This is a genomic window from Pannonibacter carbonis (genome assembly GCF_003012935.1).
GTDB classification, from domain to species: domain Bacteria; phylum Pseudomonadota; class Alphaproteobacteria; order Rhizobiales; family Stappiaceae; genus Pannonibacter; species Pannonibacter carbonis.
In genome coordinates this window covers 1-230,686 of the sequence record NZ_PUDR01000001.1, presented here as the reverse complement: position 1 = coordinate 230,686, position 230,686 = coordinate 1, and the positions used below count along the sequence as shown (strand labels likewise).

At 64.3% G+C, this 230,686-nt stretch carries 209 protein-coding genes, 1 tRNA gene, 1 riboswitch and 1 other annotated feature (1 of these 212 cut by a window edge); of the genes, 134 read left to right on the top strand and 76 right to left on the bottom strand.

The genetic code is table 11. The annotated features are described in order from the left end of the window. Together rpoH and C8348_RS01050 are read right to left on the bottom strand one after the other, a co-directional pair. Positions 1-662 carry the 5' portion of an RNA polymerase sigma factor RpoH gene (gene rpoH, locus C8348_RS01055; protein ID WP_106751410.1) on the bottom strand. Its footprint begins 229 nt before the window's first position, so only the first 662 of its 891 coding nucleotides appear in the window; it begins with the start codon at positions 660-662; the stop codon falls past the left edge of the window. Positions 663-857: 195 nt separating this feature from the next. Further along, complete coding sequence (locus C8348_RS01050; RefSeq protein WP_106751409.1) at positions 858-1,907, bottom strand: RluA family pseudouridine synthase; 1,050 nt, start codon at positions 1,905-1,907, stop codon at positions 858-860. Here C8348_RS01050 and C8348_RS01045 point away from each other — a divergent pair. Next, positions 1,906-2,268 (top strand): hypothetical protein, encoded by a 363-nt coding sequence (locus tag C8348_RS01045; protein WP_106751408.1) that lies wholly within the window; start codon positions 1,906-1,908, stop codon positions 2,266-2,268. The genes C8348_RS01050 and C8348_RS01045 overlap by 2 nt on opposite strands. 342 nt (positions 2,269-2,610) lie before the next feature. Beyond that, a tRNA-Glu gene (locus C8348_RS01040) sits at positions 2,611-2,685 on the top strand. 98 nt (positions 2,686-2,783) lie between these two features. Here C8348_RS01040 and C8348_RS01035 read toward each other — a convergent pair. Together C8348_RS01035 and C8348_RS01030 are read right to left on the bottom strand one after the other, a co-directional pair. After that, on the bottom strand, positions 2,784-4,094 hold the full coding sequence (locus C8348_RS01035; protein WP_157950346.1) for a coiled-coil domain-containing protein: 1,311 nt from the start codon (positions 4,092-4,094) through the stop codon (positions 2,784-2,786). 146 nt (positions 4,095-4,240) lie between these two features. Then, positions 4,241-4,750: a DUF1134 domain-containing protein gene (locus tag C8348_RS01030; RefSeq protein ID WP_106751646.1), complete on the bottom strand. Its 510-nt coding sequence runs from the start codon at positions 4,748-4,750 to the stop codon at positions 4,241-4,243. 467 nt (positions 4,751-5,217) lie between these two features. Here C8348_RS01030 and C8348_RS01025 point away from each other — a divergent pair, with 467 nt between their 5' ends. The 8 genes from C8348_RS01025 to C8348_RS00990 all read left to right on the top strand — a co-directional run bounded on the left by C8348_RS01025 (position 5,218) and on the right by C8348_RS00990 (position 13,464). Further along, positions 5,218-5,685, top strand: a complete 468-nt coding sequence (locus tag C8348_RS01025; protein ID WP_208983434.1) for a YHS domain-containing (seleno)protein — start codon at positions 5,218-5,220, stop codon at positions 5,683-5,685. Between the two features lie 96 nt (positions 5,686-5,781). Further along, positions 5,782-6,423, top strand: a complete 642-nt coding sequence (chpT, locus tag C8348_RS01020; RefSeq protein ID WP_106751406.1) for a histidine phosphotransferase ChpT — start codon at positions 5,782-5,784, stop codon at positions 6,421-6,423. Between the two features lie 132 nt (positions 6,424-6,555). Then, positions 6,556-9,303: a hybrid sensor histidine kinase/response regulator gene (locus C8348_RS01015; RefSeq protein ID WP_106751405.1), complete on the top strand. Its 2,748-nt coding sequence runs from the start codon at positions 6,556-6,558 to the stop codon at positions 9,301-9,303. After that, positions 9,300-9,776: a chemotaxis protein CheW gene (locus C8348_RS01010; RefSeq protein WP_106751404.1), complete on the top strand. Its 477-nt coding sequence runs from the start codon at positions 9,300-9,302 to the stop codon at positions 9,774-9,776. Before C8348_RS01015 ends, C8348_RS01010 begins: the two co-directional genes overlap by 4 nt. A 43-nt stretch (positions 9,777-9,819) precedes the next feature. Further along, the gene (locus C8348_RS01005; RefSeq protein ID WP_106751403.1) at positions 9,820-10,185 is read left to right on the top strand and encodes a response regulator; all 366 of its coding nucleotides are present in this window, start codon (positions 9,820-9,822) and stop codon (positions 10,183-10,185) included. 23 nt (positions 10,186-10,208) lie between these two features. After that, a complete protein-coding gene (locus C8348_RS01000) occupies positions 10,209-11,408 on the top strand; it encodes a protein-glutamate methylesterase/protein-glutamine glutaminase (protein ID WP_106751402.1) in 1,200 nt (399 codons plus the stop codon). Next, positions 11,405-12,274, top strand: coding sequence for a CheR family methyltransferase (locus C8348_RS00995; RefSeq protein WP_106751401.1), 870 nt, complete (start codon positions 11,405-11,407; stop codon positions 12,272-12,274). Before C8348_RS01000 ends, C8348_RS00995 begins: the two co-directional genes overlap by 4 nt. A 209-nt stretch (positions 12,275-12,483) precedes the next feature. Then, positions 12,484-13,464, top strand: coding sequence for an MBL fold metallo-hydrolase (locus C8348_RS00990; protein WP_106751400.1), 981 nt, complete (start codon positions 12,484-12,486; stop codon positions 13,462-13,464). Positions 13,465-13,558: 94 nt separating this feature from the next. On the opposite strand, the gene ctrA is transcribed toward C8348_RS00990, so the two are convergent. After that, a complete protein-coding gene (gene ctrA / locus C8348_RS00985; protein WP_106751399.1) occupies positions 13,559-14,251 on the bottom strand; it encodes a response regulator transcription factor CtrA in 693 nt (230 codons plus the stop codon). A gap of 372 nt (positions 14,252-14,623) precedes the next feature. On the opposite strand from ctrA, the gene fliI reads away from it, so the two are divergent. Beyond that, entirely contained in the window at positions 14,624-15,949 is a 1,326-nt protein-coding gene (gene fliI, locus C8348_RS00980) for a flagellar protein export ATPase FliI (RefSeq protein WP_106751398.1), read from the top strand. 29 nt (positions 15,950-15,978) lie between these two features. Further along, entirely contained in the window at positions 15,979-16,386 is a 408-nt protein-coding gene (gene fliJ, locus C8348_RS00975) for a flagellar export protein FliJ (protein ID WP_106751397.1), read from the top strand. Positions 16,387-16,545: 159 nt separating this feature from the next. Here fliJ and C8348_RS00970 read toward each other — a convergent pair whose 3' ends face one another. Then, positions 16,546-17,613: a DUF2336 domain-containing protein gene (locus C8348_RS00970; protein WP_157950344.1), complete on the bottom strand. Its 1,068-nt coding sequence runs from the start codon at positions 17,611-17,613 to the stop codon at positions 16,546-16,548. A gap of 131 nt (positions 17,614-17,744) precedes the next feature. Between C8348_RS00970 and C8348_RS00965 the strand changes: the two genes are divergently transcribed. The 6 genes from C8348_RS00965 to C8348_RS00940 all read left to right on the top strand — a co-directional run bounded on the left by C8348_RS00965 (position 17,745) and on the right by C8348_RS00940 (position 26,086). Further along, the gene (locus tag C8348_RS00965) at positions 17,745-20,255 is read left to right on the top strand and encodes a mechanosensitive ion channel domain-containing protein (protein WP_157950342.1); all 2,511 of its coding nucleotides are present in this window, start codon (positions 17,745-17,747) and stop codon (positions 20,253-20,255) included. Between the two features lie 461 nt (positions 20,256-20,716). Next, positions 20,717-22,321, top strand: a complete 1,605-nt coding sequence (locus C8348_RS00960; RefSeq protein WP_106751394.1) for an ABC transporter substrate-binding protein — start codon at positions 20,717-20,719, stop codon at positions 22,319-22,321. 113 nt (positions 22,322-22,434) lie between these two features. Then, on the top strand, positions 22,435-23,442 hold the full coding sequence (locus tag C8348_RS00955; RefSeq protein ID WP_106751393.1) for an ABC transporter permease subunit: 1,008 nt from the start codon (positions 22,435-22,437) through the stop codon (positions 23,440-23,442). Between the two features lie 97 nt (positions 23,443-23,539). Beyond that, entirely contained in the window at positions 23,540-24,394 is an 855-nt protein-coding gene (locus tag C8348_RS00950; protein ID WP_244293919.1) for an ABC transporter permease subunit, read from the top strand. 4 nt (positions 24,395-24,398) lie between these two features. Further along, complete coding sequence (locus tag C8348_RS00945; protein WP_106751391.1) at positions 24,399-25,250, top strand: ABC transporter ATP-binding protein; 852 nt, start codon at positions 24,399-24,401, stop codon at positions 25,248-25,250. Next, positions 25,247-26,086 carry a dipeptide ABC transporter ATP-binding protein gene (locus C8348_RS00940; protein ID WP_106751390.1) on the top strand — a complete coding sequence of 280 codons (840 nt, stop codon included), beginning with the start codon at positions 25,247-25,249 and terminating at the stop codon, positions 26,084-26,086. Before C8348_RS00945 ends, C8348_RS00940 begins: the two co-directional genes overlap by 4 nt. Before the next feature lie 210 nt (positions 26,087-26,296). Here the strand turns inward: C8348_RS00940 and C8348_RS00935 are convergent, their stop codons facing one another. After that, on the bottom strand, positions 26,297-27,157 hold the full coding sequence (locus tag C8348_RS00935) for a class I SAM-dependent methyltransferase (RefSeq protein WP_157950339.1): 861 nt from the start codon (positions 27,155-27,157) through the stop codon (positions 26,297-26,299). A gap of 130 nt (positions 27,158-27,287) precedes the next feature. Between C8348_RS00935 and C8348_RS00930 the strand changes: the two genes are divergently transcribed. Then, a complete protein-coding gene (locus C8348_RS00930) occupies positions 27,288-28,406 on the top strand; it encodes an ATP-dependent DNA helicase (RefSeq protein ID WP_106751388.1) in 1,119 nt (372 codons plus the stop codon). A gap of 40 nt (positions 28,407-28,446) precedes the next feature. On the opposite strand, the gene C8348_RS00925 is transcribed toward C8348_RS00930, so the two are convergent. The 3 genes from C8348_RS00925 to C8348_RS00915 form a co-directional block, all read right to left on the bottom strand. Further along, the gene (locus tag C8348_RS00925; RefSeq protein ID WP_106751387.1) at positions 28,447-29,925 is read right to left on the bottom strand and encodes an NAD-dependent succinate-semialdehyde dehydrogenase; all 1,479 of its coding nucleotides are present in this window, start codon (positions 29,923-29,925) and stop codon (positions 28,447-28,449) included. 14 nt (positions 29,926-29,939) lie between these two features. Further along, entirely contained in the window at positions 29,940-30,707 is a 768-nt protein-coding gene (locus tag C8348_RS00920; protein ID WP_157950337.1) for an alpha/beta fold hydrolase, read from the bottom strand. Positions 30,708-30,779: 72 nt separating this feature from the next. Further along, positions 30,780-31,319, bottom strand: coding sequence for a carboxymuconolactone decarboxylase family protein (locus C8348_RS00915; RefSeq protein WP_106751385.1), 540 nt, complete (start codon positions 31,317-31,319; stop codon positions 30,780-30,782). Positions 31,320-31,375: 56 nt separating this feature from the next. Between C8348_RS00915 and C8348_RS00910 the strand changes: the two genes are divergently transcribed. The 4 genes from C8348_RS00910 to fumC all read left to right on the top strand — a co-directional run bounded on the left by C8348_RS00910 (position 31,376) and on the right by fumC (position 35,947). After that, complete coding sequence (locus C8348_RS00910; protein ID WP_106751384.1) at positions 31,376-32,335, top strand: cupin domain-containing protein; 960 nt, start codon at positions 31,376-31,378, stop codon at positions 32,333-32,335. A gap of 88 nt (positions 32,336-32,423) precedes the next feature. Continuing rightward, complete coding sequence (locus C8348_RS00905) at positions 32,424-32,996, top strand: sigma-70 family RNA polymerase sigma factor (RefSeq protein ID WP_198646873.1); 573 nt, start codon at positions 32,424-32,426, stop codon at positions 32,994-32,996. Then, positions 32,993-33,805 (top strand): anti-sigma factor, encoded by an 813-nt coding sequence (locus C8348_RS00900; protein WP_157950336.1) that lies wholly within the window; start codon positions 32,993-32,995, stop codon positions 33,803-33,805. Before C8348_RS00905 ends, C8348_RS00900 begins: the two co-directional genes overlap by 4 nt. Before the next feature lie 756 nt (positions 33,806-34,561). Then, positions 34,562-35,947: a class II fumarate hydratase gene (gene fumC / locus C8348_RS00895; protein WP_106751382.1), complete on the top strand. Its 1,386-nt coding sequence runs from the start codon at positions 34,562-34,564 to the stop codon at positions 35,945-35,947. A 325-nt stretch (positions 35,948-36,272) separates the two neighbouring features. Here the strand turns inward: fumC and C8348_RS00890 are convergent, their stop codons facing one another. Beyond that, the gene (locus C8348_RS00890; protein ID WP_106751643.1) at positions 36,273-38,711 is read right to left on the bottom strand and encodes a Tex family protein; all 2,439 of its coding nucleotides are present in this window, start codon (positions 38,709-38,711) and stop codon (positions 36,273-36,275) included. A gap of 239 nt (positions 38,712-38,950) precedes the next feature. On the opposite strand from C8348_RS00890, the gene C8348_RS00885 reads away from it, so the two are divergent. The 11 genes from C8348_RS00885 to C8348_RS00835 all read left to right on the top strand — a co-directional run bounded on the left by C8348_RS00885 (position 38,951) and on the right by C8348_RS00835 (position 52,918). Continuing rightward, positions 38,951-39,523 carry a fasciclin domain-containing protein gene (locus C8348_RS00885; RefSeq protein WP_106751381.1) on the top strand — a complete coding sequence of 191 codons (573 nt, stop codon included), beginning with the start codon at positions 38,951-38,953 and terminating at the stop codon, positions 39,521-39,523. Positions 39,524-40,527: 1,004 nt separating this feature from the next. Then, positions 40,528-41,499, top strand: a complete 972-nt coding sequence (locus C8348_RS00880) for a metal ABC transporter solute-binding protein, Zn/Mn family (RefSeq protein WP_106751380.1) — start codon at positions 40,528-40,530, stop codon at positions 41,497-41,499. Positions 41,500-41,538: 39 nt separating this feature from the next. Beyond that, entirely contained in the window at positions 41,539-42,351 is an 813-nt protein-coding gene (locus tag C8348_RS00875; protein ID WP_106751379.1) for a metal ABC transporter ATP-binding protein, read from the top strand. Positions 42,352-42,355: 4 nt separating this feature from the next. Further along, positions 42,356-43,597 (top strand): metal ABC transporter permease, encoded by a 1,242-nt coding sequence (locus C8348_RS00870; protein ID WP_106751642.1) that lies wholly within the window; start codon positions 42,356-42,358, stop codon positions 43,595-43,597. 3 nt (positions 43,598-43,600) lie between these two features. After that, complete coding sequence (locus C8348_RS00865) at positions 43,601-44,533, top strand: metal ABC transporter permease (RefSeq protein WP_106751378.1); 933 nt, start codon at positions 43,601-43,603, stop codon at positions 44,531-44,533. Positions 44,534-44,635: 102 nt separating this feature from the next. Further along, positions 44,636-46,729 (top strand): putative bifunctional diguanylate cyclase/phosphodiesterase, encoded by a 2,094-nt coding sequence (locus C8348_RS00860; RefSeq protein ID WP_106751377.1) that lies wholly within the window; start codon positions 44,636-44,638, stop codon positions 46,727-46,729. Positions 46,730-46,811: 82 nt separating this feature from the next. Further along, positions 46,812-47,756, top strand: coding sequence for a 2-hydroxyacid dehydrogenase (locus tag C8348_RS00855; protein ID WP_106751376.1), 945 nt, complete (start codon positions 46,812-46,814; stop codon positions 47,754-47,756). A gap of 149 nt (positions 47,757-47,905) precedes the next feature. Beyond that, entirely contained in the window at positions 47,906-48,724 is an 819-nt protein-coding gene (locus tag C8348_RS00850; RefSeq protein ID WP_106751375.1) for a sugar phosphate isomerase/epimerase family protein, read from the top strand. Between the two features lie 37 nt (positions 48,725-48,761). Further along, positions 48,762-49,943, top strand: a complete 1,182-nt coding sequence (locus C8348_RS00845) for an alpha-D-ribose 1-methylphosphonate 5-triphosphate diphosphatase (RefSeq protein WP_106751374.1) — start codon at positions 48,762-48,764, stop codon at positions 49,941-49,943. A gap of 275 nt (positions 49,944-50,218) precedes the next feature. Further along, on the top strand, positions 50,219-51,196 hold the full coding sequence (locus C8348_RS00840; RefSeq protein WP_106751373.1) for an ABC transporter substrate-binding protein: 978 nt from the start codon (positions 50,219-50,221) through the stop codon (positions 51,194-51,196). Positions 51,197-51,202: 6 nt separating this feature from the next. Next, positions 51,203-52,918: an ABC transporter permease gene (locus tag C8348_RS00835; protein ID WP_106751372.1), complete on the top strand. Its 1,716-nt coding sequence runs from the start codon at positions 51,203-51,205 to the stop codon at positions 52,916-52,918. 15 nt (positions 52,919-52,933) lie between these two features. Here C8348_RS00835 and C8348_RS00830 read toward each other — a convergent pair whose 3' ends face one another. Continuing rightward, positions 52,934-53,980 carry an ABC transporter ATP-binding protein gene (locus C8348_RS00830; protein ID WP_106751371.1) on the bottom strand — a complete coding sequence of 349 codons (1,047 nt, stop codon included), beginning with the start codon at positions 53,978-53,980 and terminating at the stop codon, positions 52,934-52,936. A gap of 141 nt (positions 53,981-54,121) precedes the next feature. Between C8348_RS00830 and C8348_RS00825 the strand changes: the two genes are divergently transcribed. Continuing rightward, positions 54,122-55,333 carry a metallochaperone AztD gene (locus C8348_RS00825; protein WP_106751370.1) on the top strand — a complete coding sequence of 404 codons (1,212 nt, stop codon included), beginning with the start codon at positions 54,122-54,124 and terminating at the stop codon, positions 55,331-55,333. A 27-nt stretch (positions 55,334-55,360) separates the two neighbouring features. On the opposite strand, the gene gph is transcribed toward C8348_RS00825, so the two are convergent. The 3 genes from gph to C8348_RS00810 form a co-directional block, all read right to left on the bottom strand. Then, complete coding sequence (gph, locus tag C8348_RS00820) at positions 55,361-56,032, bottom strand: phosphoglycolate phosphatase (protein WP_106751369.1); 672 nt, start codon at positions 56,030-56,032, stop codon at positions 55,361-55,363. 8 nt (positions 56,033-56,040) lie between these two features. Further along, positions 56,041-56,733 (bottom strand): ribulose-phosphate 3-epimerase, encoded by a 693-nt coding sequence (gene rpe, locus C8348_RS00815; protein WP_106751368.1) that lies wholly within the window; start codon positions 56,731-56,733, stop codon positions 56,041-56,043. A gap of 104 nt (positions 56,734-56,837) precedes the next feature. Next, the gene (locus tag C8348_RS00810; RefSeq protein ID WP_208983454.1) at positions 56,838-57,611 is read right to left on the bottom strand and encodes a DeoR/GlpR family DNA-binding transcription regulator; all 774 of its coding nucleotides are present in this window, start codon (positions 57,609-57,611) and stop codon (positions 56,838-56,840) included. 311 nt (positions 57,612-57,922) lie between these two features. On the opposite strand from C8348_RS00810, the gene glpD reads away from it, so the two are divergent. The 11 genes from glpD to C8348_RS00755 all read left to right on the top strand — a co-directional run bounded on the left by glpD (position 57,923) and on the right by C8348_RS00755 (position 71,072). Next, complete coding sequence (gene glpD, locus C8348_RS00805; protein WP_106751367.1) at positions 57,923-59,524, top strand: glycerol-3-phosphate dehydrogenase; 1,602 nt, start codon at positions 57,923-57,925, stop codon at positions 59,522-59,524. A gap of 22 nt (positions 59,525-59,546) precedes the next feature. Further along, entirely contained in the window at positions 59,547-60,635 is a 1,089-nt protein-coding gene (locus tag C8348_RS00800; RefSeq protein WP_106751366.1) for an ABC transporter ATP-binding protein, read from the top strand. Positions 60,636-60,645: 10 nt separating this feature from the next. Further along, positions 60,646-61,722 carry an ABC transporter ATP-binding protein gene (locus C8348_RS00795; RefSeq protein ID WP_106751365.1) on the top strand — a complete coding sequence of 359 codons (1,077 nt, stop codon included), beginning with the start codon at positions 60,646-60,648 and terminating at the stop codon, positions 61,720-61,722. Continuing rightward, entirely contained in the window at positions 61,722-62,594 is an 873-nt protein-coding gene (locus tag C8348_RS00790) for a carbohydrate ABC transporter permease (protein ID WP_106751364.1), read from the top strand. Before C8348_RS00795 ends, C8348_RS00790 begins: the two co-directional genes overlap by 1 nt. An 83-nt stretch (positions 62,595-62,677) precedes the next feature. Then, a complete protein-coding gene (locus C8348_RS00785) occupies positions 62,678-63,454 on the top strand; it encodes a carbohydrate ABC transporter permease (protein WP_244293918.1) in 777 nt (258 codons plus the stop codon). 17 nt (positions 63,455-63,471) lie between these two features. Then, on the top strand, positions 63,472-63,744 hold the full coding sequence (locus C8348_RS00780) for a DUF2160 domain-containing protein (protein WP_106751363.1): 273 nt from the start codon (positions 63,472-63,474) through the stop codon (positions 63,742-63,744). A gap of 50 nt (positions 63,745-63,794) precedes the next feature. Beyond that, entirely contained in the window at positions 63,795-65,501 is a 1,707-nt protein-coding gene (locus tag C8348_RS00775) for an ABC transporter substrate-binding protein (RefSeq protein ID WP_106751362.1), read from the top strand. A gap of 196 nt (positions 65,502-65,697) precedes the next feature. Next, positions 65,698-67,185: a glycerol kinase GlpK gene (glpK, locus tag C8348_RS00770; protein WP_106751361.1), complete on the top strand. Its 1,488-nt coding sequence runs from the start codon at positions 65,698-65,700 to the stop codon at positions 67,183-67,185. Positions 67,186-67,663: 478 nt separating this feature from the next. Next, positions 67,664-67,719 (top strand) — a sequence feature (sul1 is cis-regulatory element that is thought to sense ions involved in sulfur or methionine metabolism; They are found in Alphaproteobacteria). Between the two features lie 78 nt (positions 67,720-67,797). Further along, positions 67,798-69,282: a SulP family inorganic anion transporter gene (locus tag C8348_RS00765; protein ID WP_106751360.1), complete on the top strand. Its 1,485-nt coding sequence runs from the start codon at positions 67,798-67,800 to the stop codon at positions 69,280-69,282. Positions 69,283-69,295: 13 nt separating this feature from the next. After that, on the top strand, positions 69,296-70,144 hold the full coding sequence (locus tag C8348_RS00760; RefSeq protein ID WP_106751359.1) for a universal stress protein: 849 nt from the start codon (positions 69,296-69,298) through the stop codon (positions 70,142-70,144). 56 nt (positions 70,145-70,200) lie between these two features. Beyond that, a riboswitch (cobalamin riboswitch) is annotated at positions 70,201-70,420 on the top strand. Positions 70,421-70,649: 229 nt separating this feature from the next. After that, positions 70,650-71,072 carry a hypothetical protein gene (locus tag C8348_RS00755; protein WP_106751358.1) on the top strand — a complete coding sequence of 141 codons (423 nt, stop codon included), beginning with the start codon at positions 70,650-70,652 and terminating at the stop codon, positions 71,070-71,072. 61 nt (positions 71,073-71,133) lie between these two features. On the opposite strand, the gene C8348_RS00750 is transcribed toward C8348_RS00755, so the two are convergent. Continuing rightward, positions 71,134-72,252: a Gfo/Idh/MocA family protein gene (locus tag C8348_RS00750; protein ID WP_106751357.1), complete on the bottom strand. Its 1,119-nt coding sequence runs from the start codon at positions 72,250-72,252 to the stop codon at positions 71,134-71,136. 101 nt (positions 72,253-72,353) lie between these two features. Between C8348_RS00750 and C8348_RS00745 the strand changes: the two genes are divergently transcribed. From C8348_RS00745 to iolB, 10 genes are all read left to right on the top strand, one after another. After that, positions 72,354-73,175, top strand: coding sequence for a MurR/RpiR family transcriptional regulator (locus C8348_RS00745; protein ID WP_106751356.1), 822 nt, complete (start codon positions 72,354-72,356; stop codon positions 73,173-73,175). 124 nt (positions 73,176-73,299) lie between these two features. Beyond that, positions 73,300-74,241, top strand: coding sequence for a sugar ABC transporter substrate-binding protein (locus C8348_RS00740; protein WP_106751355.1), 942 nt, complete (start codon positions 73,300-73,302; stop codon positions 74,239-74,241). An 89-nt stretch (positions 74,242-74,330) separates the two neighbouring features. Beyond that, entirely contained in the window at positions 74,331-75,428 is a 1,098-nt protein-coding gene (locus C8348_RS00735; protein WP_106751354.1) for an ABC transporter permease, read from the top strand. Next, positions 75,428-76,207, top strand: a complete 780-nt coding sequence (locus C8348_RS00730) for an ATP-binding cassette domain-containing protein (protein WP_106751353.1) — start codon at positions 75,428-75,430, stop codon at positions 76,205-76,207. The genes C8348_RS00735 and C8348_RS00730 overlap by 1 nt, the downstream gene beginning before the upstream one ends. A 40-nt stretch (positions 76,208-76,247) precedes the next feature. After that, positions 76,248-77,252, top strand: a complete 1,005-nt coding sequence (iolG, locus tag C8348_RS00725; RefSeq protein ID WP_106751352.1) for an inositol 2-dehydrogenase — start codon at positions 76,248-76,250, stop codon at positions 77,250-77,252. 13 nt (positions 77,253-77,265) lie between these two features. Further along, on the top strand, positions 77,266-79,176 hold the full coding sequence (locus C8348_RS00720) for a bifunctional 5-dehydro-2-deoxygluconokinase/5-dehydro-2-deoxyphosphogluconate aldolase (RefSeq protein WP_106751351.1): 1,911 nt from the start codon (positions 77,266-77,268) through the stop codon (positions 79,174-79,176). After that, the gene (gene iolD / locus C8348_RS00715) at positions 79,173-80,999 is read left to right on the top strand and encodes a 3D-(3,5/4)-trihydroxycyclohexane-1,2-dione acylhydrolase (decyclizing) (protein WP_106751350.1); all 1,827 of its coding nucleotides are present in this window, start codon (positions 79,173-79,175) and stop codon (positions 80,997-80,999) included. Before C8348_RS00720 ends, iolD begins: the two co-directional genes overlap by 4 nt. A gap of 3 nt (positions 81,000-81,002) precedes the next feature. Then, a complete protein-coding gene (iolE, locus tag C8348_RS00710; protein ID WP_106751349.1) occupies positions 81,003-81,905 on the top strand; it encodes a myo-inosose-2 dehydratase in 903 nt (300 codons plus the stop codon). A gap of 227 nt (positions 81,906-82,132) precedes the next feature. Further along, the gene (locus C8348_RS00705; RefSeq protein WP_208983450.1) at positions 82,133-82,345 is read left to right on the top strand and encodes a hypothetical protein; all 213 of its coding nucleotides are present in this window, start codon (positions 82,133-82,135) and stop codon (positions 82,343-82,345) included. Then, positions 82,342-83,154 carry a 5-deoxy-glucuronate isomerase gene (gene iolB / locus C8348_RS00700; protein WP_106751347.1) on the top strand — a complete coding sequence of 271 codons (813 nt, stop codon included), beginning with the start codon at positions 82,342-82,344 and terminating at the stop codon, positions 83,152-83,154. The genes C8348_RS00705 and iolB overlap by 4 nt, the downstream gene beginning before the upstream one ends. Before the next feature lie 22 nt (positions 83,155-83,176). Here the strand turns inward: iolB and C8348_RS00695 are convergent, their stop codons facing one another. The 3 genes from C8348_RS00695 to C8348_RS00685 all read right to left on the bottom strand — a co-directional run bounded on the left by C8348_RS00695 (position 83,177) and on the right by C8348_RS00685 (position 86,695). Next, entirely contained in the window at positions 83,177-83,533 is a 357-nt protein-coding gene (locus tag C8348_RS00695; RefSeq protein ID WP_106751346.1) for a DUF1850 domain-containing protein, read from the bottom strand. Then, positions 83,530-85,611, bottom strand: a complete 2,082-nt coding sequence (locus C8348_RS00690) for a TRAP transporter permease (RefSeq protein ID WP_106751345.1) — start codon at positions 85,609-85,611, stop codon at positions 83,530-83,532. Before C8348_RS00690 ends, C8348_RS00695 begins: the two co-directional genes overlap by 4 nt. 139 nt (positions 85,612-85,750) lie before the next feature. After that, positions 85,751-86,695, bottom strand: coding sequence for a TAXI family TRAP transporter solute-binding subunit (locus C8348_RS00685; protein WP_425270800.1), 945 nt, complete (start codon positions 86,693-86,695; stop codon positions 85,751-85,753). 440 nt (positions 86,696-87,135) lie between these two features. Between C8348_RS00685 and C8348_RS00680 the strand changes: the two genes are divergently transcribed. The 12 genes from C8348_RS00680 (at position 87,136) to C8348_RS00625 (ending at position 101,157) form a co-directional block, all read left to right on the top strand. Further along, positions 87,136-88,455 carry a purine-cytosine permease family protein gene (locus tag C8348_RS00680; RefSeq protein WP_106751343.1) on the top strand — a complete coding sequence of 440 codons (1,320 nt, stop codon included), beginning with the start codon at positions 87,136-87,138 and terminating at the stop codon, positions 88,453-88,455. Between the two features lie 74 nt (positions 88,456-88,529). Continuing rightward, a complete protein-coding gene (locus C8348_RS00675; protein ID WP_106751342.1) occupies positions 88,530-89,552 on the top strand; it encodes an alpha/beta fold hydrolase in 1,023 nt (340 codons plus the stop codon). Positions 89,553-89,859: 307 nt separating this feature from the next. After that, positions 89,860-91,068: a transporter substrate-binding domain-containing protein gene (locus C8348_RS00670; RefSeq protein WP_425270799.1), complete on the top strand. Its 1,209-nt coding sequence runs from the start codon at positions 89,860-89,862 to the stop codon at positions 91,066-91,068. An 18-nt stretch (positions 91,069-91,086) separates the two neighbouring features. Continuing rightward, positions 91,087-91,803: an ANTAR domain-containing response regulator gene (locus C8348_RS00665; protein WP_106751340.1), complete on the top strand. Its 717-nt coding sequence runs from the start codon at positions 91,087-91,089 to the stop codon at positions 91,801-91,803. Between the two features lie 256 nt (positions 91,804-92,059). Beyond that, entirely contained in the window at positions 92,060-93,307 is a 1,248-nt protein-coding gene (locus C8348_RS00660) for a transporter substrate-binding domain-containing protein (protein WP_106751339.1), read from the top strand. Between the two features lie 106 nt (positions 93,308-93,413). After that, positions 93,414-94,283, top strand: coding sequence for an urea ABC transporter permease subunit UrtB (urtB, locus tag C8348_RS00655; RefSeq protein WP_106751338.1), 870 nt, complete (start codon positions 93,414-93,416; stop codon positions 94,281-94,283). Between the two features lie 4 nt (positions 94,284-94,287). Beyond that, complete coding sequence (urtC, locus tag C8348_RS00650; protein ID WP_106751337.1) at positions 94,288-95,457, top strand: urea ABC transporter permease subunit UrtC; 1,170 nt, start codon at positions 94,288-94,290, stop codon at positions 95,455-95,457. Then, positions 95,454-96,203 (top strand): urea ABC transporter ATP-binding protein UrtD, encoded by a 750-nt coding sequence (gene urtD / locus C8348_RS00645; protein WP_106751336.1) that lies wholly within the window; start codon positions 95,454-95,456, stop codon positions 96,201-96,203. Before urtC ends, urtD begins: the two co-directional genes overlap by 4 nt. Then, positions 96,196-96,894, top strand: a complete 699-nt coding sequence (urtE, locus tag C8348_RS00640) for an urea ABC transporter ATP-binding subunit UrtE (RefSeq protein ID WP_106751335.1) — start codon at positions 96,196-96,198, stop codon at positions 96,892-96,894. Before urtD ends, urtE begins: the two co-directional genes overlap by 8 nt. Before the next feature lie 61 nt (positions 96,895-96,955). Further along, positions 96,956-97,996: an aliphatic amidase gene (locus C8348_RS00635; protein ID WP_106751334.1), complete on the top strand. Its 1,041-nt coding sequence runs from the start codon at positions 96,956-96,958 to the stop codon at positions 97,994-97,996. A 73-nt stretch (positions 97,997-98,069) separates the two neighbouring features. Beyond that, positions 98,070-98,867, top strand: a complete 798-nt coding sequence (locus C8348_RS00630) for a CbbQ/NirQ/NorQ/GpvN family protein (RefSeq protein WP_106751333.1) — start codon at positions 98,070-98,072, stop codon at positions 98,865-98,867. Positions 98,868-98,880: 13 nt separating this feature from the next. Beyond that, positions 98,881-101,157, top strand: coding sequence for a VWA domain-containing protein (locus tag C8348_RS00625; protein WP_106751332.1), 2,277 nt, complete (start codon positions 98,881-98,883; stop codon positions 101,155-101,157). Between the two features lie 45 nt (positions 101,158-101,202). Here C8348_RS00625 and C8348_RS00620 read toward each other — a convergent pair whose 3' ends face one another. From C8348_RS00620 to C8348_RS00595, 6 genes are all read right to left on the bottom strand, one after another. Further along, entirely contained in the window at positions 101,203-101,967 is a 765-nt protein-coding gene (locus C8348_RS00620) for an ATP-binding cassette domain-containing protein (protein ID WP_106751331.1), read from the bottom strand. 5 nt (positions 101,968-101,972) lie between these two features. Then, positions 101,973-103,178 carry an alanine racemase gene (locus tag C8348_RS00615; protein ID WP_106751330.1) on the bottom strand — a complete coding sequence of 402 codons (1,206 nt, stop codon included), beginning with the start codon at positions 103,176-103,178 and terminating at the stop codon, positions 101,973-101,975. A 14-nt stretch (positions 103,179-103,192) separates the two neighbouring features. Continuing rightward, positions 103,193-104,170: an ABC transporter permease gene (locus tag C8348_RS00610; protein WP_106751329.1), complete on the bottom strand. Its 978-nt coding sequence runs from the start codon at positions 104,168-104,170 to the stop codon at positions 103,193-103,195. 105 nt (positions 104,171-104,275) lie between these two features. Continuing rightward, a complete protein-coding gene (locus C8348_RS00605; RefSeq protein ID WP_106751328.1) occupies positions 104,276-105,331 on the bottom strand; it encodes a substrate-binding domain-containing protein in 1,056 nt (351 codons plus the stop codon). 51 nt (positions 105,332-105,382) lie between these two features. Next, positions 105,383-106,642 (bottom strand): M20 family metallopeptidase, encoded by a 1,260-nt coding sequence (locus C8348_RS00600; protein WP_106751327.1) that lies wholly within the window; start codon positions 106,640-106,642, stop codon positions 105,383-105,385. Positions 106,643-106,663: 21 nt separating this feature from the next. Further along, entirely contained in the window at positions 106,664-107,902 is a 1,239-nt protein-coding gene (locus C8348_RS00595; RefSeq protein WP_106751326.1) for an ROK family transcriptional regulator, read from the bottom strand. 191 nt (positions 107,903-108,093) lie between these two features. On the opposite strand from C8348_RS00595, the gene C8348_RS00590 reads away from it, so the two are divergent. The 8 genes from C8348_RS00590 to C8348_RS00555 all read left to right on the top strand — a co-directional run bounded on the left by C8348_RS00590 (position 108,094) and on the right by C8348_RS00555 (position 116,411). Further along, the gene (locus tag C8348_RS00590) at positions 108,094-108,843 is read left to right on the top strand and encodes an IclR family transcriptional regulator (protein ID WP_106751325.1); all 750 of its coding nucleotides are present in this window, start codon (positions 108,094-108,096) and stop codon (positions 108,841-108,843) included. Continuing rightward, positions 108,840-109,637 (top strand): IclR family transcriptional regulator, encoded by a 798-nt coding sequence (locus tag C8348_RS00585; RefSeq protein ID WP_106751324.1) that lies wholly within the window; start codon positions 108,840-108,842, stop codon positions 109,635-109,637. The genes C8348_RS00590 and C8348_RS00585 overlap by 4 nt, the downstream gene beginning before the upstream one ends. Positions 109,638-109,819: 182 nt before the next feature. Beyond that, positions 109,820-110,572: an SDR family NAD(P)-dependent oxidoreductase gene (locus C8348_RS00580; RefSeq protein WP_106751323.1), complete on the top strand. Its 753-nt coding sequence runs from the start codon at positions 109,820-109,822 to the stop codon at positions 110,570-110,572. 10 nt (positions 110,573-110,582) lie between these two features. After that, positions 110,583-112,313 carry an FAD-dependent oxidoreductase gene (locus C8348_RS00575; protein ID WP_208983431.1) on the top strand — a complete coding sequence of 577 codons (1,731 nt, stop codon included), beginning with the start codon at positions 110,583-110,585 and terminating at the stop codon, positions 112,311-112,313. Further along, entirely contained in the window at positions 112,310-113,281 is a 972-nt protein-coding gene (locus tag C8348_RS00570; RefSeq protein WP_106751322.1) for a DMT family transporter, read from the top strand. The genes C8348_RS00575 and C8348_RS00570 overlap by 4 nt, the downstream gene beginning before the upstream one ends. Before the next feature lie 126 nt (positions 113,282-113,407). After that, the gene (locus tag C8348_RS00565) at positions 113,408-114,439 is read left to right on the top strand and encodes a TRAP transporter substrate-binding protein (RefSeq protein ID WP_106751321.1); all 1,032 of its coding nucleotides are present in this window, start codon (positions 113,408-113,410) and stop codon (positions 114,437-114,439) included. 68 nt (positions 114,440-114,507) lie between these two features. Next, positions 114,508-115,074 (top strand): TRAP transporter small permease subunit, encoded by a 567-nt coding sequence (locus C8348_RS00560; protein ID WP_106751320.1) that lies wholly within the window; start codon positions 114,508-114,510, stop codon positions 115,072-115,074. Then, positions 115,071-116,411 (top strand): TRAP transporter large permease, encoded by a 1,341-nt coding sequence (locus C8348_RS00555; RefSeq protein WP_106751319.1) that lies wholly within the window; start codon positions 115,071-115,073, stop codon positions 116,409-116,411. The genes C8348_RS00560 and C8348_RS00555 overlap by 4 nt, the downstream gene beginning before the upstream one ends. Here C8348_RS00555 and C8348_RS00550 read toward each other — a convergent pair. Further along, positions 116,404-117,222 carry a transglutaminase-like domain-containing protein gene (locus C8348_RS00550; protein ID WP_157950334.1) on the bottom strand — a complete coding sequence of 273 codons (819 nt, stop codon included), beginning with the start codon at positions 117,220-117,222 and terminating at the stop codon, positions 116,404-116,406. The genes C8348_RS00555 and C8348_RS00550 overlap by 8 nt on opposite strands. 132 nt (positions 117,223-117,354) lie before the next feature. Between C8348_RS00550 and C8348_RS00545 the strand changes: the two genes are divergently transcribed. After that, positions 117,355-118,293: a DMT family transporter gene (locus C8348_RS00545; protein ID WP_106751317.1), complete on the top strand. Its 939-nt coding sequence runs from the start codon at positions 117,355-117,357 to the stop codon at positions 118,291-118,293. Between the two features lie 26 nt (positions 118,294-118,319). On the opposite strand, the gene C8348_RS00540 is transcribed toward C8348_RS00545, so the two are convergent. The 4 genes from C8348_RS00540 to C8348_RS00525 all read right to left on the bottom strand — a co-directional run bounded on the left by C8348_RS00540 (position 118,320) and on the right by C8348_RS00525 (position 122,142). After that, the gene (locus C8348_RS00540) at positions 118,320-119,879 is read right to left on the bottom strand and encodes a copper resistance CopC/CopD family protein (protein WP_106751316.1); all 1,560 of its coding nucleotides are present in this window, start codon (positions 119,877-119,879) and stop codon (positions 118,320-118,322) included. 296 nt (positions 119,880-120,175) lie between these two features. Next, positions 120,176-120,700 carry a YcnI family copper-binding membrane protein gene (locus C8348_RS00535; protein ID WP_106751315.1) on the bottom strand — a complete coding sequence of 175 codons (525 nt, stop codon included), beginning with the start codon at positions 120,698-120,700 and terminating at the stop codon, positions 120,176-120,178. Between the two features lie 287 nt (positions 120,701-120,987). Beyond that, a complete protein-coding gene (locus C8348_RS00530; RefSeq protein ID WP_157950332.1) occupies positions 120,988-121,380 on the bottom strand; it encodes a hypothetical protein in 393 nt (130 codons plus the stop codon). 102 nt (positions 121,381-121,482) lie between these two features. After that, complete coding sequence (locus C8348_RS00525) at positions 121,483-122,142, bottom strand: GntR family transcriptional regulator (protein WP_106751313.1); 660 nt, start codon at positions 122,140-122,142, stop codon at positions 121,483-121,485. Positions 122,143-122,291: 149 nt separating this feature from the next. Here C8348_RS00525 and C8348_RS00520 point away from each other — a divergent pair, with 149 nt between their 5' ends. From C8348_RS00520 to copM, 12 genes are all read left to right on the top strand, one after another. Then, complete coding sequence (locus tag C8348_RS00520; RefSeq protein ID WP_106751312.1) at positions 122,292-123,104, top strand: ABC transporter substrate-binding protein; 813 nt, start codon at positions 122,292-122,294, stop codon at positions 123,102-123,104. Between the two features lie 129 nt (positions 123,105-123,233). Continuing rightward, on the top strand, positions 123,234-123,896 hold the full coding sequence (locus C8348_RS00515) for an amino acid ABC transporter permease (RefSeq protein WP_106751311.1): 663 nt from the start codon (positions 123,234-123,236) through the stop codon (positions 123,894-123,896). 11 nt (positions 123,897-123,907) lie between these two features. Beyond that, on the top strand, positions 123,908-124,576 hold the full coding sequence (locus tag C8348_RS00510; RefSeq protein ID WP_106751310.1) for an amino acid ABC transporter permease: 669 nt from the start codon (positions 123,908-123,910) through the stop codon (positions 124,574-124,576). Next, complete coding sequence (locus tag C8348_RS00505) at positions 124,573-125,295, top strand: amino acid ABC transporter ATP-binding protein (protein ID WP_106751309.1); 723 nt, start codon at positions 124,573-124,575, stop codon at positions 125,293-125,295. Before C8348_RS00510 ends, C8348_RS00505 begins: the two co-directional genes overlap by 4 nt. A 60-nt stretch (positions 125,296-125,355) precedes the next feature. Beyond that, entirely contained in the window at positions 125,356-126,249 is an 894-nt protein-coding gene (locus C8348_RS00500; RefSeq protein WP_106751638.1) for a dihydrodipicolinate synthase family protein, read from the top strand. A 258-nt stretch (positions 126,250-126,507) separates the two neighbouring features. Then, entirely contained in the window at positions 126,508-127,944 is a 1,437-nt protein-coding gene (locus C8348_RS00495) for an aldehyde dehydrogenase family protein (RefSeq protein ID WP_106751308.1), read from the top strand. A 26-nt stretch (positions 127,945-127,970) separates the two neighbouring features. Further along, positions 127,971-129,224 carry an NAD(P)/FAD-dependent oxidoreductase gene (locus C8348_RS00490; RefSeq protein ID WP_106751307.1) on the top strand — a complete coding sequence of 418 codons (1,254 nt, stop codon included), beginning with the start codon at positions 127,971-127,973 and terminating at the stop codon, positions 129,222-129,224. A 16-nt stretch (positions 129,225-129,240) separates the two neighbouring features. After that, positions 129,241-130,242 carry a 4-hydroxyproline epimerase gene (locus C8348_RS00485; RefSeq protein WP_106751306.1) on the top strand — a complete coding sequence of 334 codons (1,002 nt, stop codon included), beginning with the start codon at positions 129,241-129,243 and terminating at the stop codon, positions 130,240-130,242. 27 nt (positions 130,243-130,269) lie between these two features. Then, on the top strand, positions 130,270-131,373 hold the full coding sequence (locus C8348_RS00480; protein WP_106751305.1) for a cis-3-hydroxy-L-proline dehydratase: 1,104 nt from the start codon (positions 130,270-130,272) through the stop codon (positions 131,371-131,373). A gap of 11 nt (positions 131,374-131,384) precedes the next feature. Next, positions 131,385-132,419, top strand: a complete 1,035-nt coding sequence (locus C8348_RS00475) for a trans-3-hydroxy-L-proline dehydratase (protein WP_106751304.1) — start codon at positions 131,385-131,387, stop codon at positions 132,417-132,419. Between the two features lie 153 nt (positions 132,420-132,572). After that, the gene (locus tag C8348_RS00470) at positions 132,573-132,998 is read left to right on the top strand and encodes a hypothetical protein (protein ID WP_106751303.1); all 426 of its coding nucleotides are present in this window, start codon (positions 132,573-132,575) and stop codon (positions 132,996-132,998) included. 61 nt (positions 132,999-133,059) lie between these two features. Then, positions 133,060-133,458 carry a CopM family metallochaperone gene (gene copM, locus C8348_RS00465; RefSeq protein ID WP_106751302.1) on the top strand — a complete coding sequence of 133 codons (399 nt, stop codon included), beginning with the start codon at positions 133,060-133,062 and terminating at the stop codon, positions 133,456-133,458. Between the two features lie 378 nt (positions 133,459-133,836). Here the strand turns inward: copM and C8348_RS00460 are convergent, their stop codons facing one another. The 6 genes from C8348_RS00460 to C8348_RS00435 form a co-directional block, all read right to left on the bottom strand. Continuing rightward, positions 133,837-135,792 (bottom strand): TonB-dependent receptor domain-containing protein, encoded by a 1,956-nt coding sequence (locus tag C8348_RS00460; RefSeq protein ID WP_106751301.1) that lies wholly within the window; start codon positions 135,790-135,792, stop codon positions 133,837-133,839. Positions 135,793-135,961: 169 nt separating this feature from the next. Then, positions 135,962-136,717 (bottom strand): iron ABC transporter ATP-binding protein, encoded by a 756-nt coding sequence (locus C8348_RS00455; protein WP_106751300.1) that lies wholly within the window; start codon positions 136,715-136,717, stop codon positions 135,962-135,964. Further along, entirely contained in the window at positions 136,714-137,670 is a 957-nt protein-coding gene (locus tag C8348_RS00450; RefSeq protein WP_244293907.1) for an iron chelate uptake ABC transporter family permease subunit, read from the bottom strand. The genes C8348_RS00455 and C8348_RS00450 overlap by 4 nt, the downstream gene beginning before the upstream one ends. Further along, a complete protein-coding gene (locus tag C8348_RS00445; protein WP_106751298.1) occupies positions 137,667-138,617 on the bottom strand; it encodes an ABC transporter permease in 951 nt (316 codons plus the stop codon). Before C8348_RS00445 ends, C8348_RS00450 begins: the two co-directional genes overlap by 4 nt. Positions 138,618-138,692: 75 nt before the next feature. Beyond that, entirely contained in the window at positions 138,693-139,589 is an 897-nt protein-coding gene (locus tag C8348_RS00440; protein WP_106751297.1) for a siderophore ABC transporter substrate-binding protein, read from the bottom strand. A 176-nt stretch (positions 139,590-139,765) separates the two neighbouring features. After that, the gene (locus C8348_RS00435; protein WP_106751296.1) at positions 139,766-140,764 is read right to left on the bottom strand and encodes a helix-turn-helix domain-containing protein; all 999 of its coding nucleotides are present in this window, start codon (positions 140,762-140,764) and stop codon (positions 139,766-139,768) included. A 199-nt stretch (positions 140,765-140,963) separates the two neighbouring features. On the opposite strand from C8348_RS00435, the gene C8348_RS00430 reads away from it, so the two are divergent. The 13 genes from C8348_RS00430 to C8348_RS00370 all read left to right on the top strand — a co-directional run bounded on the left by C8348_RS00430 (position 140,964) and on the right by C8348_RS00370 (position 153,977). Next, entirely contained in the window at positions 140,964-142,949 is a 1,986-nt protein-coding gene (locus tag C8348_RS00430) for a TonB-dependent receptor domain-containing protein (RefSeq protein WP_106751295.1), read from the top strand. Positions 142,950-143,345: 396 nt separating this feature from the next. After that, complete coding sequence (locus C8348_RS00425) at positions 143,346-143,645, top strand: DUF2218 domain-containing protein (RefSeq protein WP_106751294.1); 300 nt, start codon at positions 143,346-143,348, stop codon at positions 143,643-143,645. 176 nt (positions 143,646-143,821) lie between these two features. After that, entirely contained in the window at positions 143,822-144,544 is a 723-nt protein-coding gene (locus tag C8348_RS00420; RefSeq protein ID WP_106751293.1) for a MotA/TolQ/ExbB proton channel family protein, read from the top strand. Beyond that, entirely contained in the window at positions 144,534-144,917 is a 384-nt protein-coding gene (locus tag C8348_RS00415) for an ExbD/TolR family protein (protein ID WP_106751292.1), read from the top strand. Before C8348_RS00420 ends, C8348_RS00415 begins: the two co-directional genes overlap by 11 nt. 10 nt (positions 144,918-144,927) lie before the next feature. Then, a complete protein-coding gene (locus C8348_RS00410) occupies positions 144,928-145,323 on the top strand; it encodes an ExbD/TolR family protein (protein WP_106751291.1) in 396 nt (131 codons plus the stop codon). Then, the gene (locus tag C8348_RS00405; RefSeq protein WP_106751290.1) at positions 145,320-146,201 is read left to right on the top strand and encodes a TonB family protein; all 882 of its coding nucleotides are present in this window, start codon (positions 145,320-145,322) and stop codon (positions 146,199-146,201) included. Before C8348_RS00410 ends, C8348_RS00405 begins: the two co-directional genes overlap by 4 nt. 339 nt (positions 146,202-146,540) lie before the next feature. Continuing rightward, the gene (locus C8348_RS00400) at positions 146,541-147,617 is read left to right on the top strand and encodes a methionine ABC transporter ATP-binding protein (protein WP_106751289.1); all 1,077 of its coding nucleotides are present in this window, start codon (positions 146,541-146,543) and stop codon (positions 147,615-147,617) included. Next, the gene (locus C8348_RS00395) at positions 147,607-148,272 is read left to right on the top strand and encodes a methionine ABC transporter permease (protein WP_106751288.1); all 666 of its coding nucleotides are present in this window, start codon (positions 147,607-147,609) and stop codon (positions 148,270-148,272) included. The genes C8348_RS00400 and C8348_RS00395 overlap by 11 nt, the downstream gene beginning before the upstream one ends. 32 nt (positions 148,273-148,304) lie before the next feature. Next, positions 148,305-149,087, top strand: coding sequence for a MetQ/NlpA family ABC transporter substrate-binding protein (locus C8348_RS00390; protein WP_106751287.1), 783 nt, complete (start codon positions 148,305-148,307; stop codon positions 149,085-149,087). Positions 149,088-149,241: 154 nt separating this feature from the next. After that, positions 149,242-150,384, top strand: a complete 1,143-nt coding sequence (locus tag C8348_RS00385; RefSeq protein WP_157950330.1) for a CobW family GTP-binding protein — start codon at positions 149,242-149,244, stop codon at positions 150,382-150,384. After that, positions 150,381-150,680, top strand: coding sequence for a nitrate reductase (locus C8348_RS00380; RefSeq protein WP_106751285.1), 300 nt, complete (start codon positions 150,381-150,383; stop codon positions 150,678-150,680). Before C8348_RS00385 ends, C8348_RS00380 begins: the two co-directional genes overlap by 4 nt. 94 nt (positions 150,681-150,774) lie before the next feature. After that, positions 150,775-153,282: a sensor histidine kinase gene (locus C8348_RS00375; RefSeq protein ID WP_106751284.1), complete on the top strand. Its 2,508-nt coding sequence runs from the start codon at positions 150,775-150,777 to the stop codon at positions 153,280-153,282. Then, on the top strand, positions 153,279-153,977 hold the full coding sequence (locus tag C8348_RS00370) for a response regulator transcription factor (RefSeq protein WP_106751283.1): 699 nt from the start codon (positions 153,279-153,281) through the stop codon (positions 153,975-153,977). Before C8348_RS00375 ends, C8348_RS00370 begins: the two co-directional genes overlap by 4 nt. Here the strand turns inward: C8348_RS00370 and C8348_RS00365 are convergent. Together C8348_RS00365 and C8348_RS00360 are read right to left on the bottom strand one after the other, a co-directional pair. After that, positions 153,974-154,936 carry a GNAT family N-acetyltransferase gene (locus tag C8348_RS00365; protein WP_106751282.1) on the bottom strand — a complete coding sequence of 321 codons (963 nt, stop codon included), beginning with the start codon at positions 154,934-154,936 and terminating at the stop codon, positions 153,974-153,976. The two genes, C8348_RS00370 and C8348_RS00365, sit on opposite strands and share 4 nt — an antisense overlap. A 3-nt stretch (positions 154,937-154,939) precedes the next feature. Beyond that, entirely contained in the window at positions 154,940-155,938 is a 999-nt protein-coding gene (locus C8348_RS00360) for a GNAT family N-acetyltransferase (protein ID WP_157950329.1), read from the bottom strand. Positions 155,939-156,266: 328 nt separating this feature from the next. Here C8348_RS00360 and C8348_RS00355 point away from each other — a divergent pair, with 328 nt between their 5' ends. From C8348_RS00355 to C8348_RS00320, 8 genes are all read left to right on the top strand, one after another. Then, entirely contained in the window at positions 156,267-156,614 is a 348-nt protein-coding gene (locus tag C8348_RS00355) for an NHLP leader peptide family RiPP precursor (RefSeq protein WP_108724192.1), read from the top strand. A 51-nt stretch (positions 156,615-156,665) separates the two neighbouring features. Continuing rightward, positions 156,666-157,016, top strand: coding sequence for a hypothetical protein (locus C8348_RS00350; RefSeq protein ID WP_208983430.1), 351 nt, complete (start codon positions 156,666-156,668; stop codon positions 157,014-157,016). Between the two features lie 34 nt (positions 157,017-157,050). Next, positions 157,051-157,398 (top strand): NHLP leader peptide family RiPP precursor, encoded by a 348-nt coding sequence (locus tag C8348_RS00345; protein WP_208983429.1) that lies wholly within the window; start codon positions 157,051-157,053, stop codon positions 157,396-157,398. 92 nt (positions 157,399-157,490) lie between these two features. Then, positions 157,491-157,835, top strand: a complete 345-nt coding sequence (locus C8348_RS00340) for an NHLP leader peptide family RiPP precursor (protein WP_106751280.1) — start codon at positions 157,491-157,493, stop codon at positions 157,833-157,835. 122 nt (positions 157,836-157,957) lie between these two features. Next, the gene (locus tag C8348_RS00335) at positions 157,958-158,290 is read left to right on the top strand and encodes an NHLP leader peptide family RiPP precursor (RefSeq protein WP_106751279.1); all 333 of its coding nucleotides are present in this window, start codon (positions 157,958-157,960) and stop codon (positions 158,288-158,290) included. A gap of 60 nt (positions 158,291-158,350) precedes the next feature. Beyond that, the gene (locus C8348_RS00330; RefSeq protein WP_106751278.1) at positions 158,351-158,686 is read left to right on the top strand and encodes an NHLP leader peptide family natural product precursor; all 336 of its coding nucleotides are present in this window, start codon (positions 158,351-158,353) and stop codon (positions 158,684-158,686) included. 43 nt (positions 158,687-158,729) lie between these two features. Next, positions 158,730-159,059, top strand: coding sequence for an NHLP leader peptide family RiPP precursor (locus tag C8348_RS00325; protein ID WP_106751277.1), 330 nt, complete (start codon positions 158,730-158,732; stop codon positions 159,057-159,059). A gap of 84 nt (positions 159,060-159,143) precedes the next feature. Continuing rightward, positions 159,144-159,476 (top strand): NHLP leader peptide family natural product precursor, encoded by a 333-nt coding sequence (locus C8348_RS00320; protein ID WP_106751276.1) that lies wholly within the window; start codon positions 159,144-159,146, stop codon positions 159,474-159,476. Positions 159,477-159,976: 500 nt separating this feature from the next. On the opposite strand, the gene C8348_RS00315 is transcribed toward C8348_RS00320, so the two are convergent. Genes C8348_RS00315 through C8348_RS00290 form a run of 6 tightly spaced genes read right to left on the bottom strand, consistent with a single transcriptional unit; the run spans position 159,977 to position 168,548 of the window. Next, positions 159,977-161,434: a chemotaxis protein CheW gene (locus C8348_RS00315; RefSeq protein WP_106751275.1), complete on the bottom strand. Its 1,458-nt coding sequence runs from the start codon at positions 161,432-161,434 to the stop codon at positions 159,977-159,979. A 3-nt stretch (positions 161,435-161,437) separates the two neighbouring features. Beyond that, complete coding sequence (locus C8348_RS00310; RefSeq protein WP_106751274.1) at positions 161,438-163,159, bottom strand: response regulator; 1,722 nt, start codon at positions 163,157-163,159, stop codon at positions 161,438-161,440. After that, positions 163,156-163,650 carry a hypothetical protein gene (locus C8348_RS00305; protein ID WP_106751273.1) on the bottom strand — a complete coding sequence of 165 codons (495 nt, stop codon included), beginning with the start codon at positions 163,648-163,650 and terminating at the stop codon, positions 163,156-163,158. Before C8348_RS00305 ends, C8348_RS00310 begins: the two co-directional genes overlap by 4 nt. Continuing rightward, a complete protein-coding gene (locus tag C8348_RS00300; RefSeq protein WP_198646870.1) occupies positions 163,647-166,130 on the bottom strand; it encodes an ATP-binding protein in 2,484 nt (827 codons plus the stop codon). Before C8348_RS00300 ends, C8348_RS00305 begins: the two co-directional genes overlap by 4 nt. Then, on the bottom strand, positions 166,117-166,602 hold the full coding sequence (locus C8348_RS22070) for a hypothetical protein (protein WP_198646869.1): 486 nt from the start codon (positions 166,600-166,602) through the stop codon (positions 166,117-166,119). Before C8348_RS22070 ends, C8348_RS00300 begins: the two co-directional genes overlap by 14 nt. Before the next feature lie 20 nt (positions 166,603-166,622). Then, complete coding sequence (locus tag C8348_RS00290; RefSeq protein WP_198646868.1) at positions 166,623-168,548, bottom strand: methyl-accepting chemotaxis protein; 1,926 nt, start codon at positions 168,546-168,548, stop codon at positions 166,623-166,625. A 213-nt stretch (positions 168,549-168,761) separates the two neighbouring features. Between C8348_RS00290 and C8348_RS00285 the strand changes: the two genes are divergently transcribed. Further along, the gene (locus tag C8348_RS00285; protein WP_198646867.1) at positions 168,762-169,163 is read left to right on the top strand and encodes a DUF3307 domain-containing protein; all 402 of its coding nucleotides are present in this window, start codon (positions 168,762-168,764) and stop codon (positions 169,161-169,163) included. Here the strand turns inward: C8348_RS00285 and C8348_RS00280 are convergent. From C8348_RS00280 to C8348_RS21855, 3 genes are read right to left on the bottom strand one after another with little or no spacing between them, the layout of a single operon-like run. Further along, the gene (locus C8348_RS00280; RefSeq protein ID WP_106751268.1) at positions 169,129-170,130 is read right to left on the bottom strand and encodes a chemotaxis protein CheB; all 1,002 of its coding nucleotides are present in this window, start codon (positions 170,128-170,130) and stop codon (positions 169,129-169,131) included. The genes C8348_RS00285 and C8348_RS00280 overlap by 35 nt on opposite strands. Beyond that, positions 170,127-170,936: a CheR family methyltransferase gene (locus C8348_RS00275; RefSeq protein ID WP_157950327.1), complete on the bottom strand. Its 810-nt coding sequence runs from the start codon at positions 170,934-170,936 to the stop codon at positions 170,127-170,129. Before C8348_RS00275 ends, C8348_RS00280 begins: the two co-directional genes overlap by 4 nt. After that, positions 170,929-171,960 (bottom strand): hypothetical protein, encoded by a 1,032-nt coding sequence (locus tag C8348_RS21855; RefSeq protein WP_157950325.1) that lies wholly within the window; start codon positions 171,958-171,960, stop codon positions 170,929-170,931. Before C8348_RS21855 ends, C8348_RS00275 begins: the two co-directional genes overlap by 8 nt. A 550-nt stretch (positions 171,961-172,510) precedes the next feature. Between C8348_RS21855 and C8348_RS00260 the strand changes: the two genes are divergently transcribed. From C8348_RS00260 to C8348_RS00240, 5 genes are read left to right on the top strand one after another with little or no spacing between them, the layout of a single operon-like run. Further along, positions 172,511-174,046, top strand: a complete 1,536-nt coding sequence (locus C8348_RS00260; RefSeq protein WP_157950323.1) for an efflux transporter outer membrane subunit — start codon at positions 172,511-172,513, stop codon at positions 174,044-174,046. An 18-nt stretch (positions 174,047-174,064) separates the two neighbouring features. Further along, entirely contained in the window at positions 174,065-175,387 is a 1,323-nt protein-coding gene (locus tag C8348_RS00255) for an NHLP bacteriocin system secretion protein (RefSeq protein ID WP_106751263.1), read from the top strand. A 7-nt stretch (positions 175,388-175,394) separates the two neighbouring features. Beyond that, on the top strand, positions 175,395-177,581 hold the full coding sequence (locus tag C8348_RS00250; protein ID WP_106751262.1) for an NHLP family bacteriocin export ABC transporter peptidase/permease/ATPase subunit: 2,187 nt from the start codon (positions 175,395-175,397) through the stop codon (positions 177,579-177,581). 12 nt (positions 177,582-177,593) lie between these two features. Next, positions 177,594-179,888 carry an NHLP bacteriocin export ABC transporter permease/ATPase subunit gene (locus tag C8348_RS00245; protein WP_106751261.1) on the top strand — a complete coding sequence of 765 codons (2,295 nt, stop codon included), beginning with the start codon at positions 177,594-177,596 and terminating at the stop codon, positions 179,886-179,888. A gap of 22 nt (positions 179,889-179,910) precedes the next feature. Continuing rightward, positions 179,911-180,435 (top strand): cyclic nucleotide-binding domain-containing protein, encoded by a 525-nt coding sequence (locus C8348_RS00240; RefSeq protein ID WP_106751260.1) that lies wholly within the window; start codon positions 179,911-179,913, stop codon positions 180,433-180,435. 7 nt (positions 180,436-180,442) lie between these two features. On the opposite strand, the gene C8348_RS00235 is transcribed toward C8348_RS00240, so the two are convergent. From C8348_RS00235 to C8348_RS00195, 9 genes are all read right to left on the bottom strand, one after another. Then, positions 180,443-181,519 carry a saccharopine dehydrogenase family protein gene (locus C8348_RS00235; RefSeq protein WP_106751259.1) on the bottom strand — a complete coding sequence of 359 codons (1,077 nt, stop codon included), beginning with the start codon at positions 181,517-181,519 and terminating at the stop codon, positions 180,443-180,445. 114 nt (positions 181,520-181,633) lie between these two features. Then, a complete protein-coding gene (locus C8348_RS00230; protein WP_106751258.1) occupies positions 181,634-182,407 on the bottom strand; it encodes an amino acid ABC transporter ATP-binding protein in 774 nt (257 codons plus the stop codon). Between the two features lie 10 nt (positions 182,408-182,417). Next, on the bottom strand, positions 182,418-183,083 hold the full coding sequence (locus tag C8348_RS00225) for an amino acid ABC transporter permease (RefSeq protein ID WP_106751257.1): 666 nt from the start codon (positions 183,081-183,083) through the stop codon (positions 182,418-182,420). A gap of 190 nt (positions 183,084-183,273) precedes the next feature. Continuing rightward, positions 183,274-184,191: a 4-hydroxy-tetrahydrodipicolinate synthase gene (dapA, locus tag C8348_RS00220; RefSeq protein ID WP_106751256.1), complete on the bottom strand. Its 918-nt coding sequence runs from the start codon at positions 184,189-184,191 to the stop codon at positions 183,274-183,276. 20 nt (positions 184,192-184,211) lie between these two features. Then, positions 184,212-184,955 (bottom strand): 4-hydroxy-tetrahydrodipicolinate reductase, encoded by a 744-nt coding sequence (locus C8348_RS00215; RefSeq protein WP_106751255.1) that lies wholly within the window; start codon positions 184,953-184,955, stop codon positions 184,212-184,214. Between the two features lie 11 nt (positions 184,956-184,966). Further along, positions 184,967-186,364: an aldehyde dehydrogenase family protein gene (locus C8348_RS00210; RefSeq protein ID WP_106751254.1), complete on the bottom strand. Its 1,398-nt coding sequence runs from the start codon at positions 186,362-186,364 to the stop codon at positions 184,967-184,969. After that, positions 186,361-187,773, bottom strand: a complete 1,413-nt coding sequence (locus tag C8348_RS00205) for an FAD-dependent oxidoreductase (protein WP_106751253.1) — start codon at positions 187,771-187,773, stop codon at positions 186,361-186,363. Before C8348_RS00205 ends, C8348_RS00210 begins: the two co-directional genes overlap by 4 nt. Then, positions 187,766-188,020, bottom strand: coding sequence for a 2Fe-2S iron-sulfur cluster-binding protein (locus C8348_RS00200; protein WP_106751252.1), 255 nt, complete (start codon positions 188,018-188,020; stop codon positions 187,766-187,768). Before C8348_RS00200 ends, C8348_RS00205 begins: the two co-directional genes overlap by 8 nt. Continuing rightward, the gene (locus tag C8348_RS00195; RefSeq protein WP_198646866.1) at positions 188,017-189,213 is read right to left on the bottom strand and encodes an NAD(P)/FAD-dependent oxidoreductase; all 1,197 of its coding nucleotides are present in this window, start codon (positions 189,211-189,213) and stop codon (positions 188,017-188,019) included. The genes C8348_RS00200 and C8348_RS00195 overlap by 4 nt, the downstream gene beginning before the upstream one ends. Before the next feature lie 172 nt (positions 189,214-189,385). Between C8348_RS00195 and C8348_RS00190 the strand changes: the two genes are divergently transcribed. From C8348_RS00190 to C8348_RS00180, 3 genes are all read left to right on the top strand, one after another. Continuing rightward, positions 189,386-190,306 carry a LysR family transcriptional regulator gene (locus C8348_RS00190; RefSeq protein WP_106751250.1) on the top strand — a complete coding sequence of 307 codons (921 nt, stop codon included), beginning with the start codon at positions 189,386-189,388 and terminating at the stop codon, positions 190,304-190,306. A gap of 137 nt (positions 190,307-190,443) precedes the next feature. After that, the gene (locus tag C8348_RS00185; protein ID WP_106751249.1) at positions 190,444-191,268 is read left to right on the top strand and encodes a transporter substrate-binding domain-containing protein; all 825 of its coding nucleotides are present in this window, start codon (positions 190,444-190,446) and stop codon (positions 191,266-191,268) included. A gap of 238 nt (positions 191,269-191,506) precedes the next feature. Continuing rightward, the gene (locus tag C8348_RS00180) at positions 191,507-193,237 is read left to right on the top strand and encodes an ABC transporter ATP-binding protein (RefSeq protein ID WP_106751248.1); all 1,731 of its coding nucleotides are present in this window, start codon (positions 191,507-191,509) and stop codon (positions 193,235-193,237) included. A 33-nt stretch (positions 193,238-193,270) separates the two neighbouring features. Here C8348_RS00180 and C8348_RS00175 read toward each other — a convergent pair whose 3' ends face one another. Next, positions 193,271-194,767 carry an aldo/keto reductase gene (locus C8348_RS00175; RefSeq protein WP_106751247.1) on the bottom strand — a complete coding sequence of 499 codons (1,497 nt, stop codon included), beginning with the start codon at positions 194,765-194,767 and terminating at the stop codon, positions 193,271-193,273. A gap of 44 nt (positions 194,768-194,811) precedes the next feature. After that, positions 194,812-195,465, bottom strand: a complete 654-nt coding sequence (locus C8348_RS00170) for a GntR family transcriptional regulator (RefSeq protein ID WP_106751246.1) — start codon at positions 195,463-195,465, stop codon at positions 194,812-194,814. Between the two features lie 175 nt (positions 195,466-195,640). Here C8348_RS00170 and C8348_RS00165 point away from each other — a divergent pair, with 175 nt between their 5' ends. The 8 genes from C8348_RS00165 to C8348_RS00130 all read left to right on the top strand — a co-directional run bounded on the left by C8348_RS00165 (position 195,641) and on the right by C8348_RS00130 (position 203,146). Then, positions 195,641-196,096 carry a TIGR04076 family protein gene (locus C8348_RS00165; protein WP_106751245.1) on the top strand — a complete coding sequence of 152 codons (456 nt, stop codon included), beginning with the start codon at positions 195,641-195,643 and terminating at the stop codon, positions 196,094-196,096. Further along, positions 196,093-197,181 carry an aldo/keto reductase gene (locus C8348_RS00160; protein WP_106751244.1) on the top strand — a complete coding sequence of 363 codons (1,089 nt, stop codon included), beginning with the start codon at positions 196,093-196,095 and terminating at the stop codon, positions 197,179-197,181. The genes C8348_RS00165 and C8348_RS00160 overlap by 4 nt, the downstream gene beginning before the upstream one ends. Further along, complete coding sequence (locus C8348_RS00155; RefSeq protein ID WP_106751243.1) at positions 197,174-197,947, top strand: ABC transporter ATP-binding protein; 774 nt, start codon at positions 197,174-197,176, stop codon at positions 197,945-197,947. The genes C8348_RS00160 and C8348_RS00155 overlap by 8 nt, the downstream gene beginning before the upstream one ends. Next, positions 197,940-198,686, top strand: coding sequence for an ABC transporter ATP-binding protein (locus C8348_RS00150; RefSeq protein ID WP_106751242.1), 747 nt, complete (start codon positions 197,940-197,942; stop codon positions 198,684-198,686). Before C8348_RS00155 ends, C8348_RS00150 begins: the two co-directional genes overlap by 8 nt. Further along, positions 198,683-199,597, top strand: a complete 915-nt coding sequence (locus tag C8348_RS00145) for a branched-chain amino acid ABC transporter permease (protein WP_106751241.1) — start codon at positions 198,683-198,685, stop codon at positions 199,595-199,597. Before C8348_RS00150 ends, C8348_RS00145 begins: the two co-directional genes overlap by 4 nt. Further along, positions 199,594-200,547, top strand: coding sequence for a branched-chain amino acid ABC transporter permease (locus C8348_RS00140; RefSeq protein ID WP_106751240.1), 954 nt, complete (start codon positions 199,594-199,596; stop codon positions 200,545-200,547). Before C8348_RS00145 ends, C8348_RS00140 begins: the two co-directional genes overlap by 4 nt. Positions 200,548-200,570: 23 nt before the next feature. Further along, positions 200,571-201,836, top strand: a complete 1,266-nt coding sequence (locus C8348_RS00135; RefSeq protein ID WP_106751637.1) for an ABC transporter substrate-binding protein — start codon at positions 200,571-200,573, stop codon at positions 201,834-201,836. Positions 201,837-202,246: 410 nt separating this feature from the next. Beyond that, positions 202,247-203,146 (top strand): LysR substrate-binding domain-containing protein, encoded by a 900-nt coding sequence (locus C8348_RS00130; RefSeq protein WP_106751239.1) that lies wholly within the window; start codon positions 202,247-202,249, stop codon positions 203,144-203,146. Positions 203,147-203,157: 11 nt separating this feature from the next. Here C8348_RS00130 and C8348_RS00125 read toward each other — a convergent pair whose 3' ends face one another. Then, a complete protein-coding gene (locus C8348_RS00125) occupies positions 203,158-203,727 on the bottom strand; it encodes a histidine phosphatase family protein (protein ID WP_106751238.1) in 570 nt (189 codons plus the stop codon). Between the two features lie 483 nt (positions 203,728-204,210). Between C8348_RS00125 and C8348_RS00120 the strand changes: the two genes are divergently transcribed. The 5 genes from C8348_RS00120 (at position 204,211) to C8348_RS00100 (ending at position 209,875) form a co-directional block, all read left to right on the top strand. Next, a complete protein-coding gene (locus C8348_RS00120) occupies positions 204,211-205,812 on the top strand; it encodes an ABC transporter substrate-binding protein (RefSeq protein WP_244293906.1) in 1,602 nt (533 codons plus the stop codon). A gap of 67 nt (positions 205,813-205,879) precedes the next feature. After that, a complete protein-coding gene (locus C8348_RS00115) occupies positions 205,880-206,863 on the top strand; it encodes an ABC transporter permease (RefSeq protein ID WP_106751237.1) in 984 nt (327 codons plus the stop codon). A gap of 128 nt (positions 206,864-206,991) precedes the next feature. Further along, positions 206,992-207,906 (top strand): ABC transporter permease, encoded by a 915-nt coding sequence (locus tag C8348_RS00110; RefSeq protein ID WP_106751236.1) that lies wholly within the window; start codon positions 206,992-206,994, stop codon positions 207,904-207,906. A gap of 3 nt (positions 207,907-207,909) precedes the next feature. Then, positions 207,910-208,893 (top strand): ABC transporter ATP-binding protein, encoded by a 984-nt coding sequence (locus C8348_RS00105; RefSeq protein WP_106751235.1) that lies wholly within the window; start codon positions 207,910-207,912, stop codon positions 208,891-208,893. Further along, the gene (locus C8348_RS00100; protein ID WP_106751234.1) at positions 208,886-209,875 is read left to right on the top strand and encodes an ABC transporter ATP-binding protein; all 990 of its coding nucleotides are present in this window, start codon (positions 208,886-208,888) and stop codon (positions 209,873-209,875) included. The genes C8348_RS00105 and C8348_RS00100 overlap by 8 nt, the downstream gene beginning before the upstream one ends. 488 nt (positions 209,876-210,363) lie before the next feature. Here the strand turns inward: C8348_RS00100 and C8348_RS00095 are convergent, their stop codons facing one another. From C8348_RS00095 to C8348_RS00040, 12 genes are all read right to left on the bottom strand, one after another. Further along, positions 210,364-211,140 (bottom strand): SDR family oxidoreductase, encoded by a 777-nt coding sequence (locus C8348_RS00095; protein WP_106751233.1) that lies wholly within the window; start codon positions 211,138-211,140, stop codon positions 210,364-210,366. A 12-nt stretch (positions 211,141-211,152) separates the two neighbouring features. Further along, on the bottom strand, positions 211,153-212,076 hold the full coding sequence (locus C8348_RS00090; protein ID WP_106751232.1) for a dihydrodipicolinate synthase family protein: 924 nt from the start codon (positions 212,074-212,076) through the stop codon (positions 211,153-211,155). Between the two features lie 21 nt (positions 212,077-212,097). Further along, complete coding sequence (locus C8348_RS00085; RefSeq protein ID WP_106751231.1) at positions 212,098-212,757, bottom strand: aspartate/glutamate racemase family protein; 660 nt, start codon at positions 212,755-212,757, stop codon at positions 212,098-212,100. After that, a complete protein-coding gene (locus C8348_RS00080) occupies positions 212,754-214,229 on the bottom strand; it encodes an amidohydrolase family protein (RefSeq protein ID WP_244293905.1) in 1,476 nt (491 codons plus the stop codon). The genes C8348_RS00085 and C8348_RS00080 overlap by 4 nt, the downstream gene beginning before the upstream one ends. Continuing rightward, positions 214,226-215,677, bottom strand: coding sequence for an ABC transporter substrate-binding protein (locus C8348_RS00075; RefSeq protein WP_106751230.1), 1,452 nt, complete (start codon positions 215,675-215,677; stop codon positions 214,226-214,228). The genes C8348_RS00080 and C8348_RS00075 overlap by 4 nt, the downstream gene beginning before the upstream one ends. A gap of 1 nt (position 215,678) precedes the next feature. Then, positions 215,679-216,701, bottom strand: a complete 1,023-nt coding sequence (locus C8348_RS00070) for an ABC transporter ATP-binding protein (protein ID WP_106751229.1) — start codon at positions 216,699-216,701, stop codon at positions 215,679-215,681. Continuing rightward, positions 216,698-217,732, bottom strand: coding sequence for an ABC transporter ATP-binding protein (locus C8348_RS00065; protein WP_106751228.1), 1,035 nt, complete (start codon positions 217,730-217,732; stop codon positions 216,698-216,700). The genes C8348_RS00070 and C8348_RS00065 overlap by 4 nt, the downstream gene beginning before the upstream one ends. Further along, the gene (locus tag C8348_RS00060; protein WP_106751227.1) at positions 217,729-218,604 is read right to left on the bottom strand and encodes an ABC transporter permease; all 876 of its coding nucleotides are present in this window, start codon (positions 218,602-218,604) and stop codon (positions 217,729-217,731) included. Before C8348_RS00060 ends, C8348_RS00065 begins: the two co-directional genes overlap by 4 nt. Position 218,605: 1 nt before the next feature. Beyond that, positions 218,606-219,571, bottom strand: coding sequence for an ABC transporter permease (locus C8348_RS00055; RefSeq protein ID WP_106751226.1), 966 nt, complete (start codon positions 219,569-219,571; stop codon positions 218,606-218,608). Positions 219,572-219,673: 102 nt separating this feature from the next. After that, the gene (locus tag C8348_RS00050) at positions 219,674-221,221 is read right to left on the bottom strand and encodes an ABC transporter substrate-binding protein (protein ID WP_106751225.1); all 1,548 of its coding nucleotides are present in this window, start codon (positions 221,219-221,221) and stop codon (positions 219,674-219,676) included. A 103-nt stretch (positions 221,222-221,324) separates the two neighbouring features. Continuing rightward, a complete protein-coding gene (locus tag C8348_RS00045) occupies positions 221,325-221,723 on the bottom strand; it encodes a VOC family protein (RefSeq protein ID WP_106751224.1) in 399 nt (132 codons plus the stop codon). Positions 221,724-221,843: 120 nt separating this feature from the next. Then, positions 221,844-222,497, bottom strand: a complete 654-nt coding sequence (locus C8348_RS00040; RefSeq protein ID WP_106751223.1) for a GntR family transcriptional regulator — start codon at positions 222,495-222,497, stop codon at positions 221,844-221,846. Between the two features lie 274 nt (positions 222,498-222,771). On the opposite strand from C8348_RS00040, the gene hydA reads away from it, so the two are divergent. Then, a complete protein-coding gene (gene hydA, locus C8348_RS00035) occupies positions 222,772-224,220 on the top strand; it encodes a dihydropyrimidinase (RefSeq protein ID WP_244293904.1) in 1,449 nt (482 codons plus the stop codon). A 108-nt stretch (positions 224,221-224,328) separates the two neighbouring features. Beyond that, the gene (locus tag C8348_RS00030) at positions 224,329-225,174 is read left to right on the top strand and encodes an inositol monophosphatase family protein (RefSeq protein WP_208983426.1); all 846 of its coding nucleotides are present in this window, start codon (positions 224,329-224,331) and stop codon (positions 225,172-225,174) included. Between the two features lie 5 nt (positions 225,175-225,179). Here the strand turns inward: C8348_RS00030 and C8348_RS00025 are convergent, their stop codons facing one another. The 5 genes from C8348_RS00025 to C8348_RS00005 are packed head-to-tail and all read right to left on the bottom strand — an operon-like array spanning position 225,180 to position 230,038. Continuing rightward, entirely contained in the window at positions 225,180-226,067 is an 888-nt protein-coding gene (locus C8348_RS00025; protein WP_244293903.1) for a glycerophosphodiester phosphodiesterase, read from the bottom strand. A gap of 28 nt (positions 226,068-226,095) precedes the next feature. Beyond that, complete coding sequence (locus C8348_RS00020; RefSeq protein ID WP_106751222.1) at positions 226,096-227,154, bottom strand: ABC transporter ATP-binding protein; 1,059 nt, start codon at positions 227,152-227,154, stop codon at positions 226,096-226,098. 13 nt (positions 227,155-227,167) lie between these two features. After that, on the bottom strand, positions 227,168-227,998 hold the full coding sequence (locus tag C8348_RS00015) for an ABC transporter permease (protein ID WP_106751221.1): 831 nt from the start codon (positions 227,996-227,998) through the stop codon (positions 227,168-227,170). Beyond that, a complete protein-coding gene (locus tag C8348_RS00010) occupies positions 227,998-228,876 on the bottom strand; it encodes an ABC transporter permease (protein ID WP_106751220.1) in 879 nt (292 codons plus the stop codon). The genes C8348_RS00015 and C8348_RS00010 overlap by 1 nt, the downstream gene beginning before the upstream one ends. A gap of 4 nt (positions 228,877-228,880) precedes the next feature. Then, positions 228,881-230,038, bottom strand: coding sequence for an extracellular solute-binding protein (locus tag C8348_RS00005; RefSeq protein ID WP_106751219.1), 1,158 nt, complete (start codon positions 230,036-230,038; stop codon positions 228,881-228,883). Positions 230,039-230,686 lie beyond the last annotated feature (648 nt).

Here is a 230,686-nt window from a genome sequence, read left to right as displayed (position 1 = left end):
TCCAGTTCTTCCTGGTTGGCGAGCAGGGTCTCCTGGCTGTCGCTTTCGTCGACGAGCCAGTCCTGCCACTCGCCGCTTTCGGCTTCGGCAGAGCGGATCGGCGCGTTCAGCGAAGCGTCGCCGCCAAGGCGCCGGTTCATCGACACGACCTCTTCTTCCGACACGCCCAGCTTGGTTGCGATCTCCTGCACCTGCTCCGGCTTCAGGTCACCTTCGTTCAGGGCCTGGATCTTGCTCTTGAGGCGGCGCAGGTTGAAGAACAGACGCTTCTGGTTGGCGGTCGTGCCCATCTTGACCAGCGACCACGAGCGCAGGATGTACTCCTGGATCGCAGCCTTGATCCACCACATGGCATAGGTGGCAAGGCGGAAGCCGCGTTCGGGTTCGAAGCGCTTGACCGCCTGCATCAGGCCGACGTTGCCTTCCGATACGACTTCGCCGATCGGCAGGCCGTAACCACGGTAGCCCATGGCGATCTTGGCCACGAGGCGCAGGTGAGAGTTGACCAGTTTCTCGGCGGCGGCAGGGTCATCATGCTCTCGGTAGCGCTTGGCGAGCATGTATTCTTCCTGCGGCTCCAGCATCGGAAACCGGCGGATTTCATCGAGATATCGGCTCAGGCCGCCTTCACCGGCGACAAGCATCGGTACATTCCGGGCCATGACATGCGCCCCCTTCCTGGCTGGCGTCCCCCGACCGGCAGGCCGCTCCCTGTCCTCTTCGGACGCTCGGGGATGAGCCTTGTGCCAGTCTTTCTGTGGCAACGCGATTCACCGGCGTCCGGTTCCCGGCTCGCCGATGCAGAAGGATATAAGCAGCATTGCGGCAAATACAGGACCCGGCCGGCCCGCTCGAACCTAAAATTTTCGTAATGCGTCCAGCAGGGCCTTGAAGTCGTCCGGGATGTCACTTTCGAAGGTCATGGTCTCGCCGGTGACCGGATGTTCGAAGGCCAGCAGTCCGGCATGCAGTGCCTGACGCGGGAAATTCAGCACTTCCGAGCGCAGTGGCTCGGGCAGGGGATTGGCCTTGGTCTTGAACCCGGCACCGTAAACATGGTCGCCGATCAGCGGCAGGCCGACATGGGCCATATGCACACGGATCTGATGCGTCCGGCCGGTTTCCAGCATGCATTCGACCAGGGCGGCCAGCGAAGGCTGGTCGGCCGGGCCGAAGCGTTCCTGCACCTGCCAGTGGGTCACGGCATGGCGTCCACTGGTTCGCACGACGTTGATCTTCTGCCGATTGTGTTCCGACCGAGCAAGGTTGGCATCGACTGTGCCGCGCAGGCCCGAAGGCGCGCCCCAGACCAGCGCCTGATAGGACCGCTCCAGCGGGCCGGTCCGGCCATGATCGGCAAACTGCTCTGACAGGCCCTTGTGCGCCTGGTCCGTCTTGGCCACCACCAGGAGGCCGGAGGTGTCCTTGTCCAGCCGGTGGACAATGCCGGGTCGCCGCACGCCGCCGATGCCCGACAGGCTGTCACCGCAGTGATGGATCAGCGCGTTGACCAGCGTGCCGGTCCAGTTTCCGGCGCCCGGATGCACCACCAGTCCGGCGGGCTTGTCGATGACGATCAGCGCGTCGTCCTCGTAGACGATGTCGAGCGGGATATCCTCGCCCTGCGGCTCCGGCTCCTCGGGTTCCGGCAAGGTCAGTGTCAGGCTGTCGCCGTCATGAACCTTGTACTTGGCTTCCTTCACGGTCTTGTCATTGACCGAGACTTCGCCAGCCTTGATGAGGTTTTGCAGCCGGTTGCGGCTAAGATCAGCGAAATGAGCAGCCAGAACCGCATCCAGCCGCTTGCCCGCGTCGTCCGGCCCGGCTACGAAGCCGGAAACTGCGTCGTCGTGCCCGTCTTCGCCTTCGTCCACGAACGTCGGCTGTACTGGAGTTCTGTCTGTCATGACCAAGTCTGCCTTTGATGATCGCGAGCCGGGTAACGCTGAAGAAGCGCCGCTGGATCCTGCGGTGCTGCGTGTGCAGTCGCGTCTGCGCCGGCTGGTGGCCGGCTCGACCCTGATCATGATCGCCGGCATTGGTGCCCTCTTGGCAGCAATCATCTACAAGGTCAATTCCGTCGGCAAGGTGCCGGGTGGAAACTGGCCGGAATCCATTGCCCTTGAAGGCGCAGGCGAGGTCCGCAGCCTGTCGGTCTCCGACGGCGTGCTTTACCTGCTGGTTCAGGACGGCACCACGACGGTCATCCAGCGCATGGACACCGCCACCGGCAAGGCGCTCGGCCGGACAACGCTTGCAAGGCCCTGAGCTGGAAGGCGTTTCAGCAAACGGCTGTTCGCCACCAAGCCTTCGCGCCAACTCCGCGCGCCGGTTCGGGGTACGCGTCGCCGCAGCCGCAGCGCACCCTTTGCCGCAGCTCATCCACCCCCTCCGCGCCGTCCCGGCCTTGTGCCGGGACCTGTCATGGTCGCGAAATGCTGAAGCCGCAGGAAACGCAATCGTGTCCCTCACAGGTCCCGGCACAAGGCCGGGACAGCGCGGAGGAGACGGCGCCACAGCCGGTTTCGGCCCCGAAAAACCGCTTGCCTTGCAGCCGGCAAACAATTATACGGGCGGTCTCGCAACGATAAGGCTTTGCCCGTTGCAGCCGCTCCCATCGTCTAGCGGTCAGGACGCTGCCCTCTCACGGCGGAAACAGGGGTTCGATTCCCCTTGGGAGTACCATTCCTTCCCTGAAAACTCAGTGCGCAGGCGGGCTTGACCCGATATGCACCTGTATGTCCGCATCGGCAGCGCACTTGCGTCTCCGGGCAGTTTCCCCTTCAGGCGACAACCTGTTTCTTTCCCGAGCGGCCATCCCGCGGGGATTGCTCCTGATTGGCTTGCCCCGATTTTTCGGGGCTGACCGGATCCGTTGCCTTTGCCGTGCGCTGTGGCTTTGCGATGATAGCCGGTTGGTCTGCTTGCGGGGCGGTTGACACCGACAGGGCCTCACGCGCTGCTGTGCTGGCGCGCACGATCCGTCCAGCGATCTCGACTGCGGACAATCTTGCCGCCGTTGCGGGTGTCGTCGGACCTGTCGTGGCTGCCGTTGCGTCGGTTGGCGTCGCAGCCTTGCTGGTCGCTTTCCGGCTGCGTGTTGACTTTGGCTTTTCAGCTTCGGACTGTTCCCCCTGCGCGGCAACCACTGTTCCGGCGAGGGCCTTCAGTTCGTCCCGCAAGGCTGTCACGGCCGGGCTGGTTGCCAGTTCGTTGGTCAGGCGGGCGATTTCGGTGCGGGTCTTGGCGAGGGCCCGGTCCTGTGCGGCTGCGCGGGCTGCCAGCCGCGCATTCTCGCGTGCGGCTTCCTTGAGGTTCTGGTCCATCTGCGCCACGAGACCGTCAGGCAGGCCGCCGGCCAGGTCGAGTTGCAGGGTAAGGCGGGCGACATCTGCCTGCGCAGCGATGAAGTCGGTCTCCTGGTCCATCAGTTCGCTTTCGAGCCGGGCGATGTTGCGCCGCAGGTTGACCGTATCGGCGTCCGGCAAAATCTGGGCGGCCAGGGCGTCCGCCGACGTTGCGGGCACCTGGGGTGCTGCCGGGGTACGGCTAGCCAACTGGCGCTGCAGGCTGGCGATCTGGGCCTCAAGCGCGGAAATCGTTGCGGCGGCAAGAGGGTCGGAACTGGTGCCGCGCCGCGAGTCCAGCAACTGGCGCAACTCGGTAACTTCGGTCTCAGCCTGTTTCAGGCTCGCGGCCAGTTCGTGTGCCTCCGTCCGGGCGAGGATCAGATCTTCACGCAGTTGCTTGTTTTCGTCTGTCTGCGCTGCGAGCAAGGCATCCACTTCGCGGCGATGCTCGGACAGTTCGCTGCGCTCGGCCTGCAGCGCGAGACGTTCCGGCAGATATTTTCCTGCCTCTGCCCGGGCTTGTGCGGCCTGTGCCTTCAGCCGGGTCAGTTCGCGTTCCAGCCGGCGATGGGTCAGAGCTGCTTCAGCGCGCAAGACATCCTGTGCGGCCTTGACTTCGCGATAGGTGGAGGGGTGTGTCGCCAGGACAGCATCACGTGTCAGCCGTACGGCCCGGCGCCAGACAGCAGGCAAAATCAGGAGTGCCAGCAGCCCGGCTGCCAGGAACCCCAGGAATGCATACATCGCCGCTTCGATCACGCGCTGCCTCGCCGGCTCGTCCGGGCCCGGTACCGGACCGACCCGCTGCGACCCATGATTACCCGAGGGCAGGGCGCAGGCCAAGGGGGCGAGGCGGCTAATTGTGGGCCGCCGCGCCGGTTCCTGTTCTATCAGAACGGGTTCCAGGTCGGTTGCTGGGTAAACTTCAGATAGCCGATATTCAGCCCAAGGCGTGCGCCGACCCCGGCCTTTACCGGGACGACAAGGGTATTGTTGTTGTTTAACACCGTCATGCCAAAGCCGCCGATGAGATAAGCCGAACCATTCACGCCAGCGTAGCGCTGGTACATGGCTTCGACGTTCGGCAGATTGTATATCAGCATCATCACGCGGGCACCGTCGCCGCCGAAATCCCAGCCGATTGACGGGCCTTGCCAGAATACCTTGTGGTTGCCCGCGTTCCGGGTGAAGAGGTCTCCTTCGCCATATCGCGCGCCTGCGATCAGGGCGCCCGACCCTTCTTCGCCAAGAATGTAACCGTTCGGCTGGCCGTAGCTCTTGAAGGCATTCTCGATGACGGAGGCAAGGCCGCCGGAGACGGAGCCGAAGAAGCGGTGACCGGCGTCGACAATTTCCTCCTGGCTGTAGTTGGTGTTGCCCGGAGTTGTCGACTGCGCCATGGCCGCCTGGAACCCGAATGCCAGGCACAGCACATAAACGATGGCTGCGAGCGGCCAGAACGGCCGTGTCTGGCGGTCCTTCACGGTGCTGGTGGTTCCGGTGCCATTGATTTTCGCCACTTTGGCAGTGTCACGTGTGGTCGGGTGGCGCATCCTTGCAAGTCTCCTACTGGTGGCTCTGCTTCGGCGTGCGCCGGACCAGAGCCAGGACATCTGTACGCCCTGTGCCGGGTGCGTGCAGACGGTTGCGGGGCCTTTTGCCTGGCCGGGGCTGAACAACGCATGGCTACCTTGCTGCGGCCTTGCGTGACTTGTTCCGGCCCGGTCCGTTCCGGCATGCTATGTTCACTTTGCTGCGAGTCGTGATGGCTCTTTGGAAATTCAGACCCGAATCAATGCCAGAGTGTAGACGAATTCTGACCAACCTGTGGCCGGCGCTCCGTAATCGCGGGCACTGCGGTGTCCGGTTGCGTGCTACCGTTTGGTTTCTGGCGACCGTTATCGCTGCGGCGTGGGGCCTTCCCAGCATCGCCGACGCCCGTCCAGCCTATTTCCTCGCGGACCCGGTTACAGGCTATGCCATCGGCGGATATGATCCTGTTGCCTTTTTTGTCGACAGGCGACCGCGTATGGGGCAGCCGAGGCTGGAATACTCCTGGCGTGGCGCGCGGTGGCTGTTTCTGAACGAGGGCAACAAAGCGGCCTTTGAGCGCGCGCCGGAGGTCTATGCACCGCAGTTTGCCGGATGCGGTGCCTATGCGCTGGCGGAGGGCTATGCGACGGCCGGTAACCCGTCGATCTTCGTGGTGATTGAAGACCGGCTCTACTTCTTCCACACTGTCGTCAATCGTTTCCTGTTCCTCGTCGAACGGGAAACCGCGATTGCCGATGCACAGGCAAATGCCGCGAAGACTGGCTGTCTGCCGCGCAATTAGGGCCTTGCGCTTGGCAGGGCGCGCAGGGCTGTGTAACCCTCTGCACAGCAGCAGCGAATCACCCTACGGCTTTCGCAGACCTGGAGACTGACCCGCATGTCCGAACTCAAAGACCTCACCTCGCTCGACCTTGCGGCGCTGGTCTCCAGCCGGATCTGCCATGACATCATCTCGCCGGTTGGCGCCATCATCAACGGGCTCGAAGTGCTCGACGATGACAATGCCGGAGACATGCGCGAATTCGCCATGGACCTCATCCGCAAGAGCGCGCGTCAGGCGTCTGCCAAGCTGCAGTTTGCCCGTCTTGCTTTCGGTGCTGCCGGATCCGCCGGCGCGGAGATCGATCTGGGGGATGCCCAGTCGGTTGCGACAGCGCTGATGGAGAATGAGAAGTCCAATCTCAACTGGCAGGTCGACCGGCACCTGATGCCGAAGAACCTGGTTAAGCTTTTGCTAAACTTGCTCTTGATTGCCAACCAGTGTGTTCCGCGCGGCGGCGAAATCGTCATTCGCATGACCGGCGAGCCGTCCAAACCGAACTTTGAACTGACCGCAAAGGGCGTAAACCCGAGGATTCCTCTCGGGATGCAGGCCACGTTGGGCGGTGAAGAACCCGAACGTGTCGATGCGCATTCTGTTCAGCCTATTTACACACTTTTGCTTGCACGCGAGTGCGGGATGACGATTGACCTTGTGAAAGACGAGGACCTCGTCAGGCTTACCGCACGTCAGTCATGACAAAAACAGGTTCATGGCGACCTGTTTGTTTCAACCTATCTTAACTGTTTAAGGCCAACCTCCACTCATGGACATCCCGGTCCAGCCGTCCTTCGGGGCGCGGAACCAGTAAACGTCGGGTGAGTGCAGGCTATGGACGACCTCCTCAGAGAATTTCTGACCGAGACCAGCGAAAGTCTCGATGTTGTAGACGTTGAGCTCGTCAAGTTCGAGCAGGAGCCGAACAACGCCACCATTCTGGATAACATCTTCCGACTGGTGCACACCATCAAAGGGACGTGCGGCTTCCTCGGTCTGCCCCGCCTCGAAGGGATCGCGCACGCTGCCGAAACCCTGATGGGCAAGTTCCGCGACGGCGTACCGGTGACCCCGGAAGCGGTTTCGCTGATCCTCAATTCCATCGACCGGATCAAGGAGATCCTGGCTGATCTGGAAGCTGCCGAGGGCGAGGAACCGCAGGGCGATGACAGCGACCTGATTTCCGAACTGGAACGCATGTCGATGAGCGCTGAGAAGCCGGCGGCAGCTCCCGTGAAGGCGGCGGCACCAGCACCGGTCGTAGCCGAACCGGCCATCCAGGTTCCCGACCAGTCGCTTGAGCGCGCCCTGCGCCCCGGCGAGGTTTCCCTCGACGAACTGGAACGTGCGTTCCGGGAAACGGAAATCGAGGTCGAGGTTGCAGAGCCGGTTGAGGCCGTTGTGGAAGCTCCGGCTCCGAAGGCCCAGAAGGCCGCGCCACGCGCAGCCGCCGCGCCGAAGGATGACGATCACGACGACAAGGCCGACAAGAAGGCCGCCGCCGGTGGTGGTGTCTCCAACCAGTCGATCCGCGTCGCCGTCGAGACCCTCGAACACCTGATGACCATGGTCTCCGAGCTGGTGCTGACCCGCAACCAGCTCCTGGAAATCGTGCGCCGTCATGAAGACAGCGAATTCAAGGTGCCGCTGCAGCGTCTGTCCAACGTGACGGCCGAGCTGCAGGAAGGCGTCATGAAGACCCGCATGCAGCCGATTGGCAACGCCTGGCAGAAGCTGCCGCGCATCGTCCGCGACCTCAGCCAGGAACTCGGCAAGCCGATCGAACTGGAAATGATTGGCGCCGAGACCGAACTCGACCGCCAGGTCCTTGAAATGATCAAGGACCCGCTGACCCACATGGTCCGCAATTCGGCCGACCACGGCCTCGAAATGCCGGCCGTGCGCCGTGCAGCCGGCAAGCCGGAAAAAGGCTTCATCACCTTGGCAGCCTACCATGAAGGTGGCCATATCATCATCGAGGTGAAGGACGACGGCAAGGGTCTCGACGTCGAGAAGATCAAGGCCAAGGTCATCGAGCGCGGGCTCGCGACTGAAGCTGAAGTCGACAAGATGACCGATGCGCAGATCCACCGCTACATCTTCGCGGCTGGCTTCTCCACGGCCGCCGCTGTCACCAGCGTTTCCGGCCGCGGCGTCGGCATGGACGTTGTGCGCAACAACATCGAGCTGATCGGCGGTACCGTTGACCTGCGTTCGACGCCGGGCAAGGGCTCCAGCTTCATCATCAAGATCCCGCTGACCCTTGCCATCGTCTCGACGCTGATCGTCGAGGCCGGGGGTGACCGGTTTGCGATCCCGCAGCTGTCGGTGGTGGAACTGGTGCGCGTCCAGACCAACTCCGAACATCGCATCGAGCGGATCAAGAACACGCCGGTCCTGCGCCTGCGCAACAAGCTGCTGCCGCTGCTGCATCTGTCCCAGCTTCTGGGTACTTATGAAGGCGAGGACGCCGAGAAGGCGATCAACGACGACAATGGCTTCATCGTTGTCATGCAGGTTGGCAGCCAGACCTTCGGCGTTGTCGTCGATGGCGTCTTCCACACCGAGGAAATCGTCGTCAAGCCGATGTCCTCGATGCTGCGCAACCTCAACATGTTCTCCGGCAACACCATTCTGGGTGACGGCTCGGTGATCATGATCATCGATCCGAACGGCATCGCCTCCGCGATGGCAAGCCAGGCCTCCAGTGCCGTTGCCGAGCAGAACGAGGAAGCCGATGAGAACCGCCGCGTTGCCGGCGAAGGCCAGAAGCCGATCTCGCTGCTGCTGTTCCGCGCCGGTGCGCCGGAGCCGAAGGCCGTGCCGCTGTCCCTGGTCACGCGTCTGGAAGAGTTCGAGGTCTCCAAGATCGAACGCTCCAACGGCCGCGATCTGGTCCAGTACCGCGGTTCGCTGATGCCGCTGGTCTATGTCAACGAAGGGGACCATCACAAGCTCGAAGGCACCCAGCCGATGCTGGTGTTCTCCGACAGCGGCCGCTCCATGGGCCTTGTGGTCGACGAGATCGTCGACATTGTCGAGGAGCGCCTGCACATCGAGGTTGGCTCCGAGCGTCCGGGCATCCTCGGTTCGGCAGTCATCAAGGAACGCGCAACTGAAATCCTCGACCTTGGCTACTACCTGCCGCAGGCCTTCGAGGACTGGTTCATGCGCAAGGAGATGGATATCCGCTCGCTGACGAAGAAGATCCTCTTCGTCGATGACTCGGCCTTCTTCCGCAACATGCTGACGCCGGTGCTGAAAGCAGCCGGCTATGACGTCACCACCTGCGATGGTCCGGACGAAGCCTTCGAAGTGCTCGAAAGCGGCGTCGAGTTCCAGGCCGTGGTCAGCGACATCGAGATGCCGCGTGTCAACGGCTTCGAGTTCTGCGAAGCCCTGCGCCGCGATCCGCGCTTCCGCAAGATGCCGGTCCTGGCCCTCTCGGCCATGGTCACGCCGGCCTCGATCGAGCGTGGTCGCCAGGCAGGTTTCGACGACTATGTGGCGAAGTTCGACCGTCCGGGTCTGATCGCTGCTCTCAAGGATGTGTTCTCGGGTGAAATGGGAGTTGCCGCATGAGTGTCATGGACCATAGCGTCGCCTCGGGCACCGACATGATCCAGTACGTCACCGTTGTGATCGGTGGCCAGCTGTTCGGTCTGCCGATTTCCCAGGTGCATGACGTGTTCGTGCCGGAAAGCGTGACCCGGGTGCCGTTGTCGGCCCCGGAAGTCGCAGGAGTGCTGAACCTGCGCGGGCGTATCGTGACGGCGATCAACATGCGCCGCCGCCTGCACCTGCCGCCGCGCCAGGACGGCCAGATGATGGCCGTCGGCATCGAGTACAAGCATGAATCCTACGGGCTTGTGATCGATACGGTTGGCGAGGTCCTGACCCTGTCCGGCAAGACGGCGGAGCCGAACCCGCAGAACCTTGACAAGCGCTGGGCCGAAATTTCGGCCGGCGTGCATCGGCTGGATGGCCAGCTGATGGTCATTCTCGACGTGGAGCGCCTGCTCGGTGCCATGATGACCGACGCGATGGCCGCCTGACGCCATCGCCGTCCGCGGCTCCGGCAATGTGGAGATGAAACAGATGAAACAGTGTCTCGTGGTGGATGATTCCAGCGTCATCCGCAAGGTCGCCCGCCGGATCCTCGAGGATCTTCAGTTCCAGATCACGGAAGCCGAGGACGGTCAGCAGGCACTCGATGCATGCCGCAAGGCCATGCCGGATGCCATCCTGCTCGACTGGAACATGCCGGTGATGGATGGTCTTGAGTTCCTGACCAGCCTGCGCCGGGAACCCGGTGGCGAGAAGCCGATCGTGGTCTTCTGCACCACGGAGAACGATGTGGCCCACATCGCCCGGGCGATCCGCGCCGGGGCCAATGAATACATCATGAAGCCGTTTGATCGGGAGATCGTGGAAGCGAAATTCCAGGAAGTCGGCCTCATCTGATCTCTCCTGAATGGGTGCGCCACATGGCCTTTGCACAAATGAACCCGAGTACCGGGTCATCTCCGAATACGGACCCCATCCGTGTCATGGTCGTTGACGACGCCGTCGTCATCCGTGGCCTTTTGAGCCGGTGGCTCGACGCTGATCCGGCGCTCGCCGTCGTCGCTTCACATCGCAACGGCAAGCTGGCGGTGGATGACATCCTGCGCAGCAATCCGGATGTCGTCGTTCTCGACATCGAGATGCCGGAGATGGACGGCATGACCGCCTTGCCGCTGATGCTGGCCAAGAAGCGTGACCTTGTTGTCGTCATGGCCTCCACGCTGACGCGTCGCAACGCTGATATCTCGCTGAAAGCCCTGACCCTCGGCGCGGCTGATTATGTCCCGAAGCCGGAGTCCACGTCGGAAATCACGACTTCGGTCGATTTCCGCCGCGAACTGATCGACAAGGTCAAGATCCTCGGGGAACGTGCGCGCCGCCTGTCCGGCCGTGGCAAGACCATGCGGGCCGAGACCAATGCCGGCAAATCGGCATCCCAGGCTCCGGTCGGCGCGCTTGCCAACCGTCCGATGATGCCTGGTGCCCGGGCAGAAGCTGCCAAGCCCGGCTTCCAGCTCAAACCTTATTCCTCCGCGCGGCCGCGCATTCTTGCAATCGGATCGTCGACCGGCGGGCCGCAGGCCTTGCAGCAGCTGATGAAGGACATCGGCTCGACTGTGACCGACATCCCGGTCGTCATCACCCAGCATATGCCGCCGACGTTCACAGCCATTCTTGCCGAGCATATCGGCAAGGCCGCCATGCGCCCGTCGAAGGAAGCCGAGACCGGAGACGTGCTGCAGCCGGGTCACATCTATGTGGCGCCAGGTGGCAAGCACATGATCCTTGAAAAGGATGCCGGTGCGGTCAAGGTCCGCCTGACCGACGACGCACCGGTCAATTTCTGCAAGCCGGCTGTCGATCCGCTGTTCGACAGCGTCGCCAAGGCTTATGGCTCTGCCACGCTCGCCGTGGTCCTGACCGGCATGGGCTCGGATGGCGCCAATGGCGTCAAGACGATCTCGGCCGGTGGTGGCAGCATCATCGCCCAGGACGAGGCCTCGAGCGTCGTCTGGGGCATGCCGGGTGCCGCCGCAAACACCGGTCTTTGCAGCGACGTGCTGCCGCTGACGGACATCGGTCCCAAGATTGTTCGTGTGTTGAAGGGGAGTGCCCGATGACCCCGACTGAGTATGATTTTCTCAAGCGGTTCCTCAAGGAACGCTCGGGCCTGATGCTGTCCGACGACAAGCAGTATCTCGTGGAAAGCCGCCTGGTTCCGGTGGCCCGCAAGAATGGCATCGACACCCTGTCGGGCCTCGTGCAGGCCATGCAGCGCGGCGGCAACGCTGTCTTGTCGAATGCTGTTGTCGAGGCAATGACGACGAATGAGTCGTTCTTCTTTCGCGACAAGACACCGTTCGAACACTTCAACAACATCATGCTGCCGGCGATGCTGGAAAAGCGCGCCAGCTCGCGCAGCGTGAAGATCTGGTGCGCTGCTGCCTCGACCGGGCAGGAACCATACTCGATCGGCATCTGCCTGAAGGAAGCCGCGCACAAGGTCGCCGGCTGGCGTTTCCGCATTCTTGGGACTGACCTGTCATCCGAGGTTCTGGAAAAGGCGAAGGCTGGCATCTACAGCCAGTTCGAGGTCCAGCGCGGCCTGCCGATCCAGATGCTGCTGAAGTACTTCGCCCAGCAGGGGGATCTCTGGCAGATCAATCCTGACCTGCGGGCCATGATCGAATGGCGCAAGCTGAACCTGCTGGAGAATTTCAGCCACCTCGGCGAGTTCGACATCGTATTCTGCCGCAACGTGCTGATCTATTTCGACCAGCAGACCAAGATCGACATCCTCCAGCGCATCGCCAAGATGATGCCGGAAGATGGCTTCCTGGTTCTGGGGGCGGCCGAGACCGTTGTCGGCCTGACCGATGCCTTCCAACCTGTTCCCGGCCAGCGTGGCCTCTATCAGCTGAAGCAGGCTGCCAGCGCGACCGCCGCTCCGCGTCTTGCCATGGCAAGCAGTTTCGGACTGAAGTGAGCCGTGCGATCCAGAACCTGATTGAGGGCCGGTCCAGTGACTGGCCCTTTTGCTTTCTCGCTCACGCAGTGATCACAAAGCCGTCAGATGCGGCCGACCTCCGGTTCTGATGCAATCCTCGCTGTTCCCGCAGGCGTAGGGAAACCGATCCGGCGACCAGCCGGAGACTGCGTCATGAACAGGTGGGCCATGTGCCCGAAGGAGGCAAAATGACGGACCAGACCATTTCCATTTCCCGGCGTGGCTTGTTGGCCGGGGCCGCCGGGCTTGGGCTCGCCGGAATCTCGGGCGTGACCCTTGCTCCGGGTATGGCACATGCAGCCGCACCACAGCAGTCCGGTGTCCTTCCTGTCATCAGCCGGTATCGGCTCGGTGATTTCGAGGTGACGACGCTTCTGGACGGGGCCGCCGTCAGTGAAGAGCCGCAGAAGACCTTCGGCATGAATGTCCCGGCCGAGGAGTTCAATGCGGTGTCGCAGGCCAGTTTCCTGCCTGTCGACAAGTTCCGGAACTCCTTCACGCCGACCCTCGTCAACACCGGCAATGAGCTGGTGCTGTTCGATACGGGTGTCGGTGAGGGTGGGCGTCCGGGGCGCGGCAACCTGCGTGCGGCAATCCTCGCCGCCGGATATACACCGGAGCAGGTCGATATCGTCGTCCTGACCCACATGCACCCGGACCATATCGGCGGCATGATCGAAGCTGGCGCTCCGGCCTTCCCGAATGCCCGTTATGTCACGGGCCAGGGAGAGTTCGACTTCTGGTCCAAGCAGGATCCCGCCAGCAACGGCGTTGCCAAGCTGATGACGACCAACATCACGCCCTTTGCCGAGAAGATGTCCTTCATCGGGGAGGGCGGCAGCGTCGTCTCCGGCATCACCGGTATGGCGGCTGTTGGTCATACGCCGGGGCACATGGTCTATATGCTCGAATCCGCCGGGCAGCAGCTCCTGATCACCGCTGACATGACCAACCACTATGTCTGGTCGCTGGCCTATCCGGACTGGGAAGTCCGGTTCGACATGGACAAGGCTGCTGCGGCTGCGACCCGTCGCAAGGTGCTGGGCATGCTGGCGACCGATCGGATCCCGTTCATCGGCTATCACATGCCAGCGCCGGCCCTCGGCTTTGTCGAGGCGGCTGGTTCGGGCTTCCGCTACGTCCCGGCGACCTATCAGTTGAACCTGTGACGGTCACTGGCGTGAAATGACGAAAGGCCTCGCCGGGGTTACCGGCGAGGCCTTTTCAATGAAGCGAAGCTTTGAGACGGGCAGGCGAGCGGGATCAGGCCGCTACTTCCATGTCCGGCTCGCGCAGCACGTAGCCGCGGCCCCAGACGGTCTCGATGTAGTTCTTGCCGTGCGTTGCAGCCGCCAGCTTCTTGCGCAGCTTGCAGATGAACACGTCGATGATCTTCAGTTCCGGCTCGTCCATCCCGCCATAGAGATGGTTCAGGAACATTTCCTTGGTCAGGGTCGTGCCCTTGCGCAGTGAGAGGAGTTCCAGCATTTGGTACTCCTTGCCGGTCAGGTGCACGCGCTGGCCAGACACTTCAACGGTCTTGGTGTCGAGGTTGACGCGCAGGTCGCCGGTGACGATGACCGACTGGGCGTGGCCCTTCGAGCGGCGCACGATGGCGTGAATTCGGGCAACCAGCTCGTCCTTGTGGAACGGCTTGGTCATATAGTCGTCGGCGCCGAAGCCGAGACCGCGCACCTTGTCCTCGATGCCGGCAAGACCGGACAGGATCAGGATCGGTGTCTTGACCTTGGACACACGCAGTGTGCGCAGAACCTCGTAACCGGACATGTCCGGGAGATTCAGGTCAAGCATAATGATGTCATAATCGTACAGCTTGCCGAGGTCGATGCCTTCCTCGCCAAGATCTGTCGTGTAGACGTTGAAGTTTTCGGACTTGAGCATCAACTCAATGCTCTGCGCCGTGGCGCTGTCGTCCTCAATCAACAATACACGCATGCCAATCCCCTTGTGCTGCCTATCCTGGGCAAGTCGCAACGGCTCTGTCGGTGCCTGCTACGAAGGACTGCTGTTAACCCCGACTCAAAGCTAATGGTCAATGGTTAACAAATTCTGATTCGTAGCAGCAAGCCTTATGAGAACGAATCTGTGAAGAACCCGCCAAGGAATTGAGAATCAAGAAAATTCTGACCTCAAACCTACTTAACGTTTCACATGAAGAAATCGAGCTAGCCGATTCCTTACAGACTCATTTCACACAGTCCCGCTCCGCCCTGAAATGGCTCTCGCCTCTCAACGCTTCGTTCATTAACATTAAGCAGAGACGTAAACGTTCGGTTACCGACAGCCTGTTTCCGAGGAGATGCAGCCCTGAAATCGCTCTTTGCCGAGATCGAATCGCTTATGGCCACGGAAATCTGGGGGCGGGTCGTCGCTGTCCAGGGCCTCCTGGTGGAGATCGCCGGACCGATCCATGAAATGAGCGTCGGCGCGCGCCTTGCGATCGATATTGGCGAGGGAATCCAGCCAGTCTTTGCCGAAGTCGTGGGGTTCCGGTCGGGGCATGCGCTGTGCATGCCGTTCTCCGGTCTGGAGGGGGTGCGCATGGGGTGCCGGGCAGTGATCGCGGCGCGTGACAGCGTCGTGCATCCTGCAACGGGTTGGCTTGGCCGAGTTATTAACGCGATGGGCGAGCCGATCGACGGCAAGGGTGCCTTGCCGGGCGGGGAACTTGCGCGCCGGTTGCGCTCTGCACCGCCTCCGGCTGCCGACCGGGCTCGCGTAGGCGGGCCACTGGACCTGGGCGTCAGGGCGCTTAACACCTTCGTCACCTGCTGTGAGGGGCAGCGCATGGGTATCTTCGCCGGCTCCGGCGTCGGCAAGTCCGTGCTGATGTCGATGCTCGCTCGCAACACCGACTGCGACGTCTCGGTGATCGGCCTCATCGGCGAGCGTGGCCGAGAGGTACAGGAATTCATCGAGGACGATCTGGGCGAGGAGGGCCTCGCCCGTTCGGTGGTCGTTGTCGCCACGTCCGACGAAAGCGTGTTGATGCGCCGCCAGGCGGCCTATCTCGCCATGACCGTCGCGGAGCATTTCCGCGACGAGGGCAAGCGCGTGCTGTGCATGATGGATTCCATCACACGCTTTGCCATGGCGCAGCGCGAGATCGGCCTGTCGATCGGCGAGCCGCCGACGTCGAAGGGCTATACGCCGACCGTTTTTACCGAGTTGCCGCGTCTGCTGGAGCGCGCCGGACCCGGGCGGGTCGGCAGCGGCTCCATCACTGGCCTTTTCACGGTTCTCGTCGAAGGCGACAATCACAACGAGCCTGTCGCCGACGCCGTTCGCGGCATTCTCGACGGCCATGTCGTGATGGAGCGGGCGATTGCCGAGAGGGGGCGCTATCCGGCGATCAATGTGCTAAAGTCCGTGTCGCGGACGATGCCGCGCTGTGTTCCGGAAGCCTATGTGCCGATCCTGCGGAAGGCGAAGGCCCTGATGGCCACCTTTACCGACATGGAAGAGCTGATCCGGCTGGGAGCCTATCGGCGCGGATCCGATGCTCTTGTTGACGAGGCCATTGGCCGGCATGAGCCGATGGAAGCCTTTCTGACACAAGGCAAGGGCGAGGCGACGAGCCTTGATGAGGGCTACGCGATGCTCGCCAACCTTTTGGAAATGAGTCCCGGTTAATGTAGGTGGCCAAAGGGGAGTACTGAGTCATGAAGTCCCGAGAAAGCCTCATTCGCCTGAAGCGCTTCCAGGTTGACGAGAAGCGCCGTCATCTGATGCAGATCGAGTCCATGATTGCGGACTTCCATCGCATGGCGGACGAACTGGATGATCAGATTCGTTCCGAGCAAGAGCGTGTCGGCATCACCGATGTGGCGCATTTCGCCTATCCGACCTTTGCCAAAGCCGCCGCAACCCGGCGCGACAACCTGCGCAATTCGGCGCTGGAGCTGAATGACCAGCTGGAGCGCGCCCGCGATGAGCTGACCCAGTCCATCGAGGAACTGAAGAAGTTCGAGCAACTCGAGGAACGTGATCACCAGCGCGAGCGTGAGGCCCAGGAACAGGCCGAACAGGCCTTGCTGGATGAGGTTGCCAGCCGGGCCCGCGCCCGCTGAAGCGAAGCCGGGCTGTCCCCGCCCGGCCTTTCCTGCCCCTTGTCGCCGACTGCCCGTGTTCGCCGACTGCCCCGGTTCGCCCACTGATGGTGTTCGCCGGGTCCAGGGCCCGCGCCATCGCGCGGGCCTTTTTATATCGGCAGCGCGGAACTCTTTTCTTCAGGCTGACGCGCGCCGCGCTGCAAACCCGCTCGACCGGCGTTTGACTTCGAGGGGATCATCCTGGCGCTGCGTGTACTGACGCAACAAGGCTGCGGCCTGGCTTTCCGGAATCCGCAAATAACGGCATCGGGCCCGGGCGAGGGCCTCGAAGGTTGGCTCCGCGAGCCGCGCCTGCCGCGCGGCGGAGATGATTTTGGCCGTATCCCCGGAGAGCACGGAGTCTTTCAGCTTCTGCCGGTTGTCCTTGATTTCCAACGCGATCAACTCGGCTGCATGGCCCAGCCGGTCGTCTTCCAGCAGCAGCGTGAGCATGTCGTCGAGCGTCGCGAAATTGCTTTCGACGATTTGCCACAGCTTGCCGATCTCGAAAGTGTCGAGACGGATGCCCAGTGCCCGCCTGAGGGACCGCCGCCGGGCGATGCCATCCAGTTCCTCCGGCGTGATCTGTCCGGAGGCCACTGCCTTCAGCCTTTCCCGTGTCACCGGGTTCACATGCGGGATCAGGAAGCTGCAGATCTTCGGGGTCAGGTCGCAGCGCATGGTGAGGTCTTCGCGCAGGACAGCATCGTTGATGGCCCCTTCGGCGAGGTTCCGCATTGCCCATTCCGACAGTCGGACATTGCGGTTGCTGGCCACCCGCCGCATCACCTTGCCGCTGCCGCGCCGGACGAGCGCATCTGCCGCCCGGCTTGGCAGGTCGCGCCGGCCGGCCAGCACTTGCAGATGGCTGTCCTCCAGCTTGCGCGCCAGTGAAACGATGTCCGTCGCCGTCAGCGCCTTGGAGCGCTCCAGCATCGGCTTTGCCACAGCGAGAACATCGGCGGCGAGGCGCAGGGCGAGGGGGGAAGGGGTCTGCGGGCAACCGGCAAGGGTCTGTGACAGCCGGGCGCGCGCCTTTTCTTCGGTCTGGTCGACCAGATGCAGCAGGATGTCGCTGAACAGGGCGAGTTCAGCGGGGGTATGTGTCCCAACGCCTTGCAGGAAGACCTCGGCAGTCTTCTGCATCAGCGCCGCGCGCGAGTCCGGTGATGTCTCCTGCGCCAGCGCAAGAAGCTTCTTCAGCATGGCCCCATCCGTATATTTGACTGATCGTAACGTCATTACGGTTAGGGTTTCGTTACAGGATGCCCTGATTGCGATGATGTTTTTGCGCCGGATGTCGTGCAACTTGCTCCGTCGTTTGGTATCTGATGCCCATGATGGAAACTACGAAGACGTCCTCCTGTCCAGGTATCCGCCCCCGCCGCATGCGCCAGCGGCTCCTGTCGCTGGCAAGTGCTGCTGCCTGTCTTGTGCTCGCGGCCTCTGGCATGGCACATGCCCAAAGCCCGGCCCAGACTTCTGCCCAAACTTCGGCCCAAACTTCTGCCCAGACCTCTGCGCAGACCCAGCCGACTGCCCCGGCAGCGCAAGCCAGCCCTGCCGCGGCTGTGGAACCAGCCAAGGCCGCGCCAGCAGCTGCGTCCAACGGCACGGCAGCCAGCGCATCATCCGATGCCTCGCCAGCCGCTGCATCGCCCGCCCCTGCCTCGCCAGAGACACAGAAGGACATCGCGGCCGCGCGGGACGCCCTGGTCCAGGTGCTGCAGGATCCGGTCGGTCGGGCGGCGCTCGTCGGTCTGCTCGAAGGCCTTGGCAAGAGCGGTGTCGTTGGAGAACAGGCGGCACAGCCTGCGACGCAAGTGCAGGTGACCCGGCCGATCTCTGCGGCCGAGCAGATCCTGTCCGGCCGGATCGGGGATTTTTCACGGCAGGCCTTTGGCGATGTCGTCTCGGTGTTCAAACGCATTTCCGTGTCACTGAAAGGGCTGCAACTGCTATTTACGGGCCAGATCCAGGTCAAATGGGACAAGGTTCAGGAGAGTGCGCTCCAACTTTCGGTCGCGCTCGGCGCGGCAATAGGCACCTATTGGTTGTTGCGGCTGGTTGGACGTTTCGGCGCCGAGTGGCTTGTCAGGCACTTCAGTGCGCGGGGCTGGTACTGGCGCATTGGTCTGTTGCTGGTGCTTGCCCTTGGAGATGTGGTTGCTCTCCTGCTGGGCGTGGTCGTCGCTGTCGTGGTGGTCGGGATCATGCATCTGGGCCAACTCGGCGGTGAGATCACAGTGCTTGAATCTCTTGCCCTGGAGGCATTTCTTGCCGCCGGTGTTGCACGGGTCCTGTTGCGCCTGTTGTTGTCGCCGGACTATCCGTCCCTGCGGCTGGTGCCATTTTCCACGACCACGTCGCGCTACTGGGCAATCCGGATCGGCGCACTTCTGTCGCTGCTTGTCTATGGCGTAATACTGGCCGTGCCGATCGCGAACATCACCATGTCACTGGCGATCGGAAATGCCCTGCGGGTGATCGTCATTCTTGCGGCTGCCGCTATCGCCATATCGCTCGTTGTCCGCAACGCGGTCCCCGTGCGTCTGGCAATCCAGTCCTATGCGACAACGCTCGACGGCGAACTTGGCCGAAGCGTCATGCATCTTCTGGGCAGGGTGTGGGCGTTTCTGGCGATCCTGTACACGCTCGTTGTGCTTGGCATCTGGATTACGCGGCCGCTGGAGGCCATGGAAGTCGTCGTCAATGCCACGTTTTTCTCGATTGTGACCCTTCTCGCCGGGGGCGTCAGTTCGATGCTGCTGACGCGCAAGATCGCCGGCGGCATTCGCATGCCCGAGCATATATCCGAAGCCCTTCCTGCGCTGGAGGGGCGGATCAATTCGGTCGTGCCTCATATGCTCAAGGTCGTGCGGCTGGTTCTGTTCATCGTGACGGCAGCCGTCCTGCTCGACATCTGGTCCGTCATTGATCTTGCAGACTGGCTGAAGGCGGGGGCTGGTACGGAAATTGTTGGCCGGTTTGCCTCGGCGGGTTTTGTGGTTCTGCTTGGCTGCCTCGTCTGGCTCGCCGTGATGTCCTGGGTCGACCTGCGCCTTCGTCCCGCCGGAGACATGATTGTCTCGGCACGCGAACGGACGCTGTTCCAGTTGTTCCGCAATGCCTTCACCGTCGTGGTCATCGTCATGACAGGGATGTTGACCCTTTCCGAGCTTGGCCTCGACATCGGGCCGCTGATTGCCGGTGCTGGCGTGCTCGGTCTTGCGGTGTCCTTCGGTGCCCAGACCCTGGTGAAGGACATCATCACAGGCGCCTTCATCCAGATCGAAAACGCCATCAACGAAGGCGATGTCATAACCGTTGCCGGGATCACTGGCACAGTAGAGCGCCTGACGGTGCGCTCGGTCCGGATCCGTGACATCAATGGCACGACGCATATCATCCCGTTTTCCAGCGTCGACATGGTCTCCAACTTCATGCGAGATTTCTCCTACCATGTCGCGGTGATCGGGGTCTCCTATGCGACTGACATCGATCTCGCGAAGGCTGCGCTGAAGGAGGCATTCGACCGTCTGAAGGCGTCGCCGGCGGGAGGAAGCATCATCGGGGATCTTGAGATGCAAGGGGTCATCGCGTTCGGTGATTCCGCTGTTAGTATCCGGGCACGGATCAAGACGTTCCCCGGCGCCCAGTGGGCCACCGGGCGTGCCTATAACGAGCATATCAAACGGGTGTTCGACGAGAAGGGCATCGATATTCCGTTCCCGCAGGTCACCTATCACGTGGCGTCTGATTCCACGAAGTCTGCGCGGCCGGGCGAGGTGAAGCCGGTTGATGCGCTCGCCAAGGATGCAGGGTCGGCTCCCGGGGCGGCCTCATGACAGGATTTCTGGAGTAAGGGCTGTCGGAAGAAAGTTTCCCTGATTTCGCCTCCAGGGAAAAACTTTTAATCTCTTACGTATTAACGCGTAACTTGTCCGTTGTGCTCGTCGCTTGCTGCACTGCGATAAACGGCGGTGGTGACACTGTCAGGTGCTGCTGCGGAAGGACGGTCGCAACATATTGAAATTAAGGCGATTTTGTGGCTTGATTTGGGATATGTTGCGGTGCGACAGTGTGTGTCAGGCTTTTGTGATGCATAGAATAGCATCGCTTGCCAAGCTCATAGGTCAGTAAATATGACCGAGTTAAAAAATTTCGTTTTAGGCCAGAAGATCGAAATCTTTTGTCGGTTGCTTTCGGCGCAAAAACGGTCCTTATTTCGCTGCAAGCGGATCGATAAACTTTCGCACAATCTCAAAGTTGCGAGATCCGCTTTTCTCATCAAGGGGAGAACAGTTTTATGATTATCCGCACCACCCTGAAGGCCGCGCTTCTCGGGGCCAGCCTGATCGCGATTGCTGCGACCGGCGCTCAGGCCAAGACGCTGGTCTATTGCTCGGAAGGCTCGCCGGAAGGCTTTGACGCCGCGCTCTACACTTCGGGCACCACGTTCGATGCGTCGTCCAAGGCCATCTACAACCGTCTGGTCGAATTCAAGCCGGGCACCACGGAAGTCATCCCGGGTCTGGCTGAATCCTGGACCGTTTCCGACGACGGGCTGGAATATACCTTCAACCTGCGCAAGGGCGTGAAGTTCCACAAGACCGACTACTTCACCCCGAGCCGTGACTTCAACGCCGACGATGTGATCTTCTCCTTCGAGCGTCAGGGCAAGAAGGACCATTCGTGGAACGCCTACACGGAAGGCGCAAGCTGGGAATATTTTGACGGCATGTCCCTGCCGACCCTGATCAAGGAAATCGTCAAGGTTGACGACAACACGGTCAAGTTCGTGCTGACCCGCCAGGAAGCCCCGATGCTGGCGAACCTTGCCATGGACTTTGCGTCCATCGTCTCGGCTGAGTATGCCGATCAGCTCGACAAGGCCGGCACCAAAGCCAACCTGAACCAGCAGCCGGTCGGTACCGGTCCGTTCTCCTTCGTTGGCTACCAGAAGGACGCCGTGATCCGCTATGCGGCCAACCAGGACTACTGGGGTGGCAAGCAGCCGGTCGACAACCTCGTCTTTGCCATCACGCCGGACGCAGCCGTTCGTCTGCAGAAGCTGAAGGCCGGCGAGTGCCATGTCATGCCGTATCCGGCCCCGGCCGATATCGCTGCCATCAAGACCGACCCGAACCTGCAGATCATGGAACAGCAGGGTCTGAACGTCGGTTACCTCGCCTACAACAGCACCCAGGCTCCCTTCGACAACCCGAAGGTCCGCAAGGCGCTGAACATGGCGATCAACAAGGACGCCATCCTCTACGCCGTGTTCCAGGGCTCCGGCCAGGCCGCGACCAACCCGATCCCGCCGACCATGTGGTCCTACAACACCCAGATCAAGGACGACGCCTACGATCCGGAAGCATCGAAGAAGATGCTTGAGGAAGCTGGCGTGAAGGACCTGAGCATGAAGGTCTGGGCGATGCCGGTGCAGCGTCCGTACAACCCGAACGCCCGCCGCATGGCCGAACTGATCCAGGCTGACTTCGAGAAGGTCGGCGTCAAGGTCGAGATCGTTTCCTACGAGTGGGGTGAGTACCTCAAGCGTTCGAGCGCCAAGGACCGTGACGGTGCCGTTCTCCTCGGCTGGACCGGTGACAATGGTGATCCGGACAACTTCCTCGCCGTTCTGCTCGGCTGCGACGCTGTAGGCGGTTCCAACCGCGCCCAGTGGTGCAACGACGAGTTCGAAGCTCTGGTGCAGAAGGCCAAGGTCGTGACCGACAAGGCCGAGCGGACCAAGCTGTACGAGCAGGCTCAGGTCGTGTTCAAGGACCAGGCTCCGTGGGCAACCATCGCTCACTCCGTCGTGTTCATGCCGATGTCCAAGAAGGTCTCGGGCTACGTCATGAACCCGCTCGGCGGCCACTCCTTCGAGGGCGTCGACATCGCCGAGTAATCCTTGCATTCAGCGGCACCGGCGGATAATCCGCCGGTGCCTTCGCTTTTGGCGAACCGGCCGTAGCGGGAGTTTCCCCCTGCGCGCCGGTTCTCTCAAATCCGGACATCGCCATGTTTCGCTTTCTTCTCGGTCGTCTTGGCCTGCTGATCCCGACCTTTCTCGGTGTGACCCTGGTCGCTTTCAGTTTCATCCGGCTCCTGCCCGGTGATCCGCTTGAGCTGCTCGCCGGCGAGCGCGGGATTGCTCCGGAACGCAAGGCGGAACTCATGCGCCAGATGGGCCTCGACCTGCCCTGGTGGGAGCAGTACCTCGTCTACCTGGGCAAGATCTTCCAGGGCGACCTCGGCACGTCCTTCTCTTCAAAGAAGCCGGTGCTGGACGAATTCCTGCAGCTTTTTCCCGCGACCGTTGAACTGGCCGTCTGCGCCATCCTGATCGCGGTCGCCATCGGCATTCCTCTCGGCATTCTTGCTGCCGTGAAGCGCGGTTCGTTCATTGACCAGACGGTCATGGGCACGGCGCTGATCGGCTATTCCATGCCGATCTTCTGGTGGGGCCTGCTGCTGATCATCTTGTTCTCCGGCATCCTGCAGTGGACGCCGGTTTCGGGCCGTATCTCGCTGATGTATTTCTTCCCGCAGGTCACGGGCTTCATGCTGATCGACAGTCTGCTGTCGGGCGAGAAGGGGGCGTTCCTGTCGGCGGTCCGGCATCTCATCTTGCCGTCGATCGTTCTGGCGACCATCCCGCTCGCTGTGATCGCACGTCAGACCCGCTCCGCGATGCTTGAGGTGCTTGGTGAGGATTATGTCCGCACGGCCCGGGCCAAGGGCCTGCCGCCGCACCGGATCATCGGCCTGCATGCCCTGCGCAATGCGCTGATCCCGGTCATCACCACCATCGGCCTGCAGGTCGGTGTGCTTCTGGCAGGCGCGATCCTGACCGAGACGATCTTCTCCTGGCCGGGCATCGGCAAGTGGCTTGTCGACAGCATTTCCCGCCGCGACTACTTCGTCGTTCAGGGCGGCCTGCTGCTCATCGCCGGCATCATCATGCTGGTCAACCTGATCGTGGACATCCTGTACGGGCTCGTAAACCCGCGCATCCGCCACAACTGAGCGGAAGGACCTAAAACCCATGAGCACCTCTCCCAAGGCGGATGCTTCCGTCATCGCCGAAAAGCTGGAACGTGAAAGCCGTAACGCCACCCGGGCGATGCTGACCGAGTTCTGGTATTATTTCTCGCAGAACCGCGGCGCCGTCATCGGCCTGGCCGTGTTCCTTCTGCTGGTCTTCGCTGCCGTCTTCGCGCCGCTGATCGCCCCGCATGCGCCGGACATGCAGTATCGCGACAGCTTCCTCGTCCCGCCGGTCTGGGAGGAAGGCGGCAAGTGGGCCTTCCTGCTCGGCACAGATGCCGTTGGCCGCGACATGCTGTCCCGTCTCATCTATGGCGCGCAGTTCTCGTTGTTCATCGGCTGTGTTGTGGTCGTCATCGCGCTGACGGGCGGTGTCATTCTCGGCCTTGTCGCGGGCTACATGCGCGGTGCGGTTGATACCTTCATCATGCGCATCATGGACATCATCCTGGCGTTTCCGTCCCTACTGCTCGCCCTGGTGCTGGTGGCAATCCTCGGGCCGGGTCTGATGAATGCCATGATCGCAATTGCCCTCGTGCTGCAGCCGCATTTCGTTCGCCTGACCCGTGCGGCCGTGCTATCTGAACGCTCGCGCGATTATGTAGTGGCCGCCCGCGTTGCCGGCGCCGGCCATATGCGCCTGATGTTCAAGACGATCCTGCCGAACTGCCTGGCGCCGCTGATCGTCCAGGCGACCCTGTCCTTCTCCAGCGCCATCCTTGATGCGGCCGCCCTTGGCTTCCTTGGCATGGGTGCCCAGCCACCGACCCCGGAATGGGGCACCATGCTGGCCGAAGCGCGTGAGTTCATCCTGCGCGCCTGGTGGGTCGTCACCTTCCCGGGCCTCGCCATCCTCATCACGGTACTTGCCATCAACCTGATGGGCGACGGCCTGCGTGATGCGCTCGATCCCAAGCTGAAGCGGAGCTGAGACCATGGCACTTCTCGATATCCGCAACCTTCGGGTTGAATTCGACACCGCCAAGGGCCCCTTCCGGGCGCTCGATGGGGTCGATTACACGGTTGATGCCGGTGAGGTTCTGTCCATCGTCGGCGAAAGCGGCTCGGGCAAGTCTGTGGCCATGCTGGCAACCATGGGCCTTCTGCCCAACACCGCGACGATCACGGCCGACAAGATGGAGTTCGAAGGTCTCGACCTGCGCACCCTGTCGGCCAAACAGCGCCGCAAGGTGATCGGCAAGGACATCTCCATGATCTTCCAGGAGCCGATTGCCAGTCTGAACCCGTGCTTCACTGCCGGGTTCCAGCTGGAAGAGGCGCTGAAAGTTCACACCAGTCTCACCGGGCGCCAGCGCCGCGAGCGGGTGCTGGAACTGATGCATTCGGTCGGTATCCCCGAGCCGGAGCGGCGGATGAACTCCTTCCCGCACCAGATGTCGGGCGGCCAGTGCCAGCGCGTCATGATCGCCATGGCGATCGCCTGCGCGCCGAAGCTGCTCATCGCTGACGAGCCGACCACCGCGCTCGACGTGACGATCCAGAAGCAGATCCTCGACCTCCTGATGCAGTTGCAGCGCGACAGCGGCATGGCGCTGATCATGATCACCCATGACATGGGTGTCGTGGCCGAAACCGCCGACCGCGTCATCGTGCAGTACCAGGGCAAGAAGATGGAGGAGGCCGACGTGCTCTCCCTGTTCGAGGCGCCCAAGCACCCCTACACCCGCGCGCTGCTCGCCGCGCTGCCGGAAAACGCCACGGGCGACCGGCTGCCGACCGTCAGCGACTTTGCCAAGTCCTTCGCTGCCGAGGAGGCCCGCGCATGAGTGATCCCATCCTGAAGGTGCGCGACGTCACCCGTGAGTATGTGATCGGCGGCGGCCTGTTCTCCAAGCCGCGCGTGCTGCAGGCGGTCAAGGGCGTCAGCTTTGACGTCGAGCGCGGCTCGACGCTCGCCGTCGTCGGTGAAAGCGGCTGTGGCAAGTCGACTCTGGCCCGCATCCTGTCAATGATCGACCCGCAGACCGCAGGGACCGTCGAGATCGACGGGCTGAACATCGACATCAGCAAGACCGGCATTTCCAGAGAAATGCGCCGCAAGGTGCAGATCGTGTTCCAGAACCCCTATGGCTCGCTCAACCCGCGCCAGAAGATCGGGCACGTGCTTGAGGAGCCGCTGCTGCTCAACACCGACATGAGCGCGGCCGAGCGCCGGGATACGGCCCTCGCCATGCTGGAAAAGGTTGGTCTCAAGCCGGAACATTACGGCCGCTATCCGCACATGTTCTCCGGTGGCCAGCGCCAGCGCGTGGCCATTGCCCGGGCGATCATGCTGAAGCCGAAGCTCCTGGTGCTCGACGAGCCGGTCTCCGCGCTCGACCTTTCGGTCCAGGCGCAGATCCTCAACCTGCTCAAGGACCTGCAGGACGAGATGGGCCTCACCTATGTCTTCATCAGCCACGATCTCTCGGTCGTGCGCTACCTCGCTGACAAGGTGATGGTGATGTACTACGGCGAGGTGGTGGAATACGGCACGCGCGAGGACGTCTTCGACAATCCGCAGCATGCCTATACCAAGACGCTCTTCGCAGCGACCCCGGACGCCGGCGTTGAGGCGATCCGCAAGCGCGTTGCTGCCAAGAAGGCTGCCTCCGCGGCCTGATCCGGCAAACCCTTGCCCCCAATCAAAAGGCCCGCCCGGTTCCCCGGCGCGGGCCTTTTGCTGCAGAGGGCTTTGGCTTGCTGTTGACTTGGCACCGATTGCGGCGCCCCTCTCCCCCCTTGAGGGGGAGATGCCCCCGTCAGGGGGCAGAGGGGGGTAGCAGTGGTGCGGCTGGTCGAAGTGCCGTTGTCTTGCAGGACTTCGCTCGTCTCACAGGTCCGGGAACAACGAGCGCTCCGGCGTGTTGCGGGAGATCGGCGGCAGGCTCACATGCCGGTCCTGCGCGGCGAAGCTTGCCACCACCAGACCGTCGCCGCTGAAGGATTCCTGCACCGAATGCTCCACCAGGATGCGGGCGCCGAGGTCCGACAGCGCGGCGACGCAATCCTGATGCGTCGTCGTCGATCCCGAGATCGAGCTGTGGTGGGTGGAGGCAACGACAAACCGCACCTTGCCCGCCTGGCCTGCCGCGCCGATGGAGCGCAGGAACGAGGTCTCCGCGCCCTGCACGTCAAGATGCAGCATCTCGAGCGGCTCCCCGCCGGCGAGGCGCATCACGCTGTTGAAATTGTAGCAGGGCAGGGTCACGTCCTGGCGCAGGCTTTCGGCATGCAGCGTCATTGCGGCAAGGTCTTCCCCGCCCACCCAGGCGCTGTGGAATGCCATGCGGCTCGCGCATCCGTTCAGCGCCGCGTTGGTCTCGCCGATGCTGCGGTTATGGGCGTCCGGCTCGACGCAGATCGTGCGCGATCCGGGGATCTCGGCGAGATACCAGAGGCTGTACCAGGCCCAGAAACAGCCCAGTTCCACCATCAGCGTATTGTGCCGGCACAGGCGCAGCAGGGCACTGAAGGCCAGTTCTTCCTGCGGTTCATGATGTCCGCGCAGCGCCCGGATCACTTGTGCCATCCAGTCGCCGTGATAGCCGCCTGCGCGCACCTTCACCCCGTTATGCATGATCTGCACGGGAAACCCTGGCCCATCGACGATCCGTCCGGCATCGGCCACCTTCGGCAGGCTGTCGCAGTCGCCACAGCTGATCGTCATCAGGGTTCGTTCAAGCGCATCCATCGGATCAAGGTCCTCCATCTCGCCCTGTCATAGCCGGATGCGCGCGTCTGTGAAACCGGGATTGATTGAGACGTGCGCCGGGCGGCAAAACCCGCTATTGCCTTCAGCGAACGAAACGGGAATCGCACGGATGCTCTGGTCGCCCCAGCAGGAAAAGGCCTTGATGGATGCCGCGCAATGGCTGAAGCGCGGCGACAAGCAGGTGTTCCGCCTGTTCGGCTTCGCCGGAACCGGCAAGACCACGCTGGCCCGGCATCTGGCCGAGGGCATTGATGGCGACGTCTGCTTCGGTGCCTTCACCGGCAAGGCTGCCCATGTCCTGCGCCAGAAGGGCTGCACCGATGCGGGTACCATCCATTCGCTCATCTACCGTCCGCGCGCCTCGAAGGAAGAGGAGATCGTCGAGGAGGGGGAGGATGCCGGGCCGCAGTTTGCCCTGAAGCGCGACAGCGCCGCCGCGCGGGCCTCGCTCATCGTCATCGACGAGTGCTCGATGGTCGACGAGGATCTTGGCCGCGACCTCCTTTCCTTCGGCACCCCGGTTCTGGTGCTGGGCGACCCGGCGCAGCTGCCGCCGGTCAAGGGCGGTGGCTATTTCACCGAGGCCGAGCCGGACGTGATGCTGACGGAAGTGCACCGCCAGGCGCAGGACAATCCGATCGTGCGCATGTCGATGACCATCCGCGAGGGCGGCGCGCTGGACTATGGCGTCTTTGGTGCCAGCCGCATCATCCCCCGCCGCGACATCGACAAGGACCAGATCCTTGCCGCCGACCAGGTGCTCGTCGGCACCAATCGCACCCGCCGCCTCTACAACAACCGCATCCGCGAGCTGAAGGGCTTCCTGACGCCGATGCCGGCTGTCGGCGACAAGCTCGTCTGCCTGAGGAACGACAAGGCCCGCGGCCTGCTGAATGGCGGCCTGTGGCAGGTCAAGCGCCTGAAGCCGCCACGCGGCAACACGCTGCGCTTCGACATCATGCCGGAAGACGAGCCTTCCAAGCAGTCCGTCGAGGTCAAGGTGCTGCCGGCGATGTTCGAGGAAGGGGCCGAGCAGATCCCCTATGCCCTGAAGCGCAAGGCTGACGAGTTCGACTTCGGCTACGCCCTCACCGTGCACAAGGCGCAGGGCTCGCAATGGGACAGCGTCGTCCTCTTCGACGAAAGCTTCGCCTTCCGCGAACACAGCGACCGCTGGCTCTACACCGCCGTCACCCGCGCGGCCGAGCGGCTCACGATTGTGCGGTGAGTTGCGGTATTGGAGGGCATGCCTGGACCTTCCAGTCGTGTCATTCCAGTCCGCCCAGGGTTATCGACTTCAGCTCGACGTAATCATCCAGTCCGTGGCGTGAGCCTTCCCGGCCGAGACCGGATTGCTTCACGCCGCCAAATGGCAGTTCTGCATTCGATATCCGCCCGGTGTTGGCTCCGACCATGCCGCACTCGAGCGCCTCGCTGACCCGGATCAGCCGGCCCATGTCACGCGTGAAGACATAAGCGGCGAGCCCGGCCTCGCTCGCGTTGGCGGCGAGGATCGCATCCTCTTCGGTGCGGAAGCGGAACACCGGTGCAATCGGTCCAAAAATCTCTTCCTGCGCACAGCGCATCGCGTGGCTGGCTTTGGACAGCACTGTCGGCGCAAAGTGCCGTTGCCCGATCCGCTGTCCACCAGTCTCAAGCATTGCCCCATGACTGAGCGCATCGGTCACGACCGTTTCCATGCGGCGCAGTGCCCGCTCGTCGATCAACGGGCCGATCTGCACGTCCCGCTCGATACCATTGCCGCAGCGAAGGCTCGCCGCCCGCTCGGTCAGGCGGCTGACGAACGCGTCGTGAATGCCGTCCTGAACCAGAAACCGGTTTGCACAGACGCAGGTCTGGCCGGCATTGCGGAACTTGCTCGCGATTGCGCCTTCGACAGCGCTGTCCAGGTCGGCATCATCGAAGACCAGAAAGGGGGCATTGCCCCCCAGTTCCAGGCTCAGGCGTTTCACCGTCGTAGCCGACTGGCGCATCAGCAGACGGCCAATGTCCGTTGACCCGGTGAAGGACAGATGCCGGATAACCGGACTGGCGCACAAGGCCGCTCCGATTTCTGCAGCCCTGTCGCGCGCGGCCGGAACGACGTTGATCACCCCGTCAGGAATCCCCGCACGCACCGTGAGCTCGGCAAGGGCCAGCGCGGTCAGCGGCGTCTGTTCCGAGGGTTTGAGCACCACCGGACATCCCGCGGCGAGCGCCGGGGCGACCTTGCGGGTGACCATCGCGAGCGGAAAATTCCAGGGGGTGATCGCGGCGCAGACGCCGACCGGCTGCCGCAACACCAGCGCGCGGGTTGCCGTGTCTTCCACCGGAACGATCTCACCGTTGAGCCTGCGCGCTTCTTCGGCAAACCATTCGACATAACTAGCGCCGTAGCGCACCTCGGACAGGCTTTCACCCAGCGGCTTGCCCTGTTCCGCCGTCAGGATCCGGGCGAGATCGTCTTCGTGCCGCCTGATCAGGTGATACCACTCCATCAACAAACGCGAGCGCTGCCGGGCCGATGTGGCGCGCCACCTTGGGAATGCCGAAGCCGCCGCTGAGATCGCAGCCTCGACATCTCCCTCGTCCAGGTTTGCGACCTTGGCCAAGGGCTCACCCGTTGCCGGATTGCTGATGTCATGGCGTACCTTGCCGGCGGTCCAGCGTCCGCCGATCAGTCCATCGGTGCGCAGCAGCGACGGGTCGTCGAGAGGCTGGCCAGCGCCAGCCTCCCACAGGGTCATGACCGGTTCCGTCCTCATCGTCCCGCCACCGCCGCGATGAAGGCCTCGATGCGATCGACGAGCTCGACCGGTGTCTCCACCATCGGATAATGACCGGCCGAGGCAATCGTCTCGAACTGCACCCGCTTCAGCTGCCGCGACATCGGCTCCCGGATTGTTTCCAGGTCGAGCGCGCCGTCGTGCTGGCCCGTGATGACAAGGAAGGGCGTGTCCAGCCCACTCAACTCGTCGCCAAAATCCGACAGCGTCCAGGTGTCGAGATATCCAAGCAGGGTGCTTGCGCCCGTAGATTCCCGGGTCGCTGCGACCATGCCGGCGAGAAAATTACGGCTGTGCCGCTGGCCGGTCAGCGCGTTGAAGATCTCGGCCAAAGCCGTGTCGTCTTCCGCCGCCTGTTCAAAGAACCGCCGCGTGCCTTCGTCCAGGGCGTGACCACTGGCAGGAACAGGCGTAACCGCAATGCCGCACGCCACCAGCTCAGGGTGCCGCAGCGCCGTCTTCAGGACGGCAGTTCCTCCCATCGAATGGTCAACCAGATGGCAGCGCTGCCACCCCAGTTTCCCGGCCAGCGCCGCCACGTCGTCGGCCATCTGATCGCTTGTATAGTCGGCGTTCATCCCGCGCGAGCGGCCATAGCCGCGCCAGTCGGCAAAGGCGACCGTGAAGCGGTCCTGATCAAAATGCCGGAACGCCGGCTCATAGACCTGATGATCGCTGAGCCAGCCGTGCAGGGCTATGATCTTCTGCGGTCCACTGCCGAGGGTATGGTGATGGATGGTCATGCGTGCTCCTCCCATTGAGCGTTGCGCTTGTGCTGGCCGGCCCGGGTTCAGCCCGGGCCGGTCCCTGTTGCCTCAGAGCATCTTGAGGAATTCCGGATTTGCTTCCGGGTGGGTCAGGTGGTTGCTGTAGTTCGACAGCGTCTTGATTGAGAGGATCAGCACCACTTCAAAGATCTGCTGACGGGTAAAACCGGCCGCGAGGAACTGGCCGATGGCAGCTTCGCTGGCTCTTCCGCGCGCGCGCACCATCTCCCTCGTGAAGGCTGCGAGCGCGCTGTCGCTGGCATTCTCGATGGGCGTGCCAGCGACAATGGCCGCCAGTGTCTTCGGGCACGCGCCCTTTGCCTTGCCCAGGGCCTGATGCGCCACCTTGCAGAAATCGCAGTCGTTCTCGGTGCTGGCCGCCAGGAGGGCGATCTGCTGTTGCGCCGGTGTCAGGCTGGTCTTGCTGATCAGGTCGTTCAGCGCGAGATAGGCCTCGATGGTCTCGGGAGCCTCGGCCATGTAGGCAAACAGGTTCGGGACGAAGCCATAGGCCTTCTGGATGCCTTCCAGCAGCGTCTTGGCCTTGCCGGTTGCGGTTGCCGCTGTGTAGCTGGTGAATTCCGTCATGTCTGACCCTTTCGGACTGTCTGCGCCTTGGTTGCGCTGGGTCAGGATTAGAGCTAATGTATCGGACTATGAATGCTTCAGAGTTCGAGATTAATGCTCAATCGTCCGATCAATGCGGACTATCTGCGGTTCTCCGGTTGCTGGACGTTGAGGCGCATGTCTATTTCAACGCCAAGGTCTGCGGCAACTGGCGGCTGACAGAGCGTCTGGTCGGGGTCACCTGCTTCCACGTTGCCACCACCGGCAGTTTCATCCTGGATGTTCCGGGCGTGTTTCATGGCGCGTTGGGGGCGGGGGATCTGGTCATCTTTCCGCGCGAGCTGCCGCACAGCATGGTGCCGGCCGTGCCGCAGGAGGGCCCGCAGCGGATTGTCGACTTCCGGCTCGGCCGCGAGGTAGAGGGGACTGGGCTCCTCTGTGGCGAGTTCCGGTTTGCGCATCGGGCTAGCCACCATGTTCTCGATGCTCTGCCGGAGATGTTCATTGTCCGCTTCGATCCGGCCAATTTCTGGCTGCGCTCCCTCCTGGACATCATCATCGGCGAAAACATGAACGGCGGGATCGCGTCGGGCGCGATTCTGGACAAGCTGTCGGAGCTGCTCTTCGCCTATGCGCTGCGCCACTACATCGCGACCGCGCCGGGCGGGGCCGGTGTCCTGTCGCTCTACGCAAACCCGCGTCTGGCACGGTCTGTCAGCGCCATGCAGGCGCAGCCGGCGCATGACTGGACGCTTGTCGAGCTGGCGCGGCTCTCCGGCATGTCCCGCACGTCTTATGCCGATGCCTTCCGGGCCAGCAGTGGCTGGACGCCGTTGCAGTATTTGGGCTGGTGGCGCATGCAGCTGGCCTGGTCGCATCTGACCCGGGGGGAAACGGTGGCGGAGGTGGCCGCCCGCGTTGGCTACAGGTCCGAGGCCGCCTTTTCGCGCGCGTTCCAGCGCCAGTTTTCCCAGTCGGCGGGACATGTGCGCCGTCATGCCGCCGTTGCGCCTTCGCCCATGCCAGCATCCGGCTGATCCACCCTCCGCCGGTTGCCGTATCTTCTCCATGAACCGACCTGGCCTTGCCCTCCGGCAACGCGCCCTGCAGGAACGGGGAGATCCTGTGCCGGACGTTGCCGACACTCTTGCCGCCGAGATGGCCTTCGACCTCGCGCCGCTGATCAGCGCGACGGCGCGGGGTGATCGGTCGGCCTTCCGTGCGCTTTATGATGCAACCTCGGCGAAACTTTTCGGCGTGGTCCTGCGTATCTGCAGGGACAGGGACAAGGCGCAGGAGGTGCTGCAGGAAGCCTATGTGAAGGTCTGGCAGAACGCTGCCCGCTACGACCCGGCAAGCGGCCGCCCGATCACCTGGCTCGCTGCCATCGCGCGCAATGCCGCCATCGACCAGATCCGCCGTGGGCGGGTGCAGTCGCTGGAGGTTGTGCAGGAGGAGGGCGAACTGGAGGCGATTGCCGATCCGGCCGCCGGGCTCATGGGGCATGCCGACCGCAGCACCTTGCGCGTCTGTCTCGGTGAACTGGAGGATATCCAGCGCGATTGCGTCGTTCTTGCCTATTGCGAAGGCTATTCCCGCGAGGAACTGGCCGTGCGATATGACAAGCCCGAGGCCACGATCAAGACATGGCTCCGCCGCGGCCTGATGCGGTTGAAGGATTGCATGGACCGCGAATGACAGGACGCTCCACACCGCCAGGACCTGCCCCCACCGGCCCCGATGACCGGCTCGAGCTTGACGCTCTGGCCGGTGAATTCGTGCTGGGCAGCCTGTCTGAGCGTGAGCGCCGCGACGCCGACCTGCGGCTGGAAACCGATCCGGACTTCGCCCGGCTGGTCGCGGACTGGCGCCGGCGCCTTGCTCCGCTGGACGACAGCGTGCCACCCGTCGCCCCGCCGGCCGATCTCTTTGCCCGCATCGAGGCCCAGATAGCAGGCCAGATCGAAAGACAGAACGAGACCGCCTCTGCGCCGGTTCTGGCCGCTGCATCGATGTCACCGGCGTCGGACCTTCTCCTGCGCCGCCTGAACCGCTGGCGCGCGGCCGCGCTTGCCGCTGCCGCCACCAGCACCGCGCTGGCCGCCAGCCTTGCGGCCCTGCTGCTGGCCCCGCTGCCAGAGACGGAACCTGTCGTGGCCGGGCAGAAGTATCTTGCCGTCGTCAACCGCGACGGCGCGCAGCCAGCGATTGTCGTCAGCGTCGATATCGAGACCGGGATCGTGTCGCTGCGGGATCTCGGCGCCGAGCAACCGGCCGACCGCAGCCTTGAAGTCTGGTATCTCGCCGGTGATGGCAGCCGTCCGCCGCTATCTCTCGGCGTGCTGGCCGACAGCGCGGATATCACGCATCTGCCGGTCCGCGATGCCGACTATGGCCGCACCGATGCCGCCATCGCCATCACCCTCGAACCCAAGGGCGGCTCCCCCAACGGCGACCCGACCGGCCCCGTCGTCTACTCCGGCAAACTGATCCCCGAACCGCGTTGATACTCAGTCACGAACTCCTCCCCTTCGTCGCTCCTGCGCAGGCAGGAGCCCAGTAACCGGGACGGCCTCGGCTGAAACACCCAACATCCACCGGGACTACTGGATCCCGCCTTCGCGGGGATGACGACCGTGGGGAGAATGGCGGAGCGGGGACAGCTCGCGGCGCGGTAAAGCAGCCTGAGCCTCTCCCCACGTCGCTCCTGCGAAGGCAGGAGCCCAGTAACCGAGGCATCAAAGCCTGAAACTCTCAACGTCCACCGGGGCTACTGGATCCCCGCCTTCGCGGGGATGACGACCGGGGGAGGATGGCGGAGCGGGAACGGCTCGCGGCGCGGCAAAGCAGCCAGGCCCTTCCTTCGTCGCTCCTGCGCAGGCAGGAGCCCAGTAACCGAGGCATCAAAGCCTGAAACTCTCAACGTCCACCGGGGCTACTGGATCCCCGCCTTCGCGGGGATGACGACCGTGGGGAGGACGGCGGAGCGGCGACGGCTCGCGGCGCGGCAAAGCAGCCTGAGCCTCTCCCCTCGTCGCTCCTGCGCAGGCAGGAGCCCAGTAACCGAGGGGCTTTCGGCTGAAACTCCCAACATCTACCGGGGCTACTGGATCCCCGCCTTCGCGGGGATGACGACCGGGGGAGGATGGCGGAGGGGGGATCTGTCTCTAACCTACCTTGCCCTTTCTGCCTGACCGTGCAGGAGTGTCGGCGGACGCGATCAACCTGAGGGCAGGAGTGCCCGATTCCCGCAAGGAGCCGACATGCGCCGCGAAACCGACAGCATGGGCGAGATCGATGTTCCCGCCGACCGTTACTGGGGTGCGCAGACCCAGCGATCCCTGACCTATTTCGACATCGGCATCGAGAAGATGCCCATCGAGCTGATCCATGCCTATGGCGTGCTGAAAGAGGCTTGCGCCGAGACCAATCGCGACCTCGGCCTGCTGCAGCCGGATCTGGCGGCGCTCATCATCGCGGCGGCGAAGGAAGTCACCGCCGGCACGCATGATGACCATTTTCCGTTGCATGTCTGGATGACCGGCAGCGGCACCCAGACCAACATGAACGTCAACGAGGTCATCTCCAACCGCGCCATCGAGATGGCCGGCGGCGTGCTCGGTTCCAAGAAGCCGGTGCATCCCAATGACCATGTCAACATGTCGCAATCCTCGAACGACACGTTCCCGGCGGCCATGCACATGGCAGCCGTGCTCGAGGTGACGGGCAAGCTCATTCCCGCTGTCCGGTTCCTGCGGGACGGCCTGGATGAAAAGGCAAAGGCCTGGGATCACATCATCAAGATCGGTCGCACGCATCTGCAGGACGCAGTGCCGCTGACGCTGGGCCAGGAGTTTTCCGCCTATGTGACCATGCTGGACGAGAACATCGCCCGCATCGAATGGGCGCTGGGGGATGTGTACAAGCTGGCCCTCGGCGGCACGGCGGTTGGCACGGGCATCAACGCGCCGAAGGGCTTTGCCGAGGCGGCGGCAGCCCGGATCGCGGCCCTCACCGGCCTGCCCTTTGTCAGCCATCCCAACAAGTTCGCCGCGCAAGGGGCCCATGACGGGCTGGTGATGCTGCATGGCGCGCTGAAGACGCTCGCAGGCTCCCTGTTCAAGATCGCCAACGACATCCGGCTGCTGGCCTGCGGTCCGCGTTGCGGCTTGTTCGAGCTGATCCTGCCGGCGAACGAGCCGGGCTCGTCGATCATGCCGGGCAAGGTCAACCCGACCCAGTGCGAGGCGCTGGCCATGCTCTCGGCGCAGGTGATGGCCAATGACGTTGCCGTGGGTTTTGGCGGGGCCAGCGGCTATCTCGAGATGAATGTCTACAAGCCGCTGATGATCAACGCGATCCTGCAGTCGGTGCGGCTGCTTACGGACGGCTCGCGCAATTTCCAGAAGTTCCTCGTCGAGGGGCTGGAGGCCAATGAGCCGCGCATTGCCGCCTATGTCGAACGCTCCCTCATGCTGGTGACGGCGCTGTCACCGGTGATCGGCTACGACAAGGCCAGCCACGCCGCCCATCACGCCTTCGAGCACGATCTCTCCCTGCGCGAGGCCTGCCTTGCGCTGGGCTTCGTGGCGGCAGAGGACTTCGACCGGCTGGTCGATCCGAAGCTGATGCTGGGGCCGTCGTTGTAGCGCCACCGTTGGCAATTTGCCCGGTATCGCTTTCGCTCGAATGCGTTCGATCGCCTGCCCCCCGAACGAGGCGCCCCTCTCCCCCCTTGAGGGGGAGATGTCTGCGCCAGCAGACAGAGGGGGGGTATCTGCATCTCGACAAATACGGCGCAATGCCGTCTGGACAGGTTTTACCCCCCTCTGCCCCCTCCCGGGGGCATCTCCCCCTCAAGGGGGGGAGAGGGGCGCCTGCGAAACCGGCCAGGCACAGCGTTATGCTCGTGAGTTCGTCCTACAACAAACAAGAGCGGCGCGAGGCGCCGCCCTTTATCCTCTCGGTGTGATCTTACTTGCGGCCGCGGTTCATGGCGGCGGCGAGGGCGGCGGCCATGGCGCTGTTGCCGCCGCCGCTGGGGGCCGGCGCACCGCCCGGCTTGCCGCCACCACGCGGACCGCCACCACCGCCCGGACGCGGGCCGCGCGGACCATCGCGATCAGGACCGCGTGTGTCGGACCGCTCGCGGCCGGCCTGATAGTCGGCGGCCTTCTTCATCGTCAGGGCGATGCGCTTGCGCTTTACGTCGACCTCGACCACGGTGACGGAGACGATGTCACCGGCCTTCACCACCTTGTGCGGATCATCGACAAACTTGTCGGCCAGCTGCGACACATGCACGAGCCCGTCCTGGTGCACGCCAATGTCGACAAAGGCACCGAAGTTGGTGACGTTGGTGACCGTGCCTTCCAGCTTCATGCCCGGCTTGAGGTCCGAGACCTCCTCGACACCGTCCAGAAGCGTCGCGGTCTTGAACTCCGGGCGCGGGTCACGGCCGGGCTTTTCCAGCTCGGCAATGATGTCGCGCACGGTCGGCAGGCCGAAACGCTCGTCGGTGAACTGGGCCGCATTCAGCGTCTTCAGGAAGGCGCTGTCGCCCATGATCTGGCGCACATCGCGGCCGCAGGCCTGCACGATGCGGGCGGCAAGCGGATAGGCTTCCGGATGCACGGAGGAGGCATCGAGCGGATTGTCGCCATCGCGGATGCGCAGGAAGCCGGCGCAGAGCTCGAAGGCTTTCGCGCCAAGACGCGGCACATCCATCAGCTGCTTGCGGCTGCGGAAGCCGCCGATCGTGTCGCGATGCTCGACGATGGCTTTCGCCAGACCCTCGCCAAGGCCTGAGATGCGGGCGAGCAGGGCCGGCGAGGCGGTGTTGAGATCAACGCCAACGGCGTTCACCGCATCTTCCACCACCGCGTCCAGCGCACGGGCAAGCTTGGTCTGGTTGACGTCATGCTGATACTGGCCGACACCGATGGACTTCGGCTCGATCTTCACCAGCTCGGCCAGCGGATCCTGCAGGCGGCGGGCGATGGAGGCCGCACCGCGCAGCGACACGTCGACGCCCGGCATTTCCTTCGAGGCAAGTTCGGAGGCCGAGTAGATCGACGCGCCAGCCTCGTTGACGATGACCTTGATCGGACGCATGGCGACCGGAATGTCGGCAATCACCTCGGCGGCAAGACGGTCGGTCTCGCGGCTGGCGGTGCCGTTGCCGATGGCAATCAGCCCGACCTTGTGCCGGGCGATCAGCGCCAGCAGCGCGTTCCGGGCGCCCGCCACGTCGTTCCTCGGCTGGAACGGATAGACCGTTGCCGTCTCCACCAGCTTGCCGGTGGCATCGACGACGGCAACCTTCACGCCGGTGCGGATGCCGGGATCAAGACCCAGCGTGGCGCGGGCACCGGCGGGAGCGGCCAGCAGCAAGTCCTTGAGGTTGCGGGCAAAGACCTGGATCGCCTCCTCCTCGGCCTTGTCGCGCAAGGTGCCCATCAGGTCGAGTTCGAGATGCAGGGCGAGCTTCACCTTCCAGGTCCAGCGGGCGACATCCATCAGCCACTTGTCGGCCGGGCGGCCCTGATCGGAAATGCCGGCAGCATGGGCGACCATGCGCTCGGCCGGCTTCAGCCCCTCGGTGACATCGGCGTCCACCGTCAGCTCCACCGCCAGCACGCCTTCGTTGCGGCCACGGAACAGGGCGAGCGCGCGGTGGCTCGGGATCTTGGCCCAGGTCTCGGTGTAGTCGAAATAGTCGGCGAACTTTGCGCCGGCTTCCTGCTGGCCGTCGATCACCTTGGACGTGACGACGCCCTTGGCAACCAGATGCTCGCGCAGACGGCCAACCAGTTCGGCGTTTTCCGAAAAGCGCTCCATCAGGATCTGGCGGGCCCCATCAAGGGCGGCCTTGCCGTCGGCAACGCCCTTTTCCTCGCTGACGAAGGCAACGGCCTCACTCTCCGGCGACAGCATCGGATTGGCCAGCAGCGCATCGGCGAGCGGCTCCAGTCCGGCCTCGCGGGCGATCTGGGCCTTGGTCCGGCGCTTCTTCTTGAACGGCAGATAGAGGTCTTCCAGCACGGCCTTGGTGTCGGCCTTGGCGATCTTGAGCGCCAGATCGTCGGTCAGCTTGCCCTGTTCCTCGATGGATTTCAGGATCGCGCCGCGCCGGTCTTCCATCTCGCGCAGATAGATCAGCCGCTCCTCGAGCTTGCGCAGCTGCGTGTCATCCAGCCCGCCGGTGACTTCCTTGCGGTAGCGGGCGATGAAGGGAACGGTCGCGCCTTCATCGAGGAGCTGGACCGTTGCATTCACCTGCGCCGGCTGGCAGGCGATTTCCTCGGCAATGCGCCGGGCGATGCGCAGGGCCACCTCGGGCGCGACCTGGGTCTTCCGGGCTGCGGCGGGCGTTGCGGCAAAGCCTTCGGGGCTTTCGCTGAAATCGGACATGGGCGGCGCTCCAGTGATGTCGGTCATGATCGGGCGGCGACCATAAAGCGGAGCGGTGCGGCAATAAAGCGGCATCCCGCAGGCGATTCACAGTTGCCGCTGCTGCCAGGCCCTTTGCCGGGTGAAAACGCCGCTGCCAGAAAAATGCAAAAGCGCCTGAAACTTTCCGGCAAGGCCCGCCGTAACTCCTCCTGAACGCCCCGACAGAGGGTGCTTCGTCACGCAAGAGGAGACTTTCGATGCAGACCCTGATCAAGACCTCGCTTCGTGCCGGCATCGCTGCTGGCGTCCTGGCTCTCATGGGTGTCACCGCCATCGCGGCCGGCATGACCAAGGAAGTCGGCGGCGCTCCGATGTATCCGGAAAAGAACATCGTCGAAAACGCCGTGAACTCCAAGGATCACACCACGCTGATCGCCGCCGTCAAGGCCGCTGGCCTCGTCGACACCCTGGCTGGCACCGGCCCCTTCACCGTTTTCGCCCCGACCAATGACGCCTTCGCCAAGCTGCCGGCCGGCACGGTCGACACGCTGCTGAAGCCGGAAAACAAGGCCCAGCTGACCAAGATCCTCACCTGCCATGTGGTGGGCGCTGAAGTCATGTCCGACGCCCTGTCGAAAATGATCACCAGCGGTGAAGGCAGCGCCAAGATCGAAACCGTCGGCGGCTGCACCTTCACGGCCAAGGCCATGGACGGCAAGATCATGATCGAGGATGGCCAGGGCAACATGTCCACCGTCACCATCGCCGATGTCGACCAGTCCAACGGCGTCATCCACGTGGTCGACACCGTCCTGCTGCCGGCCAGCTGATCTGCGTCTCCCCTCGCAGTAAGCCCCACCCCCCGGCGTCCTGCGCCGGGGTTTTTTTTGTTCGTAAACTGCTCCACCATCCTCCCCTCGGCGGTCATCCCCGCGAAGGCGGGGATCCAGTACCCTCGGCGGGCGTTGGGTGTTCTATCCGAGGCCGCCCCGGTTACTGGGCTCCTGCCTGCGCAGGAGCGACGAGGGGGGGGATGCGGACGGCTATTGCCACCCTCGCTCTGCAACGCCGCCATCCCCCCTCCGCCGTCCCCGCTCCGCTATCCTCCCCCCGGTCGTCATCCCCGCGAAGGCGGGGATCCAGTACCCCCGGTGGGCGTTGGGTGTTCCATCCGAGGCCGCCTCGGTTACTGGGCTCCTGCCTGCGCAGGAGCGACGAGGGGAGGGGTGAGGCGCGGACGGCTATTGCCGCGCCGCTTCGCAACCCGCCATCCCCCCTCCGCCATCCCCCCTCCGCCGTCCCCGCTCCACCATCCTCCCCCCGGTCGTCATCCCCGCGAAGGCGGGGATCCAGTAGCCCCGGTGGGCGTTGGGTGTTCTATCCGAGGCTGCCCCGGTTACTGGGCTCCTGCCTTCGCAGGAGCGACGAGCGGATAGGTGGGATGCGGACGGCTATTGCCACCCTCGCTCTGCAACGCCGCCATCCTCCCTCCGCCGTCCCCGCTTCACCATCCTCCCCTCGGTCGTCATCCCCGCGAAGGCGGGGATCCAGTATCCCCGGTGGATGATGGGAGTCTCAGGCTTTGATGCCTCGATTACTGGGCTCCTGCCTGCGCAGGAGCGACGAGGGGGGGCCTGGCGCTGGGTGCGCTGCCATCCCGCGTCGCGCCTCCGCTCCATCGCCCGCGTCTTGCACTCCCGCCCAGCCAGCGACGTTGCTCATTTCCCCTCTTGCAACTCATTCGCAATTGCATCATCTTTCTTGCAAGTCATTCTTAAAAGCATTTGCCTTTGTTGCGCTGCCGCGCGACAGTGGCAGGGAAGGGGTCTGAGACATGGTGTTCGCTCGACGGGGAATTCTGAAATCGGCGTTGATCGCCGTCACGGTTCTGCTCTCCGGCGGGGTGCCAGTTCTTTCGGCGGCGCCCCTGTCGGTTGTCGCCACCACCGGCATGATTGCCGATGCGGCCCGCGCCGTAGGCGGCGAGGCGGTAACGGTTACCGCACTGATGGGCCCGGGCGTTGATCCGCATTCCTACCGCCAGACCCGCAGCGACATTGTCGCCATGACCAAGGCCGATCTGGTGCTCTGGCACGGTCTCTATCTCGAGGCGCAGATGGAGGACTTCTTCGCCGATCTGGCGAAGAAGCGCCGGGTCGTCGCGGTTGCCGATGCGGTCGACACGTCCCGCCTGCTCGGGCACCAGGACTACGCCGGGCGCTATGACCCGCATGTCTGGATGGACCCGGCCCTGTGGACCGAAGTGGTCGTCGCAGTCCGGGACGCGCTCACCGAGGCACAGCCGTCTGAAGCGGCTGCATTCAAGGCCAATGCCGAGGTCTATCTGGCCGAGCTTGCCGCGTTGGATACCTACAGCCGGGAGGTTCTGGCCAGCGTGCCGGAGGGCTCGCGGGTGCTGCTGACCGCGCATGATGCCTTCAGCTATTTCGGCCGGGCCTATGGCTATGAGGTGATCGGCATCCAGGGCATCTCGACACAGAGCGAGGCCGGCCTCAACCGTGTGTCCGAGCTGGTTGACCTGCTCGTCAGCCGCAAGATCGCGGCGGTCTTTGTCGAGAGCTCCGTCTCGGACCGCAACATCCGCGCCCTGATCGAGGGGGCTGCGGCGAAGGGCCACGAGGTGCGCATTGGCGGCGAGCTGTTCTCCGATGCGATGGGTGAAACCGGCACCTATGAAGGCACGTATTTTGGAATGATCGACCACAACGTCACCCTGATCGCCAGGGCATTGGGCGGGACCGCGCCCGCGGGTGGCAGGACCGGACGGCTTTCCGCCGGGCTTTGAACCAGGGGCAACACCGATGTGCGGCAACAGGACAGGATCATGACATCTCCCTCGCTTGAACTCGTTGCCTCCGACACGTCCGGCCAGCCCGCCTCCCAAACGCCCGCGACAGCGCTGGCCCTGTCCGAAATGACCGTTTCCTACGGCGGCAAACCGGCGGTCTTTTCCGTCGAAGCCAGGATCCCCGAGGGGGCAATGGCCGCGATCATCGGGCCGAATGGCGCCGGCAAGTCCACCTTGCTCAAGGCGACACTCGGCATCATTCCGCGGCTGTCGGGCCGGGTTGAGGTCTTCGGTGTTCCGCTTGCCCGCGCCCGTCACCGCATTGCCTATGTGCCGCAGCGCGCCTCCGTCGACTGGGATTTTCCCACCACCGTCGAGGATGTGGTGCTGATGGGGTTGTCGCGCGAACTGGGGCTCCTCGGCTTTGTTCGCAGCCGGCACCGGCAGTTTGCTGCCGCCTGCCTTGACCGCGTCGGCATGGCCGATTTCGCCAGCCGGCAGATCGGGCAGCTGTCCGGTGGCCAGCAGCAACGCGTCTTTCTTGCTCGCGCCCTGGCGCAGCGCGCTGATCTCTATCTGCTCGACGAGCCTTTCGCCGGCGTCGATGCCGCGACCGAGCGCGCCATTGTCGATGTGCTGAAGTCGCTGAAGGATGAGGGGCGGACAGTGGTCTGCGTCCATCATGACCTTGCCACCGTGACGGACTATTTCGATCATTGCCTGATGATCAACCTGCGCAAGATCGCCGAAGGGCCGGTTGCCACCACCTTTAGCGAGGCCAACCTGCAGGCGACCTATGGCGGTCGGCTGGCTGGCGGCCATCTTGAACAGCTGCGGCTGCCGGCCTGATCCGATGAGCACGCTCCTCTCCGTCCTGCCACCCGAATTTATCGGCTTCCTCGATGCGCTGGCACTTGGGGCTGGCTACAACGCCGCGCTGGTCGGCATCGGTGCGGCCCTGCTTGGCGGGTCCGCCGGTGCGGCGGGCACCTTCCTGTTCCTGCGCAAGCGCACATTGGTAAGCGATGCCATTGCGCATGCGACGCTGCCGGGTGTCGGCCTTGCCTTCATGATCATGGTCGCCTTCGGCGGCAGTGGCCGGTCCCTTGTCGGCCTTCTGATCGGCTCTGCGCTCTCCGCCGGGCTGGGGCTGCTGGCTGTCACGGCCATCACCCGCCGCACGCGCCTCGCCGAGGACACCGCCATCGGCGCCGTGCTGTCGGTGTTCTTCGGCTTCGGCATTGTGTTGCTGACGGTCATCCAGGTGATGGACCGCGGCCGGCAAGCCGGGCTTGAGGGCTTCCTGCTCGGCTCGACCGCCGGGATGCTGTTCGCGGATGCGCTGCTGATTGCCGCCGGCGGCGCGCTCTGCGCGTTGCTGATCCTCCTGTTCCGCCGGCCGCTGACCATCGTCTGCTTCGATCCCGGCTATGCCGAGGCGACAGGCATTTCAGTCACCCGCATGGATGCGGTCATGCTGGGTCTGGTGCTGGCGATCACCGTCATCGGCCTGAAGCTGGTCGGCCTCATCCTTATCGTCGCGCTGCTGGTCATTCCCCCGGTGACAGCCCGGTTCTGGAGCGAGCGGACGGGAACGGTCGCCCTGCTCGCCGGGGTGTTCGGTGCGCTTGCCGGGTATGTCGGCTCGGCGATTTCCGCGTCGGCGCCCAATCTCCCCACGGGCCCGATCATTGTCCTGGTGGGCGTCGGGCTCTTCGTCCTGTCGCTGCTCGTTGCGCCCCGGCGCGGCGTGCTGGCGAGCGCAGTGGCGCACCGCCGGTTCCAGCACAAGGTTCACCTCAGGCAGGGTTTGCTCGCGCTGGCGCATGGCGAGCCAATCCACGACCGGCTTACGCTCCGCGTTCTCGCCCGGGCCGGGTATCTGCGTGCCGACCGGCAGCCGACGGAAGCGGGCAGGGCGGAGGCCGCACGGGCCTTGCTGGACGAAAACCGCTGGCGCATTGCCCGGCAGCTGCATCCGCAGGAGGCCGTCACCGGGCGCTATGACGGACTGACCGGGATTGCCGAAGTTTTGACCGCTGACGAGATTGCCAGTCTCGACCGTCATCTTGGCCCCAAAGCCGCAGGAGCCTGACCGATGGGTGCGGAATTCGTCCAGCTCAGCCTGACCCCGTTGCTGATCGGCGTGCTCGCGGCCATCGCCTGCGCCCTGCCGGGCAATTTCCTCATCCTGCGGCGCCAGGCTTTGGTGGGCGATGCCATCTCCCACGTGGTCCTGCCCGGCATCATCATTGCCTTCCTTGTCACCGGGTCGCTGGAAACCTGGCCCATGCTACTTGGGGCGGCAGGGGCGGCGCTGGTGTCGGTTGTGATGATCGAATTGATCCGGCGTCTTGGCCGCATCGAACCGGGCGCCGCCATGGGCGTTGTCTTCACTGGCCTCTTTGCCGCCGGCGTCCTGCTCCTGGAGCAGAGCAACACCAGCCGGGTTCATCTTGATGTCGAGCACGCGCTCTACGGCAATCTGGAAAGTCTCATCTGGCTGTCGGCGGAAAGCTGGAACTCGCTGCTTGATCCCGTCGCGCTTGCCGACCTTCCGCCGGAACTGACCCGGATGGCCATTGTCGCCGGTCTGATCGTCGTGCTGACCGTGATCTTCTGGCGCCCGCTCAAGCTGTCGACCTTCGACGAGGGCTATGCCGCCGCGATCGGCCTGCCGGTCGGGCTGATCGGACTGGGGCTGGTCATGGCGGCGGCGCTGGCGGCGGTTGCGGCCTTTGACGCTGTCGGATCGATCATCGTCATCGCCATGTTCATCTGTCCTCCAGCCGCTGCCCGACTGATGACCGACAGCCTCGTGCGCCAGATCGGCTGGAGTGTCGCGTTTGCCGCGTTTTCGGCAGTGATTGGCTATGTTTTGGCAGGTTATGGCCCGATTTTGCTCGGCTATGACAACGCCGTCAGCGCGGCCGGAATGATCGCCACAGTGGCCGGTGTTGTGCTCCTTGTTGCCTGTCTCTTCGGGCCGCGCCGGGCACGGATCGGGATGTCGAAAGCAATCGGGAGTTGAAGTGTTTCGCTAAGATTTCATTCACCCTAGTCGCAAAACCTCCGAAACGTTAGCAAAGCTTTACGACCACCTGATGTATTGCCTACAGGTCGTGAGATGTAAATGCTTACGGTTCTGTCCTGTATAGCTGTTGCGCATGATCTGCGCTACGTCGCGCTCGCAGCGCTCATCTGCGTCATGGGGTCTGTACTCTCCATGCGGCTCTTTGCGCGCGTGCGCAGGAGCGAGGGGTCGCGCCGGTTGCTTTGGCTGTTCCTCGCCTCGCTGGTTGCCGGCAGCACCATCTGGACAACGCATTTTTCTGCCATGCTCGGTTACATCGTCCCGTTCGAGCGGACATTCGAGCCAGGTCTGACTTTCCTCAGCCTGGTCATGGTGATGGCGTCAAGCGCCGCCGGCTTTTTCATCGCAGCACGGACGGCTACCAGCTATCTCATTGAAATTGGTGGATTAATCTTCGGGCTTGGCATCGCTGCCATGCATTACACCGGCATGGCCGCCTTCCAGGTTCCCGGTGTTATCGAATGGAACTCCGGCTACATCGTCGCCTCGATTTTGCTTGGAGGCGCATTTGGTGCGCTGGCGATGAACCGCATTTGCCGGCCAGTGACCCGCTTCTGCCGCTACGGTGCCGCGGTTTCAATGATTTTTGCCATTGTTTCCATGCACTTCACCGGCATGACCGCGATTACCATCACTCCCGGGTTTGTCACTGACGTGCCTGTCCAGGCGTTGCCGGACGGGTTCATGCTAGCAGCGGTGATTGGCATCACGCTCCTGATCCTTGCAACCGTTGGATCTGCTTATGCCATTGATGTTGATAGCACAAATGAGGCTTCAGCGACGCTCCAGCGGCTTGCGCTCTATGATGCACTGACTGGCCTTCCGAATCGGGCTTATGCGGAGCGGCAACTGAGCGACATGATTGCGGCCAACACGCAGACGGCGGCGCGTGTTGCGGTCCTTGCTATCGATCTAGAACAGTTCCGAAATATCAATGGTGCGCACGGTCAAGATACTGGTGATGCAGTCCTGCGTCTTCTCGGTTCAAGACTTCGCGAAATATTGCAGGGTGATGAGTTTGTCGCTCGTATCAGTGGTGACGAGTTCATCGCGCTGAAGCCGAATGTCTTTGGTCGCGGGGAGGCACGGCGTTTTGCTGAGCGGCTTCATCTTGCGATTATTGGTCCGCATCGCGTTGCCGACAGCAATATTACACTTGGTAGTGGGATCGGCATTGCCCTGTCACCGGACAATGGAATTCAACCGCAGGTCCTGTTCACCCGTGCTGAACTTGCTGCCGTACAGGCCAAGACTTTCGGGTCGAACCAGATTTGCCGCTACAGCGAAGGGATGGACGAGGACAATCGCAGCCGCGCGGTGTTGTCGATTGACCTGCGCTCGGCAATCGCCGGTGATCAGCTTGAGATCTATTATCAGCCACAGAATGACACGAGCACCCTGGAGATTGTCGGGTTCGAGGCGCTTGTGCGTTGGAACCATCCGACCCTCGGGACAATTTCTCCCAATGTTTTCATTCCATTGGCCGAACGCACCGGGTTGATCCTGGACATCGGTGACCACGTGTTGCGCCAGGCCTGCCGGGATGCGGCCAGCTGGCCTGAGCGCTATCGGGTTGCAGTCAATGTCGCGCCCTACCAGCTGACGCAGGCTGACCTTCCGGCTAAGGTCGCTGAGGTTCTGGCTGAAACAGGCCTGGATCCGGCGCGGCTGGAGATCGAGCTGACGGAAAGCGGTCTGATCGAAGATCAGTCCCGCGCCCTTGCAACCATAAATGGGCTGAAAAGCCTCGGTGTCACGGTTGCGATGGACGACTTTGGAACCGGGTACTCATCCCTGTCCCTGTTGCAGAATTTCCCCTTCGACAAGATCAAGATCGATCGCAGCTTCATCCAGAGCGTTGTTGAGAAACCCCAGGCGGCGGCGATTGTCCGGGCGACCTTGCTGATCGCTGACAGTCTCAACATTCCCGTGCTTGCCGAAGGTGTTGAAACGCAAGAGCAACTGAACTTCCTGCGTTCCGAAGGTTGCCCGACGGTGCAAGGTTTTCTGTTCGGCCGGCCCATGCCCCTTGCCTCCGCTCAGGTCCTGATGCTGCGCGATGGCCTGCATCTGGCCGCTCTTGCCGAAGACCGGGTCGAGGAAAAGCCCAACGCCCGCGCCATCGGAACCTGACGCAAGCGGGTTGCCATGCTAGAGACTGGTGCTCAATCCGGCGCCCGGACCGGGAGCCTTGGGTCAAGCACTGGATGGTGTCATGCGTCCTGTCATTCCCTTCGTCACCCGCATCAGCCTGGATGAGCAGGCGCATTGGCTTTCGGTGTTCGCCGTCCATCTGCCTGACATGGACATTCGTCCCCTGACGGCTCTTTCGGAAGCGGAGCGGCAGGCGGCGTCCGTCGCGATCATTGCCAATCCGGAACCGGATGAACTGCGCAGCCTGCCATCGCTTGTCTGGGTGCAGAGCCTGTGGGCCGGGGTTGAGCGGCTTGTTTCTGAGCTTGAAGACATGCCCCTTGCCATCGTCCGGATGACGGATCCGCAGCTTGCCGAGACCATGGCCGAGGCGGTGCTGACTTTCACGCTCTATCTGCACCGGGATGTTCCGGCCTACCGCCGCCAGCAGGACCAGCGCATCTGGGCCGAGCGTCCGCACAGGCTGCCGCAGGAGCGAACGGTCGGCATTCTCGGGCTGGGAAATCTTGGGGCGCTTTCCGCGCGGCGGCTGCGGGCCAATGGATTCAACGTGACCGGCTGGAGCCGGACACCGCAAATAGTCGAGGGCGTCGCCTGTCACTCAGGCCCGGACGGGCTCGATGCCGTGTTGTCCTTGTCAGATATTCTTGTTGTCTTGCTACCCCTGACCAGCGAGACGCGCGGTCTGCTCGATGCCAGACGCCTCGCCTTGCTGCCCAGTCAAGCTGGACTGATCAATTTTGCCCGAGGAGCGATTGTCGATACAACGGCGCTTGTTGCGGCCCTTGATGCGGGGCGACTGTCCCACGCCGTGCTCGATGTCTTTGCCCGCGAACCCTTGCCGGTTGATGATCCCTTGTGGGAGCATCCGAGCGTTACGATCTTGCCGCATGTCAGCGCGCCGACGACGCCCTCGACCGCAAGCCTGATCGTCGCAGAGAACCTCAGCCGGTACTTTTCCACGGGCGAAGTCCCGGCGGCCGTTGACCGGCAGCGCGGGTATTGACCGGCTTTGCCGCGACATTTCCGCTGCCATGTCGCTTTCCTGTCAAACATCGGCATTATGAGAAAGTGCGCGAGTCATTCGCATGAATTTTCTCTCCCGCCTTTTGACGCCCGGCCGAATGACCGGGTCCCGCCCTGAAGGATCTGATTATGAGCACTCTTCCTGTCGTTGGTGCGGCGCTTACGCTCGATGCCTATGAGCGCCATCGGGCGCTGATGACCGAAAAGCCGCGCGATCTCGAACTGCAAGACTTCGTCAATGCAGACGTCCTCAATGGCGACTGGAAGCCGCTGGTCGAACGGGCAAAGAAGGTGCTGGATGGTCACACCGGACGCATTGGTATCCATGGCCCGTTCTGGGGCATGAACATCGCCAACCCGGATCCGGATATTGCAGCGGTTGTCACCCGCCGCCTGCTGCAGGGGCTTGAGGTGTGCGAGGCGCTGGGCGCCACCCACATGGTCGTGCACAGCCCGTATTCCACCTGGGACTACAACAACTTCGACAACTACGCCTCGGCCCGCCAGCGGGTGATGGAGCGCTGCCATGCAATCATGGCCGAGCCGGTGAAGCGCGCTGAAGCCATCGGCTGCGAACTGGTGATCGAGAACATCGAGGACAAGGACCCGAAGGACCGGGTCATCCTGGCCGACAGCTTCCAGTCCAGCGCCGTTGCCGTATCCATCGACACAGGCCATGCCCATTACGCGCATGGTTCCACCGGCGCCCCCCCGGTCGACTACTACGTCCGCGCGGCGGGCAACAGGCTGCGCCACATCCATCTGCAGGACGCGGACGGCTATGCCGATCGGCACTGGAGCCTTGGTCAGGGCACAATCCGCTGGCATTCGGTGTTTGCCGCGCTTGCCGATCTGACGAGCCAGCCGCGCCTCATCATCGAGTTGCGCAATCTGGATGAGGTGCCTGCCTCCATCGCCTGGCTGCAGGCGCAGGGTCTGGCACAATAAGCATCTGACTTTACTTCTATTTTCAAGGATTGACCACATGACCCGAATGGACCATCCCGTCGCTGCAAGCGCGATTGAAACGGTGTTTGACAACGCCCGCCTCGTGCTTGCTGACCGGGTGATCTCGGGCCATGTGGTGCTGCGTGGCAACCAGATTGCCGAGGTTGGCGAAGGCCGTGCGCCGGCCAGGCTTGGTGCAGTCGATCTCGACGGCGACTATTTGCTGCCGGGTCTTGTCGACATTCACACCGACCATTTCGAGAAACATGTCTTCCCGCGCGCGCATGTGAAGTGGAACCCGTTCCGGGCGGCGCTTGCGCACGACAGCCAGATCATCGGGGCGGGTATCACGACTGTCTTTGACAGCTTGTGTGTCGGTGCGACCGTCAAGAACCCGGAGCGGCTGGAAATTCTTGTGCCGATGATTGATGCACTCGAGGAAGCGCAGATGGCTGGCCTCCTGCGCGCCGAGCACCTTGTGCATCTGCGCTGCGAACTCGTGGATACCAACACGCCGCGCCTGACCGAAGCGTCGATCGCGCGCGACATCGTGCGTGTTGTCTCTGTGATGGAGCATCTGCCGGGGCGTCGCCAAAGCCGCGACGTGGCGGCTTACATCCAGCGCCGGATGGCCGAGACGGGACACGCGCAACAGGTCGTAGAAGCCGAGATGGCCGACATGCTCGCCGTGGCCGATGGAATCAGCGCAGGGGTTCGTCCGGTGGTGATTGGCTTGGCGAAGGCGCATGGCAAACCGCTGTTGTCGCATGACGACACGGAACTGGCGCATATCGATGAAGCCGTGGCCGACGGCATCCTGATTTCAGAGTTTCCCTGCACCATCGAAGCAGCCCGCTATGCCCGGGAAAAGGGCATGCTGAATGTGGGAGGCGCGCCCAACATCCTGCGTGGCGGCTCCCAGTCGGGCAATGTCTCCATGGGTGAATTGCTGGATGAAGGTATTCTCGACATGCTCGCCTCGGACTACGTACCGCGATCCATGTTCGATGCGGCGTTCCTGATCGGCCTCGACGGGGCCGATGACAGCCGCCTGCCAGAGGCCGTCCGGCTCGTCAGCAAGTCGCCTGCGGAGGCAGCCGGGCTTGTGGACCGAGGTGAAATCGCTTCCGGACGCCGGGCCGACCTGCTGCAGGTTCGCTTGCACGCCGGACACCCGATCCTGCGCCGTGTGTGGCGCGCGGGCAATGTTGTCCATTGAGGCTCTGGGTCCTGTAAGGACCGGAACGGCTTCCCGTAGCTCTGGTGGAGACGCGTTCGCTGCTTTGTGTCGCGGCGTCTGAGGACAGGCGGTGCAGGCTGCACATCACATCCGGCGAAATTCTGGAAAAGCCCTGAGAAACTGCACAGTATGAAATTTGCCGGCTAATGAATTTCAAAAAGCTGTAACAATCGGTCAACAAAACTGTCATCAAACGCTGTTAGAGCCGCCCCAGCTGCGCCGCATGGGCGGCGCGCGAATGACAGGGATCCATCATGAAGAAGCTGCTCATTGCCGCCACTGCGCTGCTTATTGCCGGTCAGGTCCAGGCTGCCGACGTTTCCGGCAAGCTGGTGCTCTACACGTCCCAGCCGAATGAAGATGCCCAGCAGACGGTTGACGCGTTCAAGGCCAAATATCCGGCAGTTGACGTCGAGTGGGTCCGTGACGGCACGACCCAGGTGATGGCCAAGCTGCGCGCCGAGATCGAAGCCGGTGCACCGAAGCCTGACCTGCTGCTGATTGCCGACACCGTCACCATGGAAAGCCTGAAGCAGGAAGGCCGCCTCATGAAGCATGAGGGCGCTGACGTGTCGGCCTATGACCCGGCGATCATGGACACGGACAAGACCTATTTCTCCACCAAGCTGATCACCACCGGCATCATGTACAACACCAATGCCCCGGTGAAGCCGACGTCCTACAAGGACCTGCTCAAGGCTGAAGTGAAGGACAAGCTGGCGATGCCGTCGCCGCTGACTTCGGGCGCTGCGACCATCCACATGGTTGCCATCACCGGCAACCCGGATCTCGGCTGGGCCTATTACGAGAAGCTGGCAGAGCAGGGCGCGAACCCGCAGGGGGGCAACGGCGGCGTCTACAAGGCGATTGCCGGCGGCGAGAAGCTCTATGGCTTCATGGTCGACTACATGCCGATCCGTGGCAAGGCGCAGGGCGCTCCGGTGGATTTCGTGTTCCCGGAAGAAGGCGTCTCTGCCGTGACCGAGCCGGTGGCGATCCTCTCCACCGCCCAGAACCCGGCCGCTGCCAAGGCCTTTGTCGACTTCCTGATCTCCACGGAAGGCCAGGAACTGGCGTCCAAGCAGGGCTATCTGCCGGCGCATCCGGGCGTGACCCCGCCGGCTGGCTTCCCGGCCCGCGAGACCATCAAGCTGCTGCCGTTCGACCCGGCCAAGGCGCTTGAAGGCGATGCTGCCAACAAGGCGAAGTTCACGGAAATCTTCGGCGGCTAAAGGTCAATGACCGCATTTTTCCGCAAGGTGCTTCCGGACGGCGAGGGGATTACCCTCGCCGTTCTCGTTGTGGTGGTGACGCTGATTTGCGGCCTGCCGCTGGTGCTTCTGTTCAAGGTTGGCCTAACCGGGCCAGGCGGGCTTGATCTCGGGCCGCTGATTGAGGCCATGAGCAACAAGTCGGTCCAGAGGGCGCTCTGGAATTCCTTTGAAAGCAGCTTCTTGTCGGCATTGATCGCGACGGTCATCGGCGCCGGGCTGGCGCTGGCGATCGGTTTGACAGACGTGCGGTCCAAGGGCCTCCTGGTGTTCTGCCTGCTGCTGCCGATGATGATCCCGCCGCATGTCATCGCGATTGCCTGGATCCAGGCCATGGGGCCGGGCAGTCCGGTCCTGAAGCCACTCGGCCTCGCCCCGGAGATGGGCGTGACGCCGGCGATCTATTCCTTCACCGGCCTCGTCAGCCTGCTGGCCTTGCAGCATGCGCCGCTGGTGTTCCTGATCCTGCGTGCAGCGCTTCGATCTTTGCCGCGTGAACTCGCCGATGCGGCGCGGGTGTGCGGGGCCGGTGGTTCACGCGTTCTGATCCGCATCACTCTGCCCTTGATCGGGCCGTCGTTGCTGGCGGGCTTCATGCTGGCTTTCGTTGCGGCGCTTGGCAATTTCGGCATCAACGCGATGATCGGCATTCCGGCGCGCTACACAACGCTGCCGGTGCTGATGTGGCGGCGGCTGGCCAGTTTCGGGCCGGATGTGCTGCCGAATGTGGCTGTGATTTCGGTGGTGCTGGCGGTGGTCACGTTGATTGCGGTGGGCGTGCAATCACTGTTGCAGCGGCGGATGCGCTCGACCCTGATCGGGTTGCCGCAGGCACCTCTTGCCTATGCGCTCGGTAAAGGGCGGTTGCCGCTGGAAGTCGGGCTGTGGGGTTTTGTTGCCCTGACGCTGGTCCTGCCCTTTACCGCGCTGGTTGCAACATCGCTGGTGCCGACCTACGGCCTGGTCCTGGGGCCAGAAACGATCACCTTCAACAATTTCGTCGAGGTATTGTGGCGGCAGAGTGTGACGCTCAGGGCCTTTGCCAATTCGACATTCATCGCTGCTGTTGCCGCACTTGTCATCGCGGCTGTGGCCATTGGCCTTGGGCATCTCATGGTGCTGCGGCAAGGACGCAAGCGGCAGGCAGCGAGCCTTGCGGCGGCGCAGGCCGATGTTGCCTTTGCCGTTCCCGGGCTGGTGGTGTCGATTGCCTTCATCCTGGCATTCCTCAAGCCCCTGCCGCTGATCGGTGTCTCGCTCTATGGCACGCTCTGGATCATTCTGCTCGCCTATGTGGCAGTGTTCCTGTCGGTGGGGCTGAAGCCGGTCACGGCGGCCTATCTGCAGATGGACAAGAGCCTTGAAGACGCGGCCCGGGTCGCGGGGGCTGGCTATCTGACCCGTCTTCGCCGGATCTTTGCGCCGCTGGTTGCGCCGGCAGCGGCTTCCGGGGCGATCCTGGTGTTCCTCACCGCCTATAATGAGGTGACGGTGTCGGCGCTGCTGTGGTCCTCGGGCACCGAAACCATTGGAACGACGATCTTCAACTACGAGGATGGAGGCTCCACGACACTGGCGGCTGCAATGTCCACGGTCGTGGTGCTTGCCACCGTTCTGGTAATGATCGCCATGAATGGCCTGGCTCGCCGGGTTCCCGCCGGGTGTATTCCCTGGCGGGACTGATCCTCGGCCATCCGGTCAGGCTGGCAGCACCCAGCCTGACCGGATGGAAACGCCAATCTCGGCGCCCGCTTGCGGCTTCATTGGCACCCTTGCCAGCAGCGGCGTCTCGCTTCCCGGCAGGCTGATCTCGGCCTCGTGGAAGCCGCCGCGATAGACCGTGCGGCCGATCCGCCCCATGAGACGGGCATCGGCGGCACCGACTTCAAGATCCTCCGGACGCAGCAGCAAGGCGGCTGTGCCCGTCGGCGTCCCGGGCGTTGCGGACACGGTGAACTCGCAGCCGGCAAGCCGGACGTTGGCGTTGCTGCCCTGCGATCCAAGCACAGCGACCGTTGTGATGGCACCCTGGCCGATGAAGCCGGCGACCTGACGGCTTTTCGGGCGGCGATAGATCACCTCGGGCGCATCGGCCTGCAGCAGCCGGCCTTCCCACAGGATGGCGATCCGGTCGGCGAGCGCCATCGCCTCGCGCTGATCGTGGGTGATGAACAGCGTCGTCGCGCCGCTTGCCTTATGGAAGGCGGACAGTTCCTCCTCCATCGCGCCGCGCAGATGCGGGTCGAGATTGGCGAGAGGTTCGTCCATCAGGATCGTGGACGCGCCCTGGGCAAGGCAGCGGGCCAATGCAACACGCTGGCGCTGGCCTCCGGACAGATCGGCGGGCTTGCGATCAGCAAAGCGCGTCAGTTCCACGGTCGACAGGCACTCATCGGTACGCTGCGTGATCTCGGCCTTTGTCTTGCCTGCTGTTTCGAGCGGGAAGGCGACGTTCGCCGCCACGCTCATGTGCGGCCAGAGCGCATAGGACTGGAACACCACGCCGACGCCCCGCGCTTCCGGTGGCAAGTGCTGTGTGCCTGAGGCCACTTCTCGGCCGTTGATCTCGATCCGGCCGCCGTCGAGCGGTTCAAGGCCTGAGATCAGGCGCAGCAATGTGGATTTGCCGCAGCCGGATGGGCCGAGGACGACAAAGAACTCGCCCTCCGCGATGGTGAGTGAGACGTCATCGAGCACGCGCTGCGCGCCGAAAACCTTCGTGACTTGTTCAAGTTTGATCGACATGCCTGCGGCTTAAGCCAGCTTGATGACGGTTTGTTGAAACCCGGCGGGAACATCGGCGGATCGGTGAAGGCGGCATTCGCGCTTGCGCCGCACAACCCAGCTCGGTATAAATGTAATGTAATAACATTTATAGGAGTTCCAATGTTCAGACGGACAACCGCGCTGGCCCTTTTGTTCAGCGCCGGCCTCACTCTTCCCGTCATCGCGGACGAGGCAGGCAAGACCCATTGGCGCGTGTTCATTGGCGACCATGCGAGCGGCAAGATCACCGCGCTGGACCTGGACCAGCCTGAAAAACGCTGGAGCTTCGACGTCGAAGGTCCAGCCCGCATCTATGCTTTCGGTGATGGACAGGGCATCGCAGCCGTGCAGGGCGACAAGAACCGGGTCGACTTCCTGAAGACCGGTGTCGTCATCGAGAGCCACGGCGACCATTCCGATATCGAGGTCAGTGAGCCGGCCAAGCTGCCGACGGCGTTGACCGGCGGTTATCCGGTGCATGTGGTCGAGCATTCCGGCCTTCTGGCCGTGAACTTCGACAAGGATGGCCGTGCCGCATTGGCGGATGTGAAGGGCCTGCTCGCCGGTGATCCGGTGCTGAAGGACTTCCCGCAGTCGGTGCCGCACCATGGCTTTGTCGCCGTCATGGGGAACTATGTACTCTCCACGGTGTCGGCGACCGAAAAGCCGGCTGGCGCGGAGAACCTGCCGCGTCTTGGGCTGCAGGCCTTTGATCAGGCTGGAAAGCCGGTGTCGGAGCTGGCGTCCTGCCCGGGCATCCACGGTGAAGCCTTCTCGGGCGCTTATCTGGCGGCAGGCTGCGGCGATGGCGTGCTGGCGGTGAAGGCCGATGGTGCCAAGCCCGAGTTCAAGCTGCTGCCCTACGGTTCAGATCTACCGCAGGGCAAGACGGGCACGCTGCTCGGCGTGAAGGGGATGCAGGCCTTCCTTGGCAACTACGGTGCCGATGGGCTCGTCGTCGTGGATCCGGCCGACGCGCCGCATTTCACCTATGCCAAGCTGCCGGCCCGGCGCGTCGACTTCATCCTCGATCCGGCCCATGCAGAGCACGCCTTCGTCCTGACGGAGGATGGCACCTTGCATCGCTTCAACATGCTGGAAGCGAAGATTGAAGCGAGCGCGGCTGTCACGGAAGCCTATTCGATGGACGGGCACTGGGCCGACCCGCGGCCGCGTCTGGCGATCGCAGGTGAGACGGTGCTGCTGACCGACCCGCGCGCGGGCGTCATCCGCAAGATCGACGCCGATACGCTGAAGGAAGCCGGCACGATCAAGGTGGAGGGCATGCCCTACACGATCGTCAGCGTCGGCGGATCGGGCGTCTCCCACTGACGCGTTAAAAAAGATCTCGCCGCGCGATCAGCGGGCGGCGAGATCGGCCAGAAGGGCAGGCAGGGCCGCCAGGTCGTCGAAGGCGATCGTATGCGTAAGCGCCTCGACCGGCTGCTTGCGGTAGCCCAGCGTGAAGAGGGCAAAGCGGCTGCCAGCGCGCTCGGCTGTCTCTGCATCGACCTCGCTGTCGCCGACATAGGCAAAGCCCGGTGCGGTGACGTCGGTGCCAAGACGGCGGGCTGCTTCGATCAGCGGTGCCGGATCCGGCTTGCGGGTGGCCAGACTGTCGCCGGCGATCACCACCTCGAACAGATCGCTCCAGCCAAGTGCTGCCAGGAGGTTGGCGGTCGGGATGCCGGGCTTGTTGGTGCAAAGCCCGATGCGGACACCTTCGGCCTTCAAGGTCTTGAGCGCCAGCTCGGCACCGGCAAACGGCGGGTTGGCCGAGCCTGGCGCCGCGCCATAGATTTCCTCGAAGCGCTCGACGTGATGGGCAAGCGTGGCTGCATCGGCGTTGATGGCGCGGGCGGCAAGCGCACGCTCCACAAACTTCGCCGCGCCGTTGCCGATGTAACCGCGCGCTTCTTCGACGCTGAGGGCGGCAAGACCGAGTTCCAGCATCAGGCTGTTGCCGACATCGGCGATGGCCGCGACGCTGTCCACCAGCGTCCCGTCCAGATCAAAGACAACCGCTCGCATTGCGCGGCTCACGAGCGGGTGGCGTCGGCCGCCGTTCGGATCGCGGCAATCTGCGCGGCATAGATATTCGATGTTTCCGGCGTGCCGCCCTTGAACACCGCAGACCCGGCAACCAGCACGTTCGCGCCAGCGGCAGCGACGAGCGGGGCGGTGTCCGGGGCAATGCCGCCGTCGACCTCGATATCGATCGGCCGGTCACCGATCATCTTGCGGATGCGGGCGACCTTGTCGACCATGGCGTGAATGAACTTCTGGCCGCCGAAACCGGGGTTCACCGTCATGACCAGGATCAGGTCGAGCCGGTCGAGCACATATTCGATGACGCTTTCCGGGGTACTCGGGTTGAGCGAGACGCCCGCCTTCTTGCCAAGCGCCCGGATCGCCTGCAGCGAGCGGTCGAGATGAGGTCCTGCCTCGGCATGAACGGTGATGATGTCCGATCCGGCCTTGGCGAAGGCCTCCAGATAGGCGTCGCAGGGTGCGATCATCAGGTGCGTATCGAACACCTTGGTGGTGTGCGGCCGCATGGCGGCGATCACGTCCGGTCCATAGGTGATGTTCGGCACGAAATGGCCATCCATCACATCAAGATGGATCCAGTCGGCGCCAGCAGCGTCAACAGCGCGCAGCTCATCGCGCAGACGCGAGAAATCGCTGGCAAGCATGGAGGGAGCGATCAGGGTGTGCGGCTTCGCGGACATCAGGGCCTCCGGCACGGAAATGACTGCGGCAGGCTGTAGTCCGCCCGGCGTGCCTTGTCAGCCGTTTTTTTGGCGGATGGGCCGTGTGCCGCAGGCGCGTTGCCTCAGCCTTCGCCGCAGACCACGACCTTGGTGCCCCAGCCTTCGCAGCGGATGGCGAGGGGGCTGGGCAGTGGGTAGTCCGTGAAGAAGGTGTCGATGCGCGCCAGCGAGGTGATGCGGGCCGGGGCCGTGCGCTGGAACTTGGAATGGTCTGAGACCAGGAACGTCTTGCGCGCCTGACGGATGATGGTCTGGCTGACGCCGACTTCCTGGATGTCGAAGTCGAGCAGGTCGCCTTCCTCATCAAGGGCGGAGCAGCCGATGACGGCAAAATCGAACTTGAACTGCTCGATGGTGCGGGTCGTCAGGTTGCCGACAAGACCGCCATCCGTGCGCCGCAAGGCCCCGCCGGCAACGATCACCTGGCAGTCCGGGTTTCCGACCAGGATGTTGGCGACATTCATGTTGTTGGTGACCACCATCAGGTTGCGATGGTGCAGCAGCTCGCGGGCGACCGCTTCCGTACTGGTGCCGATGTTCAGGAACACCGACACGTCGCTCGGAATGGCCCGGGCGCATTGCGTGGCAATCGCTGTCTTGGCGTCGCGATTGAGGTTTCTGCGGTCCTCATAGCCGATGTTCGTCACGCCGGATGGCAGGATGGCGCCGCCGTGGACACGTTCCAGCTTGCCGCTGTCGGACAGCTCTGACAGGTCGCGGCGGATGGTCTGGACGGTGACGCCGAAATGCTCGGCAAGGCCTTCAACAGTGACCTTTCCCTGCTGTCGGGCGAGCTCGAGAATCTCTGGCTGGCGGAAGGTCTGTGACACGGTCATATTCCCTTGGGGCATGGGTACTATGTTCGCTTTGGCTCCCTTTTTCAAGTTTTTAGCGCAAGTGCGAACATACGATCGAAATGTGATCGACTATTGCAGCGCAAAAGTTCGATACCGCAACGCACAAAAAGTCCTTTATTTCCGGCAACATGGCCGCGAAAGCGCGGGCTGCGGCGGTTTGCCTCAGCTAAGTGCTTGGATTGACGCGAAGAATCAAAAACGAACACAAACGAAAATCGTTCATTGACTGTGAATGGGGTTTTGTGGTTCGTTTGTGTTCACAAAAGACCGGTTCCGGGAGGTTCGTGTCCGTGGCATTGCAGCAAGATCAGGTGGTCGATCTGTTCATCATCGGCGGCGGCATCAATGGCTGCGGCATCGCCCGTGACGCGACCGGACGTGGTCTGACCGTCTCGCTGGCGGAGATGAATGACCTTGCCTCCGCAACCTCATCCGCCTCGACAAAGCTGTTCCATGGCGGCTTGCGCTACCTCGAGTACTTCGAGGTGCGGCTGGTGCGCGAGGCGCTGATCGAGCGCGAAACGCTGCTGACGGCGATGCCGCATATTTCCTGGCCCATGCGCTTCGTGCTTCCTTACCACAAGGACATGCGGTTCGAAGGCGAGACGCCGACCTCGAAGTTGCTCAACATGGTGATGCCCTGGATGAAAGGGCGTCGTCCGGCCTGGCTGATCCGGTTTGGCCTGTTCCTCTATGACAACCTCGGCGGCCGCAAGATCCTGCCGGGCACGTCGACGGTCGATCTGAAGGCCGGCCCTGAAGGCAAGCCGCTGCAGGACCGCTTTGCCAAGGCCTATGAATATTCGGATTGCTGGATCGAGGACTCCCGGCTCGTGGTGCTCAATGCCCGTGATGCGGCCGCCCGAGGCGCCGAGATCATGGTGCGCACCAAGGTGCTGTCGGCCGAGCGCGTCGACGGGCAGTGGCAGATCCTGCTTGAAAACCGCGACACGGGTGAGCAGTTCCGCCGCCATGCCCGGATGCTGGTCAACGCCGGCGGCCCCTGGGTCGGCGACGTGATCCGCAACACGGTGCGCTCCAATTCGCAGGAAAGCGTGCGCCTGGTGCGCGGCAGCCACATCGTTACGAAGAAGCTCTACGATCACGACAAGTGCTACTTCTTCCAGGGCGAAGACGGCCGCATCATCTTTGCGATCCCTTACGAGACCGATTTTACCCTGATCGGCACGACCGATGCCGACCATCCGGAGCCGGGCATCAAGCCGGTCTGCACGGATCAGGAGCGCGACTACCTGCTGAAGTTCGCCTCGGGCTACTTCAAGAAGCCGGTCACCGTGGACGACATCGTCTGGAGCTATTCGGGTGTTCGCCCGCTCTACAACGACGGTGCCAAGTCTGCGACAGCCGCGACCCGCGACTATGTGCTGAAGGTGGACGAGACCGGCGGCGCGCCGCTGCTCAATGTGTTCGGCGGCAAGATCACCACCTATCGCAAGCTCGCCGAGCATGCGCTGGAAAAGATCGTGCCGCATTTCCCGGCAGCTGGTGCTGCCTGGACCGCGCGCGTGCCGCTGCCGGGTGGCAACTTCCCGGTTGATGGCGTCGAAGCATTGGTGCGTGAACTGATGAGCGCGCATCCGTTCCTTGATGAGCGCTGGGCTCGTCGTCTTGTGAAAGCCTATGGAACCGAGGCGCTGGAGATCCTGAAAGGTGCGACCCGGGTGGAGGATCTGGGTGCTCACTTCGGCTGGAACCTGACCGAACGTGAAGTCAACTGGTTGATCGACAAGGAATATGCGCGCAGCGCCGAGGACGTCGTCTGGCGTCGCTCAAAAATGGGCCTGCGCCTGAGCGCCGCTGAAGTGGCAGCGCTGGATCAATGGATAAAGAATGCCTGCACGGCCCGGCACGGGGCGGCCGCGGCGCAGTAGCAGGAATGGGAGGACGAGAATTATGACCCTGGTCCTGGAGAATGTCTCCAAGGTCGCGGGTGGGGCAACCCATATCCACCCGACAGACCTGACCTTGCGTGAGGGCAGCATGAATGTGCTGCTCGGACCGACGTCGGCTGGCAAGACATCGCTGATGCGGTTGATGGCTGGGCTCGACAAGCCGACGACCGGCCGCATCCTCTGGAACGGCAAGGACGTGACCGGCATGCGCGTGCAGGACCGCGCCGTTGCCATGGTCTATCAGCAGTTCATCAACTATCCGGCGATGACCGTTTACGACAATATTGCCAGTCCTTTGCGGCTGATGGGCAAGTCGTCGGCGGAGATCGACAAGGCCGTGCACAAGACGGCGGAGCTGATGAAGCTGACGCCGATGCTGAAGCGCAAGCCGCTGGAGCTGTCCGGTGGCCAGCAGCAGCGCTGCGCGTTGGCGCGCGCACTGGTCAAGAACGCCGGCCTGGTTCTGCTCGACGAGCCGCTGGCCAACCTTGATTACAAGCTGCGCGAAGAGCTGCGCGTCGAGATCCCGAAGATCTTCGAAGCCTCAGGATCGATCTTCGTCTACGCGACGACGGAGCCGGAAGAGGCGCTGCTTCTGGGTGGCAACGCGGCCACGCTGTGGCAGGGCCGGGTGACCCAGTTCGGGCCGACGCCGGAGGTCTATCGCCGGCCCGTCGATGCAACGACGGCACGCGTGTTCTCCGATCCGCCGATGAACTTCCTGCAGATCGCCAAGGCAGGTGCCAAGCTGATGTTCGGGGACGGACAGTCGATCCCGGCCGCCGGCAAGCTCGCCGAGCTGCACGATGGCCGCTACATCGCCGGCTTCCGGCCGAACCATCTCGAACTGCACCGGCACAGCACGGATGCGATGGAGTTCACCGCCCAGCTCGCGGTGACCGAAATCACCGGATCGGAGACTTTCGTGCACCTTGAACATCATGGCGAGCGCTGGGTTGGCCTGATCCATGGCGTGCATGACCTCACCCTGGGGGCCGCGCTGAAGGTCTATCTCGACCCCTCGCATGTCTATGTCTTCGGCCAGGACGGCGCGCTGGTGGCTCCGGCCGCCTATGCGCTGGCAGCGTGAGGAGGGACCCATGGCCAAGATCACGCTCGACAATCTCGCCCACTCGTACAATCCGCGCCCGCAGAGCGAAGACGATTTCGCGCTGAAGGAACTGAACCACGTGTGGAATGACGGCGAGGCCTATGCGCTGCTCGGTTCGTCCGGCTGCGGCAAGTCCACGCTGCTCAACATCATTTCCGGTCTTCTGGTGCCAAGCCAGGGGCGGATCCTGTTCAACGACGTCGATGTGACGGAAAAGCCGACGGCGGAGCGCAACATCGCGCAGGTGTTCCAGTTCCCGGTCGTCTACGACACGATGACCGTGCGCGGAAATCTCGCCTTCCCGCTGAAGAACCGCGGTGCGGATGCAGCGTACATCGCCGACCGGGTGCAGAAGATCGCCCACATGATCGGCATGGAGGCCGTGCTCGACCGCAAGGCGCAGGGCCTTACCGCCGACGCCAAGCAGAAGATCTCGCTCGGCCGCGGCATGGTGCGCGAGGACGTCAACGCGTTGCTGTTCGACGAGCCGCTCACCGTCATCGATCCACACATGAAGTGGGAACTGCGGACGCAGCTGAAGTCGCTGCACCACGAGTTCGGCCACACCATGATCTACGTCACGCATGACCAGACCGAAGCGCTCACTTTCGCCGACAAGGTGGTGGTGATGTACGACGGCCGCGTGGTGCAGATCGGCACGCCGCAGGAGCTGTTCGAGCGCCCGGCGCATACATTCGTCGGCTACTTCATCGGCTCGCCCGGCATGAACCTCATGGATGCGCAGGTCGAGGGAACGACGGCCTATGTGAACGGTGCCACCATTCCGCTCGGCCACGGCTATTCAAAGCTGGATGGCAAGGTGCAGATCGGCGTGCGTCCGGAATTCGCCCGCCTGTCCGACAGCGAGGGCCTGCCGGTCAAGGTGCGCCGCGTCGAGGACGTGGGCCGTCACAAGATCGTCCGGGCCGAGTTCTTCGGGTCCGACATCAACATCATCGCGGGCGAAAGCGACCGCATCACGTCCGACATGACCCGCGTGGTGTTCGATCCCTCGCGCGTCAATGTCTATGCCAACAGCTGGCGCGTTTCGGGGGAGGCCGCCTGATGGAAAAGACCGTCAATCACAAGGCCTGGTTCCTTGTCCTTCCCGTTCTCGTGCTCGTCGCCTTCTCGGCGGTGATCCCGCTGATGACGGTGGTGAACTACTCGGTCCAGGACACGTTCGGCAACAACCAGTTCTTCTGGGCTGGTGTCGAATGGTTCGATGAAATGCTGCATTCCAAGCGCCTCTGGGATGCGCTCGGCCGTCAGCTGATCTTCTCGGCCGTGATCCTGGCCATCGAGATCCCGCTCGGCATCTTCATCGCGCTGAACATGCCCAAGCGCGGCTTCTGGGCCTCGTTCTGCCTCATCCTGATGGCGCTGCCGCTGCTCATTCCGTGGAACGTGGTCGGCACCATCTGGCAGATCTTTGCCCGCGTCGACATCGGTCTGCTGGGTGCCACGCTGCATGCCCTCGGCATCTCCTACAATTACACGCAGGACGCTGTCGCCGCCTGGGCCACGGTCATCGTGATGGACGTGTGGCACTGGACCTCGCTGGTGGCGCTGCTCGCCTATGCCGGTCTGCAGTCGATCCCGGATGCCTACTATCAGGCGGCGAAGATCGACCAGGCCAGCCGCTGGAGCGTGTTCCGCTACATCGAGCTGCCGAAGATGCAGGGCGTGCTGATGATCGCCATCCTGCTGCGCTTCATGGACAGTTTCATGATCTACACCGAGCCCTTCGTGGTCACCGGTGGCGGGCCGGGCAACTCGACGACCTTCCTGTCGATCGACCTCGTCAAGATGGCACTCGGCCAGTTTGACCTCGGTCCGGCCGCAGCCTTCTCGATCATGTACTTCCTCGTGATCCTGCTGATTTCCTGGGTGTTCTACACCGTCATGACCAACCTCGACAAAAGGCAGGGCTTCTGATGGGCGCCGCAACCATGACCGCTTCCACCCCGGCGAGGAGCCGCAGTGCCGCGCGTGTCGGCATCAACTCCCGCGCCGTCGTGATGGCCGTGTACCTGATCTTCCTGCTGTTGCCGATCTACTGGCTCCTCAACATGAGCCTGAAGACCAACACGGAAATCCTGTCGACCTTCAGCCTGTGGCCGCAAAGCCCGACGCTCGCCAACTATGCAACGATCCTCACCGATCCAAGCTGGTACATGGGCTACGTCAACTCGCTGATCTACGTGGTGATGAACACGGTGATCTCGATCACCGTGGCGCTGCCGGCGGCCTACGCCTTCTCGCGCTACACGTTCCTCGGCGACAAGCACCTGTTCTTCTGGCTGCTGACCAACCGCATGGCCCCACCGGCCGTGTTCGCTCTGCCCTTCTTCCAGCTCTATTCCTCGGTCGGGCTGTTCGACACGCATATCGCCGTTGCCCTGGCGCACTGCCTGTTCAACGTCCCGCTGGCGGTCTGGATCCTGGAAGGCTTCATGCGCGGCGTGCCGAAGGAAATCGACGAGACCGCCTATATCGACGGCTACTCGTTCGGCCGCTTCTTCGTGAAGATCTTCATGCCGCTGATCGCGAGTGGCATCGGCGTGGCTGCGTTCTTCTGCTTCATGTTCTCCTGGGTCGAGCTGCTTCTGTCGCGCACGCTCACTTCGGTGAATGCCAAGCCGATTGCAGCCACGATGACCCGTACGGTCTCGGCCTCGGGCATGGATTGGGGCGTGCTGGCTGCTGCCGGTGTGCTGACCATCATTCCCGGCGCGCTCGTGATCTATTTCGTCCGCAACTACATCGCCAAGGGCTTTGCCCTGGGCCGCGTCTGATCTGAGGGAGAACAGATATGGACTGGATGGCCTGGACCGCGCCGACCGCGATCTTCTTTGCCACGATTGCGACCTTGCTGGTGGTCTTCACCACTCTGGCAATCCGCTTTCCGGAGACGCCCCGTGTCGGCGTGCTGCGCATCGAGACGACGCGCGGGGACCGTCTCTTCATCACCCTTTTGGGCTCAGCCTTCATCACGCTTGGCTGGCTCGCCGCCTTCGGCGCCCCCCTCTGGGGGGCTCTGATCGCCTGTCTCGTCTACGCCTTTGCGGTGTTCCGCTGGGTCTGAAGACGAAAGGCAACCTGATCTTCGGATCAAATCACTCGGGAGGAAACTGAATGAAAGTGTATTACACTTCGACGGCCATGGCCCTTGCCATGCTGGTTTCGACCGGAAGCGCCTTTGCCGACATGGAAGCGGCAAAGAAGTTCCTGGACGCTGAAATCGGCACGCAGTCGGCCCTGAGCCGCGCGGACCAGGAAAAGGAGATGCAGTGGTTCATCGACGCTGCCGCTCCGTTCAAGGGCATGGAAATCAAGGTCGTCTCCGAGACGATCACCACCCATGAATACGAATCCAAGGTTCTGGCTGACGCCTTTACCAAGATCACCGGCATCAAGATCACGCACGACCTGATCGGTGAAGGTGACGTCGTCGAGAAGCTGCAGACCCAGATGCAGTCCGGCGAGAACATCTACGACGCCTATATCAACGATAGCGACCTGATCGGTACCCACTGGCGCTACCAGCAGGCTCGCAACCTGACTGACTGGATGGCTGGTGAAGGCAAGGACGTGACCAATCCGGGTCTCGATCTGGCCGACTTCATCGGCACCAAGTTCACCACCGGTCCGGACGGCAAGCTCTATCAGCTGCCCGACCAGCAGTTCGCGAACCTTTACTGGTTCCGGTATGACTGGTTCAACGACGAGAAGAACAAGGCCGACTTCAAGGCCAAGTATGGCTATGAGCTCGGCGTACCGGTCAACTGGTCTGCCTACGAGGACATTGCCGAGTTCTTCACCGGCCGTGAAATCGACGGCAAGAAGGTCTATGGCCACATGGACTACGGCAAGAAGGACCCGTCGCTTGGCTGGCGCTTCACCGATGCGTGGCTGTCGATGGCAGGTGCCGGTGACAAGGGCGAACCGAACGGCCTGCCGGTCGACGAGTGGGGCATCCGCGTCAACGAGAACTTCCAGCCGGTTGGTTCCTGCGTTGCCCGTGGCGGCGACACCAACGGCCCGGCTGCTGTGTACTCGATCACCAAGTACATCGACTGGCTGAACAAGTACGCTCCGCCGGCTGCTGCCGGCATGGTGTTCGGCGAAGCCGGCCCGGTTCCTGCCCAGGGCGAAATCGCTCAGCAGATGTTCTGGTACACCGCCTTCACCGCCGACATGGTCAAGCCGGGCCTGCCGGTCGTGAACGAGGATGGCACGCCGAAGTGGCGCATGGCTCCCTCGCCGCATGGCGTGTACTGGGAAGAAGGCATGAAGGTCGGCTATCAGGACGCTGGTTCCTGGACGCTGATGAAGTCCACTCCGGTTGACCGCGCCAAGGCGGCCTGGCTCTATGCCCAGTTCGTCACGTCCAAGACCGTGGACGTGAAGAAGAGCCACGTTGGCCTGACCTTCATCCGCGAGTCCACCCTTGCGCATGACAGCTTCACCGAGCGCGCACCGAAGCTTGGCGGTCTGATCGAGTTCTATCGCTCGCCGGCCCGTCTGCAGTGGTCGCCGACCGGCACCAACGTTCCGGACTACCCGAAGCTGGCCCAGCTGTGGTGGCAGAACATCGGCGATGCGTCGTCCGGTGCCAAGACCCCGCAGGCAGCAATGGATGCACTCTGCGCCGAGCAGGAGAAAGTGCTTGAGCGCCTGGAACGTGCCGGCGTGCAGGGCGAGTTCGGTCCGAAGCTGAACGAAGTCCAGACCGCCGAGTACTGGTTCGACCAGCCGGGCGCACCGAAGGGTCCGATCCCGGATGAAAAGGAACAGCCGATCACCGTCTCCTATGACGACCTGATCGCTTCCTGGAAATAAGCACGTACCCATCGACAATCGGGGGCGGGGCCGCAAGGTCCCGCCTTCGGGCTGACCTGGTGAGCGCAATGTCCATTGTGCCGACGCCTGTCTTCCGGGGGAGGATTGCGGCGAGCCATTGAGCTGACCAGGTCAGCCTGTTAAGCGGAATGACCAGACGCTGACAGCAAGATCAGGCGCAATCGGGGAGGCCGACGTGACGCATATTCTCGCCATCGACCAGGGGACGACATCCAGCCGTGCCATTCTGTTCGACAAGTCGCTGAAGATTGTCGCCAGCGCGCAGGAAGAGTTTCCGCAGATCTATCCGCATCCGGGCTGGGTGGAACACGATCCGGCCGACCTGTGGTCCACGACCGCAGGGGCTTGCCGCGCTGCTATCGAGCGTGCCGGCAAGAGCGGGCACGACATTGCCGCCATTGGCATCACCAACCAGCGCGAGACCACCGTCGTGTGGGATCGCGCCACCGGTCAACCGGTCTATAACGCCATCGTCTGGCAGGACCGCCGCACGGCGGATCTCTGCCGCCGCCTCAAGGACGAGGGCCATGAGGCGATGGTCGCGGCCAAGACCGGCCTTTTGCTCGACCCGTATTTTTCCGGCACCAAGCTGAAGTGGGTGCTTGATACGGTCGAGGGGGCTCGGGGGCGAGCCGAACGCGGGGAACTGCTTTTTGGAACGGTCGACACGTTCCTGATCTGGCGGCTTACCGGTGGCGCGGTTCATGTGACTGACGCGACAAATGCCGCGCGCACGTTGCTCTATGACATCCACAAGGGTGAGTGGAGCACGGAGATCTGCAACCTCCTCGATATTCCGATGGGCATGCTGCCAGAGGTGAAGGACTGCGCCGCCGAGTTCGGTCATACACGCGCCGACCTGTTCGGACGTGAGATCCCGATCCTCGGCGTTGCCGGCGACCAGCAGGCGGCAACTGTGGGACAGGCCTGCTTCCAGCCGGGCATGATGAAGTCCACCTATGGCACCGGTTGCTTTGCTCTGCTCAACACCGGCGACACACCGGTGACGTCCAAGAGCCGCCTGCTGACAACCATCGCCTATCAGATCGCCGGCAAGCCGACCTATGCGCTGGAAGGCTCGATCTTCATCGCAGGGGCCGTTGTGCAGTGGCTGCGCGACGGGCTGAAAATCATCCGTGAGGCAAAAGAAACGCAAGCGCTGGCCGAGACGGCCGATCCCGGTCAATCGGTCATTCTGGTGCCGGCCTTTACCGGTCTTGGTGCTCCGTACTGGCGCCCGGACTGCCGCGGTGCCATTTATGGCCTGACGCGAAATTCCGGGCCTGGCGAGTTTGCCAAGGCGGCACTGGAGAGCGTTGGCTACCAGACGCGCGACCTGCTGGAAGCCATGCAGGTTGACTGGACGAATGCTGCCGGACAGCCCGTGTTGCGCGTCGATGGGGGCATGAGCGCCAATGACTGGGCGATGCAGTTCCTGTCCGACATCATCGGTGCGCCGGTGGACCGGCCGACTGTGCTGGAGACGACAGCCCTGGGCGCAGCGTGGCTTGCCGGGATGCAGGCCGGGGTCTATCCGGACATGGATGGTTTTTCCGAAAGCTGGGCCATCGAACGGCGTTTCGAGCCGGCCATCGGCGAAGACGAGCGCCAGCGCAAATACGGCGCCTGGAAATCCGCCGTCGCCGCGACCATGAGCCTTTGAAGGCTGGCTGGGATAGATGGTTTAGCCTCTGGCAAAGGTCTTCAGCCTCTCACATGGGTTGAGGCGGTAGCCCGCAGTGACACATCTGGTTTATGACAGGACGCTTCCGCCCCCCTCCCCCTGGTGGGGAGGGGTTAGGGGCGGGGGGGTCTGAAGCAGCAAATATCTGAAAGATAGACGTTTTCTATACAGACTATCAGAAATAACAGCGTCGGGATTATTGGGTTCTTTGCCCTCCGGAAAGGCATTTCCCCCCACCCCCTTGCCCCTCCCCACCAGGGGGAGGGGGGCTGAAAGGCCGTGCTGGAGCAACCCAAATGCCGCCCTTCCCCACGCCGTGGACGGCTGCAGACAAGATGTATGCATGCAGTAGCTGAAGGTGGGAGAGAATCTGATGCCCAGCCGATCTTGTCTCAATTTGCGCGCTTGTGATGTTGCGCTGCAGCGTCTGCCGGGTTAGGTAAAATCCCATAAGTCATCAGGACCCGGTGCAATTCCGGGTGGCTCTTCCGGCCGCCGATCCGCCGGACAATTCACGTGATCCCGCATCCATACAGTTTGAACTGGCCGGTTTTCCGCCAGTGATGCCCCGATCATCTGAACGGATTTCCCATGATCTCACTCTCCGCATACCGGAACCAGTGGTTCGGCAACACCCGCGCCGATCTCGTCTCGGGCCTGCTTGTGGCCCTTGCCCTCATCCCCGAGGCCATCGCCTTTTCGATCATCGCCGGGGTTGATCCCAAGATCGGCCTCTATGCCTCCTTCTCCATTGCCGTCATCACCGCCATTGCAGGCGGGCGTCCGGGCATGATTTCCGCCGCGACGGCGGCAACGGCCGTGCTGATGGTCACACTGGTGAAGGAGCATGGCCTGCAATATCTGCTGGCGGCGACCATCCTCGCCGGTGTGCTGCAGGTGGGGGCAGGGCTGCTGCGGCTGGGCCATGTCATGCGCTTCGTCTCGCGCTCGGTGATGACCGGCTTCGTCAATGCGCTGGCGATCCTTATCTTCATGGCGCAGCTGCCGGAACTGATCGGCGTGACGCCGCTGACCTATGTGATGACGGCGGCCGGTCTCGGGATCATCTATCTGTTCCCCTACATCACCCGTGCGGTGCCATCGCCGCTCGTCTGCATCTTCGTGCTGACAGGCCTTGCCATCTGGTTCGGCCTTGATGTGCGCACGGTCGGCGATATGGGCGAACTGCCCTCAACCCTGCCGGTGTTCCTCCTGCCGGATGTGCCGCTGACGCTGGAAACCTTCCTGATCGTGCTGCCTTACTCGGCGGCTGTTGCGGCCGTGGGCCTGCTGGAATCCCTCATGACCCAGCAGCTGGTCGATGAGCTGACCGATACGCCCTCCGACCGCAATCAGGAGTGCATCGGCCAGGGCCTTGCCAATTGCGCAACAGGGTTCATCGGCGGCATGGCGGGCTGTGCCATGATCGGCCAGTCGATGATCAATGTGAAATCAGGCGGGCGCGGGCGGCTGTCCTGTTTTGTCGCGGGTGTGATGCTGCTGTTCCTGATCGTGGTGCTTGGTGACTGGGTGCGCCAGATCCCGATGCCTGCTCTCGTGGCGATCATGATCATGGTGTCGATCGGAACCTTCAGCTGGTCGTCCATCCTCAACCTGCGCAGTCATCCGCGCAGTTCCTCGGTGGTCATGCTGGCGACGGTCGCTTTTGTCGTCTTCACCCACAACCTTGCAATTGGCGTTCTCGTCGGGGTGTTGTTGTCCGGTATCTTCTTTGCCTGGAAGATTTCCCAGATCTTCCGCGTGACATCGGATCTGTCCGCCGATGGGCGTGAGCGGGTGTATGTGGTCGAGGGGCAGGTGTTCTTTGCCTCGGTCGAGGATTTCACGGCCGCGTTCAACTTCAAGGAAGTGCTGGAGCGGGTGATCATCGACGTGTCGAAGGCACATATCTGGGACATTTCCAGCGTGGCTGCGCTCGACATGGTGGTGTTGAAGTTCCGTCGTGAGGGAGCTGAAGTCAGCATCGTGGGCCTCAATGAGGCGAGCGAGACCATCGTCGACCGCCTGGCCTTGCATGACAAGCCGGGCGGGCTCGACAAGCTGATGGCCCATTGAAGGAGAGCCAAGGATGAGTAGCAAAATCGTCGCCCTGGTGGATGCCTCAGTCTATGGGCGCAGCGTCTGCGAACATGCGGCCTGGATTGCCGGCCGGTTGTCACTCCCAGTTGAACTCGTACATGTGTTGACCCGCCCTGCGGTGGAGAGTGCCGATCTTAGCGGTTCGATTGCGCTTGGTGCGCGAACGGCATTGCTGACCGAACTCACGCGGCTGGATGAGGAGCGCTCAAAACTGGCGCAAAAGCAGGGCAGGGCGCTGCTTGAGGATGCCAGGGGCATTGTTGCGGCCAGTGGCGTCAGCGTGAGTGAACGGCTGCGTCACGGCGAAGTTGTGGAGGCGATTGCAGATCTGGAAGCCGATGCCGAGATGATCATAGTCGGCAAGCGGGGCGAAGCGGCAGATTTCAACAAATTGCACCTTGGCTCGAATCTCGAGCGTCTCGCCCGGGCAAGTCACAAGCCGCTGTTTGTGGCCTCGCGGGCGTTCAAGCCGCTGCAGCGTTTCCTGATTGCCTTCGATGGCGGCACAAGCAGCCTGAAGGCGGTGGATCACGTTTCGCGCAGTCCGCTGCTCACCGGGCTTGAGGCCCGGCTCCTGATGGCGGGCAGCCCAAGCGATGAACTGAAGCGGAAGCTGGAAGGCGCAAAGGCACAGCTGGAGACTGCGGGCTTCACCGTGAGCGCCGAGGTTCGCGAAGGCGCGCCGGAAACCGTGATTGCCGAGGCAATCGAACGTGAGGCTGTCGATCTTCTGGTCATGGGCGCCTATGGCCATTCCCGGATCCGGACGTTGCTGATCGGGTCGACGACGACGCAGATGCTGCGCGCCTGCAAGGTGCCGGTCCTGTTGTTCCGTTGATCCCCGGCAGGTTGTGTATCCGCCTTTGGCAGCGGTTGCCATGAGCGGGGCGCTGGTCTAGCCTTGTCCAAGATGGTTCCTTCCGCCGCCGACTGGCGACGGGAGGATGAAAAGGGAATCCGGTGCGGCGGATGTGAGCATCTGCCAACTCCGGGACTGCCCCCGCAACTGTAGGCGGCGAGCAAACCTGTCAGAACCACTGGCCTGAACGGCCGGGAAGGGACAGGGGCGCTGTGACCCGCAAGTCAGGAGACCTGCCATCATCCCTTGAACCAAACCGGGCGGGGTGCCCCGGCAGGAGGCAAGATGGCACGCGCAGTTTCCGGAAGCAGATCCGGCCGCATCCAGCTTTGCGGCCCCGCCCACCCCGCGTCCGTTCGCGGAGGGCGACACGGTGGACTCCACTTCCTCACATCCTGATAGCGTTTCACAATCACCGACATCCGTGCCTGGCAGAGCCGATGGCTTTTCGACAATGTGCCGGCGAACGGGGCGTCCCTGCATCATGGCGCGCCTCTTGGCGCGGCAGATTGCGTTGGCCGGTGACGTGGCCGAAGCCTTTGATCTGACAGACTCGCATCTGACTGGCCGGGTGCGCAGCGGCTGCCCGCAATCCGCTGGATCCAACGACGGATGCCTGATGGCTTTCACAGTCCGCGACGGGCTTGCCTATGTCTTCGGCGGACTGGAGGGGCGCGAGCGGATCGACGATCTCGTCGGCTTTGCTCGCAGCTCGTATCCCGCCGTTGCAAGACTGGAACAACGCGATGATGCGGCTGAGCCGGACCGCGTGCGGTTTGGCCCGGTGCTGGTCCCCGCGCTCGTGCAGGTAACTGACCTTGCGCGGGTGGCAACCGCCGCCGCAGTTGCGCAAGGGCGACGGGGCGGACGTCAGGCGCGTCTCAAGGCCGCGCGTCGCGCCGGCTAGCTTCTGTGTAGCTGGCAGTTTGCGCCGCGCCGTTCCCGACGGGATCGACGCGGCCGCTTTCTCAGGCAATGCTGATGCGACGACCTGTGCGTGCGCTTTCGGCGATGCCATGGATCACCTTTTCGAACTCCAGCGCCGCGGCGAAATCCGGGTGCGGCCGGGTGCCGTTCGTGATGGCGGTGAGGAGTTCCGCCGCCTCGATGACCTTGAGGTCATTGAAGCCGACCTGATGGCCGGGAGCGGGGCAGAACGCGCCATAAACGCCGTGCTCGGGGCCCGACAGGATGGTGCGGAAGCCCTGCTCGGCCTTCGGTCCCTCGTTCACATAGAGCTGCAGCTCGTTCATGCACTCCTGATCGAAGACCAGCATGCCCTTCGTGCCATGCAGTTCGAAGCCGAGGCGGTTCTTGCGGCCCCAGGCGGAGCGCGAGGTGGACAGGGAGCCTTGCACGCCGCTGGCGAAACGCAGGAGGGCGGTGGCGGTGTCCTCGTTCTCCACCGCGCCGCGACCGGAGCCGTCGGCGAGGGGGCGGGTGGTGTGGACAGTCTGCATGTCGGCAACAAGGCTTTCGATCGGACCGCAGAGGCCCATCAGCATCGAGACGAGATGACAGCCAAGGTCGCCGAGCGTGCCGAGGCCGGCTTCCTCCAGGCGCGCGCGCCAGGTCCAGGCCAGATCTGGATCTGCCTGATAGTCCTCATCGACAATGCCGCGCACATGCACGAGGCGGCCGATCCGCCCGGCTTCAACCAGCTTCTGCGCGTGACGGAAGGCCGGATTGCGGATGTAGTTGTAGCCGACCATCGTGGTCTTGCCGCTGGCTGCCGCGGCTGCCGCCATCTCCTCGCCGTCCGCCAGCGTCAGGCCCATCGGCTTCTCGCACCAGACGTGCTTGCCGGCGGCGAGAGCGGCAAGGGCCATCTCCTTGTGGAAGCGGTTCGGGGTCGTGATGGAGACGATGTCCACCTTTGGATCGGTGACCAGGGCCTTCCAGTCATCGGTCGAACGGGCGAAGCCGAACTGGTTGGCAAAGCTTGCTGCCTTGTCGGCCGGCGTGTCGCAGAGCAGTTCCAGCCGCACGTCGGGAACGGTTCCCAACACCGCGCGGGCGTTGCGCCAGGCCAGGGCATGGGCCTTTCCCATGAAACCTGTGCCGATCAGACCTATCCCCAGGGTCATTCAAAATCCTCCCGATACGAAATGGAATTTTTGTTCCAATTCTGTCATCGCGGCGCTATCGTGTTTTGTCAAGCAAGAACAGATGCCTGTAAGGAATCACGATGTCCCAGCGTCCGGCCCCGCGCACAGTTGAAGCCTTCCACGCGCGTCTGCTGGAGGCTTCGGAAACACTGCCGAAGCGGCTGCGCCAGTGTGCGGAATATCTGTCCGCCAACACCGACCGGATCGCGGTCTCCACGGTCGCGGACATGGCCCTGGCCGCCGGAGTGCAGCCTTCGGCGCTGATGCGCTTCTGCAAGATCCTCGGCTTCTCCGGCTACACGGAAATGCAGCGGCTGTTCCGCGATGCCTATTCGCAAGGCTGGCCGGATTACGCGACGCGGTTGAAGAACCTGCGTGAAAGCGGGGCCGGGAGCCCGTCGGCGCTGCTGGCCGAATTCATCGATGCTGGACGCATGTCACTGGAAAATCTGGCAAATACGGTTGATAGCCGCAGTCTCGACAAGGCCGTCAAGCTGCTCGCCGAGGCGGAGATGGTGCATATCATTGGCCTGCGCCGGACCTTCCCCGTGGCGGCCTATCTTGCCTATGCCTTCGAGAAGATGAGCGTGCCGGCCCTGTTGCATGATGCTGTTGGAAAGCTCGACCGCCGCCATGCCCTGCGGCCTGGGGATGCGCTGATCGCGATCACATTTGCCCCTTACAGCGCCGAAACGGTGGAACTGGCAGAAGTCGCGAGGGGGCTCGATCTGCCGGTTATTGCCATCACGGATACGGTGATGAGTCCGCTGCAAAAGCTTGATGCTACGGTGCTTTCCGTTTCGGAAGTGGACTTCGGATCGTTCCGTGCGCTCTCGGCCACCTTGTCGCTTGCCATCGCTTTGGCGGTTGCTGTGGGTGCAGGGCGTAGAATCGAGCCATAAAAAAGTTGTTGCATTGAATCGAAAAATAGAATGAATATTCCATAGCGACTGGCGATGGGTTTACTCAGACGCCGCGCGGCCCGGACGGAGGGAGCCTCCGGGACAACCGATTTGGGAGGAATTCATGAGAAAGACCCTGACCGCCATTGCTGCGGCGGTGTTTGCTGTCGCCGGTTTTGCCGCTCCGGCTTCTGCTGAAGGCGAAAAGTTCGTCCTCGTCAGCCATGCGCCAGACAGTGACAGCTGGTGGAACACCATCAAGAATGCCATCGCCGTCGCCGGCGACCAGATGAAGGTGTCGGTCGAGTACCGCAACCCGCCGACCGGTGACCTTGCTGACATGGCTCGTATCGTCGAGCAAGCCGCTGCCTCGCGGCCGGATGGCATCATTGTCACCATCGCCGACTACGATGTTCTCTCCGGTCCGATCACCGAAGCCGTCGCGCGCGGCATTCCGGTCATCACCATCAACTCCGGCACCGTCGAGCAGTCCAAGAAGCTCGGCGCGCTCACCCATGTGGGCCAGCCCGAGTATGACGCAGGCTTTGGCGCCGGCGAGCGTCTGGGTGCAGCGGGCGCAAAGAAGTTCCTTTGCGTCAATCACTACATCACCAACCCGGCTTCGGTCGAACGCTGCCAGGGCTTTGCCGCTGCTCTCGGCGTCGAGCTGGGCAACCAGATGATCGACGCGGGCCAGGACCCGGCTGAAATCCAGAACAAGGTCTCGGCCTTCCTGCAGAGCAACCCGGACACCAACGCCATCCTGGCGCTCGGTCCCACCTCGGCCCATCCGACGCTTGCGGCGCTCGAGCAGTCCGGTAAGGCTGGCAGCATGATGTTCGGTACGTTTGACCTGTCCGGCGAGATTGCCGCTGGCATCAAGGCCGGCAAGATCGACTTCGCCATCGACCAGCAGCCGTACCTGCAGGGCTACCTGCCGGTCGTGTTCCTGACCAACCTCGCCCGCTATGGCGTGATGCCGAGCAACCCGGTCAACTCCGGCCCGGGCTTCGTGACCAAGGACAACATCGAACTGGTCGAAAAGCTGGCTGGTCAGTACCGCTAAGTCTCCTCCCAGACGACACGTCCGCCTGCCGGGGCGGCCTGCTGCCCCGGCTCTTTTTTGACCGATCTTTCCTGACAATCGAGGCATTCATGACGGACGAGCGCATCAAGCAGGTCTCGGCCCTGCGCCGTGCCATGATCCGGCCCGAGCTGGGCGCAACCACCGGCACCCTTCTGGTCTTCCTGTTCTTCCTGCTGATCGCCGGCGATTCCGGCATGTTCTCGCCGGAAGGTATTCGCAACTGGACCGTCGTCTCCGCCCAGTTCGCCATCATCGCCGTCGGCGCCTGCCTGCTGATGATCGCGGGTGAGTTTGACCTTTCGGTCGGCTCCATGATTGGCTTTGCCGGCGTTGTCATCGCCATTCTCAGCGTGCAGATGGGCTGGCCTGTCTGGGCCGCGATCCTGGCTGCCTTTGCGATCTGCCTGGCACTCGGCTGGGTCAACGGCATGCTGGTGATCAAGACGGGCCTGCCGTCCTTCATCGTGACCCTCGCGTTCCTTTATATCCTCCGCGGCCTGACCATCTGGCTGTCGATCCTGACCACGCGCCAGACCATCATTGGCGGCGTCAAGGACGTTGCCCAGAACGACTGGCTTGCCTTCCTGTTCGGCGGCGTGGTGCTGAAGGACCTTTTTGCTTGGTTCGCTGACATCGGTCTGATCGAGAAATTTGTTGCCGGTACCCGCGCCGGCCAGCCCGTGGTCGAAGGCGTGCCGATGCTGGTGATCTGGGCGCTGCTGTTGGTGGCTTTCGGGCATGTCCTCCTGACCCGGACCAAGTTCGGCAACTGGATCTTCGCCGCAGGCGGTGATGCCCAGGCTGCCCGTTATGTCGGCGTGCCGGTCGCTCGCGTGAAGGTGACGATGTTCATGTTCACCGCCTTTTGCGCCTGTGTTTTCGCCACCTGTCAGGTGATCGAATTCGGCTCGGCTGCTGCGGATCGTGGCTTGCTCAAGGAATTCGAGGCGATCATCTGCGTGGTGATCGGCGGCGCTCTGCTTACGGGCGGATATGGCTCGGTGATCGGGGCCGCGCTTGGGGCCATCATCTTCGGCGTGGTGCAGCAGGGCCTGTTCTTCTCCGGTGCTGAAAGCTCCTTGTTCCGGGTGTTCCTCGGTACGATCCTGATCCTGGCCGTGATCCTCAACACCTACATCCGCCGCATGATCACGGGAGAACGCTGATGTCCGCCCCGCTCATCGAACTCAAGAACATCCAGAAGCACTTCGGCCCCGTGATCGCCCTGGCCGGTGTCAGCTTCGAGGTCAAGGCCGGGGAATGCCATTGCCTCCTCGGCGACAACGGGGCCGGCAAGTCCACCTTCATCAAGACCATGTCGGGCGTGCACAAGCCGTCCTCCGGCGAGATCCTGATTGACGGCAAGCCGGTCACCTTCGACAGCCCGCGGGACGCCATGGGGGCCGGGATTGCGACGGTGTACCAGGATCTTGCGATGATCCCGCTGATGTCCGTCACGCGCAATTTCTGGATGGGCCGCGAGCCGGAGAAGCGCTTCGGACCGTTCAAGTTCATCGACTTCGACAAGGCCAACAAGGTCACGCTGGAAGAGATGGCGTCCATGGGCATCCACTTGCGTGGAGCCGAACAGGCTGTTGGCACCCTGTCGGGTGGTGAGCGCCAGACGGTGGCGATTGCCCGCGCGGTCTATTTCGGTGCCAAGGTGCTGATCCTCGACGAGCCGACCTCTGCCCTCGGCGTGCGCCAGACCTCCAACGTGCTCGCCACCATCGACAAGGTGCGCAAGCGTGGCATCGGTGTCGTCTTCATCACCCACAATGTGCGCCATGCCATGGCAGTGGGCGACCGGTTCACGGTGCTCAACCGTGGCAAGACGCTCGGCACCGCATTACGCGGGGAAATCAAGCCGGAGGAATTGCAGGACCTGATGGCAGGCGGCAAGGAACTGGCGGAGCTGGAAGGCTCGCTCGGCGGAACGATCTGAGTTGCGACGAAACTGATCTCAATCTTGGGAAACAACTGACATGACCATGCGATTTGCAGTCCTGGGCGCTGGCCGCATCGGCCGGGTACACGCCAAGGCGATTGCGTCGACCGACGGGGCGGTGCTTGTCGCCGTCGCCGACCCGGTTGCCGCTGCTGCCGAAAGCCTTGCAGCTACTCACTCCTGTGCCATCCGTACGATTGACGAGATCGAGGCCGCTGGCGACGTCGATGCCGTCGTCATCTGCACCCCGACCGACACCCACGCCGACCTGATCGAGCGCTTTGCCCGCGCCGGCAAGGCCATCTTCTGCGAGAAGCCGGTGGATCTGGATGTTACCCGGGTGAAGAACTGCCTCAAGGTGGTGAAGGAGACCGGTGCGACGCTGATGGTCGGCTTCAACCGCCGCTTCGACCCGCATTTCGCAGCGCTCAAGGGCGCGATCGATGCTGGCAAGATCGGCAAGGTGGAGATGGTGACGATCACCTCGCGTGATCCCTCGCCCCCGCCGTATGAGTACATCTCCCGCTCGGGCGGCATCTTCCGCGACATGACGATCCACGACTTTGACGTGGCCCGGTGGCTGCTGGGCGAGGAAGTCGAGACGGTGATGGCGTCGGCCTCTGTCCTCGTCGATGCCGAGATCGGCAAGCGCGGCGACTATGACAGTGTCAACATCATCCTGCGCACGGCCTCGGGTCGTCAGGCGATCATCACCAACACCCGCCGCGCGGTCTATGGCTATGACCAGCGCATCGAGGTGCTGGGGTCGGAAGGTCTGGTGGCGGCGGAGAACCTGCGCGAGGCGAACATCGAGATCGCTAACGCCAGCGGCTATCACAAGCCGCCGCTGATGGACTTCTTCATGACCCGCTACACGGCGGCCTATGCGGCGGAGATTGCCGCCTTCATCAAGGCCGTGGGTGAGAAGTCGGTTCCGCCGACCACGGGCGACGACGGGCTGAAGGCGCTCGCCCTCGCCGAAGCCGCGCTGAAGTCCGTGGCCGAAGGCCGGGCGGTCAGCTTGAGCGAAGTTACAGGCTGAGGACTTGAGGCGGATGAGCAAGACCCTCGATCTCATCACCATCGGCCGTTCGTCGGTCGATCTCTATGGCTCGCAGATCGGCGGCCGGCTTGAGGACATGGCGAGCTTCCAGAAATACATTGGCGGCTCTCCAACCAACATGGCGGCCGGCAGCGCCCGCCTGGGCCTCAAGTCGGCGCTGATCACCCGCGTCGGCGATGAGCACATGGGCCGCTTCATCCGCGAACAGTTGGTTCGCGAGGGGGTTGACGTGACCGGGGTCAAGACTGACCCGGAGCGTCTCACCGCCCTCGTGATCCTCGGCATCCGTGACGACAAGCAGTTCCCTCTCATCTTCTACCGCGAGAACTGCGCCGACATGGCCTTGTGCGAGGCGGACATCGATCCGGCCTTCATCGCCAGCGCCCGCGCCGTGGTGGCGACCGGAACGCACCTGTCGCATCCGCGCACCGAGGCAGCTGTGCTGAAGGCCCTGCGCATCGCGCGGGAAACCGGTGGCCAGACCGCGCTCGACATCGACTATCGTCCAAACCTCTGGGGCCTGTCCGGGCACGGCGACGGCGAGAACCGCTTCATCGCGTCTGATCAGGTGACCGCACGGCTGCAGCAGCATCTGCCGCTGTTCGACCTGATCGTCGGCACCGAAGAGGAATTCCACATCGCCGGCGGCACCACGGACACCGTGGCGGCGCTGCGCCGGGTCCGCGAGCTGAGCCGGGCGACGCTCGTCTGCAAGCGCGGGCCAATGGGGGCTGTCGCCTTCACCGGTGTGATCCCCGACAGGCTGGATGACGGCGAGAGCGGTCCCGGTTTCCCGATCGAGGTGTTCAATGTTCTTGGAGCCGGCGACGGTTTCATGTCGGGACTTCTCAAGGGCTGGCTTGACGGCGAGACCTGGGTGCGGGCGCTGACCTATGCCAATGCCTGTGGCGCCTTTGCGGTGTCGCGGCACGGCTGCACGCCGGCCTATCCCTCCTGGGACGAGCTGCAGTTCTTCCTCAAGCGCGGCGTCGTCACGCCGGCGCTGCGCAAGGACGCGGAGCTGGAGCAGATCCACTGGTCGACCACCCGCAGCGGCGACTGGAGCGAGATGCATGTCTTCGCCTTCGATCATCGCAAGCAGATGGAGGAACTGCCGGGGGCAACGGCCGAGAAGATCGGTGCCTTCAAGGAGCTGTGCCTCGATGCCGTCGAGCGGGTGGCCAGCGGACGCAAGGGCTACGGCCTTCTGTGTGATGGCCGGCTCGGCCGCTCGGCGCTGCACAAGGCGGCCGGCAAGGGTCTCTGGATCGGCCGTCCGGTTGAATGGCCGGGATCGCGGCCGTTGACGCTGGAGCCCGACATCGGGCCCGACTATGGCGGGCTCAACGAGTGGCCGCTTGATCATGTGGTCAAGGTGCTCTGCTTCTGCCATCCGCAGGACGACGCCGCGATGTGGGCCGAGCAGGAGGCCGTGATCCAGCGGCTTTATGCGGCCGCCCGCCGCAACCGGCTGGAGTTCCTGCTGGAAGTCATTCCCTCCAAGGTCGCCCCGGTGGACGATGACACGACCGCGGAGATCATCGACCGGTTCTACCGGCTGGGGATCTATCCGGACTGGTGGAAGCTCGAGCCGATGCGCTCGGCCGAAGCCTGGGCCAGGACCTGCGCCATGATCAAGGGCCATGATCCGCATGTGCGCGGCATCGTGGTGCTGGGGCTGGACGCGCCGGAGGCCGAGCTGATGGCCTGCTTCGAGGAGGCCGCGCGGCATGACCTCGTGAAGGGCTTTGCGGTCGGACGCACCATCTACAGCGAGGCCGCGCGGGCGTGGCTCGCCGGAACCATCGACGACAAGGGCGCCGTCGCGCTGATGGCGGCGAATTTCGCGAAACTGTCGGCTGCCTGGGACAAGGCGCGGGCAGCGCAGGGAGTGGCAGCATGAGCAAGATCCGACTAACCGCCGCGCAGGCGATGGTCCGCTGGCTGACCCGGCAGATGACCGAGGACGGCGTGCCCTTCATCGCCGGCGTCTGGGCCATCTTCGGGCACGGCAACGTGGCCGGGATCGGCGAGGCACTGCACGGCATTCGCAGCGAGCTGCCGACCTATCGCGGCCACAACGAGCAGGGCATGGCCCATGCCGCCATTGCCTATGCCAAGCAGCTTGGCCGCCGCCGCGCCATGGCCGTCACCTCGTCGATCGGACCGGGCGCCACCAACATGGTGACGGCCGCAGCGCTCGCGCATGTCAACCGTCTGCCGGTGCTGTTCGTGCCCGGCGACGTGTTTGCCAACCGGGGCCCGGACCCGGTGCTGCAGCAGATCGAGGATTTCGGCGATGGCACCGTCAGCGCCAATGACTGCTTCCGTCCGGTGTCGCGCTATTTCGACCGCATCACCCGGCCGGAACAGCTTCTGACCGCGCTGCCGCGCGCCATGGCGGTGATGACCGATCCCGCCGACTGCGGTCCGGTGACGCTCGCCTTCTGCCAGGATGTGCAGGCGGAAGCCTATGACTGGCCGGAGGAATTCTTCGCGCCGCGCGTCTGGCGCCAGCGCCGGATCCGGCCGGACGAAAGCGAACTGGTCGAGGTCATCGGTCTCATCTGCGCCGCCAGGCGGCCCGTCATCGTCGCTGGCGGCGGCGTGCATTACTCCGGCGCCACCGCGGCTCTCGCCCGGTTTGCCGCCCGCCATCGCATTCCCGTGGTCGAAAGCCAGGCCGGCAAGTCAGCCCTGCCGTGGGATCATCCGATGAACCTCGGTCCCGTGGGTGTCACCGGGGCGGAAAGCGCCAATACCGTCGCGGCCGAGGCTGATCTGGTGATCGGCGTCGGCACGCGGTTCCAGGATTTCACCACCGGTTCGTGGGGCCTGTTCCGCAACCCGGCGCGCAAGCTGGTGTCGATCAACGTCGCGGCCTATGACGCGATGAAGCATGGCGCGGTGCCGCTCCAGGGCGATGCCCGCGCCTGTCTCGATGAACTGAGCGCCGGTCTCGGCCAGCATCAGGGCCCGGAGGTGTCGGCCGGGCTCAAGCAGGCGTGGTTTGCTAAGGTCGATCCGTTAACGGCGGCGCCGGTGGGAGAGGCCAACGGCCTGCCGACCGATCAACAGGTGATCGGCGCCGTGCAGCGGGCGGCCGGACCCGACACGGTCGTCATGTGCGCGGCCGGCACCATGCCGGGCGAGCTGCACAAGCTGTGGAAGGCGTCGCGTCCCATGTCCTATCACATGGAATACGGCTTCTCCTGCATGGGTTACGAGATCGCCGGGGCGCTCGGCATCAAGATGGCCGAGCCTGAGCGGGACGTGATCTGCATGGTCGGTGACGGCAGCTACATGATGATGAACTCGGAGCTGGCCAGCGCCGTCATGCTCGGCCAGAAGATCACCGTCGTGATCACCGACAACCGGGGCTATGGCTGCATCAACCGGCTGCAGATGGGCACCGGCGGGGCCGAGTTCAACAACCTCCTCGACCATACGATCCACGCCAATCCGAGCCAAATCGATTTCGTCGCCCATGCCGGCGCCATGGGGGCGAAGGCCGTGAAGGCCGGTTCGATCGCCGAGCTGGAGGCCGCGCTTGCCGAGGCCAAGACGGCGACCGGTCCATTCGTGGTGGTGATCGACACCGACCCCTATCCGTCCACCCCGCATGGCGGCCACTGGTGGGATGTGGCGGTTCCGGAAGTTTCCCCCCGCGCCGAGGTGCGGGCGGCCCGCGAGAATTACGAACGCAAGCTGCAGGAAAGACACTGAGCCATGATCCTTTACGGCACCAATCCCATCGCCTGGTCCAACGACGACGACCAGACGCTCGGCGCGCATATCTCGCTCGAGCAGTGCCTGGATGAAACCGCGAAGATCGGCTTCGACGGCATCGAGAAGGGGCACAAGCTGCCCGTGACGCCCGAGGGCATCGCAAAGGAACTGGGCGGACGCGGCCTCAAGTACATCTCCGGCTGGCACTCGCTCAATCTTCTGACCAATTCCATCGCGGACGAGAAGGCGGCGATGCAGCCCTTCCTTGACCTGCTGAAGGCTGTCGGCTCCAAGGTGATCATCACCTGCGAGACCTCCAACGCCATCCATGGCAATGACGCCGTGCCGGTGAACAACAAGCCGGTGCTGGCGGCTTCCGAATGGGCCGATTTCGGCCATGGCGTCGAGGCGCTGGCGGCCTTTGCGGCCGAGCAGGGCATCACGCTGGTCTATCACCACCACATGGGCACGGTGGTGGAGAGCGAGACGGAAATCGACCTGTTCATGAAGCACACGGGCCCGGCCACGAAGCTCTTGTTCGACACCGGCCACTGCTACTTCGGCGGCGGCAACCCGGCGGCGGTGGCCGAGCGCCACATGGCCCGCGTGCGTCACCTTCATGCCAAGAACGTGCGTCCGGCGATCATGCGCCAGGTGCGCGAGGAGGGGTTGTCGTTCCTCGAAGGCGTGCGCCGCGGCGTTTTCACCGTGCCGGGTGACCCGGAGGGCGGCGTCGACTTCCGCCCGGTTCTGGCCACGGCGGCGGCGCATGGCTATGAGGGCTGGCTGGTGATCGAGGCCGAGCAGGACCCGAGTGTCCGCATCCCCTTCGAGTACCAGAGCATGGGACTGAAGGCGCTGAAGGCGCTGGCCAAGGATGTGGGGCTGGATCGCCGAATGTGAGGTTTGCGCATGGATGAAGCCGCAGCACCTCGGCTCCCCTCCCCACGAGGGGGAGGGGGGCTGACAGGCCCGGCAAGACAGTCGAGCTGGTATCTTCATTGAGGTCGCAATGCTTCTAGCGGCTCATGGGCTCTGGGCCGTTTCAACGGGAAATGTGAAGCGTACGGCCTCGCGTGTTGCTATAGCCGGAGCACTCTGTCGCCGTGTTCCCTTCCAACAAAGAGACCCTGATGAAGATTATCGACCCGGATCATCCCTTTTACCGGCCCCTGTGGCGCCGCCTTGCCATTGTCGGGGTGACACTGGCCTGGGCCGGTGTGGAGGCCTGGACCGGGGCGACCGGCTGGGCGTTGTTCTTCGTCGCGGTCGCTGCCTATGCGGCCTGGATGCTGCTGGTGAGTTACCGACCCAAGCCGGATGACGCTGGAGACAAGTCATGACCAATCTGTTGCGCCGGCCGACCGGCACCCGTGGCAAGGTTCACGCCATCACGCCCGAGGCCGCAAACTGGGGCTATGTCGGCTTCGACCTCTACCGCCTGGAGGCGGGCGAGGAGGTGCGCGAGGCGACCGGCGGCCGCGAGGCGATCCTCGTTCTGGTCGAGGGCAAGGCCGAGGTGAGCGCCGGAGGCCAGTCCTTTGGCGAGCTTGGCCTGCGGCTCGACGTGTTCGAGAAACTGCCGCCGGCCTGCGTCTACGTGCCGGACAAGTCGGAATGGCAGGTGCGGGCAACGACGGCCTTGACGCTTGCGGTCTGCACTGCGCCGGGGCAGTCCACCCATCCGGTGCAATTGCTCGGTCCCGAAGGGCTGACGCTGGAAAGCCGCGGGCAGGGGACCAACACCCGCTACATCCACAATATCGCCATGGAAGGGCGGGATGTGGCCGGCAGCCTGCTGGTGACGGAAGTGTTCACGCCGTCCGGCCACTGGTCGTCCTACCCGCCGCACCGGCATGACGAGGACAATTTCCCCGACATGACCTATCTGGAAGAGACCTACTACCACCGGCTCAACCCGGCACAGGGCTTCGGCATCCAGCGGGTGTTCACGGAAGACGGCTCGCTGGACGAGACCATGGCTGTGAGCAACCATGACGTGGTTCTGGTGCCCAAGGGGCACCACCCCTGCGGCGCGCCCTATGGCTACGAGATGTACTATCTCAACGTCATGGCTGGCCCCATGCGCAAGTGGCGCTTCAAAAACCATCCCGATCACGACTGGATCTACCAGCGGGATCTGGCGAAGTAGGCCTGCGGGCGAACTGTCCGCATCACGGGCAGGGCAAAACCTGGATCGGGTCCGAGGCTGTGGTGCCAAGGTCATGGCAGGTGCCGTCCGCACAGAGGCGCCAGCCGCTGCCGGTTGCGCCGGATGCGGCGAGGGTCAATGCGGTCTGCGGCGGTAGGGATGGGGTCCAGACCCACCAGCCGTCAACAAGCCGCGCGCCGTCGCCGGGGTCCATGCCCGCGCCAGAACCTCGGACACGGGCCTCGCGGGCAACGAGGCCGGCCGGGGTCATGTCCCAGGTTTCCTCCCAGACGGTCTTTTCCACCGAATGGGTCCAGCTCAGGGTGAAGGTGCCGGAGATGGCGAGCATCAGCGTGCCCGCCATCAGGCAAGTGCTCATGCCGGCTTGCCCGCCTTGCGGTTGGCGAGCCAGGTGACGACGACAAAGGCGACGCCCAGGGCGAAGCCGATCTCATCCGTGATCGGCAGGGCGGCGACGAGTGTAAACGCTGCTGCCATGGCAAGGGCGCGCTGCCAAAGAGCCAGCGGGACGCCCAGCCAGCCGATAACGGCGGCTCCCCACAAGCTGATGGCAAATGCCACTTTCACCACGACATAAGCGACGGCTGGTCCGTAGCCGATTGCGGCTGCCAGAGCACCGCCGTCCTGCAGCATCAGGGCCGGTGTATAGACGGCCATGAAGGGGATGACGAAGCCGGCCGCCGCCACCTTGATCGCCTCGAAGGAGATCTTGAGGCCACTTTCCTTGGCAATCGGGCTGGCGGCGAAACAGGCAAGAGCAACAGGCGGCGTCAAATCGGCGAGAATGCCGAAATAGAACACGAACATGTGGCTGACGATCAGCGGTACGCCAAGTTCCAGAAGAGCAGGTCCTGCAATGGACGAGGTGATGATGTAGTTCGGAATGGTGGGAATGCCCATGCCGAGCACGATGCAGGTGACCATGGTCAGAAGCAGCGAGAGGAACAGGCTGTTCTGGCCGACGCTGACGATAAACTGGCCGAAGGTGTTGGCCGCTCCCGTTAGTGTCATGGTGCCGATGATGATGCCGACCAGCGCGCAGGCGACGCCAACCGGAAGGGCGGAGCGGGCGCCATCTGCAAGGCTGTCACGGCAATCTGCCAGCGTTTGCCGTCCGCCGCGCGTGAAGGCGCAAATGGTAATAAGGATCGCGACGGCAGCCAGGATCACCTTGATGCCGAATTGGAAGAAGGCGGCGGCGACGAGTCCGAGGCCGATCCAGAAGAGGATCCTGATGAGTTGCGAGGGAAGCCCGAGAGCGACCGAGCCGCCAAGGATGAGCAGGACCGTGAGGCCAAGGCCGATGGTGCCTGCGTAAAGCGGCGTGAAGCCGCCGAACAGAAGATAGACCAGAACCGCAAGCGGCAGGATCAGGTACCAGCCCTGCCTGAGGGCCTTGGATACCGAGGGCAGTTCGGATTTCGCCATGCCGCGGAGGTTCCGCTTGCCGGCTTCCAGGTGGACCATCCAGAAGGCCGAGGCGAAATACAGGATGGCCGGAATGAGCGCTGCCTTGACGACCTCGAAATACTCGACGCCAAGCGTCTCGGCCATGATGAAGGCGACCGCGCCCATCACTGGCGGCATGAGCTGGCCGCCCATGGATGAGGTGGCCTCGACGCCGCCAGCGAAGGCCGAGCGGTAACCGAAGCTTTTCATCAGGGGGATCGTGAACTGTCCGGTGGTCACCACATTGGCAACGCCTGACCCGGATATCGTGCCCATCAAGCCGGAGGAAATGACCGATACCTTGGCAGCACCACCGGTGGCGTGCCCAACGAGGCCAAGGCTGACATCGGTGAAGAGCTTGATCATGCCTGCGCGCTCGAGGAACGAGCCAAACAGGATGAAGAGGAAGATGAAGCTGGAACTGACGTAGACCGGAATGCCGTAGATGCCTTCCGTGCCATAGGCCATGTGCTCGATGACCTGGGCGAAGTCATAGCCGCGATGGTCGAGTGGGGCCGGCAGGTACTCACCGAACAGGCAATAGGCCAGAAACAGACCTGCAATAAACGGCAGGGCCGCGCCCATCATGACCCAGGCCGCCGCGAACACTATGGTGATTGCAATAACACCGAACACAATATCGCGCGGCAGGGGATCGCCGGCACGAATGAGCAACTCCGTATAGTCGAACCACTGATAGGCAGCCACACTGACGCTCGCGGCAGCAAGCAGCCATGCAAGGCCCCTGAAAGCGGGAGCGGCATGACGGGCCGCAGCGATCAGCGGAAAAGCCAGCAAACCCAGAAAGCCGACATGGACCGCCCGGACGACCTGGCTCGGCATGTCGATGACATGGGCGGCAGTGGCAATCTGGAAGGCGGAGAATGCGACGGCGATCCAGAACAGCAACCGGCCTTCTGTCGTCTTGGGAAAGCCAATGGAATGCAGGTCATGCGCCGTTGGCGCGGTGTCGGTCTTGCTGGTCACGCTGGTGTCCGTGAATGGGGTCGTTGAGGATCAAGACGGAAAGACATGCCCGGCCACGCGCTTCAACGACAATTCCCTCCCCCCGGCGGGCGCCAGGGGAAGGGAATGACACGTTCGCGTTCGTGTCCGAAAAGCCCGGTTACATCAGGCCCTTTTCCTTGTAGTAGCGCTCGGCACCCGGATGCAGCGGGATCGGCATGCCGTCCTGGGCCTTTTCCAGGTTGATCGCCTTGGCGGCTGCATGGGCTGCGACCATGTCCGGCAGGTTTTCGAACAGCTGCTTGGTCATCTGGTAGGCGGTTTCTTCCGACACATCCTCATGGGTGACGAGGAAGTTGATGACCGCGACCGAGGAGACATCTGCTTCCTGGCCCTGATAGGTCCCGGCCGGGATGGTGGCTGCGACGTAGGGTGCGCCGAGGTTGGCAACGATGTCCGCAGGGACGGCCACGACGTTGATCGGCACCGAGGTGGCGAGGTCCTTGATCGAGGCAACGCCGAGGCCGGCGGACTGCAGCGTGGCGTCCAGCTGACGGTTCTTCATCAGCTCGACAGATTCTGCGAAGGGCAGGTACTCGGTCTTGGCGAGGTCCGTGTACATCAGGCCGGCAGCCTGGAAGATCGCACGGGCGTTCAACTCGGTGCCCGACTTTGCCGCGCCGACGGAGAGGGACTTGCCCTTGAGCTGGTCAAGCGTGGTGATGCCGCTGTCCTTGGACGCGACGATCTGGATGTAGTTCGGATAGACGGCGGCAATGCCGCGCAGCTTGTCGAGCGGAGCCTTGAAGCCCGCATCGGCATTGCCTTCCCAGGCCAGCTTGACGCTGTCGCCGAGCGCAAAGGCCAGCTCGCCCTTGCCCTGCTGCAGCAGGTTGAGGTTTTCGACCGAAGCCTTGGTGGCCTGGACCTGCGGACGCGCGCCCTCGATCTTTTCGCCGTAGATCTTGGAGAGCGCAACACCAAGCGGATAGTACACGCCAGATGTACCACCGGTCAGGATGTTGATGAATTCAGCCTTGGCCGGAGCCATGGCACCGGTGAGCGCGGTGGCGGCAACGGCGGCGACGGCGAGCGTGCGCGACATGAAGCGCATGGATAGTCCTCCCTGTTTTCCTCAGAACCGCGCCATTCGGCGCGTTGGTTAGGATGCGGGGTCTGCTACAGAGACCCCGTCTCGTCCGGGCGACAGGGTGCTGTGGTTTTGCGTCGTGAGCAACCGTGTTTCTACGCAGACCCTTGCGGCAGCTGCGAAGGCGGATTGGCCGCAATCCACGCAATTGACACCGGGGCAGCCGCGCATTATCGTTATTGCTTGTCCGGATAAATACCGGGCCCCGGCACCGGCGCCGGACGAAAACGCAGGCAAAAAGGCCTCCTCATGTCTCCTTCTACGGAGCCATGCGGAGGCCTTTTTGCGTTTCTGGGTCTGAAGAACCGATGCCGGGGGCGAGGAAGTCGTGCCCGAACGAGCCTGGCTGACCTCGCCGCAATTTGGCTTGTGACGAACAGGAAGAGGGGAGTCGCATGTCAAAACTGACGCAGAATGTGGAAGCCGTGGAAAGCGAAGTCGACCACGTGCTCGGAGCGGAATACGAACACACCGCAGTGCCCATGGCGGCGCGGCGCAGCATGTTCTCGGTCACCACGGTGTGGATCGGGTTTCCGATGATCATCACCGGGGCCATGACGGGCTCGTTGCTGGTGCTGGGCATGGGATTTGCCAATGCGCTGACGGCGATGATCGTCGGCAATCTCATCATGCTGGTCTATGTCGGGCTGTTGGGGCTGCTTGGGACCAAGACCGGTTTCAATTTCGCGCTGATGGCCAGTGTCGTCTTCGGCCGCAAGGGATATGTGCTGGCGTCGGGCCTTTTGTCGACGCTGCTGCTCGGCTGGTATGCCGTGCAGACCGGGATCACCGGCGCGCTGATCAGCACCGCCTATGAACTCAACTACGTGATGATGACGGTGCTGGCCGGCGTGCTCTACATCGGCATCACCTTCGTCGGGGTACGCGGATTGCATGCCATCGGCCTCGTGTCGGTGCCTGCCTTCATCATCCTCGGCCTTTACGTGATGTTCGACGCGGCATCGACGACGAGCTGGGATGCGATCTACGCTTACGCTGGCAACAATGGCGTGGCGACGATGTCGATGGGTGTCGGCCTCACGGTCGTGATCGCGCTCTTCATCGATGCAGGCACGGTGACGGCCGACTTCAACCGCTGGGCCGCCGACAGCAAGAGTTCGCTGGTCGCAACCTTCAGTGCCTTCCCCTTCGCCAACCTTGTAGCGATGCTGGTGGGCGGCGTGACGACGGCCGCGCTTGCCGTGCCGGATGCCAATCCGTTCGGGGCCGACAACATGTTCGGTTACATGAATGCCAAGCAGATCGGCTTCCTGAGCGTGCTGGCCTTCCTGTTCCTCTACTGCAACCTCGGCTCGGTCTGCGCCCACTGCCTCTACAATGCGGCGACGGGCTGGTCGCGCATCCTGTCGAGCCATATGCGCATCATGGCCGTGGTGCTTGGCATCATCGGCATCGTGGTCGCCGCCGGCAACGTCTGGGCCTTCTTCATCGAATGGCTGTCGCTGCTTGGCATTCTGGTGCCGCCGATCGGTGCCATCATCATCGTTGACCAGTATGTCCTGCGCCGCCCGGCGGTGATCGACCAGGATTGGCGCGGTCAGGCGTTCCTCGCCTGGATCATCGGCTCGCTGGTGGCCTTCGTTGTCGAGTTCTACGCGCCGTATCTGTCGACCGCGATCTGCGCCGGTCTTGCCGGCGGCATCGCCTACGCGGTGATCGGCCAGGCAAGTGCCGCGCAGAAAGCTTCGGCCTGACAAAGCGGCAGCCGGGGGGCCGAATTGGCGCTCCCGGCTGCCACATCAAGAAAGACCAAAGGGGACTGAGTTTCATGAGCGTCGATTACAAGCTGTACGATCTGGGAGATTTCCGCCTGCAGCGGGGGGCGACCTTGCGGGGCGCCAAGCTCGCCTACAAGACCTTCGGCACGCTGTCGCCGGCCAAGGACAATGCCATCGTCTATCCGACCTGGTATTCGGGCCAGCATCCCGACAACGAATGGCTGATCGGCAAGGGCATGGCGCTCGATCCGGACAAGTATTTCATCATCATTCCCAACATGCTCGGCAACGGCCTGTCATCCTCGCCAAGTAACACGCCGGAACCTTACAACGCGTCGCGGTTTCCGCAGATCACCGCCTATGACAACGTGCGCGCCCAGCACCAGCTGGTGACAGAGCATTTCGGTATTACCAAGCTGCCGCTGGTGACAGGCTGGTCGATGGGGGCGCTGCAGACGTTCCACTGGGGCGCGATGTATCCCGACATGGTGGAGCGGATCGCGCCGTTCTGCGGCTCGGCCAAGTGCTCGCGGCATAATTTCGTGTTCCTGGAAGGCGTCAAGGCCGCACTCACCGCAGATGCGGCCTTCAACAACGGCTGGTACGGCGACAAGAAACCGGAAAGGGGCCTGCGCGCCATGGCGCGCGTCTATGCCGGCTGGGGCTTCTCGCAGGCATTCTATCGCCAGGAACTTGATCTGAAGGCGCTGGGCTATTCCTCACTGGAAGACTTCCTCGTTGCCTTCTGGGAAGGCTTCTTCCTGCCGAAGGATGCCAACAACCTGCTCACCATGCTGTGGACCTGGCAGAATGGCGACATCAGCGACAACGAGCTTTACAACGGCGATTTCCGCAAGGCGCTCGGGGCAATCAAGGCCAAGGCGTTCGTCATGCCAAGCCGGACCGATCTCTACTTCCCGCCGGAAGACAGCGAGTTCGAGGTGGCGCATATGCCCAATGCCAAGCTGATCGTGTTTGAATCCGTCTGGGGGCATTTTGCCGGCGGGCCGGGAACCAGCCCGGTCGATGTAAAGTTCCTTGACGAAAAGCTGAAAGAGCTGCTCAATTCGTGATCATGTTAACGAATTGGCGGGTGAAGCTGGTTCATCCGCCAGTTTGCGGCAGCTGGAATAAAAAACAACCCGAAAAACGGGTGCCCAACAAAGGGCGTTGAGGGGAATAGAGTGCGCGTAATGTCTCAGACATCGCTGATCTGGCGGTCCTGATCCGCCATTGACGCCTGCGCAAGGTCGCAAGCTGGCAGGACTTGTTCTGCTGGTTCAGCGTCTTTCGTTCCGGCTGTCATCCTCGCCGGGGATCAGGCGAAGTGACGACGAAACTGGCTTTGCAATGGCCAGTCAGTCGCGGGGCGTTGGCCAGATGCGGCAGCGCAGGGCTTGGATGACTTGGCGAAGCAAGGCAGGACCAGCAGACGAGGGGATCGAGGTGAGAGGATCTGAACAGACGTCCGCCCCATGGCGCGTCGGGGTGTTGTTTTCCCAGAGCGGTTTCATGGCCGTCATCGAGGAAACGCAGCTGCGCGGCACGCTGACGGCCATCGACGAAATCAACGCAGCCGGCGGCATCAATGGCCGTCCGATCGAACCGGTGATCTATGACCCGGGCTCCGAAGCCCGCGCCTTTGGCCGTTGCGCCAAGAAACTGATGATCGAGGACGGCGTCACCACCATGTTCGGGTGCTATACGTCCTCCAGCCGCCGGGCGGTGCTTCCGGTGGTCGAGCGGCTGAACGGCCTCTTGTGGTATCCGACGCTGTACGAGGGCTTCGAGTTCTCGCCGAACGTGATCTACACGGGCGCCGCGCCCAACCAGAACAGTGTCGAGCTGTGCCGCCTGCTGATGGACATGTATGGCCGGCGTTTTTTCTTCATTGGCTCGGACTATGTCTATCCGCGCGAGAGCAACCGCATCATGCGCGAGCTGGTGGCCAACAGCGGCGGCGAAGTGGTTGGCGAGCGCTATGTGCGCCTGTCTGCGGACCGGTCAGAGTTCCAGCCGCTGCTGCGCGAGGTGAAGGCCGCCCAGCCGGATGTGATCTTCTCGACCGTCGTCGGCGACAGCACGATTTTCCTGTATCAGACGTACCATGACATGGGCTTTGATCCGAAGATCATGCCCATCGCCAGCCTGACCACGACGGAAGCGGAGATCCAGGCCATGGGCTTCGACGTCGGTGAAGGCCACATCACTGCGGCCCCCTATTTTCAGGGGATCGATGGCGCCAGGAACTCCTCCTTCGTCCAGCTCTACAAGAAGCGCTATGGCGAGGACCAGTCGACCAACATGTGTCTGGAGGCAGCCTATTTTCAGGTGCACGTCTTTGCAAAGACGCTGGCCGAGACCAACTCGCTGGACACCGAGGTCCTGCGCAACACCGTGATGGGCTCGGAATATGACGCCCCGCAGGGCAACATTTCCGTCAATCCTGTCTGCGGTCACACGGACTTGTGGACCCGGATCGGCAAGGCGAACCGGCAAGGCCAGTTTGATCTTGTCTACGAATCTCCAACCCGGGTGAAGGCTGATCCCTACCTGATCGGCTACGCGCGGAACCTTGCCTATGCTTGAACCGGAAGAGCGGATCTGATGAGCATGAGACCGACTAATGGCTTTGACAGGGGACCGAGCCTGACAGACGGGGATGGACGCGGACGGCGCAGTCTGCTGTCGCTGTCCTCATCACGCGTTGCGGCACCGGTGCCCCAGGGGCGTCCGGTCGCCCGTCCTGGACAGACGACATTTCCATTTGCCGATGTCAGCATCGGCGTCATAACCGAGCGGACCGGTGAGGGCGATGCCCTGATCCGTGAATTGCAGAAGCTGCGGGCCCGGCCGCAGCATGTCTGGCCGGTTCCGGCGACCTTGCCGACCGGATACGACATGCTGCTGTGCGATCTGGTCGAGGATCTGCCGACCCGCGTGCCCTGGTTGCCGGGAGAACCGGAGTCTGCGCTCGTCGCTCTCCTGCCAAAGAATGCGCCGTTCCGGCCGGACCTGCTGCGGGACACGGCCGCCCATGGTGTTCTGGTTCTGCCGGCCGATCCCCTGACCCTGCAATGCACGCTGGCCCTGGCCCGCGATCATTTCCGCTATGAACAGCGGCTGCGCGGACGGATCGACAAGCTGGACGAGAACCTGCGGAACATGCGCAGCGTCGAGCGGGCCAAATCCATCATCATGCATCGCAAAGGCATGAGCGAAGAGGATGCCTATCAGTTTCTGCGTCGTCAGGCGATGTCGAAACGTGTTTCCATCGGCGCAATCGCCAATGCAATTGTTGACTCGCAGGAATTGCTTGGTTAACATTTAATCGAGCGTAAGAAACGCTCGGCGGATGGCAACGAGGCCGTCCCGAAATGCAGGCATCAGTGCCCCGCAATTGACCTTCAGGGTCGGTTTGCGGGGTTTTTTATTTTGACGAACCTGTGTCGTCAGAACTCGGTCCTGCATGTCCGCGGCGTTGTCCGCCCACAAAAAAGCGATGGCAAGGGAGCCTCGACGCCGTCCGCCTGCAAGGCGGTCAGCGCGGGGCTTTTCGCATTTCCGACCGGAGGGTTGCATGACCATGAAAAGACGCAGTTTCCTGAAAGGCATTGCCGCCACCGGCGCCTTTGCCGCGACCGGGTTCCCGCACATCTGGAACAAGAACATGTCGCTGGCGCGCGCCGCCAATGGCGAGATCAAGGTGGGTGTCCTGTTCTCGCTGACCGGTACGACGGGCATCATCGAGGAGTCGCTCAACAAGGCGACGCTGCTGGCGATCGAGGAGATCAACGCGGCTGGCGGCATTAACGGCATGAAGATCGTGCCGATCGTCGAGGATCCGGCGTCCGATCCGGCTACCTTTGCCGAAAAGGCCCGCAAGCTTGTCGTCGGCGACAAGTGCGTGTCGGTGTTCGGCTCCTACACCTCGGCCAGCCGCAAGGCCGTACTGCCGGTCTTCGAGAGGCGCGATAATCTCTATTGGTATCCGACCCTCTACGAGGGCCGCGAATGCTCGAAGAACGTGATCTACACCGGTGCCGTGCCGAACCAGCAGCAGGACGAGTTCATCCCCTGGCTGGTGCAGAAATTTGGCAAGAAGTTCTACCTGATCGGTTCGAACTACATCTATCCGAAGGAAGAGAACAACTACTGCAAGAAGCTGCTTGAGAAGCTCGGCGGTGAGGTGGTGAACGAGGAATACGTGCCGCTTGGCCATTCCGAGTTCTCCTCGGTCATCAACAAGATCCAGAGCACGCAGCCGAATGTCATCTTCTCGACCGTTGTCGGCGATTCCGTCGTGGCCCTGCATCGCCAGTACCGCGCGGCCGGTCTCGATCCGGAAAAGATGCCGATGGCCAGCCTGACGACGTCGGAAAACGAGGTCGCGGCCATGGGTGGTGAAGCGGCAGCCGGACATTTCACGTCCGCGCCTTACTTCATGGTGCACCAGTCGCCGGAAAACGAGAAGTTCGTGGCGGCCTACAAGCGCCGCTGGGGCGACGACAAGGTCACCCATTTCGTGTCCGAGCCATCCTACTTCCAGGTCTACCTGTTCAAGCAGGCTGTCGAGAAGCTGGCCGGCAGCGAGATCGACCCGCCCACCATCCGCGAGGCCGTCAAGGGCCAGGAACTGATCGCTCCGCAGGGCCGCATCCGCATCGAGCCGGAGAACCTGCACACTTACCTCTGGCCAAAGATTGCCATGGCGAAGTCCAACGGCCAGTTCGAGGTGCTGGAGAGCTTCCCCGAATGGATCGCGCCGAACCCGTACGCTGCCTATCCCGGCCAGATGTGCACGGCGGACGGCCTCAAGGAAAGCTGATCGAACGTTCTCCTGCGAAAGACAAGCCCCTGTTTCCCCGGCGCTCTTCAGCGCCGGGGAAACAGGGGCTTTCGAGAGGCAATGCGGCTGGCGAGGGAGCACGCCCGTGGATTTCATTCTTCAACAAGTCATCACCGGCCTCAGCATCGGTTCCATCCTGCTGCTTGTCGCGCTGGGTCTGGCGATCATCTACGGCTCCATGGGCGTCATCAACATGGCCCATGGCGAGTTCGTCATGCTCGGGGCCTATGGAGCCTGGGCGCTCAACAGCGTGTTCGGGCTGGATCTCCTGTCCAGCCTCGTCTTCATCTTTATCGGGGTTGGCGCCTTCGGCTGGGCGACTGAGCGCGGGGTGATCCGGTTCCTGTACGCCCGGCCACTCGACACGTTGCTGGCGACCTGGGGCATCGGCGTGGTGCTGCAACAGGTCATCCGCCTGACGGCGGGCGGAGAGCTGCGCTACGTCGGCATGCCGGAGATTTTCTCCGGGACAGTCTCGATCCTTGGCGTCGGTGTTTCGTCCTACCGCGTCTTTGTCTTCCTGTTTGTCGCCGCCTTGTTTGCCGCGACGTGGGCACTGATGTTCCGAACCTCCTTCGGCACGCGGTTGCGTGCTGTCGTGCAGGATCGCAACACCGCCATGTGCTTCGGCGTCAATGCCGACAAGGTCTACAGCCTGACCTTTGCCTACGGCGCGGGCCTTGCCGGTCTCGCTGGTGCGCTGGTGGCGCCGCTGAAGAGCGTGAGTCCGGAAATGGGCGCAGCCTATGTGGTCGATGCGTTCTTCGTTGTCGTCCTCGGCGGCGTGCAGAGCCTGTTCGGAACGGTAGCCAGCGCTGCGTTGCTCGGCCAGATGTCCGGCTCGCTTGCCTATGTGTCGAACGACACGATCGCCAAGGCGCTGGTGCTGCTTGCGATCATCGTCCTCATCCGTTTCCGCCCGCAGGGCCTGTTCGTCACCAAGGTCCGGAGCTGATCCCATGACACGTGTGTCTCTTTCTCCCTCAAGACGATCGGAGTCCGTCCTCAACGGCCGCCTGCAGATTGCCGCCTATGCCGTAGTCTGCCTGCTGATCTTCGTGGTGCCGCTCGGCATAGACGACGACTTCCTGCTGAACCGCATCGCCCGTTATCTGGTGCTGGGTATGGTGGCGATGGCGCTGGCCCTGTCCTGGGGCTATGCCGGGATCCTCAACCTCGGTCAGGCGCTGAGCTTTGGGCTTGGTTCCTATTGCATGGCCATGGCGCTGAAGCTGCGCACGGTTCCGGTGCACACCGGCTCCGAGGGCCTGCCGGACTTCATGGTCTGGAACAACGTGGAACGACTGCCGCTCGCCTGGGTGCCGTTCCAGTCGATGACATTTGCGATCATCGCCGGGATCCTCGTTCCGGTGCTGATTGCGGCGCTGCTTGGCTGGTTCATGTTCCGCGGCCGCGTCACCGGCGTCTTTGTAGCCATCATCACGCTGGCCGCGCTGGTCGTTGGCAACCTGCTGATCATCGACCTGCAGAGCTACACGGGCGGTTTCAACGGCATCACGGACCTTGCTCAGCTGGAACTCTTCGGCTTCGTGTTCGATTCCTACTCGGCCAGTACCTACTATCTCGTGGCCACCTGCCTGACCGTGTCGCTGTTTGCCTGTCTGGCCGTGATCCGCAGCAAGGCCGGGCTGATCTTCCAGGCGATCCGCGATGACGAACGGCGGGTGCGCTTCTTCGGCTACGACGTCGCGGCCTTCAAGATCCTCGCCATGTCTGTTTCGGCTGCCGTCGCCGGTCTGGCAGGCATGCTCTACACCGTGGTGATGGAGTTCGCCTCGCCGACATTCCTCGATGTGCCGCTGTCGCTGTCCATCGTCATCTGGTGTGCCGTGGGTGGTCGCCAAAGCCTCGTGGGAGCCCTCATCGGCGCAATCCTGATTGCCGGGATGCAGGGCGCCCTCTCCGAAAGCGAAGCCTTCCTCGACAGCTGGACGCTGGTGATGGGCGTGACCTTCGTGCTGGTCGTGCTGTTCCTGCCCAATGGCCTTGCCGGCCTTGTCACGCTCATTCGCAATCGCCTCGCGCAGTCATCCCGGCGCAGCGAGGGCGCTGCCCTGCGTCCTGCGCTCGCCGAGGTGTCCGCCACCAAACCGGGAGACAAGTCATGAGCGCCGTGCATCTGCAACTTGTCGATCTCTGCGTCAGCTTCAACGGCTTTCGCGCGGTCAACAATCTCAACCTGAGCGTCAACAAGGGTGAGCTGCGTTGCCTGATCGGCCCCAATGGTGCGGGCAAGACCACTGCGCTCGACCTCATCTGCGGCAAGACCCGGGCAGTCAGCGGCGAGATCCGGCTGGGCGACAAAAATCTGACCACAATGGAAGACTTCGAGATCGCGCGAGCCGGGGTTGGCCGCAAGTTCCAGGTCCCCAGCGTGTTCCGCCAGCTGTCGGTGCGCGAAAACCTGGAGGTTGCGCTGTGCCGTCAGCCCGGTGTTTTCGCGAACCTCTTCCGGCGCGGGCGCTCCGGCGACGGACTTGAGCATCTGGCGGAGTTCGTGGGGCTTGCCGACCAGCTCGACGAGCCGGCGGCCAACCTGTCGCATGGCCAGACGCAGTGGCTCGAGATTGCCCTGCTGCTGGCCCAGGACAGCGAGCTCATCCTGCTCGACGAGCCGACTGCCGGCATGACGGCGCAGGAAACGCGCAAGACGGCCGACATCTGCAACCGCCTCAAGGGCAAGCACACGATCATCGTCGTCGAGCACGACATGGGCTTCGTGCGCGACATCGGCGACGTCCTCTCGGTGATGCACCAGGGCTCGCTGCTGGCGGAAGGCACGGCGGACGAGATCAGCGCCAACGAGCGCGTGCGCGAAGTCTACCTCGGTTCGATGGGGATCCACGGTGCTTGAGATCAGCAAACTCGACGGCTTCTACGGCAACTCGCGTGCCCTGCAGGGTATCGACCTGAGCGTCGGTACGGGCGCCTTCCTGTCGGTGCTTGGCCGCAATGGCGTCGGCAAGACGACGCTGATGCGCGCCATGCTTGGCCTCCTCGACCGGACCGAGGGAGAGATCCGCCTCGATGGTCAGGACATCAACCGGATGGCGACCCATCAACGAGCCCGCGCCGGCATTGGCTATGTGCCGCAGGGACGAGGCATCCTGCCGCGTTTCACCGTCTACGAGAACCTGCAGCTCGGCGGCTTTGCCCGCACCAGCGACCGAGGCAAGGAGCTGGAGGCGCTCGTCTTCGACATGTTCCCGATCCTGCGCGAGTTTCGTGGCCGCGCCGGAGGCAACCTTTCGGGCGGCCAGCAGCAACAGCTGGCCATCGCCCGGGCGCTGATGACCGACCCGCGCATCATCCTCTTGGATGAGCCGGCGGAGGGCATCCAGCCCAACATTGTCGAACTGATCGAGGAGGCGATCCTGTCGCTGAACCGGCGTTTCGGCATCACCATCGTGCTCGTGGAACAGAACATTGTGTTCGCACGGCGCGCCAGCACCGACTTCGCGATCCTGGAAAAGGGACGCGTGGTCGCATCCGGACCTATCGCAGGGCTGACCGACGACCTCATCCACCGCCACATGGCGGTGTGAGGCGACCAGGCCCATTCAAGCAAGACGCGAGGGTCCCAACCACTCCACCGGAGGAACAAACATGCATCACGGCGATATTTCCAGCAGCAATGACACCGTCGGCGTGGCGGTGGTCAACTACAAGATGCCGCGCCTTCATACCAAGGCCGAAGTGCTCGAGAATGCCCGCAAGATCGCGGCGATGGTCGAGGGCATGAAGATCGGGCTGCCGGGCATGGATCTCGTGATCTTCCCGGAATACTCGACCCACGGCATCATGTACGACAGCAAGGAGATGTACGAGACCGCCTCGCAGGTGCCGGGCGAGGAAACCGCCATCTTCGCGGAAGCCTGCCGCAAGGCGAATGTCTGGGGCGTGTTCTCGCTCACCGGCGAGCGACACGAGGAGCACCCGAACAAGGCGCCCTACAACACCCTCATCCTGATGAACAACAAGGGCGAGATCGTCCAGAAGTACCGCAAGATCATGCCGTGGGTGCCGATCGAGGGCTGGTATCCGGGCAACTGCACCTACGTGTCGGAAGGCCCGAAGGGCATGAAGATCTCGCTGATCATCTGTGATGACGGCAACTATCCGGAAATCTGGCGCGACTGTGCCATGAAGGGCGCCGAGCTGATCGTCCGCTGCCAGGGCTACATGTACCCGGCCAAGGAGCAGCAGATCATCATCTCCAAGGCCATGGCCTTCGCCAACAACGTCTATGTGGCGGTGGCCAATGCGGCCGGCTTTGACGGCGTCTATTCCTACTTCGGCCATTCCGCCATCGTCGGCTTCGACGGCCGGACGCTCGGTGAGTGCGGCGAGGAGGATTACGGCATCCAATATGCGCAGCTCTCCGTCTCGATGATCCGTGACGCGCGGCGCAACATGCAGTCGCAGAACCACCTCTACAAGCTCGTTCACCGTGGCTACACCGGCATGATCAATTCCGGCGAAAGCTCCAAGGGCGTCGCGGCCTGCCCCTATGACTTCTACCAGAAGTGGATCAGTGATCCGGAAGGCACCCGCGAAATGGTCGAGGCCATGACCCGGTCCACCGCCGGAACGTCCGAGTGCCCGATCGACGGCATCCCGAACGAAAAGACCCCTGTCCACCGCTGACGGACTTGCCGGCGGCGTCCCATCCGCCGCCGGCCTCTTTTTTCCAAAGATTGCATCCAGAGTGAGCCAGACGATGGTCCTTGCGCCGTATTTCCTTGCCGACGAACCCTTCTACGCCCCGCAGGCGGACGAGATCGACCTCTTCACAGCGGCCCATGCCCTGCGCCAGCCGGTCATGATCAAGGGGCCGACCGGCTGCGGCAAGACGCGGTTCATCGAGCATATGGCCTGGCGGCTCGGCCGGCCGCTGGTGACCGTCGCCTGCCACGAGGACATGACCGCTTCCGACCTTGTCGGGCGGTTCCTGCTCGATGCGGACGGCACCGTCTGGCACGACGGTCCGCTGACGCTGGCCGTGCGCCACGGCGCGATCTGCTATCTCGACGAGATCGTCGAGGCGCGGCAGGACACGACCGTGGTCATCCATCCGCTCACCGACGACCGGCGCATCCTGCCGCTCGACAAGAAGAACGAGCTGGTGCGGGCGCATCCCGACTTCCAGCTCGTGATCTCCTACAACCCGGGCTACCAGAGCGTGCTGAAGGATCTGAAGGAATCCACCAAGCAGCGCTTCGTTGGCCTCGACTTCACCTATCCCGATGCCGCACGCGAGGCCCGGATCGTGGCGCGCGAGGCCGGCATCGACGAGGCCACGGCCACGCTTCTCGTGAAGGTCGCCGACCGCTCGCGCAACCTGAAGGGCCATGGCCTTGATGAAGGCGCCTCGACGCGCATGCTGATCCAGGCCGGGCGCCTGATGGCGCGCGGCATCTCGCTCACCGCCGCCTGCCAGATGGCGCTGGTCCTGCCGATCACCGACGACCCGGATCTGCGGGCCAGCCTGACGGACGCCATTGCGGCGTGCCAGTAAGAAGGTGGCCGGGATGACCCAACTGGCAGAGGCGGACAGGCCAGGCCCGCTGACCCTTGCGGCGTCTGCCGGATCCGCGACGGATCGGCTGCTGCCCGGATTGACGGCGCGCATGCCGGCGGAGGATCGGGCCGCGCTCGAGTTGGCTGCCGCCACCTTCTGCGACCGGTTCCAGCCTGCGAGCCTGCAGCGGCGGGCGCTGGCGGCGGCGGCATCGGCGCTGTTCGACCGGGCCGGTGCGGAGCCGCTGATCCGGCTTCTGGAGCAGGCCAGCGACCTTGGCCAACGTGGGCGTGGCGGCGATGCAACGCTGGTCCTTGCAGCGGTGCCGCGCGCGCTGCGCTGGCTGAGCGATGGCGATGATCTCTCGGCCTGGCTTGCGGTGGTCGCCGATGTGGCCGAGCGCGCGCCGGAAAGCCTCGCCGCGTTTGCAGGTGAGACCGATCATCTGCTTGGCCGGCTGGGCGCTCGCGGTCTTGCCGGCTTTGTCGGGGCGCTGATCGACCTGGCGGCAGGCCGGGAAGACCTGCGGCAGGCCCTGTTTTCCTTCCGCGATCCGCGGGCCGAAACGCTCCTCCTGCGCGAGGCGGCCGATGTGCCGCTCGCCCGGCTGGAGCCACGTCTCAAGGGTCTGGTTACGGCGCTCTGGTCGGTCGAGCCCGTGATCCGCCCTTCACCGGCGGGCGGGGCCCAGACCGCCCGCCGGTCCAGCTTCGATGGTCGCATCCTGTTCCTGCCCGATGCCTATCGCGGCGTGCGGGGGGAGGCGGCCGTCACCCTGATGAAGGCAGCAGCGCTGCACATCGGCGCGCATCTGGCCCATTCCGGACGACCCCGTCCGGCCAAAGCGCTGAAGCCGTTGCAGATCGCGCTGATTTCGCTCCTTGAGGATGCGCGGGCCGAGCATCTGGCGCTTGCCCAGTACCCTGGGCTCAACCGGCTGTGGCTGCCGTTCCATACCGCGCCGGCCGAAGGGGGGACGGCGGAGGCGCTGCTGGCCCGGCTGGCACGGGTCCTGGCAGACCCCGACCACGAGGACCCCGATCCCTTCGTGCAGAAGGGACGCGCGGCCTTCCGCGAGGCGCGGGACAGCTGGGACGATCCGGATGTGCTCCGGCGGATCGGCAGCGGGCTCGGCAATGATCTCGGCCAGATGCGGCTGCAGTTCAATTCCAAGACCTATGCGGTGCAGCCGCTCTACCGCGATGACAATCAGGGTCTGTGGCAGTTCGACCTGCCGGACCAGGAGCAGGGGGCTCCGGACGAAATCTCCATTTCCGTGCGCATCGAGCAGCGGGAAACGCAGACCGACGAGCCAGACCGCCGCCGGACCGAGGAGGGCGGTGACGATGTCAGTCCGGTGCGGCTGACCGAAGCCGATCCCGAGGCGGCGTTCCCGCTGTGCCGGCTGCCGGAATGGGATGCGGTCAGCCATCGGCACCGGCCGGACTGGGTGCAGGTGATGGAGCATCCGCCGAGAATGGCGCCGGCGGCCATCATCGACCGGCTCCTCTCAGAGCGTCCGGACCTGGTGCGGCGTACCAGCGCGCTGATCCGGCAGGCGCGCGCGGGCCAGCCGGTGCGGCTGCGCCGTCAGGCCGAAGGCGACCGGCTCGACCTGGAGGCCGCCCTGCGCGCGCGCATTGATCTCGCCGGGGGGCACGCCCCCGACACGCGGGTCTACGAGACCCGCACGCTCAATTCCCGCGATCTTTCGGTTCTCGTGCTCCTGGATATTTCCGAATCCACCAAGGACACGATCGACGGTTCGCCGGTCTCGGTATTCTCCATCCTTCGCGAGGCGGCAGCCCATCTGGCCGCTGCGATGGCCGAGGCCGGCGATCCTTTCGCCCTTGCCGCCTTCCACTCCGATGGTCGGGAGGACCTGCGCTATCATCGCATCAAGCGGTTCGGAGAGGCCTTCGACACGCGGGCCAAGGCGCGGCTGGCGGGGCTGAGGCCGGGCCTGTCGACCCGCATGGGCGGGGCCCTGCGCATGGCGACGCGCGACATCCAGCCGATGGCGACGCACCGCCGGCTGGTGCTGATCATCACCGACGGCGAACCGTCGGACATTGACGTGAGCGATCCGAAGCATCTTGTGGAGGATGCGCGCAAGGCGGTGCAGGAAGCAGCCGGTGCCGGGATCGACGTGTTCTGCGTCGGGCTGGACCGCACGGGAGACACCTATCTGTCGCGAATTTTCGGACGCCAGAACGTGATCCAGATCGACCGCGTCACCGCGCTCCCCGACCGGCTGCCCAAGCTCTACCTGCGGCTGACACGCTAGCGAAAGAGGGCGCAACACCGGCGTTGCGCCCTCCCGTGCGGTTGCTCAGTGAACGCCGGTGATCATCGAGACGATCTCGTTCTTGTCGGTCTTTGCCGTCTCGCGCACGCCGATCTGCTTGCCCCGGCGCAATACGCAGATACGATCGGAGAGGCGGAAGACCTGATCGAGGCTGTGGCTGATGATCAGGATGGCGAGGTCCCGGGCGCGCAGGGCCTCGACGATCTTCTCCACCTTGGCCGTTTCCGCAACGCCGAGCGCGGCCGTCGGCTCGTCGAGCAGCACCAGCTTCTTGGCCCAGTGCGTGGCCCTTGCGATGGCGATGCCCTGGCGCTGGCCGCCGGAGAGATCCTTGATGGTGGCCCGGGCGGAGGGGATGCGCACGTCCAGTTCGTCCACCAGTGCCTGCGTTTCCTGCATCATCGCCTTGCGGTCGAGAAGGCCGAAGGGGGGCTTCGTCTTCTCGCGGCCGAGGAACAGGTTCATGTAGACCGGCTGATGGTCGGCCAGCGCCAGATCCTGATAGACCACCTCGATGCCGCTCGCTCTTGCAGAACTCGCATCGGAGAACTGCACCGGAGCGCCGTCCAGCGCGATGGAGCCGGAGGTGGGCGTGTAGACGCCGGAGATGATTTTGATCAGCGTCGACTTGCCGGCGCCATTGTCGCCGACGAGAGCCACGATCTCGCCGGCGCGGACGGTCAGGGAAAAGTCCTCGATGGCGACGACGCCGCCAAAGGCCTTGTGGATGTTGGTCAGTTCCAGCATCGGCCGGCCATGGGTGAGGGAAGTCTCGGTCTTGTCTGTCATGGCGGTCAGCTCAGGTTTGGCCAGGGCTCGGCCTGACCGAAGATGTTCTGGATGGTCTCGACCGTCGGCGTGCCGGAGGCGATGCCTCGAACGCCGACGATGTAGCCGCGCTTGACGAAGGCCTGGCCGCGGAAGCCGAAGACGACGGTGTCGCCGCTCCTGGGTGCCGGATGCCCGGCACAGTCGATCATGCCGTAATAGTCGATGGCCGAGGGCGGGGGGATCTCGACCGGGCGCAGCGCTGCGTCTGCCACTGTGGGCTCTGCCGACACAAGGGCCTTGAGGCCGTAGTCCGGGAAGACCGGATCGATATAGAGACCGCCGCCGAAGCAGTAGGCGCGGCCCTGGTGCAGATGCGAGACCTCAGTAAGGTAAAGCACGGCCGGACGCTCCGGCAGGTCTTCCAGCGCATGCAGCGGCGTGGTGCCGTGCAGGCCGTTGCCCGGTTCGCACTGGGTTGCGCCGGCATTGGCCAGGTGGTGCAGCACGGCGGAAGAGGTGGTTCCTGGCGCGTTGATCTCTACCTCACTGCGGCCGCCCTTGCGCAGGGCATCCGCAGCGCGGGCGAGGGTCGTGAGATTGTGTGTCGGGTTCACCGTGCGTGTGGCGTTGTCATAGAGCAGCGCCGGGAAGGAGGTGAGGCCGGCGAAGCGGGCGCCGTCCAGCGCGTCGATGCGGTCAGCCACAGCGGCAATATCTTCGGCCGGGAAGCCGCCTTCATGCCCCTTGTAGAACGTGTCACCTGCGGTGTGGATGCGCGCCATCAGGTTCTGCGTGCGACCGGCGGCCTTGGCGGCGGACGCAGCTTCCACCGCCTTGTCGTCGCTGAAAACCGTCCAGTAGTCCGGCTGAAGGTCGCGGGCGGCCATGGCGGCCTCGAAGCGCGGCACCTGGACGAGGTGGCCGAGGTGCCCGGTCTTCAGGCCCGCCTTGTGGCAGGCGATGGCGCAGGCCATGTCGACGGCAACCGCCCGGTCGATGCCGCCGCGCAGGACGGCGCGCGAGAAGCCGCTGTTGCGCCCGACCTGCTTGGTCATGGCGAAGACCTTCAGGCCATGGCGGTCGGCTTCTGCCTTGAACAGGCGGGCATTGTCTTCCACCGTGTCGAGGTCGAGCACATAGGCGTTCGCGGGGATATGTCCGGCCCGGTGCAGGGCCATGGCCGCTTCGACGAAGGCCGGGTTGCGGCGGCGCAGAAGGTCGAGAAACATGATCCGGGTTCCTTCTATCGGGTTGTGTCGCGCAGCGAGATGGCGACGGCAACGAGGATGATGAGGCCGCGCACGATCATCTGGTCGGACACGGACAGGCCCATGAGGATGAGGCCGTTGTTGAGCATGCCCATCAGCAGCGATCCGACGAGCGCACCGACAACAGTTCCCTTGCCGCCATTCAGCGCCGTGCCGCCGACGATGACCGCGGCGATCACCGTCATCAGGTCGCTTTCGCCGAGCGTGTATTTGGCGGCCTGCAGGCGGCCGGCATAGAGCAGCCCGGCAAGGCCGGCGCAGAGCCCGCTTAGCATCAAGACGGTGAGGCGCAGACGCGGCACCTTGATGCCGGAGACCTGGGCGGCGCGGGCATTGTCGCCAGTGGCCACCACATGCGCGCCGAAGCGGGTCTGGCGGTAAATTATGTGGCCAACGATGACTGCGCCAAGCGTCCAAAGGATGAGTGACGGAATGCCGAACAGGCTGCCTGAGCCAAAGAAGCCGGTAAAGGCGTCGTCGACAACGGGGATTGAGCGCAGGTTCGTCATCGAGCGTGCCAGTCCCGCAAACAGACCCATGGTCGCCAGCGTGACCAGGAAGGACGGCAGGCCAAGATAGGCGACGAGCATGCCATTGAGCCAGCCGATGGCAAGTCCTGCGCCGAGCCCTGCAAGCACGCCCAGGAACAGCGAGTGTTCCTGCATGACGACAGCGGCGGCCAGCGCTGAGACGGCGACGATGGAGCCGAAGGACAGGTCGATCTCGCCGGCGGAGAGCACGAAGACGAGGCCGATGGCCATCACGGTGGCCGGCGCCGTCTGCAGCACGATGTTGGAGAGATTGCGCGTCGTCAGGAAGCCGTCATCGGCCAGAGTGACGGCGAAGAACAGGAAGATCGCGGCAAAGCCGAGGTAGAGCACGAATTGCTGCGGCTCCAGACGCGACAGGAGCGGCACCCGGGCGACCGGCTTCAGGGACGTATTGGTGGACATGGGTGTTCCGTTTCCGAACCGGCCTTGCCGGGCCCGTTGAAGGCCTGTTGTCAGGGATGGGACATGCACCCGACCGCGCGACGGTGGCCGGGCGCAGTCGTGAGCTTACTTCGCGGTCAGCACGCTCTTGGGAGCGTCCTTGCGCAGCGACTGCTGCCAGGCTTCGGCGACCGTGTCGGCATTGGCGGTGACCGCCGGGGCGACGATGAAGGCCGGGGTCTGTTCGCCCAGCAGGGCCAGCGCGCCGGTGGCCGCCATGGCGCGGCCGAGTTCATAGGCCTCATCGGCGACAATGGCGGCGACATTGCCGCCCTTCACCATGTCGAGGGCGATCGGCTCGGACAGGTCGAGGGTGACGATCTTGGTGGTCTTGTTGCCGTTGGCGCGGAGCGCTGCGAGCACGCCTTCGGCCGGACCGGCCCAGGTGACATAGATGCCGCCGAGATCCGGGTTCTTCAGAAGCATCGCGTTGGCGATTTCCTCGGCGCGGGCCGGGTCGGAAATGCCCTCTTCCGCGACGATCTTGATGTCCGGATAGTCCTTCTCGATGGTCGACTTGAAGGCGTTGTCGCGCTGGTTGGTCACGTAATAGTCGGCGTCGTGATAGATCCAGCCGACCGTGCCCTTGCCGCCCATGGACTTGGCCAGCGCGTCGGCGGCCTGCTTGCCCATCTGGAACAGGTCGTCGGTGACGATGGCCGCATAGTCGGCCGGATGGACGTAGTCCTTCGGCAGGTTGGAAAGGAAGACAAGCTTCACGCCCGCATCCTTGGCTTCCTTGAAGGCAGCAGCCGAGGTGACCGGATCCAGCGGCAGGGCGAGCACGATGTTCGGCTTCTTGGCGAGCGCCGTCTCGATGTCGGAGCGCTGCTTGGCCGCGTCGAAACCGGCGCTGGTGGTGGCGACGACCTCGATGCCGAGGCGGGCGAATTCGTCCGAGGCACCGGCGGTGACAGCGTTCACGAAATCGGACTGGTCATGCCAGAGAAGCGCTGCCTTGTGGCCGCCCGTCTTCAGCTTGGCCGCCTGGGCATCGCTGACAGTGACGGTGCTGGTGGCGACGGCGGCTTCGCCTTTTGGTCCCGTGGTCTGGGCCAGGGCCGGCGTGGATGCAAGAAGGGCGGCTACGGAGAGCGCGCCGAGAAGCTTGGTCAATGTCATGTCAGTTCCTCCCGTTACTGTACGACTGGGCCCATATGGCCTGGGGTGGTGTCAGGTGCCCTGAACACCGCAATAGGCGGCAATGAAGCTGGCAAAGGCGACGATGCCGCTGAGGTAGTCCGCCACGTTCACTCGTTCCTCGAGGGTGTGGCAGTTGCTGATGTCGCCCGGGGCGCAATAGATCGCCGGGCAGGAAAGGCGGTTGATCAGGAAAGGCGATTCCGACCAGTAGGGTGCTCCGGCGATGGCACCCTTGCCCTGCATCTCCGCGCCAATGGCTGCGGACATGAGCAGGGCGGCCGGGTGTTCGGGATCAATCTCGGCGGGGGAACCGCCAAAGGCGTGGTCCCGGCCTGCCGGATAGCGGATGTCGAGGTGGACAGTCGTCCCTGTCAGGCTGCCACGGGCCGCGGCCTCGAACTCCGCCACCGCCGTGTCGAGGCTTTCGCCGGGCAGCAGCTTGCGGATCAGGGAGAGCCGGCAGGTTCCCGGAACGGCAATGTATCCGCCGGCCTCCAGATGCGTGATCAGCAGGAAGGCGCGGCCAACAAGCGGATGCTCCGACCGGATGGCGATTGCATCCGAATGGGCAAACAGGGCCGTCTGCAGCCGGTGCGCGGCCTTCAAGGCGTCGATCCCTTGCTCCGGCACGCCGAAATAGGCTGATCTTCCGGTCAGGGTCAGATCGGCGATGAAGAAACCCATCTGGGCGGTCAAGACATTGAGTTGCGTCGGTTCGACATAGACGGCAAAGTCCGGCCGGGCGACATCGCCCGTCTCGACCAGCCGCGTGTAGGCATTGACGCCCGCGCTGACGCCGGTGCCTTCCTCTCCGCTTTCCTCATCGCCGACAAAGGCATAGGCGACATCGCCGGCAAGCTTGATCCCTGCACGGTCGAGGAGGTCGAGGGCGGCGAGGCTGGTGCAGATGCCGGCCTTCAGGTCACCGGTGCCGCGGCCCCAGATCTCGCCATCGACCAGCGCACCGCCAAAGGGGTTCTCGCGCTCGGTCCCGGCCCATTTCTCGGCCCAGCCTTTCACATGCACCGTGTCCGTGTGCCCCATGAAGAGGAGGCGCGGACCGGTGCCCGTGCCCTTCCGCTCGCCCCAGATGTTGGGGCGGCCGGGCTGGAAGTCTGCCGTCTGTGGCGCGAGGCCCAGCCGCTGCATTTCGGGCTTCAGGTACGCGACCATGGAGGCCTCGTTGCCCGTGATTGAATTGCAGGCGACTGCGCCGCGCAGCAGCGCAATGACCTGATCACTATCAAGCGCGGCGCGCAGGCGCTCGGCAAGGGCAGCAACGTCCGTCATCTTGGGTCGGTTCCCTCGGGTTCAGGCCAACGGGCCGGATTGAAGCGTGACTGATGAGCCAGCAACGATGCTGACCCGGGCCGGGGGCAGGCTGATCTGCGCGCCCGGAACGCCGCCTGAAAACAGGGCGGAATGAAGATGGCTGAGGCCGATGGCGACGCCTCCGACCAGTGTGACCCGCGAGCCCAGCGACGACACACCGATCTCCACCGGCAACGGCACGCACAAGGGCAACAGGGCACGGATCCGTTCGACCAGTTCCATCCGTCGGCCAATCGAACCACCCAGCACAACGCGCCTTGGATTGGTCACGGCACTCAGAACGGCGATGGTGAGAGCCAGATGGTGTGCCGTCTCGTTCAGCACGCGTCCGGCCTCGGCCTGGCCTCCCGACGCGGCAGCAAAGATCGTCGGGACATCGGCGTTGCGTCCGGTCAGGGCCTGATACCGGGCACAGATGCCGGCGGTCGCCGTTGCGCGCTCGAGAGCGCCAACCTTGAGCGACTCGGGCTCAAACGGGTCGCTGCCGAAGGGTAGAAACCCGAGTTCGCCGGCGGCGTTGCCGGCTCCGCGCACCAGCTCCCCGCCCACCATGACACCGGCGCCGATGCCCGTGCCGATGGCGATATAGGCGAGATCATCGATCCCGTTTGCGCTTCCCGCCCAGCGTTCGCCGATCACGGCAAGATTGACATCGTTTTCCAGAACAACGTCCGTGCCGAGCAGTTCGGCAAGCGCGCTGCTGACATCGAATTCATCGAGGCCGGGAATGTTCGGTGCCATCAGGACGCGGCCGGTGGTGCGGTCCGGCGCGCCTGGAACCCCGACGATTGCAAGGCGAACCTTCTCAAACGGGATGCCGGTATGTGCACTCGCCCGGTGGGCAAGGCTTGCAATCTGCTCGACCACATGGCGGCCGCCGCGCAGGTCGGTCGGCTCGGTGACTTCCGCCAGCACATTGCCGGCGAGATCTGCAATGGCGGCGCGCAGCTTGCGTCCACCAAGATCGATGGCAGCGATGCAGGAGGCCTCGGGGACGATTTCATAGGTGATGGCGGTGCGGCCGACGTGACCGCTGGTGCGACCAGTCTCCCGGATCCAGCCGTCTTCCTCGAGCTGGCGGGCAATCTCGGAGATCGTCTGCTTTGACAGGCCGGTCTGCTTGGCGATGCTGGCCCGCGAGATCGGCCCGCAATGCACGATCGTCTCCATGACCGTGCACAGGGAAAACTGCCGGGAAATGCTCGGGCTGTCGCTCAAGGGGAGTGCCTGTTCCGCTGCCGGGTTATTTATTCGTTCTGTGATCGAACTAATTACGACGCGGTGATTTTGTCAAGTCATTGGCGTGAAAGCCGGATGGTGCAGTGCGGAAGAGGACGGATGCTTTTTGCGCACTCATTGCCTTTGCTGTTGGGGCGGCTTAGGTATTTGCAGAAACGGGGGGAGACCGGGTGAGCGAAAAGCGGCGGGGCATCCAGTCGGTTGAAATCGGCGGGCGGATCCTCAGTGCCTTGATGCGGCATGCAGGACCGATGATGCTGAAGGATCTGGCAGCAGAGGCTGACCTGGCTCCTGCCCAGGCGCATGCCTATCTGGCCAGCCTGAAGCGGGCCGGATTTGTCGAACAGAGCCCCGAGACCGGCCGGTACCTTATGGGGCCGTTCGCGGTTCGTCTTGCGATGGCGCGGCTGCGTACCGTTCCAGCCTATCGCGAGGTGATCGCAGCGGCCACACGGCTTGGAACGGAACTCGGCCTCATGGTGACGGTGACAGTTGCCGGACCTCAGGGCGCCACGGTCATTCATCGCTTCGACGGCGGCGAAACCCTCAACGTCAACATCCGCATGGGCACCGTCTATGCTCCGGGTGACACGGCGACGGGGCGGGTCTTCGCGGCTTTTTCAGATGTGGGTTCGAAGGACGAGAGTGTTCAGCGCTGCGGTTATGCCGCCGTCAGCGATGAGCCTGTTCCCGGCGTCAGTGCCATTGCAGCGCCGGTGCGCGCGGCGTCCGGGGCGTTGTTTGCTGCTTTGACGCTCGTTGCCTCAAGCACCAGACTGGCGCGCGAGGAGGATGCCGGCAAGGCAGCAAGGGAGCGGCTTCTGGACATTTGCGCCGAAGCGGAGGCGGCACTGGTTGCCGCTGAACTTGCGGGAGTAAGGGACGATTCGCTCGGGCCCCTCAGGAGGCGGCGGTCGTGACGGACAAGGGGCGGGGCGTCAATTCGGTTGAGGTCGGAGCCGGGCTGCTGGAAATCCTGGCCGGTCATGACGAGCCATTGATGCTGCGTGACCTTGCAAGGCTTGCCAGTCTGTCGCCGGCGCAGGCGCATGCCTATCTCATCAGCCTTGGCGCTATCGGCCTTGTCGAGCAGGAACCGGGTTCGGCGCGCTATCGGCTGGGACCGGCGGCGCTGGACTTCGGCATCACGCGGATGCGCAGCGTTGATCCGATCCGGCTGGGACAGGCGGCTGCGCTGGAACTCTCCGAGGAGACCCAACTGGCTGTGGCGATCGTTGTCTGGGGCGGGTTCGGTGCAACCGTCATCCAGGTGCTGGAAGGCCCGGATCAGGTCCATATCAACACCCGCGCAGGTACTGTCTATTCGCTGACAGGAACAGCCAGCGGGCGGATCTTTGCGGCCTATCTGCCGCAAAGCCTAGTCACGCAGGCGATCCGCCGGGAGCGCGAGGAAAAGCCGGGCAGTGGCCGTGTCGGGCGGCTGATGGACCTGTCGCCGGCAGAACTGGCCGGAATCCGCCAGGCCGGTTTTGCCACTGTTTTTCCCACGCCGGTGCCGGGCATCAATGCGCTCTCCTCTCCGGTCCTGGACCATGCCGGGCAGATACAGATGGCAATCACCTTGATCGGTGCTGCCCAGTCTCTTGATACGTCCGCCGACAGTCCGCATCTGCGGCTGCTGCAGGAAACGGCCTTGCGCGTTTCCCGAGGGCTCGGCTTTGCCGGCCAGTCGCTGGCGCCAATGCGCGTCTGACGCCACGCTTCGGTTCAACCTTTACCTTCGCAGCCCCGCCCGGTGCCCTCGTTTTGTCGAGGGCAGGCGGCGCGTATTGTCTCCGGATGCGATTTTGCTGCCGACACGCGCGCTGGCGGCCTTGCACATGAATTTGTTATATGCAAAGTTATTTGCCAATAATAAATTTAATGGGAGGCGACATGCGCGGGATCGAGGGGCGTGTCTGTGTTGTCACAGGCGCCGGGCAAGGCAATGGCAGGTCTATTGCCGAAGGCCTCGCGAATGCCGGGGCTGTTCTGGCCCTGTGCGATATCAACGAGATGGCTGTGATGAACGTGGCTGCCGATCTGGAGAAGCGTGGCGCGGTCGTTCATGCGGCTGCAGTGGATGTGGGGGATGCCGCAAGGGCGACCGCGTTTGCAGCCGATGTCCGCAACCGGCTTGGGCCAGTCGCGGTGCTGGTCAACAACGCGGGCGTCATTCGCCGCCAGAGCGTGTTCGAGGACGGATTCGAGGAGTCCTGGGATCAGGTCTTCCGGGTCAATGTCGACGGGGCACGCAACATGGTGCGGGCGTTTTTGTCCGACCTGACGCAAACGCGCGGATCCATCATCAACCTGGCATCGATCATGGCCTTTTCGGCCGGACCGGGGCTCGGTGCCTATGCGGCCAGCAAGGGCGCCGTTGCCCAGTTCACCAAGGCGATGGCGCATGATCTTGCGCCCCATGGCGTACGCGTCAATGCCATCGCTCCGGGTGTGATCGCGACGCCCATGACCGAAGCGACACGGGCCAATCCGGCCGCCATTGACCGCTTCATGGCGCATACGCCGATGGGACGTGTGGGGCAGCCCGAGGAACTTGCCGGTCCGGTGCTGTTCCTTGCCTCGGATCTCGCCAGCTACGTCACCGGTGCCGTCCTGCCCGTCGACGGCGGCTATCTCTGCGCCTGAACTTTCAAGAATGCCCGGACAGGAAGACGACAAGATGCAAGACACCACCTATGTCTGTGATGTGCTCGTGGTGGGCTCGGGCGCCGGCGGCCTGTCGGCCGCAGTAGCTGCCGCCCATCGCAACCTGAAGGTTCTCGTGGTCGAGAAGGAGCCGGTCTTCGGTGGGACTTCGGCCCGCTCCGGTGGCTGGATGTGGATCCCGGGCAATGGACCCGCCCGGCGTGCTGGGGTCGAGGACAGCGCAGCGCGGGCGCGCACCTATCTGCAGCATGAGACCGGCAAGCATTTCGACGCCGCGCGCATCGACGCCTTCCTGGACTACGGGCCCAAGGCGGTCGAGTTTTTCGAGCAGAACACCGAGCTGAAGTTCGATCTGGGGCCGACCTTCGCGGACTATCATCCCGATGCGCCTGGCGGCATGCCGGGCGGGCGGTCGATTGTGGCGCGGCCCTTCGACGGACGCGAACTGGGTCCCGAGATCCGTCGCCTGCGCCCGCCGCTGGCGGAGATCACCTTTCTCGGCATGATGATCGGTTCGGGCAAGGAACTGCTGCACTTCTTCAACGTGACCCGGTCGCCGGTTTCGGCCTTCTTTGTCAGCAAGCTGTTCGCGAAGTTCCTGCGCGACAAGCTGTTCCATGGCCGTGCCATGCGGCTGATGAACGGCAATGCGCTGGTCGCGCGGCTGGCGAAGTCCTGCTTCGACAAGGGCGTGCCGATCTGGACGCGCGCGGGCGTCAAGCGCCTCACGCATGATGACAGCGGCCGTGTGACGGGGGCCGTAGTCGAGACCGAGACCGGCGAGGTGACCGTGCAGGCAAGCCGGGGCGTGGTGCTCGCCTGTGGCGGCTTCCCGCAGGACGTGACCCGGCGCAAGGCGCTGTTCCGTCACGCGCCAACCGGCAACGAGCATGTCTCGCCGGCCCCTCCGGGCAACACCGGGGATGGCCTGCGGCTGGGAGAGGCGGTCGGGGCCAGCATCGATGACAGCCTGCCGCATCCGGCGGCCTGGGTGCCGGTGTCGCGTCCGCCGAAGCCAGATGGCACGCTGGGCGTGTTCCCGCATTTCGTCGACCGCTCGAAGCCGGGCATCATTGCGGTGACCCGTTCGGGCCGGCGCTTTGTCAACGAGGCCGACAGCTACCACGACTTCTGCCAGGCGATGTATGACCGCTGCCGGGAAGAGGGCGGCGAGATCTGCGCCTATTTCATCGCGGACCACCGCACTTTCCGCAAGTATGGCCTCGGTTACGCCAAGCCCTCGCCCGTGCCCTTCAAGCAGCACATCAAGTCCGGCTATCTCTTCTGCGGCAAGACCCTCAGCGAGCTGGCGGCGCAGATCGGTGCCAATCCGGCGCAGCTGGAGGAAACGGTGCAGGAGTTCAACAAGCATGCTGTGCATGGTTGCGATCCGGCCTTCAACAAGGGGTCGACCGCCTACAACAGATCGCTCGGCGATCCGGAACATGGTCCCAACCCTTGCGTTGCGCCGGTCGCCAAGGGACCGTTCTATGCGGTCAAGCTGGTGATCGGCGACCTCGGCACTTTCGCCGGACTGAGGACGGACGAGAACGCGCGGGTGCTGGACGAAGAGCGGCGGCCGATCGCCGGGCTCTATGCCGCCGGTAACGACGCGGCCAGCATCATGGGCGGCAATTATCCGGGCGGCGGTATCACGCTTGGACCGGCAATTACCTTCGGCTACATCGCTGCGCGGCACATGTCGGGGGCCAACTCGTGACGGTGGCGAGCGGCATTGGCAAGGCATCTGGTCCTGAAGCCGGTGCCGTTCTCGCCGGAGCGGGGTTTGGTCTGGCCGCGTCCGTTTTCTGGGCATTCTACAATACGGGGACGGATCTTGGCCGCAGCTGGGGGTTCTCCAGCCTGGATCTGATGACGCTTCGCTTTGTCGTGGCTTCAGGTCTGTTTTTGCCGTTGCTGATGTTCGGGCACGGGCGGCTTGCCGGCGGTGCGGCGGAAGCAACGGGTCGTTTGCCGCTGGTCAAGCTGGCCGTGCTGACGATCTGCATCGGCCCGCCCTTCACCCTCCTGATCAACACCGGATATGGCATTGCGCCGCTGGCGCACGCCGTGGTCATTGGTCCCGGCATGACAATGCTGACAGCCAATGCCCTGTCGGTGATCCTTGATCGGCGCCCGATGCCGATGGCGCGGTTGCTTGGCTTGTTGCTGGTGTCAGGAGGTCTGGTTGCCATGGCACTGGAACAACCGACCTCAAAGACTCCTGGCGTCGAGGTCTGGCTTGGAGATCTGTGTTTCATCGGCTCGGGGATGTTATGGGGGATCTTTACCTATCTGTCGGCCCGCTGGCAGCTTGATCCGGTGCGCGCCACGGGTGTGGTGACGATCGTTTCCGCACTGATCGTGCTGCTGCCGTTCTGGCTGTTGCTGGCGGAGGAGACCCCGCCCGTATCCGCCTGGCTTTGGCAGGGCGTGTTCCAGGGTGTTCTTGGGGGCTGCCTGGCAATCCTCGCCTACACGCGCTCCGTCGCCCTGCTCGGGGCAGGGCGATCGGCCATTTTTCCCGCACTTGTGCCGCCACTTGCCGTGCTTCTGGCTATTCCGCTGACTGGAAACTGGCCATCCGTCACACAATGGAGTGGCATTGCCCTGGCAAGTATAGGTCTGGTTGTGTCGCTCGATCTCTTGAAGAACGGCTGGTGGGCAAAGCCCGGAAAGGGACATTGAAAGCTGGTCGTGATTCATCTATGACAAATCTATTAGAAAATATCTAATGATCGGTCGTGCGTTGTCGGCGCGCCCGGGACAGAGATGGAGCCGCAACGACGGTTCCAGTTTGGGAGGAGGACAGAAATGAAATCAGTATTTGCAGCAGCCCTGATGGCTGGCGTTGCCCTGACCACCGGAGTGGCTCAGGCAGCGAGTTTCGATCTCCAGAGCGTGTTCGGCCTCAACGTGCCGTCGATCGGGCCGAGCCCGCAGCTGTGGGCCGAGCGCGTCAAGCTGATGACCAATGGCGAGATCGACATCAAGGTGCATGGTGCCGGCGACTTCGTGCCGCCCTTCGAGGTGTTCGGTGCGGTCAGCTCCGGCGCCATTCCGATGGGCTTCGACTGGATCGGCTATTGGGCCAGCACCATCCCGGTCGCAAACCTTGTCGGCTCCATGCCGTTTGGTCCGAGCCCGGACGTCTCGCTTGGCTGGATGTTCGAGGGCGGCGGTCTGCAGATCATCCAGAAGGCCTATGACCCCCATGGTGTGCAGATCATCCCCTGCCACCTGGTGGTGGGCGAGGCCGGCGGCTGGTTCAACAAGGAAATCAACTCGGTCGAGGACTTCAAGGGCCTCAACATGCGCATCGCCGGCCTCGGCGGCAAGACGCTGGCAAAGCTCGGCGCAAACACCCAGCTGGTGCCCGTCGGCGAGATCTACGTGTCGCTGGAAACCGGCCGCATCGACGCGACCGAATTTTCCGCGCCGCAGCTGGATGTGGGCCTCGGCTTCCAGAAGGTGACCAAAACCTATTACTTCCCGGGCTGGCACCAGCCGTCGAGCTGGGACTCCATCATCATCAACAAGGATGTCTGGAACGGGTTCACCGGCGATCAGCAGAAGATCATGATCGAGGCCTGCAAGGCGAACATCGCCTACAACCTCGGCAACCAGATCCATGCCCAGGCCGACGCCATTGCCACCATCCGTGAGGCTGGCGTGACGGTGAAGCGCTTCCCGGATCAGGTGCTTGTCGATCTGAAGGCCGCAGCCAACGAGGTGCTGACAGAAGAGGCGGCGAAGGATCCGATCTTCAAGGAAGCGCACGATTCCCTGACCGCCTATATCGCCCGTGTCGGCGAGTGGAATGACCTGCAGGCTCTTCCGCGCTAGGATTGGCCGGTCAATAAGCCGGGCGGCACCGATGGTGCCGCCTTTCCTCTCCTGCGGGGATCCTTGCCATGTCACGCCTTTTGCAGGCCATGACCGCCGTTGCCGTCTGGCCGGGACGCGTCATCGGCTGGCTTTTGCTGCCGCTAATTCTCTTTGTCTGTCTTGGGGTGATCGCCGCCCAGCTCGGGCTGAACCGGCTGGCGGAATGGCAGACGACAGTGCCGCTCCTTGGGACGGGCATCACGTCGAATACCCTGCTGGACCTGCAATGGTCCGCCTTTGCCCTGATCGTGCTCTTCGGCGGCGTTCTGGCCTACAAGGACCGGGTGCATGTGAATGTCGACTTTCTGTCAGCGCGCTTTTCCAGCCGGACGCGGGCGTGGGTCGATCTTGTCGGAGACATTCTGTTCCTGTTGCCGTTCTGCGCCGTGGTGGTGTGGTTCGGTACGAGGTTCGCGATGACCTCGTTCAACACCGGTGAAGCCTCGACTTACGGCGGCCTGCGCGACTACTGGATCGTCAAGGCCTGCATACCGCTGGCTTTCCTCCTGCTTGGGCTGGCGGCCCTGGCGCGTATCGTTGCCACACTCGGGGCGCTCTTGCGTCGCCGGACGCAATCAGGAGAGATGGAATGACCTCCGAAGTGATCTGGCCGCTGTTCATGCTGGCCGGTCTCGTGGCCGGCATCTTCGTCGGCTATCCGGTTGCCTTCGTCCTGGCCGGGATCGGGATCCTGTTTGCAGTGGCTGCGAACGTCCCCTTTTTGTTTCTGTCCACCTCGGTCTCGCGGATCTACTCCGGTATCCTGACCAACTGGCTGCTGATCGCGATCCCGCTCTTCGTCTTCATGGGGCTGATGCTGGAGCGTTCCGGCGTTGCCGAGCGGCTGCTGAAATCGCTGGCCGGCGTGTTCCGCGGCGTGCCGGGCGGCTATGCCTTTGCCGTTGCTATCATTGGCATTGTCATGGCGGCCTCCACGGGCATCATCGGAGCGTCGGTGGTGCTGATGGGCATGATGGCGCTGCCAACCATGCTGGCCAACCGCTATGATCCGAAGCTCTCCTGCGGCCTGATTGCGGCCAGCGGTACACTGGGGATCCTGGTGCCGCCGAGCATCATGCTGATCGTGCTGGGTGACCAGTTGCGTGTCTCGGTGGGCGAACTCTTCATGGGCGCGGTCGGTCCCGGCCTGCTGCTCGGCCTGCTCTATGTTCTCTATCTTGTGGGGGTCGCGATCTTCCAGCCGCACCGCATGCCGGCGGCCGAGACCGGCGAGGCGCAACCATTCTGGCAGGCCTTCGGTACGCTGGCCAAGGATCTGCTCGCACCCGCGCTGCTCATCATCGCTGTTCTCGGCACGATCGTTGCGGGAATTGCGACGCCAACGGAATCAGCGGCCATCGGTGCGGTTGGCGCCACGATTCTTGCGATCACCTCCGGCGGTCTCAGTCTCGGGGTTTTGCGTTCAGCTCTGCTCGATACGACGAAAACCACGGCCATGATCATCTTCGTGATGATGGGCGCGACGGTTTTCAGCGTGGTGTTCCGGAAGCTCGGCGGCGACACGCTGATCCTTGACATGTTCTCCAGTCTCGGCACCAGCCCCTACGTGGTGCTGTTCGTGATCATGGCGCTGGTGTTCCTGCTCGGGTTCTTCCTCGACTGGGTGGAAATCACGCTGGTCGTGGTGCCGATTGTCGCGCCGGTCGTCATGGGCCTCGATTTCGGCCTGCCGAAAGAGCAGATGATGATCTGGTTCGCCATTGCCCTGGCGGTAAACCTGCAGACCTCGTTCCTGACGCCGCCTTTCGGCTATGCCCTGTTCTACCTGCGCGGGATCGCGCCGAAGGGCGTGACCATCGGCATGATCTATCGTGGCGTCATCCCCTTCGTCGTGATCCAGGTCGCAGCGCTGCTGTTCGTGGTCATCTTCCCGCAGATCACCCTGTGGCTGCCCGGCGTGCTCAGGTAAGCCGGGCGCTGGTCTGCAGGAAATGGCCCTCGGCGCGGCTGGCATCGACAAAGCCCTTGAGAATGGTGGCAGTCACATCATGCTCCGGAAGGGAAAACACCAGGTCCCTGCCAGCTGTCAGCGCGAAACGGGTGCCTGGCTTCGGGTTGTAGGCGGGCGTGGTCGGTCCAAGGCCATGTTTCAGATGATGCGAGATGTCCCAGTGATGCGGTGCGCTGGCGGCATTGACCACGAACCAGCAGTGGCCCGGCGCGGAAACATCCGCGCCTTCGGGGAAGAAGATGCCGCTGACATAGGCCGCTTCGATCCCGCCGGCGCGCATCGCGGCAACAGCATAGCTGTGCGTGTCGACGCAGGTGCCCAGATGCGTGTCGCAGGCAAGGGCGGGCATGGCGTCGGTGTCATCGGCAAGGCCAATGTCGCGGACACCATATTCGAACCGTTCGTCGACATGGCGGACAATGGCCGAGACGTGTTCGGCGGGTGTTGCATCGGCGGCTAGCAGGGTGCGCATGAGGGCTGCGAGGTCCTGTGAGGGTGTTTCATGCGCCCCGCCGGTTGATGTGAATAGCCACTGCGGAAACGCCGAGGCCTCATCCGAAAACTGCACTTCGACTTCGGCTGCCCCGTCGTCCGGTGCAATCAGCAGCGCCATCTGGCCGCTGTTGCGGGCGCGGACAAGTCCGAGGTTCTTTCCCCGGTTTACCCGGATGGCCTGCACTGTCTGTTCGGGCGTGTCGAACGGGATGCCAAACAGCAAGTGACTTGCGGAATTCGCGGGCTCTGTCAGGGTAAATGTCACATGGGGCATGATAGTCATCCGGATGTCTGTGCTGGCTGGTTTCTATCCCCACCCTGCGACACAGGCCCGTCAGTCCCGTGACGATGCCATGACAGCCCATGACGCCCGAATGCCCCTGACCAAGCCCTGAGAGGCGATACTATGACCGTTGTTCCGAATCCGTCCGAGAACGGTGATCGCCGCGGGCTCGCTGGGCTGAGCCCGAACCTCGTTGCTTCCGGTCTAATGATCCTGGCGTTCTTCGTCTTCTCGATGATGGCCGTGTTCATGCGCGAGATCGGCGACACGATCCACGTGCTGCAGGTCATCCTGATCCGGCAGGCGGTGGCCATGCTGCTGATGACGCCGTGGTTCTGGCGTGACCGGGCTTTCATCCTGAGACCGCGCGGGTTTCGGCTGCATCTCACCCGAGGCATTCTGGCCGTGATCGCGATGGCCTGCGGCCTGACCTCGATCCTCTACATTTCCTTTGCCGATGCGACGGCGATCCAGATGAGCGAGGTGCTGATTGCCACGGCTTTGGCGGCATTGGTGCTGAAGGAGCATGTCGGCTGGCGCCGCTGGACAGCAACGGCCGTCGGTTTTGTCGGTGTTGTGATCATGACCAAGCCCTTCGGTGGCGGCTTCGAACCCTATGCCCTGGTGGCCCTTGTGGGGGCGGTTGCTGGCGGGGCGGGGATGATCGCTGTTCGACTTGGTTCTGCCTATGACCGGACCACGACGGTGCTGTTCTGGCAGGCCGTGGTGGTCATCGCGCTGGTCAGTCCGGTTGCCGCAATGGTCTGGGTGACGCCGACGCAGGAAGATGCGGTGCTTCTGATTGGCATGGCGCTGATCTTTGCCGCCGGCAACTGGCTCTTCACCTCTGCCCTGCGTCTTGGCGATACGGCGGCCATCGCACCGCTGCATTACCTGCGGCTGATCATCATGGCCGGTCTTGGTTGGTGGATCTACGCCGAGGTGCCGAGCCTGACCACCGTGATCGGCGCCGTTCTGGTCCTCGGAGCCGCGTCCTATACGATTGGACGCAATGCCCGCAAGAAGTCCCTGGCCGAGCCGGACGGCCCTCCCTCCGCCTGAAGGACCCGCCGTCATGAGGTGAGTGATCAGGGCAGCGCGGGCAATGGTTCCACGAGTTTCTGCACCTTGAAGTCGTTGATGAGAACGTCGAGCCGCAATACCCAGCCCTCAGTCAACGGCAGTGCGACCGGCTGCGACACATAGGTTCCCTCGGCCTGTCGGGCGAGCGACAGTTTCAGCCCGGCAATTCCGGCCTCCGGATTGGAGAGGGACCCGGTCAGGTCCTTCGGGAGCAAGGGCGCGCCGTCTGCATCCATCAGCACGACAGACAGGGCAAGCAAGCCATCGTCCTGCCGGGAGAGGCGAACATCCGCCATTGCGGCGGCTCCATGCAGATGCAGGCTCACAGCGGCTGGAGCCGGGGAGGCGAGAGCACGCGGCGGCGGCGTCAGGCGGAACCCGGCGACCAGAACGAGAATGGCAACGATCAGCAAGATCTCTGCGCCAAGGGTCAGGCGGAGATGACGCCTCGCCGCCAGTTGCAGCGCGGGCGATGCTGCGGCGAGGCGGGGCGTCAGGCGGATGCGATTGACGAGCGCGAGGACGAGAAGGCCTGCCACCAGGCCAAGCTTCACCATTAACAACGTTCCGTAACTCGAACCGAAGAGCCGCTCTGGCCCCCCAAGCTGGACCGCCGCCATAACCACGCCGGTCGCCAGGAGGACGACGATCAGCGGGAGTGCGAGGCGGGAGTAGCGGGTGAGTTCGGCGGCCGACAGCGTTCCGTTCAGCGCACGGTACAGCAGCACCGGCAGGGTTCCGGCCCAGAACAGGGCGATCATCGCATGCAGGGCCATGGCGGGAGCCATGAGCGCGCGCGGGTCAGCGCCAGCGGCATGGCCTGACAGGGCAAAGCTCAGTCCGGCAAGAGCGAGGGCCAGTGTGGTCCCCGGCAACGACGTGCCGCTTGCGACTGCCAGCACAGCCGAGGCTGCAGCGACGAATGCAGTCAATGCGAGTGGCGTTGACAGGGCGGTTTGCCACAGAGCGAAGTCGACCAGAGAGCTGACGGGACGTCCCGTCAGGTCCAGTCCGTAGGCGGCGACAAGGCCGATTGCCGCGGGCAGCGTCAGCCACGCACAGACCCCGGCCAAGCTACGCTTGTCCTGCCGCAGCAAGGCCGCGCCAAACAGACTGGCGGTGCCGAAGGCCAGGGTGAGATTGAGGACAGCGCGGGCCGCGACAACTGCGGCAGAGCTGGCATTGGTGCCAGACGCGGCGGTTTGGGCTGCCTGGCTTTCACTGCCGAATGAAAAATGCAAGGTGCCAGCGACGGGATGTCCATCCGCCGATACGACACGCCAGCTGACGAGATGTGTGCCTTCAAGCGCTCTTGCCGTCGAGGGCACCGGGATTGTCAGGCGGGTGTTGGCGCTGGTCGCCTCGGCATCGATCTGTTGTCCGTCCGGAGTGATCCAGAGAATGCGAAGCGGCGAAACCGGTTCGTTGAAGACCAGCATCAGCTCGGCCGGCATCTCGGCGACGAGGCTTGCCTCCTGCGGGCTCGCGGTCTGCAATTGCGCATGCGCCAGGGCCACGGCTGGCATGAAGACTACAGCGAGAAGCAGGAGCAGGCGGGCAAGCATAGGACGGTCCGGATTGCGCGAAGGGAATTCGGTTGAAGCTCCCCAGTCTCTCCGGGGGGCCTCAGACTGCTGACAAACCCTCCATCGTCATCCCAGACGCAGCGAAGCGGAGATCCGGGACCGGAAAGCCTAGGTCTCTCCGGAGGGAATTCATTGACATGTCGAGACCTCGACTTCCCGGTCCCGGCTCGGCGCTACGCTTGGCCGGGATGACTTCGGTAAGGTTGAGGTTTGTCATCAAGCTCAGGCTCCCCGGTCTCTCCGGGGAGCCTCTGGTCGATCCTTCAGGGGCAGGCTCAGTGAGCCGGCTTGCCCTTGATGATCTTCACGCCGGGAGCCGGCATGTCGAGCTTGTTGGCGTCCTGGCCCTCAGCCGGAATTTCGATCCAGCGCTCTGCCTTGGTGGCACATTCCTGCACTGCCGGAATGTAGAGCACCTTGTCGGCCTCCAGTTTATCGGTAAACCGGCCGCGGAAGACGAATTCGTCATAGTGCTCGTCCAGCAGCTCGCCGCCCGACCAGATGATCTCCTTCACGCCTTCGGTGACCTTGGCGCCGTGGTTTTCATAGGTGTTGGCATAAGCTCCGGTCACGGTTTCGAGCTTCCAGCCAGCCTTCGGCATCGGCTTGACGGCGATGATGCCTTCCGGGATCTGGACGCGGACGACGTTGGTCGCCTCTCCTTCGCAGCCGTGCGGCACGCGCAGCACCATCTTGGCCGTCGTGTTCTGGGCGACTTCCTTGTTCTCGAAGGTTGCATGGGCAAGGGCGCCGGTGGCGGAGACGGCTACCATGGCAGCGGCAACGACAAACTTCTTCATGGGTCAGTTTCCTAGATGAGCGGCCTGCAGGATGCATGGCCGCATAAAAGGCTGAAAACGAGGGCGCTCCGGCGTCAGCCTGGCATCCGGACACCCGTTCCGCGCGGCAAGGATTTGCCACGGAATCGACTGGCCTTCGGTCAGAGGCAGCGCAGATTTCGCCTGGGATGGGCGCGTAGGCCTGTTCAGGAAAAAGGGCCGAGAGAAGATTGACGTCTTCCGCAACCGTATCTGCGCTGTCACTAAAGGACAGGCATCATCGCTCCGGCGTCAGGCGCGGGGCGATGTCAGGCGATACGGAGCTGCGGAGGGCCGCGCGCCGGAGGCGCACGCGGAGAATGGCCATCACTGTTCGGGTCCGAGTGGACCGGAGCATCGATGATGGCAAAGCCGGGGGTCAGGTTCGGCAGGGCAGGCGGGGTTGCAAGGCCGAGCGTCTTGGCAAGCATGCAGGCCGGGCAGCCCGGGCCGCTCTTGCCGTCTTCGTCCATCGCCGAGGGATTGCAGAGATCCGGCAGGGTGCCATCGGGCAATATGTAGGCCGAAAGATCGACATCCTGATAGGCGGAAGCCTGAGCCATGCCGGATGGCATGCGGTGCGCCGCGCCCAGCAGCACGAAGGACAGTGCGGCGAGCACCATCACGACGAGCTGTAAATGCGGGCGCCGAATTCTGACCATGGAGTACCGATTAATCTGCCTTGCGACGCCGGGCAAGAACGAACTTCCGGATCATTCGCAGGAGTTGCGAAGGAACTGAGTGTTCCAGCGTAACTCCTCGGCCTACTTCCGTTTCAGATGATCCAGCAACGAGGTCTTGGCACCGAGAATGTGGCGGCGTGTGAGATCGGCGGCGAGATCCGCTTTGCCGGCCTCGCAGGCTTCGAGAATCCCTAGATGCTCGTCATGGGCCCGGGCGCGGCCATTTGACAGCATCAGCTGGGCGCGCAGGTAGCGGTCGATGCGGTCGAGCGCGTTGTTGACGATGCCGAGGTGATAGGGCAGCCCGCTGTCCTGATACAGCGTGTAATGGAACTGGCGGTTGAGATCGCCCCAGGACATTGGGTCTGTTGAGGACGAGAAGGCCTCGTGGCACTGACGCGCCATACGCCGAGACTCGTCACTCATCCGTTCGACAGCGGCCTTGATGACCGTACCCTCGACCAGTGCCCGGAAATCGAAAATCTCGGCCACTTCATCCGGCGCAATCGAGGCGACGACCGCGCCCTTGTAACGCTGCGTCGTCACCAGCCCCTGCTGCTCCAGCATGGTGATGGCCTCGCGGACGGGGATGCGGCTGGTGTTGAAAAGGCGTGCGATCTCGTCCTGGCGCAAGGGTTCGCCATCCTTGAGGTCGCCCTCGATGATGGCCTTGCGCAGGGCCTCGAACACGATGTCGGCGACCGAAGCGGTCTTCGAGATATCAACGGGTTGCAGCTTCACGGCATCAGTCTCCCTCATCGCTCACCTAGCATATTCGCGGGTGTTTGTGCCATCTGATAATTTCATATTGTAAATTGGATCCAATATCTGCATAGTCGAGTCACTCCGGCAGGGAGGCCGGCGGAACGAGAACTCTGGGAGGAGTTGAGATGAAGATTTTGAAGCTGTTTGCGGCCGGTGCCGCGTTCGCCATGCTCGCCGTGCCGGCGCAGGCCGACCGCCTGGATGACATCATCGCGTCCGGAAAGCTGCGCTGCGCCGTCACTTTGGACTTCCCGCCGATCGGCATGCGCGATGCCAACAACGAGCCGGTCGGCTTTGACGTTGACTATTGCCGCGATCTCGCGGCAGCGCTCGGTGTGGACGCCGAGATTGTCGAAACGCCGTTCCCTGACCGCATTCCGGCGCTGATCTCCGGCCGTGCGGATATCGGCGTGGCCTCCACCTCCGACACGCTGGAACGCGCCAAGACTGTCGGGTTCTCCATCCCGTATGTCGCCTACAACATGGTGGTGCTGACGAAGGAAGGCTCGGGCATCAACGCCTACGAAGACCTGAAGAACCGCCGCGTCGGTTCGACCTCGTCCACCTTCGAGGCGCTGGCCCTGGAAGCGGACATGAAGAAGTGGGCTGACCCGGCCGGCAAGTTCCAGTCCTACCAGAACCAGGCGGACGTGTTCCTGGCGCTCGACCAGGGCCATATCGAGGCCACGGTCGTGACCTCCACGGTCGCCTCTGATGCTGTCAAGTCGGGCAACTATGCCGGCTTCAAGATCGTCGATGAAGCGCCTTATGAGACGGATTTCACGGCGCTGATCACCCTGCGCGAAGACTTCGGCCTCATCAACTACCTCAATCTCTTCGTCAACCGTCAGGTCCGCTCCGGCCGCTATGCCGAGCTGTGGGGCAAGTGGGTTGGTGGTCCGGTTCCGGATCTGACTGTCCCGGGCGTCTATCGCTGAGGCGACACATCTGATCCCTGCGGCCTGCCTCCCACCGGCAGGCCGCATCGCCCGCACCCGGCGGTCCGGCCATGGCCTGACTGACGGTGTCGATCGGTCCGGCGACAGCCGGATCCTCAGGGGGATGCAATGAATTATACCTTCCACTGGAACCAGGCGCTGCGGCGGCTGCCCGAGATGCTGGACGGGGCGCTGGTGACGCTGCAGGTCGCAAGCCTTGCCATGGTGATCGGCGTTGCCATCGGTGTTCTTCTTGCCTATGGCCGACTGTCTTCCAACCGCGTCTTGCGCACGTCCGCTGCTGCCTGGGTCGAGACCGCCCGCAACACGCCGGCGCTGTTCCAGATCTACTTCTTCTACTTCGGGCTCGGGTCCTTCGGCCTGAGGCTCGACCCCTTCATGGCGCTCCTGGCGGGCATTGCTTTCAACAACGCGGGCTATCTGGCTGAAACCTTCCGCGGTGGCCTACAGGCAATCCCGCCGAGCCAGACCCGCGCGGCGCGCTCGCTCGGCCTCAGTGCCCTGCAAACGTCGGTGCATGTGGTGCTGCCGCAGATGTTCCGGATCGTCTTCTATCCGATGACGAACCAGATGGTCTGGTCGATCCTGATGTCGTCGCTCGGCGTGATTGTCGGCATGACCTCGGACCTGACCGGCGTGACGCAGGAACTCAATGCCCGCACGTTCCGAACCTTCGAATTCTTCGCCCTGGCCGCCGTGCTCTACTACGCCATGGCCAAGCTCACCATCCTTGCGGCCCGGCTCATCGGCTGGCGCCTGTTCCGGACCTGAGGAGGCGGACCATGTTTGACACTGCTTTCTCGTCCAACGACCTGATGTTTCTCCTAAAGGGGGCCTGGCTCACCATTCAGCTGACGGTGGTGGCGGTTGCCATCGGCACGGTGCTGGGTGTCGTCTTCGGCTGGGCCCGGGCGTCGCTGCCCGGCTGGGTGAATGTCCCCATCGGCGCGGTGCTGGATGTGCTGCGCTCGGTGCCTCTCCTGATCCAGCTGGTGCTGGTCAATTCCGGCAAGAGCATCCTTGGGCTGTCCTGGTCGCCCTTCGTGGTCGGCGCTGTTGTCCTTGGCCTCTACACGGCGGCCTACTGCACGGAGATCGTGCGCGGCGGCATCCTGGCCGTGCCTGCAACCACCCGCCGTGCCGCCCGCTCGCTGGGCATGACCTACTGGCAGGACCTGACCAGCATCGTCGCCCCCATGGCCCTGCGCGTTTCGCTGCCGGCCTGGATCGGCCTGACGCTCGGCGTGATGAAGGACACCGCGCTGGTGATGTGGATCGGCATCGCGGAACTGCTGCGCTCGTCCCAGATCGTCATCACCCGCATCCAGGAGCCGCTGCTGGTGCTCGCGATTGCCGGCCTGATCTACTTCGTGATCAGCTTCCCCGTCTCCCGTCTCGGCGCGCTGCTGGAGCGGCGCTGGGCCGACGACAGCCTGAAGGCAGACCAATGATCGAGATCGAAAACGTACACAAGTCCTATGGTTCGCTCGAGGTCATCAAGGGCGTCACCATGCAGGTGGAGAAGGGCGAGGTCGTCTCCATCATCGGCGGATCGGGCTCCGGCAAGTCGACCTTGCTTCAGTGCATCAACGGTCTGGAACCGATCCAGAAGGGCCACATCCGCGTTGATGGCATCGATGTCCATGCCAAGGGCACCGACCTCAACAAGCTGCGGCGCAAGATCGGCATCGTGTTCCAGCAGTGGAACGCCTTCCCGCATCTCAACGTGCTGGAGAATGTGACGCTCGCACCGCGCAAGGTGCTCGGCCTGTCGGCCCGCGAGGCGAACGAGATCGCAGAGAAGCATCTCGTTCACGTCGGGCTCGGCGACAAGCTCAAGGTGATGCCCTCGCGCCTGTCCGGCGGCCAGCAGCAGCGCATGGCAATCGCCCGCGCGCTCGCCATGTCGCCGGACTACATGCTGTTCGACGAGGTCACCTCCGCGCTTGACCCGCAGTTGGTCGGCGAGGTGCTGGACACGATGCGCATGCTCTCGGCCGAGGGCATGACCATGATCGTCGTCACCCATGAAATCCGCTTCGCACGCGAAGTGTCGAACCGCGTCGCCTTCTTCCACAAGGGGCTGATCCACGAGATCGGCGCCCCGGAAGAGGTGATCGGCGCCCCGAAGAAGCCCGAGACCATCGACTTCCTCAAATCCGTGCTGTGAGCGTGATCGCCGCAGTGCCCCATCCCTGAAAATCTTATGAAAGACAAGGACGAGAGATCCATGTGGACTGGTGTTTTCCCTGCCGTCACGACCAAGTTCAACGCTGACGACACGCTTGATCATGCCGAAATGGAGCGCTGCTTTGCGCTGCAGATGGAGGCAGGCTGTGATGGTCTCATCGTCTGCGGCTCGCTGGGCGAAGGCTCGATGCTGTCGCAGGACGAGCGGCTGGCCGTGCTCAAGACCGCGCAGGGCGTGGCTGGCGGCAAGCCGGTGCTGATGACCATCGCCGAAGCTGCAACGCGCGATTCTGCCAATCTGGCACGCAAGGCCGCAAAGGCCGGGGCCGATGGCTTCATGGTGGTGCCGAGCACGATCTATCATACCGATCCGGCTGAGACGGTTGCCACCCTGAAAGCCGTGGCAGAGGCCGGCGACCTGCCGGTGATGATCTATTCCAACCGCGTCGCCTACCGGGTCGATGTCACGGTTCCGATCATGGAAGAACTGGCCAAGGACGCTCGTTTCGTGGCGGTGAAGGAATCCTCCGACGACATCCGCCGCGCCACCGAGATCCTGACCCATTTCGGCGACCGGTTCGATGTCTTCACCGGCGTCGACAACCTCGCCTTTGAAGCATTGGCTGTCGGCTGCAATGGCTGGGTTGCGGGCCTCGTCGTGGCCTTCCCGAAGGAGACGGTTGCGATCTACAAGCTGATGCAGGCCGGCCGCACGGCCGAGGCGCTGGCGATCTACCGCTGGTTCCGTCCGCTGCTCGATCTCGATGTTTCGACCTATCTCGTCCAGAACATCAAGCTGGCCGAAGTCCACGCGCTGGGCTCCAACGACCGCTGCCGCCTGCCGCGCATGCCGCTGTCGGGCGAGCGCCGTGCGAAGGTTGAGAAGATCATCCGCGACGCCATCGCCTGCCGCCCGGCGCTGCCGGCCGTGTAAGCAAGGTGTGGAGCAATGGCCCCCCACCCCCACCCCCTCCCCACGAGGGGGAGGGGAGCGGTCGGCACTGAGTTCATGCGCAACAGTCGTAAGCACTAGGCCTTCGAGCCCCCCTCCCCCTCGTGGGGAGGGGACGGGGGTGGGGGGAGCCTCGCTGGTCAAGGCGCTCTGCCACAAGGCTTGATGCTCGACGTGGCGCAAACGAAACGGATAGGCTGGCAGGATCAGCAGTTCCAACAGGATAGACAGGTCAGTCCCATGACGGAGTTCAGGAATTTCATCGCTGGCAGCTGGAGCGAAGGCGCGAGCCAGTCGCCCAACATCAATCCGTCGGACACCCGCGATGTGATCGGCGCGTCAGCCCGGGCCTCGCGCGCCGAGGCCGACGCGGCGGTCGAGGCGGCGCATGCCGCAGCACCGCTTTGGGCGGCCTCCACACCGCAGCAGCGCTTTGATGTCCTGGACCGGATCGGCACCGAGATCCTGGAACGGCGTGAGGAGCTGGGCCGGCTGCTGTCGCGTGAGGAAGGCAAGATCCTCGCCGAGGGCATTGGCGAGGTGGTGCGGGCCGGCCAGATCTTCAAGTTCTTTGCTGGTGAGGCGCTGCGCCAGACAGGCGATGTCCTGGCGTCCGTCCGCCCCGGCGTGACGGTTGATGTGCGCCGCGAGCCGGTCGGCGTCGTCGCCCTGATCACGCCGTGGAATTTCCCCATCGCCATCCCCGCCTGGAAGGTGGCGCCCGCGCTTGCCTATGGCAACACCGTGGTGCTGAAGCCGGCTGAACTCGTGCCGGGCTCGGCGCATGCGTTGGCCGAGATCATCTCCCGGTCTGGTCTGCCAGTGGGTGCCTTCAACCTGGTCGGCGGCAAGGGCTCGGACATCGGGCCGGTTCTGACCTCGCATCCGAAGGTCAAGGCAGTGTCCTTCACCGGCTCCGTTCCGACCGGTCGGGGCATTGCGCGTGCCTGCGCCGAGAACCTCAAGAAGGTGCAGCTCGAAATGGGCGGCAAGAACCCGATGGTGGTTCTGGATGACGCCGATCTCGAAATTGCGGTCGCCGCCTCGCTCAACGGGGCCTTCTTCTCCACGGGTCAGCGCTGCACGGCCTCCAGCCGCCTCATCGTCACTGAGGGCATCCACGACCGCTTCGTCGCCAGGATGACCGAGGCGCTGAGGAAGCTGGTTGTCGGCGATGCGCTTGATCCGGCAACGCAAATCGGCCCTGTGGTCGACGAACGCCAGCTCGCCCAGGATCTCGATTATGTCGACATTGCGAGGGGCGAGGGCGGCAAGGTGGCCTTTGGTGGCGAGCGGCTTAACCGCGAGAAGCCCGGCTTCTACATGGCGCCGGCGCTGATCACGGAGACGACGCCCGGCATGCGTATCAACCGCGAGGAAGTGTTTGGTCCGGTCGCCAGCGTGATCCGGGTCAAGGACTATGACGAGGCGCTTGCAGTCGCCAATGACTGCGAGTTCGGCCTGTCTTCCGGCATCTGCACCACCTCCTTGAAATATGCGAGCGATTTCAAGGCGAAGGCGCAGGCGGGCATGGTCATGGTCAACCTGCCGACGGCGGGCGTCGACTATCACGTGCCGTTCGGCGGCACCAAGGGATCGAGCTTCGGTCCGCGGGAACAGGGCCGCTATGCGGCCGAGTTCTACACCACGGTGAAGACCGCCTACACCCAGCCCTGAACGCGGAAACGGGAGGAGCCGCGATCATGACCGCGGAGCATATCGAAACCGATGTCGTGATCGTCGGCGGCGGCATCATCGGCCTCTCGGCCGCCTTCCGTCTGGCAGAGGCCGGGCGGAAGGTCGTGCTGGTGGAGCGGGGTGAGATTGCCAACGAGGCAAGCCGCGGCAATGCCGGGGCCTTCGCCTTTTCCGACATCCTGCCGCTTGCCTCGCCCGGCATCCTGTTCAAGGCGCCGAAGTGGCTCCTCGATCCGCTGGGGCCGCTGGCGATCCCGCCGCGCGAAGCAATCTACCTGCTGCCCTGGCTGCTGCGCTTCTTCCGCGCCAGCCTGCCGGACCGGGTGGAGGCCAGCGCGGCGGCACAGGGCGCGCTCAACACGCTGGCGGCGCGGGAGTGCGACAGCCTCGTTGCCGCAGCCGGTCTGGGTGCCTTCGTGCGCGCCGACGGGTCGCTGCAACTCTATGAAAGTGATGGCGAATTCCGCGCCTCCCTGGAAGGCTGGGCCTGGCGGGAGCGCTATGGCATCGCCTTCGAGCATCTCGATCAGCGCGGGCTCGCCGAGCTGCAGCCCGGCCTGTCGCTTCAGTTCATCCGGGCAACCTTCGTGCCTGGCTGGAAGACGGTGACCGATCCGCGCGACTACGCGCTGGCCGTCGCCCGGGCTGCGGAAACGCTCGGCGTCAAGGTTCATCGCGGCGAGGTCATCGCGATCACCGGCGGCGGTGACTTGCAACAGGTCCGGCTCACGGGCGGTGCGACCCTTTCCGCCCGCCACGTGGTGCTGGCGGCGGGGCCTTGGTCCAAAGGCCTTGCCGCCAGCCTTGGCGCGGACGTGCCGCTGATCGCCGAGCGTGGGTACAACACGACCCTGCCGGCCGGGGCTTTCGATCTGAAGCGCCAGCTGATCTTCGGCGGGCATGGCTTCGTGGTGACGCCGCTTGCACAGGGCGTCCGCGTCGGCGGGGCCTCGGAACTGGCGCGGTTTTCAGCACCCGTGAACTTCAGGCGCTCGCAGCACATGCTGGCCAAGGCGGCGCGGTTCATGCCGGGCCTCCGGACCGAAGGCGGCGTCGAGTGGATGGGGTCGCGCCCGTCGATGCCCGACAGCCTGCCGGTGATCGGCCGCAGTCCGCGGGCGCGCAACGTCATCCTCGCCTTCGGGCACGGCCATCTTGGCCTCACCCAATCGGCCGCCACCGCGCGGCTTGTCACGGATCTGGTGCTCGAGCGCCAGCCGCCCATCGACCTCAGCCCGTTCCGGCCTGACCGGTTCTGATCCTCTGGAGACTGCCATGGCAGTGAGCACCTTTACCTGTATCGACGGACATACCTGCGGCAACCCGGTGCGTGTGGTGGCCGGCGGCGGACCGCTGCTCTCCGGCAAGACCATGCTGGAGCGGCGGGCGCATTTCCTGGCCGAATTCGACTGGATCCGCACCGGACTGATGTTCGAGCCGCGCGGCCACGACATGATGTCGGGCTCGATCCTCTACCCGCCGACGCGGGAGGATTGCGATGTCGGCATTCTCTTCATCGAGACGTCCGGCTGCCTGCCGATGTGCGGCCATGGCACTATCGGTACCATCACGATTGCCATCGAAAATGGCCTGATCCGGCCAAAAACGCCGGGTGTCGTGCGGCTGGACACGCCGGCAGGACTGGTGATTGCCGAGTACGAGCAGGTTGGCCGTTTCGTCGAGAAGGTGCGCCTGACCAACGTGCCGTCCTACCTGCATGCCACGGGCCTTACCGCCGAGGTGGAGGGGCTGGGCGAGGTGACGGTGGATGTGGCCTATGGCGGCAATTTCTACGCCATTGTCGAGCCGCAGGCCGTTTTCAGGGACATGGGCGATTTCACGGCCGGGGAGCTGATCGGCTTTAGTCCGAAGCTCCGGGCGGCGCTCAATGCCAAGTATCAGTTCGTGCATCCGGAAAAGCCGGACATCAAGGGCCTGTCGCATATCCAGTGGACCGGCAAGCCGACGCAGCCTGAGGCCCATGCCCGCAATGCGGTGTTTTATGGTGACAAGGCGATCGACCGTTCCCCATGTGGAACAGGCACGTCCGCCCGGATGGCGCATCTGTTCGGCAAGGGTGAACTGAAGGTCGGCGACAGCTTCGTGCATGAGAGCATCATCGGCTCGATGTTCGAGGGTGGGGTTAGGCAAGCGGTCAAGGTGGGGAGCCATGACGGCATCATCCCGACCATCGCCGGCTGGGCCCGGGTGACGGGCTACAACACCATCATGATCGACGACCGCGACCCTTATGCCCATGGTTTCGTTGTGGTTTAAGGCATTTTCATCCGGAGGGACTGACCCATGCGCATTACAGCCATTCGCGCTTATCAGGTGGATCTGCCGCTGAAGGAGGGCCGGTATTCCTGGTCCAACGGCAACTATGTCGAGGTTTTTGACGCCACCGTTGTGGCCATCGACACCGATGCCGGCATCACCGGCTATGCCGAGTGCTGCCCGCTCGGATCGGCCTATCTGCCCTCCTATGCGAAGGGTGTCCGGGCGGGACTGGAGGAGTTGGCGCCGAAGCTGATCGGGCTCGACCCGACGGATCTGGCCACCTTCAACCGCGCGATGGACGCCAGTCTCAATGGTCATCCTTACGTGAAGGCGCCGCTCGACATTGCCTGCTGGGACATTCTGGGCAAGGTCGCGGGCATGCCGCTGGTGAAGCTTCTGGGTGGTGTGGCGCAGGAGAAAGTGCAGCTTTATCGCGCCATTTCGCAGCAGTCTGCCGACAAAATGGCGCAAAATATCGCCGGCTATCGCGCCGAGGGCTACACCAAGTTCCAGCTCAAGGTCGGCGGCGACGCCAACGACGACATTGCCCGCATCCGGGCCGCACGGGCGATCCTGGAGCCGACCGATATCCTCGTTGCCGATGCCAACACCGGCTGGAACCGGCATGAGGCAACGCGGGTGGCGGCAAGCGTTGCCGATCTCGATGTCTACATCGAACAGCCTTGCCTCACCTACGAGGAATGCCTCTCCATCCGCCGGCGGACGGCACGGCCGTTCGTGCTGGATGAGAATGTCACCGACGTGAACATGCTGGTCCGGGCCATCGGCGATGATGCGATGGATGTCATCAACCTGAAGATCTCCAAGGTCGGCGGGCTGACCAAGGCGCGGCAGATGCGGGACCTGTGCATTGCCCATGGCATCGCCATGACGATCGAGGACACCTGGGGCGGGGATATCGTGACGGCGGCGATTGCCCATCTCGCCCAGTCGACGCCGGAGGAGTTCTGTTTCTCGGCGACAGACTTCAACTCCTACGGCACGAATCGTATTGCCCATGGGGCGCCGCAGCGGGTGAACGGGGCCATGACTGCACCGGTCGGGCCGGGACTGGGCATCGAGCCGGACTTCGAGGCGCTGGGTGAACCGGTACTACGGTTCGCCTGAGGAGCCTTGAGATGCGGACGAGCAAGATCATCCACGTGGTCACCTGCCATGCCGAAGGCGAGGTCGGGGACGTGATCGTTGGCGGCGTCGCACCGCCGCCGGGGGAGACGATCTGGGAGCAGCGCGGCTTCATCGCCCGCGACGGGGCGTTGCGCAACTTCGTGCTGAACGAGCCGCGCGGCGGGGTGTTCCGGCATGTGAACCTGCTCGTCCCGCCGAAGGATCCGAGCGCGGCGATGGGGTGGATCATCATGGAGCCGGAGGACACGCCGCCCATGTCCGGGTCCAACTCGATCTGCGTGGCAACCGTCCTGCTCGACACCGGCATCGTGCCGATGCAGGAGCCGGAAACGCGCTTCGTGCTGGAGGCGCCGGGCGGGCTGGTGGAGGTCCGGGCGGTCTGCCGCAATGGCAAGGCGGAGCGGATCTACGTGACCAACGTGCCGTCCTTTGCCGGCAAATTGTCCGTGCCGCTGGAGGTGGAAGGGCTCGGAACGCTCACCGTCGACACGGCCTATGGCGGCGACAGTTTCGTCATCACCGACGCGCGCGCGCTCGGGTTCGAGATCGTGCCGGATGAGGCGCGCGAACTGGCGGAAACCGGCGTGCGCATCACCCGGGCGGCCAACGAACAACTCGGCTTCACGCATCCGCTCAACCCCGAATGGAGCCATATCTCGTTCTGTCAGCTCACCTTGCCCGTGGAGCGGCAGGGCGACCGGCTGGTCGGGCGCAACACGGTGGCGATCCAGCCGGCCAAGCTCGACCGTTCACCGACCGGCACCGGCTGCTCTGCCCGCATGGCGGTTCTGGCGGCAAGGGGCGAGATGCAAGTGGGGGATCATTTCACCGGCATCTCGGTGCTGGGCTCGACCTTTGACTGCCGCATCGCCGGGACGACGACTGTCGCGGGCCAGCCCGCAATCCTGCCGGAAATCTCCGGCCGTGGCTGGGTGACCGGCACGAGCCAGCTGATGCTCGACCCGGACGACCCTTGGCCGGCTGGCTACCGGCTGTCGGACACCTGGCCGAAGAAGCTGACCTGAGGCGGCTGATCTGAAGGTGTGAACCTCATCCAAGTTTCGTGCTGAAGAAGTGCAGCGTCTCGGTTGGATGACGATGGAGGAAGCAAGGACTGTCTGCGGCAGTTGCCGCTACGAGAGTTGCGCGCGGTCGGCGAAACAGGCTAGGGTCTGGCCATGGTCAATGCTGTCAAACAGGGCTGGATTGCGTTTCTGCTGGCCACCGGTCTGGTGCTTGCGCTGGTCTGTTTGTCGTTTCAGGCAGGGCAGGCTGCGGGACCAGGCAGGCTCGCCGGGGATAGCCCTGCCCATGTCGGCATGGATCATCTCGGCATGAGTCATGCCGACCTGGTTTGGGCGCCAACAAGCCTGAGCGGTGCCGAGGCATTGCAGGCTTCGGCCGGCCATCCGTGCTGTCCGCCGGCGCAGATGGATGATGTGTGTGTCACGCTCTGCATGATGGCTTCCAGCTTTCTTGCTCCGTCATTTTTGGCTGCTGACGCGCCTGCCTGCTATGAATTGGTCAACTGGCCGGCAGGCAACTCCGACGTGACCGGCCTTGGCGAGGCTTGTGAACCGCCGCCCCCCAAATCCCTCGCCTGATCTTTTCTTGAGCCGTGGCCAGAGCCACGGAGTTTCTGCTCAATCCAAAAGGATCATCGAGATGATGAAGATTTATGCCGTGACCGCCCTTGTAATTGGTCTGGGTGCCTTTCCCGCGCTTGCTGATGGACCTGCGCCCGCGCAACCTGTCGTGCAGGACCATAGCGGCCATTCCATGCCGGCTGCCGGATCAGAAAGCGCCAGTGCGTCCACCAAGGCCTATCAGGCCATCAACGACGCCATGCACAAGGACATGTCCATCGCCTTCACGGGCGATGCGGATATCGACTTCGTGAAAGGCATGATCCCGCACCATCAGGGTGCGGTCGACATGGCCAAGGTGGTGCTGGCGCATGGCACGGATCCCAAGATCCGGGCGCTGGCCGAAGCCGTGGTGAAGGCGCAGGAAGAGGAAATCGCCTTCATGAAAGCCTGGCTGAAGGAAAAAGGCGCGGAGTAATCGTGGCCTGACAGCACCCGGGGTCCCGGCATAAAGTCGTGGCCCCGGATCAGGTGCCTGTCTTCATCGCCGCGCCACTTGATGTCACCCCGGCCGAGCATCGCGAGAGCCGGGGCCTACTCGCTTCCAGAACGGCGATGCGGGCATTGCGTTGCCTCTTCTGGAAAACGAGCATTTGCAGTGCCGCGACCATTTCTCCCGCTCTGCGAACGAGTGGGCCCCGGGTCTCCGCTGCGCTGCGCCCGGGGTGACGGCGGAGGGGATGATGCTGGGAAAACTCTGCCGCGGTGGGGAGGAGGCCGGGAAAGGCCTGCCGTTATGGTGAGGACTTGGACCCGCGCGGGCGCGGGTCCGTTTGTGCCTTGCTTCTATACCTGATCAGAACGTCTTCTTGACCGTGAACAGGAAGCTGCGGCCTGGTTCCTTCAGCTGCTGGACGCTGGTGTATTCGCCGCCGTAGGTGCCGCGGTCGGCGTAGTCGGCGTCGAAGATGTTGTTGGCTTCAAGGCGCAGCTGCAGGCCGGCGAGCTGGACCGGCTCGTACTGCAGGAACATGTTGAAGACGTGATAGCCCTTGAGGGTCTTCTTGGCGTCTTCGGCCCCGACCGGGCCGTCGTAGTCGAGGGCCATGTCAAGCCGGCTGCCGACAGTAACGCCATAATCCGCGAACTTGTGCTGTGCCTCGACCGCGATGACCTGGCCGAGCGGTGCGCCATAGTCGAGCGCCTCATAGCTGCCGGTCTTCTTGCCGTTCACCTCGACCTCGGTGTTGGAATAGGTCGCCTTGATCGAGCCATCGCCCCAGCTCCAGCCACCGCCGAGATTGAAGCCCTGGGTTATGAAGTCGTCATTTTTGATGCCGTTGCGGGCATTGTCGAAGTCGGTGCGGAAGATTTCTGCATTGGCGAAGAAGCCGTCCTGACGCCACTCGATGCCGCCGACCACGTTCTGGGCGCGGGCCGGGCGCAGGGCCGAATAGGTCCAGCGCGGCGAGTAGGTGTAATTGTCCTCGATCACCAGACCGCCGAAGACATTGGAATAGCCAGCCTTGAGGAACAGGTTGTCGATGACCTCGTAGCGCACAGAGGCATTGCCGCTGATGCCGGATTGATCCCGCTTTTGGCCGTTGACGCCTTCGAAGGACTGGAAGTCCGCGCGGCCGCCGAAGGACAGCTCGATCCGGTCCGTGACGGACAGGCGCTCCTGGACGTAAAGGCCGACGTTCTGTGCCTTTTCGGTCAGGCGGCTGGTCGGATCCGAGTAGCGGCCGGTCTTGGCGTAGAAGTCGAGGCCGGCGGTGAGAGCGTTGGTCTCGGTGAAATGGAAGGTGTTCTCCACCTTGCCGTTGAGCGTGTTCGACTTGCCCTTGCTGCCGTAGGGCTCGGGCACGTCGATGTGGTTCTCCGAAAAGCCGATCAGAACGGTCGGGTCCCACAGGCCTGTGTTGTCCGTGCCCTCGTATCGGATGGAGTAGTTCTGCCGGTCGGTGTCATAGCGGCGCAGCAGCGGCGTCGGGCGGCCGCCGATGAGCGCGCCGAAGTTGGCGCGCCAGGGGCGCAGGGCATCGTCGATCATGCGCATGCCGGAGAGTTCGAGACGATGTCCGTCCTTCTCGTAAGCGCCCTTGACGAGGAAGCTCTGCAGATCGGCGCCCGTTCCGCGCACGCGGCGGCCATTGCCCGCCTCGTAATCCTGGCCCTTGGCATTCTTGATGTAACCAAGCAGTTCGAAGCCGGAGTGCCGGCCGTAAGCGGCGCCAGACTGGGTGAAAGTGTTGCCGTTGGTGTCATAGGACAGGCGGCCATAGGCGCCGATGTTGCGTTCCGGCGACAGCAGGTCGCCGACATCCACCGTGTCGAACTGGACGGCACCGGCCATGGCATGCGGGCCCGCATCTGCCGGAGCGACGGTCGGATCGACGCGGACGGACTTCAGCAGTTCCGGGTCGATGGTGGTCGCGGTGGTGTGGTGGAAGGCGCGGTTGTTCTGGGCGACACCGTCGACGGAAACGGCAAGGTTCAGAAGGTCGACACCGTTGACGAAGATCTTCTGGGCAATCGGGATACCGCCGCCGACAGTGACGGAAGCCTGGCCGGCGAAGAGGTCCTTCATGTTGCCGGTGGCGCTGGCCTCGATGTCCTTTTCGCTGATGTAGATCGAGTTGCCCCGGTCTGCCGCGCCCGCGTGCTTGTCGTTCTTCGTGTTGCCTTGCAGCACGACGGTCGGCAGGTCCTGAACCGGGGTGTTGTCGTTGGCCAATGCCGGCCCGACGAGCCCGGCGGCAAGCGCGGTGCCGACAAGGAGATGGCGCAGGAGAGTGGCGGATCTGGTCATGTGCGAGGAGCCCCTATCTTTCGCAAACGTGCCGTTACGGGAATTTTGTTCCGGGAAAGCGACGTGATTTTTGAGGCATCCCTATGATATTCAATAATCTCTCAGCAAGAAAAATATGAATCTTTGATTCATAAATTTCGTGGGTGTTGCGATCCTGCATCGCGCCCTGTCAGCGGTGGTGGATGACAAAGGGGCGGCGATCCAGCTCGATGACATTCAGGTTCATGCCGTAGAGATCACCGAGCAACGGAGCGGTCAGGACCTCGCGCGGGGTGCCTGCGGCGAAGAGACGGCCATCCCGGAGCGCAACCACATGATCGGCCCACTGTGCGGCATAGTTCACATCATGCACGACGATGACGATGCTCTTGCCGGACTGGCGCAGGCCATCCAGCCGCTGCATCAGGGCGCGCGCGTGCGGCATGTCGAGGTTGTTGAGCGGCTCGTCCAGCAACAGCCATCCGGTGTCCTGGGCGAGGGTCATGGCAAGGAAGGCCCGCTGCTGCTGGCCGCCGGAGAGCTGATCGAGGAAGCGAGTGGCCAGATCTGTCAGGTCGAAGGTGGCAAGGGCGTCAGCGACGATGCGCCGGTCAGCCTCCGTCTCGCGGCCCTGGTTGTGCGGCCAGCGGCCGAAGGCGACGAGATCGCGCACCGTGAGGCGGCTGGCGACCGTGTTCGACTGGCCGAGGATGGCCACATGCTGCGCGAGTTTGGCGGAGGGGGTGGCGCGGATGTCCATGCCGTCGATCCGAACGCTGCCCTGCTGCAGGGGCAGAAGCCGGCCGATCAGGTTGATGAGGGTCGACTTGCCGGCGCCGTTGGGGCCGATCAGCGCGGTGATGGCGCCCGCCGGCAGGGTCGTGCTGATGTCCGACAGGATGGCGGCCGGGCCGATGCGGTGGCTGAGGCTGTCGATGCGGATCATCGCACGCGTCCTTTCAGGAGCAGCCAGAGGAAGACCAGGCCGCCGATGCACTCGACGACCACGCTCAGGGTGGATTGCTGGCCGATCAGGCGCTCGAAGATGAGCTGACCGCCGACCAGGACAATGCCGGCGATGAGCGCGGCGGCAGGCAGAAGCCTTGCATGGCGATCCGCGCCGACCAGCGCATGGGCAAGGCCGACGACGATGAGGCCGAAGAAGGCGACCGGGCCGACGAGGGCTGTGGAGACCGAGACGAGCAGGGCCACCAGCGCCAGGACCAGCAGCATCAGCTGCTCGTAGCCGAGCCCGAGCGAGACGGCGACGGGACGGCCAAGCGCCATGACATCGAGGCGGCGCGACAGGGCACAGGCGACAGCAATGGCGGCGAGGGCGGCGCTGCCGCCGATGAGGAGCAGCGTCGCGTCGATGCGGGTGAAGCTGGCGAAGGTGACCGACTGGACGACCGAATAGGCGTTGGGATCCAGCACCCGGGCGACGAAGCCGGAGAGCGAGCGGAACAGGACGCCGAGAATGACGCCGGTCAGGATCATGCGGGCGATGTCGCGCGGGCCGCGGCCGAGCAGCGTGCCGAACAGCAGCACGGCGGCGGTGATCATGACGCCGACTTCCAGCCCGAACTTCAGCGCCTTGGGCAGGCTGGTGAAGCCGACCGCGCCGATGACGGCGACCAGCGCCGTCTGCATCAGCACATAGAGCGCATCGAAGCCCATGATCGACGGGGTGAGGATGCGGTTCTGCGCCACGGTCTGGAACAGCACGGTGGCGACCGCGATGGACGCGCCGACGACCAGCATGCCGCCAAGCCTCGTCGCGCGCAGCGGCAGGATGAAGCCGGCGTTGGGACCAAGGCCCGCGAAGAGATAGGCGGCGCCGAGGCCGAGAAGGCAAAGGGCGAGCAGGGCAAGCGGATGGGCGCGGACGAAAGCCATCATCGCGCCGGCTGCCGGTAGAGAAGCCAAAGGAACAGCGCCGAGCCCAGCACGCCCAGCACGGTGCCGACCGGGACCTCGTAGGGGTAGCGCACCGCGCGGCCGAGGATGTCGCAGGCCAGCACCAGCGCCGCGCCGCCGGCGGCGACCACGGGCAGGCTCTGGCGCAGGTTGTCGCCCATCAGCCGCGAGACGAGGTTGGGCACGACAAGGCCGACGAAGGGGATCATGCCTACCGTGACGACGACGAGCGCAGTGACGATGGAGACGACGGCAAGGCCCAGATGCAGCACCCGCTCGGTGTTAAGCCCGAGGTTGGTCGCCGCGTCCCGGCCAAGGCCCAGGAGGACGAAGCGGTCGGCGTAGACATAGGCGAGGGCGGCCGCGGCACCGGCGATCCAGAGCAGTTCGTAGCGGCCGGCGATGACGCCGGAGAACTCGCCCGACATCAGCCAGGTGCTGATGTACTGCATCAGATCGGTCTGCCAGCCGATGAAGGTGACGGCGGCCTGCAGCACGCCGGCGAGGATCATGCCGACCAGCGGCACGAGCAGCACCTCGCGCGGGGGCAGGCGGCGGATGAGGCGCAGGAACAGGAAGGTGGTGGCAAGAGCGGCGGCACTGGCCACCAGCATCTTGACCACGATTGGCGCGCCGGGGGCGAGCAGCGTGATGGCCAGAAGGCCAAGGGCCGCGCCCTCGCCGGTGCCGGTGGTGCCGGGCTCGACGAAGCGGTTGCGCACGATCTGCTGCAGGATGACACCGGCAACGGCAAGGGCCGCGCCGGTGAGAAGCACGGCCAGGGTGCGTGGCAGGCGCGAGACCCAGAAGATCAGCGCCGCCTGCGGATCATGCCCGATCGCGGCCACATCGACGCTTGCCGCGCCGAGCATGAGGCTCAGCGCGGACAAGGGGATGAGGGCGAGGGTCAGGAGGGCGGCGAGGCGCATGAGCGTCTGGAACCTGGAACCTGGAACCTGGCGTTGGCTGGGCGTTGGCAGGGCGTTGGCTGGGTCGCGGCGGGCTTACTTCGCCAGCGCGGCCTTCAGCTCGGCGAGGGTGCCCATCAGCGAGGTGTAGCCACCGCCAGCGATGTAGATCGGCGCGGGCGACAGGTAGACGATCTGTTCGGCCTTGGCGGCCTTGGTGCCCTTGACCAGCGGGTTGTCGAGGGTGGCGGCCGCCGAGCCGGCTTCGCCGATGGCAGCGCCCCGGTCGATGACGAAGATCCAGTCCGGGTTGGTCTCGGCGATGAACTCGAAGGAGATCGCGTCGCCGTGGGTGTCGGTCTTGAGGCCCTCACGGGCTTCCGGCAGGCCGAGGGTCGAATGGATCCAGCCAAAGCGCGAGCCGGCGCCATAGGCGGAGAGCTTGGTGCCGTTGGTGAGCAGGACCAGCGCGGTGCCTTTGCCCTCGGCGGCCTTGGCGACGGCGGCCAGTTCAGCGTCGAGCGCAGCGGTCAGCTCGGCGGCCCTGGCTTGCCTGCCGAAGGCCTTGCCATAGGCGGTGAGGCGGGCCTTGGCTTCCGCGACCACGTCGCTGCCGATGGTCATGTCGATGACCGGGGCGATGGGCGCCAGCGCTTCGCCCTGGGTGGAGGAGCGGCCGCCGATGACGATGAGGTCTGGAGAGAGGCCTGCAACGGCTTCCAGGTTGGGCTCGAACAGGGTGCCGACCTTGGGGGCCTTGGCGATGTCCTCGCCCAGATAGGCGACGTAAAGCTTGTCCGGCACGCCGGCGGGAACGATGCCAAGCGCGAGCAGGGTATCAATCGCGGCGATGTCGAAGACGGCGACCTTCTCCGGGGTGCCGGCCAGCGTGACCGGGCCTTTCGCGGTCTCGATCTCGACAGCGGCGGCAACAGCCGGAACGGCAAGGGCGATGGCGGACGCCACCGCAGCAAGGCGGGCAAGGCGAAGCATGGGCAGACCTCGTGAGAATGAAACGGGAAATGGCGCGTGGCTGGCATGGCTGGCTGGCGCGATGCCCGAGGTCTAGCGCCGGAGGGGGGGCGAGGTCCAGAGAAAAGTTGAGCTTCATTCTCATGTATCTATACGTGGTGTCGCCTTCGCCGCGTCGTATCCGCAACGCTCGGGTGTCAGCGATCCTGCACGGCGCTGGGCGGCAGGCCGAAGGCGCGGCGGAAGGCGGTGGCGAAGTTGGCCGGGCTGTTGTAGCCGACCATGTAGGCGGCCTCCGCAACGCTGATGCCGTCCCGTTCCAGTGCCATCCGGGCGCGGTCAAGCTTGTGGGCGCGGATATGGTGGGCGAGCGAACAGCCATGCGCCTGCCGGATCAAGCGCTGCAGGCTCGTGGCACTCAGACCAAGCGCGCGGGCCATTTCAGACGTGTTGATCGGTTCGGCGAGGTGGGTCTGAAGGTAGCTGTCGATGGCCTGAAGGCGCTGGCGCTCCCCGGCCTTGAGCGGCGGACGGGTTACGGCCTTGGCCGGTTGATCGGTCATCACCTGCAGCAATGCCTCCTCGATCAGGCCCAGAACGCGGCCTTTCAGATAGAGCTGGAACAGGAACGGCGGAAGGGTGGGTGGGGCAATGATCTGCTCGGCAAGGGAAAGGGCATGGGCTCCCGGCGCCCAGACCCTGCGTGCGAGGTGCTCGCGCATGAAGTGCCGGACCGGGTCAGCGTCGCTCGACGCAAAGCCTGAATGCTGTTCGAGCCATCTTGCTGAAATTCCGATGGAAACCTTGCGAAGCCGGCAGCCACGGCGGGCCTGACGCAGGAATTTTTCAGGTTGCGTCATGGCATAGATGGTGGCGACCGGTGCGCCGGGGCAACCGTCTGCATCCCGGCCTGGCACGGGAATGCGCATCGGACCGATCCAGGCTTCGACCTCGCCTTCCAGAAACACTGAAACGGTGATTCCGGGCGGGGCTTCTGCCTCGGTATGCAGGTCGTGCAGGTCAACCGCATTGGAATAATGCACCGACAAGCCCTCCTCGATGTCGAGAAAGCCGATCCGGCCGCGCAGGATCTGGTCGCTCCGCTGAAGGGAGGGGGCAACCCAGGTCGTGTTGCGGCCCCCACCAGCCCGGTTGAGATCTGCCTTGGTCAGATAAGTCCCGGCGGATGAATGCATCTTGTTTGCCTGAGGTGGGGATCGGAACCGTCGATCCGAATGCAAAGGATTTTGGATGGATCGCAAAGGCCGCAGCAATTGCCGCCATCGCCTGCGCTCCTGTATTCAATACCTGAATTAATTGGTCAAGTTTTGCGAATGCCGTGTCTGGACCCGGGACTGCCGGTGCGATGCGGCCGCAACATGGAGAAACCCAACGATGCACTGCGACAGCCGTCTGCTGACCCGACTGGCGGGATCGGCCAGCCTTCTTGTTTTTCTGGCGCAAGGTGCGCTGGCCCAGACGCCGGTGACACTGGACAAGGTCGTTGTGACCACGGCCGGCGCGAAGACCAAAAGCGAAGCGGACCAGAACGCTGCGGCCGATGTGGAGATCAGCCGCGAGGAGATCCAGGCTACGCAGCCGCAGGACCTGAAGCAGCTGTTCTCGCAGACGCCGTCTGTCAGCGTTGCGGGTGGATCAACCGCCTCGCAGAAGTTTTACGTGCATGGCATTGACGAGTCCAAGCTGAACGTCAAAGTCGACGGAGCCCGGCAGAAAAACAACGTCTGGCACCACAATGGAAATACCGGCATCGATCCGGTCTTCCTGAAGTCGGTGTATGTCAATGAAGGCGTGGCGCCGGCAGATTTCGGGCCTGGATCGCTCGGCGGTTCGGTGCTGTTCCAGACCGTGAGCGCGCGGGATCTTCTGGAAGACGGCCAGACACATGGCGGCTTTGTCAGTCTCGGCTATGACACCAACTCGGAAGCCTTCAAGACGACATCTTCCGGCTATGCGGCCGTCAATGGTTTCGAGATGCTGGGTGGCCTGACGCGGCAGGAGGGCCAAGACTACACGACGGGAGCGGGCAAGCGCGAGGTCGGCACCGCTGCGGACATGTGGAGCGGGCTCGGCAAGCTGGCCTACCAGAGTTCCGAAGGCCATCGGATTGAAGGGTCGGCGGAGTATTTCCGCGACAACGGCTTCCGCCGCATGCGCACCAACATGGGGCCGGTCACGGCGGAAATGAACAAGAACCTCTACGAGCGGTTCACGGCGACGGCCAAGTACACCAGAGAGAACGCGGATGGCCTGTTCGATCCGGAAGTGCTCTTCTACTACAACCTCAACAGCCTGAAGCGGCCCAATAATTCAGGCTACACGCGGCCGGTGGGGGACTTCAATTCGACCGTTGAATCCGTCGGTGGTCATGCGCAGAACCGGTTCAACTTTGACCTCGGCAGCATTACGGTCGGCGTCGACTTCTACCGCGATCATGTCCATGTCGACCGCTTCCACTTCCCGAGCGATGTGTCGGAAACGATCTGGAACGTGGGTGCCTACACCCAGGCACGACTGACGCCGGTGGAGAAGCTGGAGATTTCGGCGGGCTTGCGGGCTGACTTCCAGTCCTATCGGGCCGTAGACGGCCAGACCTTCGACAATGCCGGCGTGTCGCCGAACATCGACCTGTCCTACGAAGTGCTGCAGGGGCTGAAGCTGCAAGGTGGATATGGCTATGTGTTCTCCGGGCTGGAACAGGCCGAGGCCGCGCTGTTCCATGCTGGCAACTACACCTATTCCAAGTCGCTCAAGCCTACCTATGCCCATAATGCTAAGGTTGGCCTCGACTACACCATCGGCGGACTGAACCTTGGGGCGAAACTGTTCTACATCAAGGTCGTTGACCCGGTGGATTACAACTTCACCACTCGGACCCGCATCAATGGCCAGGATCTGGTGTCCAAGGGCTTCGACCTGACGGCCCGCTATTCGATGGCCAATGCATCGGTGTTTGCAGCCTTTACCCATGCTGAGGTGGAGTATGGCAACCGCATTGCCCTGTCGGGGGACTACAACAACGGCGTGCCGGTTGGTGACACGCTGAGTGTCGGAGGAAGCTATCTCTTCTCCGACTACAACATCGAAGTCGGCGCCAATGCGGAGATCGCCTTCCAGTACAGCAATGACGATCTGGCCAGGAACGGCTATCGCAACCCCATTAAAGGCTATCAGGTGGTGGACGTTTTTGCCCAGTGGAAGACCCAGCTGGCCAAGACTGACCTGACGCTGCGGGCCGAGGTAAATAACCTGTTCGACGAGGAGTATTACAGCCGCGGCAGCTACAACCCGACTAGCCGTATCCCGCCAGCCTATTCGCCGGGCCGTAGCTTCTATCTGAGTGCTTCGGCGAAGTTTTGATCAAACGGACAGATACGGGAAAGGCTGAGGCCTTTCCCTGATCCTCGGAACCCCGGTCCATGTGCATGCCACGCCGTCATTCCGGACAAGGTGAGCGAAGCGAACCGAAGATCCGGAATCCAGCGTGTCAGTGCAAGCGTCAGCGAGCCCGGAACCAAACCGGTGCAGGCCGCGGACCACAGGTCAGTTTTGGCGCGCTGTGCGCGGCTGATTTCTGGATCCCGGATCAGGTCCGGGACGGGTCCCGGCTCGGCGCTTCGCTGACGCTCAGCTTGGCCGGAATGACGCGTCTGGGGCAGCGTCGGTTTTCAGTCGGGCGCCCGGAGGTCGCGGGCAAACAAGCACGGAACGGACCGCACGTGGCCCGTTCGGGACGCGCATTTGAAGGAGAGGGACATGTTCAGATCCAGCGCCGAGGCGGTGACGCCGGCGGCTTCGAAATATCTGCAGCAGTTGTGCAAGCATTTCGCCCACAAGGTAACCTGTGAATGGACGCCTGAGATGGGCCGGGTCGATTTCCCCTTTGGTGATTGCCGGATGACCGCCGAGGGCGACCGTCTGACGATTGCCTGCGAAAGCGCCGAGGAAGAGGGGCTGAAGCGGATGCAGGCCGTCATCGATGTGCATCTGGAGAAATTCGCCTGGCGGGAGGAGCTCAAGCTGGAGTGGCGTGGTTTGGCTCCACAATCCGTTTGAGATCAGGGGCTTGAGGTGCCAATCGCATCCTGGGTCCCCGACACACAGGGCCATGTCCCGATGCGCTGGACATTTGCATGTTGCGGTGCGATTAATTTCTTGTCATTTGCACTCAGGTTTATTCGGTGCGCCTGCCGCAACCTTTGCTGAGCGCACCTCCTACCGGGATCTGGTCGATGTTGTCCGAGTTGTCTCTTTCGCTGCCCGCGTTCCTCCTGCCCGTTGCCGATCTGATCGCGCAGGGTGGAAATGTCGTGGCGATCCAGGTTGTCATGTCGGTGGTGGCGTTGGCACTGGTGTTTGCCAAGGTGTTGCAGTTCGCCCTGTCCGGGGCGAGCCGCTACGCCCGCTCGCGGCAGGCGCTGGGCCTTTATCTGGACGGTGATACTACCGGCGCGCTCGCCCGGGTGACCGGACAAAAAGGCATGATGAGCGAGGTCCTGGCCCTGCTGCTGAAGGCGCAGACGCGGCCGGGCGGGGCGCGGCCGGACCTGCTGCGCGAGGACATCGAGCGCATATGCATGGGCAAGATCGCGGCCTTGCGGTCGTGGCTGAGGCCGCTGGACCTGATCGCGCAGACGGCTCCCTTGCTGGGTCTGTTTGGGACGGTGCTGGGCATGATCGAGGCGTTTCAGGCCATGCAGGGGGCAGGGGCGGCTGTTGATCCGTCGGTTCTTGCCGGCGGCATCTGGGTGGCGCTGCTGACGACGGCCGTGGGTCTCGCCATTTCCATTCCGGTCTCGGCGGCCGTCAGCTGGTTCGATGGCCGGATCGAGCGGACGCAGCAGGAGATGGAAGCGGTTGTGACCGCGTTCTTTACCGGCGCTGCGGCTGAACGCGCCGCCGTGCTTCCAGCCCATCTGGATGTCATTCAGGGTGGATCCCGCCATGCGGTTTGAGCCGAGGGTCAAGCGCAGGCCGGTCAGCCTGACGTCGCTGATCGACGTGATCTTCCTGCTGCTGCTGTATTTCATGCTGGCCTCGTCCTTCTCCCGTTATCATCAGTTGCCGGTGTCGAGTGCGGCGGCGGGCGCGGGGGCAGGGGCGCGGCCGGCGCTGCTGCGCCTGCATGGCGAGGGCAAGATGGACCTGAATGGCCTGCCGCTTGAAAGCGCTGCCCTGGAGGCGGCGCTGGCGCCGTTCGCCAATGATCCGCTGAAGATCGTTGCCGTGTGGACCGGGCCGGGCGCTGCGGTGCAGGATTCGGTCGCGGTGCTGGCCGCCGCGCGCAAGGCGGGCGTCAAGGCCGTGCTGGTCAGCGGCCTGAACTGAGGAGCGGGCGATGAAGTTCCGGACACCGCCGCGCCGTCAGATGACGGACAACACCATTCCCCTGATCAACATCGTGTTCCTGATGCTGATCTTCTTCCTGTTCGCAGGATCGGTCGCGCGTGACGACGCCCGGCGGATCACGCCGCCGGAGATGATCCAGGACGACGAGAACATCCGCTCGACCGGCGCGCTGATCATCGCCGGCGAGCAGGAGCTGTATCTGGAAGACAAGCCGGTGACGCTGGAGGCGGCGATTGCGGCGCATCTGGCCAAGGGCGGCGGGCTGATGCGCGTTGCCGCCGAGGCGACATTGCCCTCCGATCAGCTGGAGGCGGTTCTGTCCGCGCTGACGGCGGCCGGGATCAAGGACATCGTGCTGATCACGCGCAAGGGGCAGCCGGCATGAGGCCCTGGCACTACCTGGCGGCAGGGCTCGCGCTGTCGCTTGCCGCCCATGCGGCCGCCTCGGCCTATATGGTGCCGGACGAGGAGGCGCCCGAGATTGCAGCGTCCGCCGGCGGGGCTGTGGCCGTGGTCGGATCGCTACAGGATCTCATCGAAGGGGCGGACGAGACCGTGATCAAGCCCGTCGAGATGCAGATGGAGACGGTGCAGCCGATCCAGCCGCTGCAAGCGGTAGAGACAGTGACGGCGGCGGTGGTGCCGCCTGTGGCCGAGCTGACATCGATTGCTCCGGTTGATCCGATGCAGCCGATCGTGCCTTTGCTGGCACCGGAGCAGACGCCGGTCGAGCCGGAGCAGGCTCCGGTGGTCACGGCGATGCCGGAGGTCAAGCCGGTGAAGCCCGAACCCCAAAAACCCGAAACCCAGAAACCCGAACCCCAGAAACCTGAGCCGAAAAAGCAGCCGGCCAAGAAGGTTGCCAAGGTCGAGAAGAAGGCCGGGGCCGAGATCAACAGCCAGCGCGGCGGCGAGGTCGTGACCAGCACGGCGGTGCAGTCGAACGCCAACGGCACGGCGGACGGGTCCGGCGACGAACAGGGCGAGGGCGCACGCACCAACTACAAGGGCAAGGTCATCGCCAAGCTGCGCCGGGCCAAGCAAGCCGCCCGTGGTGGCGGCCAAGGCACGGCGACGGTGGAGTTCGTGGTGGCACGGGATGGCAGCGTTTCGAGCATCAAGCTGGTGCGCTCGGCCGGCGATGCCGCGCTCGACGAGGCGGCGCTGGCCATGGTTCGCCGCGCTGCGCCGATGCCGGCGTTTCCCGATGACATCCGCCAGCCGAGCCTGTTCTTTCGTGTGCCGGTGGAGTTCAGGAACTGATAGGGGACGCATGGCGGTTGTCCGTCGTCGGGCAACTGCGTGAAAAGATCTTTCCGACTTGCGACAAAGAAGGGAACCGGATACCTCGCAGCTTAGGGTTCGACGTGCGAAATATCCGGCAACAAGATGAGTAACCGGGTAAAGCGCTGCCAGACCGGATGTACCGGGGACTGTTTTGGGCTGTGCCGTCAGGTGTTGCCCTGCCAATGGAAAATCAAGGCGTTGGGAGGCGCCGGGACAACGGGTGAAACTGCCATGCGCATGCTGATGTGTTGCTGCTGATCAAGTCCGGACGGACGAGCGTTTCCTGTTTTCCTCCCCCCAGCATAAGTTCCTGACATGCCCATTTTCCAGACAGGCGGCGCGGCCGCTGACCCTCTCGTCGTCTTTGACGGCGTGACAAAGCGCTTCTCTGCTGCCGGTGGGGCAGGGGAAGTCGCTGCCCTTGATGGCGTTTCCCTTTCGGTTCCGCGCGGCCACATCACGGCGATCATCGGTCGGTCCGGTGCGGGCAAGTCGACGCTGATCCGCCTCGCAAACGGGCTTGAGACGCCGACATCCGGCAAGGTCCTGGTCGATGGCGTCAATGTGGCCGGGATGAGCGAGGCCGGTTTGCGCGGTATCCGGCGCGAGGTCGGTATGGTGTTCCAGCATTTCAACCTGCTGGCGTCGCGCACGGTGTTCGACAATGTGGCACTGCCACTCGAGATAGCCGGCGCGGGAAAGGCAGAGATCGCCAACCGGGTGAGTGACCTTCTGGATCTCGTCGGCCTGTCCGACAAGCGCAATCGCTATCCGTCGGAGCTGTCCGGTGGGCAGAAGCAACGGGTGGGGATTGCCAGAGCGCTGGCAACCGAGCCGAAGCTCTTACTCTCCGACGAGGCGACCTCGGCGCTGGATCCGGAGACGACGCGCTCGGTGCTGACGCTTCTCAAGCAGATCAATCGGGATCTTGGGCTGACCATCCTGCTCATCACCCACGAGATGGATGTGGTGAAGCAGATCGCCGACGACGTGGCGGTGATCGATGGCGGGCGCATCGTCGAGCAGGGCAGCGCCTTTGACATTCTGGCGACGCCGCGCCATGCGACGACCCGGGCCCTGCTGGCCGGGCAACCCGGACACCGGCTGCCCGATGCAATTGCCGGGCGACTGCTGGCTGCTCCCGTGGACGGTGGACGTGCGGTGCTGCGCATCGTCAGCGCAACGGAAACAGGCGGCACGCTGCTGGCCGATCTCGTGCGCCCGCTTGGCGAGGCTGCCGAAGTGATCGCCGGCTCCGTGGAAACCGTGGGCGAACGCAGCTTTGCCGCGCTGGTTGTAAGCCTGCCGCCGTATCAGGCCGAGCAGATCGTTGCATCCGAGCCGTTGCCGGATGGTCTCTTGAGCGCGGAGGTGTTGGGATATGTCGCCTGAGATTCTCTGGCTGATCGCGAAGGCCACGGGACAGACCCTGCACATGGTCGGGGTGGCTGCGCTGGTTGGTTCACTGCTTGGCGTGCCGCTCGGTGTGTTCCTGGCGACGTCCGGGAAGGGCGAATTGTTTGCCGCGCCGATGGCGAACCGGTTGATCGGTCTGGTGGTCAATGCCGCCCGGTCAACGCCTTTCATCATCCTCGTCGTGGCGATTATCCCGTTTACCCGGCTGGTGGCTGGTACGTCCATCGGCACCACGGCGGCAATTGTGCCGTTGACGGTGGCGACGGTTCCCTTCGTTGCCCGGCTGGTGGAAGCCGCCGTGCGTGAAGTCGATCCGGGACTGGTGGAAGCTGCGAGGGCCATGGGCGCGACACCCCTGCAGATCGTGCAGAAGGTGTTGCTGGCGGAAGCCCTGCCGGGATTGACGCTGGCGCTGACGCTGACGCTGGTCAGCCTGATCGGCTATTCGGCCATGGTCGGGGCTGTCGGGGGCGGCGGGCTCGGCGACCTCGGCATACGTTACGGTTATCAGAGGTTCATGCCCGATGTGATGCTGGCGGTCGTCGTCGTGCTCATCGTGCTTGTGCAAGTTGTCCAGTCGGCCGGCGACCGTCTCGCCCGCCACTTCGACAAACGCGGCCGGCGCAGCTGACCGCATTTTCCAGAAGAACAGGAGTTGTTCACATGCTGAAGTCCCTTCGCTCCCTGCTGACCGCCGGCCTCGTGCTGGCCGCCGTGCCGGCCCTTGCCGAAACGATCAAGATCGGCGTCACGCCCGGCCCGCATGCCCAGATCATGGAAGTCGTGCGCGAGGTCGCCAAGGCCGATGGCCTCGACATCGAGATCCTCGAGTTCTCCGACTATGTCGTGCCGAACCAGGCGCTGCATGACGGCGAGCTGCAGGCCAATTCGTTCCAGCACAAGCCCTATCTCGACAATCAGGTGAAGGACCGCGGGTTCGATCTCGTCGAGGTCGCCCAGACCGTCAACTTCCCGATGGGCCTCTACTCCAAGAAGGTGAAGAGCTTCGACGAGTTGAAGGACGGTGCCATCATCGGCATTCCGAACGACCCGACAAACAGCGGACGTGCGCTGCTGATTCTGCAGGACGCCGGCTTCATCAAGCTGAACCCGGAGAAGGGCCTGAAGGTTGGCCCGGCCGATGTGACCGAGAACGCCAAGAACTTTTCGTTCATCGAGCTGGATGCAGCGCAGCTGCCGCGTTCGCTTGACGACACGGATGCCTCGGCCATCAACACCAACTATGCGCTGGAAGCCGGTCTCAACCCGACCCAGGACGCGATCCTGAAGGAAGGCGCTAAGGCTCCGTACATCAACCTGATCGCCGTGCGCAGCGCCGACAAGGACGCCGAGTGGGTGGCCAAGCTGAAGAAGGCCTACCACTCGGACAAGGTGAAGGCCTTTGTGCTGGAGACCTTCAAGGGCGCGGTTGTCCCGGCCTGGTAATCCAACTGGCAATCTGACATGTGAAACGCCCGGCCATGTGCCGGGCGTTCCTGTTTTTGCCGTGATCTGGCAGCATGTAGGGGCCGAGTCCGGGCTTGCGCTGGCTCTATAGTGCAAATAGATATGTTATACAGTTACACAAATCGAGGTGTGCGTGGCTTCCCTTTCGACCGATCCGCTTGAGCCGATCCCTGTCCTGCTGCTGACCGGCTTCCTGGGGTCGGGCAAGACGACGCTGCTGTCCGATGCGCTGCGGTCGGTTCTGGGTCCAGATACGGGTGTCGTGATCAATGAGTTCGGCACGGTCGCGGTGGATCATGATCTGGTGCAGGTCGGGCGCAGTGAGGTGATGCAGACGACGACGGGCTGCCTGTGTTGTCATGCAGGTTCGGATGTCGAGGAGAGCCTCACCAAAATTGTCGAGGCGATGGGGCCGGACGGGGAGCGGCGCTTGACGCTGATGGTCGTCGAGACGACAGGGCTTGCTGATCCCGCGCCGGTCGTCAACCAGATGCGGGCGTTTCCGCCTCCCGCCGAGGGGCGCGGGTTCCAGCTGGCCGGTGTGATCACGACAGTGGACGCAGTGACAGCGCTTGCGAGCCTCGACGGCTATCTGGAAGCCTCGAAACAGATTGCCTTTGCAGACGCGGTGGTGCTGACGAAAACGGACCTTCTGAGCGAAGGTGACCGTGCAAGCTTCGATGCGCTGATCGAGGAAATCCGTGCTCTCAATCCGACGGTTGCCGTGCATGACCGGCACGCGGACGACTTTGATCTCCATGCGGTGTTCTCGCCGCGTGGCTATGACGTCGCCGCGCGCGGGCAAGATGTTCTCGGCTGGCTGGCGCTCGAAGACGCACTGGCGCCGGACACGTCCAAGCCTGGCCATGCGGCACACAACACAGGCGACAGCCGCCACGCGAATGGCGTGCAGAGTTTCGTGCTGACCAGCGACACGCCGCTGACCCGCGACGGCTTCTACCGCTTCCTAAGGACATTGCAGCTTTCTGCTGGGCCCAAACTACTGCGGATGAAAGGGCTGGTGTCCTTCACCGAGGAGCCGGGTCAGCCTTACTCGGTGCATCAGGTGCAGCATCTCCTGTCCATGCCGAAGGCGCTGGGTGAATGGCCGTCCACGGACCGGCGCTCGCGCCTCGTCTTCATTGTCGAGGGCCTCGACCCAAAGCCGCTGCGCGAGCTGTTCGAGGCGACCGTGCATGACACGGGGTCGTTCTTTGACAGCATCATGCCGGAGCGTTTCGGCAAATGGCTGAAATCCGGAAAGGACCGGACATGACATTCAACAATCCGCTGGCGCCCAAGGCGCGGGCCATTCCGCAGAAGCTGCGCGAGATCAAGGCCTGGGTGCGGGACCTGTTCGAACTGGATGACGACACCGCCGTGACGGTGAGCGAGCTGGCTTGCCGCGATGAAGGGTGCCCTGATATCGAGACCGTCATTGGCCTGCTCACAGCTGGTCATCCGAGCGAAGTGCACCGCCTGCACAAGCCGCTGGCGGATGTCGAGCGGGACGATGTCGCAGCGCTCGCCATGGTGTCCCGGCTCGCCAAGGCCGCTGATCCGCATGGCTGAGGCCGCCAGCTGACGGCCAGCCTGATGGTGGACTGGCAAGGTCCGGCAAACGGGCGTATCAGAGTTTGGCAGTCAACTTTTCGAACAGGTCCCAATGCCAGACACGCGTGCTGCCCCGCCCCTGTCGCCGCACCTGAACCGCTGGACCGGCGAATTCACTGAACTGGCGCACGAAGCCGCCTACGGCGCGGCCAATTTTCGTGCGACGCGGGCGACAGCGCGGATCGGAATGATTGCCTCGACGCTGGCCAGCGTGTCGTTCCTGCCGCTCGATCTGCAACTGATCGCACCGCCGGACCTCTACCTGTTCATTGGCATCCGGCTGTCACTGCTCGTGATCTGTGTCGGTGCCCTGGTTGTCATGCAGCACGCCAGCACTGAACGGGGTGTGATCCTGGTGACCTATGCGCAGCAGGCCCTGTTCTATTTTCTCAATGCGGTCATCTTCGATCACCCGGCCCTGACCCGGCATGGGGGAATGTTGCTGCCTCTGATGGCCCTGGCGCTGCCGGTTCTGTTGCCTGGCCGGCTGTGGCAGGCTGCCCTGATGAGCGCCTATGCGGCGCTGGTCAGCCTGCTTTTCTGGGGTGTGCTGCGGGAGGTGCCGGAAAGCCTGGCCGATCTTGGCGTCATCCTGCTTGTGACTGGTGTCGGCTTCTGTGTCGGCGTGGCGGCCCGCGCGCAGCTGAACCGGATGCGGCGCGAGGAGTTCCTGCATATCGAGCGGGAACGGCAGACCAATCTGGAACTTCTGGCGGCCAAGGACGCAGCGGAGGCTGGTGCGCGGGCCAAGTCCGACTTCCTTGCCGTCATGAGCCACGAAATCCGCACGCCGATGAACGGCATCCTCGGCATGGTGCGGTTGATCCTGGATGAGCCGGTTTCGGACCGTCAGCGGGAACGCCTGTCGGTGGTGCTGCGCTCGGCCGAAGCCTTGCGCGTGACGCTGGATGATGTGCTGGACCTGTCCAAGCTGGAACAGGGGGCGGCGAACTATGACCGGACCGCGCTCGACATTGCGCATGTGATGGACGACGTCATCGACCTGATGCGGCCGCGCGCAGATGAGAAGGGGCTCGTGCTTGGCCTGCAGATCCTCGCCGGGGTGCCGTCGCATGTGCTGGGCGATCCGGCAAGGCTCCGGCAGATCCTGCTCAATCTGGTCGGCAACGCGGTGAAGTTTACCGAGACGGGGCATGTGCTGCTGCGGGTCAAACCGGCAGAAGGTGGACTGCGCTTCGAGGTGGAGGACAGCGGCATCGGCATCAGTTCGCGGGAGATGGCGCGCCTGTTCCAGCCTTTCGTGCAAGCGGACCCCAGCATCCAGCGCCGCTTTGGCGGTTCGGGGCTGGGGCTCGTCATCTGCAAACGCCTGATCGAGGATATGGGCGGGCGCATTGGTGTCGACAGCAAGCCCGGGCAGGGAAGCCTGTTCCATTTCGAGCTGCCGCTGCCCGCTGTCGCAGCGCCCGCGGCAGCTATGCCTGTTCCGGCGGCAAAGCCAGTGCGGCGCTTGCGACTGCTTCTGGTCGAGGACAACGAGATCAACCAGCAGGTTGCCTCGGCGATCCTCGAGCGGGCCGGTCACGGCTGCGTTGTTGCGGAGACTGGGCGGGCGGCACTGGCGCTGGTGCAGGAGGAGGCATTCGACGCCATCCTGATGGACCTGCAGATGCCGGAAATGGACGGCTTCGAGGCAACGCGCCGGATCCGGGCGTTGGGAGCCAAGGGGCGCATGCCGATCATCGCGCTCACCGCCAATGCCATGCCCGAGGACGTCGCAAGGGCACGGGCGGCCGGGATGAACGGCCATCTGGCGAAGCCGATCCGCCCGCAGGAGCTTTCCGAAACGCTGGCGGCGATCGCTGCCGCCGGTACACCGTCAGTTAAGGGGGTATTTGCCGAAGGGCAGGTTCAGCCGGGGACAGTGGCCGAGGGGGCCGATGTCCTGCTGGTCGGTCCGGCAGATGTCGCGTCGCAGCGCCGGCTGTCGCGCATCGGATTGCGGGTGTTTCCGATGCCAGACGTGAAAGCAGCTGCAACCCTTTATGCCAGCCGGGCGTTTCCTGCCGTGCTGGTGCGTGGTGCAGACGGGCTTGCAATGGCCCGTGTGCTGACGACGCCTGAGGGCAACCGGCCCTTGATTGTGATCTGGCAGGACGGCGAAGCAGTGCTGGACCTGCAGCCCGGTGAACTGGAGCTGCCAGCGGCTGCAGATGATGACGAGCTGCGCCGGCGACTGTTCGGAGGGACGGGGCCAACCGGTGCGGCCGCAGATATCGGCAGCCTGTTTGATGATGTGAAGGTGAAGGCGCTGCAGGGGCTGTTTTTGCGCAACCTCTTGGAACAGCGGCAGGCACTGAAACCGGAAACTCTTGATCTGCAGCACATTTTGCAGATTGCGCATCGTGTTAAGGGAAGTGCGGCTAACATGGGATATGCCGACCTGGCCGCGCGCGCCGAAGCGGTGCTGGCGGAGCAGAGCGGCCGTCAGGGACCAGCTGTCCGGGCGTTGATCGAGATCCTGGACGAGACAATCGACATGCTTGGTGCGGCGCTGATCGGCGGATCGTCACCGGATGGGGCAAGGCGGGCGGAATGAGTGCGACGGTTCTGATCGTGGAAGATGCGCCCGAGAGCCTGGCGATGATCGCCGGCTATCTGGCGGAGAACGGCTTTCGCACCCTTTGCGCCGCCTCCGGCGCAGAGCTGCGCAACCGTCTGCAATCGGCCCAGCCCGACATCATCCTGCTCGACGTCAACTTGCCCGACGATGACGGCATCACGCTGGCCCGGCAACTGCGGCTTGGCGAGAGATTCGGCCTGATCTTTGTCACCGGGCGGGATTCGGACGAGGATGTTCTGGCCGGACTTGAGGCCGGCGGGGACGACTATGTCACCAAGCCGATCAACCTGCGCACGCTTCTGGCCCGCATCCGCAGCGTGTTGCGCCGCTCGCGCGAGCCGGTGATCACCTTCGATGGCTGGATCCTGGATGTGGTGCGGCGCGAGTTGTTCCGCCCGACGGGGCAACTGGTCGAACTGACTTCGGGCGAGTTCAACATTCTCGTGGCGCTGGCCTCACGCCAGATGCAGCCGGTGTCGCGCGATTTCCTGCTGGACGTGATCTCGAACCGGGACCCGAGAGAAATCTCGGGTCACACGGTCGACAACCTGATCGCACGGCTGCGCAAGAAGATGCTGCATGAAGGCAAGGACGCGCCGATCGTCACGATCCGTGGCGTCGGTTATGCCTTGATGCCGGAGCAGTCGCGCGGCGACACACCAGCCGGTTAAGCCTGATTGATTGTCTTGGAACTGCTGACGAGATGGTCGGCCCACAGGGCATAGGGGCGGAAGTGGCGGTCGAGGAGGGTGCAGACCCTGTGGCCGTTGCGCTGCGAGGGCTGCAGGATCAGCGTCGCGCCGGGACCGCCATGATGTTCCAGATCGCACAGCAAGTGGTCCATGGCCAGTAACATGTGGCTGGCGTCCGTGCTGCACCATCCGAGCGGGACGGACCAGCGGGTGAACCCCGGCTGATATTCGCCGAGAAGCCAGCCGCAGAGCCTGCCGTTCTCGTCAAACAGCAGCTGACTGACGGCCGGGTCGCAGTGCTCGAGCCAAGGCGCAGGGTTGGCCCAGGCTGGCATGGCTCCTGCCCGGGCGAAGGTGGTTGCGGCGGCGAGCATCAGGTTGCGCGGTTCGTCGGGCATCGCAGCCATGGGCCGGCTGGACAGACCATGTCGGCGGGCCGATGCCATCAGGGGCCGGAATGTCCGCAGGGCATCCTGTCGCTCGCCGACATTGAAGCTCATCCGCAGGCGTGCCGGTTCTGGTATGTCCCAGCCCTCACGAGAGAGGAGGGCTCGGAAACTCTCCAGTTGGGGCAAGCGGTCGGACCAGCTGGCAAGGAGATGCGTCCGCCCGGCGGAGGCCATGGTGATTTCGAGCTCGGCCAGGAGCGCACGGGCAAGGCCTTGGCGCCTGAACAGCGGCGTTACCATCAGCGACAGCAGCTCCTGGGTACCGAAGCGGTCCAGGCTTCGGCGTGATAGCAGCAGACCGGCGGGAACGTTCTCGATCCAGGCGACCAGATTGCAGTTGTCCGGTCCGCCTTCAGGATTTGCCAGTTGGCTGCGCAGGTTCTGGGTGGTCAGTCTCGACAGGGCCGCGAGATCCTCACGGTCCACCGGGCGAATTTCGATGTTCGCGCAGATGGATGCTGTGCCCTTGTGGCGTTGATCGGGGCGCATCGGTCAGGTCTCGCTTCCATCGGAGTGCAGGTTGAACTGGCTTTCGAACAGGAAGTCCGTTGCAACCGTATGGCTGCCGAATTGTTTGTACAGCATCCGTTCCATGCCGCCTGGAATTCCGGCCGGTGGCTGGGCAATCAGGATGGCATCCGGTCCGGCCTTGGCCTCCAGGCGCTGGCAAAGCGAGGCAATGCCACCAACGAGCCACCCGAGCGGAACCTTTTCCGCCACGACCCAACCTTGCGGAATGTACCAGCGACCAAGTGGTTGTTGAAGGACGCAGATCATCCAGCCGGCAACCGCGCCGGCCTGATCGGTCAGGACGACAGTGACATCCGGGTCGGCGGCCTGAAGCCAGCCCTCGGTGCTCGACCATTCCGGGGCGCGGCCGTTGGCAATGAGCACGGAACTCTGTGCCTGAAAGTCCGCAACGCCATCCGGGCCGAGTTCCGTCAGGGAGCGCACCTGAAGCCCCCGGGCGGCGATGCGGGCGAGAATGCGGTCGCGATCGGGAAATCCCAGTCGCCAGTCACCGATGCGCCAGGTCATGCGGCGGCGGGTGACTTCCGGCTGGTTCCAGCCGGCCACGGCAAGCAGCCGGGCGAATTCTGTCGCGCGTGGCAACTGGCTGGACCAGCGGGCAAACAGGCCGCGTCGTCCGGCCTTGCGCAACCGCGCGGTCAGCTCGACGAGGAGCATCGTGGCGATGCCGCGTCCTCGCCAGGGTTGCGCCACCATTACCGAGGTGAGTTCCTGCTGCTCATCCGGCCCCTTGCAGGACAGGATGAGGCCGACCGGTGTGGTCTCGACGAAGGCGGCAAGGCAGCAAAGCCCGAGGTCCGGCCGGCTCTGGTTCGCCAGGTCCGGGTTTGTCGGATCAGATGCAAGCATCCAGCGCAACGAGGCTGCGGTTAGCGAGGCAAGCGCTGCGGCGTCTGTGTTGCGGACCTCACGAATGTGAGGCAGTGGATTGCACTCAGTCCGGGATGTCATGTCGTTCATTCGGGCGTCCGCCATGTTCCGATCACGCCCGGGCGCGCGCCCGGTCTTCTTCCATCTCATTCCTAGCGTAGCCCTGCAGGTTTGGTTTGGAACTTTTCAGGTCCATTCAGCCCCGGTCAAATGCTTCGCCCTATAAAGGTCTCGTCAGAGATTTTGTGGAGATGAATCAAATTCATCTTTTTTCATCTGGCGTGATTTTGTGAATTGCTTTTAGCGGGCAGATTTTCTGGAGATTTTTCAGTCAATTTGCCTGACATTTCCGGCGCGGTGTTTGCGGCTGACGTTGCAGGGCTGTTCCGCCGGAATCCAGAACAACCGGGAGAGTTCCATGGCTGGTTCCACTGATCCGATGACATTGGCGCGTCAGCACGTCGAGCGTGCCCTTGTGGCTCGCGCTTCGGAAGACGCCGAGTTCCGCGCCCTGCTCGTTCGCGAGCCGCGCGCTGCCCTCAAGCAGCTGCTTGGCGTTGACCCGATCCCGGGGTTCCGCATTCGCGTGATCGAAGAAGTCCCGGGTGAAGTGACGCTTGTGCTGCCGCGTGACATCGCCGCGGACGAGCTGCCGGACGAACTGCTCGATCTAGCCTCTGGCGGCACGACGTTCCAGGACCTCGGCTGCAAGGATCCGCGCGCCGGTTGGGCGAAGCCGATCACGAAGATCGTGCGCACGGATTGAGGCGTCTGGACCTATCCCGGTCGAGTGTTTTTAGAAGGAAGGAGATTGCAAATGACCGAGTTTGTTGAAGGCATCAACAAGGCGCGCGCGCATATCGAGGCGTCGTTGATTGCAAAGGCGATGGAAGACAGCGTGTTTCGCACGCTTCTGAAGTCCGATCCGCATGCGGCGCTGAAGCAGCTGATGGGCAATGATCCCATCCCGTCGCTCAAGATCCGTGTGATCGAGGAAACGGCTGGTGAAGTGACCCTGGTGCTGCCGCGCTCGATCGCCGAGGACGAATTGCCGGATGAACTGCTGGATCTGGCGTCCGGCGGCGTTTCTTTCGGTAGTTTTGTCGAGATTACTGCCGAGCTGAACCGGGCCAGAGGCGGCAGCGCCGGCCCTATCTGCCCGCGTTGATCTGCCACAGATTCCATTGTTGAAAGGTGAGGGAATGAGTGACTTTGCTGATAACTTGAGTCGTGCTCGCACGCATATCGAGGCAGCTCTGATCGCCAGGGCGATGGAAGATGCTGCATTCCGCGAGATGCTCAAGGCCGACCCGCATGCGGCGCTGAAGCAGCTGATGGGCAATGATCCCATCCCGTCGCTCAAGATCCGCGTGATCGAGGAGACGGCTGGTGAAGTGACCCTGGTGCTGCCGCGGTCGATTGCCGAGGACGAGCTGCCGGATGAGTTGCTGGATATCGCCTCGGGTGGCATCAGCTTCACCGCGTTCTTTCCGCCCGGTGGTGACTTCTATAACGAGCCCGGCTGGCGGACCTCCTGCGCGAAGAAGTAAGGCCCTTAAGTGCCCGGGCCCGTTTGGCGCCCGGGCATCGGGCAAATATCAGCGGTCGCAGGTTTTAAGCAGTAGTGACTAGGAGAATTTCGATGAGCGATTTCAGCAAGACCATGGCGATTGCCCGCGACACCATTCAACGGGCCCTGATCGATAAGGCATCGGAAGATGCGGCCTTCCGCCAGAAGTTGATCGACAATCCGCATGCGGCACTGCGCGAGCTGCTGGGTAATGATCCGATCCCGTCGGTCAAGATCCGGGTGATCGAAGAACAACCGGGCGAAGTGACGCTGGTGCTGCCGCGCAACATTGCCGAAGACGAACTGCCGGATGAACTGCTGGATCTCGCCTCGGGCGGCATCAGCTTCAGCTCGTTCCTGCCGCCCGGTGGCTTCCATGGTGAGACCAGCTGGAAGAACCTCTGCCCGAATAAGTAAGGCGCAATCCAGACCGGAGCCCGGGTTGAATGCCTGGGCTCCGGTTGGTCCCTGGCGGGGCATGACCCGCGCGTGACAGCGACTTACCGCACCATTCCCAAGCCGGATATTGAAGAAGAACGATGAGTGATTTCAGCAAGAACATGGCGATTGCCCGCAACAACATTCAGCGGACCCTGATCGACAAGGCATCGGAAGATGCAGCGTTCCGCGAGCTGCTCAAGGAAAATCCCCATGCAGCACTGCGCGAGCTGCTTGGCAACGATCCGATCCCGTCGCTGACGATCCGCGTCGTCGAGGAACAGCCCGGTGAGGTGACGCTGGTGCTGCCGCGCAACGTTGCCGAAGACGAACTGCCGGACGAGTTGCTGGATCTGGCTTCGGGCGGGACGCTGTTCCATGCCTTCCTCGAGTATCCATTGACTGACAAGGCAAAGGGTTGCCCGAAGAGCTGATGTGCCAGGGGCGAGGCTGGTGGCTCCGCTCCGTTTTCCCCTTTGCTCAGGAGTTTCCTGATGACCGAGAACAATCACGGTTGGGCACTTGCCGGGGCCCACATGGAAGCAGCGCTGGTTACCAAGGCAAGCGAAGACGCCGCCCTTCGCGCGCTGCTGAAGAGTGACCCGCACGCTGCCTTGAAGCAGCTTCTGGGCGTGGATCCCATTCCCGCGATGAAGATTTCGGTCATCGAGGAAGGTGCCGGCGAGGTCGTTCTCGTTTTGCCGCGCCAGATCGCCCAGGATGAATTGCCGGACGAACTGCTCGACTACGCAGCGGGCGGAAACAACCGCGAGTGCTGGGAGAAGTTCAGCAATGACTGGTTTTTCGGCCGCCTGACGAAGAAGTCCTGATTGCGCCACTGTCGTCCAGTGCGCCAACTGATGGAAAGATGCGATGTCTGAATTCGTGAACGGTCTGAGCCAGGCGAGAGCTCATATCGAAGCAGCCGTGATCAAGCGGGCCACTGAGGATCCGCAGTTCCGTGCCCTTCTGCTCGCCAACCCGCATGCCGCGCTCAAGGATCTGCTCGGGAATGACCCGATCCCGTCCCTGACGATCCGAGTTGTCGAGGAGGCCGCGGGTGAAGCGGTGCTCGTGCTGCCGCGCCAGATTGCGGAAGATGAACTCCCGGATGAACTGCTTGATTTTGCCGCCGGCGGCAATGCCAAGGAGTGCTGGTGGAAGTTCAACCAGTGGGCCTACAAGCAGGACTGGATGCCGTAAGGCGACGACGGCTGAGTGCTGTCGCCAGGGCTCAAGACGAGCCAGCCGTTTTAGGCTGGCGCGTCCTTTGGGAGGAACATTGCCATGACCGACTTTATCCAGACGATCGGAAAAGCCCGCGCCCATATCCAGACCGCGCTGCTGGAACGGGCTGCGGCAGATGCGAGCTTTCGTGACCTGCTGAAAAACAATCCGCATGCCGCCCTGCGCGAGCTGTTCGGTTCTGACCCGGTCCCGTCGATGAAGATCACTGTCGTCGAGAAAGCCGCCGGTGAAGTGACCCTGGTGCTGCCGCGCCAGATTGCCGAAGACGAGCTGCCGGACGATCTGCTGGACTATGCTGCTGGCGGGGCGTTCAAGGGCTGCAAGGGCGACGGCTGGACCTACCAGAAAGTAGAGCTGCCGGGCGTTCGCTGATCCTCGACCGGTGATTGGCGGGCAAGCTCGGAGTGGTCCGGAGCAAGGCATGCCGGCAGCTCCTTTGAGCCTGTGATCTGGTCGTATCTTTCCGCACACCCCCTCTCCCCCCTTGAGCGCGCGCTATCGCATGCGAAGCTTGGCGCATTTTCTAAGTGAACGACTGCGCTCGGAGCTTTAAACTCTGCTGGGCCTCTCTGCTCCCCTCCCCCTCGTGGGGAGGGGTTGGGGGTGGGGGGAGCGGACTTAAATCCAGATAGCTTACGTTTTTGGCCAAGCTGACTTCAGACGCTATGCGACCTGACGACCTCCTGTGCCCCCCACCCCTCACCCCTCCCCACGAGGGGGAGGGGGGCTGAGAGACCTCGAAAACTGTCTTGCGACACAAGCGATAGCACTGTCCTCAAGGTGAAGATGGGTGCTGTGGCAAAATCACACGTCATCAAAGTTCGCTGGCTCCCTGCCGAACACCCCGGAGTGATCCGGGGTTTTTTGTTGGGTCAGTGGATGCGGCGGGGCAGGAGGCGGTCGAGGGTGAGGACGGCCATCAGCCGGTCACGGACGCGGGCGACCGCATGGACCGGCAAGCCGCTCTGCTCGGCAACCTCGTCGAGGTCTTCTGCCGCAACGTCTTCGATGCGCAGGACCTGATCGACGGCAAGACCGGCGGTGGAGCCTTCCAGCTGCAACAGAACGCAGGGCGGCGTGTCGTCCGGTGAGGGCTGACCGGTGAGCCGCCGCCGCAAATCCAGAACCGGAACCACTTTGTCACCCGCGTCAGCCAGGCCATCGAAGCCGTTGCCGCCATCCGGCAAGGGCGAAAGGCGCACGGTGGACAGGATGCTGTCGACGCGGTCGAGGTCGATGGCGAAGAACTCGTCCCGGATGCGCAAGGTGAGGAACCGGTAGCCGGGCCGGGCGGCGGCGGTTCGTGCTGCCGCCACATCCGGCATGGGCATCTGTGCCAGGCCGTGGTGCTGGCCTTGGGGTGTCAGACGCTCGACATCGGCCAGACGTTCGCCGACGAGCGCAAGTGGTTCGATGATTGCCAGGATCCGCTCGTCGACGACGGCATAGCGGCTGATCCCGGCAATGGCGTCATCGGTGGAGAAGATCTCGTCGGGGCTCAGGGACAGGAGCCCCGGGGCGCGGTCTGCCAGAAGCGCGAAGGCGCGGCCGGTGGCAGGGTCCAGGATGCGCAAGGCGATGCTGTCGGCGGTCGTTGTGACGGCGACGTGATCTGCCGGGGTGTCCGGCGACAGGAGGGCGTCGGCGCGCACCACCAGCAGAGGCGTTTCCTGGTGCTGCATCAGGCCTGCAACCCAGGCCGGGGCGGCGGGCATGTGGCGCAGGTCAACCGGTTCAAGAACTTCTGAAATGATCGCCGTGGGCAGGGCAAAGCGGTCTGCGCCGATGTCGATCAGGAGATGGGCGATACGGTCCACCGCCGTCTCCTCTGTCCTCTCCTCCAGATCGGCAAGACCGACCGGATCGGCCGGAACAAGGGCGCCATCTTCGATGAGGCCTTCGGCATCCATCCGCGTGTCCGTGGCAAGGCGCACGTAGTCGAGCACGAGCCAGTTTTCGCCGCGCGCGCTGAGGCGCTGGGCCAGGAAAGCCGTTGCCTTCTCCGGTTCAGCTGGCGTTTGCACGGTCGCAGCATCCACCGCGACCATCGCGACGACATGGTCGACTTCCAGCGCCCGGACGTCGTCGCCATTGGCGAGGATGACAAGCGAGGTGGCGCTTGCCGGCGAGCGGGCGGGCAGGCCGAGCAGGCCAGCCAAGTCCATCAGCGGCATCACCCGGTCCTGCACGAAGACCAGCCCCTGCACGTGGCGCGGGCAGAAGGGCAGCGGCGTGATCGGAGCCGGCTCGTTGACCGACAGGACGAGATCCAGTGGCAGGGCCAGCCGGGTGCCAGACAGGGTGGCGAGGAGATACTCGATGTGCTCCACCGGTTATTTCTCCTTCAGGGACCAGACGCCGTCCCAGGGCATGGCGAAAGTTTCCGGATCCCGCGCCAGCGCGCGGCACCGGGTCAGCAGCGTTGCACTGGCAAGGTCCTGGGGGGCCAGTTCCAGCGCACGGCCAAAGGCGGCTTCGGCCATGGCGAAGGAGCCGATGCGGTAGGCGCTGAATCCGGTTGCGTGGGCGTCGAGCCAGTTGGCCTCGCTGGCAGCCGGGGCTTCGACGAAGATTTCGTACACCTCCGTCGGCCGGTCCTGCCCCTTGACGCGCACGACATCGACGAGGCGCATCGGGACGGGGCGGCTGAGCCGGGAAACGGTTTCGCCGCAGGCGAGGATGGAAGCGCCGTAGGTCTTGGTGATGCCTTCGAGGCGGGACGAGAGGTTCGCCGCATCCCCGATGACGGTGTAGTTCATGCGATCCGGCGAACCGATGTTGCCGGCCAGAACCGTGCCCGTGGCAAGGCCAATGCCGATGCGCAGGGGCTCCGGCAGGCCATCGCGGCGGCGCTCATTGACGAGATCCAGCGCCCGCAACATGACGCGGGCGGCCTCGACGGCCCGGTCAGCGTCGCCGCCGGTCGGTTGCGGCACGCCGAAGAGGGCCATGATCGCGTCGCCGATGTACTTGTCGATAACGCCGCCCTGATCGCGCAGCACATCGGCCATGAACGAGAAATAGTCGTTCAGCAGCCGGACGGTTCCCTGTGGTCCGAGCGCTTCGGCGAGCGAAGTGAAATTGCGGATGTCGGAGAACAGGATGGTCGCTGGCAGCATCGCCCCGGCGAGAGCATCGGGACCCTGGTCCATCATAATGCGGGCGACGGGATTGGACTGGGTGCGGGCAAGCACCGTTTCGAGGTCCTTCTGGCGCGAGATGTCCTCGAAGGAGACAACAAGCGACTCAGAGGGCGCCGCGAGCAGCCGGGCGTTGAGGCGCAGCGGGATCCAGTCGCCGCCCGGCGTTGCAAATTCGCAGTCTAGTGCCTCAAGAGGCTGGTGGGTGGTCTGGACGGCGGTGAGGTCTTCGGCGAGATCCTCGTTGTAGTCGGCAAAGACGGAGCGCAGCGGCAAGCCTTTCGGAAGGACTTCCATGCGCAGGATGGTGTGGGCGGCACGGTTTGCGGCAACAAGACGTGATGCGCTGTCAAACACGAGCACGCCGCTGCCAAGGGCCTCGATGAGACCGAGGGCGGAGGGCGCGACGTCAGCCGTGCCGCTGACCGCAGCCGTGAGCACGGGAGCATCCGCCTCGGTGGCATCGACGAGCACGGCGGGCAGGCCGAGGACGCGGCGGGCGGTGGTGACGATCTCCGAGGCACGCTGCTGCTTCAGGTCGAGACTGACCGCACCGGACGGCTTGGCGATGATGGCAGCGGCGCCCAGGCGCAGGGCCTCGAGCCGCTCGGCGGAATCGGCTGCGCCCACCAGCGATGACAGGATGATCACCGGGCAGGGCGAGCGCAGGCTGAGACGGCGCAGGGTTTCCAGCCCGGACATTTCCGGCATCTCGATGTCGAGGAGGATGAGGTCCGGGTTGAGCTTGCGCACCTGTTGCAGGGCGATCTTGCCGTTCTCTGCTTCGCCGGCAATTTCGAGCATGGGATCGCTGGCGATGATCTCGCTGACAAGGCGGCGGATGATGAAACTGTCGTCGACGACGAGGATGCGGCGGCGCATCACGCCGGCGGCCGGGGCTGGCTGATCGGTCATTCCAGTTCCTCCCGCAGCGGCGAAGGATCGACAGCGGCCGCGCGCAGGTGACGCAACAGGGTGAAAGGCGGGATCACAGGTTCGGCACGCAGGACGCAGACGGCAGTATCGCTTGCCGGGTCGACAATCACGCCGGACAGCCAGCGACGCAGCGCGCCAAGGGCAGGCGGCAAGGGCAGAACCTCGGTTGCGCCGTGATCCTCGATCCGTTCCACCCGATCGACAAGGCAAAGCCAGCCGGCGTTCTCGTCCGCAGACGCCATGCGAAGGCCGGTCGGATCCGGGCCGGCAACGTGGCCGAGGCCGAGCAGGCGGGCGGCATCGACGACCAGGCGGCTGTGCCCGGTCTTGCCCCGTGGCCGCGGCGTCTTGCCTGCCAGCGGCAGGACGGAACCGGACAGGCCACGGACGGATTGCACGGCCTCACGCGGGACCAGAACCGGCGTGCCGGCCAGATGAACGCGCAGATAGGCGGTCAGCGACTGCGTCATGGCCGCGGGTTCCCGGCGCTGCGCAGGCCGCGGTTGACCGCCCGGGCGGCAAGGTCAAACAGCTTGTCCGGATCGAGCACCAGGACAATGCGGTCGGCGCCCAGAATCGAGATGCCGCCGACGCCGGGCAGTTCGGCGACGCGCAGATGCGTTTCGCGGATGAGCAGTTCGGCACGGCGCAGGATGCGACGGGTGCGGAAGCCGACGCGGCGGCCCTTCCAGGAGCAGATGACGACGGACAGATCGGCGCCGGCATCGTCCTCGGGCGCAGGCAGCCGCATCAGCTCGCAGATGTCGAACAGCGGCAGGAAGCGGCCGCGCAGCAACAGCGACGGCTGGCCGTTGACGGACTGGACGCTGGCGGCCGGGAACACGGCGGTTTCGGCGACCATCGTTTCGGGGAAGCCGATGGTCTGCCGGCCGGTGTCGGCCAGAAGCATAGGGCGGATCGCGGCCGAGAGCGGCATGTCGAGGCGGAAGGTGGTGCCCTTGCCGGCCTCTGTTTCGATGTCGATGCGCCCGCCGAGACGGGTGACATTGACCAGCACGACATCCATGCCGACGCCGCGCCCGGAGACAGTGCTGGCTTCGCTGCGGGTGGAGAAGCCGGGTGTGAAGATGAAGCGGGCGATTTCCGCGTCGCTCATCCGGGCCAGATCCTCGACACTCGCCAGGCGCTGCGCGACAGCCTTCTCGCCGACACGGGCGATGTCGATGCCGCGTCCATCGTCGCTGACGGTGAGTACAAGGCGGTTGCCGTGCTGCTCTGCCGTCAGGCTGAGGCGCGCGGTGGCCGGCTTTCCGGCAGCGGCGCGTGCCTCTGGGGCTTCGATGCCATGATCGATCGAATTGCGGATCATGTGCATCAAGGGATCGAGCAGCATGTCGGCCATGCCCTTGTCGATCTTGATCGTACCGGCGCTCTGCTCGAAGCGGACGGACTTGCCGAGTTCCCGCGCGGCCTCGCGGACCATGCGCGGGAAGCGGGCGATGATGTTCTCGAACGGGATGACCCGGAGCCCCAGCGTGGCTTCGTGGATGAGGCTGATGAAGTGGCTGACCTCGGCTTCCAGCGTCAGGAAGTCACGCCGGTCGGCCATCAGGGCTTCGACCTCGGGCAGCATCTCGGGTGCTCGGGAGGACGCGTAGTCGTAGAGACGGCGCAGGGCCTCGCCGGAGCGGCTTTCGCTGGCCAGCACGTTGAGACGGCTGCCGAGCGTGAAGAAAGACCCGATGCGGCCGAACAGCCGGTCGAGCACTTCGACCGGGACACGGACCTGCGTTTCCTCGACCGCTGCCATCCGTGACGGGGCGGGCGCATCGCCGAAATGGGCCGGAGCGGTGGTGCCATCGAGCCAGGTCACCGACCAGGCCGACAAGTCCGGCCCGTTGACCAGATCGATCCCGGGCAATGCCGTGCCTTGACCGGCTGCCTCAAGGCCTTCCGGCATGTCCGCGCTGGTCACTGCAACGAGGAGGGCGAGGTGCGGCCGGCCGTCGACGGTCAGGCTGCGCGAGGCAACGAGGCCAGGCAGGGCCGTGACAAGGGGCCCGAGCGCTTCCGGCTCCGGCATCGGCAGGACGACTTCCGCCAGTCGCGCGGCGGGATCGGACGAAAAGCGCTCGAGCGCTGCGCCGGCAACGGCAGGGAGATGCAGCGGCGAGACTTTCCAGTAGGCGAGCCGGCTGATGAGGGCGGCAGGCAGGGCGGTGTCGCTGGCGAGGTCCAGTGAGGTCCCGGCGTCGCTCTCGAGGCCGAGCGACATGCTCACTTCTGCCCAGCCGGTTTCGGTGCCCGTCAGCGCTTCCAGCGTGCGGGCCTGGGCCACGATGCCGGACAGGATCGGTGCGGCCTGGTCAAGCGCGGCTTGGGCGAGAAAGCGGGCGCATCGTTCCAGCCCCGCCAGGCCGGTCTTGCGCGCTGCGTGGGCGAGAACATCTGCCGCCTCGTGCAGGGCAGCCTCGTCCCGGTCGGACAGGGCCTCCGACAGTTCCGACAGGAGTTCGGCGAGCAACTCGGCGAAGGCCCGGCCCATGTCGGGCTCCAGCCCAAGGGCATCGCGTGAGGCCGGAACACTCGCCTCAAGGCTTGCGGCCTGGGTGGGGCCACTGACCGAGAGCGCCTCGAGCTGGGTGGACAGGCCATCAGGTTCGGCGAAGCTGGTGAGGTCGCCCGTTGCCTGCGCCGAGCGGATCGCATCGACCAAACGCAGCAATGCGTCGATGACGTCAGGCGTCAGATCGCGTGTGCCGTTGCGGACCGGATAAAGGCAGGCCTCCGCCAGATGCGTGACCTGTTCCAGGCTGGCAATGCCGGCGACCCGGGCGAGGCCCTTGATCGAGTGGAAGGCCCGGAACAACACATCCACATCGGCGCGGGAGACGGCTGCCGTTTCGCTGGCCACAAGAATAGGCTCGATCACGCCGAGATGCTCGCCCGCCTCGGTGAGGAGATCGGCGGAAAAATCAGCTCCGGCCATGCGTGGTCTCCACGGGCGGGCGCGCAAGGGGCATCCTGCGGGCAGGGTCGCGCGCGAGGCGCTGGAGAGCGGAAAGAAGTGCTTCGCCTTCGGGGCCGGCCAGCGCGATGTCCGCCGTGCCGCACGCCTTGGGATGAACAAGGCTGGCGCCCCGGCTGCGGCACAGATCAGAGGTGCGCAGGTCGGCGCTGACATGAAGACCAATGACGGCGACGGGGGCCGGCTGGATCAGAACCGCCGACCCGACGAGCCGCGCAATATCCGTGACGCTGTCAGCGTCGATCAGCACGACATCCGCCGTCAGGCTGCGCAGGCCCGTCAGCACATCGGCGCTGCCGGTGACGGTGACACGGGCCTGCGGATCAGCCAGCAGCAGGGCGCGGATGGACAGCGCCAGTCCGGCGTCATCGCTGACGAGGGTCAAGTGCCAGTCATCCGCATCGTGCTGCGTGCTGTCCTCATGCGTGGCCATCGGTTCGTCTTTCCGCTGCCTCAAGGCATCTTGAAGGCGTCGATCCGCTGACGGGTCTCATCGGCCAGACGGGCCAGCTGGACCATGGTCGCGGTGATTTCCTCCGCGGCGGCCGAGTTTGACGTGGCGATGGACTTCAGTTCGCTGACGGTGCCGTCGATCTGGGTGATCGAGGCGCGCTGCTGCTCGATCGCCGCAACCGAGGCGTGGATCATCTGGGTGGTCTGGCGTGCCTCGCCCGAGATGCCCACGATGGCTGCGCGAACGGTGTCGGCCGCCTGCTTGCCTGCGAGGCTGTCCTCGCTGGCCTGCTCGACGATCTCGGCGATCTGGTTGGCATTCTGGCCGGCGCTTTCTGCGAGCTTGCCGACTTCCTGCGCCACCACGACGAAGCCCTTGCCGTGTTCCCCGGCGCGGGCTGCCTCGATGGCGGCGTTGAGCGAGAGGATGTGCGTGCGGTTGGCGATCTGGGCAATTACCTGGGTGATCTGGTTCACCTTGCGGCTGTTCTGGGCGATGCGGTCGACCAGCGTTCCCATGGCTTCAACCGAGGCGAGACCTTTTTCGACCAGACCTGTCGCGTTATCCGCCTTTTCACTGGCAAGTCTTGTGTTGTCGGAGACCTCGCGAATGGCGAGCATTGCTTCCTTGACCGCCGTCGCCACCTGGGCCAGCGATGAGTTCTGCATGCGGGCACCGTCCGCCACCTGGGACACGGCCATGCTGGCTTCACCCACGGACAGTGCCGTGCTGCGGGCCTTCTCGCCGAAGTCGCGGAACGAGGAATGCGAGACGTCCAGCAGCCGGTTGACCTGCTCGCCGATGTCGCGCAGGAAGCCGGTCTTGCCCTCAAGGCTCACGCGCAGGGTCAGGTCACCGGCCGCAGCCTTCGAGATGACCTCGCCGATCTCGCGGGTGGTTTCTTCCGCCTTCAGCATGGCCGCAATCTGGTCGGCGTTCTGCTTGAACACGTCCACCGCAGCAGCCATCTGGCCGATCTCGTTGGTGGAGCCGAGGCCAGGAATGGTGACGTTGCCATCGCCCTGGGCGAGGCGCGTCATGGCATGCGTCATCTGCTTCAACGGCGAGATGATGCCGCGGGCGATGACGACGGCGATGAAGAGACCGAACAGGATGCCACCGCCGGCAAGCATGGCGAGCAACTGCTGTGCGCTTGCCGTCTGGGAGGCGACAGTCGTGCTCAACTCGGCGATGCGCTCCTGCAGACGGTCGCGGAAAGCTGCGATGCTGTCCAGCAGCCCGCGTTCCTCGGGGGTGATGACGTCAGGGCCGCCAAGGCCAGCGGCAGCGATCAAGGCTTCTTGCCGCGCGACCAAGCTGCGGGCGGCTTCAACGAGCGACTGTTCCCGCAGTGTCAGCGAAAGAGACTGGAGCTTCGAAAGAGCGGTGGATGCGGCCGAGACCGTTTCGGGAGAGAAAGTCCCGGAGGCAAGAACGCTTGCAGCCACGGCATCGGCCACCGTCGGGGGAATTGCAAACTGGGCGTTGCCGGCCTTGAGCGCTTCGGAAAGTTCGCCGCTGCTGGCGACGATGGCGAGACGCTCCTGCATCAAGCTTTCGGCCCGCTTGCGGAAGGCGTCGAGGTTCTGGCGGATGTCCGAGACAAGCCCGGCTTCGGGATGACCGGCAATCAGTTCCTCCGCGCGGGAGATGGACTGCTCGATCAGTTTGGCCTGGGCCTGGGATCGGTCGAAATCCGCAGTGCGGCCAAAGGACAGGACGGCATTGGTGCGCAGACGGAAGCCTGTGAAGTTCCGGTCTGCAAGAAACATCTCGCCGACGGCGCGATAGAAGCGGTCCATCTCGGAAGACAGCCGGGAAAGATCACGGACCGACGTGTATCCCACCGCAGACAGCAGGCCGAGGAGAACAAGCAGAACGGCGGCAAGGCCGTAGATGCGGGTCGACAGAGTAATGTTCTTCAAGTTGCCCCCCGGAGGAAGACCGACGGATGCCAATCGCATCGACGGAAATTTACAAGCACGTGCGGTCTTTAGCCTTCGCGCGCGCGACCGCGACCGATCCACCCGGAATGTTCCAGGGCAAGGGCTGGAACTGGTGCCGAGACGGGTGGCAAGGTCACCCGCGCGTGGCTAATGACTAGCCATTGCAGATGCTTCACAGTTCCGGGGGAAACAGTGGCGATACCGGATCAAGTTCCCGTCGGGCTTTTGAGCGCCCTGTTTCTTGCGTTTCTGGCCAAGCATTTTCTGGCGGATTTCCTGCTGCAAACCTACTGGATGGCCGCCGGCAAGGAAAAGGCGCGGCACTGGTTGGTCCCGCTTTCAGTCCATGCGGGCATTCATGCGGTCCTGACCGGCCTTGTCTGCCTCTGGTTCGCACCCTGGCTGGTCTGGCTCGCTCTTGTGGATTTTGCCGTGCATTTCTGCATTGACCGGGGCAAGGCAGGGGCGGTGCGGGCCATTGGGGCGACGCCGGCGCGGGCGTCTTTCTGGTGGCTGCTGGGACTGGACCAGAGCCTGCATCATTTGACCCATTTCGGGTTCAGTCTTCTCCTGGCCGGCGCGAGCACAGTCTGACGAAAGACGGAGGCGGGGCCGAGGGATCCAGCCGCAGCGCGGACGGAAACCGGGTGAGCGCTGCGCCCGGCATTCCCGGGACTATGCAGGTGGCGGGCTCCTGTACATAAACCGGATTCTGCGCTTGCCCCAGAGCTGCGGCTCCCCTCGCGCCGTCCTCGCCCATGCCGCTGAGCACCAGGGCCATGGCCGGAATTCCGGCAGCCGCAGCCGATTGCATCAGGTGATCGGCATTGGGATGGAAGGGGCTTGCCACAGCCGGGCAAGGGCGCAGGGTGAGCATTCCAGCTGGTGTATGCGACAGGGTGAAGTCCTGTCCGCCCTTGAGGACATAGATGCCGCCGGATGCGAGGCGGGTCTGGCTGCCGATTTCGCTGACCGCATGACCGCTGACATCGGCAAGATGAGCTGCGAAGGCCTGCGTGCCGTGGTCCGGCATGTGCTGGGCGATGATCCAGGGCAAGGCCCCGACGGGGATGTGCTGCAACAGGCGCGCCAGGGCACCCGGGCCGCCGGTGCTGCTGGCCACCAGCAGGCAGGCCGGCGTTGCGTGTTTCGTTGCGGCTGCAAGTGAGGCAAGCGCCGGCGATGCTGGCAGCTCGGCCGGATCCGTAGTGGCTCCGACGGCGAGTGCCTGGTCAGCAACGGCCCGTCTGACACGATCCGGCAGGTCCCGGGCCCATGTGCCGACAGGGGGGCCGGGGACGGATGTATCGCGTGTGAGCGCAATCAGCCGAGGGCCCAGCCGGGCAAGGCCGGTCTGCAGGGCTGGCGTTGGCATGGCGGCCGCTGTCAGGGCCTCATCAAGCACCAGAAGGCCGGAAAACCGCGCTTCCAGCCGCTGTTGCAGATCAGCCGCCGTGATGCACTGGCTGAGCGGCGATGCCGGGAAGGCTTCGGCCAGGATACGGTGCAGGGCGGATCGTTCGAAGGCACCAGGGGCGGCGATGAGGATCGGGCGTTTCACGGGCGTGGCATGGCTCCTGCCATCGGTGTAGCCGTGACGGCGGGCCGGCCGGTGCGGCGCCAGAAAATGGCGCTTGCGGTCTCCACTGGCTCGAACAGGCCATTATCGCGCATGGTTTCCGAGGCTCCAAGAACGAGGATTCCCCCGGTCCGCATCGCGCTTGCGATGTTGGCGAGGGCCCTGTTGACGGCATCTTCGGTGAAGTAGATCAGCATGTTGCGGCAGAACACAAGGTCAGCTGGACCACCGAGTTCGGAGGACAACATCGGATCCAGCACATTGTGCACGCAAAATCTCGTCATGCTGCGCAAGTTGCTTGGCGCGTCCCAGACCTCGCCGCTGGCAAGCGGGAACGCCGGACGCGCAAACTCCGGCAGATCGCGAAAACTGCCCATGGCCTCCAGCCGCGTGTAACGGCCGAGGGTCGCTGCCGCGATGGCCGACGGGCTGATGTCCGATCCGATCACCCGCGACCTGCCCTTGCCTTCGGACTGGAGCAGGAAAGCCAGTGACCAGGCCTCCTCGCCGGTGGCACAGGCCGTGCTCCAGACCCGCAGCGCCGATGCTGAAAGCACGGGGTCTTCGCGCAGCATGTTGCGCAACATCGTCCACTGACCTGCATGCCGGAAGAAGGAGGTTTCCTGCACCAAAAGGCGTTCGATGAGATCTGCCGGGGTGTTCTGGAACGGAAACAACTGGTGCGTGCCGAGCCGTGCGCCGATGTAGGACGGGGCGATGCCGGTTTGCCGCGAAAGGCGCTCGATCAGGGATGGAGTGCCTGGCCGGGTGGGCGCGACCTCAGTCAAGGGTAAGGACGAATGCCATGAGATCGGCGAACCAGGCATCGGCAGCCTGATGCAGCGCCGGAAGGACCTCGACGTCGCGGCCACCTTTGGCGTGGAGCTTGATGAAGCCGCTGGCTTCGGCCTGTTCCATCAGCAAGCGCGCATGGGTGCGCGAGACGCCGGTGTGGCTGGACAAGGTCTCGAAGGGCAGGCAAAGCCGGGCGCAGCCAGTCTGCTCGACCTCGCCGAGCAGCAGCAGGAAGGTGAGGTAGCCCCCGTCACGCGCGGCAAGACCCTGGATCTGAGGATGAGCTGCGCGCAGCGCAAAGTATGTGTCGATATGCGGCGAAAGCGCCCGATGCCAGGCACGATGGCCGGCGCCTGCGGTTGCAAGATCCCTGTTGGACCAGGCGGGAACTTGCGGATCAAAGCCTGGCCCCGTGTCAGGGGGGGCGACAAACGCCGATCCGCCGACGCGGGTCCGGGTCAGGAGGCTGCAAAGCGCGGGGCCCGGTTGATGAATATCGCGGAACAGGGCCAGCGGTTGGACCATCGCCTCGGCCAGCACCGCATCGCAGCCCCAGAGCCGGGGTGTCGGCAGCAGCAGCGTGACGCGCAGGTCTTCCTCCGCCTTGCGGCGTTCCAGAAAGCTGTAGCGCTCCAGGATCGCGACGAGCGCTTCTATCCGGTTGCGGCTTGCCAGTTCTGATCCTGCAAGTCTTGCCTGCAGCCGCCCAAGGGTCAGCCACGTCTCACGCTCTTCGGCCTGCTGGCCGGCAGCCAGATGCAGCAGCGTCTGGATTGTCAGGTAGCGGCCTTCCTCCAGCAGCAGCCGGCTCAGAAGATAGTCGCCGCGAAACAGCTGGGTCAGGTTGGCGATGATGGCCTTGCGCGCGTCGCTGAAGGCTGGATGGGCCAACAGGTTCGCCATGACCGCCGTCCGGTCCGGGCGCGCGGTGCTGCCGGTCGCGATGCACCCGCCGGCGGGCTTGGCCGGCTGTGCAGTCGTATCCAGTCTGTCCGGTCGCTGAACCAGGGCGTTCATGCAGGTCCTTCATTTCGGCTTGCGGCGACTTGCTCGCTCGAATGGATCGAGACTGGCGCCGGGGCGGTTCAGGTGTTGCCCGTTCTTGCCTGAAGCTTGTCGTGTCGGCTTGCGAGCTGCGTTTTGTCGAGGTCCGACGACGAACCCTGAACGATACTTACCACGCCGGCGGATCATATAAAGATGTGAACCATCAACGGGCGTTGATGCACTCACTTGCGCGGGTCGACTATTGTCCCGGTGGTTTGATGAGCGAGTTTATTTTCAATATTCATTTCTGTGAATGATTGCTGGTCAGGAGGATTCTTGGCCTTTTGTTCGGTGAGTTTTGTTGGTGGTTGGAAAAGATAGTCGTTTACTTTCTTTAAAATGCATCGAGGGGTTGCTTGAGTGGGCAAGTGCAAACCTGTCAAGCCGGGCCGGAGAGATCATCGGCAGGCGATGACAAAAACGGGGTCTATCCGAGATAACCGGACAGACAGGGCGTAACAGGGGAAATGGGGCGGCAGGTTTGCCGGCAAGCGCGGGCGTAATTCAGGTCATGTGTCGAGTGTCGTTTGCCCGTGTTCGCGATTTGGGGCGCAATGTCGCGGCTATGTTTCTGGTCGGCACTTTGGCCGGCTGTGCTGCAATGGGCGAAGCCTTGACGCCGGAAACGCCGGGCGCAGTTGCGTTGCCAGAGCGTTTTGTCCATGCAGGCGGACTGGCGCAAGCCAGCATGACCTCGCCCGAGTTCTGGACCGCGTTCCGGTCTCCCGACCTTACCGACTTGATCCGCCGCGCGGAGCTGGGTAGCCGGGACATTACCGTTGCGATCGCGCGCTTGCGACAGGCAGAGGCGGGGGCAGACGAAGCCTTCGGCGGGTTGCTGCCGAGCGGCGGTCTTGGCGGCACCCAGACCACATTCAAGGCATCGGCAAACACGGCGGGCTTGCCAGCCGGCGTCAGCATGCCGGTGCGCCAGCAGCGCAAGGTCGGTCTCAACGCCAGCTGGGAGCTGGACTTCTGGGGCAAGGCCAGCTCGAACTTCGAGGCCGCCAGCAACCGCGCCGATGCTGCGGCCTTTGCCGTTGCCGCGACCCGGCTGGCGGTGACCTCTGAAACGGCCTTGTCCTATGTCCAGATCCTGTCCCTGCGCGACCGGCTGGCGCTGGGGCGCGAGAACCTGACCTTGGCGCGCAAGGTGCAGGACAACGTCAAGGCACGGGTCGAGGCGGGATCTGCGACGCAGATCATGCTGGCGCAGCAGGAAACGGTTGTTTTGCAGCAGGAGGCCACGGTGTTGCGCCTGCAGCGGACCCTGGCGCAGGAAGAGGTGACGCTTGGCCTGTTGATCGGGGCAACGCCCGGCGAGGTCAGGATCACGCGCGGCAGCCTCGGCAAGCTCGCGATTCCGAAGCTTGGGGTGGGAACTCCGGCTGATCTTCTGCGCCGCAGGCCTGATGTGCGGCAGGCAGAAGAGTTTGTCGCGGCTTCGGCGAACAATGTCGCCAGCGCCCGGGCGGCGATGTTGCCGAGCCTGACGCTGTCGTTGCAGAAGGGCTTCGAAAGCCTGACCACGGGGGCCCTGTTCTCCGGCGCGGCCGGTGTCTTTTCGGTGGCCGGACAACTGACGCAGCCGATCTTCGACGCGCCGCGCCTTCTGGCGCAGCTTGAGGGGACGCAGGCGCGGCGGCAGGAGCTGATCGCCACCTATCAGCAGGCGGTGATGACCTCGCTGTCCGATGTCGAGAAGGCGCTGATTGCCTATGGCGGACTGGCCCGGGAGGAGAAAGTCGCCGGACGGGCCACCGCAGCTGCGCGCCGCGCCTATGAACTGACGCTTGAACAGCTGGATGCAGGGCAAGTGGACATGACCACCGTGCTCAACACCCAGCGCGACTATTTCACCGCTGTCGACAGCCTGCAGCAGGTGCGTCTGGCGCGGTTCCAGTCCGCGATCGCACTCTATCGTGCGCTCGGTGGCGGCTGGACCGACGAGGACGTCGCCAGACTGATTGCCGAACGTGAGGCCATCGACGCGGCGGCCGCGCCCGCCAGCAAGACGGTGGCCATTGCCCCTGGATCTGCCGGGGCGGTGAATTGACCTTTCGAAAGACCGTAGATGTCGACTGACGCCAACGCCTCCAGCTCCTCCCCATCCGCATCGCAGCCGCCGGTCGAAAACCAGGCGGCCCGCCTGTTCCGCAAGTCCGCGCTCGACCGGTTGTCCTCGCCCGAGCAGCTGGACCAGTTGATCCGGCTCACCCGGCCACGCGACTGGGTGGCAACGCTCGTCGTTCTGCTCTTGATCGGGCTCGCGGTGACGTGGTCCTTCCTCGGCCGGGTGCCGGAGCGGGTTAAGGGGTCAGGCATCCTCATTACGTCCGGCGGCCGTGTTGTCGATGCCGTGGCAACAGGTGAGGGAACGCTGGCGGAAATTCTGGTGCCGGTCGGCGGGCGTGTGACGCAGGGCGAGGAAGTTGCCCGTGTGATCCAGCCCGGCTTGCGCCAGCAGTTGGAGAACATCCGGGCGGTGGTTGCCGAGCGCAGCGGCCAGCTGGAAATCCTTCGGGGCCAGATCGACGAAGGCAGCCGGGCGACGAAAGACACGCTGGAAGCCCGCGCGAAGATGCTCGACCTGCGGGTCAAGGACGCGCTGGAGCGGGTGTCGGTGCTGGAAAAGCAGGCAGCGCAGGATGCCTCGCTGTTTGATCGCCGTCTCATCACCTGGCAGCAGCTCAACGAGACGCGTCAGGCCCTGGCGCAGGCGCGCCAGACCGAGCTCGAGGCACGCAGCCAGATATCGCAGCTGGAAAGCGAGGACATCACCCAGCGCAATGCCAACCTGCGCGATATCCGCAGCGCCGAGGAGCGGCTGGCTGATGCACGCCGCCAGATGGCTGAAGTCGAGATCCAGCTGCGCCAGCAGGAGACCATCGTGAGCCCCGCCTCCGGCCGTGTGACAGAATGGAAGGCCATTCCGGGCACGCGCATTGCGCCGGGACAGCCGCTGATCAGTGTCGAGAGCGGGGCGAGCGGACTGGAGCTGCTGCTGTATCTGCCGCCCAACGACGGCAAGCGGGTGAAGCCTGGCATGAGTGTGCAGATTGCCCCGTCCACCGTGCGCCGCGAGGAATACGGGATGATGGAAGGTCAGGTCAGCGACGTGTCGGACTTCCCGTCAACGGCGCAGGCGATGCAGGCGGTGCTGCGCAATGACCAGCTGGTCCAGAGCTTCTCGGAGAAGGGGGCGCCTTATGCCGCACGCATTGCCCTGACGCGGGATCCGGCAACGCCGAGCGGCTTTGCCTGGTCGGGCGGGTCCGGGCCGTCGCAGCAGTTCACCAGCGGGTCGCTGGCCGCTGCCGAGGTGACCGTGGCCTGGCGCCGGCCGATCAGCTACGTCATTCCCTGGCTGCGCAAGCTGACGGGTCTGGCCGGGTGAGCGCGTCATGAGCGAGCAGAAAACCCCGATCAAGCCGCAGCATCGCCGGCGCAAGCAGACCCCGTCCATCCTGCAGATGGAAGCGGTGGAATGCGGCGCGGCGAGCCTTGCGATGATCCTGGCGCATTATGGCGCGTGGATCCCGCTGGAGGAACTGCGCATCGCCTGCGGCGTCTCGCGCGACGGCTCCAAGGCCAGCAACGTGCTGAAGGCCGCCCGCCGTTACGGGATGACCGCCAAGGGATACCGCAAGGAACCGGAGGGTCTGGTTGACCTGCCCTGGCCGGCGATCCTGCACTGGAACTTCAACCACTATGTGGTGTTCGAGGGCATGAACGCGACGCATGCCTTCATCAATGACCCGGCGACCGGCCCGCGCATGATCACGCGCGAGGAACTGTCGGAAGCCTTCACCGGCGTGGTGCTGACCTTCGAGCGGACGCCGGAGTTCCGCCGCACGGCCAAGCCCGCCGGTCTTCTGGCTGCCTTCCGCAGCCGGGTTGCCAATTCCAAGAAGGGGCTGGGGCTGATTGCGCTGCTCAGCCTTGCCATGGTGATCCCGGGCGTTGTCCTGCCGGTCTATGCCAAGCTGTTCGTCGACGGCGTCTTGATGATGCAGCAGGAGCACTGGGTAAAACCGCTGTTCATCGCGCTGGCTGCAACGGCGGTGATCCGGGCTGCGCTGACCCATCTGCGGGCCTCGCTGATCCTGAGGCTGCAGACCAAGCTGACCATCACCGGGGCGAGCGCCTTCATCTGGCGGGTGCTGCACCTGCCGATGGCATTTTTCTCGCAGCGAAGTCCCGGCGAAATTGCCGAACGCATCGAGGCGAGCGGCCGGGTGGCCGAGGTGATCTCGTCGGACATGGCCAATGCCATCCTGAACTGGGGCACGCTGGTGTTCTTTGCCCTGGTCCTGATCGGCTACGATCCGGCGCTCGGCCTCATGACCGTTGCCCTCGGACTGCCGAACCTGTTCGTGCTGCGCCTTGTGCAGAAGCGGCTGCGGCAGGATTCGATCCGCCTGTCGGTGGAGCAGGGCAAGCTCGGCGGGGCGACTGTCGGGATCATCTACAACATCGAGACCATCAAGGCGTCGGGGCTGGAAACCAGCTCGTTCGGGCGCTGGGCCGGCATCCACGCGCGAATGCTCAACACATCGCAGGCGCTGGGGGCCAAGTCGATGATCACCTCGCTTGCGCCCACGCTGCTGAGCGGCCTGATCGATGCGGCGATCCTTGGTGTCGGGGCAATGCGGGTGATGCAGGGCGGGCTGACGATCGGCGATCTGGTGGCGTTCCAGCTGCTGGCGGCGAGCTTTACCGCACCGCTGGTCAGCCTGGTCGAATTGTCGCCGAAACTCGCCAGTATCCGCGCCGATCTCAACCGGGTGGATGACGCCATGCGCAATCCGCCGGATCCGCTGACCGAACCGCCGGCGGACGGAGGGGTCGGCGGGCCGGTGCTGCTCGGTGGGCAGCTCGAGGTCAACGCGATCCGCTATGGCTACAATCCGCTGGACGAACCGCTGTTTGACGGGATTTCCCTGTTTGCGGCGCCGGGCGAGAGGATCGGGCTGGTGGGGCGATCGGGCTGCGGCAAGTCTTCGCTCGGCCGCATCATCTGCGGCCTTGTCGCGCCGTGGTCCGGCGATGTGCGCATCGACGGCATTCCCCTCAACGATCTCGACCAGTACCGGCGTGCGGCGAATATTGCTTATGTCGACCAGGAAATTTTCCTGTTCGAGGGAACGGTGCGGGAGAACCTCACGCTCTGGAATCCGGATGTGCCGGACAATGTTATCACGCGGGCGCTGGAGGATGCGGCGATCCTTGATGACATCGTGGCGCGGTCCGGTGAGTTGGACGCGCATGTCGAGGAAGGCGGGCGCAATTTCTCTGGCGGTCAGAGGCAGCGGCTGGAAATTGCAAGGGCACTGGTCGGCGACCCGGCGGTGCTGATCCTCGACGAGGCGACGGCGGCGCTGGATCCGCAGACGGAAAAGCTGATCGACGACAATCTGCGCCGGCGTGGCTGCACCACCATCATCATCGCGCACAGGCTCAGCACCGTGCGCGACTGCAGCGAGATCATCGTCATGGACACGGGACGCATCGTCGAGCGCGGAACCCATGACAGCCTGATGGCGGCAGACGGCGACTACGCCGAGCTGATCCGCTCGGGCGGACATTGAGGAGGCGGGACGATGCATGAGACCCGGCCATCCCCCGATGAGAACGGCGCTGACGCCGGCCTTGCGCCCCTTGCAGCCTCGGGCGGCGAGGACTGGCGCGAGCGCCGCCGCCGGCGTGGTGAGGCGATCACGACCGACGCGCTGGCTGAACTGGCCGAGCGCGGAGGAGCGGCCGCAAGGGGCAGCGCGCTCGCCCTGACCGCCGGCACTGATCCGCTGAAATCCGCGCTCGTCTGCGTGCTCTCGGCCATGGCCGTGACGCCGCGGCTTGAGGCCTTCGAGATGGCTGCGGAGACCCGTGACGCGGGCGCACGGCTGCAGGCTGTGCTGGCGCGGCACCAGATGATCTCGCGCAGTGTCCTGCTGCGGCCGGGCTGGACGCGCCAGCCGGGACCGCCGATGCTCGGCTATCTCGGGCCGGAACGGCGGCCTGTGGCGCTGATCTGCATCAAGGGGCAGTGGGTGATGCGTGACCGGGGCGTTGCCCGCCCCGTCGCGCGCGACGCCATGGAAGGCAGCGGCGAAGGCGGACTTGCGGCCGATGCGCTGCAGCTCTATCCGGCGCTGCCCTCCCATCCGCTGCGGTTCCGGGACCTGTTCTTCTTCGGATTTGCGACGCTCGGGGCCGACCGGGTGCGTCTGGTGGCCTTGATGCTGGCAGCGGCCTTGCTGGCCATGCTCGTGCCCTATGGCTCCCGCTTCCTGATCAGCAATGCCATTCCCTATGGCGACATCGGGCTGACCGGTGTCATCGTCGGCGGGCTGGTGGCGGCGGCACTGGCGCGCACCGTGTTCGAGGCCGGCAAGGCGCTGACCATGTTGCGGTCGGAACTTGGCTTCGAGGGCCGGCTGCAGCCGGCGCTGCTGCTGCGGCTCCTGCGCATGCCGCCGGCGTTTTTCCGCGCTTTCTCCGTGGGCGATATCACGGACCGTGTGCTGGGTATCCAGAGCGCGCGCCAGGTGATCACCCAGAGCTTTTCGAGCGCTGCGGCGAGCAGCGTCTTCAGCCTGATCAGCCTCATTCCGATCCTGACGGTCGACTGGCGGCTGGCGCTGCTGGCGCTGGGACTGGCGCTGGTTCTGGGGGCTGCGAATGGTTTTGTCAGCTACCGGGGCCTGTTGCACGAGCGCCGGCGCCTGACCGAGAAAGGACGGCTCGACAGCTTCGTCGTGCAGATGCTGATGGGGCTCGGCAAGCTGCGCGCCTCGGCCAGCGAACGAATGGGCTTTGCCCGCTGGGCCAGCCTGTTTTCGCGCAACATCGGCCATACGGTCGCCGCTGGGCGCTGGGCGAACTGGCAGGCGACGCTGGATGCCTTGCTGCCGCAACTGGCGACGCTGACCCTTTATGCCACCATCGTCTATCTGATGAAGGCGGATGCGCTGAAAGGCGGCACCGCGCCGGCGTTCTCGCTGGCAGACTTCGTCACCGTGACAACGGCCTTCGCGCAGGTTCTGGCGGCAATCTCGGCGCTGGCGGGAGCGCTGACGCAATCGCTGACGGCCATTCCGCTGATCGAGCGTGCTGAGCCGATCATCTCGGCCGTGCCGGATACCCCGCCGGTCGACAGCCGTCCGGTGACGCTCGCCGGGGCCATCGATATCCGCAACGTGTCGTTCCGCTACAGCGAGATGGCACCGCGCGCGCTCAGCGAACTGACGGTGAAGATCGAGCGGGGGGAATTCGTCGCCATCGTCGGGGCCTCGGGCTCGGGCAAGTCGACGCTGCTGCGCCTGCTCCTGGGCTTTGACCGGCCGGAGCTGGGCGACATCTTCTATGACGGGCATTCGCTAAACCGGCTCGACCTGTCGGACCTGCGCCGCCAGATCGGCGTGGTGCTGCAGCATGGCCGGATCATGGCCGGCAGCATTCACGCCAACATCGCCGGCGAAAGCGGCCTCGGCCTTGATGAGGCGCTGGAGGCGGCGCGGCTGGTGGGGCTGGACCGGGATATAGAGCAGATGCCGATGGGCATGCATACGGTGCTGCTCGATGGCGGTGGCACCCTGTCCGGCGGACAGCGGCAACGCATCCTGATCGCGCGCGCGCTGGTCAGCAAGCCTGCGATCCTGCTGCTGGACGAGGCCACCAGCGCGCTCGACAACCGCACGCAGGCCATCGTCACCGAGACGCTGGCGAACCTGCCCGTCACGCGCGTCGTCATCGCGCACCGGCTCAGCACCATCGAGAAGGTGGACCGGATTGTCATGCTGGACCGTGGCCGGGTGGTCGAGACCGGATCATTCACGGAGCTGATGCAGGCGAACGGGGCCTTTGCCGCCCATGCCCGCCGGCAGCTCGTCTGAGATTTTTTGAGGGAGTTATTTCATGCGCAAGGTGCTTTACATCCTTGGTCAGCTCGATGATGCGGACATCGCCTGGATGGGGCAGGCCGGCCGGCGGGTGAGCCTCAAGCCGGGCCAGGTGCTGATCGAGGAAGGGCGCGCGACGGCGCATCTGTTCATCGTGCTGGACGGGCAGGTGGATGTGCGCGTCAGCGGCGTCGGCGTGGTGGCGAGCCTGTCGAGCGGTGAGATCCTGGGTGAAATGTCCTTCGTCGACAAGGCCCCGCCCTCGGCAACGGTCGAGGCGGCGCGCGAAACCCGCGTGCTGGCGCTGGAGAAGGCGCTGATCGAGAAGCGCCTCGCCGAGACACCGGCCTTTGCGGCGCGGTTCTACAAGGCCCTGGCTATTTTCCTTGCCGACCGCTTGCGCACGACGACGCTGCGCGGCAAGGGCGGCAGCGCGCCGGCCGAGGACGAACTGGACGACATGGTGCTGGACGGAGTGTCCATGGCGGGCCTGCGGTTCCAGCAGTTGCTTGAGCTGCTGGATCGGCCCGAGGCTGTGTGAAGCAGCCTCAGGCTTCAAGCAGGGGCGCGATGAAGGGCGAGGCAAGCAGTGTGCCCGCATCGAGCATCTGCGGTGTCACCATGCCTGCTGCAGGCAAGAGACCGTCTGCGAGCGCGCAGATAAGGCTGGTCGCATAGCCTGTTGCAAGTGATGTCAGCGCATTGAACGGGCCAACATCGGGGTTGGGGGCAAAGCTGTAGCGGAGGGTTCGCTCACTTGGCTGTCGCCCCCGTGTCCCGCGAGCGGTCAACAGAACATGCAGCACATCGTCCTCGATCACCGGCAACCCGTTCATCAGCAGAGACCGCAGCATGTCCCGGCGATGGCGCAGGCCCAGGTCATCCAGCAGGAAGCGCATGTAATCGAGATGACCGGGGTAACGTATGGTCTTCACCGTGACGTTGCGCGGCGCAAAGGGGGCAAAGACGTCGAGGTCGCACATGCCGCCGGAGGTGGTGAAGGCCTCCAGCGCCATGCCGTCGACGGTGAGGCGCTCATAGTCCTCGAGCGGACTGACGTTCACCCGTTGGCTATCGCGGATCGCGGCGCTCGGACGGGTGTATTCCTCGATCAAGCCGTCAACATTCCAGATCTGGCCGTAGCCGAGCCGGTTGGTCGGGTAGCGCGGGATGGCGCCGACCCGAATGATCAGATCGCCGACCGGTGAAAAGCCCTGAAGCAGGGAGGCGGCCAGTGCACCGACGAACCCGGGCGACACACCGCTCGCCGGAAGAACGGTTCGTGTGCGCGCAAGATCGGCGAGAATCGGTTTTAGCGGGTCGGGTGTCGAGACGAAGTCGAGATAGTGGCAGCAAGCCTTGAGAGCCGCCGAGGCGACCATGGGGAGTGCCTGGTCGGGAACTGCCCCAATGACGAGGTCACAGCCGGGGGCGAGCGCCTGATGCTCTTCCCCGCGCGGCAATCGCAGCAGCCGAACCGCCGGGGAGTGCGCCCGCAAGGGCTCAAGCGCGTCCTCGGAAACATCGCAGACGGTCAGTTCAAAACGGCCGGTGCGGGCAAGGAGTGTGGCAAGGGCGCTGCCGATGTTGCCGGCTCCGAAAATGGTAATGCGCTTGAGGGTCATTCCGGTGTCCTCGTACCAAGGCTTGCGGACGCGGCTGCATCCCGCCTTGAAAATGCTTGTGCATCGCGCAGGTCCGACCGGATCCCGATGGCTGGATTGCACCGGGGTCCGAGCTCAGGCCTTGAAACGGGCAACAAAGGCCTGCAGGCGCGGATTGGCGGGATTGAGAATGACCTCGGCCGGACTGCCTTCCTCGGCGATGACGCCCTGGTCCAGAAAAAGCACGCGGCTTGCGACCTCGGCGGCAAAGGCCATTTCGTGGGTGACGATGGCCATGGTCATGCCAGCCTCGGCGAGCGAGCGAATGACCGCCAGCACCTCACCGACCAGTTCCGGATCGAGCGCACTTGTCACCTCATCGAGGAGCAGGACATCCGGCTGCATGGCAAGCGCCCGGGCAATGGCGACGCGCTGCTTCTGGCCACCTGACAGGTGATTGGGGAAGGCTGCATGCTTGTCGGAAAGACCGACCTGGGCCAGGAGGTCCTTGGCCAGCTCTTCTGTTTCCCGACGCGGGCGCTTGCAGACGACAATTGGCCCTTCAGTGACGTTCTGCAGCACGGTCTTGTGCGGGAACAGGTTGAAGTGCTGGAATACCATGCCGACGTGACGCCGCAATGTGCCGATGCCGATTGCAGCTTCGCTGTCGCGAAAGGATTCGCCTACCGGCTTGTCACGGAAACGGATCTCGCCGCCGGTCGGGTGCTCCATCCGGTTCAGGCACCGGATGAAGGTCGACTTGCCCGAGCCGGACGGACCAATGAGGGCGACGACCTCGCCGCGAGCGAGACCGAGGTTGAGGCCTTTCAGCACCTCATGGGTGCCAAACGTCTTGCGCAGGCCGATTGCCTCGATGACAGGTGCGGTGGCCGTGGATGTGGTGGTCATCTGGATCTCCTCAATCACTGACCCGCAGGCGCTTTTCCACCCAGTCGGCGATCTGCGTCATGGGAAGCAGCAGGGCGATGTAGAGCACGGCCATGAAGGTGTAGGATTCCAGCGGCCGGTAGGTCTGGCCGTTGACCACGGCCGCCATGTAGGCGAGGTCCGCGACCGAGATGACCGAGACCAGAGATGTGTTCTTGAACTGGATCACCGACTGGTTGATGAAGGACGGCAGCATCCGCTTCAACGCCTGCGGCAGGATGATGCGATGCATGGCCTGCCAGGAACTCATCCCGATGGCAGCTGCGGCCTCGCGTTGTCCCTTGTCGATAGAGACGATCCCGCCCCGGAAGATCTCGGCGTAGAAGGCGCCGACATAGAGCGACAGGGTGAGCAGCGCCGCGACGCGGTTGTCGATGGACGCGCCGATCAGCAGCGGGAAGGCGTAGTAGAACCACAGCAACTGCACCAGAAGCGGGGTGCAGCGGAAAATCTCCTGATAGACCCTGGCGATGAAGCTCAGGATCCGCCATCCGGATAGCCGCATGGCGCAGGTCAGGAAGCCGATCAGGATGCCAAGCACGATTGACCCGACGGTGTAGACGACGCTGATCCAGAGCCCCCACATGAACAGGTCGCGGTATTGCCAGACCGAGTGAAAATCCCAAGTGTATGTCACGAGGTGCCTCCCCGCGCCTGGTGACCTCTGGCCACTGTCATTGTTCGCATTGCTGTTCCCCTGGATTCTGGCTCACGCGTCAGGCACGTGAGGGATCCTTGATATTGGCCCGGCCGCAGCGGGCACGGACGGGCAGTCTGACTGTTTCATGCCGTCTCGCTCTGCTGCAATGCAAAGCAAGGACGGGGCCTTAGCGCATTTCTTGGAAGGCTGCGGCCGCATGGGTGAAGCGGCCGAGGATCGCTGCAATCTTCTGGCGGCTGGCGTCGCTGACCGGCACCATCGGCAGGCGAAGTTCCGGTCCAGCCAGGTTGGACAAGGCAAGCGCTGCCTTCACCGGGCCCGGATTGGACTCAATGAACATGCCATCCGTGAGTTCGGCAATGAGTTCGTGCAGCTCAAGCGCCCGGGCTGTGTCGCCGGCTTCCCAGGCCCTGACCAGCTGGACCATCTCGCGGGGGGCAACATTGGATACCACCGACGTGACGCCGATAGCTCCAACAGACAGGAAAGGCAGGGTCAGTCCGTCGTCGCCGGAGTGGATGATGAGCCGGTCGCCGCAGGCCTGGCGGATCTGGGTGACGCGGGTGGCCGTGCCGCCAGCTTCCTTGATGGCGACGATGTTGGAATGGCGTTCCGCAAGAGTGGCGCATGTTTCCGGCGCTATTTCGACCCCGCAGCGCCCCGGCACGGAGTAGAGCACGACAGGGAGCCTTGTCGCCTCGGCCACCGCGCTGTAATGCGCGACCAGTCCGGCCTGGGTCGGCTTGTTGTAGTAGGGGGTGACGACGAGGACGGCGTCAGCGCCGGCGTCTTCGGCGCGCTGGACCTTCTCGATGGTCTTGCGCGTGTCATTGGCCCCGGCGCCAGCAAGGACCATGGCGCGCCCTGCCGCGAGCTTCACGGTGCGGGCGATGAGATCCTCGGCCTCTTCCTCCGACAGGGTTGCCGCCTCCCCGGTTGTGCCTACTGGGACGAGGCCGGAAACGCCCGCTTCCAGCTGGCGTTCGACAAGCTCGGCAAAGGCGACATGATCAACGGCGCCATCGCGGAACGGGGTGATGAGGGCTGTGAAGACGCCGCGGAAATGGCTGGTCAGATCGGTCATCGGAAAGGTCTCCGGAGTGGTCAGACGGTCTTTGTGTCTGCGAGGGAATAGCGGCCATGGGCCGGGCGACGGGTGTGCAGCCAATCGGCCGCCGCCAGTGCGCCTTCGGCGTAGGCAGCTAGCGTGTGGACACGGTAGGACATCAGGAGCTCAGCCGACCCGAGATCGAAGCGAACCTCGTTGATCCCGACGGTATCGCCTTCGCGTTCCACATGGATCTCCGGGGTCGGGGCTGCAAAGCCCATCACCGCCGAGCGGGCATCGCGGACCGTGCTTGCAAGCCAGCGGGATGTGCCGGAGGGATCAACCTTCTTGCGGGCGTGATAGACCTCGCCGACGCTGGCTTCGCCGCCCGGCATCAAACGCGCGAAATGTTCCGCCGCCTGCCGGAAGGCCTCGAAACCGAGGGCGAAGTTCGCGCTCACCACCATCGGACGATGGGCCGCAAAACCGGTCAGGGCCGCATCTTCTTCAGCTGTGAAGCCGGTCGTGCCGATCACCATCGGCATGGGCTTCAGGCCGACCTGCTGCTGGAGGGCGAGCGAGGCGGCTGGCGAGGAGAAGTCGATCAATAGGTCGCAATGGCTGTTCATCGCCGCTTCGGCTGGCCGATACTCGATGCTGCCGCCGGCGACCGGCGTGCCGACGAGCACTGAGCGCGGTGAGACGAGGGCAGCAGCGAGTTCCAGGCCGGGATTGGCGAGGACCAGTTCCACGAGCCGGGTGCCGACGCGGCCGGACGCCCCCATGATGGCAATGCGCATGGTGGTCTCCTTCAGTCGATAACGACCTTTGGCTCGCTCATTTCGCGCAAGGTGATGCGCACGCCCTCGCGACCGAGGCCGCTGCGCTTGACGCCGCCAAAGGGCACGTGTTCGGCCCGGAAGTCGGGGCCTTCGTTGATCATGACGCCGCCGACGATGAGCTCGCGCGAGAACAGCTTCACCATGGCGTGGTCGTTGGTGAACACGCCGGCCTGCAGGCCGTAGGCGCCTGCGTTGACTTCCGCGATGGCGGCCTGCGCATCGGTGAAGGTGCGGATGGCAATGACCGGACCAAAGGTCTCGTCGGCAATGACCGGGGCGTCTGCCGCCACATTGGCAAGGACCGTCGGGGCGACCAGTGTACCCTCACGTGTGCCGCCAGCCAGCAGGCTGGCACCGCCGGCAATCGTCGCCAGGATCCGGTCCTGAACGAGGCGGGCACCGGGCTCATCAATGACCGGCCCCATATCGGTTGCCAAGTCTCGCGGATCGCCGGTCGTGACCGCCGCAACGGCTGCAAGAAGCCGTTCGGTGAACTCGGCCGCGATGGAGTGATGCAGGTACAGCTTCTTCACCGCAGCGCAGCTCTGGCCGGCGATCTCGAAACGATGGCCGATGGCCGTGGCGACGGCGCGTTCGAGATCGGCATCTGCAAGGACGAACAGCGGATCATTTCCGCCCAGCTCCATGAGGCAACGGACAAGTCCGCTGGCGTTCTTCAGGGCGAGACCGGCAGCGGGGCCGCCCGTAAAGGAGAGCAGGTCGATGGGCGCGCGGGCGAGGGTCAGCGCAGCGTCTGCACCGCCATGCACGACCTGGAAGAGGTCGCGCGGCCAGCCAGCGCGGACGGCCAGCTCGCAGAGCCGGGCTGCAGCGAGCGGGGCCTTGGGGGAGGGCTTGGCAACGACGGCATTGCCTGCGGCGATGGCGGGGCCAAGCTTGTGGCACAGCAGATTGAGCGGGTAGTTGAACGGGGTGATCGCTCCGATGACGCCGACCGGCTGATAGGTCACGGTGGCCAGGCGGTCGACGCCGCCTTCCACAATGGCGCAGTGCAAGGCCTCGCCATCAAGGAACGTGGCTGCGTCGCCGGAGAGCTTCAGGGTGTTCTCGGCCCGGCGCACCTCATTGCGCGCCTCGCAGATGGTCTTTCCCATCTCGGCGCAGATGAGGGTGGCGAGTGCATCGGCGTCGGTGGCAATTTCTGCTGCCAGGGCATTCAAAAGAGCCCGTCGCCGGGCCGGCGTGGAGTGGCGGAACTCGGCTTGTGCCTTGCGGGCGCGGGTTAGCGCTGCGACGATCTCCGACGACGTGCTTTCTGCCACGCGACCGGCCTCGACGCCGTCGAACGGATTGCGGACGACGATTTCGTCGTGTCGCAAGACGGCTGCAGTGCTGAGCTGGGTCATCTGATGTCCTTGTCGTCTTTGGTGGAGGAGCCCGGCTGCGGCGCATCGGCGACGGCGGCGGCGAGGGCGGCAATGGAAACGGGGCGCAAGGGCCAGCGCTGGCCCGTGAGGGCGGAGACAGGTACCTGATCCGCGCTGTGCGAGAGTTCGCCAAGGAGCCTTGCGGCGTTGCTGGCACAGAAGCGGCCCTGACAGGCGCCCATGGCGAAGCGGCCATTGAGCTTCAGTTCGCGCGCCGACAGGCCTGGTGACTCGGCCACCAGTTTCTTCAGGTCCGCGAGAGTGCGTCCTTCGCAGCGGCAGATCACGGTGTCATCGGGCAGTTGCGTTGCCAGCTCTTGTCCCCGGCGCGGTGCAAAGGCACGGGCGATGTGATGCTGGGCAGAGCGATGCCGGGCGAGCGTTGCTTCGGCCGCAATGACCTCTCCTCCGGTGAGAAGATGAGCAGCGAGATTGCGTCCCGTGGCCTCGCCTCCAGCGACGGCGGCAGCGGCACCAAGGGCCTCGCGGCAATCGCCGACCCGGATGACCAGAGGATTGCCTGCAGAAGATTTGACGCCGCCCCGTGCTTCGGCCGGGAGACCGAAGTTGTTGGGTGCCAGCCCGTCGTGCAGGCTGACATGGTCGGCTGCAAGGCTTGCGAGGTGCCCCTTGTGATCGCGCCAGGTCACGATCAGGGCCTGGTCGCAGGGATCGATCCGCTCGAACTGTGCTCCGCGATGCCAAGGCACGCGGGCAAGAGCAATCGTCGCGAGATACGAAGCAGCTTCACTGACAAGCGAGGGGTGGGCCAGCAGGGCGAGGCTCGCGCCGGGCCGGCGGATCGGATCCCCTGCCTCCAGAACCGCAAGCGGCGGGCGGCCAAGGCGGATGAGCTGGGCGGCCAGCGCAAGGAGCAAAGGCCCCGAGCCGGCGAGGACAACACGGCCCTGCGGCGCGCGGCCCGTTTCCTTCATCAGGACCTGCAGGCCACCGGCTGTCGTGACGCCGGGCAGGGTCCAGCCCGGGCGGGGCAGAACGGCTTCGACAGCGCCAGTCGCCAGGACCAGCGCACGTGGGCGGAACGGCAGGACGCGCGAGGTCTGCCGGTCCTCCACGATGGCCAACCCATCCGCGTCGAGGCCGGCGAACAGGGCGCCGTAGACACAGTGAATTCGGGCTACCTGTGCAGCAAAGTCCTTGAACAGCCTTGCCTTCAGACGTTCGGGGCCAGCTGCGAGTGCGAGCGGAGCGACCCCGTTGACCGGCTGACGAAAGATCGCGCCGCCAAGGCGGGGACGTTGTTCCACCAATGTAACGACAAGGCCTGCGCGGGCGCATTCGATGGCGACCGACATTCCGGCCGGGCCGCCGCCGATGATCAGAACATCCGGTGTCAGGTTTAATGTGTCCGGCGTGATGTCAGGCATGGTCAAGCTCCAGCGGCGTGACCGAAAGGCCGGGACGGGCCAAAGTCAGGCAGGCCTCGATGGGGCGGCCGTCGACGTTGACAAGACAGCACTGGCACGCGCCGACGCCGCAGAAATACCGGGACGGGGCGCCGGCCTGATCTCGCCCGTAGGAAACGACGCCTGCGGCAGACAGGGCTGCAGCGATGGTCTCTCCCGGGCGGAAGGGCACATCTTGCGACATCCAGCGGAAGGTTGCAGGGGTCATGCAGCATCTCCGCTGGACTGAAACCGGTTCGGGGCAAAAGGCGCCAGATCCAGGCCTGGTTCCTTGTCCAGCAGAAGACGGGCGACGGCGCGGCCCATCACCGGACCGAGGCAGATGCCATCCCCCTCGAAGCCGGTGGCGACAACGGCATTGCTGAGGCCGGGAAGCCGGCCAACCAGTGGCAGGCCGTCCCGCACGGCGGCGCGGGCTCCGGCGAAACTGCGCAAGAGCCGCAGGCGGGCAAGGTCGGGGACCAGCGCAACCGCATCGGCGAGGATACGGGAGACGGCGGAGAGATCCGTTTCCTGCTTGTTGCCGTGATCCTCGCGGGTGCCGCCAATAAGGAACTGGCCGGTGCGCAGGGGATCGATCACAAGGCCGAAACCGCGTGCCGGACCTGCCGGAGCGGGGGCTGCGCTTGCCGTCTTCTGGCTACCCTTTGACAGGAGATACCGGCCCGACATGATCGAGCCTGGCATGGCGGCGTTGAGAGCCGGATCACGCTCGGTAATGAGAAGCTGTCCCTTGCGTGGTGTCAGTACATCTGCAAGGCCAAGCAGGGCGGAGCTGCCATTGCCGGTCGCCAGCACCACCGCATCCGCGCCGAGGAAGCCCGCGGGGGTCTCGACCCCGGCAAGACGTGTTCCCGACCGATCCGGGACGAGGCGGGTGACAGGCGTCGACCGGTGGACTGTTGCCCCCGATGCGGCGATGAGCCGGTGGACCACCTGATAGCCGATGGCATGGCCTTCGCCTTGCACTTCAATGATCAGGCTGGCGGCCCTGGACAGGGCCGGGAAACGCCTGGGGATGTCGTCGCCTGCAATGGCGGTGATGACGACGCCGGCATCGGCAAGCGCGGTGGCGTGGGTCTCCAGCACCTTCTGCTCGTCCTCGCTCGCCGCGACGATGAAGGTCGAGCGGCGGTGGAACAGGCCGGACAGCGGTCCGCTTTCCTCAAGCTCGCGATACAGCGCAATGCCCGAAAGCGCGGCGGTCATCAGCGGGCCGGGGCGCTTGGAAGCAACTGATACGGCCCCGTCCGCAGCACCCGAGGCCTCTGCCGCCGGAGCGCTGGCGTCCAGCAGATGGACCTGCGCGCCGGCCTGGCCGAGGAAATAGGCGCAGGCACTGCCGACGATGCCGGCGCCGGCGACGATCACGGTCATGCGGGAGGAAGGCGTAGCAGCCACGGTCGACCCGGCCCCTTCGATTGCAGGTGATGGCCCTTGCGGGCTGGAATGGGGGGAGTGTGGCGGGGCGGGGCCGGAACCGTCGATACAAGATGACGGCCTTGCTTGCTGCGAATTTTTGTATCGGCTAAGCAAGCCTTGCGCCTTATGGCGGTGCGGCAGGGAGACACGCATGGCCAAGATCAGCCTCACGCTCATCCAGACCTTCTATCAGGTCGCCCGGCATGGCTCGTTCTCCGGAGCGGCGCGCGAGCTGAACCTCAGCTATCAGTCTGCGGCCAACCACGTACGCCGGCTGGAACAGATCCTCAATGGCAAGCTGATCGATTCCGAACAAGGTGCCAAACGGATCGCACTGACGCCGCGCGGCCGGGCGCTCTACAGCCTGCTGCATCCCGAACTCGACATCATGCTCGAGCGGCTGACCAAGCTGATCGAAAACCAGCGGTCAGCGCTGCGGGTCGGCATGCCCCAGGCGATCTTCTTCTATCTGTTTCCGAAGGTGCTGACGCGGTTCCGGGAAGAGTTTCCGGACATGGAATTCGCGGTCTATGAGCGTGACACGGTGCTCGCCGAACTGGTCAAGAACGGGAGCCTGGATGTTTGCATTTCGGAGCGGTTCTTCGGCGATCCTGTGGTGCCGCAACGGCTTCTGGGCAGCTACCGGCTGAGCCTTGTCTATCCACGCTCATGGGGTGCCGCGCCTGCGCCTGCGGATGTGCCCTTGTGGGCGCAGGGGCGCCCCTTCATCACCTATGAGCCTGGCCAGACGCTGCGCAATCTCGCGGTCGATTTCCTCGGGCGCAACGGCGCCACGGTCCTGCCGTCGATTTCCACCTCGGGCAGTTCGTCGGTCAAGCGCTGCGTCGAGGAGGGGCTCGGCTTTTCCATCATTCCGTCCTGGTGCGTGTCGCCTGAGGACGTGGTGATCAGCAGTCTGCGGCTGGAGAACCTGCCTGAAGTCCGGGTCTACTTCGGCACGGCCGGCTTCCTGCAGAAGCACCCGATGGTGCAGCGTCTCTACGAAGACTGCCAGCGCGAACTGGTGGGCCCGGTACTGGATCCGCCGCGTGGCGGCGACAGCAACATATAAAAAACGCCATAAGAGCATCGGCGTCTCTAGCATTGTTCCGCCTAGCACGGGCTCTAGGCTTGAGGGCGGCCAAGAGAGGCCGGCAGCATGGCCGGTCCGCCAGCTATCCCAGGGGAACAAGGGAGGTCATCAGACCCATGAATTTCTTCGCCAAACTCTGCGGCGTTGCCGCCATGGCCCTGTCAATCGGCGCAAGCGCCGCCAGTGCGGGCACGATCGAGGACATCCGCGCGCGCGGCGTCCTGCGCATTCCGGCCATCCTCAACGAGGTACCGTATTTCAACAAGGATCCGCGGACCGGGGAATGGCAGGGCTTCGTCATCGACATGGCCTCGGACATCGCCAAGACGCTGGATGTGAAGCTGGAAATCGTTGAATCCAGCTGGGCCAATGCGATCCTCGACGTTCAGAGCGGCAAGGTCGACATGGCCTTCGCCGTGACTGCGACGCCGGTTCGCGCCATGTCGGTCTCCTTCTCCGATCCGACCTACTACAACAGCTTCATCATCGTCTCGGCCAAGGATGAGCTGACAGGCAAGACCTGGGGCGAACTCAACGATCCCAAGTACACATTTGCCGTCGACATGGGATCGGCCCAGGATCTCATCACGCAGCAATACCTGCCGAAAGCCAACATCCTGCGCTTCAAGACCCGCGATGAAGCCATCATTGCGGTGACAACGGGCAAGGCCGATGGTCTCGTCAACACGATGCTGAACGGTCTCGTCATTTCCAAGAAGGCGCCGAACATCGGTGCCGTGAAAGTGCCGACGCCGGTCTTGTCCACGCCTTCGGTGGTTGCCCTCAACTATGGTGCCGACGAGACCTTCAAGAGCTTCGTTTCGGCTTGGGCGGAATACAACCGCCGCATCGGCAACAACCAGACCTGGATCGTCAAGAGCCTCGAGCCCTTTGGCATCACGCTGACGGACATGCCGGTCGGCTTCGGCTTCGGCGGCTGATCTCAGGCACGATCTCCCGGCTGATGACAGAAAACTCCCGCGCCGCCGCGCGGGGGTTTTTGCGTGCGGAACGGCGCAGGATGACCGGGAGGCCCGGTTGCAAGAGGTCGAACTCAGCTGTGTCGACAGGGTTACAGCGCGCGGCAAACAGGCATTCTCAGGGGACAGCGACCTTTCGACCGACCGCGAAAGGCGCTACGCAGGGTTGCTCCTGCCTCGTTCCCCGCCGGACGGTCCCATGCTTTCCAGATTTTTTGCCTATTACGCTCCCTATCGGGGGCTGTTTCTTCTCGACTTTGGCTGTGCCGTTGTTGCGGGTCTGCTGGAACTGGCGTTCCCGATTGCGGTGACGATGTTTGTCGACCAGCTGCTGCCGCAGCAGAGCGTCTCGCTGATCCTTCTGGCCGGGGCGGGGCTGTTTGTCATGTATCTCGTGACCGGCGGCCTCAATGCGGTGGTGGTCTATTGGGGGCACATGCTCGGGATCAACATCGAGACCGACATGCGGCGCAAGGCCTTCGAGCACCTGCAGAAACTGTCGTTCCGCTTCTATGACAACCACAAGACCGGCCATCTGATCGCGCGGATCACCAAGGATCTGGAAGAGATCGGCGAGGTGGCGCATCACGGGCCGGAGGATCTGTTCATCGCGGTGATGACCTTCCTCGGTGCCTTTGCGCTGATGCTCTGGGTGAATGTGCATCTGGCGCTGATGACCGGGCTCATCGTGCCGCTGGTGATGTGGGTGACGAGCCGCTACGGCGGGCAGATGACGCAGAACTGGCGCCGCATCTATGGCCGAATCGGCGACTTCAACGTGCGCATCGAGGAGAATGTCGGAGGCATGCGCACGGTGCAGGCCTTTGCCAACGAGGCGCATGAAAAGCGCCTGTTCGAGGCGGACAACCAGAAGTACCGCACCACCAAGCTCGATGCCTACAAGATCATGGCCGCCTCCACGACGCTCAGCTACATGAGCATGCGCATCGTGCAGCTTCTCGTCATGCTGGCGGGCAGCTATTTGGTGCTGCGCGGCGAGCTGACCTATGGCGGCTTCGTCGGCTTCCTGCTGCTGGTCAACGTGTTCTTCCGGCCGATCGAGAAGATCAATTCGGTGATCGAGACCTATCCGAAGGGCATCGCTGGCTTCCGCCGCTATCTCGACCTGATCGGCACCGCTCCGGACATCACCGATGCCCCGACGGCCCGGGTAGCCCCTCCTTTGAAGGGTGACATCCGCTTCGAGGATGTCTCGTTCGGCTATTCCGGTGCCCATTCCGGCGAAAGGCCCGTGCTGAGCCATGTGAACCTGGAGATCCGTGCCGGACAGACCATCGCCTTTGTCGGGCCGTCGGGTGCTGGCAAGACGACGCTGTTGTCCTTGCTGCCGCGCTTTTACGAGCCGACACAGGGAGCCATTCTTGTCGATGGCACGGACATCCGCGACTACACCATGACGTCCCTGCGCAGCCAGATTGGCATCGTGCAGCAGGACGTGTTCCTGTTCGGTGGCTCGATCCGCGAGAACATCGCCTATGGGCGGCTGGGGGCGAGCGAGCACGAGATCTGGGACGCGGCCCGGCGGGCGCATCTGGCCGACCTCATCACCTCGATGCCGGACGGGCTCGATACCATCATCGGCGAGCGCGGGGTGAAGCTCTCCGGCGGGCAAAAGCAGCGCCTGTCGATCGCTCGGATCTTCCTCAAGAACCCGCCGATCCTGATCCTGGACGAGGCGACCTCGGCGCTGGACAGCCAGACGGAACGGGAGATCCAGCGGTCCCTCGCCAGCCTGTCGCATGGGCGCACGACGCTGGTGATCGCCCACCGGCTCGCCACCATCCGCAACGCCGACCGCATCGTCGTGGTGGCCGAGGGCGGCATCGCCGAGAGCGGCACCCATGCCGAGCTGGTGGCACGCGGCGGCCTCTATGCCGACCTGCACGCGGCCCAGACGCTAGACGCGTGAGGCGTCCGGCGTCCTTTTCGGGATCGAGCGGACTTACGGCCGGATGATCGCCTCGGCCTCGATTTCCACCTTGTAGTCGCCGATCAGGCGGGCGACGGCGAGGAGGGTGTTGGCGGGCTTGATCTCGCCGAAGACGCGGCCATGGGCCCGCGACACCGGCAAGGCATCCTCCGGGTCAGTGAGATAGACGCGGGTGCGGACCACGTCCTCGGCGCTGGCGCCGAGCGCGGTCAGGGCCGACTGGATCTTGTCGAGGATATAGGTGGTCTGGGCGGCGGCATCCTGCGGGGCGACGGGGCGGCTGGCGCCGGCCGTGGCCGTGGTGCCGGAGACGAGGATGCGGTCGCCGATGCGCTGGGCGCGGCAATAGCCGGCGATGTCCTCCCACTCCGAGCCGGTCAGCACGCGCAGGCCGCCGGGGCGGTGCGGCGTCAGTTCGGTGGTGCTGGCGCGCGGCATCTCGCTGAGGTGATGGCTGAGATCCCCCGAGGCGGTGAGGAAGGGGGGCTTGCGGTATTCATCGCCGCAGTCGCCCGGCACGGGCTGTGTCGCGGCAAAGGCCGCATCGAGACGAGCGTGGTCCTCCGCGTCCAGCCTGAAGCCGAAGAGCTTGAGATTGTCGGCGGTGTGCATGGCCTCGCCGAGGCGTGCGCCGATGATGACGCCGGCGACTGCCGTCTGCTCGAGGACCCAGCGGGTGGCGACGTTGGAAATCGAGACGCCGTGCTTCGTGGCGATGGCGCCGGCAGCCGCAAGGATGCCCTGGAAGGCAGTCCAGCCACCGATGGTGTCGATGAAGCGCTTGTACTTCATCTTGCTCCAGTCCTCGATGTCGTGCGGCTCCGGCTGGCCGAGCCAGCGGCCGGACAGGAAGCCGCCGCAGAGCGTGCCATAGGCCAGAAGATGCACGCCGTGGGCGCTGCAGACCTCGGCCAGCTGGCCCGCCGCGCGCCGGTCCACCAGCGAGAAGGAGACCTGGTTGGTGGCGAGCGGAATGCCGTCGGCCAGTGCCAGATGCAGGTGGGCGGCATCGAAATTGGTGACGCCGATCTCGCGGATCAGTCCCTCGGCCCGCAGGCGCGTCAGCTCGTGCAGGGCGTCGAGCCAGCCCGGATGCTCGAAGCTCCACCAATGGAACTGCAGCAGGTCGATGCAGTCGGTGCCGAGGCGCGCCAGCCGCTCCTCGACGCCCGCGCGCACCACGTCGGCGGTCATCGGGCCGGGTTCGGGGCACCATTTGGTGAAGGCAAGCGGCCGGTCGGCGCTGCCGTTTGCAAAGCGCGACAGCAGGCGGCCGGTGATCAGCTCGGAGGTGCCGTAATGGTCGGCCATGTCGAAGGTGGTGAAGCCGTCGCGGACATAGGCCTCCAGCCAGTCCGCGCCAAGATCAGGGTCGATCGGGCCGGACTTGCGTTCGATGTCGGCCACCTGCCACAGGCCCGTGAGGGCGCGGCTGATCTCCAGCCCCGGAGCCAGCGGGAAACGGTCGGGACGAGCGGGCGTGAGCGGCGAAGCCGGGTGACGGGTCATGAACGGTCTCTTGTGTCGATGTCGATAACGGCGAAAGGAAACGGTCAGGCTGTCGGCACCAGCACGCGGAAGCTGCGCTCGATGTCATTGGCAAGCGCGGCATGGGCGGCGGCCCGGTCGCCCGCCTTCAGGGCGGCGATGATCTCCTGGTGGTGCTTGTGCTCCGGCATGCGCAAGGCTTCCTCATGCTTGATGATGAGGTTGAGATAGGCGCCGTACTGCAGCCAGAGCGCTTCGACGAGCGGCAGCAGCACCTCGGACTCGCTGGCGCGGTAGAGCGTGAAGTGGAAGTCGTAATTCTGCTGCAAGTCGGGGCCGGTGATCCCGGGGTCCGAGTGCGTGGTCAGGACCGCCTCCATCGCCGCGATGATCTCCGGCGTCATGCGGTCCATGGCGAGATCGAGCACGAGAGCCTCGAGCGCCAGCCGCGCCTGCTTCAGATCCTGCATGCGGCGTGCATCAAAGGCGGGCACCTGCAGAGTGCGGCTTGGCGTGTCGATGAGCGCGCCCTCGGCCACGAGACGGCGGACGGCCTCGCGCACCGGGGTCATCGAGGTGCCGAGCTGTTCGGCCAGATCACGCAGGCTGACCGTGTCGCCGGGGGCGAACTCGCCGCGTGTAAAGGCGTCGCGCAGCGCGAAATAGACGTTCTCCCTGAGTTTTGACTGGTCGATCCTCGCGATGCGCGGTGCGCTCATGTGCTGCTCCCCGAATGTCTCGCCCGGCTGCGGTTTGTCTCGGTTCAGGACCGCTACAGCCACTGGCTGACCTGCCTGAAGTTTAACCATGCGCGGTCGATTGACAATCTCAAGATCCCATACCTAAGATCAAATATCACAGATATCCGGACGCCGATAGGGGAGGGCTCACGGAGTGGCCGACAACAAGGCAGGGGCAGTTGGGGGTACAGAGCGCAACGGCGGGAGCGCAGGAGCCGAACCTGCTCGGCCGGCAGCCGACGACGGCTTCTGGCTCTATGACCTGAAGGTCGAGACGGTCCTTGACGGCCGCACGCCGGTCTGTCGCCACATCGAGGGCGAGAGTTTTCGCGTCGAGGGCGAGGCGCTGGTGTTCGAGCCCGGGCAGCGCGTGTCGATGTATGCGCTCGCCGCCGTGCTGCCGCTGTTGCCGGCCAAGCAGCGCGAGACCTCGCCGTATGACTGGATGTCCACGGACGCGGAAGTGGCTTGTCCGGATCCCCATTGCGGCGGCCGTTTCCGCATCACCCGGACGGGCAAGCGCCGGTTCAGCCACAGCGAGACCACCGGCCTGCCGGAGGCGCGCGAGACCCCTTACTGGAAGAAGGCCGAGGGAGGCCCTGACGAATGACCCAAGTCGAAACCGCGGACCTGCGTCCCGGCCACAGGATTTCCCGCGTCATCAAGGGCGGCTGGCAGCTGGCCGGCGACCATGGCTCGGTCGAGCGCGAGGCCGCGATCGCCGACATGGAAGCCTTCCTCGATGCGGGCATCACGACCTTTGACTGCGCCGACATCTACACCGGCGTGGAGGAGATGATCGGCAGCTTCATTGAGGATGTGCGCAAGCGCCGGGGCGCCGAGGTGACCGAGCGCGCGGTCGTGCACACCAAGCTGGTGCCGGACCTGTCGCGGCTGGCCGACATCCGCCCCGACGAGGTGGAAGCCATTGTCGACCGGTCGCTGAAGCGGCTGCAGATCGACCGGCTGCATCTGGTGCAGTTCTTCTGGTGGGATCTCAGCATCGGCGATGCAGTCTCTGCCTTCGAGGTGCTGAAGCGCTGCCAGGAGAAGGGCAAGATCGGCAGTCTCGGCACGACCAACTGGAACGAGATGCAGATGGCTCGCTTTACGGATGCGGGCTTCGACGTGGTCTCGGCGCAGGTGCAGTATTCGATCCTCGACCGGCGCCCGGCCACAGGCCTCGCCTCCTGGGCGAGGGCGCAGGACATGCAGTTGCTGTGCTACGGCACCCTGGCCGGCGGCTTCCTGACGGAGGCCTGGCTGGGCCAGCCCGATCCGGGCTTTGCCTTCGACAACCGGTCGCTGGTGAAGTACCGGCTGATCATCGACGAGTTCGGCTCCTGGGACCTGTTCCAGACGCTGCTGGAAACGCTGAAGGCCGTCGGCGACCGGCACGGCGTGTCGCTGTCGAGCGTGGCAACGCGCTGGGTGCTGGACCAGCCGCAGGTCGCCGCCGCCATCGTCGGCGCACGCTACGCCCGGCATCTGCCGAAGACGCTGGAGGTGTTCCGCCTGACGCTGGATGAGGCCGACCGGGCGCGGATTGCCGCCGTGATTGCGCAGGCGAAGGGCCCGAGCGGTCCCGTCTACGGCCTTGAAGGCGACCGGACCAGCCGGCACGGCCGCATCATGAAATACAACCTCAACACCCGGCCGGATGATCAGGTTCTCGAGGCGGCGAGCCATGGCTGAGATCCTGCTGTCGACCCGAGGCCTGTCGCGCGACTTCAACGGCTTCCGGGCCGTCGACGACGTGTCGCTGGACATCCGCGCCGGCACCATCACCGGCCTGATCGGCCCGAACGGCGCCGGCAAGTCGACGCTGTTCAACCTGCTCACCGGCATGCTGCGGCCGAGTTCCGGCCGCGTCACCCTGAAGGGGGCCGACGTGACCGGACTTGCGCCGGATGCGCTGTTCCGCAAGGGGCTGGGGCGGACATTCCAGATCCCGCGGCCCTTTGCCCGGATGAGCGTGCTGGAAAACGTGATGATGGCGCCGGTGGCGCAGTCCGGGGAAAGCCTCCTCGGGCCGCTGCTGTTCCCCGCGCGGGTCGCCGCCGAGGAGAAGCGCAACCGCGAGCGCGCCATGGCGGTGCTGGAGTTCGTGACCCTCGCCAAGCTGGCCGACCATCCGGCCGGCAAGATCTCCGGCGGGCAGATGAAACTGCTGGAGCTGGCGCGCGTCTTGATGGGCGATCCGGCGATCATCCTGCTCGACGAGCCGGCGGCCGGCGTCAACCCGACGCTGACGGGTATCCTGATCGAGAAGATCGAGGAGCTGAACCGGCAGGGCAAGACCTTCGTCATCATCGAGCACGACATGGATTTCGTCATGCGCCACTGCGACCCGGTGATCGCGCTCGCCGAAGGCCGCGTCGTCTTCGAGGGCAGCGCCGCCGAGGCGCAGGCCAATCCGGTGCTGCTGGATGCCTATCTGGGGAGCATGGCCGATGCCTGAGACGGGACCCACCGGGGCGGGACTTGAGGTGCGCGGGCTGGTGGCCGGCTATATCCCGGACCTGCCGATCCTGAAGGACGTGTCGGTGACGGTCGCGCCGCAGAGCGTGACCGTCATCATCGGGCCGAACGGCGCCGGCAAGTCGACGCTGATCAAGGCGATTGCCGGGCTGGTGCCGGTGAGCGGGGGATCGGTGACGCTGGCAGGCCGGGCCATCACCGGCATCGCACCGGACCGGATGGCGGGCGAGGGCATCGCCTATGTGCCGCAGACCGACAACATCTTCCGCACGCTGACCATCCGCCAGAACCTGGACCTGGCCCTGCGCAAGGCGGGCGGCGAGGCCAGAGCGCGGCTCGACGAGCTGTTCACCCGGTTTCCGCCGCTGGCGGCCAAACAGAAGGAAAGGGCCGGGGCGCTGTCGGGCGGCCAGCGGCAGTTCCTGGCGGTTGCCATGGCGCTGGCGGTGAAGCCGTCGCTGATCCTGATGGACGAGCCCTCCGCCGGCCTGTCGCCGAAGGCGGCGGAAGAAGTCCTGGCGCTCGCGCGCGGACTGACGGCGCAGGGCACCACCATCCTGCTGGTCGAGCAGAACGTGAAGCAGGCGCTGCGCATCGCCGACCACTGCTACATCCTCGCCGACGGGCGCAACCAGATCGACGGATCGGCCGCCGCGCTGATTGCCGATCCGGTGGTGGGCGAGATCTATCTGGGCGGCAAGAGGCTGAGGGCATCATGATCCAATCGCTTGCCGACGGCATTCTCGTGGGTGCGGTCCTGTCGCTGGGCGCAATCGGGCTGACGATGGTCATGCACATGCTGCGCTTTGCCAATTTTGCCCATGCGGAGCTTCTGACCATCGGCGCCTATGCGGCGCTGGTGTTCGACCGGGTCTTCCAGGGCGTGAATGCCACGCTGGGGGCAAAGCTCGCGCCGCTGACCCTGACCGGATCGCTTGTCGTGGCGATGGCCATTGCCATGGCGATCACCGGCGCCTCCGCCGTGCTGATCGACCGGTTCGTCTTCCGCCGGGTGCGGGAGAAGGGCGGCGAACTGTCGATGGTCTTTGCCTCCTTCGGTGTCGCGCTGATCGTGCGCAATGTCATCGGGCTCATTTTCGGGCTGCACACGGAACTCTATTCCAAGGGCATCGCCTTTGCCGTGGTGGTCAGCCGGGATCCGCTGCTGCTGATCAAGCCGGATCAGGTGTTCGTGCTGGCGGCAACGCTGGTCATCATGCTGGTGCTGCATCTTGTGCTGTCGCGCACGACGCTCGGCTATGCGTTGCGCGCCGTGGCGGAGAACCCGTCGCTGGCGCAGGTCAACGGCATTCCGCTGAAGCGGATGATCGTGCTGATCTGGGTGATCGGCGGCGGCCTGGCGGCTACGGCCGGTATCTTCTACGGCCTCACCAACCACCTGTCGCCGGTGATGGGCCGCGACCTGGTGCTGCCGATCTTTGCCGCGGCCATCGTCGGCGGCATCGGCAGCATCTACGGCGCGGCGCTGGGCGGCATGATCGTCGGCATCGCCTCGAGCCTCGCGCTGCTGATCCTGCCCTCCGGCTATTCGCCCTCGGTTCCCTTCCTCATCATTCTCGCGGTGCTCCTGGTGCGCCCGAACGGTCTCTTCGGCGAGGTGCGCGCATGATCGGGATCCTGTCCTATCTGGTCTTTTTCGCCACGCTGGCCTCGATCCTGGCCATCGCCGTGCTGGGGCTGAACCTGCAGTGGGGCAACACGGGCCTCTTCAACGGCGGGGTCGCGGCTTTCTTCGGGGCCGGGGCCTATGTCACGCTGATCCTCGGCGGCCAGCCGCAGGACGAGCATCTGGGCGGCTTTGCCTTGCCCTATCTTGTGGCGCTCGCCGGCGGCATCGCGGCGGCGGCGCTGCTGGCCTGGATCGTCGGCCGTCTGACGCTGAAACTCAGGCATGATTATCTGGCGATTGCCACTTTCGGCGTGGCGGTGGCCTTTGAAAATGTCATGCGCAATGCGCTGTGGCTGACCGGCGGCGCGCAGGGCCTGCGGGGCTTCGAGCGCCCCATGCGGGACCTGCTCGGCGATGGCTTGAACTATAACTCCGTGTTCCTGGCTTTCGTGCTCGTGCTTCTGCTGCTGGTCTATGGAGTGCTGCAGCGACTGGCCGGCTCGCCCTTTGGCCGGCTGCTCCGGGCGATCCGCGAGGACGAGGACGCGGCCCGCTCGCTCGGCAAGATGCCGGCGCGGATCCGTCTCACCGCTTTTGTTACCGGCTCGGCGATCATGGGGCTGGCCGGCGGCCTCTATGGAACTTTCTATGCCTTCGTCAGCCCGCAGGACGTGCTCCCCACGCTGACCTTCCAGATCTGGGCCATGCTGATCGTCGGCGGCGCGGGCAACAACCGGGGCGCCATTGCGGGGGCCTTCCTGATCTGGGGCGCCTGGACCGCCAGCGGCTGGGCCCTCTCCCGTTTCGCGCCCGTCGAGGCGCAACTCTATACCGGTTCGATCCAGTTCATCCTGATCGGTCTGGTCATCGTCGGCATGCTGCTCTGGCGTCCGCAGGGACTGTTTCCGGAACGGCTGGTCGTATCGCAATCGGGAAAACCCGGACATTGAGCAGAGGGGACTAGAAGATGACGATGAAGCGGAGTGTTCACACAGCCGGGCTTGGGCTGGTTCTCGGACTGGGGCTGGTGCCCGTGGCGGGAGAGGCCATGGCACAGTCCTGCACGCAGAAGATCGGCGCGGTGCTGCCGATCTCGGTCGACTGGGGCCGACCCATCGCCGAGACGGCGAAGTTCGTGGTCGAGCAGGTCAATTCGGTCGGCGGCGTTGCCGGCTGCAACATCGAGCTGGTGCTGCGCGACGACCAGACCGACCCGAAGGTGGGTGTGGACGCGGCCAAGGCGCTCGTCGACATCGACCAGGTGCCGGTGCTGCTCGGATCGGTGTCGAGCGGCGTGTCGATGCCGATCCTGACCTCGGTGACCGTGCCGGGCAAGGTGATGCAGATGTCCTGCTGCTCGTCCTCGACCGCCTTCACCAAGCTCGCCGAACAGGGCAAGACCGACGGCCTGTGGTTCCGCACCTTCGCCACCTCGCGCGTGCAGGCGGCCGTCGGCGCCATGGTGGCACGCGACAAGGGCTACAAGTCGGTCGCCATCCTCTACAAGAACGACGACTGGGGCCAGGACATCGGCAAGATCGTTGCCGCCAATCTGGAGAAGCTCGGCATCAAGGTGACCGCGCAGGTGGCGCTGAACGATGCCCAGCCCTCCTACCGGGCGGAAGTGGCCGAGGCGCTGGCCGGCCAACCGGAAGCGGTCTACCTGGCGCTTTACCCGACCGAAGGGACGGCGGCCGTGCGCGAATGGCTGTCGCTCGGCGGCACGCAGAACATGATCATGGCCAACTCGCTGAAGTCTGACGACTTCCGCAAGAATGTCGGAATCGAGTATCTCGGCAATGCAGTGGGCACCGACACGTCCTCGCCGCGCACGCCCTCCGCTGAAGCCTTCGTGAAGCGCTATGTCGAGAAGTTCGGCGGCCAGCCGAATGGTCCCGGTCTCGCCAACAGCTATGACGCGACCATGATCGCGCTCCTGGCAATGCAGGCGGCCGGCAAGGACGCCAAGGGTCCGCAGATCGCGGCGATGGTCGCCAAGGTGACCGATCCCAAGGGCACGCCGGTGACGGCGGATGCGGCCGGCTTTGCCGAGGCTACCAAGATCCTCGCGGGCGGCGGCACCGTGCTCTACCAGGGCGCGACCGGCAACGTGAAGTTCGATGCCAACGGCGACGTCTCGGCACCGGCCGTGGTGTGGAGCTTCACCAACGAGGGCACCAAGGAAGACACCTACATTCCGCTGGAAGAGGTGGATGCGTTCGTTGCCTCGATGAAATAAGCAGTCCGACAGGCAATGAAACACGGCCGCCCCCGGGCAAAGGGGGCGGCCGTTTGCGTTCCGGCGGCAGGGTCAAGGGGTGCTACCGGAGCGATGCTGCGATGGCGGCGAGGCCTCAGGGGCCCTTGCGGAAGGGGCGGCCGTCACGCAGGCCAATGTCCTGCTGCAAATCGACTGATAAGTTCCTTGTATCGATCGCACGGAGCCGTTCGCTTCGTTCGGCGTCGTCCAAGGTACGGTGTGGATTGGTGAATATGGCCCTGAACATTGAGAAAACTCCGTTCTTCCAGAGATATACGGCGATGCTTGTCATGGGAGAGGTTTTCGTGCTGCTATGTCTGCAGCGTACTTAGTCCGCAAACCGGGGTAAAAACCAATCAAACGACCAACCAGAGACATAAGGTGGTTTAATGACTGATTTGCCCCCGATGGCAGCGCTCCGTGTCTTCGAAGCCGCCGCGCGGCGCGGCAATTTCACCCGCGCGGCCGAGGAGCTGGGCATGACACAGGCGGCGGTGAGCTATCAGATCAAGCTGCTTGAGGAGCGCAGCGGCGGTCCGTTGTTTCGGCGGGCGGCGCGGCACGTTGAGCTGACCGATCTTGGCCGTCAGCTGGCGCCGGCTGTGCATGACGCGTTCGATCTGATCCGTGATGCCTTTGCGGGGGTGCGGGCGCAGGCGGAGGGGGCTTTGACCATCAGCTGCGTTCCGACCTTCGCCACCCAGTGGCTCGCCCGGCATCTGGGGACATTCCAGCTGTTGCAGCCGAAACTCGCGGTCCGGGTTGAAACTTCCGGCCAGCTGACAGATTTCGGCCGTGATCCGGTCGATGTCGCGATCCGCTCCGGCAAGGGGGACTGGCCGGGACTGACGTCGGAACTTCTCTTGCCCGCAACCTTCACGCCGATGCTGCATCCAGATCTGGCGCAGGGAATTGGTGGACTTCGGGAGCCGGCGGATCTTCTCAAGCTGAAGATCATTGATCCGTCGGATCCCTGGTGGCAACTGTGGTTCGAGGCGGCCGGGGTAACTTGCACCGACCTTGGCAGTCGAACACAGACGCGGCTGGGCGCGCAGATCCTGGAGGCCAATGCGGCGGCAGCTGGGCAGGGGGTCGCGATCCTGACACCCTGGTTCTATCGCGACGAGATCGAGCGCGGCCGTCTCGTGCAACCTTTTCCGCTGACCTGTGACGATGGCAGCGGCTACTGGCTGTGCTATCCGCCGGCACGGCGCAACAGCCCCAAGATCAAGGCCTTCCGGCAGTGGATCGTCACTGCCATGTTGGAAGACACTGAGCGAGCCACCTGAGCGTCGGGCGTTCAGGCAAGGCGTGCCGTGCCGACCAAGCGGGGTGACGCACCTGAAAGCCGGCTGACTATGACAAGCTCGCCGCTGGCCGGGACGATGCCTGTCAGCGCCGTGATGTTGACCTGATGGGTCACGAGAATTCGCGGCTTGGCAGAGGTCTGCGCGGCGAGCCAGGTGTCCAACTCGCGGGTCTGAACAGATCTCCGGCCAGGATCGGCGAAGAACGAGTTCAACGCGGGCAGTTCCTTGACTTCGCCAAGGTCCAGCAGCCGCGCTGTGTCAAGGCAACGGCACCACTGGCTGGAGAAAACCCCCGCCTTTTCAAGTCCAATGTCGCGCAACCGGGCACCGATAGCGCGGGCCTGATCCCGCCCGGCGGGCGACAAGTTGCGCTGTGTGCTGCAATCCCCAAGCCGGAACCCCTCCGGATCGCCGGTTCCAGGCGCCAAGGCATGACGCAGCAGGGCCACTACCTCGCCGCGTTTTACGGCCGGTAGCCAGGAAAGCGGCTCCTGCGCTGTTGCGGGCCGGATGGCCAGAAACAGCGGCAGGGCTAGCATGGCGCGGCGCGTTATCGGCATGGCACGTCCTGGGCAAAGACATGTTCGGGAGACAAACGTTGCGGCAGAAGGACTGGATCACCCGCCAGACAGAATCAGGTCCGGAAAAATTCGGAAATGAAGTGCCGGGCCTGCTAGCCGCCAAATGCAACGAACCGGCCGGATGTTGTTATTTTTGACGGGTATACTGCATGTCCTCACCGTGGTTGGTGGCGCTGCGGTTCAAGTCAAATCCAAGGAAAACCTTGATTTGTCCGGTGTGCGGGAGTCTTCCGGCCCAGTGTGCAAGCACATCTCGGGAAGGCGTGAATTCTTTTTCTATTGAAGCTTGAAGTTCCGGTTTCCATAGGTAGTATCGCCTAAGTTTGACCCCAACGGGGATGCACATTGTTGTGTGTCCGTTGAGAGAGGAAGAAAATTCCTCCTGGGTCAGCTAAGGGGAACAAAATCTGGCTGCTTGATCCTCGGGGTCAGCAACAACAGGAAAAGTGGAAGGAGAACTCCATGAGTTTCGGATTGATGCGGTCGGCGCTGTTGCGCCGGACGACCGCCGCCTTGCTCGCTGGTGCCGCGCTGGCGCTGACCTTTGCCCCGGCCGAGGCCAAGACCTTGCGCTGGGCACGTGTCGGCGACGCGCTGACGCTGGACCCGCACTCGGCCAACGAAGGCCCGACGTCGACCCTGCTGCATCACGTGTATGAAACGCTGGTCACCCGTGCGGTCGACGGTACGCTGATGCCGGGCCTGGCGACCGAGTGGAACATTGATCCGCTTGATCCGACGGTTTGGGTCTTCAAGCTGCGTGAAGGCGTGAAGTTCCACGATGGCGCGGCGCTCACCGCCGAGGACGTCGTTGCGTCCATGGAACGCGTGCGCAAGGAAACCTCAGACTTCAAGGGCCTGCATTCCGGCGTTGTCGGCGCTGAGGCGGACGGCGACTATACCGTGCGCATCAAGATGGACGGCCCGTCCCCGCTCTACGTCCAGAACCTGACCAACTTCTTCATCATGGACAAGGACTGGATTGCGGCGAACGGTGTCGAGATGCCGCAGGACCGCAAGAACGCTGAAGAAAAGTTCACGGTGCGCAACGCAAATGGCACCGGCCCTTACAAGGTGACGTTACGTGATCCGGAAGTGCGCACAGTTCTGACCTATTTCGACGGTCACTGGGACACCAAGCCGGATGTGACCGAGATTGTCTACACCCCGATCAAGGAAGCTGCGACCCGCGTTGCCGCTCTTCTGTCGGGTGAAGTCGACTTCGTTCAGGACGTGCCGGTGCAGGATATCTCGCGCCTGCTGAATACGCCTGGCGTCGCCGTGACCACTGGTCCAGAGAACCGTTCGATCTTCTTTGGGTATGATCAGGGCTCTGACAAGCTGCGTTCGGCGAATACCCCGGACAACCCGTTCAAGAAGCCGGAAGTGCGCGAAGCCATGGCGCTTGCCATGGACCGCGATGCAATCATGAAGGTCGTGATGCGCGGGCAGTCTCTGCCGTCTGGCGTCGCAATGCCTCCCTTCGTCAACGGCTGGACCCCGGATCTGGACGCCTACCCGGAGCCTGACTACGAAAAGGGCAAGGCCCTGCTTGCTGAGGCTGGTTACCCGGAAGGTTTCTCGGTCGATCTGAATTGCCCCAATGACCGCTATCTGAACGACGAAGCGATCTGCCAGGCCTATGTCGGCATGCTCGGCCGTATCGGCATCAAGGCAAACCTGGTGTCGCAGTCCCGCACGCTGCATTTCCCGCTGATCCAGAAGTTCGAAACCGACTTCTACCTCCTCGGCTGGGGTGTGCCGACCTTCGATAGCGCCTACGTCTTCGACTTCCTCATCCACTCGCCGGAAGGCGCTCGTGGTGGCTGGAATGCGACCAAGTACCTGAACCCGGAAGTCGATGCGATGATCAAGTCGCTTGCGACCGAGATCGACACCAACGTCCGCAACTCGACCGTGACGAAGATCTGGGACCAGGTACAGAAGGACCGCGTGCTCTTGTCGGTGCACAACCAGCTGCTGGCTTATGCGACGCGCGACAACATCGGCATCGCCGTGCATCCGGAAAACCAGCCGAAGATGACCGACGTCAAGTTCAAGTGATCTTGACCTGAATGATGCCGGAGCCCCACGCAGAAGGGGGCTCCGGCTGCTTTTCCGGGGACATAACATGATTGCATTCATTCTGAGGCGGCTGGTCCAGTCCGTTCTCGTGATGCTCGTCGTCTCATTGGTTTCCTTCGTCATGTTCCGCTTTGTCGGGGACCCGATTGCCGCAATCGTCGGGCAGGAGACCTCTATTGCCGATCGCGAAACGCTGCGCGAGCATCTTGGCCTCAACGATCCCGTTCTCATGCAGTTCCTCGGTTTCATAGGGCGCGTGGTCCAGGGGGACTTCGGCATCTCTTACCGGCTGCAGCAGCCCGTGATGGAACTGATCCTGTCGCGGTTGCCCGCAACACTGGAGCTAGCGTTGGTCTCCGGTGTCGTCGCCTTCGTGGCGGGCGTCGCCCTGGGGGTCTATACAGCACTCAATCGGCGCGGTGTGGCTGCGGCGACCATCATGTCGACTTCTTTGATCGGCGTGTCCTTGCCGACCTTTCTGATCGGTGTCTTGCTGATCTGGGTTTTTGCAGTCGAACTCCAGTGGTTGCCTAGTTTCGGTCGAGGGGAAACGGTCACTGTCGGAGGTTGGACAACAGGCTTTCTGACAGGCTCCGGCCGCGCCTCTCTGGTCCTTCCGGTGATTACGCTGGGCCTCTACCAGATGACCCTTATCATGCGGTTGGTCCGGGCCGAGATGCTGGAAGTGCTGCGCACCGACTACATCAAGTTCGCGCGGGCCCGTGGGCTCAGCAACCGGGCCGTCAACTTTGGCCATGCGCTGAAGAACACGCTGGTTCCGGTGATCACCATTGCCGGCCTGCAGCTCGGCTCGATCATTGCCTTCGCCATCATCACCGAGACCGTGTTCCAGTGGCCGGGGGTCGGCGCGCTGTTCATCAATTCGGTGCAGTTTGTCGATGTGCCGGTGATGGCTGCCTATCTTTTGTTGATCTCCTTCATCTTCGTGGTGATCAACCTGATCGTCGACCTGCTCTATTACGTGGTTGATCCGCGGCTGCGCGTTGACCGCGCGTCGGCGCGTCATTGAGACGAGGCTGATGTGATGACCGACAGCCCGAAACCCGCCCCCGCAATTCCGAATTCCAGCGACGCCCGCCGGCATATGGTCTTCAACGACCTTGCCCCGGCTGTGGCCTTGCCGTTGGGAGGACGCAGATGAACAGTTTCGCCCGTGCCTGGGATAGCGATATCGCCTATTCCTTCCGCCGCTCACCCGTCGCCATCCTTGCGACACTTGTCTCCCTGGCGATCATCCTGCCGGCGATCTTTGCGCCGCTGCTCGCCCCTTATGATCCGTTCAACCCGGCAAGCCTCAACCTGATGGACGGGTTTACCCCTCCGGGGGAGCCGAATGCCTTTACCGGCAACGTCTTTCTTCTCGGTACCGACAACCAGGGTCGCGACATTCTCTCCGCCATTCTCTATGGCGCGCGGATCTCTCTGTTTGTCGGTTTCTCGGCGGTGCTGTTCGGCATGGTGCTGGGTATCACGCTGGGCCTGCTGGCCGGCTGGCGTGGCGGCTGGGTCGACAGTCTGCTGATGCGCATCGCCGATGTGCAGATGTCCTTCCCCTCGATCCTGATCGCGCTGCTGATCTTCGGCGTGGCGCGCGGCTTCATTCCGCAGGACATGCGCGAGGAACTGGCGATCTGGGTGTTGATCGTCTCCATTGGTCTTTCGGAATGGGTGCCCTTCGCCCGTGTCGTGCGCGGTTCCACCATGGTGGAGAAGAACAAGGAATATGTGCAGGCCGCGCGTGTGATCGGCGTGCATCCTGCCCGTATCGTTTCCACGCACATCCTGCCAAACGTGCTGGGACCGGTGCTGGTGATCGCCACCATTCACCTTGCGCTGGCGATCATTGCCGAGGCGACGCTGTCCTTCCTCGGTGTCGGCGTGCCGCCGACCCAGCCCTCGCTGGGCACCCTGATCCGCATCGGCCAGGGCTTCCTGTTCTCCGGTGAATGGTGGATCCTGCTGTTCCCGGCTGTCACCCTTCTGGCGCTGGCGCTTTCGGTCAACCTGCTCGGTGACTGGCTGCGCGATGCGCTCAACCCGCGCCTGAGGTGAGCCATGGCTGACGTTCTTCTGTCCGTCCGCGATCTGGTCGTGGAGTTTCCCACCCGTCGCGGCATCCTGACCGCCATCAACAAGGTCTCCTTCGACATCCACGCCGGCGAGGTGCTTGGCGTCGTCGGTGAGTCCGGGGCTGGCAAATCACTGACCGGGGCGGCCATCATCGGTCTGCTCGAACCGCCGGGCCGTGTGGCCGGCGGCGAGATCCGCCTGAAGGGCGAGCGGATTGACAACCTGCCGCCGGAGGGCATGCGCAAGATCCGCGGCCGCCGCATCGGCATGGTGTTCCAGGATCCGCTGACCAGCCTCAATCCGCTCTACACCATCGCGCAGCAGCTGACGGAGACCATCCTGACGCATATGCCGGTGTCCAAGGTCGAGGCGCGCCAGCGGGCGATTGCCCTGCTTGACCGCGTCGGCATTCCGGCTGCGGCCCGGCGCATCGACGACTACCCGCATCACTTCTCCGGCGGCATGCGCCAACGCGTGGTGATTGCGCTGGCGCTGGCGGCCGAGCCGGAACTGGTCATCGCCGACGAGCCGACAACGGCGCTGGATGTGTCGGTGCAGGCGCAGATTATCGACCTAATCAAGGAGATGTGCAGCGAACGCGGAGCGGCCGTCATGCTGATCACCCACGACATGGGCGTGATTGCCGAGACGGCGGACCGGGTGGCGGTGCTCTACGCCGGACGCCTGGCCGAGATCGGCCCGGTGCATGACGTGATCACGCGCGCCGAGCATCCCTACACACGCGGTCTGATGGGCTCGATCCCGACCTTGACCCAGGACAGTGACCGGCTGGTCCAGATCCCCGGGGCGATGCCGCGTCTCACGTCGATCCCGAAGGGTTGCGCTTTCAATCCGCGCTGCGACCAAGTGTTTGCCCGTTGCCATACGGAGCGACCGGATCCAATTGATCGTCCCGGCGGGCGGCAGGTGGCCTGCTGGCTGTACCAGAAGGAGATGGCCAATGTCTGAGGCCCTGATCCGCGTTGAAAACCTGTGGCGGCGCTTCGATGTCTCCAAGCCCTGGCTGAACCGCGTCATCGAGCGGGAAGAGCGTCAGTTCCTAACCGCCGTTGCCGATGTCAATTTCGAGATCCGCAAGGGCGAAACCTTTGCCCTCGTGGGCGAATCGGGCTCGGGCAAGTCGACCATCGCCAAGATGGTGGTCGGGCTGATCCCGGCGTCCTCCGGGCGCATCCTCTTTGACGGCACGCCCATGACCGGGACCGTCGGTGCGGATATGCGCGCGATCCGCCGCCGGTTCCAGATGATCTTCCAGGACCCGTTCGCGAGCCTCAATCCACGCTGGCATGTGGGTGACATCATCGCCGAGCCGATCCATACCTTCGGTCTGGCGAGCGGGGCGGATGCGGCCAATCAGGTCGGCAAGCTGCTCGACACGGTGGGCCTGTCGGCGAAGGATGCGGAGAAATACCCGCACGAGTTCTCAGGCGGCCAGCGCCAGCGTATCGCCATCGCGCGCGCGCTGTCGTCGCGGCCGGAGTTCATCGTCTGCGACGAACCGACCTCGGCGCTGGACGTGTCCGTCCAGGCGCAGATCCTCAACCTGATGCGCGACCTGCAGGATGAACTGGGGCTGACCTACCTGTTCATCAGCCACGATCTGTCGGTGGTGCGCCACATGGCCAACCGGATCGGCGTGCTCTATCTCGGCCGCCTCGTCGAGGTGTCGGAGGGCAAGTCGCTGTTCCGCCAGCCGCAGCATCCCTACACGCGGATGCTGCTCGACGCGGTGCCGGACCTTGCCATGTCGGGCCGGCGCCGCAAGCCGGTGGAGGGCGAGATCCCGAACCCGATCAACCCGCCCTCCGGCTGCGCCTTTCATCCGCGCTGCCCGGTTGCCATGGACCGCTGCAAGGTGGAAGCGCCGAAGGACCGCGACACGCCAATCGGCCGCGCCGCCTGCTTCGCCCTCGAGATGCAGCCGGCCTGACCGGTCGCGGATTGCTGAACACGAAAGGCCCCGCCGGGCGAACCGGCGGGGCTTTTTTCTTTGACCGAAGCGGCATCCAGTGTTCGTCATCCCTGCCAAGCGAAGCGCCGAGCCGGGTAACTGGAGCCCCTCTCGCCACAGCAAGGCACTCCCGGCTGAGATCCGGTCTGCACCATGTTCGATGTGACAGACCGTGCCGGGCTGGTCTAACACTGTCGGAGCCTCTCCGCCCCCCCTCCCCCTTGTGGGGAGGGGTTTGGGGGTGGGGGGAGCGGACTTAAATCCAGGCTACTCGTTTCTTACCAGACGCACTGCGCACACTTTGCGATCTGACGGTGGCCCGTGCCCCCCACCCCTCCCCACAAGGGGGAGGGGAGCGGAAAGGCCACGAAAGCCGTCTGGCCAAGTACGCAACAGGCCCTCAAGGGGGGAGAGGGGACTGCGGCAAGGGAGGGCCTTCTGGACCGATCAGCCTGGCCGCCAACCCGTCAGTGGCTGCGGGTGGCGCCGCCGTCGATGCGGATCATGCTGCCGGTGACGTAGCCGGCCCGTTCCGAGGCGAGGAATGCGACCATGTCGGCAAATTCCTCCGGGCGGCCATAACGGCCCATCGGGATCGACTCGGCCGAGGCCTTCGCGGTTTCCTCGACGGTCTTGCCGCTGCGCTTGGCGGCGGCGGCGTCCAGTTCGTCGATGCGGGTGGTGTGGATGCGGCCGGGCAGCACCACGTTGACGGTGACGCCGTCGCGGGCAACCTCGGACGCCAGCGTCTTCGACCAGCCGACGACGGCGGAGCGGATGCCGTTCGACAGGGCCAGATTGGGGATCGGCAGTTCGACGCCCGACGAGGCAATGGTGATGACGCGGCCCCATTTCTTCGCCTGCATCGCCGGGATCAGCCGGCCGCTCAGGTGGAAGAGGTTGGCGGCCATCGCCTCGAACTGGGCGATCCAGAGCGCGCGGTCGGTGGTGAGTGCGGGGCCCGGGGGCGGGCCGCCGATGTTGTTGACGAGGATGTCGACGCCGCCTTCCGCGAGCAGCTTGTCGAGCGCTGCGTCGATGGCGGCAAGGTTGGTCAGGTCAAGCGGCAGGGCGGTGACCTTCGCGCCGGGCAGGGCCGCGGCCCATTCGTCGATGGCCGAGGCCGTGCGGGCGGCGGCAACAACATGCGCGCCTTCACGCGCCAGCACTTCGGCAATGGCGCGGCCGAGGCCGCGGCTGGCGCCCAGCACCAGGGCGCGCTTGCCATTCAGTCCGAGATCCATGGGAGCGGTTCCTTATGCGAGTTCCTTGAGACGGCGGTCGAGACGGGCCATCAGCGTGTCGATTTCAGCGCGGGACAGGGCATCGAGGTTGGCGCCGGGCTTGCGCTGCGCCGGGCTCGCGATGATGCCGCGCTTGAACATGATGTACTTGCGGATGGCAAGGCCGGCGCCGGGCTGCTGTTCCATGCGGGCGAGCGGCAGATAGGCATCGAACAGGTCGCGGGCGCGCTCCATGTCCCCCTTGCCGTGGTGCTCGACCACGGAGACCATCATCTCCGGATAGGCAAAGCCGGTCATCGCGCCATCGGCGCCGCGCTCCATCTCCTCCGGCAGGAAGACGCCGCCGTTGCCGCAGAGGATCGAGATGCGGCGGTTCAGCGTGCCTTCCTTGCGCAGCGCCGTGATCTTGGCAAGGCCCGGCCAGTCCTCGTGCTTCAGGCAGACGGCGGTCGGCAGGCTGTTGAAGATGCGGGCAAGCGCGGGAACGGCCATCTGCACGCCGGTGGTCAGCGGGAAGTCCTGCACGACGAAGGGCGTGTCGCCGAGGAATTCGGCCACCTGGGTGTAGTAGGTGACGATCTGGTCGTCGGTGCGCAGGGAGCCGGGAGGGGCGACCATGACGCCGGCCGCGCCGGCATCCATCACCCGGCGGGTGAGGTCCTGCATCTGGGCGAAGCCCGGCGCGGAGGCGCCGACGACGATCGGCACGCGGCCGTTCACGCGCTTCAGGATGCGCGCGACGATGGTCGAGGACTCGTCCGTCGTCAGCTTCGGCGCTTCGCCCATGATGCCGAGGACGGTGAGGCCCGTCGCGCCGGCGTCGAGGTAGAAGTCGACCATGCGGTCGCAGCTGTCGAAGTCGATCTCGCCGCTGTCGGTGAAGGGGGTGGCGGCAATGACATAGACGCCACGGGCCGTTTCAGTCAGTCGGGTCATTTTCAGGCTTCCGGTTCAGGATCAGGAACAACGGGCAAGGGCGATGCGGCCAATGGCCATGGCGGTGGCCGCCTGGCATGGGTCGACCACCGGTATCCCGAGGGTGTTTTCAAGGTCAAGGCGATAGCGCGCCATCCCGGCGCAGCCGAGGATCAAGACGTCGGCGCTGTCATCGTCGCGCAGCCGCGTGCCGACGGCGGTGAGCCGAGCAAAGGTGCGGTCGCTGTCATTGAGTTCGGCGACGCCGAGGTCAATCGGACGGTCGGCCGCCAGCCGGTCGAGAAGGCCCATCGCGCCGAGGGTCTTGATGTGGCGGGCCACGGAACCGCGTTTGATCGACAGGATGCCGAAGCGCTGGCCGAGCGTCAGCGCGGTCAGATAGGCGCTTTCGCCGATGCCGAGCACGGGCTTGCGGCTCTGCTCGCGCAGGGCGGCAAGGCCGGGATCGGAGAAGCAGGCGACGACGAAGGCGGAGGCGCCGTCCTCCAATGCGCGGGCCTGGGCAAGCAGCGGCAGCACGACCCCGTCGACATGCGCCTGGGTCTCGATGCCGCCCGGACCTTCGGCGAGCAGGTGGCAGCGGATCTCCACCGGGCTGACGGCGCGCATCGGGTCGATGGCGGCGTCGATGCCGTCAGTGACCACCCGCGACGAGTTGGGATTGAGGATATGCAGCGTCATGCGACGGTCTCCGGCATGGCGGGGCGCGGGGTGCCCCAGAAATGGGCGGGCAGGGCCAGATCGGCATGCGCGCCGATGCGGTCGATCATGGCCTCGGCCTCGCGGTTGGCGTCAGCGATGATCGCTTCCTCGCTCACCTTGAGCGGCTTGCCACCCGAAAGGCAGAGTTCACCACCGACGATGACCGTGTCCACATCATTGCCATTGGCGAAGCACACGAGACGGTGAACAACCATGTTGGCGGGGGCCAGATGCGGGCGGTCGAGGTTGACGGTGATGATGTCGGCGCGCTTGCCGGGCTCGAGCGAGCCGATTTCGGCCTCCATGCCGACAGCGCGCGCGGCGTCGATGGTAACCATCTCCAGCGCCTTGCCCTGCGGCAGGACGAGCGGATCACGGAAATGGCGGCGATGATAGTGCATGGCCTGCTGCATGTGGCGGAACATGTCGCCGGAGCGGTCCGGGGCGGTCGCATCCGACGCGATGGCAACCGTAGCACCGGCCTGCATCAGTTCGATGGCAGGGCAGCGGCCAAGGATCGAGGCGATGGCCGAGGGGTTGTGGGCGATCCGGCTGTCGGTCGCCGCGACGATGGCGATTTCCTCGTCCGTGAGGTTGGTGGCGTGGGAGAGGAGCGCATCCGGGCCGAGGAGGCCAAGTGCCTCGGCGCGCAGGACCGCGCCCCGGGTGTAGCCATCCTGGGTGAAGAGAACCCCGGCCTCGCGCGACAGGGCCCGGGTGCGCTGTGCCTGAGTGCAGGCGTCCGCAAAGTCGGCCGCTGACATCTTGTCCGCATGCTCGTCGCGCAGCACCGGATAGATCAGGGCCAGCCGGATGCGGCCGTCACCCGCGCCGTGCCAGCGGGCCAGCAAGGTCTCCGACGTGGTGAGCTGGGTGGCGAAGTCGACGGATTTCGGATCCTGGCCACCATTGGCATAGAGGCGCGGATGCGGGGCGCGGGTCGGCCCGACGGCGACGATGGAGCGGGTGCCGACCTCCAGCACGCCCTCGATGTGGGCGCTGCCATAGACGGGATCGTCGCTGCGCAGGATCGTGTCACCGCCGCCCAGCAGCGAGACGCCGGTGGTGACGCCGAAGCGCAGGCGCTCGAGCGCAGCCAGCCGCGCCTCGGCATACCAGAACTCCGGCGTCGAGCCCGTGGTGTAGACCTCGCCGCAGATCTCCTCCCAGCGGTCGCCGCCATCCATGGCCATGGTCTTGATCAGGCCGTGGCCGGCATGGGCGTGGGCGTCGATGAAGCCGGGCAGAACGGCCTTGCCGGTGGTGTCGATGATCCGCTCTGCCCTATAGGCCGCGGCGATGTCGGCGGCGGTGCCGACGGCCAGCACGCGGCCGTCACGGACCGCAACGGCACCGTTCTCGATGATCTGGCGGGCCGGGTCCATCGGGATCACCCAGCCGCCGGTCAGGATCAGGTCGGCCACGCTGCCCCCGGTCATGGTCCTGCTCATGCCGGCGCTCCGTCTTCCGGCAGCAGCGGCAGGGTGGCCGGGTCGATCACGCCGTCCACGGGCATGACGAAGCCGGGGTGCGCGCCGCGCAGCGCTATGGTGCGGATCGGGTTGTAGAGCGTGAGCCAGGGCGGGTCGCGCTGCAGCTCGGCATAGGCCTCTTCGAGGATGTGCTGGCGGCGGCGATCATCGGTCTCGGTGCGCGCGGCGTCGATCAGGCGCTCCACGGCCGGGTTGCGGTAGCCCTCCCACCAGGCGCCGGCAACGCGGCTGTCGATCTTCTCGTAGAGGATGCGGAAGGTGGAGAGCGGACTGGAATCGAAGACGCAGAGATCGCGGATCTCCTTGCGCCGCACCATGTGGGCATAGGCCTCGCGATCCCTGTGATAGTGCACGTCAAGCCGCACGCCGAGCGGGGCAAGTTCGCTCCCCAGGATCGCGGTCAGCCGCTCGGCTTCATCGGGCAGGCGCGTCGGGCAATCGACGGCGAGCGTCAGCCCGTCGGCGTGGCCGGCCTCCGCCAGCAGAGCCTTTGCCGTTGCCAGATCCGGCCCCTCGACCGGCGAGCGGCCGGCACCGAAATGCAAGGGGCTGACGAAGCCGGCGAGGGGCGTGGCCGCATCGGGCACCACCTCGCGGATGATCCGGGTGCGGTCGATGGCCAGCGACAGGGCGCGCCGCACCCTTGCGTCGGCCAGCGGGCCTTTGGCGGCATTGAGCAGATAGATGATGCAGACGGGGATCGTGAAGCGCTTGAACTGCACGCCCGCCGGAGGCCCGGCATTGACCAGCGGCTGCGGAATGGAATTGGCAAGCGCGGCCCGGCCATCGGCCACCATGGCCAGCCGGCGCACGGGATCCGCCTCCAGCCGGAAGCGCAGGGTCGCGTTTTTCGCCGGCGTTCCGAACCAGTCGGGATTGCGGCGGGCGATCACCTCGCCTTCGCCGATGCTCTCGCAGATATAGGCGCCGGTGCCGCAGATCGCGGTGCGGTCCCCGGCATCCAGACGCGGGAAGGCCGAGGGCGCGACGATGAAGCCCTGCACCAGCACATCGAGAAGGTCGGCCATCGGGCGCGAAAGATGCACGGTCAGGATCTGGCCCTCGGCGTGAAGGCGTGCGCCGCCCAGATATTGCCGCCAGACAGCGGGCGAGCCCAGCGTGTAGCCCTTGTCCTCGCGGGCCATGCGCTCCAGTGAGGCGGCGACGACCGCCGCGTCGCAGGGGCTGCCGTCGTGAAAGCGGACGCCGGGGCGGATGATGAAGGTCCAGGTGCGCGCATCCGGCTCCACGGACCAGGTTTCGGCCAGATGCGGGACATAGCCTGTGTCCGTGCGGCGGATCAGCGTGTCGTAGAAGGCCTGATAGAGCGTCAGCTCGTCGTTGGCGTCGGTGCAGTCGTGCGGGTCGCCGAGCGGCAGGCGGGGAAGGGCGATGGTCGTGGTCATGTCAGGCTCTGTCGCGATCCGGTTCGTCGGTGAGATGGCAGGCAACCTCTGCGCCCCCGCCGACGGGCTTCAGGGTTGGCCGCTCGAGGCGGCAGCGCTCGAAGGCGAGCGGGCAGCGGGTGCGGAAGCAGCAGCCCGAGGGCAGGTCGAGGGCCGAGGGCACCTCGCCCTTCAGCTCGATCTCCGGCCGGCTGCGCGTCTTCTCGATGGACGGCGCGGCCGAGAGCAGCGCCCGCGTGTAGGGATGGCGCGGGGCGGAGAAGATGTGCTCGCGCGGGCCAGTCTCGACAAGAAAGCCGAGATACATGACACCGACGCGGTCGGCGATGTGATGCACCACCGACAGGTCATGGCTGATGAAGAGATAGGCGAGCCCGAACTCGTCACGCAGGTCCATCATCAGGTTGAGGATCTGCGCCTGGATCGACACGTCGAGGGCGGAGACCGGTTCGTCGGCGATGATGAGGCCCGGGTTGACCGACAGCGCCCGGGCAATGCCGATGCGCTGGCGTTGGCCGCCGGAGAACTGGTGCGGATAGCGGCCGGCGTGTTCGGTGTTGAGGCCCACCTTGGCCAGTAGCGCCAGCGTGCGCTCGGCCACCTCGCGGCGGGCCGCGGTGCCGGTCGTCTGTTCCAGAAGCGGTTCGGCAACGATGTCGCGCACGCGCTGGCGCGGGTTCAGCGAGGCGTAAGGGTCCTGGAAGATCATCTGCATGCGCGAGCGCACGGGCAAAAGCTCGCGGACGCCGTAGCCGGCGATGTCCTCGCCCTCGATGCGGATCTTGCCGCCGGTCGGGCGGTAGATGCGGGCGATGGTCTTGGCGACGGTGGACTTGCCGCAACCGGACTCGCCCACCAGCGCCATCACCTCGCCCCTGGCGATGCGGAAGCTGACGCCGTTGACGGCCTTCACCCGCTTGTCGGGGAAGGAGAGGCGCCCCTTGTCGAAGCGCATGCGCTCCAGCAGCGAGCCGCCGAGCCGGAATTCCTGGGTGAGGTTCTCGACCTCGAGCATCGCCGTCATCGGCTGTCTCCCTCGGTCAGGGGATAGTGGCAGGCATGGGCGCGGTCGCCCTGAACGACCAGCTCCGGTACCCGCTCGCCGCACAGGGCCTCAGCGCGGAAGCAGCGGTCCTTGAAGCTGCAGCCCTTCGGCAGCTTGCGGATGTCCGGCACCGCCCCGGGGATCTGCTTCAGCCGCGGCTGGCGATGGGCAGGGTCGGGAATGGAATCGATCAGGCCGCGCGTGTAGGGATGCGCCGGCCGGCGGATGACGTCATCGGTCGGGCCGCGTTCCACCACCTTGCCGCAGTAGAGGACCGTGATGTGGTCCGCCATTTCGGAGACGACGGCAAGGTCATGGGTGACGAGGATCATCGCCGTGCCGTTGTCGCGGATCTGCCGGCGCATGAGCTTCAGGATCTGGGCCTGGATGGTGACGTCGAGCGCCGTGGTCGGCTCGTCGGCGATGACGAGCTTCGGCCGGGCCAGCATGGCGATGGCGATCACCACCCGCTGGCGCATGCCGCCGGAGAACTGGTGCGGATAGGCCGACAGACGGTCGGCCGCGCGCGAAATCCCGACGCTTTCCAGCATCTCGATGCAGCGGGCTCGGCGGCCGGCAGCGTCGAGATCCGTATGCAGCTGCAGCATCTCGTCCATCTGCCGGCCGACCGTGTGCAGCGGATTGAGCGAGGTCATCGGGTCCTGGAACACCATGGCGATGTCCCGGCCCCGGATCTGGCGCAGCTCGGCCTCGGACAGGCCGGCAAGGTTGCGGCCCTCGAACAGGATGCGGCCATCCTCGATACGGCCCGGCGGGTCGATCAGGCCGAGGATCGAGAAGCCGACGACCGACTTGCCGCCGCCGCTCTCGCCGACGAGCCCCATGATCTCGCCGGGGCGGAGGGCAAAGCTGACGCCATCGACGGCCTTCACCGTGCCGGAGAAGGTATGGAACCAGGTGCGCAGGCCCTCGACGGCCAGCAGCGGGGCGCCGGTCTTTGCGGGGATCTCTTTGGGAGAGACCGCTTCAAGTGCAGGTGTTGCGGTCATTTCAGCCTCGGATTGAGCTCGTCGCGCAGGAAGTCGCCGAACAGGTTGATGCCGAAGACAAGGGCCATGATGACGATGCCGGGGAAGACGGAGGTCCACCACAGGCCGGAGAACAGCACGTCGAAGCCGTTCTTGATCAGGAGGCCGAGCGAGGGTTCGGTGATCGGCACGCCGACGCCGAGGAAGGACAGGCTGGCCTCGATCAGGATGAAGGTGCCGACCTGGACGGTTGCCACCACGATCAGCGGCGTCATGACATTGGGCAGGATGTGGCGGCGGATAATCTTGCCGTCGCGCAGGCCGGCGACGCGGGCGGCCTGGATGTATTCCTTCTGCACCTCGGACAGGGTCGAGCCGCGCACGGTGCGGGCATAGACGACCCAGCCGACGGCGGTGAGCGAGATCAGCACCTTGTCGATGCCCGTGCCGAAGGCCGACATCAGGAACAGGGCGATGAGCATCGAGGGAAACGACAGCTGGATGTCGGCGATGCGCATGATGACCGCATCGAGCCGGCCGCCGTAGAAGCCGGCGAGCAGCCCCAGGGTGGTGCCGATGACGCAGGACATGGCCATGGCGCTGAGGCCGATCAGCACCGACACGCGGGTGCCATAGAGAACGCCGGCGAGCACGTCGCGGCCCTGGCCGTCGGTGCCGAAAGGAAAGCGGGCCTCGCCGCCCTCCAGCCACATGGGCGGCTTGAAGGCATCCATCAGGTCGAGCTGGGCGATGTCATAAGGGTTCTGCCAGACCATCAGCGGCCCGGCGACGACGATTAGCGCGAAGACGACGAGGATCAGGCTGCCGGCGATGGCGGAGGCGTTGCGCTTGTAGTTGTGAACGAATTCGGAGGAGAGGAAGCCCGCTGCCATGTCATTTCACCGTGATGCGCGGGTCGATCCACGTGTAGATGATGTCGACCAGGAAGTTGATGACGACGAAGAGCACGGCCACGAGCATCAGGTAGACGACGATGACGGGCCGGTCGGCGCGGTAGATGGAATCGATCAGCAGCTTGCCGAGGCCCGGCCAGGCGAAGATCGTTTCCGTGATGGTGGCGAAGGCAATCAGGTCGCCGAGCTGCAGGCCGAAGATGGTGACGACCGGGATCATCGCATTTCGCAGGCCATGGCCGTAGAGCATACCGCGCCGCGACACGCCCTTCGCCCGGGCGAACTTGATGTAGTCCTGCCGCATCACTTCCATCATGCCGGCGCGCGTCATGCGCAGGATGATGGCCATGGTGCCGAGCGACAGGGTGAGGGCGGGCAGAAGGATGTGATGCCAGCCGTCTGCGGTCAGAAGCGAGGTGCGGAACCAGCCGAGATCGACCGTGTCGCCCCTTCCGGAGGAGGGGAACATCTGCCACTGCACGGCGAGCAGGAAGATCAGCATCATGCCGACCCAGAAGCTGGGCAGCGAAATGCCGAGGAGCGAGGCCGACATGATCGCCCGCGAGCTGGCGCGGTTCGGATTGGCCCCGGCGTAGACGCCGAGCGGAATGGCGACGACGGCGGCCAGGACGATGGCGACCAGCACGATCTCGAAGGTGGCCGGCAGACGCTCGAGGATCAGGTCCAGCGCGGGCTGGCGATAGACATAGGAGCGGCCGAAGTCCCCTTGCAGGATGCCTTTCAGGAACACGGCATATTGCTCGATGAGGGAATTGTTGAGGCCGAGGATTTCCCGCGCCTGGGCGATTTCAGCCTCGGTGGAGTCGATCGGGATGACCATGAACACCGGATCACCGGTGAAGCTCATCATCAGGAACACGATCACCGAGACGATCCACAGCACGAAGATCATCTGCAGCAGACGTTTGATTGTGTAGCCAAGCACGCGCCAGTTCCTTCATCCGGCAGGACGCCGGGAGGGCAGGGAAGGGCAGAGCAGGAGGCGTGAGGAGACGCCTCCTGCCGGACCGGAAAAGCCTGATGAGGCTTATTCCTTCACGTCGAGCTCGTAGGCCCAGATGAACTTGTCCGTCCGGGGCTTGAAGTCGACGCCGTCGCGCGCGGCGTAGATGTCCTGCTCGTAGTGGACCGGGATCATCGGAATGTCCTTCATCAGGATCTCTGTCACCTTCTGCAGGTGAGCATCACGTTCCTCGACGCGCGGGGTGCTGTCGGCCTTGTCGATGAGGGCATCCACCTCCGGATTGGAGTAGGAGCCGCGGTTGACCTGGCCGTAGCCTTCCTTCTTGCCGCGGCTGTAGAACATGACGCCATACATCGAGCCGGCATCGCCCGACGGCACATCCCAGCCGGACATGATGAAGCTGGAGTTGTCGGACGGCACGCGGATGTAGCCGAAGAAGTTGGACTTCGGCATCAGGTTCAGCTTCACCGTGACGTTGATCTTGGCGAGCATCGAGGCCAGCGCCTGGGCGATCTGGGCATCGTTGACATAGCGGTTGTTGGTGGCGTCCAACGTCAGCGTGAAGCCGTTCGGATAGCCGGCCTCGGCCATCAGCGCCTTGGCCTTCTCCACGTCGAAGGGATACATCTGGCGGAAGTCGGCGCCGTCGAGATGGCCGATGTGGCTCGCCGGCACATACTGGGCCGAGGGCGTCGACAGGCCGTTCATGATGGCGCGCGACAGGGTGGTGACGTCGATGGCGCGGGCCATCGCCTCACGCACGCGCTGGTCCGTCATCGGGTTCTTGCCCTCGATGGTCGGGCTCTTCTCGCGCATGTCGAGGGCCAGCACCAGGTTCAGGAGGCTCGGACGGGTCACGACCTCGAAGCCCTTGGTTTCCTTGACGCGGGCGACGTCGCGCACGGCCAGATCCTGCACGATGTCCAGCTCGCCGGTCAGGAGCGCCGCCGTGCGGGTGGCCGGGTTGGTGATCGGGCGGAAGGTGACCTTGTCGACCTTGGCTTCGCCCATGTAGTAGCCGTCAAAGGCTTCCAGCACGATGCGGTCTTCCTTGACCCACTCGCCGAGCTTGTAGGGGCCGGTGCCGACGGGCTGCATGTCGATGGCGTCGCCGACCTTCTTCACATGGTCTTCCGACATGATCAGGATCGCGGCGAGATCATTGGGAAGCGCGGCATAGGGGCGGAAGGTCTTGATCTCGACCGTGCGGTCGTCGATGGCGCGGAAGCTCTCGATGTTGGCGGCAAGGTTCGCCATCAGCGACTTCTTCAGGCGCTCGAGCGTGAAGACCACGTCGGAGGCCTTCAGCGTGTCGCCGTCATGGAACTTCACGCCGTCGCGCAGGGTGAAGACCCAGGTTGTGTCATCGGCCAGCTTCCAGCTCTCGGCGAGGCCCGGACCGAACTCCAGATCCGCGCTGCGGCGCACCAGCGGATCGTAGAGGTGGTAGTACATGATGTTGGAGCTGAGCTCCTCGCCGGCCTGCGGGTCCATGTGAACGGCGTCCGACGTCAGGCCGATGGTGATGTCCTTGGCGAGCGCGCCCGAGCTGGCGAGCGCGATCATGGCGGCGGAGGCAAGCAGCCTCCGGATGTTGGCATTGATGGTCATTGGCTGATCTCCACTGGTGGGTGCGGGGCGGTTGGTGCCCTCGTTCTGGGTCTGGCGGGGGCCAGGTGCCCGGCCCGCGCGGGGCCGGGACAAACGCAAGGCGTCAGGCGAGAACCGACTGGATCTCGATCTGGTAACCTTCCGGATCGTTGAAGACGAAGGCGCGGATGCCGAGCGAGGGGCTGTCCTTCGGGGCGCTGAGGCAGGTGACGTTGCAGCTCGCGGCCCAGGCATGCCAGGCGTCGACATCGCTCACCCGCAGGCAGACCTGCACCGGCTTCGGGTCGGCGGCGCGATGCGAGCCGCGGGTCTCGTCGACGAGGCCGACATGGGCGGTCCCGCCGAGGCGGTAGATCTTCGACCAGCCCTGATCAATGGCCAGCTCGACGCCGAGCACTTGCTCGTAGAAGGCCATCGCCTTGGGCAGGTCGCGGTAATACAGAAAGGTCACGGTCAGCAGCGGGTCGCCCTCGGGGCGCCGCACGGCAGTCGGTTCGGTCATGGAGGGGAAGTCTCCCGCTTGAATGCATGCCGATGGTATACCGTCAGAATGCAGAGTCAACGGGCAACTGTGATCACAGCGCCGAAATGCGCCGGCTCAGGGTGCGAGGCAGTGACGGGATCAGTAGAGGCGGTGGATCGAGGCGAGAATCGACTCGCGCACATTGTCGAGATGGCGGCGCATGCCGGCCTCGGCCCGGGCAGGGTCACGGGCGAGGATGGCGTCGAGGATCTCGATATGCTCGTTGAGGCCGGGCTCGAACCGGTCCGGGATGAAGCCCTTGTCGAAGATCCGGGTCTTCTGCTTCAGGTTTTGCACCAGGTCTGCAAGCAGCTTGGAACCGGCAATCCGGGCGATGGTGATGTGGAACTCCTCGTCCAGATCGGCGTGTTCGGAGATCGATGAGCGGCCGCGCTGCAACAGCTGTTCGGTGCGGGCGCGCAGGGACAACAGCACTTCGACCGGGGCGTGCCCTGTTGCGGCCTGACGGGCGGTCTCGCATTCAAGCAGGCGGCGAACGTGAAGGATTTCAATGATTTCCGAGATGGAGACCTTGTTGACGACCGGCACGCCGCCCTGCGCGCGGGTCACGAGCCCCTCCGAGACCAGCCGGGCGATTGCCTCGCGCACCGGCGTGCGCGACACGCCGAGACGGTCGGCAAAGGGCTTTTCCTGCAGCCGGGTGCCTGCCGACAGCTCGCCGCTGACGATCATGCGGCGCAGTTGCTCGTAGGTGCTTTCGCCAAGCGTCTGGGTCTGGTCCTGCAGTGTCATTCGTCGCCTTCCGGCTTGCTTGCCCAAGTTCGGCCTTGCGTCCGGCTGCCGGACGCGCCCAAGTGTTTACGTCAAGCGCGCCCGCTGTTGAAGGCGGAACGTGACTTTCCGTCGCGTTTTCATGCGTTTCACCGGCCGTCACGGATCCGGGAGCCGCGGATCGAACCGCCTGCGGTTGCGGGTCCGGTCCGGGGCGATGCGCAGGCAAACGCGCCGTTGTCATCTACGGTATACACTGTGTATATCAGATCGACAACAAACGGGGACATGAGGCATGACCGATATGGGCACCGGCACGGGCTTTGATCTTGTCATTCGCGGCGGGGAGATCGTCACGGCGCAGGCGCGCTTCTCCGGCGACATCGCCATCCGGGACGGCCGCATCGCCGCGCTGGGCAGCGGCCTGGCGCAAGGGCGCAAGGAAATCGACGCCAGCGGGCTTCTGGTCATGCCCGGCGGCGTCGACACCCACTGCCACATCGAGCAGCTGTCGGGCGCCGGCATCATGAACGCCGACACGTTCGAGACGGCCACCCGCTCGGCGGCCTTCGGCGGCACCACCACGACCGTGTCCTTCGCCGCGCAGCATCCGGGCATGTCGCTCGCCAAGGTCATGGCCGACTACACCGTGCTGGCCGACCGCGGAGCGCTGATCGACCACGCCTATCACATCATCGTCGCCGACATTTCCGGCACGAACCTCGACGAGCTGGCGGCGCTGATGCGCGCCGGGCACCGCTCGGCCAAGATCTTCACGACCTATGACAAGGTGCGCCTCGACGACCTGTCGATCCTGAAGGTGCTGGACACGGCGCGGGATAATGGTGCGCTGGTCTGCTTCCACGCGGAGAACGACGGGCTGATCCGCTGGTCGGTGGAGAAGCTGCTGGCCGCAGGGCTGACCGCGCCGCGCTACCATGCGCCGTCGCATCCGCGCCTTGCCGAGCTGGAGGCGCTGGAGCGCATGTGCCGCTTCGCCGAGGCGACCGGCCAGCCGGTGATGCTGTTCCACATCTCCACCCGCGAGGGCGTTGAGATCGTGCGTGCCGCGCGGGGCCGCGGGGCGCCGGTCTTTGCCGAGACCTGCCCGCATTACCTGTTCATGACCGAAGAGGTGCTGGACCAGCCCGGCATGTCAGGGGCCGCCGTGATGTGCAGCCCGCCGCAGCGCCAGCCGGCCGATCAGGAGGCCCTGTGGGCCGGCCTTCAGCGCGGCGACCTGCAGCTCGTCACCTCGGACCATGCGCCCTACCGCATGGACGCAAGCGGCAAGTTCGCGAATGGCGACGCCGCGCCCTTCAACCGCATTGCCAACGGCCTGCCGGGGCTGGAGGTGCGGCTGCCGCTGATGTTTGACGCCATGGTGTCGAAGGGGCGGCTGGGACCGGAGAAGTTCGTCGAGGTCACCTCGACCGCACCCGCGCGGCTGTTCGGCCTGACGGGCAAGGGCCGGCTCGATCCGGGGGGCGATGCCGACGTGGTGCTGTGGGACCCGGCGGCGCGGCGGGTGTTCGGGACGAACGACCTGCACGACAACTGCGGCTACAACCCCTTCGCCGGCCGGGAGGTCGTCGGCTGGCCGAAGACGGTGATCGCGCGCGGCGAGGTGATCGTCGACGAGGGCCAGGTTGTCGGCACGCCGGGGCGCGGGCGCCGGGTGGTGATGGATGTCAGTCCGGCGATGCGCCCGGTCGCGCCCGCGACCTGGACGCCGAAGGCCTGAAGCGCCATGGGCTCCGGTCCGGCGAAAAATCCGGGTGTTTCGCCTGACTGTCATGTTCGGCTCATGAAACGGGACTAGGCAGGCGTCCAGTCAGGTCCGGAGCCAGCCATGTCCCTTTCGTTTGATGCCACCGATGCGTCGCTTGATGCCCTGTTGCCGGGAACGGCCTCGCCCCACCTGCGTGCGCTGGCGATGGCCGCCCTTGCCGGCGGCGTGATTGCCCGCACCCGCCTGCGCCGGCGGTCCGCCGCTGAAATGGTGCTGAAGGGGCCGCGCGATTATCAGACCGAGGTCGATGTGGCCGTGGAGGCCGAGATCGCCGGGCGTCTGGCCGCCAGTTTCCCCGACTACGCCATCTCCGGAGAGGAACAGGCTGCCGACCGGGCCGGCGTCGAGGGCCGGCCGCGCATCCTCATCGACCCCATCGATGGCACCACCAACTATGCCTGGGGCATCCCGCATTTCGGCATCGCGCTGGCGATTGTCGAGGTGGGTGAGGTGACCTGCGGTGTCGTCTTCGACTGCATGCAGGGGGAACTCTTCGCGGGCGAGGCCGGGCAGGGGGCCTATCTCAACGGCGAGCGGCTGGCGGTTGCCCCGGCAGCCGAGCTGGAAAACGCGCTGATCGGCGCGGGCCTCCCCGTGCCGGGACAGGTGAAGAGCGTGCGCGAGGAGACCTACCACGCCGCGCTGCGCCGGGCGATGGCGACGACGGCCGGCGTTCGCCGCCTGGGTTCCGCGTCCCTGTCTGTCAGCTACGTCGCTTGCGGCCGGCTTGACGGGTTCTTCGAGGATGGCCTGTCGCTGCATGACTATGGCGCGGCCGCCCTGCTGGTGCGGGAGGCAGGCGGCGTGACCGGCGGCTTTGCCGGCGGGCCTGTCGGCCCGGCCGGCGATGTGCTGGTGGCAACGCCGTGGCTTGCCGGCTGGCTGCGCGAGGGGCTGGCCGAGTAGCCGGTTCAGCCGGCAAAGGCCGCCGACAGGGCAAGCGCGTCGTCGGTGGTGATCTGGTCCACCTTGAGGGCCAGCAGCCGGTCCACCAGCGGACGGGTGTCCGGGCCGATCTCGCGGATCGTGTAGGCATCGACCTTGCGGCCGGCGTCCTGGAACCGGGTGGCGAGGTTCTCGCCCCGGTCGGCGGCGGCCAGCACCAGACGGTGGTCGAGATAGATCATGGTCGAGCGCGGGCTGGCTGCAAGCGCGTCAGCCACGAAGCGGCGATAGTCGCCGCCCCGGAGCAGATCCAGCATGACCGCGTCATGGCAGGGATCGTGGCCGATGCCGAGCTCCGGGATCGCCTCGCTCAGCGCGGCAATGGCAACCGGATCGCCACCTGACAAGAGCATATGTCTTGCGACAGGGGCCACGTCGCGCACGAAGGCGTCGATGTCGGCGCGCGTGATCGTCGCCGAGGTGTCCTTCATGTCCAGCTGCAGCACCGCGTCGGGATGGGCCGTTTCGCCGGCGACCAGCGCCGCAAGATCCGACAGCAGCATGACGTGCTGGTCGGTGGCAGCTCCATTGCCGTCGCGCAGGATCAGTTCTCGCAGGGCGTCGGGTTGCGTGTCGCGGACGCGGCCGGAGCCAGTGGTGCTGCGCTCCAGTGTCTCGTCATGCAGCACGGCAAAGCCGCCGCCGGCATGGGCGGTGAGGTCGATCTCCACGCTCGCCCCGAGGCGCATGCCGAGGCTGATGCGCGCCGGGCCGAACTCGGCGTCGCGCGGCTGGATACGGCCGCGGTGCCACTTCAGCCAGGTGCGGTGTCCGTTCCGCTCCAGCGCCACGGCCGCCCGTGCGGCGGTGAGGCTGATGCCCGTGTCGAGGGTGTCGAGTGTGTCGTCAGTCACGATGAGCGTCTTCTCGTAATGCAGGCAGTCACGCGGCTGCCGCTGCCGTTCGGGGTTCGGTGGAGAGCAGCACGCCGTCGCGGTATAGCAGCACCTCGGCCGGGGTCACCTCCACCCGCTGTCCGGGCGCCCAGGCGATGGAGCCCGCGCCATGCGCCTTGATCCGTGTGCCGTCCTCAAGGTCCAGGTCGAGGGTCAGGTGGGTGCCGAAATCGGTGACGCGGTAGACCAGCGCATGGCCAGCCCCTTGCGCGGGCCGCACGCCGGTTGCCTCGGGGCGGAAGGCAATCTCCGCCGGTCCGTCGCTGACCTCGACGGCAAGGGCGAACTCCGGCCGGGTCGAGCGGCCGGCCTGGAACGCGGTCGGTACCAGGTTCATGTGGCCGATGAAGCCGGCAACGAAGCGCGTCGCCGGGCGGCGGTAGAGCGCGGACGGGCGGTCGGTCTGCTCGATGGCGCCGTCCTTCAGCACCACGATGCGGTCGGCGAGCGCCAGCGCCTCGTCCTGGCCGTGGGTGACGAACAGGGTTGTGATGCCGAGGCGTTGCTGGATGTCGCGGACCTCCTCGCGCAGCCTTTCGCGCAGATGCTGGTCGAGGCTGGCGAAGGGTTCGTCGAGGAGCAGGATCTTCGGCTCCAGCACCAGCGAGCGGGCGATGGCGACGCGCTGCTGCTGACCGCCCGAGAGCTGCCAGACCCGCCGGCTGCCGTAGCCGGCAAGGCCGACCAGCTCAAGCACGGCCTCGACCTTGCTGCGGATCTCGGCGCGCGACAGGTGCCGCAGTTTCAGGCCGAAGGCGATGTTGGCGAAGACATCCATATGCGACCACAGCGCATGTGACTGGAACACCATGCCGGTGGGCCGGCGTTCCGGCGGCACGGCGGTGACGTCCTCGCCGTCGATGCGGATCGCGCCGCCGCTCGGAACCTCGAAGCCGCCAATCATGCGCAGGATTGTGGACTTGCCCGACCCCGAGGGGCCGAGAAGGCAGACCAGTTCGCCGTCGGTGACCTCAAGGTCCACCGCCTTCACCACGTCGAGCCCGCCGAAGGACTTGGTCAGCCCGGATAAGGTCAATCGTGCCATGCAACGTCTCCTGTCAAACGCCGAAGCCCTTGGCGAAGCTCTGCGAGCCGATCAGGCGGCGAGAGAACAGCAGCACAAGGAAGGAGGGGACCCAGAGCAGCACGGACAGCACCGCGCCATACTGGATCACCATCTGGTTGTTGATGAAGATGATCATCAGCACCGGCATGGTCTGGAGCATCGGCGCGCCGATCAGCCAGGCGCCTTCGGTCTCGTAGAAGGTGTTGATGAAGGTGAGCAGGACGGCGGCAAACAGCGTCGACCCGGCCTGGGGCAGAGTGATGGACCAGAACACGCGCAAGGGTCCGGCGCCAGCGTCCCGTGCCGCCTCCTCCATCCGCCGGTCAACCGCCTGGAACGCGGCGACGGGCACCCAGATCATCAGCATCAGGGTGTTGACCAGCTGGATCAGCACAACGCCCCAGAAGGTGGCGATCAGCCCGAGGCTGAGGAAGATGCCGGCGACCGCGATCAGGAGGCCGAACTTCGGGAAGGCCTGGGTGGCGAGGAAGGACAGGAGCAAGGTCTGGCGGCCGGGGAAGTCCATGCGGGCGAAGGCATAGGCGGCCGGCAGGCAGATCAGAGCGGACAGGAACGTGACCGTTGCCGAGAGGCGCAGGGACAGGAACAGGGCGTTCCAGACATCCTGGCGCGATAGCGTCGCCTGCCAATAGCGCAGGCCGAAGCTCTGCGGCAGCAAAGCGGGGTAACGCCAGACCTCGGTGAAGGCCCAGATGGCCACGACGATCAGCGGCACCAGGATGACGATGGACAGGAGCACGGCAAAACCGATCCCGGTCCAGTCCGTGTGCGGCCTCGGCCGGGAGGCGGGCTGGGGCTGCATCAGCGCACCTCCCGGCTGCGGATGACGGAGCGCACGTAGAAGGCGCCAAACACGGCACAAATGGCAAAGGTGATGACCGCCTGGGTGATGGCCATGCGCGGCTGCATCAGATCGGCAAAGGTACGCTGCATGTAGGGGCCCATCATTTCCGGCGAAGCGGGGCCGAGCACATAGGGCAGGGTGAAGGACGAGAAGATCCCGAGCACCGCAAACGCCAGCGCGACGAGCAGCGCGTTGATGATCTGCGGCAGGATGATGTGAAGGAGCAGGTGACGGGGTCTTGCCCCTGCATCCCGTGCGGCCTCGACGGCATTGTCCGACACCTGGCCAAGACCGGCCGTGAGCATCAGCACCGTCAGCGGAATGTTGTCCCAGACGAGGCCGATGACCGGCCCCCAGGGGGTGAGATAGGGGCTGGGCAGTTTCGGCAGGCCGGCGGCGTTCAGCAGAATGTCGACAAGGCCATTGGGCCCAAGCGTTCGGATGAGCGCATAAGCGAGAATGACCGAAGGCACGAACAGCGGGAAGATGGCCAGAGCCTGGACATAGGCCGACAACGGCCCACGCGAGAAACGCAGATAGAGCGCGATCGGCAGGCAGATCACCAGGAGGAGCACGGCACAGACAGCCGTCGTCCAGAAGGTGAGGGCAAGGTTGTTGAGGCTGTAGGGGTCGGAGAAGAACGAGGCATAGCTGTCGAGGGACAGGACGAGGCCCTGGTCCGTCCGAAGCGTCAGCGTCGTCACCAGTGCATTGAGGATCGGATAGAGAATGAGCCAGCCCAACAGTCCAACCGGAAAGAGGACGAGGAGGAGACCTGTCAGCCCCCTCCTCTGGATGGACATGCGGACCGGCGCCGTGGTGACGGCGTCGGTCATCTGATCAGCCGCGTGTCAGTGTCGGGGCGACATTGCGATACCAGCCATCGTTGATGGCGGTTGCCCAGTCGCCCGACGGGAACACCGGGATCTCGTTCGGAACGACGGCGGCATACTTCTCGCGCAGTGCCGGGGCAACATGGTCCCAGGAAACGCCGGGGAAGCCGCCGAGGTCGGAAATGATCAGCGACTGGATCTCTTCCGACAGCATGAAGTTGGCCAGCAGCATGGCGCGGTCGAGCTGGGCGGCGTTGGTCGGGATGGTCATGGCGGAGAAGCCACCGCAGAAGGCCAGGTCCTTGAGCTGAACCAGACCGGTGGTCTCCGGCAGAACGCCCTGAGCAATAGCCTGCAGCACCTGGTCGGACCAGACAGGAACCATTGTGACAACGCCCTGGCCGAGCATCTGCAGCGACTGGCTGTTGCCGCCGGTGTAGGCGCCCTTTTCATAGAGATGCGGTGCAATGTCCTTCAGCGCGTCCCAGGCTGGCACCAGCATCTTTTCGCCCGCTTCGGCGGTGTAGTTGGAGATGGTGAAGGCCTTGGGGTCGCGGCCGTTCACTTCATGAATGGCGCGGCGGACGAAATTGCCGCCCGAACCGCCCTTGTCGGGACGGTTGTAGATGAACTGGCCCGGGTTGGCCTTGATCCAGGTGACGAGGTCGGCCCAGGTGGTGGGAGCGTCAGCGGCCTTCAGCTTGGTCGCATCATAGGCGAGCAGCACCTGGCTGCCGCGATAGGGCAGGGAGAAGTCGCTGTCGAAGGCAGCGGGGTTGATCTTGCCATAGTTGGCAAGGCCGGCTTCCTTGAAGTTCACCCACAGGTTCTGGGCGATGCCGTCTGCGGGGAAGCGCGGATCGAAGGCTTCGAAGATCTCGACCTGCGGATCGGTCTTGGTGGCCTTGGCCGCCAGCGTGCGATCGGCAATGGCGCGCAGGCCAGCGTTGTCGCCAGCGTCCACCATCTTGACCGTGCCGCCATGGGCGGCAGTGAAGCGCGGGAAGACCAGGTTGGTCCAGAAGTCGGAGATGTTCTGGTCCGACCCCGTATAGACAAAGACAGTGCCATCAGCGGCGAAGGCAAACTGCGGCAGGCTCAGCCCACCCAGAAGAGTGGTGCCAAGGGTCATGCTGCTGAGGGAAAGGAATTCGCGGCGGTTCATGGTGCTGCTCCCCGGTTGCCGATGCACGGCGGTTCGAGATGCCGGGGTCATAGTCTGACTGCGCTGCAGTTTTGTGGACGTGCCGTGACGCTTGGGTGACGACAGAGCGGAAGGACGGCATTCGGCTGCCTCTGAAATGGGCAAAGCCTGCCCAAACATCAGCCAAGGCTGCCTGACCACCTAAGCCAGCCAACCAAATATGGTTAACGAAAATTCAGCCTAACACCCTGTTGATATTGGAGAAATGGAAAAACTGGCGGAAATCTGCGGCGCATGCGGAGCTTGCCTGAAGCTTATCCACAGAGGGGCCGGAAACGGTGCGCCAAAAGTCGAAGTTTTTCAAAATTGTTGATTGACGGTTGGGTGTTTGGCCCCCTATAAGCTGGCTCAACGACGGCGGCAACGTCGCCGGCGACGGGAAGTTGCTTCCTGAAAATTCTGAAAAATGCGGCTTGACAGCCGGTGCCTAGTACCGGATAAGCGGCCTCGTTCTTTCGGACAGCTAACCAGTCAAGTGGTTAGGTTCTTTGACAATTTATGTTTTGAAGGAAGGGAAGCGTGGTCGGCGTTGTTCTTGCGCGGTCGGACTTGAGAGAGTTCGGCATGAAGCAAGGGTTACGCAGGTACGCAGACTTCTGTAAGAAGCAA

Coding starts and splice junctions, on each gene's coding strand:
- C8348_RS01045 (WP_106751408.1), top strand. CDS start 1,906: ATGACCAAGTCTGCCTTTGATGATCGCGAGCCGGGTAACGCTGAAGAA.
- C8348_RS01050 (WP_106751409.1), bottom strand. CDS start 1,907: ATGACAGACAGAACTCCAGTACAGCCGACGTTCGTGGACGAAGGCGAA.
- C8348_RS01035 (WP_157950346.1), bottom strand. CDS start 4,094: ATGTATGCATTCCTGGGGTTCCTGGCAGCCGGGCTGCTGGCACTCCTG.
- C8348_RS01030 (WP_106751646.1), bottom strand. CDS start 4,750: ATGGCGCAGTCGACAACTCCGGGCAACACCAACTACAGCCAGGAGGAA.
- chpT (WP_106751406.1), top strand. CDS start 5,782: ATGTCCGAACTCAAAGACCTCACCTCGCTCGACCTTGCGGCGCTGGTC.
- C8348_RS01015 (WP_106751405.1), top strand. CDS start 6,556: ATGGACGACCTCCTCAGAGAATTTCTGACCGAGACCAGCGAAAGTCTC.
- C8348_RS01010 (WP_106751404.1), top strand. CDS start 9,300: ATGAGTGTCATGGACCATAGCGTCGCCTCGGGCACCGACATGATCCAG.
- C8348_RS01005 (WP_106751403.1), top strand. CDS start 9,820: ATGAAACAGTGTCTCGTGGTGGATGATTCCAGCGTCATCCGCAAGGTC.
- C8348_RS01000 (WP_106751402.1), top strand. CDS start 10,209: ATGGCCTTTGCACAAATGAACCCGAGTACCGGGTCATCTCCGAATACG.
- C8348_RS00995 (WP_106751401.1), top strand. CDS start 11,405: ATGACCCCGACTGAGTATGATTTTCTCAAGCGGTTCCTCAAGGAACGC.
- C8348_RS00990 (WP_106751400.1), top strand. CDS start 12,484: ATGACGGACCAGACCATTTCCATTTCCCGGCGTGGCTTGTTGGCCGGG.
- ctrA (WP_106751399.1), bottom strand. CDS start 14,251: ATGCGTGTATTGTTGATTGAGGACGACAGCGCCACGGCGCAGAGCATT.
- fliJ (WP_106751397.1), top strand. CDS start 15,979: ATGAAGTCCCGAGAAAGCCTCATTCGCCTGAAGCGCTTCCAGGTTGAC.
- C8348_RS00970 (WP_157950344.1), bottom strand. CDS start 17,613: ATGCTGAAGAAGCTTCTTGCGCTGGCGCAGGAGACATCACCGGACTCG.
- C8348_RS00965 (WP_157950342.1), top strand. CDS start 17,745: ATGATGGAAACTACGAAGACGTCCTCCTGTCCAGGTATCCGCCCCCGC.
- C8348_RS00960 (WP_106751394.1), top strand. CDS start 20,717: ATGATTATCCGCACCACCCTGAAGGCCGCGCTTCTCGGGGCCAGCCTG.
- C8348_RS00955 (WP_106751393.1), top strand. CDS start 22,435: ATGTTTCGCTTTCTTCTCGGTCGTCTTGGCCTGCTGATCCCGACCTTT.
- C8348_RS00950 (WP_244293919.1), top strand. CDS start 23,540: ATGCTGACCGAGTTCTGGTATTATTTCTCGCAGAACCGCGGCGCCGTC.
- C8348_RS00945 (WP_106751391.1), top strand. CDS start 24,399: ATGGCACTTCTCGATATCCGCAACCTTCGGGTTGAATTCGACACCGCC.
- C8348_RS00940 (WP_106751390.1), top strand. CDS start 25,247: ATGAGTGATCCCATCCTGAAGGTGCGCGACGTCACCCGTGAGTATGTG.
- C8348_RS00935 (WP_157950339.1), bottom strand. CDS start 27,157: ATGGATGCGCTTGAACGAACCCTGATGACGATCAGCTGTGGCGACTGC.
- C8348_RS00930 (WP_106751388.1), top strand. CDS start 27,288: ATGCTCTGGTCGCCCCAGCAGGAAAAGGCCTTGATGGATGCCGCGCAA.
- C8348_RS00925 (WP_106751387.1), bottom strand. CDS start 29,925: ATGACCCTGTGGGAGGCTGGCGCTGGCCAGCCTCTCGACGACCCGTCG.
- C8348_RS00920 (WP_157950337.1), bottom strand. CDS start 30,707: ATGACCATCCATCACCATACCCTCGGCAGTGGACCGCAGAAGATCATA.
- C8348_RS00915 (WP_106751385.1), bottom strand. CDS start 31,319: ATGACGGAATTCACCAGCTACACAGCGGCAACCGCAACCGGCAAGGCC.
- C8348_RS00910 (WP_106751384.1), top strand. CDS start 31,376: ATGTATCGGACTATGAATGCTTCAGAGTTCGAGATTAATGCTCAATCG.
- C8348_RS00900 (WP_157950336.1), top strand. CDS start 32,993: ATGACAGGACGCTCCACACCGCCAGGACCTGCCCCCACCGGCCCCGAT.
- fumC (WP_106751382.1), top strand. CDS start 34,562: ATGCGCCGCGAAACCGACAGCATGGGCGAGATCGATGTTCCCGCCGAC.
- C8348_RS00890 (WP_106751643.1), bottom strand. CDS start 38,711: ATGTCCGATTTCAGCGAAAGCCCCGAAGGCTTTGCCGCAACGCCCGCC.
- C8348_RS00885 (WP_106751381.1), top strand. CDS start 38,951: ATGCAGACCCTGATCAAGACCTCGCTTCGTGCCGGCATCGCTGCTGGC.
- C8348_RS00880 (WP_106751380.1), top strand. CDS start 40,528: ATGGTGTTCGCTCGACGGGGAATTCTGAAATCGGCGTTGATCGCCGTC.
- C8348_RS00875 (WP_106751379.1), top strand. CDS start 41,539: ATGACATCTCCCTCGCTTGAACTCGTTGCCTCCGACACGTCCGGCCAG.
- C8348_RS00870 (WP_106751642.1), top strand. CDS start 42,356: ATGAGCACGCTCCTCTCCGTCCTGCCACCCGAATTTATCGGCTTCCTC.
- C8348_RS00865 (WP_106751378.1), top strand. CDS start 43,601: ATGGGTGCGGAATTCGTCCAGCTCAGCCTGACCCCGTTGCTGATCGGC.
- C8348_RS00860 (WP_106751377.1), top strand. CDS start 44,636: ATGCTTACGGTTCTGTCCTGTATAGCTGTTGCGCATGATCTGCGCTAC.
- C8348_RS00855 (WP_106751376.1), top strand. CDS start 46,812: ATGCGTCCTGTCATTCCCTTCGTCACCCGCATCAGCCTGGATGAGCAG.
- C8348_RS00850 (WP_106751375.1), top strand. CDS start 47,906: ATGAGCACTCTTCCTGTCGTTGGTGCGGCGCTTACGCTCGATGCCTAT.
- C8348_RS00845 (WP_106751374.1), top strand. CDS start 48,762: ATGACCCGAATGGACCATCCCGTCGCTGCAAGCGCGATTGAAACGGTG.
- C8348_RS00840 (WP_106751373.1), top strand. CDS start 50,219: ATGAAGAAGCTGCTCATTGCCGCCACTGCGCTGCTTATTGCCGGTCAG.
- C8348_RS00835 (WP_106751372.1), top strand. CDS start 51,203: ATGACCGCATTTTTCCGCAAGGTGCTTCCGGACGGCGAGGGGATTACC.
- C8348_RS00830 (WP_106751371.1), bottom strand. CDS start 53,980: ATGTCGATCAAACTTGAACAAGTCACGAAGGTTTTCGGCGCGCAGCGC.
- C8348_RS00825 (WP_106751370.1), top strand. CDS start 54,122: ATGTTCAGACGGACAACCGCGCTGGCCCTTTTGTTCAGCGCCGGCCTC.
- gph (WP_106751369.1), bottom strand. CDS start 56,032: ATGCGAGCGGTTGTCTTTGATCTGGACGGGACGCTGGTGGACAGCGTC.
- rpe (WP_106751368.1), bottom strand. CDS start 56,733: ATGTCCGCGAAGCCGCACACCCTGATCGCTCCCTCCATGCTTGCCAGC.
- C8348_RS00810 (WP_208983454.1), bottom strand. CDS start 57,611: ATGACCGTGTCACAGACCTTCCGCCAGCCAGAGATTCTCGAGCTCGCC.
- C8348_RS00800 (WP_106751366.1), top strand. CDS start 59,547: ATGACCCTGGTCCTGGAGAATGTCTCCAAGGTCGCGGGTGGGGCAACC.
- C8348_RS00795 (WP_106751365.1), top strand. CDS start 60,646: ATGGCCAAGATCACGCTCGACAATCTCGCCCACTCGTACAATCCGCGC.
- C8348_RS00790 (WP_106751364.1), top strand. CDS start 61,722: ATGGAAAAGACCGTCAATCACAAGGCCTGGTTCCTTGTCCTTCCCGTT.
- C8348_RS00785 (WP_244293918.1), top strand. CDS start 62,678: ATGGCCGTGTACCTGATCTTCCTGCTGTTGCCGATCTACTGGCTCCTC.
- C8348_RS00780 (WP_106751363.1), top strand. CDS start 63,472: ATGGACTGGATGGCCTGGACCGCGCCGACCGCGATCTTCTTTGCCACG.
- C8348_RS00775 (WP_106751362.1), top strand. CDS start 63,795: ATGAAAGTGTATTACACTTCGACGGCCATGGCCCTTGCCATGCTGGTT.
- C8348_RS00765 (WP_106751360.1), top strand. CDS start 67,798: ATGATCTCACTCTCCGCATACCGGAACCAGTGGTTCGGCAACACCCGC.
- C8348_RS00760 (WP_106751359.1), top strand. CDS start 69,296: ATGAGTAGCAAAATCGTCGCCCTGGTGGATGCCTCAGTCTATGGGCGC.
- C8348_RS00755 (WP_106751358.1), top strand. CDS start 70,650: ATGGCGCGCCTCTTGGCGCGGCAGATTGCGTTGGCCGGTGACGTGGCC.
- C8348_RS00750 (WP_106751357.1), bottom strand. CDS start 72,252: ATGACCCTGGGGATAGGTCTGATCGGCACAGGTTTCATGGGAAAGGCC.
- C8348_RS00745 (WP_106751356.1), top strand. CDS start 72,354: ATGTCCCAGCGTCCGGCCCCGCGCACAGTTGAAGCCTTCCACGCGCGT.
- C8348_RS00740 (WP_106751355.1), top strand. CDS start 73,300: ATGAGAAAGACCCTGACCGCCATTGCTGCGGCGGTGTTTGCTGTCGCC.
- C8348_RS00735 (WP_106751354.1), top strand. CDS start 74,331: ATGACGGACGAGCGCATCAAGCAGGTCTCGGCCCTGCGCCGTGCCATG.
- C8348_RS00730 (WP_106751353.1), top strand. CDS start 75,428: ATGTCCGCCCCGCTCATCGAACTCAAGAACATCCAGAAGCACTTCGGC.
- iolG (WP_106751352.1), top strand. CDS start 76,248: ATGACCATGCGATTTGCAGTCCTGGGCGCTGGCCGCATCGGCCGGGTA.
- C8348_RS00720 (WP_106751351.1), top strand. CDS start 77,266: ATGAGCAAGACCCTCGATCTCATCACCATCGGCCGTTCGTCGGTCGAT.
- iolD (WP_106751350.1), top strand. CDS start 79,173: ATGAGCAAGATCCGACTAACCGCCGCGCAGGCGATGGTCCGCTGGCTG.
- iolE (WP_106751349.1), top strand. CDS start 81,003: ATGATCCTTTACGGCACCAATCCCATCGCCTGGTCCAACGACGACGAC.
- iolB (WP_106751347.1), top strand. CDS start 82,342: ATGACCAATCTGTTGCGCCGGCCGACCGGCACCCGTGGCAAGGTTCAC.
- C8348_RS00695 (WP_106751346.1), bottom strand. CDS start 83,533: ATGAGCACTTGCCTGATGGCGGGCACGCTGATGCTCGCCATCTCCGGC.
- C8348_RS00685 (WP_425270800.1), bottom strand. CDS start 86,695: ATGTCGCGCACGCTCGCCGTCGCCGCCGTTGCCGCCACCGCGCTCACC.
- C8348_RS00680 (WP_106751343.1), top strand. CDS start 87,136: ATGTCAAAACTGACGCAGAATGTGGAAGCCGTGGAAAGCGAAGTCGAC.
- C8348_RS00675 (WP_106751342.1), top strand. CDS start 88,530: ATGAGCGTCGATTACAAGCTGTACGATCTGGGAGATTTCCGCCTGCAG.
- C8348_RS00670 (WP_425270799.1), top strand. CDS start 89,860: ATGCGGCAGCGCAGGGCTTGGATGACTTGGCGAAGCAAGGCAGGACCA.
- C8348_RS00665 (WP_106751340.1), top strand. CDS start 91,087: ATGAGCATGAGACCGACTAATGGCTTTGACAGGGGACCGAGCCTGACA.
- C8348_RS00660 (WP_106751339.1), top strand. CDS start 92,060: ATGACCATGAAAAGACGCAGTTTCCTGAAAGGCATTGCCGCCACCGGC.
- urtC (WP_106751337.1), top strand. CDS start 94,288: ATGACACGTGTGTCTCTTTCTCCCTCAAGACGATCGGAGTCCGTCCTC.
- urtD (WP_106751336.1), top strand. CDS start 95,454: ATGAGCGCCGTGCATCTGCAACTTGTCGATCTCTGCGTCAGCTTCAAC.
- C8348_RS00635 (WP_106751334.1), top strand. CDS start 96,956: ATGCATCACGGCGATATTTCCAGCAGCAATGACACCGTCGGCGTGGCG.
- C8348_RS00630 (WP_106751333.1), top strand. CDS start 98,070: ATGGTCCTTGCGCCGTATTTCCTTGCCGACGAACCCTTCTACGCCCCG.
- C8348_RS00625 (WP_106751332.1), top strand. CDS start 98,881: ATGACCCAACTGGCAGAGGCGGACAGGCCAGGCCCGCTGACCCTTGCG.
- C8348_RS00620 (WP_106751331.1), bottom strand. CDS start 101,967: ATGACAGACAAGACCGAGACTTCCCTCACCCATGGCCGGCCGATGCTG.
- C8348_RS00615 (WP_106751330.1), bottom strand. CDS start 103,178: ATGTTTCTCGACCTTCTGCGCCGCCGCAACCCGGCCTTCGTCGAAGCG.
- C8348_RS00610 (WP_106751329.1), bottom strand. CDS start 104,170: ATGTCCACCAATACGTCCCTGAAGCCGGTCGCCCGGGTGCCGCTCCTG.
- C8348_RS00605 (WP_106751328.1), bottom strand. CDS start 105,331: ATGACATTGACCAAGCTTCTCGGCGCGCTCTCCGTAGCCGCCCTTCTT.
- C8348_RS00600 (WP_106751327.1), bottom strand. CDS start 106,642: ATGACGGACGTTGCTGCCCTTGCCGAGCGCCTGCGCGCCGCGCTTGAT.
- C8348_RS00580 (WP_106751323.1), top strand. CDS start 109,820: ATGCGCGGGATCGAGGGGCGTGTCTGTGTTGTCACAGGCGCCGGGCAA.
- C8348_RS00575 (WP_208983431.1), top strand. CDS start 110,583: ATGCCCGGACAGGAAGACGACAAGATGCAAGACACCACCTATGTCTGT.
- C8348_RS00565 (WP_106751321.1), top strand. CDS start 113,408: ATGAAATCAGTATTTGCAGCAGCCCTGATGGCTGGCGTTGCCCTGACC.
- C8348_RS00560 (WP_106751320.1), top strand. CDS start 114,508: ATGTCACGCCTTTTGCAGGCCATGACCGCCGTTGCCGTCTGGCCGGGA.
- C8348_RS00555 (WP_106751319.1), top strand. CDS start 115,071: ATGACCTCCGAAGTGATCTGGCCGCTGTTCATGCTGGCCGGTCTCGTG.
- C8348_RS00550 (WP_157950334.1), bottom strand. CDS start 117,222: ATGCCCCATGTGACATTTACCCTGACAGAGCCCGCGAATTCCGCAAGT.
- C8348_RS00545 (WP_106751317.1), top strand. CDS start 117,355: ATGACCGTTGTTCCGAATCCGTCCGAGAACGGTGATCGCCGCGGGCTC.
- C8348_RS00540 (WP_106751316.1), bottom strand. CDS start 119,879: ATGCTTGCCCGCCTGCTCCTGCTTCTCGCTGTAGTCTTCATGCCAGCC.
- C8348_RS00535 (WP_106751315.1), bottom strand. CDS start 120,700: ATGAAGAAGTTTGTCGTTGCCGCTGCCATGGTAGCCGTCTCCGCCACC.
- C8348_RS00530 (WP_157950332.1), bottom strand. CDS start 121,380: ATGGTCAGAATTCGGCGCCCGCATTTACAGCTCGTCGTGATGGTGCTC.
- C8348_RS00520 (WP_106751312.1), top strand. CDS start 122,292: ATGAAGATTTTGAAGCTGTTTGCGGCCGGTGCCGCGTTCGCCATGCTC.
- C8348_RS00515 (WP_106751311.1), top strand. CDS start 123,234: ATGAATTATACCTTCCACTGGAACCAGGCGCTGCGGCGGCTGCCCGAG.
- C8348_RS00510 (WP_106751310.1), top strand. CDS start 123,908: ATGTTTGACACTGCTTTCTCGTCCAACGACCTGATGTTTCTCCTAAAG.
- C8348_RS00505 (WP_106751309.1), top strand. CDS start 124,573: ATGATCGAGATCGAAAACGTACACAAGTCCTATGGTTCGCTCGAGGTC.
- C8348_RS00500 (WP_106751638.1), top strand. CDS start 125,356: ATGTGGACTGGTGTTTTCCCTGCCGTCACGACCAAGTTCAACGCTGAC.
- C8348_RS00495 (WP_106751308.1), top strand. CDS start 126,508: ATGACGGAGTTCAGGAATTTCATCGCTGGCAGCTGGAGCGAAGGCGCG.
- C8348_RS00490 (WP_106751307.1), top strand. CDS start 127,971: ATGACCGCGGAGCATATCGAAACCGATGTCGTGATCGTCGGCGGCGGC.
- C8348_RS00485 (WP_106751306.1), top strand. CDS start 129,241: ATGGCAGTGAGCACCTTTACCTGTATCGACGGACATACCTGCGGCAAC.
- C8348_RS00480 (WP_106751305.1), top strand. CDS start 130,270: ATGCGCATTACAGCCATTCGCGCTTATCAGGTGGATCTGCCGCTGAAG.
- C8348_RS00475 (WP_106751304.1), top strand. CDS start 131,385: ATGCGGACGAGCAAGATCATCCACGTGGTCACCTGCCATGCCGAAGGC.
- C8348_RS00470 (WP_106751303.1), top strand. CDS start 132,573: ATGGTCAATGCTGTCAAACAGGGCTGGATTGCGTTTCTGCTGGCCACC.
- copM (WP_106751302.1), top strand. CDS start 133,060: ATGATGAAGATTTATGCCGTGACCGCCCTTGTAATTGGTCTGGGTGCC.
- C8348_RS00460 (WP_106751301.1), bottom strand. CDS start 135,792: ATGACCAGATCCGCCACTCTCCTGCGCCATCTCCTTGTCGGCACCGCG.
- C8348_RS00455 (WP_106751300.1), bottom strand. CDS start 136,717: ATGATCCGCATCGACAGCCTCAGCCACCGCATCGGCCCGGCCGCCATC.
- C8348_RS00450 (WP_244293907.1), bottom strand. CDS start 137,670: ATGATGGCTTTCGTCCGCGCCCATCCGCTTGCCCTGCTCGCCCTTTGC.
- C8348_RS00445 (WP_106751298.1), bottom strand. CDS start 138,617: ATGCGCCTCGCCGCCCTCCTGACCCTCGCCCTCATCCCCTTGTCCGCG.
- C8348_RS00440 (WP_106751297.1), bottom strand. CDS start 139,589: ATGCTTCGCCTTGCCCGCCTTGCTGCGGTGGCGTCCGCCATCGCCCTT.
- C8348_RS00435 (WP_106751296.1), bottom strand. CDS start 140,764: ATGCATTCATCCGCCGGGACTTATCTGACCAAGGCAGATCTCAACCGG.
- C8348_RS00430 (WP_106751295.1), top strand. CDS start 140,964: ATGCACTGCGACAGCCGTCTGCTGACCCGACTGGCGGGATCGGCCAGC.
- C8348_RS00425 (WP_106751294.1), top strand. CDS start 143,346: ATGTTCAGATCCAGCGCCGAGGCGGTGACGCCGGCGGCTTCGAAATAT.
- C8348_RS00420 (WP_106751293.1), top strand. CDS start 143,822: ATGTTGTCCGAGTTGTCTCTTTCGCTGCCCGCGTTCCTCCTGCCCGTT.
- C8348_RS00415 (WP_106751292.1), top strand. CDS start 144,534: ATGCGGTTTGAGCCGAGGGTCAAGCGCAGGCCGGTCAGCCTGACGTCG.
- C8348_RS00410 (WP_106751291.1), top strand. CDS start 144,928: ATGAAGTTCCGGACACCGCCGCGCCGTCAGATGACGGACAACACCATT.
- C8348_RS00405 (WP_106751290.1), top strand. CDS start 145,320: ATGAGGCCCTGGCACTACCTGGCGGCAGGGCTCGCGCTGTCGCTTGCC.
- C8348_RS00400 (WP_106751289.1), top strand. CDS start 146,541: ATGCCCATTTTCCAGACAGGCGGCGCGGCCGCTGACCCTCTCGTCGTC.
- C8348_RS00395 (WP_106751288.1), top strand. CDS start 147,607: ATGTCGCCTGAGATTCTCTGGCTGATCGCGAAGGCCACGGGACAGACC.
- C8348_RS00390 (WP_106751287.1), top strand. CDS start 148,305: ATGCTGAAGTCCCTTCGCTCCCTGCTGACCGCCGGCCTCGTGCTGGCC.
- C8348_RS00380 (WP_106751285.1), top strand. CDS start 150,381: ATGACATTCAACAATCCGCTGGCGCCCAAGGCGCGGGCCATTCCGCAG.
- C8348_RS00375 (WP_106751284.1), top strand. CDS start 150,775: ATGCCAGACACGCGTGCTGCCCCGCCCCTGTCGCCGCACCTGAACCGC.
- C8348_RS00370 (WP_106751283.1), top strand. CDS start 153,279: ATGAGTGCGACGGTTCTGATCGTGGAAGATGCGCCCGAGAGCCTGGCG.
- C8348_RS00365 (WP_106751282.1), bottom strand. CDS start 154,936: ATGCGCCCCGATCAACGCCACAAGGGCACAGCATCCATCTGCGCGAAC.
- C8348_RS00360 (WP_157950329.1), bottom strand. CDS start 155,938: ATGAACGACATGACATCCCGGACTGAGTGCAATCCACTGCCTCACATT.
- C8348_RS00355 (WP_108724192.1), top strand. CDS start 156,267: ATGGCTGGTTCCACTGATCCGATGACATTGGCGCGTCAGCACGTCGAG.
- C8348_RS00350 (WP_208983430.1), top strand. CDS start 156,666: ATGACCGAGTTTGTTGAAGGCATCAACAAGGCGCGCGCGCATATCGAG.
- C8348_RS00345 (WP_208983429.1), top strand. CDS start 157,051: ATGAGTGACTTTGCTGATAACTTGAGTCGTGCTCGCACGCATATCGAG.
- C8348_RS00340 (WP_106751280.1), top strand. CDS start 157,491: ATGAGCGATTTCAGCAAGACCATGGCGATTGCCCGCGACACCATTCAA.
- C8348_RS00335 (WP_106751279.1), top strand. CDS start 157,958: ATGAGTGATTTCAGCAAGAACATGGCGATTGCCCGCAACAACATTCAG.
- C8348_RS00330 (WP_106751278.1), top strand. CDS start 158,351: ATGACCGAGAACAATCACGGTTGGGCACTTGCCGGGGCCCACATGGAA.
- C8348_RS00325 (WP_106751277.1), top strand. CDS start 158,730: ATGTCTGAATTCGTGAACGGTCTGAGCCAGGCGAGAGCTCATATCGAA.
- C8348_RS00320 (WP_106751276.1), top strand. CDS start 159,144: ATGACCGACTTTATCCAGACGATCGGAAAAGCCCGCGCCCATATCCAG.
- C8348_RS00310 (WP_106751274.1), bottom strand. CDS start 163,159: ATGACCGATCAGCCAGCCCCGGCCGCCGGCGTGATGCGCCGCCGCATC.
- C8348_RS00305 (WP_106751273.1), bottom strand. CDS start 163,650: ATGACGCAGTCGCTGACCGCCTATCTGCGCGTTCATCTGGCCGGCACG.
- C8348_RS00300 (WP_198646870.1), bottom strand. CDS start 166,130: ATGGCCGGAGCTGATTTTTCCGCCGATCTCCTCACCGAGGCGGGCGAG.
- C8348_RS22070 (WP_198646869.1), bottom strand. CDS start 166,602: ATGGCCACGCATGAGGACAGCACGCAGCACGATGCGGATGACTGGCAC.
- C8348_RS21855 (WP_157950325.1), bottom strand. CDS start 171,960: ATGAACGCCCTGGTTCAGCGACCGGACAGACTGGATACGACTGCACAG.
- C8348_RS00255 (WP_106751263.1), top strand. CDS start 174,065: ATGTCGACTGACGCCAACGCCTCCAGCTCCTCCCCATCCGCATCGCAG.
- C8348_RS00250 (WP_106751262.1), top strand. CDS start 175,395: ATGAGCGAGCAGAAAACCCCGATCAAGCCGCAGCATCGCCGGCGCAAG.
- C8348_RS00245 (WP_106751261.1), top strand. CDS start 177,594: ATGCATGAGACCCGGCCATCCCCCGATGAGAACGGCGCTGACGCCGGC.
- C8348_RS00240 (WP_106751260.1), top strand. CDS start 179,911: ATGCGCAAGGTGCTTTACATCCTTGGTCAGCTCGATGATGCGGACATC.
- C8348_RS00235 (WP_106751259.1), bottom strand. CDS start 181,519: ATGACCCTCAAGCGCATTACCATTTTCGGAGCCGGCAACATCGGCAGC.
- C8348_RS00230 (WP_106751258.1), bottom strand. CDS start 182,407: ATGACCACCACATCCACGGCCACCGCACCTGTCATCGAGGCAATCGGC.
- dapA (WP_106751256.1), bottom strand. CDS start 184,191: ATGACCGATCTGACCAGCCATTTCCGCGGCGTCTTCACAGCCCTCATC.
- C8348_RS00215 (WP_106751255.1), bottom strand. CDS start 184,955: ATGCGCATTGCCATCATGGGGGCGTCCGGCCGCGTCGGCACCCGGCTC.
- C8348_RS00210 (WP_106751254.1), bottom strand. CDS start 186,364: ATGACCCAGCTCAGCACTGCAGCCGTCTTGCGACACGACGAAATCGTC.
- C8348_RS00205 (WP_106751253.1), bottom strand. CDS start 187,773: ATGCCTGACATCACGCCGGACACATTAAACCTGACACCGGATGTTCTG.
- C8348_RS00200 (WP_106751252.1), bottom strand. CDS start 188,020: ATGACCCCTGCAACCTTCCGCTGGATGTCGCAAGATGTGCCCTTCCGC.
- C8348_RS00190 (WP_106751250.1), top strand. CDS start 189,386: ATGGCCAAGATCAGCCTCACGCTCATCCAGACCTTCTATCAGGTCGCC.
- C8348_RS00185 (WP_106751249.1), top strand. CDS start 190,444: ATGAATTTCTTCGCCAAACTCTGCGGCGTTGCCGCCATGGCCCTGTCA.
- C8348_RS00180 (WP_106751248.1), top strand. CDS start 191,507: ATGCTTTCCAGATTTTTTGCCTATTACGCTCCCTATCGGGGGCTGTTT.
- C8348_RS00175 (WP_106751247.1), bottom strand. CDS start 194,767: ATGACCCGTCACCCGGCTTCGCCGCTCACGCCCGCTCGTCCCGACCGT.
- C8348_RS00170 (WP_106751246.1), bottom strand. CDS start 195,465: ATGAGCGCACCGCGCATCGCGAGGATCGACCAGTCAAAACTCAGGGAG.
- C8348_RS00160 (WP_106751244.1), top strand. CDS start 196,093: ATGACCCAAGTCGAAACCGCGGACCTGCGTCCCGGCCACAGGATTTCC.
- C8348_RS00155 (WP_106751243.1), top strand. CDS start 197,174: ATGGCTGAGATCCTGCTGTCGACCCGAGGCCTGTCGCGCGACTTCAAC.
- C8348_RS00150 (WP_106751242.1), top strand. CDS start 197,940: ATGCCTGAGACGGGACCCACCGGGGCGGGACTTGAGGTGCGCGGGCTG.
- C8348_RS00145 (WP_106751241.1), top strand. CDS start 198,683: ATGATCCAATCGCTTGCCGACGGCATTCTCGTGGGTGCGGTCCTGTCG.
- C8348_RS00140 (WP_106751240.1), top strand. CDS start 199,594: ATGATCGGGATCCTGTCCTATCTGGTCTTTTTCGCCACGCTGGCCTCG.
- C8348_RS00135 (WP_106751637.1), top strand. CDS start 200,571: ATGAAGCGGAGTGTTCACACAGCCGGGCTTGGGCTGGTTCTCGGACTG.
- C8348_RS00130 (WP_106751239.1), top strand. CDS start 202,247: ATGACTGATTTGCCCCCGATGGCAGCGCTCCGTGTCTTCGAAGCCGCC.
- C8348_RS00125 (WP_106751238.1), bottom strand. CDS start 203,727: ATGCCGATAACGCGCCGCGCCATGCTAGCCCTGCCGCTGTTTCTGGCC.
- C8348_RS00120 (WP_244293906.1), top strand. CDS start 204,211: ATGAGTTTCGGATTGATGCGGTCGGCGCTGTTGCGCCGGACGACCGCC.
- C8348_RS00115 (WP_106751237.1), top strand. CDS start 205,880: ATGATTGCATTCATTCTGAGGCGGCTGGTCCAGTCCGTTCTCGTGATG.
- C8348_RS00110 (WP_106751236.1), top strand. CDS start 206,992: ATGAACAGTTTCGCCCGTGCCTGGGATAGCGATATCGCCTATTCCTTC.
- C8348_RS00105 (WP_106751235.1), top strand. CDS start 207,910: ATGGCTGACGTTCTTCTGTCCGTCCGCGATCTGGTCGTGGAGTTTCCC.
- C8348_RS00100 (WP_106751234.1), top strand. CDS start 208,886: ATGTCTGAGGCCCTGATCCGCGTTGAAAACCTGTGGCGGCGCTTCGAT.
- C8348_RS00095 (WP_106751233.1), bottom strand. CDS start 211,140: ATGGATCTCGGACTGAATGGCAAGCGCGCCCTGGTGCTGGGCGCCAGC.
- C8348_RS00090 (WP_106751232.1), bottom strand. CDS start 212,076: ATGACCCGACTGACTGAAACGGCCCGTGGCGTCTATGTCATTGCCGCC.
- C8348_RS00085 (WP_106751231.1), bottom strand. CDS start 212,757: ATGACGCTGCATATCCTCAATCCCAACTCGTCGCGGGTGGTCACTGAC.
- C8348_RS00080 (WP_244293905.1), bottom strand. CDS start 214,229: ATGAGCAGGACCATGACCGGGGGCAGCGTGGCCGACCTGATCCTGACC.
- C8348_RS00075 (WP_106751230.1), bottom strand. CDS start 215,677: ATGACCACGACCATCGCCCTTCCCCGCCTGCCGCTCGGCGACCCGCAC.
- C8348_RS00070 (WP_106751229.1), bottom strand. CDS start 216,701: ATGACGGCGATGCTCGAGGTCGAGAACCTCACCCAGGAATTCCGGCTC.
- C8348_RS00065 (WP_106751228.1), bottom strand. CDS start 217,732: ATGACCGCAACACCTGCACTTGAAGCGGTCTCTCCCAAAGAGATCCCC.
- C8348_RS00060 (WP_106751227.1), bottom strand. CDS start 218,604: ATGGCAGCGGGCTTCCTCTCCTCCGAATTCGTTCACAACTACAAGCGC.
- C8348_RS00050 (WP_106751225.1), bottom strand. CDS start 221,221: ATGACCATCAATGCCAACATCCGGAGGCTGCTTGCCTCCGCCGCCATG.
- C8348_RS00045 (WP_106751224.1), bottom strand. CDS start 221,723: ATGACCGAACCGACTGCCGTGCGGCGCCCCGAGGGCGACCCGCTGCTG.
- C8348_RS00040 (WP_106751223.1), bottom strand. CDS start 222,497: ATGACACTGCAGGACCAGACCCAGACGCTTGGCGAAAGCACCTACGAG.
- hydA (WP_244293904.1), top strand. CDS start 222,772: ATGACCGATATGGGCACCGGCACGGGCTTTGATCTTGTCATTCGCGGC.
- C8348_RS00030 (WP_208983426.1), top strand. CDS start 224,329: ATGTCCCTTTCGTTTGATGCCACCGATGCGTCGCTTGATGCCCTGTTG.
- C8348_RS00020 (WP_106751222.1), bottom strand. CDS start 227,154: ATGGCACGATTGACCTTATCCGGGCTGACCAAGTCCTTCGGCGGGCTC.
- C8348_RS00015 (WP_106751221.1), bottom strand. CDS start 227,998: ATGCAGCCCCAGCCCGCCTCCCGGCCGAGGCCGCACACGGACTGGACC.
- C8348_RS00010 (WP_106751220.1), bottom strand. CDS start 228,876: ATGACCGACGCCGTCACCACGGCGCCGGTCCGCATGTCCATCCAGAGG.
- C8348_RS00005 (WP_106751219.1), bottom strand. CDS start 230,038: ATGAACCGCCGCGAATTCCTTTCCCTCAGCAGCATGACCCTTGGCACC.